Raw genomic sequence first — 230686 nt, 5'->3', positions numbered from 1 at the left:
TCTTAAAAGAATAAAAAACATCACAAAAAACATAATTTTGATAATGAACCAAAGCAATGGAGGCAACCAAGAAGCAAACGGCTCTGGCATTAACCAGCCGCCGAAAAAAAGCACTACTGACATGGCTGAGATCAAGGTTACGCCTAAGTATTCACCTAAAAAGAAAAGCGCAAACTTTAAACCAGAATATTCAGTATGAAAGCCCGCAGTTAACTCAGTTTCTGCTTCAGGTAAGTCGAAGGGTAAACGATGACTTTCAGCAATACCTGCCACTAAAAAAATAAAGAAGCCAACGAATTGTGATTGAATAAGCCAACCGTTAGTTTGTGCTAAAACAATTTCACGTAAATTAAAACTCCCCGTCAGTAGCACGACTCCCATCACCGATAGGCCCATGAATACTTCATAACTTACTGTTTGCGCTGCGGCGCGCATTCCTCCTAGTAAGGCATATTTTGAGTTTGACGCCCAACCAGCTAGCACCACGCTATAAACAGCAAGAGAAGCCATAGCCAGAAAAAACAATAAGCCAATATTTAGATCTGACACACCAATGCTGGGAGAAAAAGGCACAACAGCAAAGCTCATTAATACGCACATCGCGCCAATTATAGGCGCTAAAACAAAGACTAAACGATCACTAAAAGGTGGGATCCAGTCTTCTTTGCCGAGAATTTTTAGTAAGTCGGCTAACGATTGCAAAACCCCAAAAGGCCCTACACGGTTAGGTCCATGACGGTCTTGCCAAATGCCGATCATTCTACGTTCAACCCAAACCAGCATTGCCGCAATAGGAATAAGCAAGGCGATAATGATGGTTATTTCAAACAATTTCCATAATATATCAGCCATCATTGAGTCCCCCCGAAAATAAGCGGATAGGAATGGTTTGATCTTGCTCTTTCAGCTTAGCTAATATTGCTTTTTTACTTTTTTTAGCTTGCAAAATATTGTGGTTAAACAGCACTAAATAATCACTAATTTCTTGTTCACTCGCTAGCGTAATAGACATTTCTACAGTCGATAACAGGGGCTGGCAGAGTGCAAAATTACCAAACACTAGGCTGTTAGGTAAGTTGTTAACAATGTTGACTTGGCTAATAACGCTTTGACTAATCAATTGCATTTTCTTATTTGTCAGAGAAAAATTAACATGACACCATTGGCCCTTTTGCACTCCCGCTTGCTTAGCAATATCTGCATTAATATAAATTTTATGACTTTGTGCCTGCATTTGAAATTCAGGGGTTAGTGCAGCTTGCCAGTCACTAAAATAAACATGCTTTTGCTGCACATAAGTCACCAGAGCAGGCATATTAGTGCTTTTTTCTGTGATTTTTTCTGTACCGCTTTCTGTACCGCTTTCTGCGCTTTGAGAAAAGCTTGACTGACTTTGTTCAGGTAATTGCCAATGTGGATTGTTAGTTATTGTCTTCGGTATTGAGATAAATACCGCGCTTTTATGATTGATTAACTGGCCATTAATTTCATCTTGAAATTGACTGATCGCTTGATTCGAATTCCACCCTGGAGCCCAAGCAAAAGGCATGTCACTGGCATTTTTTACCGAGCGTCCTTCCATTGAAAAGCTAAAGTTGTCATCAGTTTTCTGAGTGGTTTTTGCTTCATGCACACTAATATTCGCCATTTGAGCTGTACGACCGCTCGCTCTATGGCTCATTCTCGCTGTGATTTTTTCATCGCTTTCATCAGATTCAATAAGTAATTTTGACCATTGAGGATAAGTCTCGATAAAAAACTGATGTAACTGCCTTAATGATTGGCATTTGATGTTTTTAGCTACCGATTGTAAACACTGCTTTTCATCTAGTGCTTTTTCATCATTAACGACTTTTATTCCAATAATGTCGGCAATATTATCTAACCAACGCCAGCTTTCTTGAATTGGCAAAGTAGGAGGATGTACTTGGACAAATTTTTGCGCTCTGCCTTGGTAGTTAACATAGTGCCCGTCACCTTCACTGACTGCAGCAACCGGTAAGACAATATCGGCGATGCGTGATAAACGATGCTCTGAATGATCCAGTACTATCAGGCTTTTTGCTAATGAACGTAACTTGGTGATTTCTGTGTTAGAAAACGTTGTTAATTCTTGTTCTAACAAAATAAGCCCTTGATAGGCTTTATTAGGCTCATTAAGCTGCGCTAAAACTTGTTCAATTGACAAAGACTGTGCATCTACAATTGATAATAACCCCACGCTATTGCTACTTGGCGGCACAATAATTAATTGTGGTACTGTTATTTCTTGTTGTTGCTTAAGCGCGGTCATAACACTTGCCAAACGCGCTAATAATTCAGCAGAAACAGCGCTAATGCCTGATATAAATAGTGGTTTTTTAGCGCTACGCAAAGATTTATATACTGATGCGATAAAGCTTTGCTCTAATTTAGTTAATTGATCTTTTTCAGCTAAATTGTTCAGTACTTCAAGTAATGATTTCTCATTAACTATGTTTTCAATACTTCTGAGTTCAATATTGCCATGGTTTACTAGTTCTTCTAAAACAGCTAAACACCTAGATATTTGCGTTACAGATAAGAGTATTGCTTGTTCGGCAACATCATCAAGTTTAGTGGTGGTCGATTGTAGAGAAAACAAAGGTGATAATAATTTACCACCGATGTTGCGCACCGCACTATCTTGCCAAGAAGGAATACCAATTTTTGCTGCCTTAGCATTGGCGGCATTGCGCAGAGCTTGCCGTACAGACAAGGCCATTCTTGGTGCTGTTTGGCTGATATCTTCTGCGATAATAAAAACAAAGTCACTTTGTTCAATTTCAATTAAGCTAGGTGGTTTATTTGCTGAGAGTAATTGCGTGTGTTGCGCTGCTACTTTCATCTCTTCATCGTTATAGCCTGGGCTAAAATTTTCTGCGCCAACGATATTTTTCAAATAAAAGTTAGCTTCTAGTGAGGCGCGAGCAGAGCCAATACCAATAAATTGTTTTTGTCTAAAATGTGAAAAAGCTTTCGCTACATCTAATTTCGTCAAGGCAACCGGTGATTGCTGAGCTATACCGTTAGTTTGCCTAATTCGCTGCTCACCATTAACAAAACCGATACCATAACGGCCCCTGTCACATAGAAAATAGCCATTAATATCGGGGTTATAACGATTCATTACTCTTCGCACCGAACCATAACGCTCGCCAATACTTAAGTTACAACCCACTGAACAGTGACTACAAACAGATGGCGCAGATTGTAAATCCCACTTGCGGGTATAATGCGAAGAAAAAACTTTATTAGTAAAAACACCTGTAGGACAAACTTCAACTAAATTACCGCTAAATTCACTCTCTAATGCACCACCAGTTTGACGACCAAAATACACTTGGTTTTTTGAACCGTAAACACCAAAATCTTTGCCGCCTGCATAGTCATTATAAAACCTTGTACAACGATAACAGGTTATACAGCGGTTCATTTCGTGACCCACTAACTCACCTAAATATTGGTTATTAAAGGTGCGCTTTGTGCCTTGATATTCCCTTACACTATGGCCTGTCATTGCCGTCATATCTTGTAAATGGCACTCGCCGCCTTCAGCGCATACCGGGCAGTCGTGTGGGTGATTCGTCATCATTGCCGCAATCACTTGTTCGCGAAATTCACTTGCCGCTTTATTTTTAATGCTGATCCGCATACCGTCAGTTACAGGAGTAATGCAAGCCATAACAATACGACCACGTTGGTCCGCCTCATCTTGAAATTGCGTTACCGCGCACTGGCGACAAGCGCCTACAGAGCCCATCGATGGATGCCAACAAAAATAAGGTAAATTTAATTTTTCAGATAATACACCTGCCAACAAATTATCGTCAGTACTGAGTTGGTAAGGCACATCATCAATGAAAATCGTCACTTTGTTTTCACTCATATTATTGCCCTGCCTTATGTGGGGTAGGTGTTATAGATGAATGAGGTGTTTTAGATAAATGAATTTGAGCTACGTGCGTTCTTTTTGCATTCATCGAGGGATTATAGTGACAACAGCCGTGTTCAATATGTTGAAGAAAATCGTCATGAAAATATTTTAAAGCACTTCTTAGCGGCTCAACGGCGCCAGGAGCTAAGGCACAATGGGTTTTTCCTATCCACATAAAATCGCACAATTGTGCTAAAGCGTCTAAGTCGGCCAAGTTACCTTGTCCATTTTCAATTCGGCTAAGTATTTCTACAGCCCAAGGTGTGCCATCTCGACAAGGTGTACACCAACCACAAGACTCTTGAGCAAAAAATCGCATTAAATTTAACACCATAGCTACCGGACAGTTTTTATCGTCTAACACGATTAAGCCACCAGTGCCTAAGCGGCTGCCGACTTTAGCGATAGAGTCAAAGTCCATCGGGGTATCTAAATGCTCTTCAACCAGAAAGTCAGTCGATGCACCACCAGGCAATAAACCTTTGAAGTTTAATCCGTCTTGCATACCGCCCGCATAATCGTAAAGCACTTCACGTAAGCTTGGTCCCATGGGTAATTCCCATAAACCTGGTTTTTTTACGCGACCACAAGCACCATAAATTTTACTGCCCGCATCACTATTCGGAGATATAGCCTGAAACCATTCGATACCATTTTTTAATATGTGCGGTAAATTACACAATGTTTCTACATTATTGACTATGGTAGGTTTGCCAAATAAACCACTAACCTGCGGAAATGGTGGTTTTGCTCGTGGTGTTGCACGCTTGCCCTCAAGTGCATTAATTAATGCGGTTTCTTCACCACAAATGTAACGACCAGCACTGCAATGCACATATAAGTCCAAGGTAAATTGCTTGCCTTGAATTTTTTCACCAAGCCAATTGTTTTGATAAGCTTCGTTAATCGCATGTTGTAATCGTTTGGCGGCTAAATGGTATTCACCACGTAAAAAGATATAGGCTTTATTGGCACCTATGGTATAGGCTGCAATTATCATTGCTTCAACAAGTTGATGCGGCACACCTTCAAGTAATAAGCGGTCTTTAAAGGTGCCTGGCTCCATTTCATCGGCATTGGCCACTAAATACTTATTATCAGGCGCATCTTCATCATCGGCTTCAAACATCGGCACAAAGCTCCATTTCATGCCGGTAGGAAAACCTGCCCCGCCGCGCCCTTTTAAACCTGAGTTTTTAACAATGTCTAAAACCTCTTTTGGAGATTGTTGTAGCGCTGCTATAGCTCCCATATAGCCGCCAGCTTGGCAATAATCATCGAACGACAATGGCTGTTGTAAATTCACCCAATGGGTTAAAGGTTTAAGGTGATTGTTGTTAGAGTGCTCAAGCATTATCGCCTCCCGTTACCGAGAGTTTTTGTAAAATATCAATCGCGCTTTCTGGGCTTAAATGTTGATAATGTTTGGTGCCAATCATCATCGCAGGCGCTTTATCACAACTGCCCAAACACGCATTAGAAAGTAAGGTAAATTTTCCGTCGGTCGTTGTTTGTCCATAATCTATGTTTAAATATTGTTTAATAGCAGCAAGTACAGAGTCGAGCCCCGTTAAATGACAAGCAATGCTATCGCATAAATGAATAACGTTTTCCCCAACAGGCTGTCGGTAAATTAAATTATAAAAAGTAGCTACGCCTTCTAATTGAGCAACCGGAATGGCCAGTAAATCACTAATCGCATATAGGCTTTCATCACTGATCCAGCCGCGCTGTTCTTGCACCACTTTAAGCGCTTCAATACCAGCAGCTTCTCGTGTTTCCATAATACTGGCCTCATGCTCAATGGTCGCAATTTCAAGTGCGGTTAAATAATGTTGATAATCAATTGTCGTTATGTCGATTGTTTCCATCACTATCTCTTTATTTGCTTATGCGGTTACTTTCTGAACGTTACTTCCTACTATACGAACGCTTTCGTTAGCCTTTATTAACTTTTATCGATCAACATCTGCCATGACATAATCAACACTGCCTAAGGTCGCAATAAGATCAGCTACCATTTGCCCTTTGCTGATTAATGGCAACATTTGTAAATGGGGAAAACTCGGCGTGCGAATTCGCGTGCGATAACTCATGGTGTTACCGTCACTGATCAAGTGATAAGCCATAATACCTTTGGTTGCCTCAACACTTACTGACACTTCACCTGCAGGAATAACAGGTCCCCATGAAACATTCAGAAAATGTGGTATTAAAGTGTCAATATCTCGCATAGTGCGATCTTTTAATGGCGGTGTTGTTTGTGGATGTTCTGCTTTATAAGGACCTTCAGGCATGTTGTTTAAACACTGTTCAATAATACGTATGCTTTGACGCATTTCCTCTACACGCACTCGACATCGGTCATAACAGTCACCGTTTTGGCCCAATGGCACTTCAAAATCAAATTGGTCATAGCCACCGTAAGGTCTTTGCTTACGTAAATCCCACGAAAACCCTGTCGCTCTTAAGCCCGGCCCTGTTACCCCCCAAGCAATTGCTTCTTGAGTTGAATAAGCGCCAATACCAATCGTACGTTGTTTTAAAATGGAGTTTTGCATAACCATTTTTTCGTATTCGTCTAGGCGCTTGGGCAAGTAATTAACATAATCTCGCACTAGGCTCTCCCAACCTTTTGGTAAATCTTGTGCAACACCACCAATACGAAACCAACTTGGATGCATTCGAGCGCCAGTAAACGCTTCAATAATGCCAAAAAGTTTTTCTCGGTCGATAAACATATAAAATATCGGTGAAAGTGCACCAAGATCTTGTGCAAAGGTACCGTAAAATAATAAATGACTGAGAATACGAAACATTTCAGCGGTCATAATGCGAATAACTTTCGCGCGATCAGGCACGGTTATGCCTGCCAGTTTTTCAATCGCCATGACATAAGGAAAGTTATTCATTACGCCACCTAGGTAATCAATGCGGTCGGTATAAGGAATATAACTATGCCAAGATTGTCGTTCGCCCATTTTTTCAGCACCACGATGGTGATAACCAATATCGGGCACACAATCGACAATTTCTTCGCCTTCCATTTGCAACACGATTCTAAAAGCACCATGAACACTTGGGTGATTAGGTCCCAAGTTCAAGAACATAAAATCACTGTCTTTGCTTTGTCGCTTCATACCCCAAGCTTCGGGGTTAAATTGCAACGCAGCTTGCTCTTTATCTTGTTGGTAAGGAGGTAATGTAAAAGGATCCATTTCAGTCGCACGCGCAGGATGGGTTTTTAGTAATGGGTGACCTTGCCAAGTGAGTGGCATTAAAATGCGCGTTAAATACGGATGGTTTTCAAAAATAATACCAAACATGTCCCATACTTCTCGTTCATACCAATTAGCATTTGGCCAAAATCGGCAAACACTTTCTAAGGTTTTTTCATGAGAATTTAAGGCAACTTTAAGGCGAATATCTTGGTTACGTTGATAAGATCGTAAATGATAACTCACAGTAAAAGCTTGTGAAAATGAAGCGCAATGCTCGCGCTCACTCTCATCGATGGCGGTAATATCAAAACACATGTCAAATGGCTGTGCTAAGTCATGTTTTAACACTTGCATCAGTTTACTTAATTGCTGTTTATCTACCCAAAAGGAGGGTATATCATCAACAATATTTTCGATAGCCGTAACTGGTTGCAACTTTAGTTTTGGCGAAAGTACAATAATTTCATCAAGCAAGGGAATAGCTTGCAACATTTGCCAGTCATTACTCGCTTTAATATTTACTTGAGTTGCCATTAACTTCCCTTAAATCGCTATTTTATTATTGTATTTTTTTGTCTTCTTAATTCATTTAATATTTTGATTACGTGTATAGCTATTACTTGGTTTTAACCTTAAAAATTAAATATGATCTGGGGGATCTAAGTTTGTCACTTTAATCCGGTCATGGTGTTTAATATCTCTTAAAGACGGTTTGCCTATTTCGCTAGCATTTTGCTCACCAACCACCCAACTTAATGGTCGTGGCTGATGCTCTATTTTAGTTTGCAACAACAATAAAGCTTCGAGTAATGCTTCGGGGCGCGGCGGACAGCCAGGGACATAAACATCAACAGGAATAAATTTATCGACGCCTTGAACCACGCTATAAATGTCGTACATACCACCAGAATTGGCACATGAGCCCATAGAAATTATCCAACGAGGTTCTAATAACTGTTCGTATAAATGCTGAATAACTGGCGCCATTTTTCGAAAACAGGTACCTGAAATAACCATTAAATCAGCTTGTCTGGGGGTAGCACGTATCACTTCAGCGCCAAAGCGGGCAATATCGTGTCGAGAAGTAAAACTCGTAGCCATTTCGACATAGCAGCAACTTAAACCAAAATTAAATGGCCAAATAGAGTTTTTACGTCCCCAATTCACCATGTCATCGAGTCGAGCAAAAAGAACATTGCGCTTAAGGTCTGCCTCAGAAACGTTCTTCATTACTGACATTTCTTCATCTAGCTTTGCTTTCGTTAGCGACCATTCCATTATGGCTGTCCTTCTTTTTTATCAAAGATAGTCTCATCAAAAAGACCGTGTTTACTCGACTGCGTTTGTACACCTTGTATACGTTTAAGTTGGCTAGCTCTAAAGGGTTGATGTCGGCGGGTTAATGCTAAAGCGCCAATACGAATCAAATAAATTAATGCCGCTAAAAGTACGGTAATAAAAATACTCGCTTCGATAAAACCAGGCCAGCCGACTTCATCAAAAGCAATAACCCATGCAAAAAGGTAAATGGTTTCTAAATCAAAAATGACAAAAAATATTGCATATAAAAAGAAGTGATTAGTAAAGCGGGTTTTGTTGTTTGAAACGGAAATAATACCAGACTCGTAAGGCGTGTTTTTCGCTCTTTGCTTGCTTTTTGGACCAAGAAAATGCGATAGCAGCATCATAACTATGAGCATGCCTGCCAAGATAATAAAGTAAGCCGCAATCGGCCAAACCTGTGTTATTTGATCAGATATTTCCACAAAGCTTCTCCACATATTTCAGTGTTACTTAATTCAGAAGCTGTTAACAACTAAGTAGAAAGACATTAAATGTCAGTGAGGTAGGCTATTTCCTTACCTTATAAGGAGTTAGTTATCGCCCTTGATAAACTTGACTCGCTGCATTTACTTATTATTGTTGTTATAGATATTAGCAATTTTAGCTAATTTTCTCTCATTATTTAGGGTAATGAGCTAGCACCTTTAATTAAGTATCAATAAGCTCAATTTACATAATTAACTTTTGCATAAATACTTTGCAAAAGATCAGTACGAAAAATGTTGCCGATAAATTCATTATAGAAAAGAATTTGATTTATGCTTATTTTTTAATCAATTATTGATATTTATAATATTAAGGATTATATGAAAAGCAATAAACACGGCGCTTGCCGTGTTTATTTAAAGTGAAAAATTTTAAGCTATAGTGCGTTATTAGTGATTATTCTTCAGTACCATTGAGTAAGTCAGAAAAAGTAGATAATTTATCAAGCACCATACCGTGTATCGATTTTCTTGGGTATCGTCCTGTACGGGTAATTTCTCCCGCAGGGTGAGACATTAAAATTTCTATCGCTTGATCAATGTTATCCACTGCATATATCGCGAACTGCTCATCTGCTACTGCCTGAATAACTTCAGGGGCTAACATTAAATTAATGGTGTTAGTTTTAGGGATAATAACCCCTTGTTTTCCGGTTAAACCTTTATCTTTACAGAGGCGATAAAAGCCTTCAATTTTTTCATTTACACCACCAATTGACTGCACTTCACCATGCTGATTCATTGAACCTGTTATGGCAATACCTTGATTTATTGGCAGTTTAGCGATAGCAGAAATCAAGGCGCATAATTCGGCCATCGAAGCACTATCGCCGTCGATATGACCATAAGACTGCTCAATAGCAATATTGGCTGAAATAGTTACTGGGAATTCTTGGCCATATTTATGCCCTAAATAACCGGTTAAAATTAAAACGCCTTTAGAGTGAATGGATTTACCTAAGTCAACTTCACGTTCAATGTCAGTAACTCCTTCGCTGCCGGCATAAACGGTTGAGGTTATACGCGCAGGCGTGCCAAAAACACTATCGCCAATCTCTAGTACGGTTAAGCCATTTATTCGCCCTATTCTTTCACCTTCGGTATCAATAAGTAACTGGCGCTCTTTTATTTCCTCTAACCAAGTTTCGCTCATGCGGCCTGTTCTGCGTTGTTTAGCTGCTAATGCCATCGTGACATGTTTACCACACAAGCTATTTTTAGCATCAGACAATTTCCACAAATAATAAGCTTCGTCTAATAAGTCGTTAACTTGCACAATATTGGCGGAAATTTTATGCTGATGTTCTGCACGTCTTAGCGCGTATTTGACTAATTCTAAAACCGCTTCATCGCTTACTTCGGGGTAATTATTACGGTGGGCTCGTTGGCGAATTAAGTTAGCATAATCATTTAAGTTATTCTGACTTTTCTCTAAATGACGGTCAAAGTCAGCCAATACTCTAAACAACTCAGTAAACTCTTGATCATAATCTTGTAGCATGTAATAAATTTCTGGGTCTCCCAATAAAATTACTTTTACTTTTAATGGGATTTTCTCAGGTTGTAAGCTAAATGCCCCTGGTTGCGCATATTCTAAATGTGGGTTTTCAATGGTAATTTGCTGTGTTTTTAGCGCTAGCTTTAAGCGTGCCCAAACCAAAGGTTGTGTTAATAATTTATCAGCCTCAAGTAATAGGTAACCGCCGTTGGCTTTATGCAAAGCACCAGGGCGTATAAGACGATAGCTTGTATAACTAGCACCTTGAAAACTGCCAAAATCGACATGGCCAAATAGGTTTTGAAAGGTTGGGTTTTGCTCATAAATAACCGGTGCACCCTCACCTACATTTCGAGTAACCAGCAAATTAGGTAAAAAACGCTCAACCATCAATTTACGCATATCTTTGTCATTGGGTACTTCATTGCTTTCATCCACCAACAACTCTAAAACTGCGTCTACAACATGTGTTTTTACCTTAGCTAAATATTTTTGCACACCAATATTACTGGCAAACTCTAACTCCAATTCGGCTAAAAAAGGTTGAATACTTTGTGCTGCAGTTTCTTGTTTTAGTTTACGTAACTTATCAGATGAAATGCGCTTCCATTGTGGTAATTCAATAAGTTTTTCAGACAATATATCTTCTAGCTTAGCTAATAAAACATAAAAATCGGCGCGTTTAGGCTCATTCAATTCAGCAAATTCTTTATCATTTAGCGGCTTACCTGCCACCAACGGTGAAAAGCCAATTTCGCCATTTTCTTCAAACAGTACCACGTCATTTTTTAATGCTGTTGCTTCAACTTCCGTAATAGCTTGATCATATTTTTGGTTGAACTCGCGATCGATCGCCGCTTTTTGTCTTTGGTAGCCTGGGTTATCAAATATTTCAGGGAATAAATCCATTAACTCATCAATAAATGTATTCATTCGAGTAAGTAATTGCTTACCATCACCTGGACTTACATATAGATTATGGGGTGAATTTGGATCATCAAAATTGTTGATATAACACCATTCATCAGGTGTTGGTTCTTTGCTGGCGGTTGCTGTCAACATTTGTTTAATAAGCGTTTGACGGCCCGTACCATGTTCACCCATAGCATAAACATTAAAACCGGGAGCATCCATCGACAAGCCGAACGTTAAGGCTTCTTTAGCCCTTTCGTGACCAATAAATACCTGTTCTATTTCAGCCGTAGGTGTTGCATTCGCAAATTGCTTAACCGTTAGGTCTGCAGTTAATTGGTGAGGTTTAAGGCGCGTGTTGGTTGACACATTTGTCATAGAGAATCTCTTGAGGTACAAGTTTAATAGCCTGTAAGGTTATACTCAGCGAAACATTTTAATTCGACAAGTAAAGATACAGCTTCATTAAATATAGTGTACAGCGACAAGCCTATTAACAGCAAAAACAATATTCATAACCCGCTGAAAAAGTTACTTTAAGGGGTTAAGCTTATGCGATTAAAATCTTTACCGCCGCAGGCAAGGCAATCAGCAACTATATTGGCGTGGCTGTATGTAACGCAATGTTGGCATGTTTGACATTGCAATTGGCCAAAACCAACAAAGTCGCCAACATGGTAGCCATCTTGATGCTGGAAATCATCCATTAATTCAGACCACTCGACCTGTGATTTATCAGTTATTTTTGCCAAGTTATCCCATAGACTTTCATTCAATATATCTAAATAAACTGAGTGCTTAATATCTGCTTGGTATTGCTGGTAAAAGTCACTTAAATCATATTTTAGATTACTTATGAACTGTTTAACTTGTTGCTCTGGTATTTGTTCTGCAGCAATTAATATCGATTTCGCTTGCTCAATTAACTCAACGATTGAGCGCACTTCTTTATCGCTTGTTTCTGAAAGCCAAGTCTGAATGTTCTGATAAACATCTTGCACCCGAGATTGTTCTTTTTTCATAACGCCTCCGTCATTTAGTGCTTATTTTTAGTATAATTATTAACGTGATAAAAGCCACCATTAACCACACTAACATTCACTTAACCGACATTATTTTGCCTTTTTCGCGACTCAGTTAGCTTTAAAATGAAAAATCTGCAGCATTAACCTGCTTTAACTTGTCGCAATGGCTAGAGATAAGGTATCCTATCGGGATTATTTTTATCGCTAAAACCTATCCTTAAAATAACAAATTTTATCAACATAAATTTGCCAAAAAAGCTGGTTGAAGCACTTACTTTACGCGTGTTTGAGAAATCTTAATGGAATCCATTTACAATCCCCAATCAATTGAAGCCGACGTTCAGAAGTTTTGGACTGATAACAACACTTTTAAAGCTGAAGAGATCCCAGGAAAAGAAAAGTTTTATTGCTTGGCAATGTTTCCATATCCAAGTGGCCGACTCCACATGGGCCACGTGCGTAACTACAGCTTAGGTGATGTAATTTCTCGCTACCAACGCATGCAAGGCAAAAATGTAATGCAGCCTATGGGTTGGGACGCTTTTGGTTTACCTGCGGAAAATGCTGCGATAAAAAACAACTCTGCGCCAGCAAAATGGACTTATGAAAACATTGATTACATGCGTAACCAATTAAAGTCTCTAGGTTTTGGCTACGACTGGAACCGCGAATTAGCAACATGTAAAAAAGATTACTACCGTTGGGAACAATGGTTTTTCACTCAGCTTTATGAAAAAGGCTTAGTGTACAAAAAGAATGCCACAGTAAACTGGGATCCGGTAGATCAAACCGTATTAGCAAATGAACAAGTTATTGATGGCCGTGGTTGGCGTTCAGGCGCGCTAGTTGAGCGTAAAGAGATTCCACAGTGGTTTATTAAAATTACTGACTACGCAGAAGAGTTGATTAATGATTTAGACCAATTAACCGATTGGCCTGAACAAGTTAAAACTATGCAACGTAACTGGATTGGACGCTCTGAAGGCGTTGAAATGACTTTCCAAGTTGCAGACTCAACAGAAAGCTTCGACATATACACTACCCGACCAGATACCTTAATGGGTGTTACCTATGTTGCACTAGCAGCTCAACATCCATTAGCGTTAGCAGCGGCTGAAAACAATACTGAGCTTGCAGAGTTCATAGAGAGTTGTAAAACCAATAAATCTACTGAAGCCGACATGGCAACAATGGAGAAAAAAGGTGTTGATACCGGCCTAAAAGCTATTCATCCAATTAGTGGTGATATTGTTCCCGTTTGGGCAGCAAACTTTGTATTAATGGATTATGGCTCAGGTGCGGTTATGTCAGTACCAGGTCATGACCAACGTGACTGGGAGTTCGCCACTAAATATGGTTTGCCAATTAAACAAGTTATCGCTGGTTCAGAAAGCGATGACGTAACTAAAGCTGCAATTTTAGAAAAAAATATTCTCGTTAATTCAGGTGAGTTTGACGGCTTAAACTTTGAAGAAGGTTTTAAAGCTATTTCTGATAAATTAATCAGCGAAAATAAAGGTAAAGTTACCGTTAATTATCGTTTGCGCGACTGGGGCGTTTCTCGACAACGCTATTGGGGCACACCTATTCCGATGATGCACCTAGCTAATGGCGAGTCTGTGCCTGTACCTGCAGACCAATTACCTGTTGAGCTACCTGAAGATGTGATCATGAACGGTGTAACATCGCCGATTAAAGATAACCCAGAATGGGCAAAAACTACCTATAACGGCGAAGAAGCATTTCGTGAAACCGATACCTTTGATACCTTCATGGAATCATCATGGTATTACGCACGTTACTGTTCACCAAACGACGATACACAAATGTTAGACCCAGCTAAAGCGAATTACTGGCTACCTGTTGATCAATACATTGGTGGTATTGAACATGCTATTTTACATTTACTTTATGCCCGTTTTTTCCATAAATTACTCCGCGATGCCGGTTTAGTAACTTCTGACGAACCGTTTAAAAAGTTATTGTGTCAAGGCATGGTTTTAGCTGATACATATTATCGTGAAGCGGATAATGGTGGACAAGATTGGATTGCCCCTTCTGACGTTGACGTAGAGCGAGATGAAAAAGGCCAAGTAACTGCTGCTGTAAGTAAAGTAGATGGCAAACCGGTTATTTCTGCTGGCATGAGCAAAATGTCAAAATCTAAAAATAACGGTATTGACCCTCAAGAAGTTATCAACCTTTATGGTGCTGATACCGTAAGATTATTCATTATGTTTACTTCTCCACCAGAGCAAACATTAGAATGGTCTGATTCAGGTGTTGAAGGCGCTCATCGCTTCTTAAAGCGTGTTTGGAAATTAACTTACGACTTTACACAAGCGGCAGAAGTTTCTACAACAGCACCAAGTATCGCTGGTTTAACGCTAACGTCTGCACAAAAACTATTACGCCGCGAGTTACACAAAACCATTGCTAAAGTTAGTGATGACATTGGTCGTCGCAATACCTTTAACACCGCTATTGCAGCAATTATGGAGTTAATGAATCACTTAGGTAAAGCCAGTATTGCCAGTGAAGAAGACCGCGTAGTAATGCATGAAGCCATTCGCGCAGTTGTCTTAATGTTAACGCCAATTGTGCCTCATCTTAGCCATCATTTATGGTCGATGATTGGTGATGGTAATCCGGTTGAAAATACCACATGGCCAATCGTTGACGACAGTGCTTTAGTTGAAGATGAAAAGCTAATTATCGTACAAGTTAACGGTAAACTGCGTGCTAAAATTACCGTTTCAGCTGATGCAAGCAAAGAAGTTGTTGAAGATATAGGTTTTAACGATGAAAATGTTAGCAAATTTATTGAAGGTAAAACTGTCCGTAAAGTTATTTATGTTCCGGGCAAGCTACTCAACATTGTTGCTAACTAAATTACACGCTTGCTAATGTGTTAATCATTAAGTAAATAAATTAATGTAAATAAATTAATGATTAACAATGTTACCAACAATTATCAGTACATAACGCTGTTTTGAGTTATGTACTGATAACGTTTTTCCATTAAAAAGTGAACACTTTATGAAGCAAATGATCATGAACCGCATAAGTAAACTACTCTCATTAAGCCTAATTTTAGCGCTAATTACAGGTTGTGGCTTTCAATTGCGTGGAAATTATTTATTAGCTCCTGAATTACAAACGATAGCTTTTAGTTCGGTTGATCAATACGGTGAACTTACCCGTTTAGTTAAGCAACATTTAACGATAAACAATGTAAATTTAGTGCAAAAAAGCGATGACGCGATTCCACAAATGCGCATGTTGCAAGACAACTTAGACAGAAGAACGCTTTCGGTTTTTCCTAATGGACAAGTTGCTGAATACGAACTTATCTATACCGTTCGTTATCAAATCTTAATCCCAGGACAAGATATTCAGAACTTCCGCTTTGAGCTGAACCGAGACTATCAAGATGATCCTGATATTGCCCTCGCCAAAAGTCGTGAGTTATCGTTAATGCTTAGAGAAATGCGCACAGAGGCGGCTAATAAAATCTTACGTGATATGGCTAGTATCCAGCTGTAGGTAAATGACATGCGCATTTATCATAATCAACTCGACAACACACTAAACCAAGGTTTCAAACCGATATGGCTGGTGTTTGGTGATGAGTTATGGCAAAAAAACGATGCATTAGAAAAAATTAAACAACACGCGAAAAAGCAAGGTTTTAGCGAAATCATACGCTTTAGTATCGACGATAAATTTGATTGGGACGAACTTTTTCAAGCGTACCAGTCAATGAGCTTGTTTTCGCCATTACGTGTTATTGAAATTGAATTCACATCAGGGAAAATTGGTGATAATGGTGCAAAAGGTATTGCGCAGTTACTCGCTATGTTACATCAAGACATTCAATTAATATTTTATGGTCCAAAACTTGATGCTGCAACACAAAAACGTAAATGGTTTAAATCGCTAGAGGCTGCCGGCTGCTTTGTACCTTTATACGACGTAGAAGGTAAGCAATTAAAACAATGGCTTAATAATCAAGCACGGCAATTACAGCTTACGCTAGCACCCGATGTTATTGATTTAATGGCCGAGCTATTTGAAGGTAACCTCCCGGCATTAGCGCAAGAATTACAAAAACTCTCAATATTGTTCTCTCATCAAACCGTAACTTTTGAAGACGCCGAAACGCTTTTTATTAAGCAAGCGAGATTTAGCCCCTTTCAACTGATTGACACCATGCTTATTGGCGATCTAAAAAAATGTTTTAAAATTTTAGATCAAATGCAGCACGACGGTAGCGCCTTTGGCCAATTAGTTTGGGTTGTACATAAAGAAATAAGCCAACTTTATGCAATGTTAGAACAAATAAAGCAAGGCAGCAGTATCAACGATATTTTTAAACAATATCGCATATGGGAAAAGAAAAAGCCTTTATATCAACATGCGTTAAAGCACATTACTTTAAGCAATGCTGAACAAGCGCTTTCGAGGCTAGCACAGGTCGATTTACTGAGTAAAACCAGTAGCGATTTTAACGAATTTATTTTGCTCAGTGATGTTTTTATTAGCTTATTTCATAGTGAGTTAAGTCAGGGCTACAGTTTAGATTATGAATATAGCTAAACAATCTGCGCCAAAGCTTATCGCGTTACTCGGCGGAACTTTTGATCCCATTCATTTTGGTCATATTCTACCCGCACAAGAAACCGCAAAATGGCTAAACGCTGAACAGGTGTTTTTAATTCCCGCTCATATTCCCCCTCATAAGCTTGGTACCCACGCAAACGCAAAACATCGTGCAAACATGGTATTACTGGCCTGTAATACCGACCCAGTTTTCCACCTAGATAATCGTGAACTTAATCGACAAAGTCGCTCTTATACCCTTGATACTTTAAAAGAAATAAAAGCTGAGCAACCTGAGGCAGATTTATACTTTATTATGGGGATGGACTCTCTGCTCACATTTACAACCTGGTATTGCTGGCAAGACATTTTAAGCTTATGTAATTTGGTGGTTAATATTCGCCCTGGATATAATCACCAATCATTAGAAACGTTACTTGCACCGGAATTGAAAGATCGTCTGATTTATAATCCGACAGAAATACAACCTCAAACAACAGGGGTGGTATTAATTCATGAAAGCCAGGCTGTCAATATTTCATCAACCGAAATTAGAGCAAAAATTCAATCTGGCAAAAACTATAGCCAAGACCTACCAACACAGGTTTATCACTATATTGAGCAACATAAACTCTATAGATAAAATATTAACTCAGTGTTTAGCCTTCCTCTTAAATGGCCAAGCTTTCTAGATATTGGCACTATTTAAGACTACTATGAGTTCCTTCATAGTGAAATAATTCAATTGTTGTGTAAAAAACATGCTTACAACAACATTAGATGGTTAACTGACAAACAAATTAATGTTATTATCGCCGATTATTGCTAATTATAGAGATCCCACTTTGCAAAGTTCAGAACTAATTACTTTTGTTACCGAAAAAATAGAAGATATGAAAGGCCGAGATATCGTCACTTTAGATGTATCTAAAAAGTCAGGTTTCACAGACTACATGTTAGTTTGCTCAGGTAACTCAAAACGTCACGTTATTTCCATTGCTCAATCACTGGTTATTGAATCACGCGCTGCCGGTATTGAAGCGTTAGGTGTTGAAGGAAATGATATTGGTGAATGGTCTTTAGTTGATTTAGGTGATGTAATTGTTCACGTGATGACTGATGAAATTCGCGACCGTTACCAACTAGAACAACTTTGGGAATAATCTAAACAACAATGCGCATTACCTTATATGCTGTTGGTAATAAAATGCCCGCGTGGGTTAGCCAAGGCTTCAACGAATATTGTCGCCGATTCCCACGTGATATGAGCTTCCATTTAGTCGAAATACCGCCCGGTAAACGTGGAAAAAATGCCGATATTGCTCGTATTCTTGAAAAAGAAGGTGAGCAAACTCTAGCAGCCATTCCAAAAGGTAATCGCATTGTAACGTTAGAAGTTGAAGGTAAACCTTGGACAACGCCTCAGCTTGCCAAACAACTTGATCGTTGGCATGTTGATAGCAGAGATGTTGCTTTGCTTGTCGGCGGCCCAGAAGGTTTAGCGCCCGCTTGTATTGAAGCGTCTGAGCAAAAATGGTCGCTTTCGCCACTGACATTACCACATCCTATGGTTAGAGTTATCGTAGCAGAAAGCCTTTATCGTGCTTGGTCAATTAATAACAACCACCCTTATCATAGAGAATAAATAATGGCTCGAAAAAAACGCGTAGCCATTAGAAACCATAGCGCTGAAGCCAATTTATTTGCACGCCGAACTTTTATTACCTTTATGGGCGTAATTGTATTGTCTTTGCTGCTATTCAGTAATATTTATGATCTTGGCGTTAATTCTTATCAAAAATATCAAACTCGCTCTAACTCCAATCGTATTAAGCTATTACCTGTGGCTCCCAACAGAGGCTTGATTTACGATAGAAATGGCGTTTTGCTCGCTGACAACACCCCGGTTTACAGCTTAGAAGTTATCCCTGAGCAAGTAACAGATATGAAGCGAAGTTTAGCCGAAGTTAGTTTGCTTTTAGATATCAGCGAAGAAAAACAAGACAAGTTACTTAAAGCGGTAAAAAGTAAACGTCGCTTTAAACCAATTGAGCTTTATTCACGTTTAAGCGAACAGCAAGTGTCGTTATTTTCGGTTAATCAGCATAAGTTTCCTGGTTTTTTTATCGATGCCCGTTTAAAGCGCTATTATCCGTTTGCAGATTTAACCACACACTCTCTCGGTTATGTCGCTCGTATCAATGGTCGAGACTCGCTTGAGCTTGAAAAGAAAGGCTTAGCTGAAAACTACGCAGCTACTCGTAACATAGGTAAACTTGGTTTAGAAAAATATTACCAAGACATTTTGCACGGAACAATTGGACACCAAGAAGTTGAAATAAATAACTTAGGCCGTGTTATTCGCACATTAAATTTTACCCCGCCCATACCAGGAAAAGACTTAACACTCACTTTAGACATTGAACTACAAATGATCGCAAAACGTGCGTTATCAGGTAAGCGTGGTGCAATTGTCGCGATTGATCCTAGAGATGGTGGTGTGCTGGCTATGTATTCAAACCCTAGTTTCGATGGCAACCTGTTTGTACATGGTATTAGTAGTAAAAAATATAAAAAACTCTTAGCGCCAGAAAGCAACAAGCCGCTACTAAATCGTGCCGTACAAGGTTATCCACCGGCTTCCACCATTAAGCCTTTGCTCGCGCTTACCGGTTTAGACGATGGTATAATTACACCAGAAACTGAAATTTACGACCCTGGCTTTTATCAACTTCCCGGTATTGAAACTAAGCGCCGTGATTGGAAGAAATGGGGGCATGGCAAGGTCAATTTAACTAAATCGCTAGAACAATCTTGTAATGTTTATTACTACGATTTGGCTTATAAGCTTGGTATTACCAAAATTAGCAAAATGATGAGAAAGTTTGGCTTTGGTGATTACACTGGTATTGATCTTCATGAAGAAAGTCGCGCTATTATGCCGAGCATTGAATGGAAAAGAGAGCGTTATAATAAAGCTTGGTATACCGGAGAAACATTGTCGGTAGGCATAGGGCAAAGTTATTGGTCTGTTACACCTTTACAGTTATCACAAGCGATATCTATTTTAGTTAATAAAGGACAAATTAAAGTCCCGCATTTATTAAAATCAACCAGTGAAGTGGTTATAAACGAAGAAGGCGTTGTAGCACAAGCGCCTTTAGTTACCCAATATGTGGTTGATGAAAAAGCGCCCATTATCCTTAAAAACAATAAAAGCTGGGACGTAGTGCTAGATGGCTTACACAACACAGTGCAAAAAGTTGGCGCAACCGGCTACAGCGCATTTAAAGGTAGTAAATATGACGCAGCCGGTAAAACCGGTTCAGCTCAAACAGCTAATATTGCACAAGATGAAGAATACGACGCCACTAAAGTAAAAGAAAGTAAACGTGATAATGCCATGTTCATTGCCTTTGCACCTTACGAAAACCCTGAAATTGTGGTCGCTGTAGCAATAGAAAATGTGGCTAAAGGCGGAGGGGGAACCAATGCCGCTCCTGTGGCTAGACAAATAATGGACCAATACTTTGGTGATCGAGAAATTGTCAGTAAAAACCCTAAAAAGCATGCTTTACACAGCGATACTTATCATCAGCACATTGAAAATATAGCAGGTAATCCCTAGTGCGTAGTACCGGACACGATCAGCAAAGACCACGAACCTTCTTGCAACGAGTACACATTGACTTACCGTTATTAAGCGGTATTTTAGCTTTAATGGCGCTAGGATTATTTGTCGTTTATAGCGCAGGCGGACAAGAGTCAGCCGTATTAATAAGACACGCAAAACGTGTTGGTTTAGCCCTTCTTGCTATGTTTATCGTTGCGCAAATCCCCCCGTTATCTTATAGAAAATGGGCGGTACCTGTGTTCGTTATTGGTTTAATGCTTTTAACCGCAGTATTACTGTTTGGTCATGTTGGCAAAGGCGCTCAACGTTGGCTTGACCTTGGTGTGACTAAGTTTCAACCTTCTGAAATAATGAAACTAGTAGTACCAATAATGATCGCCTGGTATGTCAGCCAACATGACTTACCCATTAAAATGTCGAAAATAATAATCGCCTTTATTTTGGTACTTTTACCGACCTTACTTATCGCTAGACAACCTGATTTAGGTACATCTTTACTTATTGCTAGTTCTGGAATTTTTGTTATTTTCCTCGCTGGCGCTAGCTGGAAACTTATTGGTGCTTGCGTTGGCTTAGCTTCAGCATTCGCCCCTATTTTGTGGATGTTTTTGATGAAGCCTTATCAAAAACAACGGGTATTAACCTTTTTAAACCCAGAGCAAGATCCACTCGGCTCTGGTTATCACATTATTCAATCTAAGATAGCGATTGGCTCAGGTGGTATCGACGGTAAAGGTTGGTTACAAGGTACTCAATCTCAGCTAGAGTTTCTACCCGAGCGTCATACCGATTTTATCTTTGCCGTATTTAGCGAAGAGTTTGGCTTGATAGGTGTGGGTTTATTATTAACTGTATATCTAGCGATTGTAATGCGCGGCTTATGGATCGCGGTCAATGCTCAGCATGCATTTACTAAACTGCTCGCTGGCAGCTTAACCTTAACTTTCTTTGTTTATGTTTTTGTAAATATAGGCATGGTTTCAGGTTTATTGCCTGTGGTCGGCGTGCCTTTACCATTGGTTAGTTATGGTGGTACTTCTATGGTGACATTAATGGCAGGATTTGGCATTCTAATGGCTGTTAGTACGCATAGACGCTTTAATAGTTAATAAAAAATTCTCGTAACGCAACGATCACCTTAAAAGAGTACCCGTTATTTATGGCAAAATTAAATACATCACAGCTTATTTGCTTATACATAACGTTAATCATAATGTCGGCTTGTAGTAGCCATACTAGCCGATATCAGCAAAAGCATGACAGCACACCAACACGAGTGCCAAACGCTAATGAACTTCTCAATGCTACCCCTAGGGCAGAAGCACACAGTCGCGGCGGTAATAAACATTACCAAGTATTTGGTCAGCATTATAAAGTGTTAAAAACGGCTGAAAACTTTAGCCAAACAGGTACAGCGTCTTGGTACGGTAAAAAATTTCACGGCCATTTAACCTCTAACGGTGAAATTTACGACATGTACGCGATGAGCGCCGCACATAAAAATTTGCCTTTACCTACCTATTTAAAAGTGGTCAATAATAGCAATGGAAAATTCGTTATTGTGCGGGTAAATGATCGCGGGCCATTTCATCAAGACCGGATCATCGATTTATCATACAGCGCGGCTTATAAGCTCGATATGCTAAAAACAGGCACCGCGAATGTTACTATTACTGCAATTAATGATTTTACTGCTGAGACCTTAGCTCAGCTACAACATAATTTGCCGCACTTTACATCTAACACCACAGAAGCAGTACCTTTAGCACAAGCCGAAGTTGCAAAAGCTGCAAAAGTTGCTAATAGCTCATCTGTAAAAGCACTTAAGAAAGAGCCACCCTCAACAAATATAGCGTTGAAAAAACGATATATTCAAGTATTTGCAAGTAAAAGTAAGTTGCAAGCAAGTAAGATTTCGAAAACATTAATGCAAAACCATAACAGTAATACACAAATAGAAGAAATAAATGGAATTTTTCGTGTTCTCGTTGGTCCGATATTAACTGAGCAAGAATTATCGCGTTTATTAGCAGCAATAAAAGATACTGGCTACCCCAACGCTTTTATTCGCCGTTAAGGTTACTTTTAGGCTTTACTCTTTCGAAAAATAGAGCGAGCTAAAGGCAAAACTTTATCGTTATCAAGCCAAATTCATCAATGGTAACAAAATGATGTACGAGCTCAATAGAAATCAAAATGAAAAATGTTATACTCCGTTAAATTTATATAATCTCCATTAATCGATAGTGCTGTAGGACAATTATGCCCCAAATCAAGTTTATTCAAGCGACTAAGAAGCCGATAAAGTTATTAACCTTTTTAGGTTCGGTATTATTAAGTGTTTGCTCTTTCTCTCACGCTCAAACTATTATCCCGTCAGCGCCTGAGGTCAATGCAAAAGGTCATATTTTAATTGACTATACTACAGGTAAAGTTATTGCACAGAGTAATGCTGATATTTTACTAGCACCAGCAAGTTTAACCAAAATGATGACAAGCTACATAATTGGTAAAGAGCTTGCTAGCGGCAATATCAGTAATGAAGACCCGGTAAGAATTAGTGAAAAAGCCTGGGCAAAAAACTTCCCTGAATCATCAAAAATGTTTATCGAAGTAGGCACAGAAGTACCGGTTAGTTTACTTAATCAAGGTATTATCGTTGCATCTGGTAACGACGCATGTGTCGCTATGGCAGAGCATATTGCTGGTAGCGAAGGCGCTTTTGCTCAGTTAATGAATGCTCACGCTGAGCAATTAGGCATGCACAGTAGCTTCTTTGAAAACAGTCATGGTTTAGATAGCAAAGAACACAAAACAACGGCTAGAGACATGGCGACTTTGGCTATTGCCTTAATTCGTGATGTGCCTGAAGAGTACAAACTTTACAGCCAAAAGTCGTTTACTTATAACAACATCAAGCAATATAACCGCAACAGCTTGTTGTGGGATAAAAGCATGAATGTTGATGGCTTAAAAACCGGTCACACTTCACAAGCTGGTTATAGTTTAGTAACTTCAGCCACCAAAGGTGACATGCGTTTAGTAAGTGTAGTTATGGGCACAGAAAGTGAACGCGCTCGTAAAGTAGAAAGTAAAAAACTACTGAACTATGGTTTTCGTTTTTTTGAAACTTATACACCTTATCAAGCCGGTGAAAAATTTGTTAGTAACCGCGTTTGGATGGGCGATCGTAAAGAAGTAGATTTAGGCATTATGGTTGATACGCCAATTACCATTCCTCGTGGTCAACGCAAAAATTTACAAGCAAATTTTGAACTAGACAAACAATTAACTGCTCCGCTGCAAAAAGGTGAAGTAGTAGGTAAGTTATTTTTACAGCTTGACGGTGAAGATATTGCTCAATACCCTTTAGTAACATTGCAAGAGGTAAATGAAGGCAGCATGTTCAACAAATTAATGGACTACGTTAAGCAGCAATTTGCTGACTAGTGTAGTTATCATTGCCGACTATAAACTTTATTAAAAAAACTCAGCTTCGGCTGAGTTTTTTTATTTATAATGTCTAATGCTACGCAGTGTATTGAATAATTAAATAACCAATGAACATTGAAATAAAGTAATACCTCCCCCATTTATAGCCAATAAAGTATCGTCAGTTGGTCACATTCTTAACAAATAATGTTAAAATATCGCCAATTTGCTGATACAAACACATTAATAATTACAAGTGGCTTGGAATATTTCATTTTATTGAATTCCCCTGCCATTTAAAAACAGCCTTTAAAAGCGTTGTTTACCGTATAAAGAGAAAATAAATGAATACTAAGTTTGATGAATTACTCGACTTCCCTACCGTGTTAAACTTTAAAGTTATGGGTATAGCATGTGATGAATTACCCGATCTGGTGGTTGGTGAGTTGCAAAAGCATACCCCTGGTGATTATGCGCCTAAAATAAAGCCAAGTTCTAAAGGCAACTACCACTCAATTTCAGTTGCGGTAACCGTTACCAGTAAAGATCACATAGAAAAAATATATAAAACATTAAACGCAATTGAGCAAGTGCGCTACGTACTTTAAGCCTTACTTTTTATCCAGTGTATTCCACTTACTATTTGGCTATAATACGCGAAATAAAATCGATAGAGATGTATTTTGAAAGACACATTGATTATTCGGCAACTGAATAACCTCGACTATGTCGATGTTTGGCATGCCATGCAAAATTTCACCGATGATCGAGATGAACACACCCCTGACGAACTTTGGCTAGTAGAGCATCCGCCAGTATTTACTCAAGGCCAAGCAGGTAAAGATGAACATCTATTAATGCCTGGCGATATTCCTGTGGTAAAAGTCGACCGAGGTGGACAAGTTACTTATCACGGTCCTGGACAGCAAGTGATCTACTTTATGATCAACTTACGCCGCCGAAAAATGGGGGTAAGGCAATTAGTTACCCTTATTGAAAATGGTATTGTTGCTTCAATGGCCGATTTTGATATTAACGCTAATGCAAAGCCCGATGCTCCAGGTGTTTATGTTAACGACAAAAAAATTGCATCTTTGGGCCTAAGAGTACGCAGAGGCTGCTCTTTTCATGGTTTAGCTTTAAACGTAAATATGGATTTATCGCCATTTTTGCGCATTAATCCTTGTGGTTATCAAGGTTTAGAAATGATACAAACTATCGATTTACAGGGCCCTGCCACTGTAAAACAAGCGGGTGAATCACTGGTTAAACATCTTAGTGAATTATTAAACACTCAGCATTTATCTTATCAAACGGGATTGGAAACAGTACATGACCACTAAATCATCACGCATTACCCCAGGCACTAAATTACGCGATGCCGAGAAAATGGCTCATATACCAATTAAAGTGGTTACTTCAGAGCGTGAAACTATGCTAAGAAAACCAGATTGGTTACGTATTAAACTGCCAAAAAGTTCAGAGCGTATAGATAGTATAAAAGCAGCACTGCGTAAACATGATTTACACTCGGTTTGCGAAGAAGCTTCTTGCCCAAATTTAACAGAATGTTTTAACCACGGTACCGCAACCTTCATGATTCTTGGCGACATATGTACTCGCCGTTGTCCATTTTGTGATGTAGGTCATGGTCGCCCGTTAGCCGCCGATAAAGAAGAGCCACGTAAATTAGCGTTAACGCTAAAAGATATGAAACTAAAATACGTGGTTATTACTTCAGTTGATCGTGATGATTTACGTGACGGTGGCGCACAGCAGTTTGTTGATTGTATCACCGAAATTGCCGAGCATTCTCCACACACTAAAGTAGAAATATTAGTACCAGATTTTCGTGGTCGTATGGATCGTGCTCTAGAAATTTTAAATACTCACCCACCAGGCGTATTTAACCATAACTTAGAAACGGCTCCACGTTTATATACTAAAGCTCGCCCTGGCGCGAACTACCAATGGTCTTTAGATTTATTGAAAAAGTTTGGTGAAGCTAACCCAACTGTTCCGACTAAATCTGGCTTAATGGTTGGCTTAGGTGAAACTAACGAAGAAATTTTACAAGTGATGCGCGATTTACGTGCCCATGGTGTAACTATGTTAACCATAGGTCAATACTTACAGCCAAGTAAGCACCATTTACCGGTTGAGCGTTACGTACATCCTGATGACTTTGACATGTTCAAGCGTGAAGCTGATAAAATGGGCTTCGATCACGCAGCCTGTGGTCCGTTAGTACGTTCAAGCTACCATGCTGATAAACAAGCTGCTGGTGAAGAAGTAAAGTAGTTGTTAATCGATTACTCTATTTAACACGCAGAAATAAAAAAGCTAGAAGTTGAACTTCTAGCTTTTTTGTTTTGAAATGACTCAGTATTACTTTTACTTGCCTTCAATATCTGGCGTTTGACAAACCACATCCATATTCTGTGCTCTGTGTCTTAGGTAGTGATCCATTAAGGTTAACGCCAACATAGCTTCAGCAATAGGTACCGCTCGAATGCCCACACATGGATCATGACGACCTTTAGTTACGATATCGGCCGAAGCGCCTTCAAGATCAACGGTTTTACCGCTAACACCAATACTAGAAGTTGGCTTTAAAGCGATAGATGCCACAATAGGCTGTCCTGAAGATATGCCACCTAAAACGCCACCTGCGTGATTAGAGGCAAAACCGTCAGGAGTTAATTCATCTCGATGCTGCGAGCCTTTTTGATTAACAACACCAAAGCCATCTCCAACTTCAACAGCTTTAACGGCATTAATACCCATTAAAGCATGAGCAATTTCAGCATCTAATCGGTCAAAAATAGGCTCGCCTAAACCAACAGGAACATTGTTCGCAACAACCATTAACTTTGCGCCTATAGAATCTTTTTCACGCATAATGCCACGTAATAATTCATCTAATTGCTCAAGTTTGTTAGCATCAGGAAAGAAAAACGGATTTTCTTCAACTACATTCCAATCAATATTCTCTGCACAAACTTCGCCAATTTGAGTAACACAAGCTTGAATAGTAATACCAAATTTTTGCTGCAAATATTTTTTCGCTACAGCGCCAGCAGCAACTCGCATTGCGGTTTCACGTGCTGAAGAACGACCGCCTCCACGATAATCACGAATGCCATACTTCTGCCAGTAGGTATAATCAGCATGTCCAGGGCGAAAAGTTTGTGCAATATCGCCATAGTCTTGAGAGCGTTGATCGGTATTCTCAATTAATAAACCAATTGGAGTACCCGTTGTTTTGCCTTCGAAAACGCCCGACATTATTTTAACTTCATCAGCTTCGCGACGAGCAGTAGTAAATCGAGATTTGCCAGGTCGACGACGATCAAGGTCGTGTTGTAAATCTGCCTCGCAAAGTTCTAAACCTGGAGGACACCCATCAATAATCGCACCTAAGCCTAAACCATGGCTTTCACCGAATGAAGTGACCGTAAATAACTTCCCGAAAGTATTACCTGACATAATAAATTTTACCCGTTAAAAGTGATGATATACCCATAATATTGGCCTCAAAGTACTCTAAATAAATTTAAATCTTAGTGAGTATTCATTGTTTATTGTTTAAAGTCTTGCTGATGATTTATTAATTGCGCTTTAGTCAATTTAAACACACCATGACCGCCTCTCTCAAACCTTAACCACTGAAATGGCACTGATGGAAAAGCCGCGGTTAAATGAACTTGTGAATTGCCCACTTCACAAATAAGTACACCATTATCGTTAAGATGATCCGCCGCTTGCGCTAAAATTTGTCGAACGATATCCAGACCATCAAAACCACTACCTAAACCCATTACGGGTTCATGCAAGTACTCTTGCGGCAATGAATCCACATCTTCTTGATCGACATAAGGTGGATTTGTCACTATTAAATCATAGCTTTGCCCTTGCACCCCAGAAAAAACGTCAGACTGAATTGGAATAACTTGTGCAGATAAACCATGGCCATCAATATTAATTTGCGCCACGTTTAACGCATCAACAGAAAGATCTACGGCATCAACTTCAGCTTCAGGAAAAGCAACAGCACAAGCAATGGCAATACAACCACTGCCTGTACATAAGTCTAAAATACGTTCTGGAGACTCTTCTATTAACCCCGTGAAACTTTGCTCGATTAGTTCACCTATTGGTGAACGCGGCACTAGTACACGTTCATCAACATAAAAAGGTAAACCACAAAACATCGCTTGGTTAGTTAAATACGCAGCGGGTAGGCCTTCAACAATACGGCGTTCAAATAATTGTAAAATAGCAATTCGCTCTGTTGATACTAAGCGGCACTGCATTAATTCATTAGAAAGCTCTTGAGGTAATGCAAGCTGATGCATAACTAATGTAAGCGCTTCATGCCATGCGTTGTTTGTACCATGGCCAAAGTATAAATCAGCTTGATTAAACTGACTCGCGCCAAATCGCACATAGTCATTAACGGTATGCAGTTGTTCGCTTACCTCTGTAAAGTTTATTATTTCCACACATTCCTCAGGTTGTTCATCATATTGCATATATTTTATTATACTTTCACTTGTTATTGTTCGTCGATGTTTTTAGACTTTGCACATGAAATTTAAAGACGCGCTAAATGCGGATGAAAAAAAATTATTTAAAGATGCCGTAGGTAAGGTCAAACCTATGGTGCAGGACAGAGTACACCCGGAAAAAAGAACCATCAAGTCTAAATCAACCCTATCTAAGCAAAAAGATAACAAGGCCCTCGCCGAGTTTCATTTTTCAGATGAGTTTGAACCTGATTTAAATACTCAAGGGCCATTGAAATATGTGCGAGAGGACGTTGATAGTTTTGAAGCTAAAAACTTAAGACGCGGACAGTACACCCCTGATTTAATTTTAGATTTACATGGTTTAGATCAACATCAGTCAAAACGCGAAATTGCTGCTTTACTTGCTGCTTGCGATAAAGAGCACGCCCAATGTGTTTGTATTGTACATGGCTTAGGCGCGCGGATTTTAAAAAATAAAGTACCGCATTGGTTAGTACAACATCCCAGTGTAATGGCCTTTCATCAAGCACCTTTAGAATGGGGTGGGAATGGTGCGATTTTAGTTTTAGTGGAATTAAAAGATAAGTTTATACGCGACTAATTTACCCTAAGTATTTAAACTCCTAAGCCGATTAACAGCTAATTACGTTAACGTGCCTCTTCAATGTCATAGGGGGAAACTAAAGCCAACAATTCACCAGACATTTTATCTAAACTGTACTCTATGTTTGCTACTGAAGCCGTTTGAAACATCGGCATGACGTGATCTACGGTTAATTCAGCAACCAAGTAACTCACTAAAGGCATATGAGACACAAGTAAAATACTCTTATATTGCTCTTGGCTACAAATAGCATCTAAATAACCATGCACATCTTTAGCATTATCTTCAGGAGTAATAATCGCTAAGGTCTCTCTTTTAGCAACACATGTTAACTCATTTATTACCGCGTCAGCTGTTTGTTGTGCGCGTGTGTATGGGCTAACAAAAATGCAGTCAAATGCAGGGCTATTTTTTAATAACCATTGCCCCATAACTTGAGCTTCTTCAATACCGCTTTGGGTTAACGGTCTTTGCGCATCACTTGCTGCAAGCATTTCAGCCTGACCATGACGCATAACGAAAATTTGCATAAATACCTTAAACACAATATATGCTCACCTGGACCAAATGAACATTTTCAACTTGTGAGACTAAAACACCTTTTTCTCATTACACTAACCACACAGTGTTAAAAATCATTAGGTATATATCTTCAGAATTGGCGCTATAGTAAATGAATTACTTATATTTTTATAACATCAGTTAAGAATAAAATGGACTCACCTTATTCCTTAAGGTAATTTAGAAGATTAAAAAAATAATATTATAGATTATAGCAAAGACCTGCTGTAATTAACCTGTGCGGGAGCGAAAGTGAAAATAAGCCCGAATGACACTAAACAATATAAGTCAATTACCTTAAACAACGGCTTAAGAGTTTTATTAGTTCATAATAACGACTCTCATAAATCTGCAGCAGCTTTAGCAGTAAATGTTGGTCATTTCGATGATCCTAAGCATCGACAAGGTCTTGCTCACTTTCTTGAACACATGCTATTTCTTGGTACAAAAAACTTTCCTGATGGTAGTGAATACCAAAAATTTATTAATGAACACGGTGGTAGTAACAATGCTTGGACAGCAACTGAGCATACCTGTTTTTTCTTCGATATCGGCCATCAACACTTTGATTCTGCAATAGTACGTTTTGGTGAGTTTTTTACGTGCCCTTTATTATCTGAAGAATTCGTTAATAAAGAACGTAAAAATATAGATGCCGAGTTTAAACTTAAGCTAAAAGACGACATTCGACGCCTTTACGATGTTCACAAAGAAACCATTAACCAAGAACACCCTTTTGCAAAATTTTCTGTTGGTAGTAGTGAAACTCTAGCAGATAAAGCTGGATACAATTTACAAGCAGAGTTAAGTGCATTTTTTGACAAAAACTATCAAGCACATTTTATGACTTTGGTACTAGAAGGCCCTCAGTCGCTCGATAACTTAGCAGCATTAGCTAATGCTAATTTTTCTGATATAAAATCAAATGGCCTTGAAAAAGTTAAAATCACTGAGCCCCTTTATTACCCTGAGCATCAACAAAAGTGGATATCTGTAACACCGGTTAGAAACGATCAACAATTAATTATTAGTTTTGCAATGCCAAGTATCGATGAATATTACCGACAAAAACCGGAATCTATTCTCGCTTATTTAATTGGCCATGAAGGTCCTGGCAGCATATTGTCATTGTTAAAAAGTAAGCAGTGGGCTTTAGGTTTAACCGCTGGTTCAGGTATAAATGGCTCTAACTTTAAAGACTTTAATATTAGCATTTCACTTTCTGAGCTCGGCGCTACAAATATAAATGAGATAATAAGTATTGTATTCGCCTATATAAACTTATTGAAAAAGTCCCCACTTAATGAGCAATATTATAGAGAAAAAAAAGCATTAGCTGAGTTATCGTTTTGTTATCAAGAAAAGTTGTCGCCACTTGACTCTGTTAGTCAGCTTGTCATTAACATGCAACATTACCCAGAAAAAGATTACATCTTTGGCGACTATGTTATGGAAGGTCAAAACCAAATAACCCTAACGACCTTGTTAGGCTATTTAGTCGCTAGCAATATGCGCATAATTTCTATTGATAAAAACAGCCCTGACATGCCTCATAGCAACACAAGTAAATGGTATCAAGTGCCCTATTCTGTTAAAAACATTGCGCTTAAAAAAATCGAGCAATGGCAACAAAGTGAAACTTTAAACGCGTTAACTTTACCTAAAAACAACCCCTATATTGTTGCTCGGCCCCAGCTAATTGCTAATGAAGACTTAAGCAACACACCACAAAAGCCACCCGAAAAAATTTATCAACAAAATGGCCTGAATGCTTGGTTCAAGCATGATACAAGTTTTAATACTCCCAAAGGTTACATCTACTTATCGATAGACTCACCTGCAGTAATAGAAAGTCCGAGCTCAATCGCTATGACTCGTCTTTTTATTGACTTATACAGCGATGCCGTTATAGAAGAACATTACGACGCAGAGTTAGCCGGCATTCACTATCACTTATATTCCCATCAAAGTGGGCTAACACTACAATTGTCGGGTATTAGTACGAAACAAGAGCAACTATTGCCAAAGTTACTCGCAAGCTTAAAGCAAGGGAAGTTTTGTCCAAATAAGTTTGAATTATTTAAACAACAGCTACTTTGTCATTGGCAAAATGCAGAAAATAGTAAGTCTATATCGCAACTTTTCGCTAAACTCAGTGCCTCAATGCAACCTACAAGCCCAAGTAGCAAAACATTAATTAATGCCCTAGAAAAAATAGAATTTGATCACTTTAAAAACTTTGTTCCTAAAATTTTTGAAAACAATGCTGTTGATCTTCTCATTCATGGTAATTGGTCTAGGCAATCTGCGGATACAATAATTACTGATATTAAAAAAGTGTTCGTCAATAAATTGTCAGACAACAATCAAGTCAAAATTACTTGTAATGATATTAAAGGAAAAGGCACTTTAACATTGCCAATGGCATTACCCGCTCATGACCATGCTGCGGTACTTTATTATCCGATGCCAAATAAAGATTTACGCACAGTAGCGTTAACCATGTTAACTAACCAACTACTCTCACCTATTTTTTTCCAAGAAATGCGCACAGAAAAACAATATGGCTATTTGGTCGGTGTAGGCTTTATTCCTATTAATCGCTACCCTGGAATAGCATTTTATATTCAATCACCCCATACCGATTCGGTTACATTAACAATTGCAATGAATGAGTTTATTGCTCGCTCTAGTGACTTTATTGATCAATTACCTGCAGAGCATTGGCAACATTTACAACATGGTCTTGCCAGCCAGTTACAGGAAAAGGACTCAAATTTAAGAATAAAAAGTCAAAGATATTGGGCTGCTATTTGTAACAAAGAGCCTTCATTCAATCAAAAGAGCAAACTCATTTCAATTATTGAAAACTTATCAATAGAAGATGTTGCTGAATTTATTATGACTGTTTTCAATCAAGCCCAAAACACAGACTGCTTATCATTACTTAGTTATGAAAGTCGTCAACAATTAAAGGAAATGACAAAAAACTATGCCATTAAAAATGACGAAGAAACTTTATTGAAAATATGTCAAAGAAAATATTAATCTAGCCGATACAATGTTTAGCTGAGCTAATGGCGTTTAAATATATTTAATAATTGTTACTTTCGCAGCAATGATTGACTTCCCCCTCTACATCATTTGTAATGGGGCGTGGCATCCAAAAATAATAAAAATATATGGCATACCAACTAAGTTAAATGAGTTAGGTATGGGTTTCATTACCAAAAGGTTGTATTTGTGCTTTTGCTTCTTTTAAGAAATAAATTAATTCCCCGATGTTTTGCAGTGGTCACTTTTTTGACCCTGACAATTTTGCTACTTCCTCATACCAAGGTCCTAGCTTCACAGTACAATATTAATCAAAACCCCTTGAAATTTGAACGAATTTCGATAGCTGAAGGCCTCTCTCAAAGCTATGTTTACGATATTACCCAAGACCAAAATGGCTTTATATGGATAGCCACCCAAGACGGCTTAAATCGATATGATGGTAAGAACTTCGTTTATTATCGTCACGATAGCTCTGATCAATCATCAATTGCTGATAATTTTATTCGCAAATTATTTATAGATAAACAAAACGTGCTTTGGGTTGGCACAAATAAAGGATTGAGTCGTTACAACGAATCGCTCGATAATTTTGAAAATTTCACACATCAAACTAACGACAATAGCTCATTAAAAGACAACGAAATTTGGGATATTTATCAAGACCCCAATAATAACATTTGGGTTTCCACCAAAGAAGGTCTACATAAATTTGATCCAGAAAATCAAAATTTTTCACGAATAAGAATTCGTGGTTTTGATACTGCTTTAAAAGAGATTAAAACCATTTTCCAAGATGAAAAAGGGAACTATTGGCTTGGTACTTATGATAAAGGGATATATTTAGCCAACAATACACTAACCTTTGCAATTTCTTTAAGTGAACACAATAAATGGAATTTGAAACTAAATGCAGATGCACTTTACGATCTAAAACTCATCGACAATCAATACTGGTTAGCGACCGATAACGGTTTATTTGTTATCTCTCAAGAATATAAAATAAAAAAACATTACTCAGCTAACGCTGAAAATAAAAACGATAAACTTCTATCTAACAACGTTAGGACTATTGAGTTATTGAATGGTTCGATGGTTTGGCTCGGAACATTAAATGGCCTCAACATTATTAACTTGCTATCTGGTGATATTGATTCATATCAATCTGTACAACATAAAAATGCTATTTCCAACAATTACATATTAAAGTTATTCAAAGATAAAGCAGATAATATTTGGCTTGGAACTGATGGGAATGGGATTAACACATTTAATAGCCTTCAGTTAAAAATTAGACATGGCTTATTTAATTATAACGAAATGCCAAGCTCGGTATATGCTTTAGCAGAAACTAAAGATGGTAAAGTATGGTTTGCTACCGATGATGGACAGTTAAGTTACTTGAATTCAGATGAAAAGATTGTCCATATAAATATTGGAAACAAGTTTCCTATTTCCCACTTGATGACTGACAAGCTCGATAACATTTGGTTAAGGACTGAAGAAGAAAACTCAAACCGACCAGGAAAACTATATAACTTTAATACCAAAAACTTCACTCTTACTGAAAACAAATTTTGGAAAAACAACTCCTATCACGCCAATTTAAGTCTTATGTTTTTGATAATTAATAAAATTTGGTTTATTAACAGTAACTTAAAACTAACTTCGTTTGATATTGAAACAAATCAGTTTGAAACTTATGAAAATGGAAGTACTTTTACCTCTTTAAAATATGATAAAGATAAAACAATTTGGCTATCATCAGATCAAGGAGAGGTTTTAAGCTTCAACGTTACTAAACTAGAATTTTCAAATAAAACCTACAAGCTTTCAAATAAAATCAAATTTGGCGAAATTTCAAATATTGCGGTGTCTAATGAATGGATCTGGTTAGGCTCGCAACGCAACGGTTTAGCCTTAATTAACAAAAACAACAATACAAACTTATTTTTTAGCGAAAAAAATGGACTTAGTAATAATTTTATAGCTGATGTTGTCATTGACTCCTCAGATACAGGCTGGGTATCAACTAATATTGGTATAAATTCTGTTAACCCCTCAAACCAATTAGTCAGAACTTTTAATAAAGATATGCTATTGAATGACAATGAATATATTAGCGATAGTTCATTATTAACATCTAGTGATACCATCTTCTTTGGTGGTGTAAATGGTTTTCATACCTTTATTCCTCAAGAAGTTTATCAAATAAAACAATTTCCACTAACACCTACTATTTCAAATGTATTTATTGCTAATAAACAAGTGCCTGTCAGGAGTAATATACAGCCTAAAACATTAGAAAATCAGTATTTTTTAGAGCAGGCTCCAAACTATTTAAGTACTCTTACTTTGCAGCATACACAATCTCAATTTAGTATCGAGTTCATCTCACCAAATACTAAACTCCCCAACCAACTAAATTATCGTTACCGCTTGGTTGGATTAGAAGATAAGTGGATTGATTCAGGAAAAAATAACCAAAGAGCAACATATACGAACTTAAACTCTGGCGATTATACTTTCGAAGTACAAGCATATGATTTACAAAGCAATCAAGAAAGTAAAATCAAGTCACTTAATATTACCATCATGCCGCCTTGGTGGTTATCAACTACAGCGATAATTTTTTACAGTTGCGTTGCACTGTTGATCTTCGCTTATATTTTGCAACAAATGCGCCACAAACGCTTATATCACCTCCAAATCAAACTCAGTGAAGAACGTCTTAAATTATCACTTTGGGGTAGTGGTGACGAAATGTGGGATTGGAATATTAAAAGCGGTAAAATATTCCGTTCCAATATCTGGGGGATATTAGAGTTCCCTCAAGATGGTAAACGTAATGTTGGTGCTGACCAAACCAACATTCATCAACACGATATTCCACGTGTTAGGGAAGCTTTAAATCAACATTTTGAAGACAGTAGCCAGCATTTTGAATCAACATATCGTGTTAAAGATAAAGATAATAAATGGATATGGGTGCTAGATCGTGGAAAGATTGTTGAGCGAGATGAAAAAAACAACCCTAGCCGAATGACAGGAACACTAAAAGATATTAGTCAAATTAAACGTGCTGATGAACGTTTAAAGCTTTTTGCAAAATGTATCGAAAACATCTCTGACGCTATTGTTATTTACGACCGTCAATTTACTGTTGTTGATGTTAATAAGGCATTTCAAAGTATTACCGGAAAAAGTAAATTACAAATGCGCGGTACACTTCTTAAGTTTGAACGATATTCTGACAGCTTTAATCAAAACGTAAAGAAGCACTTAATCACTAAAGGCAGTTGGCACGGTGAGATCGAAAATACTCGTGATAATGGCGACCTTTACTTAACCGATTTAAACATTGATATAATTCGTGATGAAAGCGGTAATGTTTCTCACTTTGTTGGCGTTTTCTCTGATATAACTAAACGTAAACAAACAGAGTACGAATTAAGAAAGCTTGCTAACACTGATACTCTCACTGGCCTTCCAAATCGAGCTTATTTTCAGGCTAACCAACAGAAGTTGGTAAACAGTAAAGTACCACATGCATTATTAGTATTCGATCTCGATAACTTTAAAAAAGTTAATGACTCACTAGGCCATGAAGTTGGTGATGTATTACTCTGTAAAGTTGCAGAGCGCATTAAAGGCTTAGGTAAAAATCTTGATACCGTTTATCGTTTAGGTGGTGATGAGTTTAGTTTAATTATTGAAAATACAAATGATATTCACACGATTACTACGCTTGGTAAAGAAATATTAAAATCTATTGCCTTACCATTAAGACTCAAAAATCAAGAAATTGTACTTTATAGTAGTATTGGAATTGTTCTATATCCCGAAGATGGGAAAAATCCACAAGAATTGCTAAAAAATGCTGATACTGCGATGTACCATGCTAAAAATATTGGCGGAAATAAATATCAATTTTTTAGTGATTCTATGAATAAAACGGCGGTAAAACGCTTACAAATTGAAAGTTTAATTCGCCACGGGTTAAAAGAAGATTTATTTTCAGTTTTTTATCAACCTAAAATAGAGATTACCACTGGAAAAATTGCGGGAATGGAAGCGTTAGTGCGCTTTGAAACACCTAAAAAAGGCATTATAAGCCCAGTAGTATTTATACCGGTTTCTGAAGAGACAGGGCAAATAATTGATATTGGCGAAATAGTTTTAAGAAAAGCATGTATTGCCACTAAGAAGTGGGTTGATGCGGGGCTTTTTGACGGTCGTGTTGCCGTTAACCTTTCCGCCGTGCAATTTACCCAGCCAAACTTGGTTGCAATGATTGCAGACGCGCTGAAAGAAAGCCGCTTACCTGCCAAATATTTAGAGCTAGAAATAACTGAGGGTACTGTGATGGACTCTCCCCAAAAAGCCATTGATACTATGCTGCAAATTCGCGCTATGGGCATTCATTTATCGTTAGATGATTTTGGTACTGGCTACTCTTCATTGGCGTATCTAAAGAAATTCCCATTAAATACCCTAAAAATAGATAAAGCGTTTGTTGACGATATTGAAACCTCTGAGCAAGGTCGAAACATGGTCGCTACGATAGTTACCATCGCTCACAACTTAGGTATGCAAGTTGTGGCAGAAGGTGTTGAAACCAATCAACAACTAAGTTTTTTATCGGGTTTACGTTGTGAGCAATTGCAAGGTTATTTATATAGCAAACCACTTCCTAAAAATGATTTTCAAAAATATTTACTCTCCTTTCAAATTACGAATAAATCCACATCATTTAGTTAAAATAAACTTTAACCCTTTAGCGTCGATTTTCTGACACTTAAGTTTATCTTGTTCAATATTAAGTTTAAAGCCCTATAAATAAAGGGTTTGAACTTTTGGCACGCTTCTAGCTTATCTATTATTGAATATAATAATAACTTAAATAGGAAATAGTATGCTTAGTTCATTAATTTTATCTTTAGTAATGTCGTCAACACCAGCGGCCACAAATGTAAATGATTTCACCCCTGAAGTTGTAGGCACTAAACGTGGCACTGTTCGTATTGGTACTAAACGTGGCACTGTTCGCATTGGTACTAAACGTGGCACTGTTCGCATTGGTACTAAACGTGGCACTGTTCGCATTGATTCTAAAAATACACCAGTAGATGAAGTTGGTACTAAACGCGGCACTGTTCGTATCTAGGAAACCACTATGATTAACTTAATTAAATCATTATTTGTTACAGAAAAGACCGAAAATACTATTGCTGCAGGTATCGAAATTAAAGAGATGCCAGCTAGTACATGGTGGAATTAAGCACTTCAAGTTTAGTATTAGGCTATAAAGTGTATTAAGCATTCGCTACAAGGAAGGTAGCGTGTTTATAATAAGTTCAAGCTATTTATAAACACCAAATAGTTAACGGATTATGCAGAAAACAACAAACAATCAAAACCAAAACGCTGATAAGTCTTTAAACGTTTTTTCATACAGAACATTGGCCAAACAAAAGGCCCAAACATTAAACCCGCAGTTGCCCAACGTTTAACTCCCAAACCACTACTCATAGCCTGACAATAAAAAAAGATAGAAAATACAACGCTTAATACAACACCTAATAATATAATCATGCTCTACTCTCTTCGGAAAATATTTTTTGGAAAAAAACAGCTTTTATTAACGCGCAAATTCTAGCAAGTTTAGAGTAAATGTTCAAAAAAATTCTCTTAACTTAAATTATTCCTCCTAAATGTATATTCAGCACGGTTTTAAAAAGGCACAAAAAAAGAGGCAATATTTCGCCTCTTTTTTCGTCAAATATTGCCGCATGGCCGGCAACGACATGCCATAAAAATGGCACTAACTAGATACTATTTTAGTTGTAAAAGCGCTCGCCTTGCTCAGCCATTTTGACTAAGGTATCACAAGGGGTAAAACGCTCTCCAAACTCCGCTTGCCATTGGTTTAATTTGCTAACAATGGTCACTGCGCCTATTTTATCCATGTACTGAAATGGTCCGCCTAGGAAAGGAGGAAAACCAATACCAAAAATAGCACCAATGTCTCCGTCACGAGCATTACGAACTATGCCTTCATCTAAGCATCGAGCAGCTTCATTAAGCATCATATACACACAACGCTCTACTTGCGCTTCGGTTACATTTGTATTGCTAACTTGCAAGCCTAGTAAGGTATATACACTTTCATCAACGAGCTTTTTCTTGCTATTAGTGTTGTATTGGTAGAAACCTTTTTTAGATTTTTTACCTAAACGACCATCTTCAATTAATTTAGAAAAAGCAGCAGGCGGTGCAAATCTATCACCTAATTCAGCTTGTAAGATAGGTCCAATTTTAGAACCAACATCAATACCCACTTCATCTAATAATTGCATAGGTCCTACTGGAAAACCAAATTTAACCATGGCTTTATCTAGTGCTTCAATAGAGCAACCTTCAAGCAATAAAATTGCCGCTTCATTCATGTAAGGCGCTAAAATGCGATTAACATAAAACCCTGCTTTGTCTTTAACAACAATAGGGGTTTTACCTTGTTTTTTAGCAAATGCTACCGTAGTAGAAATTGTTTGGTCCGAGGTTTTCTCATGAGCAATAATTTCTGCTAATGGCATTTTATCAACAGGAGAAAAGTAATGAAGACCAATAACATTCTCAGGACGCAATGCTTTCTCTGCTATTTGGCCAATTGGCAAGCTTGATGTATTACTAGCAAAAATTGTCTCTTCTTTACAGTGACTTTCAATATCGGCGACCATGTTTTGCTTTAACGTTAAATCTTCAAATACCGCTTCTACAACGATGTCGACATCACCAAACCCCGTATATTCAGTAGTTCCGGTTATCAACGCTAGTTGACTTTGCATTTCGCTATGGCGCATAAAACGGCGTTTAACTTTTTTGTTCAATAAGTCATAGCCATACTTTAAGGCATAACTAATTCCTTGATGTGAAATATCTTTTATACGCACGGGTAATTTAGCTTTTGTTGCCGTAACAAAAGCAATACCACCCCCCATAAGTCCGCCACCAAGCACCGCTGCTTTAGTAATTTTTTCAGGGCTAACACCTTCAACACCCTGTTCTTTTTTCATATCGGTTGTAGCAAAAAATAGTTGTCTAAGCTGGGCTGATACGTCCGACATCACTAGTTGACCAAAATGGTCTGCTTCTAATTGATATCCCTTCGAAGGAGCCTGTTCAGCACTAGCGCGAATACAGTCAATTATTTTTAAAGGCGCAGGGTAGTTACCTTTAGTTTGGTTTAACACCATTTTAGTCGCTTTACTAAATAAAATGCTGCGACCTAAACCATTGCCTTCAAGTAACTTATCCATTACTGATAATTTACGTGCTTTAGGTTTTACCTTGCCAGAAAGGGCTAACTTTTCTGCTGTTTGAATTAGTACACTATGTGGCACTACATCACTGACTAAACCAGATTTTAATGCTTGTTTTGCGCGTAACTGTTTACCTGTTAGCATCATATCTAATGCTTTTTGAATACCAACACGTTTAGGTAGTCTTTGCGTACCACCGCCACCAGGTAATAAACCAAGTTGAACTTCTGGCAAGCCTAATGCTGTTTTAGGGCTATCACTACACACTATTGCATGACATGCCATCGCAAGTTCTAATCCACCACCTAAACAAGCACCGTGCACAGCTGCTACAACAGGAATAGATAAGTTTTCGAGTTGGTCAAAAATAATTTGACCCTGTCGTGATAAAGTCGTTGCTTCAGCAGCTGAAGTACAGTTGGCTAACATATGCACGTCAGCACCTGCGACAAAAGAATCTGCTTTGCCGCTAATTAACACAATACCTTTAATCGTTTGGTCCTGACGTATCTCTTTTAACATTTCAGAGACTTCTTCACCAAATTCAGCTTTTAGCGTATTCATGGTGTCGCCTTTAACATCCATGATCAAATGTGCAATGCCATTTTCTTGTCGAACTAAGCTAAAAGTATTGTTATTTTCTTGTTCTACATTTTTTACATCAGTCATTAGTCTGTCTCCACAATCATAGCCGCACCTAAACCACCAGCTGCACAAGCGGTAGTTAAGCCAACACCGCCGCCACGACGATTTAATTCATTTAATGTTTGTACAATTAAGCGCGTACCTGTCGCTGCAAATGGATGTCCATAAGCTAATGAGCCGCCCATAACATTAAATTTGTCCATGTCAATTTCGCCTATGGCTTTATCGCGCCCTAGGTGAGTTTGTGCAAACTTGTTACTGGCAAACATTTTTACGTTAGCGAGTGCTTGGGCAGCAAATGCTTCGTGCATTTCAATTAAGTCTAAGTCGGCTAAATTCATACCAGCACGCTGTAAAGCAATTGGTGAAGCATAGCTTGGACCCATTAACATATCTTCCCATACATCAATAGCAGCAAAACCATAACTACGAATATAACCTAATGGTTTGTAACCTAATTCTTTTGCTCGGCCTTCTCGCATCATTAACACTGCTGAAGCACCATCAGTTAATGGCGTACTTGTTGCTGCGGTTACTGTACCGTGTTTACGATCAAATACAGGGCGCAATTTCGCATAACTGGCTAATTCAGAGTTTTCACGGAAACAATTGTCTTTTTCAATAAAAGACTTATAAGGCTCGCTGTGCGCAGTCATTACTTCGCCGGCTAATTTACCTTCTTGCCAGCTTTTAGTCGCCAAAGTATGTGATCGATGAGCAAGTGCATCTTGCGCTTCACGGGTAATACCATGCGTTTTTGCCATTTGCTCTGCGGTATGTCCCATAGACAAACCCGTAGAATATTCAGCAACCGCAGGCGGTACAGGCAAAATATCTTTAAAATTTAATTTACGAATAAGCGCCATTTTTGCGCCAAATGAGCGAGCTTTGCTTAAATCGAGTAAAGTGCGTGCGAATTTTTTCGACACACCAATAGGCGCAACAGAAGATGAGTCGGCACCACCGGCAACACCCACATCAACAAAACCAGCCATAATTGATTCAGCCACATTCACCGTTGACTGAAAACTAGTCGCACAAGCACGTGACACACTGTAGGCATCAGTATGAACATTCATACCGGTTCCTAAAACAATCTCACGAGCAATGTTTGGCGCTTCTGGCATTTGTACTACTTGCCCAAAAACTAACTGATCGATAATTTTAGGATCAACGTCATGTTTTTGCAGTAACTCATTAACAACAATTTTGCCTAAGTCAACCGCAGGAACACCATGAAATGCAGTAGCCTGCTTTGCGAAAGGTGTACGTAATCCAGCAACTATCGCTATACGCTCTCCACTACCGGTTACTAATTTTGATTTTGTCATTTTTAATTCCATCTTGTTGCAACAATTAAGAGGTCAGACCTCTTTGGATTTATCATAATTCTAAACATATATAGAAATAATTCAATCATTAGCTTATAAAACTTGTTCAAATTAATATCAAGGTATTAAAAAAGCTAACAAAAAGCCTTAAAAATTTAATTTCTGTGCTTGTTTTTTTTAAACCTGAACCTTATATCAATCTGTGGGTCAGAAGTGCTGACGTCAACTTTTTTTAATCAATAAGAACGATAAACTATGGCTATTGAACATTTTTCCTCATTAAAAGAACATTTATCTTCACAAATTATCGGACAGCACTCGCTGGTTGAAAACTTGCTCATTGCACTTTTAGCTAATGGTCACCTTATTGTAGAGGGTCCTCCGGGTTTAGCAAAAACGCGTGCTGTTAACGCATTAGCTCAAGGCCTTGAAGCTGACTTTCATCGCGTACAATTCACTCCTGATTTATTACCCGCAGATTTAACCGGTACTGATATTTATCGTCCCGAAGATGGCACCTTTGTTTTTCAACCGGGCCCATTGTTTCGTAACTTAGTTTTAGCCGACGAAATAAACCGTGCACCTGCAAAAGTTCAATCTGCTTTATTAGAAGCAATGGCAGAAGGTCAAATTACTGTTGGCCGCAATACTTACCCATTACCTGAATTATTTCTGGTTATGGCAACACAAAACCCGATAGAGCAAGAAGGTACATATCCTTTACCCGAAGCACAGCTCGATCGCTTTTTAATGCATGTTGAAATTGGCTACCCTGATGCAGCAAGCGAATTAGAAATTTTAAAACTCAACCGTGGTGAAGCATTAAAATCAGATAAAACCTCTGTTAAAGAAATCACTCAAGCTGATATTTTTGCTGCACGGGAACAAGTGATGAAAATTCACATGGCACCTGCAGTAGAAAACTATATCGTCGACTTAATTATGGCAACACGCAACCCAGAAAAATATGACGATAAATTAAAACAGTGGCTAGCATACGGCGCTAGTCCTCGTGCTACTATTGCTTTAGATCGCTGTGCCCGCGCAAGAGCTTGGTTAAACAACCGAGATTTCGTTAGCCCTGAAGATGTACAAGCGGTTTTTCATAACGTATTACGTCATCGCATAATTATGACTTACCAAGCTGAAGCAGAAGGTATTAGTAGTAATCAACTGCTTGATCACTTACTCAGTTTAGTGGCAGTTGCCTAAGCGCAAGTTACCCTTATGTGGTTTAAACAAAAAAAATCAGCCGAACAATACAACCCACAAACCTTGCTTGATGAATTGGTTAGTAATGGTATTGAATTAAATATAGATGAACTAATACGTTATCAAACGAAAAGTTCACTAATTAATTTAGCTGCCGCCAAAAGCTCACACGGTAAAATGTCTGGGAATTATCTTGCTCGAAGTAAAGGCCGTGGTATGGAGTTTGATGAAGTTCGCCATTACCAAAATGGCGACGACATTCGTGCTATCGATTGGCGTGTTACTGCCCGTACGGGTAAAACACACACAAAATTATTTCGTGAAGAGGTTGAACGCCCTGTTCTTATCGCTACCGATTTAAGTACCAGCATGTTATTTGGCAGTCGTTTACTTTTTAAATCTGTGCAAGCTGCCCATGTAGCCGCCCTGGTTGCTTGGCATGCTAAATCACGAGGCGATCGTATCGGCGGTGTGGTATTTAATCAAACAAATCACACCGAATTAAAACCTCGTAGCCGACAGCAAGGTGTGCTGCATTATTTGCATGGTTTAGTAAAAATTCACGCAGACTCACTCCACAGTGCCGATGAAAAAGCAGATAGAAAGAAAGCAACAGAAGCCTTCGAACAAAATTGCGCACGTTTAAGACAACTCGCAAAACCAGGCAGTTTAGTTTATTTGATCACCGACGCATTTAACCTTTCTGATGAAGCTATTCGTCATTTGGCTAATGTTAGTCGACATTGTGAATTAGTTGTTTGTATGATCAGCGATCCACTTGAGCAACAACTCCCCGAAAGTGAACACAAAATTAGCGTAGCTATGACTAACGGTGATGAAAGCGAACGTCAACAATTTGTGCTTGGTGATAAAGCATTAGCTGAAAAATACCACCAGCAGGCCTTAAACTTAAATAACACTATAGAGCAACAGCTGAGTAAAGCAGGAGCTCGTTTACTACATTTATGTGCGAGTGAAACGCTAGAAACTCAATTACATCGCGGAGTAGCATCATGGATCCGTTAGCGCAACTTAGTGATATTCACTTACCTGACAACGTGCATAACTACCCGATAGCGCCGGGTTGGTGGCTATTAGTCGTTATAACTTTGGCAATATTAGTTTATAGCATAATAAAGTTACGCCAATATTTTAAAGCGCGAAAAGTACAAAAACAGGCATTAAAAAAATTATCAGCGGTGTCTGATACCCGTGCCATAGTCACATTATTAAAATGGGCTGCCTTACAGTATTTTCCTCGAATGCATGTCGCACATTTAACAGGTAATCAATTTAAAGACTTTTTAATTGCAAGCTTACCTGCTAAACATCAAGAAAATTTTTCAACGCTAAGCGGCGAACATTTTAATTTGACATATCAAAGTAATGTTAACGAGCACAATGTAGACAACTTTTCTGCCGCGGCAAAATTATGGCTAAGTCATGCTCTGCCACCTAAAAAAACACTTACTATGTTAACTAACGATTTAAATACAACAGAAATCGACAATCAAACGCTTGAAAATAAACCTCAAATATCAGAGGTAAAATCATGATACATTTTGATTTTCTCTGGGCATTAATCGCCCTACCGCTTCCATTAATTATTTATTGGTTACCCGCAAAAAAACACATTCAAGCAGCACCGCTGAAAATGCCAACCATTATTAAAGGCGTACAAACTGAAGAGTTTGCGCCAGAAAAGAAAAAAAGCTCATTGGTTATCCTTAGTCTTATTTGGTTGTTAGTTGTGTTAGCTAGCACACAGCCACAATGGCTAGGTGAGGCTGTAAATGTGCCAACTGAAGGTCGAGAAATGATGATCGCCGTTGATCTTTCAGGCAGTATGCAAGTTGAAGACATGAGGCTAAATGGCAGCACAGTAAACCGCCTTGATATGTTAAAAGTATTATTAGGTGAATTCATCGAGCGACGCAGTGGCGACAAGTTGGGCTTAATATTGTTTGGTGACGATGCTTACATGCAAACTCCAATGACCTTTGATCGAAAAACCGTGCAACAAATGCTCGACGAAACGGTATTAGGTTTAGTAGGTAAACAAACGGCTATTGGCGACGCTATTGCCCTTGCCGTTAAACGTTTCGACGAGAAAAAAGACTCAAACCGCGTATTGTTATTATTAACCGATGGTCAGAATACGGCTGGTAAAATAACACCAGATCAAGCACTAGAGTTGGCTGTGGCTAAAGATATTACCATTTACTCAATTGGCATTGGCGCTGATGTAATGATCCAAAATTCACTATTTGGTACTCGCCGAGTTAACCCATCAAGTGAGCTTGATGAAGAATCATTACAACGCCTTGCTGATGAAACCGGTGGTTATTATTTCAGAGCACGCGCTAGTGAAGACATGAGTAAAATTTATAAACTGTTAGATGATTTAGAGCCTGTAGAACAAGAGCAACAACAAATGCGTCCACTCACCGCGTTATTTCAGTGGCCTTTAGGTTTAGCTTTATTGATAAGTTTGCTAACGCTACTGGTTAAAAGCAGCGTTAATAATCAATTTTTCAAACGCAACAAAGCAATTACGGGAGTGAAGCACTAATATGGCAGACTTCCATTTTATTCGTCCGCTTTGGTTATTAGCCATTATCGTATTATTTTTCATGTTATTTTTGCTCAAAAAACTACGTGTTAGACAATCTGGCTGGCAACAATTTTTACCAGCGCATTTAGCAAAAGTGCTGGTACAAGGGAGCTCAAAAGCAAAACCTAGCTCATTAGTACTGCCTTTTTTAATCGGCTTACTCTCAATAATAGCCATGGCTGGACCAAGTTGGCAGAAATTGCCACAACCTGTTTATCAAGTTGCACAAGGCTCGGTGTTGATCATGGACATGTCTTACTCTATGTACTCGACCGACGTTGCACCAAATCGTTTAACACGAGCACGATACAAAGCCATTGATTTGCTCGATAATATTAAAGAAGGCGAAATCGGACTTATTGCTTATGCCGGTGACGCATTTAGTATTAGCCCATTAACAGACGACAGTAATAATATAAAACTACTCTTACCGTCATTAAGCCCAGAGCTTATGCCCGTGCTTGGTAGCAACCCTTTTGCAGCATTAGCTTTAGCTAACGAAATGTTAGTCAATGCTGGGCACAACAGTGGTGATATTTATTGGTTTACCGATGGCATCGATAATATAGACATTCAAGATATAACCCAATGGTCACGCGAACATCCTTATCGCCTCAATATTCTTGGTGTTGGTACAAAAACAGGTGCGCCTATCAAACTCTCTAATGGTGAGTTAATGAAAGACGATAACGGCGCGATAATTGTGCCTAAACTCACAGTACAAGCATTACGTGGTTTAGCTAATCGCGGCAGAGGAAATTACACCACCCTCACCCATGACAATAACGATATAGAGCGACTTACCTTTAAACCATTAATGGCTGACACCGACAACACCAAAGAAAGTGAAAATACTGGCGATCAATGGCAGGAATTTGGTCCCTATTTATTACTGTTGGTTTTACCTCTGCTGTTAAGTTACTTCAGACGTGGTGCTCTGATGCTAACACTACCATTTGCTTTAATGCTAATGCCTAATAACAATGCCTATGCCGATATTTGGCAAGACCTTTTTAAAACTAAAGATCAGCAAGGCCAAACTCATTTTAGTAACGAGCAATACCAGCAAGCCGCAGAAGCCTTTAAAAATCCATCGTGGCAAGGAAGTTCTTTCTACAAAGCTGGAGATTACGAGCAAGCCTTGGCGGCATTTCAACAAGAAAAAACTGCTGATGCCTTCTATAACCAAGGTAATACGTTAGCAAAATTACAAAGATTCGACGAAGCGATAGCCGCCTACAATGAAGCCTTAGCGCTTGAACCAAACTTAACCGATGCCAAAAACAATAAAGCACTTTTAGAGCAATTAAAAAAACAACAAGAAAATCAAGATCAAGAGTCTGATAACGATCAACAAGATCAAAACAAAGACCAAGAACAAAATGATCAAGACGGTGACAGCCAAAATAACCAAAGCCAAAGTGACCAAAACAAAGAAGGTGATCAGCAACAAAGTGATCAACAGGGTCAACAAAGTTCAGAGCCAACCGATCCATCTGAATCAGAACCGTCTTCAGAGCAAAAAAATACTGAACAACAAAAACAAGAGCATGAGCAAACTGATGCCGAACAAAAAGAGCAGTCAGAACAACAACCAGAGCAAAATGCACAACAAACTAAACAAGCACAAGAAAGTGAGCCAACAGAAGAGGCACAAAGCGCTGAAGCACAACAACTGGCTGAACAGTTAGCCAAAGAAACCGAACAAAAACATCAGCAATTATTGAATAAAGTAACTGATGACCCATACATGTTACTCAGAAACAAAATGCAATTAGAATATCAAAAGCGTAATCAAGATCGCCGAAATGTAGGAGTTAAGAAAAAGTGGTAAGAGTAATAATTTCTTTAATGGCTATTTTATTATCGTTTCATAGCTACGCGTTAACAAAAGTCACGGCATCGGTTGATAAAAACCCAGTGATCACCAATGAATCTTTAGTACTTACGATTACTGCTGATGATGACATCGACAGAAACGCTCTAGATACTTCAGCATTGTTGTCTGATTTTATTGTTGGCCGCACATCCGTTAGCTCACAAACCAGCATGGTGAATTTTAATACCACACGCACCACAACGTGGAATACAGTATTAATACCTCGACAGACCGGCGAATTAATTATACCAAGCTTCGACATTGACGGTGTTAAAAGTCAGGCGATTAAAATTAACGTATTAGCAGCTGAAAAATCAGTGGCTAGCAACCAACAAGATTTATTTATTACAGCACAAGTATCTTCTACTGAACTCTTTGTGCAGCAGCAAATAACCCTAACCGTTAAATTGCACTTTGCAGCAGAGCTAAAGCGCGGCAGTTTAACGGAGCCCACATTAGAAGGCGCCAATATTCTACAAATTGGCAAAGATAAAGAGTCAGAAAATATTATTAATGGCAAACGTTACCGTATTATCGAGCGCATATATGCCATTAGCCCACAAAAGAGTGGTGACGTAATATTAAAATCACCAATTTTTTCTGGCGAAATAATGATGCCATCAACCAGGCGATCTAACTTTTTAAGTTTTGCAGATACTAAGCCAGTGAGTGTGGTTGGCGATGACATTGCACTAACGGTCAAGGCTATTCCAGCACAAGTTACTGGAGCATGGTTACCAAGCGAATTATTAGCCTTACATCAAGAATGGCAACCTCAAGCTGATCAATTTAAAGTGGGTGAACCGATCACGCGAACAGTTACATTAACCGCAGCGGGGTTATCAGAAGAACAACTGCCTGAAATAACCATGCAAGTGCCAAAAGGATTAAAAGTTTATCCTGATCAGGCTGAGCTTCATACAGGCCTGAATAATGAAAGATTAGTCAGTCAAAAAGTAATCAACTTTGCCATTGTTGCCAGTCAAGCAGGCGAATACCAGTTACCTGCAATAACCATCCCATGGTGGAATACGGTAACCAATAAAGCAGAAATTACAAAAATTGCAGCACAAACAATCACAGTATTACCCAATGCAGACATTGCTCCTGTGGCGACACCACAACCACCAAACACAAATATTGAGCACACCAGTACACCAGCGGTAATAGAAAAAGTAGTCATTCAACAAAATAACTTTCTACAATGGTTATTCCTTGGCCTTTGGTTATTAACCTTATTCGCTTGGTTTATCTCTGCTAAACGTTCTTCTTTATCAGATAAAACAAATAACAAATCCAACGAGAAAGTAAATCCCCCTTACCTCACGTTATTAGCCGCATGTAAACAAAACAATGGCGAACAAGCATTAGCAAATTTATTACCATGGGCGCAAACTCGAGCGACAAACAACGAAGCATTAACAACCCTTGACTCATTACATGAGCACTTTAACAGCACCGTACTCTCTAACGCGATTATTGAATTGCAACAAAGTTATTATGGAAAAAACCCTAGTCAATGGTCAGGTAAAAACTTAATGCATGCAATACAAGAGATAAATAAGCAAGGTAACTCAGGGGCAACAAGCGCTCAGTTCAACCTTAACCCCTAAACCTGCAAGATACATGCACGGCTAAGAAAGGAGTTATCATCGATAACTCCTTTTTTTATAGTCATTTTTCTGCAAACCTAAGTACTAACTAAATTTGTATTTTAACGATATAATCTATTTATCTAAAAAATATGTATTCGTGTGAAATAAAATGACAAAGCCTCAGGTCTCTTACAACATGGCGACAAAACAAGTTAGATACGAAGCACTCGTTAAAGCATTACATGCAGATTTATATCGGTATGCCTATTGGCTATGCCACGATAAGCACATTGCTGAAGACCTAGTGCAAGAAACATTTTTACGTGCATGGCGCGCGCTTGACTCGTTGAAAGACGAGAAAGCAGCTAAGTCATGGTTAATTACTATTCTGCGCAGAGAAAATGCCCGTCGTTTTGAGCGCAAACGATTCGAGATGAGTGAATACGAAGAAGCGACGATTACCGATGTAGGTGCAACAAGCAACGAACAGGAAATTGAAAATCACTGGCTACGAGAAAAAATAGCTCAAATGCCTGAAGAGTACCGTGAGCCGCTTGTTTTACAAGTTATTGGTGGTTTTAGTGGTGAAGAAATTGCCAGCCTGTTGTCATTAAATAAAAATACCGTGATGACACGATTATTTCGTGCTCGCAATCAATTGAAAGAGGCCGTAGACGACGAGCCAAAATTAAGAGGTCTACACAATGGATGATTTGCAATTTAGACGTAGCATTTTAGCCGATCCCAAAACTCGTGACGATGCTATTAATGCCGCCTTAAAAAGTGATCCGGCAAAGCAAAAATTTGTACAAGAAACTGAAAGCCTAGACAGTAAAATTGCACAGGCAATGAATATTCCTGTGCCTGAAGATTTAGCAAACAAATTAATTTTACGCCAAACCTTAGCTAGCCATCAGCAACAAAAAGGCAAAACCCGTGTACGTTTAGCCATGGCTGCCTCTGTTGCACTTGTGATGGGGTTAACGGCTAACTTTATGCTATTTTCAAATACTTATAAGAATTTAGCTGATTATGCTATTGCGCATGTTAACCACGAAGCTGCTCACTTTTCTAATACTGACCAGCCAAAAGTAACATTAGCGTCGTTAAACGAAAAAATGTCTGCATTTAAGGGCAGTTTTGCTAGTACTTTCGGCACACTAATTTTTGCTGATTACTGTCGTTTTGACGGCAACAAAAGCCTACATTTAGTTTTTCAGGGTAAGTCGAGTCCTGTTAATGTTTTCATTTTACCTGATGATCAAGACATTGAATTTGTCGCTAACTTTGAAAATAGCAAGCTTCAAGGTAATTCTTTACACTTCAACCACTCTAACATTATTGTGGTTGGCGATAAGGACGAACCAATAGCGCAATGGCAAGAACGCGTTAATAAAAGTATTACCTGGTCAATTTAGTTAGATTATAAAGTTAACATAGACTATTTACATCTAGCGCAATCAAAAAAGCCATGACAACAATGTCATGGCTTTTTAATATAAACTGAAAGCTTAAAACTGACAGCTTACAGCTCGTCCCAAATTAATGCTTAGCAGCAACCTCATCAAATTGTGCTTCAATTTCAGGCTGCTCTTTGGACGTTATTTTACTTACCAATACAATCGCAATACTGGCCATAATAAAGCCAGGTACAATTTCATACATAACAGTACTTAAAGGTTGCCCGTTAATTGTTATTGGCGCATAAATCCATATTAAAACGGTAATAGCACCTGTTAACATACCGGCTAACGCACCATGTCGATTCATTTTCTTCCAGTACAAGCTCATAATAACTAAAGGTCCGAACGCTGCGCCAAAACCAGCCCAAGCATTACTCACTAAAGTTAATATTGTGCTATCTCTGTCGTAGGCTAGAAATATAGCGACAAGTGCTACTGCTGCTACCGATAAACGCCCCACCAACACTAACTGTTTATCACTGGCATTTTTATTTAAAAACGCTTGATAAAAATCACCAGTCAATGAACTAGAAGTAACCAATAGTTGCGAAGAAATTGTGCTCATAATTGCCGCTAAAATCGCTGCCAATAAAAAACCAGCAATAAGGGGATGAAACAACACTTGCCCTAATAAAATAAATATAGTTTCAGCATCATTAACTGCGAGCCCTATTTTAGCAACATAAGCTACACCAGCAAAACCGGTTGCCATGGCGCCAAATAAAGCGACAATCATCCAACTCATGCCTATTCTTCTAGCCGTAGGTAAATCATCTACCGAACGAATAGCCATAAAACGGACAATAATATGGGGTTGACCAAAATAACCGAGTCCCCATGCCATAGCCGAAACAATAGCAATAAAACTTACGCCACTAAAAACATCTAAAAATTCAGGGTTTAACTGCTCAATAGTCGCTAACATCTCGCCTGTGCCACCAACGTCTGATATCGCCACAAAAGGCACCAGCACTAATGCTACAAACATAATACAGCCCTGAACAAAGTCAGTCATACTTACCGCTAAGAAACCACCAAATAGCGTATAAAGAACAACAACGCCTGCAGTAACATAAAGGCCAACTTCATACGTTAATCCGAAAGAACTTTCAAATAGTTTACCGCCAGCAACAATACCTGAAGAGGTATACAAGGTAAAAAATAATATAATAACAATAGAGGAAGTAATACGAAGTGCGCGAGATTTATCAGCAAAGCGATTTTCAAAAAAATCGGGAAGAGTTATAGAGTCGTTTGCTACCTCGGTATACGTTCTTAATCTAGGGGCAACAATAAGATAATTTAAATATGCACCAAGAATTAAACCAAGCGAAATCCAAACACTACTTAAGCCTACAGTATACATAAGTCCTGGCACGCCCATCAGCATCCAACCACTCATATCAGAGGCTCCAGCAGAAAGCGCGGTAACCCCAGGGCCTAAACTACGCCCTCCTAGCATAAAACCAGAAACATCACTGGTAGATTTTTTAAACGCGTATAAACCTATTCCTAACATTACAGCAAAATATAGTGCCAATGAAATCATTGTTCCTACAGCCATCTAACCTCCAAAAAACATGCTACCAAACGTACTAAACTATTTTTAATTTAAGGGTTCAAAATACGTTTGGCATTAAACCTGAACAACAATAATATGCTTACTTAATAGCTGTTTCCATGTTTTTTCGTGAGTATTCACAATTATTTGTGTTATAAATAAGTAAGGTAATGTGCAAATCAATTTTGCCGAACAGTAATACTAAGTTAAAATAATAAAATTATCTGTTATAACATCGGATTAATTAGGAATTTGTATGTACTTTTATGCAGCTAGGCAACCCATCCTAGATAGAGATAAAAATCTATTTGCCTATGAGCTTCTTTTTCGCGATAGCATAGTAAATGTCTTCCCTGGCATTGATGGTGATGAAGCTACAACAAAAATGATCGAAGCCAGTAATTTCAACCTTGGCATCAGTGAATTTACAGGTAACAAACCTGCTTTCATTAATTTCACTTTAGAAACCCTAATTAAAGGTTACCCTGAAACCTTAACCACAGACGAGTTAGTGGTAGAAATATTAGAAACGGTTAAACCTGGAAAAAAACTATTAGCCATATGTAAAGATTTACACCAAAAAGGCTATACCATCGCATTAGATGATTATATTCATCAAACGGTTTGGCAGCATTTTTACCCTTTCGTGCATATCATTAAAGTCGATTGGCAAACTACTAGCGTTGAAACAATTAAAGAAATTAAAGTGGCAATAGAAAACTTTCCGCATATAAAATTATTGGCAGAGAAAGTTGAAACTTATGAGCAGTATAACCAAGCGTTAGAACTAGGTTTTGAACTATTTCAAGGCTTTTTCTTTGCTAAACCTGAAATGGTTAAAACCAAAAATTTATCACCATCGCAAATCGCCATGGCCGAATTACTTTATGAAACATCAAAAACTGAAGTAGATTTAGCCAATATAACCGCAGTTTTCGAACATGATGTCACTTTATCTTATAAATTATTGCGTTACGCAAATTCAGCTATATTCAAACGCAGAGCTGAAATTTCAACCATAAAACAAGCATTAGTTACTTTGGGCTCTGCTGAATTAAAAAGATTCCTAGGTTTAATGTTTGCGGCGAATATCAACCCAGAAAAACCCTCTGAGCTTATCAACTCAGCTATGGCCCGGGCAAAATTTTGTGATTTAATGGCTAAAGAAGTTAATTCACCAATAGATCAAGCCATAGCCTTTTTAACCGGCTTGCTTTCGTTAATAGACGCCATAGTCGATGAAGACTTAGAAAGTATTTTATCTAAACTACCTCTTGCCCAAGAAATTAAAGACACTTTATTAACCCGCAAAGGCGATATGGCAGCGCTAATTATGCTGCTAGAATTTATTGAGCGCGCTGAATGGTCTAAAACCGCTGTTATTATGAAAAGGCTTGGGTTAGAAAAGGCAAGCGTACTTAAACACTATAATGAAGCCATTGCTTGGGCTGATGAACAAACCATAGCCAATGATTAGTCGATACTAAATAACCTGAACTCTGGTTAAGTAGTACTGCCTCTTAATTAAAGGGCAATAAAAAACCTAATATGAAAATATTAGGTTTTTTTATTTTATAAAAGCGGTTATTTAATGCGAGCGTATTTGTTAAGTTACTAATAACATAAAGTTATTAACATCAATAAAGCTAAAACTTAATCGAACGAACAACCAAAAGTAAGCCAGAGCACAAATGATAAACAAATGACCAATGCTTTATGTTACTCAAAGCCATTCGGGTTTTGTGACTGCCAGCGCCATGTATCGGCTATCATGGTAGCTAAATCACGTTCTGCATGCCAATTTAGTAAAGTGTTAGCAACAGTAGCATCGGCATAAACCGTGGCAATATCACCGGCGCGCCTTGGTGCAATGCTATATGGAATATCTTGTCCAGAAATCTCTTTAAAAGTGTTCACTATTTCTAAAACCGAGGTGCCGTTACCTGTACCTAAGTTAATCGGAACGCAGCCTTTAATCTCAGTTAACTTTTCAAGCGCCTTTACATGGCCTTGGGCTAAATCAACCACATGAATGTAGTCTCTAACACCGGTACCATCGACGGTTTGATAATCATCACCAAAGATTTGTAACTTAGCTAAACGACCAACAGCAACTTGTGACACATAAGGTAATAAGTTATTTGGAATACCATTGGGATTTTCACCAATCAGGCCAGAGTTGTGCGCACCAATAGGGTTAAAGTAACGTAAACAAGCAATAGACCATTCCTCATCACTACGTGCCAAATCAAACAGAATATTTTCTATCATGAGTTTAGTTTGGCCATAAGGGTTAGTTGCAGAGGTTGGCATAGTTTCATCAAGTGGCGATGGGTTGTTTTCGCCGTAAACCGTGGCTGATGAACTAAAGACTAAGTTTTTAACATTCTGCTCAGCCATTACTTGCAACAGAGTTACAGAACCAGAAACATTATTATGATAATAACTTAATGGTATTTCACTCGACTCACCTACCGCTTTTAAACCCGCAAAGTGTACAACCGCTTCAATATTATGCTGCTCAAACACCTGAGTTAAAGCTTCACGATCACAAATATCTGCTTGAATAAATGTTACGGTTTTCCCTGTAATTTGCTTAATTCTATCAAGCACTAACGTAGAAGAGTTTGATAAGTTATCTACAATAACAATATCTTTATCTAGTGCCAGTAATTCAACAACTGTGTGACTGCCAATAAAACCAGTACCACCGGTGATCAACAAACTCATTATTAATTCCTTATAAATTTATTCAGTCAATATTTTAAAAATTCATCATTTATTGATAATATTTTGACACTAACGCAATGAAGTTACCAAGTTTTTCTTTCGGCAATTGGTTTACTCCAGCCGCGGCAGCCCTGCCACCGCCCGTTTCAAACTGAGCGCAAAGCTCGCCGGCACCAACTTTATTATTAATAGGAGCGCGTAGGCTAACCGTATAAGTGTTATCTAAGTTTAACGTAAATACGGCATGGGCCTTATCAGGATTTTGATTCGCTAATTCATTACCATATACACCACTCACTCGGCGCGACCAAGGTGCATCTTCAAGCTCAATAACCTGCAAGGTTTCATCATCATGTAAAATGTTCGCTTGTTTAGCTTGTGTCATATCACTTAAGTAAGCTTCTTCAAGTAAGGTAAATATTGAATTAGCTTCATTAATTAAAGTGAAAGGATCAGGGTAGTTAAGTAAGGTAGTGAATAAAGCATCTGGCGCAATATGTAAATCGTCTACCGTGCGACCGTAACCGTTATAGTTAATATATATGCCTAAAGCTTTCAATTGATCTTGCTCTTTCGCTGACAAACCCGCTTGCTGAGATAACTGCTCAGCAGCCTTTAACATGTTATCGCCAAATGCAGCAACAATCGCCCAAAGCGCATATTGACCAGCAAGGTGTTGATTAACCAATAAACTTGTACAAGTATTAGCGTCGGTATCAATAATTTCGGTTAAATGTTCAGAGTTAGGTACTAAGCCCGTGCGATGATGGTCAATATAAAGAACATCTATTTCTTGCGCCAGCAAGCCAGCTAAAGCTGCAAGGTTTTTTTCCATCGATATATCTAACACAGTAACCGAAGTAGCAAGGTTAGCAGGCACTTGTTGCAATAACTGAATATCACGTTTAACGCCAGTAATTAACTTCGAAACCCTAGGCTCAGCCAAACGTAATTGTAACAAAGCGATAATGCCATCGGCATCACCATTAAACACATCATAATGCATTTAGAAATCTCCTTTAAATATAAGGGAAGCTTTAAGTTTTAAGTTTTAAGCTGTCAGCTTTCAGTAAAATCAAACAAAGAAAAGCTGTAAGTTATTAGCTGTCAGCTTTCAGGAAAACCAAACACAGAAAAGCTGTAAGTTATTAGCTGTCAGCTTTCAGTAAAACTAAACAAAGAAAAGCTGTAAGTTATTAGCTGTCAGCTTTCAGTAAAACTAAACAAAGAAAAGCTGTCAGTTATTAGCTGTCAGCTTTCAGTAAAGCCAAACAAAGAAAAGCTGTAAGTTATTAGCTGTCAATACAGCTAATCAAAACCAAGCAAAACCAAGCAAAACTCCAAAATCAAAAACTAAAGTCGAACTAAGAACATAAAACTTCTTCTAAACTAACATTTCAGTTACTGACAGCTGACAGCTGACAGCTTAAAACTTATAGCTTTTTTTTTCTTTTACTGACAGCTTAAAACTTATAGCTTCACTTTTTTTACTGATAGTTATTTTTTAATAAACCCATGTTCAATCAGGTAATCAACGACTTGCTGGGCACATTGTTCAATACTTTTATCGCTAGTATCTATATGAATCGTGGGGTTTTCAGGTGCTTCGTAGGTTGAATCTATTCCGGTGAAGTCTTTAATTTCGCCAGCACGCGCTTTTTTGTATAAGCCTTTAGGATCACGTTGTTCGCAAATGGCAATTGGGGTATCAATAAATACCTCAATAAACTCGCCAGCACTAAGCTTAGCTGCAGCCATTGCTCGATCAGCAGCAAAAGGCGAAATAAACGCGGTTGATACAATTAATCCAGCATCAACAAATAGTTGCGCTACTTCACTAATACGACGAATATTTTCAACTCTGTCTTCATCACTAAAGCCTAAGTCGCCATTGAGACCATGGCGAACATTATCGCCATCAAGTAAATAACTATGACATTGGCGCTGAAACAACAAAGCGTCTACCGCATTAGCAATAGTAGATTTACCTGAACCACTAAGGCCGGTATACCATAACAAACAAGATTTTTGCTGCTTCAATTCAGCACGTTGTGTTTTGCTCACTTGTTGAGTGTGCCAAACAGTGTTTTCAGTTTTCATATTATTCCTAATAATTGAATCGAAAAAATTAGAACAAAGCTGTCAGAGAATACATAGCTATAAGCTGTCAGTTCGAAGCTGTCAGTAAAAACTACAAACAAACACCCAACTGATTTTTATTTTTTTTCTTTTTTCTTTTATCTTTTAACTGATAGCTGACAGCTTTAAACTTCTCTTAAACCAATAGCTGTCAGTTCGAAGCTGTCAGTAAAACAACAAACAAGCTCCCAACTGATTTTTATTTTTTTCTTTTATCTTTTATCTGACAGCTGACAGCTTTAAACTTCTCTTAAACTTATTTTTCTCTAAAACGGAAAAACATTCGGTAATAACAATAACACTACAACACTATAAGTCAGTGTTATTGGCCAACCAAATTTAATAAAGTCAGCTACTTTATAATTTCCGGCATTAAATACCATAATATTGGTTTGATAACCGTAAGGGCTTATAAAACTGCCGCTAGCACCAAAGGCAACCGCCATAACTAAAGGTAGGGGATCAACACCTAAACCAATCGCAATATTATACGCCACTGGAAATACTAAAGCAGCAGCAGCGCTATTGGTGATCACTTCAGTTAATAATAAAGTAATAAAAAATATCACTACTAGCGCAATTAAAGCGCTCTTTCCTTCAAGCAGTTGTTCAATTTCATTGGCAAAAATAGCCGCGACACCGCTATGTTCAAATGCTTGCGCTAAAGTTAAAGCCCCTAAAACAATTAACCATATTTCAATTGGAAAACGACGTTTGATCTCATTAACACTTAAACAGTCAGATAAAATTAACACCGCAAGGTAAAACATTAAACTCGCTAATAAGCTAATACTAGTAAACATAGTAATAGCAATGGCGATAATAAAGCCAAAAATAGCCAACGAGTCGCGCCAACCTGACAACATATTGTCGGGTTTATGGCCTGATAGAATATAAAAGTTTTTGGTTAAATTAGTACGAGCACAAAAGTCTGGGCCGGCAGCCAAGACTAAAAAATCGCCCGCTTGTACGGTAATTTCGCCTAACTTACCTGAAAGTGAGGTGCCTTCTCGTCGAATTGCCACCACAGCAGCATCAAACCTTGCACGAAAGCCTGCGGTTTTTAAGGTTTCACCTACAATGGCAGAATCGGGCTTAATTAATACTTCTGTTAAGTTTTCACGCAGTAAGCCATCAAGCTCAGCAAAAAGAGTTAAACCATCAAATTGTTGAAGCACTAAGACCTTGCTAACATCACCACTGAAAATTAATCGATCTTGTGGCTGTATAACCTCATCTGGTGTTACTGGAGAAATAAGTCGGCCATCGCGCACTAATTCAACTAAAAATAGTGTGTCTAAGTTTCTTAAACCATTTGCCTCTATACTTTTACCTATAAGTTTAGAGTTGGGTTTTACTTGTGCCTCAACTAAGTACTCTTTTACTTCTAACTGATCATTAGGCATATCTGCCAAACTATTTTGGCGCAATAATATAACCAGTAAACACGCGAAAAGTGCTGCACCACCAATCAAGGTAAAATCGAAGAAGCCCAAACTTTCTCGGCCTTGCTCAAGCCATAAAGAGTTAACAATTAAGTTAGTAGAAGTGCCTATTAAAGTTAAAGTACCACCGAGAATAGCGGCAAAAGATAAGGGTAATAATAACTTACCGGGATTAACGACCGTATTTTTTTTAACAACTGAAATTAATGTTGCAACAACGGCAGTATTACTAATTAATGCAGAACTTAAGGCAGTAAAACTCAGGGTGCGTAAACTTGCAGTTTTTACTTTGCCATTTAGCATTAAAGATGAAATTCGCCTGATAATGCTGGTGCGTTCATAAGCAAAAGAACATAGCACCAATAATAACAATGTAACTAAACCAGGATTAACAGCGTTACTTAAAATGTCGTCAGTACTTACAAATGACGCAGCTAAACACAATAACGTTGTACTACCAAAAACACGTTCAGGTTTATTAGGGAATAAAACAAGCCCAACAAGTGTTAAAACAAATATTGCGACCAAAAGCCACTGCATAAACAACATAATATAAACCTAGAAGACAGAGCTTTAAGCTGTCAGTAAAAAACAGGAAACAGCTGTAAGCTTAAAACTTATAACTTTACTTTCTTCTTTTACTGACAGCTGACAGCTCGAAACTGACAGCTTTTCTTTTAACTGACAGCTGACAGCTCAAAACTTACAGCTTTGTGTTACTGACAGCTTTGTGTTACTGACAGCTTTGTGTTACTTCAGTAAGTCGCGAGCGCCCCAGTGTGGAAAGTGTTTACGAACTAAAATATTCAACTCTTTCTCAAACTCTGAGTACTGGTGCTCTTGTTGCTCTTCAAGGGCGCCGTTGATCATGCCAGCACCAACAGTAACATTACTCATTCTATCAATAATAATAAATGCGCCTGTTGCTTTGTTATCACCATATGCATCGAAATGTAAGGCTTCTGAAACTTCTAAGTGAGCAACACCAATTTCGTTTAGCGCTAATTGGTCAACATCAAATTTCTCTAAGGTATTCACGTCAATACGGTGATCAATTTTTATAGCATGGCCAGTCGTTAACTTACTACCATGTTTAATGTAATACTCACGACCTGGTTCAAGTTCATTTTCATGCATCCAAACAATAGTGGCACTAAGCTCTTTTGAAGAAGCAGGAACACTACCTTTTTTAACGATCATTTCGCCGCGGCTGATATCAATTTCATTTTCAAGCGTTAAGGTAACCGCCATGCCTTGGTCTGCACGCTTAATATCGCCTTCAAAAGTAACAATAGATTTTATCTTGCTTTCTTTACCCGAAGGCAGAGCAACTATTTCATCGCCAACACGAATATGACCTGAGCCAACAGTGCCAGCAAAACCTCTAAAGTTTAAGTTAGGGCGATTAACATACTGAACTTGGAATCTAAATTGCGTGAAGTCTTTTTTGTCATCAACCTGAATCGTATTGAGTAACTTCATTAATGTGGCACCTGGGTACCAAGACATCTTGTTACTTTCTTCAACAACATTATCGCCATTTAAAGCTGAAATTGGTACAAAGCGTACATCTTCAAATGCCAAATCATCGGCAAAATTACGATAGTCTTTTTTAATCTCTTGATAACGGTCTTGGCTGTAATCAACTAAATCCATTTTGTTAACAGCAACTAAAACATGCTTAATGCCTAACAATGAACAAATAAATGAATGACGACGTGTTTGCACTTGCACACCATGTCGAGCATCGATCAAAATTATAGCCAGATCACAAGTTGAAGCACCGGTAGCCATATTACGGGTATATTCTTCATGGCCTGGAGTATCAGCAATAATAAACTTACGTTTGTCTGTAGCAAAGTAACGATAAGCCACATCAATGGTAATGCCCTGCTCGCGCTCAGACTGCAAACCATCAACAAGTAAAGCTAAATCAACAGCTTCACCGGTAGTGCCTGACTTTTTACTGTCGTTTTTAATCGCGGCTAATTGATCTTCAAAGATCATTTTAGAATCATGTAATAAACGGCCAATTAAGGTACTTTTACCGTCATCAACGCTACCACAAGTAAAAAAGCGCACCATCTCTTTGTTTTCATGCTGCTTTAAGTAAGCTTCAATATCTGTTTCTAACAAGCCATTTTCTACTAAATTTTTCTCAGGTGAATCAATCATCTTTATTCCTAAATACGTATAAGCTACCAGTAAAATAGCTGTAAGCTGTCAGTTTTAAGCTGTCAGTAAAACCCAAAAAACACCAACCTAGTCGCTTTTCTTGTACTGATAGCTGATAGCTTCTCTAAATCGAGTTTCGCAGTCCTGTTAGCATGGCTGATAACTCTTCTGTTTCTTTAATCCAGTATCGGCTTTTAACTTTAGGTAAATAGCCAATCTCGATACCAATATAAATTTGTGTTCTAAGCTCTGCCAAAGAAGAGCGAGAGATAGTAATAAAGTGACGCTTATCTTTTGGCGTCTCTCTAGTCATTCCCTCTGCAATATTACTTGGAACAGATAAGCCTGAACGGGTTATTTGATCTCTAAAACCAAAATCACGCAAAGCACTGGTCTGCTTATAGATATCCGCCGACAATCTAGCTGCTCTTTTCCATACCTCTAACTTTTCAAAGTTCATAACAAATCCCTGTTAAAAACATAGCTTTAAAACATAGCTTTAAAACATAGCTTTAAAACATAGCTGTAAGCTTTCAGTTTAGAGCTATCAGTAAAATCAAAACCATTAGTATAGCTGTAAGCTTTCAGTTTAGAGCTATTAGTAAAATCAAAACCATTAATATAGCTCTAAGATTATAGCTATCAGTAAAATCAAAAACATTAGTATGGCACTTGTTTTTACTGACAGCTGACAGCTTAAAACTGATAGCTTAAAACTGATAGCTTAAAACTGACAGCTTAAAACTGATAGCTTAAAACTGATAGCTAGGTTGTCTTAAAAATAACCTTCCATTTTTTTCTTCTCCATTGAGCCAGAAGAGTCGTGATCTATCACACGGCCTTGGCGCTCAGAAGTTTTAGTTAATAGCATTTCTTGAATAATTTCAGGTAATGTTGCTGCGGTTGACTCAACAGCGCCGGTTAATGGGTAGCAACCTAAGGTTCTAAAGCGTACACTTTTCATTTGTACTACTTCATCTTCACCAATTGGCATACGTTCGTCATCAACCATAATTAAGCTACCATCGCGCTCAACTACAGGGCGTTTTTCCGCTAAATATAGTGGTACAATTTTAATACCTTCAAGGTAGATATATTGCCAAATATCAAGCTCAGTCCAGTTCGACAAAGGAAATACACGAATACTTTCGCCTTTGTTAACTTTACCGTTATATATATTCCACAGTTCTGGACGTTGGCGCTTAGGATCCCAGCGATGGTTTTTATCGCGGAATGAATACACACGCTCTTTAGCACGAGACTTTTCTTCGTCACGACGTGCACCGCCAAATGCGGCATCAAAGCCATATTGGTCAAGGGCTTGTTTTAATCCTTGCGTTTTCATTACATCAGTATGCTTTGCACTACCATGTTCAAAAGGACTAATATTCATTGCCATGCCTTCTGGATTTTTATGTACCAGTAAGTCAAAGCCATATTCTTTAGCCATTTGATCACGAAACGCGATCATTTCTTTGAATTTCCAATTGGTATCAACGTGCAATAATGGAAAAGGTATTTTTCCAGGTGCAAAGGCTTTTCGAGCAAGATGAAGAAGAACGGCTGAGTCTTTTCCAACCGAGTAAAGCATCACAGGGTTATCAAACTCTGCGGCAACTTCTCGAATAATGTGAATAGATTCGGCTTCTAGCTTTTGTAAATGGGTTAAATGCATTGCTGTTCACTAATGGTGGCATAATATTATTGAGTAATATAATGCCACAGCCTTTCGGCCTTATCCATATAAGTAAAAGCTTGTTTATATCAAAAAAGTATAACCACTTGCGTGATATTCCGTAAAGATCAGAACTAAACTTTATTCAGGTTATCTTTATAACGGCGTATCAACCCCAGCGACGATGAAGAAAGCTTTTCACTTTCAATTTCCGCCATAGGATGCGACATAACGTTAAGTACTTCATTACCTAGCTGCTTACCTAATTCTACGCCCCACTGGTCGTAAGAATTAACTTGCCATATTACGCCTTGAACAAAAATTTTATGCTCATACAGCGCTAGTAATGCACCAAGTGAATGTGGGTCTAATCGCTCCATTAAAAGTGTATTACTTGGAGTATTACCTTTCATGGTTTTATGTGCGGCTAATCTATTGGCTTGAGCTTCATTTACGCCGGCATTGAGTAACTCTGTTTTTGCTTGTGCTAAGGTTTTACCCTGCATTAATGCTTCACTTTGCGCAAAACAGTTTGCCACTAGAGCGTCATGATTAGCCAAATGCTTACTGGTAGGTGCTAAAGATAAAATAAAATCAGTAGGAATAATATCAGCACTTTGATGCATTAATTGCATAAAGGCATGTTGACCATTGGTACCTTCCTGGCCGAAAACAACCGGAGCAGTTAAGTAATTCAGCGTTTGCCCATCAATAGAAACAGACTTACCATTACTTTCCATATCCGTTTGTTGTAAATAACCAGGTAAAGCTCTAAGTGCATGGTTGTAAGGTAAAATAGCTAAACTTGGGTAGCCTAAGCCGTTACGATTCCAAATCCCCAACAAGGCCATAATTACCGGCATATTCTGCTCAAAGTCGGCATGCTTAAAATGCTCGTCCATCGCATGCGCGCCAGCTTTTAAGGCATTAAAATGCGTATTACCAATAATCAAAGCAAGTGGTAAACCTACCGCTGACCATAAAGAGAACCTACCACCAACCCAATCCCACATAGGAAGAATATTGTTTTCATCAATACCAAATTCAGTTGCCGCTTTAACATTGGTACTTACCGCATACCAATGGTTAGCAATAATATCAGCAGGTGATGTACCGCTATCAGCTAAAGCATCTAGCATCCAAGCTTTTACTATGGTGGCATTAAGCAAAGTTTCTTGAGTAGAGAAGGTTTTAGAGATGACCACCACAAGGGTGGTTGAGGCATTGAGTTTAGCAAACTTCTCTTGCGCAGCATCACCGTCAACATTCGCTAACACATGAGCTTTCAAGCCTTTTTGATGATAAGGAACCAGTGCTGACAAAGCCACTTTAACGCCGTAATAAGATCCGCCAATACCTATGGCTAAAATATCGGTAAACTTCTCACCAGTCACTGAACAAACCTTGCCTGATTGAATATCATCAACAATCGTCGCCATTTTAGCTTCAGTATTAATAACTTCTTCGGCTTGCTCACCCAATACATCTACTTTGATTTTATCAGGTGCGCGTAATACAGTATGCAATACAGCACGCTGCTCGGTAGAGTTTAATTGCTCACCGGAAAATTGCGCTGATATTTTCTCCGCAAGCCCGGTTTGCTTAGCTAAGGTAAATAATGGCGCAAGCTCACTATCAATAATATTTTGCTTAGCATAATCTAAGAATAAACCTGCCGCCGAAACAGTATAGTTTTCACTTCGAGTACGATCTTCGAATAATGAAAAAATACTACGAGTTAAGGCTTGTTCTGTAAATTGAGATAAATTGGTAACGTCCATATTCCTGCACTTAAAAAATGATAAATAAAAATTATGCTAATGCACACTAATAACTTTAAAGCCTGGCTTCAGTTCTTAGCCTTTAGTTAGATGCGATAACAAAAACCAAACAACTAACAAATATTACAAGGAGGAAATAAGGTGGACTAAAGGAGGTAAACACTAATAAACATAGAATGTTTGAAATACCTAAAGCCCTACCTCATTAACTTCTCATTCACTCCTCCCTGTAAAAAAAATCTCACAGGGAGAAAACAAGGAGGACTACATGAGGTAAACACCAATAAACATAGAAAGTTTAAAATACCTAAAGCCCTACCTCATTAACTTCTCATTCACTCCTCCCTGTAAAAAAATAAAAATATCTCACAGGGAGAAAACAAGGAGGACTAAAGGAGGTAAACACTAATAAACATAGAAAGTTTAAAATACCTAAAGCCCTAACTCATTCCCTTCTCATTCATTCCTCCCTGTAAAAAGTAATAATTCACAGAAAATAAAAAAGGTTAAATGCTAAAATTAAGAAGGCAAATTAAATCTGCGTAAACCATCCGTTAACTTCTTAACATTAAAATTAATCAATAAACCTTTATTTATATTAGTTAATTTCATATAAGTTAATAGTTGTGCTGAATACACGGGAATAAGTTTATCGACTGATTTAAGTTCTATAATTAATTCACTGGGTAACATAATATCTAATCGATAACCCGCTTCAATATTCATACCTTTATAGCAGATAGGTAATACAACTTGAGCATATGCATTAATATTATTCAAAGACAACTCATACATCAAACACTTCTCATAAGTTGACTCTAATAGCCCTGGACCTAATTGCTTATGTACCTCAATTGCGCAACCTATAACCTCACCTGTTAAATCCATTTCAATACACCTTAATCCTTTAAAGCTATTAAATATAATGTATCACAGGGAGAAAACAAGGAGGACTACAGGAGGTAAACACTAATAAATATAGAAAGTTTAAAATACCTAAAACCCTAACTCATTCCCTTCTCATTCACTCCTCCCTGTAAAAAAATAAAAATATCTCACAGGGAGAAAACAAGGAGGACTACAGGAGGTAAACACTAATAAACATAGAATGTTTGAAATACCTAAAGCCCTACCTCATTAACTTCTCATTCACTCCTCCCTGTAAAAAAATAAAAATATCTCACAGGGAGAAAACAAGGAGGACTACATGAGGTAAACACCAATAAACATAGAAGGTCTAAAATACCTAAAGCTCTAACTCATTAACTTCTTATTCATTCCTCCTTGTAAAAAACAACTTACAGAGAAAACGAATAACAACAAAGACAATTGCACTAGAACTTAAAGCTAGTTATATTTTTATTTTATTAAATCTGTAACGTATGCTCTAAATTCATCAGCCATTTCTGGGTGGCGTAAAGCATATTCTACATTGGCTTTCATGTAGCCTAACTTAGAACCACAGTCATGCGATTTACCTGTCATGTGGAATGCTTCTACCGTTTCTTTTTCCATTAACATCGCAATAGCATCTGTTAATTGAATTTCATCGCCAGCACCAGGAGGAGTTAGCTTCAACAGGTCCCAAATTTTTTCAGACAATACATAACGACCTACTACAGCTAAATTAGACGGCGCATCTTCAACGGCAGGCTTTTCTACAACAGCAGTCATAGGTTGTGACTCACCTGGTGCAAGTTCAACACCGCCACAATCAACCACACCGTAACTACTTACTTGCTCCATAGGAACAGGTTCAACCATAATTTGGCTATAACCACCTACTTCGTTATAACGCGTTAACATTGCTGCTAAATTTTCAGTTCTTAAATCGGCAGTGGCATCATCTAGAATCACATCAGGTAACACTACAACAAACGGTTCGTTACCAATAATAGGACGCGCTTTTAATACCGCATGCCCCAAGCCTTTTGCTTCACCTTGGCGCACATGTAAAATGGTAACGTCTTTCGGACATATTGCTTGAATTTCATCAAGTAACTGGCGCTTAACACGCTTTTCTAACGTAGTTTCAAGCTCAAACGACTTATCAAAATGGTTTTCAATCGCATTTTTAGAAGAGTGTGTAACTAAAACGATTTCTTTAATACCAGCTGAAATACATTCATTCACAATATATTGAATTAATGGCTTATCAACAATCGGCAACATCTCTTTTGGAATAGCTTTTGTCGCTGGTAACATCCGTGTGCCTAAGCCCGCTACAGGTATTACCGCTTTTTTGATTTTACTTGTCATTTTTATCCCTAATTACAGTATTTTCTTTATTGTATTGGTTGTTAAACTTTTTGTCATGACTTTATAGATGAAATGTTTGCGTTTATAGGTTTTTGAGTAATTTATTAATGGAATAAAGTGAGTTCTAACACAAACTTAAAGACATTAAAAAAGGCCGAATATCGACCTTTAAATTACTCATATTAATTAAGAGTACTGCTCAGCTATCCAGTTTTGGTAAGAACCGTCCATCACACTCTTCCACCATTCTTCGTTATTTAAATACCAAGCAACGGTTTTAGCAATGCCGGTTTCAAACGACTCTTTCGGTTGATAATTTAACTCATTATTGGTTTTAGTTGCATCAATAGCATATCTGCGATCATGACCAAGTCGGTCTTTTACATAAGTAATGAGTGACTCTGTGTTTTGTGCCATCGCTGCTTTTGCCGTAGGAAAACGAATGCCTAAGTCTTTATTCTTAACAAACTCTTGCTCAACAAGTTTAGAAATAGTTTTTACTATATCTATATTAGCCCATTCGTTATCACCACCAATATTGTAGTTCTCACCAATTCTACCGTTTTGTAACACTAAGTCGATTCCGTAAGCGTGATCTTCAACGTATAACCAGTCACGAATTTGTTGGCCATCACCGTAAATTGGCAAGGCTTTATCATGCAATATATTGGTGATAACCAAAGGAATAAGCTTTTCAGGAAAATGAAACGGACCATAATTGTTTGAGCAGTTACTCGTAGTAACATTTAAACCGTAAGTATGATGATAAGCGCGCACTAAATGATCGCTTGCCGCTTTACTCGCAGAATAAGGCGAATTAGGCGCGTAAGCTGTATCTTCTGTAAATGCAGGGTCTGTTGGTGAAAGCGTGCCGTACACTTCATCAGTAGACACATGATGAAAACGATGTTCTTCAAGAACTTTACCATCATTAAAAGCCCCATCTAACCATACTTTTTTAGCGGCTTTAAGCAAGCTATAGGTACCCATAATATTAGTTTCAATAAAAGCATCTGGACCAGTAATTGAACGGTCAACATGCGACTCAGCGGCAAAATGTACTAAGGTATCAATACCGTGTTCAACCAATAACTTTTCAATTAAAACTTGGTCACAAATGTTACCATGCACAAAGGTGAAGTTAGCTTCATCTTTTACAGAGTCTAAATTGGCAATATTACCTGCGTAAGTTAATGCATCAAGCACAACCACTTTGTCGGCTGAATATTTGTTCATCCAATAATGAACAAAGTTAGCGCCAATAAAACCAGCACCACCGGTAACTAATAATTTTTTCATCATATATCTCTAAAATTTTTATAATTCTTTATAATTTCGCAGCGATAAAACAGTTACGCTGTAAACAATAAGCTAAGACTGTTCAGCTTTTAAAGCCGTCATCATAGTATGTAGTTGCTCTTGCCAATGGCTAAACTTAAACTCAGGCAAAGCGCTAGCTAAGCTGCTTTTATCTAACACACTATAATGTGGGCGTTTAGCCGGTGTAGGATATTGCGCAGTAGTTATAGGTTTAATCGGTATTTTTTTATCTAATAAGCCAAGTTCCAAACCCATGCGTTGAATAGCAACAGCAAAATCAAACCAACTCGCCACGCCTGTATCAGTGTAATGGTGAATACCATTAATATTGTCAGTTAGGCTTGCTATGCAAACTTTAGCTAAGCCTTTAGCATATGTAGGTGAACCTATTTGGTCACTTATAACGCCAAGTTCTGGTTTAGTATTCATTAAGTTCAACATGGTTTTTACGAAATTATTACCATGTGTTGAATACACCCATGACGTTCGAATAATACAACTTCTTTCTGGATAAACATCAGCAATAAAATGCTCACCTTGTGCTTTACTCGCACCATAAACCCCTAATGGATTTATTTCATCAGTAGGTAAATAAGGCGAGCCTTTATCACCATGAAAAACAAAGTCAGTTGAAATATGAACAAAAGGGATCGTTAAAGCTTTACAAGCTCTTGCTAAGTTGCCTGCCGCTTTCGCATTAAGCATAAAAGCATTATCAACATCACTCTCGGCTTTATCTACGGCAGTATAAGCAGAGGCGTTAATAACACCTGAAGCTTGGTACGCTTGTAAACGTGCAGAAATAATTGATACGTCTTGCAAATCTATATCATTACGCCCTAAACAAACTATTTCATGCTCTTTCGATGAAAGCTGGCTTAGCTCCCAGGCCAATTGCCCCGATTTACCTATAACGATTATTTTCATGGTTTAAGTTAGCTTTATTGTAATTGTACGATTAAATTTTTATTTATCTTGCTTCAACCTAAGCGCTAAAAGCAGGCGCATCATTAAACAACAACCCCACTTCATCTTTAGCAGAAAGCGAAGGAGCATTGCCATTAACCAACGGCCATTGAATATTTAAAGCTGGATCATTCCACAATAACGACACTTCATGTTCTGGCGCGTAATAGTCTGTACACTTATAAACAAACTCTGCCGACTCACTCATCACATAAAAACCGTGAGCAAAACCTTCTGGCACCCAAAGTTGACGCTTATTTTCACCCGAAAGCACTACACCAACATGTTGTCCATAGGTTGGCGACTCTTTCCGCATATCTACAGCAACATCGTAAACTTCACCCGAAGTAACACGTACTAACTTGCCTTGGGTATTTTTTAATTGGTAATGCAAACCGCGCAAAATACCATGGCTAGATTTACTATGATTGTCTTGCACAAAGCTCTTCTGCGCACATTCACGGGTAAACTCATCTACCCGAAAAGTCTCCATAAAAAAACCACGGTCATCACCAAACACATTAGGTTCAATAATTTTTACATCTGGTATATCTGTGTTTATATAATTCACTAAAACTCCATAAAAACCCATAAAAAATAAATAAACTTCATATTTCACAAGGAGGAATGAAGGAGGACTACAGGAGATAAACATAAAGTACTTGAATATGGCTAAAGTAGTTCCTCATTCCCTTTTCATTCATTCCTCCTTGTAAAACTAAACAGCTAACAGCGATAAATGAATAAGAACCGAAAGAGAAGTAATGTTTCAAACATCAAACTCTCTTTCTATTAAAGCAAAGTTCCTCCTATCCTCCACTTGCAAGAATGACCTGTGCCTAAACGTTAAAAAGACAAATTAAATCTTCTCACACCATCCGCTAACTTTTTAACATTGAAATTAATCAGTAAACCTTTATCTATATCAGTTAACTTCATATAAGTTAACAATTGTGCTGAATACACAGGAATAATTTTATCAACTGATTTAAGCTCAATCACTAGCTTGTTTGGTAGCAGTATATCTAGCCGATAACCTGCTTCAATATCTATATTCTTATAACATATAGGCAAAATAACTTGAGATTGTGCTGTTATACCATTCAAATACAGCTCATACATCAAACATTTCTCATAAGTTGACTCTAATAGTCCAGGACCTAATTGCTTATGTACCTCAATAGCGCAACCTATGACTTTACCCGTAAAATCCATTTCCATACACTTAATCCTTTAAGTTATAAATATTAAATAAAAATCATCCCTTTATAAGTCAACTCTTGATTTTCTCATTCTTTTCTCCCTGTAAAAAGAAAAGCCCTTTAAAAAACCCGTTCTTCAATCAACTTAATTAAATACTCACCGTAACCACTTTTAATTAAAGGTTGTGCTATTTCACGCAGCTTCGCTTCACTCAACCAACCATTGCGATAACCAACTTCTTCAGGGCAATTAACTTTTAAACCTTGGCGCTTATCAATAGTGGCAATAAACTGTGCTGCAGCAAGTAAATCATCATGCGTACCCGTATCAAGCCAAGCCGTACCGCGACCCATAATTTCTACTTTTAACTCACCGGCTTTTAAATATTGATCAATAACGTCAGTAATTTCTAACTCTCCTCGTGCTGAAGGTTTAACATTTTTAGCAAAGTCAACAACACGCTCATCAAAGAAATACAAACCAGGTACTGCATAGTTTGACTTAGGTACAACAGGCTTCTCTTCAATAGAAATAGCTGTACCCGAATCATCAAACTCTACAACACCGTATGACTTAGGATTAGACACATGATAGCCAAATACCGTACCACCACTTTGTTGTGCATTTGCCGCTTTAAGTGATTTAACTAAGTCATGACCATAGAACATATTATCACCTAACACTAAAGCAGCAGGAGCACCGTTCAAAAAATCTTCTGCCAAAATAAAGGCTTGAGCTAAACCATCAGGACTAGGTTGCACTTTGTAAGAAATGGAAACACCAAAATTTGCACCATCACCTAAAAGATCTTCAAAACGATCAATTTCTTCGGGTGTTGAAATAATCAAAATTTCTTGAATGCCTGCCTGCATTAACGTTGCAAGCGGATAATAAACCATAGGTTTATCGTAAACAGGCATCAGTTGTTTACTAACAACTTTTGTTAGCGGGTAAAGACGTGTTCCACTTCCGCCGGCTAGTATTATTCCCTTATGCATATACACTATCTAAACCTCTATTTTAATAAATTAGCAAATTGTTTTTTGATAATAAACGAATGTAACGTGCATAAATCGATTATCAAATACCTAAGTGTAAATTATATTGCTAGCTCTGTTAACAAAAGTAAATTAAAAAACAAATAGCAATGGATATATGAAACCTGTTACTAGTTTTTTTTATATTAACGTGCGCTATAAATATTTAATTCGCACTAATTTTATAGGTACTTAGCAATAGTTCACCTTAAAGAGAGCGACTTAAATTAATGAAAGGTTAGTTCTTTTAAACAAAAAAATGATACTTAATAGTATCATTTTTTATTTGCTTTACATTTCAACAGCTATTAACTATTTTCTATAAAATGCTTTATACCATTTCACAAATTCAGCTACGCCATTTTCAACACTAACTTTTGACTTGTAATCAATAGCCTCAAATAAGTCATTCACTTCTGCATAGGTTTGGTAAACATCGCCTGGCTGCATTTCGCGAAAGTTTTTCTTAGCTTCAATACCTAGCTCATCTTCTATGGCCTTTACAAACCCCATCAGGTTAATTGGCGAACCGTGGCCAATATTATAAATAGAGTATGGTGCTGAACTTGAGGCTGGCGAGCCGCTTTCAACTTTCCATGCTGAATCTCTTTCAGGTACAACATCAGCAATACGAACAACACCTTCAACAATGTCATCTACATGAGTAAAATCACGCCACATATCACCATTATTGTTAATATCGATTGTTTCACCATCTAAAATCTTTTTAGTAAAGATATAAGGCGCCATATCAGGTCGTCCCCATGAACCATACACAGTAAAAAATCGTAAGCCTGTGGTTGGCATATCGTAAAGATGAGAATAACTATGCGCCATCAACTCGTTAGATTTTTTGGTTGCTGCGTATAACGAAACAGGATGATCAACCGAGTCACTAGTCGAAAAAGGTGTTTTATTATTTAAGCCATAAACCGAGCTAGAAGAAGCATAAATTAAATGCTTAACGTTATTATTACGACAACCTTCAAGAATAGTTAAATGCCCAATTAAATTAGAGTCAGCATAAGCCATCGGATTTTCAATTGAATACCTAACACCCGCTTGAGCTGCTAAATGAATTACGCGATCAAACTTCTCTTCGGCAAATAATTGCGCCATGTTTTCGCGATCGGTAAGGTCTAGCTTTATAAAGCGAAATAATTCTGCATTTTCCGAAGTATTATTTAATGTAAACTTATCTAACTCAGCTAAGCGCGCTAGCTTAAGGTTAACATCGTAATAGTCGTTAAGGTTATCTATGCCAACAACCTCATGACCTTGCTCACATAGTTTTTTTGACACATGAAAACCAATAAAACCTGCCGCACCAGTCACTAAATATTTCATTTAAAATCCATATAATTATTAAATCTACTTTCTACCAAATATGATAACGAAGTTCTATCACATAACAAACCATAAACTTTTCAAGGTTAGTCGCTGCCAAATAAATCTCGAGTGTAAACTTTATCTTTTACGTCAGCTAATTCAATATCCATACGATTTGACACAATAACATCAGATATTTTCTTAAAAGCTTCTAGATCGTTATATACCGTAGAGTTAAAAAACTCTTTCTCTTCAAGCACCGGCTCATAAATTACCACTTCAATACCTTTAGCTTTAATTCGCTTCATAATACCTTGAATAGAAGAGGCTCTGAAATTATCGGAGCCAGTTTTCATGATCAAGCGATACACCCCAACGACTTTAGGCTTTTTACTAATAATAGAATCGGCGATAAAGTCTTTACGCGTAGTGTTAGCATCAACAATTGCACGAATAATATTGTTAGGCACGTTATTGTAGTTGGCTAATAACTGCTTAGTATCTTTAGGTAAACAGTAACCACCATAACCAAAAGAAGGGTTATTGTAATGATTACCAATTCGCGGGTCTAAACCAACACCTTCAATAATATGCTTAGCATCTAAACCATGGGCTTCAGCATAACTGTCTAACTCGTTAAAGTAAGCTACACGCATAGCCAAATAAGTATTTGAAAACAGCTTAACGGCTTCAGCTTCCGTAGAGTCAGTAAATAAAACGTCAATATTTTCTTTTACTGCACCTTGTACCAATAAGTTAGCAAATACCTTTGCACGTTCACTTTGTTCACCAACAATTATGCGAGAAGGATAAAGGTTATCATGTAAGGCTTTACCTTCACGCAAGAATTCGGGTGAAAACATGATATTTGCGCAGTTAAGCTCTTGCTTAATATTTTCAGTGTAACCTACTGGTACAGTTGATTTAATAATCATAACTGCATCAGGGTTAACGGCTAAAACATCTTTTATAACCGCTTCAACAGACGATGTATTAAAGTAGTTAGTTGCTACGTCATAATCAGTTGGCGTGGCAATAATCACAAAGTCAGCATCACGATAGGCTAACTTTTTATCAAGCGTCGCTTTAAAGTTGATAGTTTTATTGGCTAAGAAATCTTCAATTTCAACATCTACAATTGGTGATTTTTTTTGATTTAATAAATCGACTTTTTCCTTAACTATATCAACGGCAATCACTTCATTGTGCTGCGCTAACAACATTGCGTTTGATAAGCCTACGTAGCCAGTACCGGCTATTGCTATTTTCATTTTATTCCTTTATTTTTGTACTTTGTAAAGTCCAGTAATAGATATACAATGAACAATGGATAACTAATTAAAACTCTCTTAATCGTCCTTGGTTCAACAACAAATCTATAAGCCCAGCGTAAATTAAACTTATTTATATACTTAGGATAGAAATCTATTTTTTTGGTCGTTTGTGAAATAAAAGCACCACATGTGAAAATATATCCATCAACATATGGAGTTAACTTTGATGCTATTACTTCTTGTTTCTGCCCGCCAAGCCCTAAAATTACGACATCTGGTCTATTTAATGTAATTTCATCTTTGACACTTTCAAATTCAGCATCAGAAAAGTAACCATTTCTTTGACCGATAATTTGTAAATGCGGATATCTATTTTTTATAATTTTACAAAATTTATCGACATCATCATCTGTCCCACCACAAATGAAAACCTTTAGCCCTTCTTCTTCGGCTTTGTCGAAGACCTTTGGAGCTAAAGACGTCATATCAAAACTTTGACGTTTGGGAACTTTAATTCCAAAAAGCTTAAGGAATGATGACATAAATAAACCATCAAACCTTACTCCATCTACATTTTTAATCAATTCCATATTTTTTCGAAAATAATTATAAGTAGATGGATTTAAGTAAATAACACTAGCCTTCTTGTTATCCATAAGCAGCTGCTCTACATCAACAATTTTCTCTTTTATAAAAGTAAACATTATCTAATATCTCTATCTATTTTATTTCGCATATTAATATAAAAAATATACTACCATCATTTTTTAATGATCGAATCTATCAACATTTGACCTTCTGTACTTCCCATAAACGCATTAGTTAGCATTTCTGAACCTTGCATATTCAAATGGTTATCGTCAAAGTAATAAGGTATATTTTCTAAATTAAATAAAGGGAGTAACTCTTCTTTTTCAGTAAAGCTTTTGATATCGACAAAAGTTACATTTTCATATTTATCGGCAAGAATTTTAACTTTCTTATTTGCAGATGCATAAGTATTATCGATTTTATTAATATAATTACGATTAAAAATGGGTAATGCCATTGCTCTAAGATATTCTTGCGAAACATTATTTTTATAATTCGGAACCTGTGGAAAAATAATTATTTTTTTAGCTCGGTTAGTTAATGTATCTAATGCTTCTTTAGTTTCAAATAGCCATTCCGAATTGGCATCCCACCTAGCAGCAAAAAAAACAATACTTAAATCTTCATTTGCAGAGTACTCACTTAATTCCGACCGAAAAGCCATACACAATTTAGGGTTACCGCCTAAATTTGAACTATCCTTAGTATACAGACTTGGAAAACAATTAGATGTAATCATAGTTTTGATTTTAAGATCAGTTTTTTGACCAATTGAGTTTACTAAGTATTGGTAATGCCCTGCATGTGAATCACCAACAAAAATAGCATTAGATTTCCCCTCTTTAACACCAAGAGTACAATTGAGGGCTTTATCAATATTTTTTGGAAGTTCGGCTTGATAACACCACCCTTCTGATACTGTTGGCATAACCAACGCACTTTTAATATCTAAATATTTATTATTACTTGAAAATCGATTTTCGTAACCATCGTTATTAACAATCATATATGCAATACATATTACAATTAGTGTAGGAATTGCAAACATATTTATAAAAACAGTACTATTTTTCAATTTTATTTTTTTTAATGTACCTTCAATAAAATGCCATGTGAATATAGCTAGAATAATTGTAATCAAGATAACTGAAGACCCAACAATATAATCAAGTTCATAGTTCAAATAGTTCAAATAAGCTATTATTGGCCAATGCCACAGATACATTGGATATGAAATTAGGCCTATAAAAACCAATAACTTAGTAGACAACATACGGCCCACAAATGTACTATTTTCAGTGCCAGATAAAATAATTAGCACAGCGCCTAAGCATGGTAATAAAGAATTTATCCCTGGAAAAACGGACGATTTAGATAAAATAAAAGCTGAGTAAACAAGTAAAACAACTCCAAAAATAGAACACAATTGTGCTACAAACTGTTTTAATTTAACTCCTGAAGACACCAATATTGCAAGCAATCCACCAATTAAGAGCTCGCCGGCTCTTGTTGGAAGAAAGTAATATGCTGCATTTGGCTTAGTTATAGCGGCCCACTCAGAAAAGGCAAACAAAAGAATAACCACAACGCTAAGAAGAGGAATGATAATTTTTTTAAACTTCGCTCCTAGAACTAAAATAAGGAAAAATGGCCAAATAAAATAAAATTGTTCTTCTAATGATAAAGACCAAATATGTAACAATGGCAATTCATCAGTATTGGAGTTGAAATACCCCCCTGTTGCTTTCCAAAAATACATATTAGCGATAAAAATACTCGACGCTAAGAAACTTTTAGCTAGAAGAGTAAAGTCCGACGGTAAAAGAATAAAAAAACCACAAAAAATTGTTGTAAAAATAACAACATAAAACGCAGGTAGAATGCGCCTTATTCTTTTTATATAAAAATTAAAGAGTTTAAACTCTTTATTCAATATTTCCTTTTGTATAATTGAAGTAATTAAAAAACCAGATATAACAAAAAAAACATCAACACCAATAAAGCCGCCGCTTATAACCTTAAAGCCTGCATGGTAAAAAATAACAAGTAAAACAGCTATTGCTCTCAAACCATCAATATCTGATCTATATTTAAAACTCATCAACCCCACCTCCTATTCATTTTTTTTATTGGAGAAAAGCCAATAAACATAATCATACTAAGAGCAAAAAACACGCTATTAAAAGCGGATACTGATAACGAGTTCAAAAACATAACCCCTAAAAAGGTATAAGCAACACGTTTTGAGTACCCAGCTCTCATTAGAAGAAAGTAGCAACAATAAAATATTAATATTGTACCAATTACGCCATGATCAAAAATAGATCGCAAAATAAATGAATGCAGTATTAAAGAGTAACAACTGCCATCATCTTTAAAACTAAAAAGGCCAGGATAAAAATATAATGAATTACATGATGACTCTGACAGTGCGGTTAGTCTCATATGACCAAATAAAATCTCAAGAGTTGAACTATTGAACATTTCAACAAGAAATACTCTTAGAAAAGCTATCCGATCTATTTTACCTAAGCCAGACAGACCATACTTTGATAATATTAAGAAAGATAAAAAGCTGAGCAGAACTAGACCTAACACAGAAAAAGTAATAGTTTTCTTCCATGTCAACTCCTTCAAGTAGAAACTACCTAAAATCAAAAGTAATATTGGAATAGCAGACTTTGAGCCTGATATTAAAAAAATCACAACAATAATAAGTATTTCAAAACCTTTAATTTTTTCGAATAAAATACATCTTAAATAAAATAGCAAGGCTAAAAACATTAGTTCAAAATTATTTTCTCTAAAAAGTAAAGGTCGATCATTTAAGCTAAATAATATTGATATTGAATATTTTATAAAGAAAAATATAACCAACCATTTATAAAGCTGATAAAACCTTCGTTTACCTCCTATTTTTTTATTTTCAAAATAAAATAATAATGCAAAGTAAAAAATTGCTTTATAAGCTAATAAAAAATCTAATAAGTGGCTTCCCTTTAGGCTTATTGCAATAATTAGTGATATTATAAAATAAGAAAAAAAACTAATAAAACCAAATAAAGCTTTTTTATCTGCAAATTTAGGCTTGTAAACTAATATAGATATAACTAATAGCAAATCAAATGCTGTAGATACATTAATAATATGTGCTCTACCAAAGTTGGAAAAACCGAGAATGCCTAAAATAAAAAAGCAAAAAAAACAAATTTTGAAATACACTTAAACACTCTGCATTCTATTGACTTACAATACTGGCTGCTTGAACGTGTCACGCTCAAAATCTAAAAACTTACCAAAAAACTTTTGACCATTGCCTCTATAAGTGCCGGCCATGGGCCAAAATGTCATTTCACCGACATAAATATTATCTTGACTTGAAAAAAGATCAACTCTTACACATTTGAACTCAGCGGATAGTTTTTTAGCTACTTCTAGCATCTCAGCCCAATTAGATGGCTTTATAAAGCCAGTTCCTAATTCAAATTTCCCATGTAATGGTGTTTTTAAGTCTATACCATCTGACGACAGTAATTGTTCTTTAGAGTTATTACCTCGATCATATATATAATGGCAAAACTTAACTTCCCCATTAACACAATAGAACTTGTAATCGGCAGGTGGTGTATCACTTTCAGGTTCAATATAGTGTTCAATAATGATTCTAGCTGGAACAAAGCTGTAAGCCCACTCTCCAACACTCCAGCCATATTTTCTTTTTAGAGATGCTTCGAGCCCTCTTTTTGATTTCAATTTATCGAATTTATTTTTATCTTTTACTAGGACAACAGTTCCTGAGTCATGGTTAGTTTTCATTACAAATGAGCCAGGCAATTTTTCAAAATCAATTTGTTTAAACGACTCAACTGATTGATACATAGGGACTAAATACTTTACACCAACTTTTTGCTCAATATAATCACGCACTTTTAACTTATCTGAACATTGAATTTGTATTTCGTCTTGATCAAATAGTTTTAACCATTGAATTTTATCATTAAAATCATTGCAATTGACAAGGTCAGGAAATTTAAAAAGCTTCCTCGCTGTATGCTGATGAATGATAATGTATAATTCTTTATGTTTTTGCGTTAAAGGAAGGCTTTTGCAATCCTTTGTCCATTTTTTTTCAATAAATGGGGAAGCAATCACATTTATTATTGGCGCTGCTATATTATTTAAAATATACCTTAAAGTATTTTCTACCACTGTTACTATTCCCTATTAAGTTATCTTGTCACTTGTATGTGATAATAAACCATCTGTTAAATTCTGAACTGACTCGTCCATACTAACATCACCTTTACCTATAAATGATTTATAGTGGGTTGCCTTGATAAAACTATCTTCAAGTAACTTATGAAAATGTAAAATTTCACCGTGCAGGTTTTGATTTTTCAATAAACATAATTTAGGGAAAACAGTCTCTAAATCGAGTTTGCTTTTTATTCTAAAGACTCTGGGCATACCTTCGTACCAGGCTCTCCCAAAATTTAGTGTTGGGGTGCCTCGAATAGCACTTTCCCAACCAATAGTGCCACTAACTGTTACAGTAGCTAATGCATCATCAATTAAAGCAAAAGGATCACTATCCACACTGTCGAAGTAAATACGTTGAGCTATAGATGAAATTCTATTGTAATAGAGTTGACTTCTTCCGGCAGAGCCTTCTTGGTCTCTGTAAAATTGTGATTTGTGCTCCTTGACAATAATATTCACATTCGAGGGTAAAACCTCATTAAGTAATTGTATCATCAAGATTTGATCTGCATACGAGCCACCAGTTGGGCACGTAGTTTCTTCTGGTTGATAATGCAATGCCACAAATACATAAGGCGTAGATTTATCAAGCGTTTTAGTAACAATTTTACTATAAGACTTTTCTAATTGCTTTACCTTAAAAGCATGTTTGAACTTTACAGAAATGTATTCCAACCAACCCATCTGCTTTTCATATGGCAAATATCCATCTGTTAGCCAATATGTATTTGGTTGCTTAATCTTATAAAAGTTACGCTCTTTAATATTCCTATATAAGGAGCTATAAGTTTTTTTGATAGGTTTCAGAATAGACTTATTATTCTTGGCATGAGCCTTCATATAATCAGGAATAGCTACTTGATAATCCTCTAATATTTTATTAACCCGGCTTAGTACTGGGGCACTAGGAACTAACAAGCCGCTTCCATAGTCTGCATTAATTTTAGGCATGCCCTCAATATCGGATATCATTACACTATTTGAACCAAATGGCGTTAATTGAAATGATAAATAGTCTAGTGATTCAATTTTACAAGCTACATATAAGGCATAATCAAAAACTCGATGAGGTATAGATGGAGAAACCACAAGTTCAATATTTTTTTCTTTTATAATGCTAAGCCAATAACCAACAAGATCTCTAAAATAATACTGTCTAGAAGCTGTATTCATTTTGACTTCTGTTGGGTCTAATCTATTCATCATTATTAAAGCTTGCGATTCATACCAGGCTATCGACTTTAATTGTTCTTCATCTAATGCTGTTGGGCGAGTATCCGCTGGAAACCCTTTACCAGCCCAAGCATCTTCGACCGTTTGGAAAAAACAGTCTGTGAAATTTGAATTCTGATATAACTCGCTCTCATCACGCCAATGAACAATATAGCTAGGCGTTAGACCGTTTAGAGTCAATTTATCCATAACCTTAATCCAAGGTTTAGCTATACAACAAATAAATATGATGTTTTTTTCAGTCATAGATTTTTCTTCAAACATAGTAGTTTTAATTTTCAAGTTTGTTACTAAAAGCAAACCAAGCCTTAGTAGCACAAAGACAGACCATTGAGCCAATTAATGAATACAACACGATGTTTACATTTGTGGATTTCATCGCCACTAAGCAACCAACCGTAAAGAATAATAAGCTAAAAAAATGGCTATATAATATTTTCTTATCAAGGCCTTTTGCGTATAACACATAATGTGGGACCATACTTACTGAGTATAAAAATGACATTAGCAACAAAAGCCAAAGTAAATGAATATTTTCCAATAAAATGACCTTATCAGTCCATTCAAATACAAATGGAGCGAATACACCTATTAATACAGCAACTCCGCCTCCAATAATTACAACAGACTTAATTAATTCTTTAAGATTACCTCGGTATTCAGAAAATTTACCTTGTTTATAGTTTGCAACCAGTTTGGGATAAACAAAGGAAAAAACAGTAGGCACAAGAACACTATTTATAGCCATTGCAATACTTACATATACAACATAAACAGCGAGCATATCTTTACCTCCAACATATTCAATAATATATCGGTCAGATGTCATTATCGCTCTGTAGCATAATGTTGCGCAAAAAAACTTAAAGGCAACTGAATAGCCTTTTTTGATCCAAGTTTTGTCTACTTTATTAAAAGATAAACTCGGTAGCTCATTTACCACAAAAGTTACGCCAATAAAAATTGACATAACACTACCTGTTAGCCATAACCATAATACAGTATCGATTTGTCGGTATGATTCGTTATACAAAAAAAGAATAATAACTACCCAGCACCAAGCACCAAGCCTAAAAAAAAGAATAATACTGGCTATAAGCTGCTTTTGCATGGTGATTAAAATACGGTTAATTTCTTGAGCTATATGCTCACTTATCAGTAATAAAACGTATATTGGCAACAAAGACTTAGGCAGCCAGTTGTTATAAAAAATAACAAGCTGAAGCGGTAAAACAATAAAATATAGCATTAATGTTGCTATACTTTGTTGTTGAATTACCCAAAACCACTGCGACTTGTCTACGCTCAACATTTCTCGTTGGCTGTAGGTATAAATCTCACCTCCAAGAAGAACAACTGAAAAGCTTACCGTCGCAATGATTAAACCATATAGTCCAATATCTTCTACTGAAAGATATTTGGCTAGGAATATAACGAGTACAAACTTACTACCCATACTCAGTCCGCGAAGGCCTAAGTTGATAAGCCTTTTTATAATTTCCGAATTCATTTAAATTTAAACATTAAGCTATATGATCATTACTTAAAGGCGTGCCCATTTTTATTGTTTTTTCTGCTTTTTTACCAAGAAAGCGTTCAATATTCTTAGGTGGGACACCATAACCAGGCCTTATACTTCTGATATTTTCATGTGTAAATATTTCCCCTGCTTTAACATCTTTAACAACATACAAAGAACGACGGAAAACTAAGTTACCTTTTTCACTTTCTTTACGCTCATAATTAACTTTACCAAGCGCTTCCCAAGCAATTTTAGCATCTCGGCATAGTTGAAATAACTCAGGCTCTTCTAGTGAGAAGCTATCATCAGGGCCGCCACCATTTCTATCTAAAGTTACATGTTTTTCAATTAAACAAGCACCAAGAACTACCGATGCTATTGCTGTAGTATTATCAATAGTATGATCTGATAAGCCAGTAAGCACATCAAAACGTTGGGCCATATCAGGTATTGTCGCTAGGTTATAATCCCCTGATGGCGCTGGATAGCCACTTACACAATGTAATACAACTAACTCGTTACAACCCGCATTTTTTGCAGTTTCAACAGCTTCTTGTATTTCTTCTTTGTTCGCCATACCAGTAGATATAATTAAAGGTTTACCTGTTTTTGCAACGTATTCGATCAGTGGCAAGTCTATCGCCTCAAATGACGCTATTTTATATGCTGGGGCACCTAGCTCTTCAAGAAGGTCAACTGCAGTCGTATCAAAAGGTGAACTAAATATTGTTATGCCTAATTCTTTTGCTTTCGCAAAAAGTGGCTTATGCCAATCCCAAGGCATGTGCGCTTCAGTGTAAAGGTCGTACAATGTTCTTCCATCCCAAAGGCCACCTTCAATTCTGAAATCTGGTTTGTCACAATCAATTGTTAACGTATCTTGGGTATAGGTTTGTAGCTTAATTGCATCCGCACCACAGCGTTTAGCCATTTCTAAAATTTGAAAGGCTCTATTTATATCACCGTTATGATTAGCTGATAATTCAGCAATAATATAAGGAGGAAAATCAGGGCCTATTTTTCTATTATCTATTTCAACAAATTTAGTTTTCATCTTTTTCAACTCTCACATTATATCTTTGGCCATTTTTATAAAAAAATGCAGGGAATCTATTTGGATCACATACTCTCAAAAGATTAAATTGACTATCTAATGTTTTATCTAGATCTAACTCACTATCTTGCGGAACTCTTTTTCTATAGTAAGTCGACTTTAGGCCGCTTTGAGGCATAGGCTGGCAATTATTATGATTTTCACAAGCCCATTCAATTAAATTTAGTTCTGCATCGAACAGTAAAGTGTTTATTTCATCAAAAAGTTCTGTGCCATCTAAGTTTATTTTTACTTTTTTCCAGATATCTCCAGTATCAACAGGCTCTTTTGCTTCCAATAATGAAAGCGTAATGTCATCTTTACCAGATATAACATCCCAAACATGAGGGCTCCAACCTCTACCAACAGGTAAGTCGCTCGCATGTAATACTAAGGTATTTTGGAATAACAATTTAGTTTTATCTGTAATAATTTGGCTGCAAGAAATTAAGAAAAGTATTTCTCCGCCTTGTACAATATCTTCAACTTTATTTAAAAGATTGATTTGATATTTATCTTTATTATTTTCTTTCCATACTTTTAAAAGTGGGAAAATAGGATGGTTTATATCACTACAGAGTAAAGTTATTGAAGTCATCAGTGCTCTAAATTCTCTATTTGTTCTACTACGCGAAATGCGCCTAAACCGTCAGTAATCTTAAAATTGTTGAGCCTGAACTCTAACCAATTAGAGGTAAGTAATTTAAAAGCTGCTTTAAAACCAGGCTCTATATCTTCAATGGCTAGCTTTATAGCAGCGCCCGCATTAGCAATATTTTCTGCGATGACTGCTTGATTGTCTGCTATCGGTATAATGATACTTGGTAAACCTAAACAGGCTCGCTCCCATGAGGTACTACCTGGTGCTCCAATAGCAACATCGTGTTCAAGCATTAAAGTCGCTACGTCTTCTGAGAAATCTATATGTGTTATTGAAGGCATATTTGTGCAAAACAATGACACACTCTCATAATGTGGAGCTCTAGGGCTCAATAACACAGTAACGTTTATATTCTCTATTTTTGATAATGCCTGAAGTACCTTTAAAGTTACGTTAGGAGTATCTATAGCGCCCATAGTTACTAATACTTTACAATCAGATGATATACTTCTCTTTTGCTCTGCTTGTATTCGTAACTCGCTATACTGCGATGCCAATAATGAATACTGACTACCTGTAAGTATTATAGTTTCTTTGTTAGCAGTAATATATTCATGTTCTTGTCTGCCAAAAGTTTGATCAAGAATTAAGCTAGCGCAATGCTCTCTTACTAAGTCATCGATTACAAAAATCTTACAACTTAAAGATTGGGAAACATATGTTTCCCATTCTTTATTTATTCCGTAGTGATCAACAATCACTAAATCTACTTCGCCCGTCTTTTGAATAAAGTCATTTGCATCTTCAAGCCAAGGTAATTGAAGCCATGCATTGTAATCATTTTCATTTTGAGGGCTAGTACTTTCGCTAGTTCTTTGGAGTTCGATTATTTGGATGTTTTGTTGTTGAATATAATCAACAAAATCACCTTTTTGTGGTCGCGTAGCAAAAGTAACCTTATGTCCTTTATTACTAAGTATTTTCGCTAATACCAAGCAACGCATAACATGCCCGCTACCAATATGAATAGATGCATCAGCCCTAAAAAGAATGTTCATTTTATTTGTTAATTACAGAGTACAATTTTTCAGCAAAGTCCCAATCTTCAGGGGTATCTATATCTTGTACTCTATCTCTTGGGAGTTTAACAATGACTGATTTTTCATCAAAAAAAGGTTTAGCTTCCAAGAATGCATCCTTTTTACCCCAATAAAACTGCCCTGCATCGTGATAAGCTTCTTCTAAATCTTGAGAACGCGTATTTAGGTGTTCAGGTTGAAACATTTCTACTTTATTATCAGTTAACTTAATTGCTCGTTGGATAGGAAAAGAGAAATTAGTTGCACTAAATGCGTAATTAAGAGATTGGTCATTTTTTAGGTATGTTAAGCCTTTAATTAAATCTTCAGGCAAAAGAAAAGGGGCTGTAGCATATATACAACATACATAATTTACGTCCATTTCGCTTTCTATACAAAACTTTACAGCATGATTAATTACATCAAGGGTAGTAGCGAAATCATCAGATATGTTATTAGGTCTTATGAAAGGTACTTCAGCACCATATTCGAGTGCCGTTGTTGCAATTTCACTATCGTCTGTTGAAACAATGATGCGATCAAAGCAACCTGATTTTTTTGCAGCTTCAATGGAGTATGCAATTAAAGGTTTACCATAAAAGTTTTTTATATTTTTTCGAGGAATTCTTTTACTGCCTCCTCGAGCAGGAATGATAGCGATATTCATTAGATTTAAACCAATACTTCTTTAATTACTTTTATAACTTCATCTTGCTGCGCTTCAGTCATCGCATGAAATAAAGGTATGCTAATAGCATCTTTATAGTAACTTTCAGCTTCATCAAGCTGACTAAATACTAATCCCAACCCTTTATAATACGGCTGAGTATGAACAGGTATATAATGAAGGTTAACTCCGATACCTTTTTCACGAAGTTGCTCAAAACACTCTTTGTGCGTTATTGTAATTTCGTTTATCTTTAGACGAATAACGTATAAGTGTCGACCAGAGTAAGAGTCTTCAATTTGATATGGTGTAATTAAAGGTAAACCTTTTAATAGTTCATCATAACGAGCAGCTAAAGCGTTACGTTTCGCAACAAAATCATGTAATCGTGACATTTGGCTCACACCTAAAGCTGCTTGCATCTCTGTCATACGATAATTAAAACCTAGATCAACCTGCTCGTAATACCAACCACCATGGCTATCATTTACCATTAACGAGCTGTCTCGAGTAATACCATGACTGCGAAGTAAGTCCAATTTAGCAGCTAATTCCTTACTATTAGTTGTTGCTACACCACCTTCTGCTGTAGTGACTATTTTCACTGGGTGAAAACTAAAAACAGTAATATCACTATATTCACAGTTCCCTATAGGATTGCCTTTATATTTGCCGCCAATGGCATGTGAAGCATCTTCAATAATAGCAAAGCCATACTCTTGCCCTAATGCATGGATTTTGTCCATTTCACAGGGTTGTCCACATAAATGAACAGGTATAACTACTTTAGGCAATGATAAGTTATTTTCTTTTGCATGCTGTAATTTTTTCTTTAAATTTTCTGCACTGAGGTTATAAGTTGAAGGGTCAATATCAACAAAGTCTATATCAGCTTCACAATATAAAGCACAATTTGCAGAAGCAACAAATGTTATAGGGGTTGTCCAAACAACATCCCCTTTACCAACACCTAATGCTAAACAAGCTATATGCAATGCTGATGTTGCTGAATTCACAGCAAGTGCATGTTCAGCATCTACGGCAAACTTTATAGATTGTTCAAATAAAGGCACCTGTGGCCCTTGTGTTAAAAAATCTGATTTTAATACATCAACAACTGCATCAATGTCTTGTTGAGTTATTTCTTGCTTACCGTATGGGATCATAAAATTATTCTTACCGAAAATTAAACTGAAAAACTTGCGTCAACATGCTCAACAATCAAGTCTCTTAATGACTCAACTGTTTCCCATTCTGTATTGGTACCCGAGTTATATTTAAAGCCAAAAGGTACTTTTACAGCTTTATGGTGTTTCATATATTCTTCTTCTGTATAAGTAAATGAAACAGAAGGTAATATAGCGTAGTACTTACCTAAATCTATAGTATTCAAAGAATCAGTATCTGTTATCATTTCTTCATGAAGCTTTTCACCAGGACGAATACCTACAACTCGTGTGTCACATTCTGGTGCTATAGCTGTAGCTATATCGGTAATTTTATAAGATGGGATTTTAGGTACAAATATTTCACCACCAATATGGTGACCAATAGCATACATCACCATATTTACACCGTCTTGAAGTGAAATGTTAAAGCGGGTCATTTCTTCATGCGTAATTGGTAACATTCCTTCTTTCTTTTTATCAATAAAGAATGGAATAACCGAGCCACGTGAGCCCATTACATTTCCGTAACGAACGACACTAAATTTAATGTCTTTAGAACCACGAATATTATTTGCCGCTGCGAATAACTTATCTGAAGCTAGTTTAGTTGCTCCATATAAGTTAATAGGCGCACAAGCTTTATCGGTAGATAATGCAACAACATCTTTAACACCACAAGCAAGCGCAGCGTGGATTACATTTTCTGCACCATCGATATTTGTTCGTATACATTCTGTAGGGTTGTATTCAGCTGTATCGACTTGTTTAATTGCTGCTGCATGTATTATTACGTCAACACCTTCACAAGCTTGTGTCATTCTATCTTTATCGCGAACATCACCAATAAAAAAACGAAGCTGAGGAAAGTCAAAAGACGGATACTTTTGTTTGATTACAGATTGTTTCAATTCATCACGCGAGTAAATTATGATCTTTTTTACTTCTGGATATCTATCTAAAATAGTTTCAATAAACTTTTTACCAAAAGAGCCTGTTCCGCCTGTGATCAAAACAACTTTGTTATTTAACATTTTTATTACCTAAAATTTATTTACTTTAAAACCTAAAACATGAATAGCTAAAGATTTAATGTGTACATATATAGCAATGCTATACAATATTGAGTTTTTTAATTCGAATTATATTAGATAAGTAATGTTGCTACTCATTATACTTCCAACTAAAATGCCGAGCATATTTATTATAAAGAATAAATATCACCACAAATAGCACTAGCTCGACACTCTCAGGCACCTGAAAATACTCCCCTAAAACACCTAATGATGACATAAATACTGAAAATATTGTAATCGCGATTAATGTTTGACGTGAAGATAAACCTGCACGCTGCAATATGTGATGCAAATGATCACGATCTGGTTTGAAAGGAGATTTGCCTTTACGGTAACGGCGCATAACAATCGCTAACATATCCATTAAAGGTACGGCACAAATCCACAATGCAGTAACAGGCCTAAAAGAAGCGTTTTCACCTTGAGTACCCATTGATAGTAACCAAATAACACTTAAACCAATAAACATACTACCGGCATCACCCATAAATATTTTTTTAGTTTGTTTTTGTAAAAAGCCTAAGTTAAACATTAAATAAGGCAAGGTAGCTGTGGCTAATATTAAAGGGTAACTTAAATAATTAGTATTCCCACTCATTAAAAACAATAGCGCAATGGCGGTAAAAGTGTTTAAACTTAAACTGCCTACTAAACCATCAATACCATCAACCATGTTATAGGCGTTTATAACTACAATAATGGCAAAATAAGTAAAAACAATACCTATAGGGCCAAGCTCAATATCACCGAAAGCGAATAAATCACCTAAGTTCGATATATACCCACCGACGCCGTAGATCATCAAACTGGCAATGATAATTTGTCCAACTATACGAATGCGCACTTTAAGGTCGTATTTATCATCCAATGCTCCAATAAACACCATCATAGCTGAAGCTATTAAGTACATGCGAAGTTCTAACGTATCAGGCAACCAAAGTAAGCTTGCCGCTAATACGGCAGCAAATATAGAAATACCACCGATTAAGGGAATTTGACCTTCATGATGTTTTCTTGCATTGGGTTTATCTACTAAGCCAACATCAACTGCGATAGGTTTAAATAATTTAATCGCTAAAAATGCAAAACAAAAAGCAGTTAAGGCTGTTAAGGCAATAACTATCATTTAAGTATACTCCTGTTTACCTAGCATTTGATTTTTTTGGTTTTGTTGATTTAAATGTTCTGTATGCAAAGAATCGTTACTTAGTTTAGTTGGCGTTTGTTTTTTAGTAAAATAGCGTATTAATACTATCAACACCGATAAAATACCACCAAGCATAGTACCTAGCATAACAATTAAGCCGCGTTTAGGCTTGGCTTTTTCTTCGGGTGCATTGGCAGGATCAATAGTTTTTAGAACATATTCTTTTGATACTTCAGCCAACATTATGGTTTTAGTTTGTTCTTCAATTAACTGATAAAATACAGTTTGCATGTCAGCTAATTGTGTTTCTTGTAATTTTTTTGTTAAGTAGTCGATACTGTTTTGTGCTTCAATTTTATCTTGTTCTCTCATGGTCGAGTTTATATCTGTAACCAATAACTTTAGCCACTGAGTCGCAACTTCTGGCGAATAATGTTCTATTGAAATTGTGACCATGCCCGTTTCTTTATCGGTAGTTATTGATAAGATTTTTTTAAATTCTTGAAATGCTTCCCATGAAGAAGGTTGAGGTTTTTTAGGTGCTTTAACTTCTCTAATCCATGCTTTGTTGTCTGGATTATAAATTTCTTCATCATAGATTAAGGTGTTAGTAGCTATATCCCAATTATTTACAGCCATCAAAGGCACAAGTAAATTGTGTTTTTCAATGAAATTCTCTAGAAAAAAACGTGACTTTAACACTTCAAGCGCAAGGCCAGTTTTGTCAGTTCCGCCACCGCCAAGGTTAATCCCTGCTAAACTAGCTAAGCCGCCAAACTGCCCAGCCATTTTAGCCAAGCCACCGGCTCCGCTTTGTTCTCCTGCTGGGGATAACAAAGTCGTTGCTTTATAGATATTGGGTTGATTTATCGCATATAACACCGATGAGATAGCAAACAATGCACTAATGATGATGATAATTAGTTTACCCGACCATATAGCATGCCAAAGCTCTGCCAGATCTATTTCGTCGTCTTCGGGAAGGTTAGTCTGATGATGATATTCGTTTGAATTCATTGCCTTGACTTCGTTTGAAGTACTTCCTTGCAATTTATGACTTTTCACAATAACTCGCATTTAAGTTCATTTTAATAACTATTCCTAGTGGCATTTAAATTAACATAGAGTGTTAACAGCCCAACTGATTAATCATTATAACAATGTCTTCGTACTTGTTAATAGGAGTTTATTACTTTTTTATTACCAATTTCTATTTGGTATTTATCAGTGAGTATAAATTAATCGGGTTTATGCTTGTATTTATCGTTAAATATACGCGTTATTTTTGATGATATGTATTTAATATTAAATTCGTTATTACGCTATTAATATAAATAATAAGTTTTGGGGATACGTTAAACATATATCCCCAATATACTTTCAAAATGATAGGTACTTGCGCTTACAAATTTACCCTCGGAGTTTAATTTGATTATTAGGTATTGGATATTAGGTTTTTTGCTTGTTTATAAAGTCTATATACCAAGGCATTGCTTTATTAATGCCTTGCTGAATTCTAAATTCTGGCTGGTAGCCTATTAAGTTTTTAGCTTTAGAGATGTCGGCCTGTGAATGACGAACGTCCCCTGCCCTGAACTCTTGGTAAATGGCTTGTTTGGCGTAATTAACTTCATTGCTTTTTAAAGCAGAAACTAAACTTGAAAATAGTTCGTTTAATGTTGTTCTGTCACCCAGTGCTACATTATAAACTTGGTTTTTACCTTCTTCATTAGCTGTCGCTGCTAATATGTTAGCTTGCACGGCATTTTCAACAAAACAGAAATCGCGGCTGGTTTCACCGTCACCGTTAATAAATAGATCTTGGTTTTCTATCATTGCTGCGGTCCATTTAGGAATAACAGCAGCGTATGCGCCATCGGGATCTTGACGCTTTCCAAAAACATTAAAATAACGTAAGCCTGTGGTATTTAAACCGTAAGTTTTGTTAAATACATCGGCATAGAGCTCGTTAACATATTTAGTTACAGCATAAGGAGATAAAGGTTTGCCAATGTTCTCTTCAACTTTAGGTAATGCAGGATGATCGCCATAGGTCGAGCTTGAAGCAGCGTACACAAAAGTTGAGACTTTAGCGTTTTTTGCTGCTGTTAGCATATTTACAAAACCAGTGATGTTAGCCGAGTTGGTTAATATTGGATCTGCAATTGAACGAGGAACAGAGCCTAAAGCGGCTTGGTGTAAAATGTAATCTACAGTTAGGTTTTCAGTTGATAGTGCTTTTTCACAGTCTTCGAAGTTTCTGATGTCGCCTTTGATGAAGGTAAAGTTATCCCACTGCTGTAGAGATACTGCTGTTTTAACTTCGTCTAGATTATGTTGATGGCCGGTAGCAAAGTTGTCTAAACCAATAACCTTTTGGTTTAACAAGAGTAAAGTTTCTAGTAAGTTTGAACCGATGAACCCCGCAACACCTGTTACGAGCCAAGTTTTTGGTGTTTGAATAAGTTGCTTTTTTACTTCATCGTATTTTGACATTATTACTTCCACTGTTTGTTGTATTTAAGGCTTATTAATTTGTTTTTCTGGTGGTATTACAAACGCATATCAACCGACTCTTTTGGTAAAATGTATTTTAAATCGTAAAGTACATGTTGTGACTTACCTAACTTGCGAATTTCTTCAACGCCCATTACCTTAAACTCATTATGAGCTACGGCGAGAATAATAGCGTCGTACTTACCAGCCTCAGGTTTATCTGTTAACGTTAAGTTATATTCATGTTCGGCTTGTTCGCTAGAACACCAAGGGTCGGTAATATCTACATTAATGTTGTATTCTTTAAGTTCACTAACAATATCAACAATTTTAGTGTTACGTAAATCAGGGCAATTTTCTTTAAAAGTAAGTCCCATAATTAATACGTTGGCACCTTCAACCTGAATGCGTTTATGGAGCATATTTTTAACTAATTGCGATACTACATAAGCTCCCATACCGTCATTTAAACGTCGTCCAGCGAGTATCATTTCAGGGTGATAACCGACTAATTGCGCTTTATGAGTTAAATAGTAAGGATCTACACCAATACAATGACCACCAACTAAGCCGGGGCGAAACGGTAAGAAATTCCATTTAGTACCTGCGGCTTCTAAAACTTCCAAGGTATCAATGCCTAATTTGTTGAAAATAATTGAAAGTTCATTAATTAACGCAATATTTACGTCGCGCTGTGTGTTTTCAATTACCTTGGCAGCCTCAGCAACTTTAATTGAACTGGCTTTGTGTGTTCCTGCGGTAATAATTGAATGATATAAATCATCAACAATAGTGGCTATTTCAGGTGTAGAGCCAGAAGTAACCTTTAAAATATTAGTAACTCTGTGCTCTTTATCGCCCGGATTAATACGCTCAGGTGAATAGCCAGCGTAAAAATCTTTATTGAATACTAAGCCTGACACTTTTTCTACAACGGGGATACATGCTTCTTCTGTGGCCCCTGGGTAAACAGTTGACTCATAAATAATAATATCGTCTTTGCTGACGATTTTACCTAACATTTCACTCGCTTTAATTAACGGTGTTAAATCCGGCTGTTTATGCTGATCAATAGGTGTTGGAACAGTAACGATATAAACATTAGCACTTCTTAAGTCTTCAGGCTGGCAAGAATAGCTTAAATTAGTTGTTGCAGCGAGTTCTTCGTCGCTAACTTCCAAGGTACTGTCGTTTCCATTATTTAATTCATTGATACGTGCTTGATTAATATCAAAGCCTAACGTTTGATATTTTTTACCAAACTCTACGGCTAACGGCAAACCAACATAACCTAAGCCGATAATAGCTATTTTTACATCTTTTAAATCACGTATCATTTTGTCAACCCTTTACCCTTATTAATCAGTTTTAACTTTAGTGTATGTTTAGCACACTTTAATTTAATGTTAGGCTGAGTATTACCCCCACCTTTAAGTGCTCTTAAATACCATTAATCGCTGCAACAGCTACCGCTGCATTATAAATAATCTGCGTTGCTGTTGACCATAAAGTAAGGTCGTTCATGTACTCAGAATCTAACGGCACTACTATGGTATCGCCTGGTTTAAGTGAAGAATCTGCTGCACCTGCAAACCAATTACTTTGTTCTAGTATTTTAATGCTACCACTGGCTGAGATAACATAAATACGTTCTTCGTCTGCACGTTTTTTAATACCACCGCTTTGCGCGATATAATCTTCTGCTGACATTACGCTACTGTATAAGTGTGATGAGCCTACTTGAACCTGACCAATAACATTAATAGAGTTCTTCTTAGTTGGTACATACAGTACATCGCCACCTTCAAGTAAAACTTCACTGTTATCTGAAGCCATTAAGTGCGGTAAGTCAATAACTAAACGCCCTACTGGCTCTAACTCTGTAATATCTGCAAGTAGTTTTTGAGCATCGTCGTATGATGCTGAAGTACCTTGCTCTGTTAATGATTTTGACGCCATTTCAATACGTAAATCACCCGCAAGTTTTATTAGGTTTTTCTTTTCAAGTACTTTCAGTTTTTCTCGCGTAAATACTGAGCCGTCTGGATGAGCATATTGTGTTAAACCACCCGCTTTAGCGACTAAGTCAGCCAAGGTTTCGCCACGTCGAATAGTGTATTTACCTGGGAATACAAATTCACCACGCAGCTCAACCACATGATTTTCGCTCCACGATGGAATTTTATGTACGTTTAGTCTGTCTTTACTTTGTAAAGCTATATCAAAGCTTTTATCTTCTTTAAGGGCTAAACCTAAGTCTACGTCTAGCGAGATTTTTTCAGCACCTTCAACCGTTAGTTCATTTCGTGTTACTTCTGCACGTGCTAAATAGGCAGACTCATTTACACCGCCCGCGGCTGCCAGTAAATCGCTTACTTTAGCGTTTTTAGCTAATGGGTAAATCCCAGGAAATTTAACTTGTCCATCTACTTCTACCAATTGAATTGGTTGCCCAGAAGCGCCTTGTTGACGAAGTTTTCTTAACACAGGAGCTAACAAGCGAGGTCGAGAAAATAAAGCCATTTCGCGGATATCAACTTGGCCATTAGCGGCATTATTAGTAATTTGCACTAATGATTGATTCATTAAACGCTCTACTTCATCTTCTTCGGCACTGGTTGATGCACGTTGTGTTGAATTTCCGCCGTATTTTTTCCAAAACGCTTCTTCTTTGTGTAACGTTTTAGCTTCTTGACGTTCTTTGGCAAAAAGTTGCTCTTGGGTAAACGCTAACTCGTCTAAAGATATTTTTTCATCAACAGACTTGGTTACATTAGAAAATATTAAAACTTTATCGCTTGGCTGTAGGGTTAAGTTATCAGTTGAATTGTCAGTATGGTCATTTATTGCTTTAGCTAAATTGAATTGTAAAACTTCGATATTTCTAGCGGCATCTTTTTGGCGAATAACTAAGCCGTAACTTAAATCTGCACTTGGTAAAATATGAGAGTCTAAACTGGGTAATAAGTCAGCAATTTTTATATTTTCTTGCCATTGGTATTTACCTGGACGTGAAACGGCACCAATAACAGTAATTGATTTTTCATACATGCCTGAGCTTTTCAATACGCGTATGTAATCACCGCTTTTTAATTTTTGTTTACGTGCTTCTACATTCGTTAAATCAACGTTAACGATGCTGCGTAAGTTTTGTTTGTTGTAACGTTCAACCATAGTTGATTGAGGATATGCTGAAGGTAATAAGCCACCAGCCATTTCTATAACTTGGTTAAAGTTATCACCTTTTTTTAATTCATATATAGCTGGTCTTCTAACTTCGCCTAATATAGAAACACTTTGGCTTTGAGTAGGAATAAAAACTACATCGCCAGATTGCAACAGTATATCGCTTGATGAGTCACCTTTTATTAACAGGTCGTATAGATCAACCGTTTGCACTACTTTACCCGCACGTTTTACTTCAATGTTACGAAGTGAGCCAATATCACTAACACCGCCTGCTGCAAAAATGGCATGCGTTACACTTGAAAGTGAACTTAAGGTGTATGGGCCAGGTTTATAAGCATCGCCCAAAACAAAAATACGCATTGAGCGCAGTTCGGCTAAGCTAACAACAACATTAACACCTATGATGCGTTGTTGAATTTTCTCTGTTAGAAAGCTTTTCATTTCGGCAAAGGCTAAACCCGCAATTTTAATAGGTCCAACATCAGGAATAAGAATATTGCCTTCACGCGTTATAGGTAAATTATATTCTGCGTTTTCTTTACCGTAAATTTGGATTGATAACTGATCACCTACGCCTAAAACATAATGATTAGGAATAGCAATATCCATAGTGGGGGTAAATGTACTTGGAGCATTAGCAAAAACGTCGATACCAAACCTTTCAAGCGGTTTGAATAATTCGGTATCGTTGTCAAAAGTCGTGCTTTCAGCTAAGTCTTGCTCTTCGCCATTGTTTGTTGCAGATTGTCTAGGCATTACCGGTGTTGAAGATAACTGCGTTTGTTGACCCCCGCTAGAAATTTGCCCCATAACAGCGTTTAGATCAACGCCCATGCTTTGCGCTAATGCTTGCTGCTGCGATTTAGGTAAGTTTTTAAATTGCGCTATTTGTTGTTGACTAATTTGTGCAGCAAGTGCATTAAATGAGAGTGTTGAAACAACAAAAAGGCTTGTCAGTAGACGAATAAAATGAATCATTGGCGCGTATTTCTTCCTATATATACGGGGGACAGAACTTAGATTTAAAAGTAAAGCAGCGTGGAGTTTATCAGTAAGTGTACTTTGATTAAAGTAACTTTTTATTAACCTGTTTCGTAAAATAAACTCGCAGATTATCTGCAGGGCTAACCGTGCGAATTAGTTTAATTTTCAGTTTTTTATATAAAGCTATTGTTAAATAGCAGGTCCTTAAATAATCGCCTTTTATCGCGAAGAAAATGTAACAAGTAATATGGTGAAGTACAGGTAACGGATAACTTTGTTTACAATAATTTACTTTAAGTACACATTCTTAATAATTGATATGCGTTCACTACACATTTAAAAACGGTGTTCAACCAATAACTATTAAACCTTCTCATGCAATTGCTGTTAATAATGTCTTGAGTTAATTACCTATTTTATTCAACATTACTTAGGCGTGCGTGGCTACAATATCAACTAACCTAACAAAAATTAGGCAGTTGTACGTCATTAACAAAAGATTAACCTGCCAGACTTGCCTTTCAAGGCTAGCAAAGGTATAAAACGGGCTGATTATTAAAAGTTTGTAATTTTTCTAAACACAATCAACCTGATATTTATGCCTGTTGAAATAAAAACAATTTTAAACCGTGTTTAGTCTTACCTATTGAGGATTTTATATGAGTACCCAGAATTCAGAGGCCTTTTATGGCCATCCGGGCGGGTTGAAAACACTTTTCATTACTGAAATGTGGGAACGCATGAGTTATTACGGCATGCGCGCTTTACTTGTTCTTTTTATGACGGCAACGTTACAAGAAGGCGGTTTAGGAATAACAATTGCTTCAGCAACAGCTATTTATGGTTTATATACCGGTACCGTTTATTTCATGGGCTTACCTGGTGGTTGGATAGCAGACAGACTACTAGGCGGGCAACGTGCTGTTTGGTACGGCGGCATTATTATTATGCTTGGCCACATTGTTCTGGCTATTCCAAATGACAAAACTTTCTTCATCGGTTTAATTTTAGTTATTTTAGGTACAGGTTTATTAAAGCCTAACATTGGCGCTATGGTTGGCCAATTATACAGTGAAAGCGATAAACGCCGTGACAGTGGTTACGCTATTTATTATATGGGCATTAACTTAGGCTCTTTCATTGGTTATTTAATTTGTGGTTATTTAGCTTCTGATTTCGGTTGGCATTATGCTTTTGGTGCTGCTGCAATTGGTATGGCTGCCGGTCTTATTCAATACAAAATGACTGCACCAAAGTTAGAAGGTGTAGGAGCAAAACCTGTTGCACCTTTATCAGCTAAAGGCCAACGTAACAGTTGGACAGTTATTATTGCTGGTTTAGTTTCTATTGCTGTTATTACTGTATTAACGTTTCAAGGCGTTATTGTTATAGACCCTATTGCCTTAGCACAATATGTTGCCATTGCATTTACCCTAATTTTTGTTATTTATTACGCGGTTATTTATTTTTGTAGTGGCTTAACCGGTAATGAAAAGAAAAAGCTTTGGGCGTTGTTATTAATTTGTATTGCCTCAGCATGTTTTTGGTCTGGTTTTGAGCAAGCAGGTTCTTCATTAAACTTATTTGCACGTGACTACACTGACCGCATGATTGGCTCTTTTGAAGTACCAACGGCATGGTTTCAGTTCTCTAACTCAATGTTTATCGTTTTACTTTCGCCTTTCTTTGCTGCCTTTTGGATAAAATTAGGTCAAAGAATGGTAACACCTGCTTACGGCATTAAATGTGCTGCTGGTTTAATTATCATGGCAAGTGGCTTTATTGTTATGTTCTTTGCTGCACAATATGCGGCAAGTGGCTTACAAGTGGCTCCAGGTTGGTTAATTACCACTTACTTCTTACATACGGTTGGTGAGTTATGTTTAAGCCCAATCGCTTTAAGTGCGGTAAGTAAGTTATCGCCTAGAAGATTTGCTGGCCAAATGATGGGTGTATTCGTTCTAACTTATTCTATTGGTAATATTATTTCTGGTTTACTTGCGGGTAACTATGATCCAAATAACGTTGAACAAATACCTGCGTTATATATCCAAATTAGCTTGTTCAGCATTGGTATTGGTATTGTTATTTTGCTAGTTGGTTTAAAGTCTAGATTCTGGGAAGCACTTAAAACAGAAGATGATGAAGTACCAGCTGCGAACACTAACGGTACAACAACTACTGCATAATTTTTTATAACGTATTAGCGTTTAAATTATCAAGATAAATAGCCAACATTGTGTTGGCTATTTTTTTGCCTTAAAAATAATAGTGTGGAGCATTGTTCTATTTAGCTAAAGCTTAATTCAGCTCTACTCTAATACAGTTTTATTGAGTGAAATTATCACGAGTACCACATACCTAAAACTAGGTATTTCAATTTTTGTTGATTTCTTGTAGGTTGGGCTTTAACAGAATTCTTGTATAAACAATAAAACTTAACTCATTAGCTTAACTAAAAATCGTTATTAATTATGCCTACTAGAAACCAAATAAGATCGTTAATCAGAGCAAAGCGAAAAAGCTTAAATGATATTGAGCAGCAACAGCTATCGAGTGAGTTACTCAACCATTTAACCGCAAGAGCTGATGTGCTATCGGCAGAAAACATTGCACTGTATTTAGCCAACGATGGAGAGCTTGACCCACTGCTTTTTATTAAATGGTGTTGGCAAAATAACAAAAACGTATACTTACCTGTGCTACACCCTTTTAGTACTGGCCATTTACTCTTTTTGCATTATCAGCCAAGCAGTATTATGCAAACAAATAAGTACGGTATTTTAGAACCAAAGCTCGATGTGCGCCTGATTAAAAATATTAATGAAATAGATATTATTTTTACACCTTTAGTGGCTTTTGACCAAACAGGAAATCGCTTAGGTATGGGCGGTGGATTTTACGATAGAACGTTATCAACATGGTTCAAAAAATATTGTCTTGAAAATAACAAAAACGGTGAGCAGAAAGGTAAAAATGTTAATGAAAAAATACCATTAAAGCCTTACCCCATTGGCCTAGCACATGATATTCAATTAATAGACGAAGTACCTTCACAGCTTTGGGATATTCCACTACCAGAAATAGTAACGCCAAGTAGACAATATGTGTTTGGCCTTAGCTCAATTTAGATAAATAAAGACTAAGCCAATATTAATACTATTGTTATAATATTTGCGTAATCTTTAGTTTTGAGTTGCCTGCCTTTAGTAAGACAAAAACATAAAGCGGGCCCCTAATAACTAAAAACTGACAGCTAATAACTTTAAACTGATTTTAACAGGCCTATTATGACTCAAGATGAAATGAAAAAAGCAGCAGCAGTAAAAGCGCTAGAATATATTAAAGCAGATACCATTGTTGGCGTAGGAACTGGCTCAACGGTAAATCACTTTATTGATGCGCTTGCTACCATTAAAGAAACTATTGTCGGTGCGGTGTCGAGCTCAGAAGCTTCAACAGAGCGCTTAAAGTCTTACGGCATAGAAGTGTTTGAACTTAACAATATTGACGGTATTGATGTTTATGTTGATGGCGCTGATGAAATTAACCCACATATGCATATGATTAAAGGCGGCGGTGCTGCACTTACTCGTGAAAAAATTGTTGCTGCAGTTGCTAAAACTTTTGTTTGTATTGCTGACGATACTAAACAAGTACCTATATTAGGCCGCTTTCCATTACCTGTTGAAGTTATTCCTATGGCGCGCAGTTATGTTGCGAGAGAATTAGTTAAATTAGGCGGTGATCCTGCTTATCGTCAAGGTGTTATAACCGACAATAGCAATGTTATTCTTGATGTGCATAATCTAGAAATACTCGACCCTAAAGCCCTTGAAAACAGCATTAATGCAATTGCAGGAGTTGTGACTAATGGTTTGTTCGCTAATCGTCCAGCTGATGTATTAATTATCGGCACACAAGACGGTGCAAAAATAATAAAATAACACTTTAGATTTTATGCCCTATATGATAGTTTAGGTATCTAGCCATCTAAACGCTTATTTAATTAAGGTTTAGCACACGTAAATTTTTGATCCAGAGAAGATTAACAACCATGAGCAATAATTCACTAGCGAAAGATAAAATTAAGATATTACTTTTAGAAGGGGTTCATCAAAGCGCCCTTGAAGAGCTTAAAAACAAAGGCTATTCAAATATTGAATATCTTAAAACTTCCCTTTCAGAAGCCGAGCTTATTAAGAAAATTGCTAATGTACACTTTATTGGCATACGCTCTCGCACAGACTTGAATGCAAAAGTACTAAGCCATGCGAAAAAGCTAGTTGCTATTGGTTGTTTTTGTATTGGGACCAACCAAGTCGATAAAGCTGCAGCTCAATCATTAGGTATTCCCGTATTTAACGCACCATTTTCAAATACTCGCTCAGTTGCAGAGTTAGTTTTAGGTGAAACGTTATTGTTGCTGCGCGGTATTCCTGAAAAAAGTGCCCAAGCACATCGTGGCGTTTGGAATAAGTCGGCTGCGGGTTCAGTTGAAGCTAGAGGTAAAACCCTAGGTATTATTGGTTATGGCCATATCGGCATGCAATTAGGCATTCTAGCGGAAACGTTAGGCATGAAAGTTCGCTTTTTCGATATAGAAACTAAGCTCCCTTTAGGTAACGCAAGCCAAGCACCAACAATGACAGCATTATTAAAAGAAGCCGACGTTATAAGCTTGCATGTGCCTGAAACACCTCAAACTAAAAACATGATGGGTACAGCTGAATTTGAAGTGATGAAAGACGGCGTGATATTTATTAATGCATCTCGCGGTACTGTGGTTGATATCGATGCGTTAGCGGATGCTTTAATCAGTAAAAAAGTTGCCGGTGCCGCAATCGATGTATTTCCGATTGAACCTAAGGGTAACGAAGAAGAGTTTGTTAGCCCATTGCGCGCTTTTGACAATGTTATTTTAACGCCTCATATTGGAGGTAGCACTAAAGAAGCACAAGAAAATATTGGTCTTGAAGTAGCAAGTAAACTAGCGAAATATTCAGATAATGGTTCAACCTTGTCTGCGGTTAACTTCCCTGAAGTATCGCTACCTGGTCATGTTGGTACGAGTCGTTTATTACATATTCACCACAACAAGCCAGGCGTATTAACTCAAATTAACCAAATGTTTGCTAAGCACAATATCAACATTGCTGCACAATATTTACAAACGGCTGATCAAATTGGTTATGTAGTTATCGATATTGAAGTTGAAAGCCGCGAATTAGCCCTTAAAGAGTTAAAGCAAATTGAAGCGACTATTAGAGTTAGGTTGTTAAATTAATTTAACCAATAACTAAAAACGAAAAAGCCAAAGAATAACTTCTTTGGCTTTTTTAATTACATTTGAACGCTTTATAAATACTTGATACCAAATGTAATAAGTTATTGACCAATTTTAAGCGAGGATAAATTGTTCAATAATAAGGCGTTTGATTGAGCAATAGCGGGCTATTGGGATTGAAAACAACGCAGTTATTGACGATTTAGACCGCCTTAAAATGATTGATTATTTATTTCAATTGGTATTACTGATACTTTGCTTTTAATAAAAAATAAGCATCATACACGCCCAAGCAGCAATACCTGCCACTATATCGTCAAGCATAATGCCAAAACCGCCATGACAGTTTTTATCGATAAAGGAAATAGGCCAAGGTTTTAAAATATCGAAAAATCGAAATAGAACAAAACCTACTAATAGTGTTTGCCATGTTACTGGCATTAAAAACATGGTGATTAATAAACCTACAATTTCGTCCCATACGATGGCGCCATGATCTGGCACACCAGCATCTTCTGCCGCTTTACCGCAAATATAAATACCAGCGATACTCATAAGGACTAAAAGCGCCAAGTAAACAGTATTACTCAGTGGCGCCATTAATAAAAATAAGGGTACAGCTGCTAACGTTCCAAAAGTGCCTGGTGCTTTCGGTGCTAATCCACTACCAAAACCTAGTGCTAGAAAATGCACGGGATTTAAAAGGCGAAAATTTGCTGTAGATTTTTTCATGTTCAGGTTTTAGTACCGGAGAAATGTTCGAAGCTGTTAGCGTGAATAGAAACAGGCTTACTGTTCAAAGTGGTTGTGATTTTTTCACTTCCGTTAATCTGACCAATGCATGTAATAGTATTACTTGTATTAGCTAAAGCTGTTTCCATACCCACTTTATTGTCTTCAGATACGGTAAACAATAACTCGTAGTCATCGCCACCCGCTAATGTCATTTCATAGGCTTTATCTAATCCAACAGTATCACGCAATGCATTAGAAATAGGTAAATCGTCAAGTACAATATTGGCACCTACTTTAGACGCGGTACAAATATGGCCTAAGTCTGCGATTAAACCGTCGGAAAGATCTATAGCGGAACTTGCATAGCCACGTAGGGCTTGTCCAGCAAGTATTCTAGGGGTTGGAAAGTCTAAACTCCGTTGTACACTTTCTCGATATTCAGGCGCAACATTAACTTCTTTAAATATGTGTTTAAGTGCTAAGGCCGCATCGCCAATTTCACCGGTAACATAGATCCAATCACCCGCTTTTGCACCAGAGCGCTTAAGGTGGGTATTATGAGGTACTAAACCTTGAGCGGTAAGTGTAATGCTTAAAGGGCCTTGTGTGGTATCGCCACCAATTAATTGCACGTTATAAAACTCGCACAATTCAAATGCCCCTTTACAAAATTCTTCAACCCACTTTACATCAACTTCTGGTAATGTAATGGCCAATGAAATCCAAGTAGGCTCAGCGCCCATAGCAGCTAGATCGGATAGGTTTACAGCAATCGACTTATGGCCGATCGCGCGTGCACTTGTTTCATGCGGAAAGTGTACGCCAGCGACCAAGGTGTCGGTAGTAATTGCAATATTCTGACGCTCAGAAGGAGTAACTATTGCACAGTCATCTCCTATGCCAAGCACAACATCCTTGCGTTTAATCATCTGCTCACTAAAGTAGCGTTTGATCAATTCAAACTCTTTCATATTACAACCAGTTTTATACTATTCGTTCGGGCGAACAAGCTTAACGACTTTATCTAACACGCCGTTTACAAATTTATGACTATCGTCAGCCGCAAACGATTTAGCTAGTTCAATCGCTTCATTGATAATGACACGATAAGGTACATCTAAACAGTTTGTTAGCTCATAAACCGCAACACGAAGAACAGCTTTTTCAACATGGTCAACATCATCTAATGGACGATCAACATGTGGGGCTATTTTGTCATCAATACTACCAACGTTGGTTGTTACACCATTAAATAATTGTTGAAAGTATGGGATGTCGAAACGACGAGCGCTGTTATCAGTTAAAAAGTTTAACTCGATTTCAGCAACATTATTTTGGCTTAGCTGCCAAGAATAAACCGCTTGTACTGCCAATTCTCTGGCTTTTCTTCTAGGTGATGGTTTCACAATAGTTTCCTGTTATAACTTATCGAGCACATTAACCATTTCTAATGCACTTAACGCTGCTTCAGCGCCTTTATTACCTACTTTAAGGCCTGCACGGTCAATAGCTTGCTCAATAGTGTCTGTAGTAATAACACCAAATGCCACGGGTAATGTGTACTCCATTGCAACTTGTGCTAAACCTTTATTACATTCGCCTGCAACAAAATCAAAATGCGGTGTGCCACCACGAATAACAGCGCCAATAGCAATTATGCCATCGTAACCGCCTTTAGCAGCGATTTTTTTAGCGGCTACAGGTAACTCATATGCACCTGGAACACGAATAACGGTAATATCGCTTTCTGCAACATTTCCGTGACGTTTAAGTGCATCTACTGCACCTTCAAGTAAACTCTCAACAACAAAACTGTTAAAGCGAGATACTACAATTGCGAATTTCTTACCGGTTGCATCAAAGTTAGCTTCTATGATATTCATTTAAAAATCACCTACTGATAAAATTTTCGGCAATTCTAGCAAATTGCACGCCACTGAGGAACTCGTTTTAACAAATTTATCTAAAATTAAATAATGAACGGCTTTGTTTTACGCTTGGGAGTATCACTTTAATATGAGGTTAACTATTTTATTTGCTCGTGGCACATTAAGTGTCATTTTTGTATCAAAGTGATATATTTGCTTTATGCGAATACTGAATTGAAACTTTATGACTATTTATTTTTCTTCTAACAAAATACCGGCACTACAAGCGTTTAGTTTACATCAACGACAAGCCATTTTAACTTTAGCGCAGGCTAAGCTTTCTGCACCTGAAAAGTTCGTATTAAACATCATTAAACTCGCCTTGCTGATCCCGCCCTTTCTATTTATTGCTAATTTGCAAGGATTAGCGCTAGCAGCATCGGTAGTGATTGTATTAACGGCGTACTTCATACTGCTAAGACCTATCATGCTTCACTTCTCTGTTAAATACCTTGATAAAGCCATCGCTCAATATCAAAAAAGCGAACAATAGTTCGCTTCTTATTTCTAACTTTACTGTAGGAAGTTAACTTTACATGCCTTCTAGCTCTTCTAGATAGGCGTCAATGTTTTCTTCTTCTGCTTGGTCAACTTCAATCGGTGGGTTGCCATCATAAACTTTGAATTGCATATTTTGAAAGTAAGCATTTTTAACAAATTCGTACGGGTCGATAGAATCTTTAATGATACTTTCCTGATCAGCAAGCGATGCTCTGGTTTCTAAACCGATAATACCTGCACGCACTAAGTTAGGCCAAAAGTCTATAATGGCAAGTGGCCAATAATAACTATCAACAAAGTCGCCGACTTCTTCACGTACTGAAGAAGGACCTAAAGCAGGCACCATTAAAAATGGCCCATCGCCAACGCCGTAGCTGCCAAGTACTTCGCCAAACTCTTCTTCTTTGCGGTTCCAACCAAAATCACTTGCTGGGTCGAAAAAACCTAAAAGACCGATAGTAGAGTTTAAAACAAAACGTCCGGTAGATTTAGCGGCTTCAGTAAACTTTGCTTGTAACAAGTGGTTAATGATTGTTGATGGCTCATTTAAGTTTAATGCCATGTTATATACGCCTGCGCGTAAGTCTGTTGGTACGTATTCTACATAACCTTCTGAAGCAGGTTTAAAGACATATTTATCAGCATAGTCCCAGGTAAATGTCCAAAAAGGTCGATTTATTGCTTCGAGTGGATCTTTGGGATCTGATACAGATTTTTCGTTAGAAGGTGTTGATGAACATGCGCTGACAAATATAGAAAATATGATTACAAACAACATTTTCAAATTTAATTTTATCGGCTTTATTATTGTAATCTTTTTTGAACTGTTCACGACAGGTTCCTTGTTATTTAACCAATAGCCATACGCCACGGTTAAGCATAAATTTAAGTTATATCGATTAGTTTATCATGTGAGCTTGAGGAGTTTAATTTAAAAATGTAATTGGCGTTCAAATTTAGCAAAACATCGTAATGCTTTTAATTATTCAGCCACATTTTTTCGATGTACTGCGAGGAGCATTTCTGCTTCTGCTCGTGGTATATCACATTCACGCATAATTTCGGTTATATCGGCACCGAGTTCAACTAATTTTTGTGCACGTGAGTAAAGCTTGTCTTCAGGTTGTTGATGTAAAAGCTGATTTATAGTTTCAAATTGATTAGTAAACTGCTCTTGAGCTACTTTGATACGATGTTCTAGCTGCTTACTGACTTGTTCATTTTCTAATTGCGAGTCATTACATTGTTGTTGAATGGCTTTTAATTGTAATTCACTACTAGCGAGCAAATTTTGCAATTCTATTAATTGTAGATCTTGGCTTTGTATTTGAAGTTTTAATGCTGAGATTTGTTGAGCAAAACGATTTTTAAGTGCCAATAAAAGCATGGCAACAAGCATAACAATGGCAAATGCGATTAAACTGATTAAGTTTGCAGGAATATTTTCCATAGTACTATTGGCTTCGCTAGAAATAAAAGCCCGCTAAGGCAGGCTGATTGGTTATGGTTAGAATTGTTTTAATTCATCCCATTCGTCATCTGAAAGTAGTTTATTTAAATCAACTAAAATAAGCAGTTCACCTTCTCGATTAGATACACCTTGAATAAACTTAGCACTTTCATCGTTACCTACATTGGGTGCCACGTCTATTTCTGAAGCGCGTAAATAAACAACTTCTGCAACGCTATCAACTAAAATACCAATAACTTGGCTGTCAGCTTCAATGATCACAATACGTGTGTTATCTGTAATACCTGCAGATTCAAGCCCAAATCTTGCGCGAGTATCGATAACGGTAACAACATTGCCACGAAGATTAATAATACCCATAACGTATACAGGAGCGCCAGGAACAGGGGCTATTTCTGTATAACGTAACACTTCTTGGACTTGCATTACGTTTATACCATAGGTTTCGCTATCAAGTTTGAACGTTACCCATTGGAGAACTTCATCATTAATATCTACACGTTCACTTGCATTGCGTCTTTCATCAGACATACTGCTGACCTCTTTAAATTTCTATTTAACTAAAGTTCTTATGCTCTAAGTATACTGGCAAGATTAAATTCATCAATTAATCTTGCTTTATATTTGCACCTTTTTCCAATAACTTAATTAAGGAATCAACATCTAACAGTGCACACATACGGTTTTTTACCAGTCCAGCAAGCCATGGACGCTTGTTTGGCGTATCTAACCATTTAACGTCTTCTTGCTTTAACGTTACGGTATCTATCAATTTTTCAGCCGATAAACCCCATTCAGAATTGTTCAGCATAATAATGTATTGATAATTAAGTGCCGATAGCAATGCTTGGTCACATTTCTCAGGCATTACCCAAAGCGCGGTATCAACGACATTAATTTTTTCGTCTCGGTGTAGCATAACGCCTTTAAACCAATCAGGCTTGCCCATCAGTGGCGTGGCTTTATTATTACTATGTATACCACCCAGCTCAACAAGTGGCACTGCAACGATTAAACCAGCAACTTCGAAGAACATGGCTTGAAAATCGCCTTGGCGATAACTTAGCGGTTTGCTTTCTGTGAACCCACCTAAGCTTTTACGGGTTTTAATTTCATCAGCATTTTTGACATTAACATCGACGTTGGGCTCTTTAATCGCCACTTTCGATTTTATACTAGGTGAAATAGTGTCGTTGTGTATTGTGTTAGCGTGCTCTATTTTAACTTGTGGTTCTTCAGCCTTTGATTTTTCAAGTAAGTCTTTATTGCTAGCTTTTGCTGATGATAAAGGTTTAATTTGTACTGTTTCTTCAGCCTCTTGGGCAATTTGCAACAAACTAGCATTATTGAGCAAACTTTCTAATGGTTGTGCTTGTTTTTCTTTTACTGGCAATACTGAGCTTTCTTTAGCTTGAGGCGCAAGTTTTGGCTCTACGTCTTCATTAAGCAATTCTGACAAATAGCTTTGCATTAATTTTTTACTTGCTGCTAAAGATTTTGACATGTGCTTACTTACTCTGTGTAGTTAAGTTAACTAGATAGGTTAATAAATCTCGATACGCGAGAATACCACGAGACTTAGGCGCGAAGTCTGAAGGTACTTTTTGCGCATTACTGGCATTTCGAAAATTGGTATCAATAGGTATTACAGCTGTCCAAACAGCTTCGCCGTATGCTCTTAAGAGTTTTTGATAAGTTAATATAGATGCTTTTGTGCGTTTATCAAACATGGTTGGTACTATGGTATATTTAAACGCTGAGGGTTGCTGCCCTTGCATGATATCTAATGTTTTCATCATCCGGTCTAAACCTTTAAGTGCCAAAAATTCAGTTTGTACTGGCACAATAATTCTATCACTGGCGGCAAGTGCATTTACCATTAACACCCCTAAAACAGGCGGGCAATCAATCAAGACATAATCATATTCATTCTTAATTGCCTGTAATGCTTTCTTTAATACTAACCCCATACCGCCTTTGTTACCCAGTGAACGGTCAAGAGTCGCTAGCCCCATAGTTGCCGGCAATATATCAATATTTTCGTAACTTGAGGGACACATGCTCTGCATAATTTGCTCTTTATTTGCAGCTTGCATAAACAAATCATAAACACTTAACTCTAAGTCTTCAGACTCAATACCAAAATAATAACTTAATGAGGCATGCGGGTCGGTGTCAACAAGCAACACACGGTGCCCTTGTTCTGCTAATAATCCAGCCAAGGCTATCGTGGTGGTAGTTTTGCCTACTCCACCTTTTTGATTTGCAACCGTCCAAACTACCAAGCGTAATTCCTATTATTCATTTTCTTTTTCTTCCGTTGGATTAGTGGCTTCGGTGTTATTAGCTTCCGCTCTTGTTGTTATGCGAATGCCACCATTTTCAAGCCTAATAATGCGAATTTCATCATCTTGCTCAGTAGCAATATTTTTAATGGCTTCAACATCTTTAACGGAAATAGTAGGTGTTGCCAATAAATTAGCTTTTTCGAGGCCGTATTTAGAAATGGCAATGACAACGCGGCGATTTTTTGCCCGTCCAGTGGCTGTGGCATTATCTGCACTTGGGTAATATTGTCCATAACCTTCAATAGCCATTTGAGCAGGATTTAAAGATAGCTTTTCTAATTCTCTTAAAATTGCGGTTGCTCTAAATACCGATAATTCCCAATTAGAGGAGAAAATTTCTGTTTCAATAGCTTGATTATCGGTATATCCGCGTACTCTTATGTAATTACTAGCATCAGCAATAACTTGATAAATAACCAACAATATATCTTTAGCGGCATTGGTGGGTGATGAAGAACCACTAGGAAAAAGTAAGCCACTATTTAATTCTATTTCTAACCAATCGCCATCTATTTGCAATTGCGCATAACCAGACTCAACTAATTCGTATAATGCTTCATGTAGGTCTTTTTCTAAAGACGTTAAGGTAGTACCTACTTGTGCATCTGAGACATTTGATAAAGTAACTTCACCTGTTACAAGTTCAGGGCCAGCGTCCGTTAAAATGCCATTACCGTATAAACGCTTTTTAGTTTTAGCGCTATTTACCGGTAATATGTCATCTCCATGGCCGCGATTTTTGGGTTGCTCTTCATTAGCTTGAAATACTTTACCTATTGATTCTGTGGCGGTTTCAAAAGGTTCTTCGTTGACCATTGCCATGGCATATAGCACAACAAAAAGCGCAAACAATAATGTCATATAATCTGCGTAGGAGACTAACCAGCGCTCAACATTTTCATGCTCAACTAAATGTCGACGAGCTCTTAAACGGTTCATTGTTCTAACCGAAATGCCGACAACTTATTTTCAATGGCATGTGGGTTTTCTGCTAAAGCTATAGCGATTATTCCTTCTGTCATCATTTCACGATACATGGTTTGTTGATGAACAATCGCTTTAATTTTATTCGCAATCGGTAAATATATTAAGTTTGCAAATCCAACACCATAAATGGTGGCAACAAATGCTGTGGCAATACCTTGCCCTAGTAACTCAGGATCAGCTAAATTCGACATGGCATGAATTAAGCCAAGTACCGCACCTAAAATACCTATTGTTGGGCTATAACCTCCCATAGATTCAAAAACGTGTGCAGAGCGTAAATTGTGTTCTCGGTATAAATCTAAATCTAACTCAAGTGAAACCCTTAGGTTTTCAACTTCGGCACCGTCAACCAGTAAATTTAAGCCTTTATTCACAAAAAAATCGTTCTCTTCTTCGGCAATATACTCTAAAGATAAAAAACCAGATTCTCGTGCTTTTTCAGCCCATTCAACAATTGATTCTATACCTTGCTCAACATCATATTTAGGTGGTACAAACAACCATTTTAGTAATGTAATAGCGTGTAAGAATTGAACCTGTGATGACTGCAGCATAACTGCGCCTAGCGTGCCACCAAAAACAATAATAAATGCGGGTAATTCTAATAATGAAGAAATTGAACCGCCATCAATTATAAAGCCCAAATATATCGCCAAAATGGCAATTAACAAGCCTGATATACTTAGTTTATCCATGCTGTATTTCCTTAAGAATTGCAGATGGAAAGCTGTCAATCGCCAGTGAACGTTCTGATATTCCTGCCACGGTAACTGCTTGCGGCATACCATATACCACACAAGACTCTTCATCTTGTGACCAGATAGTAGCACCTTTATTTTTTAACAACCGCGAACCATCACGACCATCGGCACCCATTCCGGTGAGTATTACCCCTAAAACATTACCGCCAAAAACTTTAGCAGCTGAAGCAAAACTAATATCAACACTAGGTTTGAAAGCAATCCGCTCAGAATTATCTTCCAGTATTCTTAATTTTGCTGCATTTTCTGTACCATCAATGATCATTTGCTTACCGCCAGGCGCTAAATAAGCATGTCCAGGTTTTAAAATATCGCCAGAGCTTGCTTCTTTAATCGATATTTTACAGAGTGTATTTAATCGACTAGCAAAAGCTGAGGTGAATGTAGCTGGCATATGTTGGATTAAAATAATAGGTAAGGGAAAATCTTTTGGTAATTGAACGAGTAGCTGCTGTAAAGCCACAGGCCCACCGGTGGAGGTTCCTATAGCTAAAAGCTTATAACTTTTATCTGTTTTTTTATTGACGCTTTCATTAGGATATTTGCCGATATCAGCAGTCGCTTTTGATGTTCTAGCTGAAGTTGTATTATCTGAATTAGCTTTAGCATCAACCGCAGCTCGAGATCGAAAAGTAGAAATTCTGGGTAATGCTGCACCTTTCTTTCTTGCCAGTTGTTTGACACGTTGTCGTAATAAACTTCCTGCATCCTCTGTGGTTTTGGCTATTTCATTGAATTTTTTCGGTAGAAAGTCCAACGCACCGGCATCTAAAGCTTCAAGTGTCGCTTTAGCACCTGAATGCGTTAACGAAGAGAACATAATTATAGCGGTAGGAGCTTGCGCCATTATTTGTTTAACAGCGTCAATGCCGTTTAGTAACGGCATTTCTATATCCATGGTTATTACGTCAGGTTTTAGCGCAATTGCTTTTTTAACTGCTTCTAAACCATTTATAGCAACATCGATAACCTCAAGCTCAGGATCATTATTGAGAATGTCCGTTACTCGGCGTCGAAAAAAACTGGAGTCATCAACCACCAATACTTTAAAAGACATTTACAATCTACTTCCTGTCGCTGTTAACTTAATATTAAAACGTATTATGAACGTAACTTCTTATTCAGTATCGATTTTTTAGAATAATATTTAAGCATGTTAGGTACATCAATAATTAACGCTATACCACCATCGCTGGTAATGGTTGCGCCTGCCATACCCGGTGTACCATGTAATAATCTGTCTAAAGGTTTAATAACAACTTCTTCTTGGCCGATTAAACTGTCAACAACAAAACCAATTTGCTGATTACCTAATTGTACAATTACCACATGACCACGATCTCGAGGCTTTTCAACGTAATCTCGCACTAACCATTGATCAAGATAGAATAGTGGAATCGCTTTCTCACGTACTATTATGGTTAGCTGCCCATCAACGACATTGGTTTTGGTTAAATCAAGGTGGAATATTTCATTCACAGCAGCTAAAGGTAGCGCAAAAGTTTGCTTGCCAATGACAACCATTAATGTCGGTAATATTGCTAATGTTAATGGCACTTTAATTTCTAGTATGGTGCCAACACCCATTTCTGAGTCGATATTAACGGTGCCATTAAGTTGGGTAATTTTGGTTTTTACCACATCCATACCAACGCCACGGCCAGAAACTTCTGAAATTTCAGTTTTAGTTGAAAACCCTGGAGCAAAAATTAAACTAAAAGCTTCTTTATCAGACATTCGTGCGGCTGCATCGACATCTAAAACGCCTCGTTCAATGGCAATTTCTTTTAGTTTATTTGCGTTCATGCCTGCACCATCATCTCGAATAGTGAGGAGAATATGATCACCTTCTTGTGAGGCCGATAATACAACAACACCTTCTCGTGACTTACCTGCCGCAACGCGTTTATCTGGCGATTCAATACCATGATCAACCGAGTTACGTACAAGATGCACTAATGGATCGGCAAGAGCTTCAACCAAATTTTTATCTAAATCGGTTTCTTCACCTTCAAGTATAAGTTTAATTTCTTTATTTAAACTACGTGCTAAATCACGTACTACCCGAGGAAAACGGCCAAAAACCTTTTTAATAGGCTGCATACGCGTTTTCATTACCGCGCCTTGCAAATCAGTTGTTACAGCATCTAAATTAGATACTGCTTTAGTTAAATCTTCGTCTTCTTTGATCAAACCCAGGCTAGTTAAGCGGTTGCGCACTAGCACTAACTCACCAACCATATTCATAATTTGGTCTAATCGCTTAGTGTCTACCCTAACGGTTGTTTCAGCTTGAGCTGGTTTTGCTGGTGCCGATTTTTTGTCACCTGCCTCCGATGCTGATTGAACGACAGGCTTTACTTCAGCTTTAGCTTCAGGACTTTTCGGGGCAGGTACATTTGCCGCTGGTGGTGTTATTGGTTTTTCGACCGGACTTTCAGCGGCCGCTGCTGCAGGCTTGGGGCCTTGTCCTTTACCATGGAGTTCGTCTAGCAAAGACTCAAACTCGGCATCATTTATTTCGTCGGGTGAAGTAGCTTTTGGCGCCGGACTTGGGGCGCTAACATCTGAAGAAAATGAACCTCTGCCATGAAGCTCATCTAATAAAGATTCAAATTCGTCATCCGAAATATCATTACTATTTGATACTGGGGCTTTAGGCGCTACAGGGGCACTTGGAGTTGGTGAACCACCACCATGAAGCTCGTCTAATAAACGCTCAAATTCATCTTCTGACATTTCGTCATTTGAAGCCGTTGGTTCAGCTGGTGCAGCTGGGGCTTCATTAGCAACTTCAACAACAGGTGGGGCTTGTTCATCTTGAGTTTCAGGTTGAGATAATCGGTGTAATTCGGTAATAAGAACAGGATTCGGTTTTGATAACGTTTCTTTATTTTGCACTTGGGCAAATTGTTCATTAATGGTATCTAATGCTTGTAAGATCACATCCATTAACGCTGAAGTAACCGCTCGCTGTTGGTTTCTTAAGGTATCGAAAACATTTTCAGCACCATGGCAAGTTTCTACCAACTCAGTAAGTGATAAAAATCCGGCGCCGCCTTTTACCGTATGAAAGCCCCTAAAAATAGCGTTAAGTAGCTCGGCATTATTTGGATCATTTTCAAGCTCAACTAATTGCTCCGACAAGGTTTCAAGTATTTCTCCAGCTTCAATTAAAAAATCCTGTAGAATTTCCTCATCTTGTTCAAATGACATTTGATAACTCCTGTTAAAAACCTAAACTTGATAATAAATCATCAACGTCGTCTTGACCTGAAACAACATCTTGGCGATTTTCGCTGTTAATAATTGGGCCTTCAACTAAATTTTCACCTACTTTAGGAAGCTGGTCAGATTTATTTTTTTCTGAGGACATACCAAAAGCGGTTAACATATAAATTAAGCTTTCTTCAACCTCGCGTACCAAATCAATTACTTTTCGAATAACTTGGCCTGTAAGATCTTGAAAGTCTTGTGCCATTAAAACATCTGTCATTAAGCGATGAATTTTACTGCTTTCTTTTTCAGTTGTTTTCAATAAAACATCAATATCTTGGCATAAAGCTTTAAATTCAACGACATCAAGATCATTGTGCATTAATTTTTGCCACAACGGATTAACCGTACTAATTTGCTTTTGAATACCATCAACCACCGGAAATATTGCTTCAACGGCGTCCATAGTTTTATTAGCAGCTTCTTCGGTATGACTAATAACAAAATTTAATCTTTCTTTAGCATCAGGAATATCTGCTGTCGCTAAGTCATTTAAACGTTCATCAATTTGAAAGTTATTCAAAGAGTCATGTAATTGGCGGGTTAACTTACCTATTTCTTCGAATAGTTCAGAATTAATTGGGCTTTGAATTTCTGCTATTAATTCATTCGCTTTAGTTTGTTGATCAGACTCAATGTATTCAACCAATAACTTTGCTTGCTCTAAAGAAATATGGACATTAGTTTTTGTACTCATAAAACAGCCTTGCTTAACAAAAATTGATAATTAACCAAGACGTTCGAATATTTTGTCAAGCTTGGTATTTAACGTTGCTGCCGTAAATGGTTTTACAATATAGCCGTTAACACCGGCTTGCGCCGCCATGATAATTTGTTCTTTCTTAGCTTCAGCTGTTACCATTAATACCGGTATGTGAGATAAATTACTGTCTGCTCTAATGGCTTTAAGTAAATCAATACCTTGCATGCCAGGCATATTCCAGTCTGTAACAACAAAGTCAAAGTTACCATCTTTAAGCATCGGCAGTGCTGTGTTGCCGTCGTCTGCTTCTGAAATATTGGTGAAGCCTAAGTCACGCAACAAGTTTTTGATTATTCGTCTCATTGTTGAAAAATCATCAACAACAAGTACTTTCATATTTTTATCCAAGGCACCCTCCGGTGAGAACATTTAAATTTCTACGTTTCTATTATTATAGTTAACTATTCTACTTAACTTTGCCAAGATTGCATACGTGCTTTTAATCGATGCATCGCTTGACTGTGTATTTGGCTAACCCGAGATTCACTCACGTCAAGAACTTGCCCTATTTCTCTAAGGTTAAGCTCTTCATCATAATACAATGACAGTACTAAAGCTTCTCGTTCGGGTAAAGAGGAAATACATTCAGCTAATGACTTTTTGAAAAAGCTCTGTTCAATATTAGCATAGGGTTCATCTGGCTGCTGACTATGAGCAACTTCAATAACATCTTCACTCACACCTAAATCATCAATACCGAGTATTTTACCTGCACTGACTTCGTTTAAAATTTGATGGTATTCATTAATTGAAAGTTCTAACTTTTCAGCGACTTCATAGTCGCTCACATCGCGACCGTGCTCAGCTTCTAAGTTTTTTATTGCTTCGCTGATCATACGGCTATTTTTATGCACTGAACGAGGCACCCAGTCACCGCGTCGAATCTCATCTAACATAGCACCACGAATGCGAATGCCAGCGAAAGTTTCAAAGCTGGCACCTTTGGTATTGTCAAAATTGTTTGATGCTTCAAGTAGGCCTATCATGCCCGATTGGATAAGGTCATCCACAATTACACTAGCGGGTAATCGGGCAAGTAAATGATAAGCGATACGCTTTACAAGCACCGTGTGTTGTTCTAACAAAGCCGATTTATCAACACTATAAGTATGTAGTTTTCCCACTATAGCTCACTTTTTTGGTTGTTAGTGTTCTAGCAATTGCTCGATAAAAAACTCTAAATGTCCTGAAGCCTCTTTGGGTACTGGCCAGCTGATAATATTTTTGGCAAGAGATTTAAAGCCAATAGATGCAGGGGAGTCAGGATATGCTTCAACAATTGCTTGTTGTTTTCTCACTGATTTTCGAATATTTTCATCAAAGGGTACTACGGCAACAAGCTCTAAAGTTACATCTAAAAATCTATCGGTAACTTTTGAAAGCTTGGCAAATAAGTTTTGGCCTTCTTTGGCACTGCGCACCATATTCGCCACCACTTTGAATTTGAATAAACCGTGATCGCGACTTAACAGCTTCATAAGTGCATAACAGTCTGTAATTGAAGTAGGTTCGTCACATACAACCAATAATACGTCTTGAGATGCTCGACAAAAACTCAAAACCATATCGGAGATACCAGCGGCTGTATCAACAATTAAAATATCAAATTTGGTTTGCATATCGCTAAAGGCACGTATTAGCCCAGCATGTTCAGCAGGCGTTAAATCTACCATAGATTGTGTGCCCGATGTTGCAGGAATTATATTGATACCACCTGGACCTTGGATAATAATATCGTCCAGTTCACATTCGCCCGATAATACGTGAGACAAGTTTCGTTGCACCCGTAGGCCTAGCATAACGTCAACATTCGCTAGACCTAAATCGGCATCTAGCACCAGTACGCGCTTGCCTAGTTTAGCTAAGGAAATAGCAGTATTTAATGAGACATTGGTTTTGCCAACGCCGCCTTTACCACCTGAAACTGCTATGACTTTAATTTGTTGGGGATCTTGCATTTTTCTTAAGCCGCTCGCTTGATCTATCATCTAAGTAATTTCTCTATATAATACCAATTGACGTAAATATTCAATCAGTATACTTGCTCTGCCAATTTAAAGGCGACTACACTGCAACGGCTGTTACGGGTGTGCGCCAAGAAACAGCATTTGAGCTTTGAGACTTATTTGCCATTCTATCTGCAAGCGTAACTAATTTCTCAGCATTTGCAACCTTAATATCTTCTGGAACTCTTTGTCCATCAGTAAGATAGCCAATAGCTAATCCGTTTTGTAGTGAGGTAGTGATAATTTCACCTGCACTAAGACTTTCATCTAGTTTAGTATAGATGCAACCGGCAAGAGGGATACGTTTAAAACGTTCAACATTTTCTTGCATAACACGTTGTTGTGTATTGGCTGCTAACACTAAGTAATTGCGAATTCTAACACGCGCATTAGAAATTAAGGTAGTCAAATGCTCGGTTAGGCGCATATCTCTTTGCCCCATGCCTGCGGTATCTATTAATATGAGTTTCTTTTGCGAAAACTGTTGTAACAAGGTGTCTAGTTCATCGCCATCATTAGCAAGTTTTACTTGGCAGCCAATAATGCGACCGTAGGTGGCCAGTTGTTCAAATCCAGCAATGCGGTAACTGTCAGTTGAAATTAATACCACTTGATCAGCACCATGTGCTTGTGCAAAACGAGCCGCTAACTTTGCAATGGTTGTTGTTTTGCCAACACCGGTAGGACCGACAAGAGAAACTACACCACCGCGCTGAATTATATCGTTATTCGTCGTATTTAATTGTTCCGCTATAATATGTTTTGCTTGTTGCCATGCGTCTTTTTCTTCACTATTAGCAGGAATATAACCCGCAATTTGATCTGCTACTTGTTCATTTAAACCCATCGCCATTAATTTATTAACGAGTACCGCGCGCATTGGATCTTTTTGTGCCATGTCTTGCCACATTAATCCAGACATTTGATGCTCTAATAACTGGCGAATAGACGACATTTCTTTTTGCATGTTTTCAAACTCACTGCCACTTATTTGACGTTCGCTAGGAGCAGGTTTGTTTTCAAAACCATTATTTAAGTTTGCTGAATGATTAATATTAGCTTGTTGTTGACTAGGGTAGTCGTTGCTAGGTTCAACAGCTGAACTTTGCTCTAATCGAGAAGTGAAGTTTTTAAACTGTTGCTCAATATCTTGTTCAGCAACTTGTTCTGCGGTATTAGGTTTTACAGCTGAATGCGTGGTCACGTTAGCGGCTGAATTTTCTATATTGCTATTAAACGCCCGTGTGGCAGGGGCTTTATCATAGCCATTTTGCTGAACTTGTCTGCTTAATAACGCAGCTAAACTATCAACAGGTACATTTGAGGTTTGCTCCGCAGCTTGTGGGGCGCTGCTGATGGCGACAGTGTCTTCAGCTATATCAACCCGGCTCGCTGGTTGGCTATTATTGAATGCGTTAGGCTCTGGGCTTGCAGGGCTATTTTCTTGTTTCGGCTCGGCAGGTTTAATATTTTGGTTATAATCTACCGCAGCCATTAATTCGACACCTTCAGCAATCTTTTTATTTGACATAATGACTGCATCTACACCTAACTCGTCTTTAATTTGCGCGAGTGCAGTTCTCATATCTTTTGCTACATAACGTCTAATTTTCATCGCCAACCCTTATCATTCAGTACAACTACGTTGAAATATTTTTTTACTGGCCAATAGCACTAACAATTTTAATTTGTTTGTCATCCGGAATTTCTTGATAAGAAATAACACGTAACCCCGGGATGGTATATTTAACAAACTTAGCAAGTACTGAGCGTAAAATGCCTGACGTTAATAAAATAGGTGTGTCGCCAGCCATTTCTTGCTGTTGTGCACCGTCGGTCAAAGATTTTTGTAATCGTTCTGCTAAGCCTGGTTCGATACCTGCGCCATCGTCTCCAGCCATTTGCATAGACTGGTGCAACATTTGTTCCAACTCTGGTGACAAAGTTATGACAGGTACTTCAACGGTTGGGCCTACAAGCTCTTGAACAATAAATTTACGCAAGGTTATACGCACTGCGGCGGTTAACACTTCAGGGTCTTGGCTCTTAGGGCCGTATTCAACTAATGTTTGAATTATGCTGCGCATATCACGCACCGCAACGCCTTCGTTCATTAAGTTTTGCAATACTTTTACGATAGTGCCTAACGATAATACGTCTGGAATAAGCCCTTCGATTAGCTTCGGATAACTCTTCTCAAGCATATCAAGTAAGTTCTGTACTTCTTCATGCCCTAACAATTGTGCAGTGTTGTTGGTTAAAATTTGGCTTAAATGAGTTGCCAACACGGTTGCTGAGTCAACAACCGTATAACCTAATGATTGTGCATGTTCTCGTTGATCTTGCTTGATCCATACGGCATCTAGACCAAAGGCTGGGTCTTTTGTTGCAATACCCTCAAGCTTACCAAACACTTGGCCTGGGTTTATCGCTAACTCATTGTCGTGGCGAATTTCCGCCTCGCCAACGGTAACGCCCATTAATGAAATACGGTAGCTATTCGGGTCTAAATCCAAGTTGTCACGAATATGTACGGCTGGCACCAAGAAGCCAAACTCTTGTGAAAGTTTTTTCCTAACCCCTTTAATACGGTTAAGTAGTTCTCCGCCTTGGGCTTTATCTACTAATGGAATAAGTCGGTAACCTATTTCAAGACCAATAATGTCAACATGATTAACATCATCCCAGCCAAGGTCTTTAACCTCAGCTTCTTGTTTTATGGTTTGTGCTTCTTCTGCGTGAGTGTCTTCAAGCAATTGTGCGGCTTTAGCGATTTTATATTTATTACTAAAGAATGCGATACCCGCAATTAATACCGCAAAAGTTAAAAAGGCAAGATGCGGCATTCCCGGCACTATGCCCATAACGAACATAACAGCTGCGGCAATATAAAGTGATTTCCCTTGCCCAAGCTGGCTACTAACTTGTTCGCCCATGTCTTGAGAAGTGTTTTGACGTGTTACGACTATGGCTGTACCAACAGATAATAGTAAGCCAGGAATTTGTGCAACTAAACCATCACCAATCGTAAGTAAGGTATAAATTTCAACCGCACTATCAAACGATAAGTCATGCTGAACCATGCCGATGATTAAACCACCAACAATATTGATAAATAAAATTAAAATACCAGCGATGGCATCGCCTTTAACAAATTTGCTAGCACCATCCATTGAACCATAAAAATCGGCTTCGCTGGTGACTTCAACTCGACGTTCGCGTGCTTGATCTGCGGTAATAAAACCAGCATTTAAGTCTGCATCGATCGCCATTTGTTTACCAGGCATAGCATCGAGTGTGAATCGTGCGGTAACTTCAGCAATACGACCCGCACCTTTTGTTACCACAACAAAATTGATAATAATAAGAATGGCAAATACCACTAAACCAACGGCATAGTTTCCACCGATAACAACCGAGCCAAATGCTTCAATGACTTTACCGGCTGCATCTGGGCCTTCATGACCTTCCAATAAAACAACTCGAGTACTTGCAACATTAAGTGCTAAACGCAAAATAGTGGCAATTAAGAGCACCGCAGGGAAAGAGCCAAACTCAAGTGGCTTTAGGGTATAAACTGTAATTAATAACACCACCAAAGACAGCGCGATGTTGAACGAGAATAAAATATCAAGCAACATCGCCGGCATCGGTAAAATAACCATACCCAGTGCCGCCATGACAAGAAATGGCGTACCTAGCCCTGAAAGTAGGTTAAGTTTTTGTTTCTTTATATTATTAAAAGTAGCGGCTAACTGCATGAGCTCTTAAGGATAATTTTTTGACATAACCGTACAAAAGCAATAATCAGACCAACTAACGGGAAAAAGAGCTGTAAGCTATCAGTTTTAAGCTGTCAGTTAAGACAGAGAGACAGTTTTAAGTTGTCAGCTGTTTTTGTTCTTGAACTATCTTCAAACTGAAAGCCGACAGCTTCAAACTTTAAACTAACGCCCTTTAACTGACAGCTGATAGCTTAAAACTGACAGCTTCTCTTTTGCTTTTAATATCTAAAATCATCGGGAATGGGGAGGTTTTTGGCTACGGCTTTTGGTCGGCTTGCCTTACCTTTTTTATGTGCGTCTAATTGGAAAATAAATGCGAGGATTTGTGCAACAGCTGCGAATAATTGTTCCGGAATTTCTTCGTTGGGCTCGGCAGTGTAATAGAGCGATCTTGCTAAGGCTGGTGATGCAATAATCTCAATATTGTGCTCTTTGGCTATGGTACGAATATGCAGGGCCATTTCATCAATCCCTTTAGCAACCAATATAGGTGCTCCACCGACTTCAGCATCGTATTTAAGTGCCACAGAATAATGCGTTGGGTTAGTGATAACCACGTCAGAACTCGGCACATCTTGCATCATACGTCGTTGCGACATTTCATATTGTGCGCGTCTAACGCGGCCTTTGGTTTCAGGGCTACCTTCAGAGTTTTTCATTTCGTCTTTAATTTCTTGCTTGCTCATTTTCAGTTGGCGATTGTGATTCCATACTTGATATGGCGCATCAATAACAACAATAATGCCAATAGAGAGTGCCAAAGCTAGAAACATCCACATCAGCAATGAAACGGCATGAGAAAAGTTATTAGGAATGTTTTCTGTACTTAAATTTACTATTTGATCAAACAAACCGCTTAATAGTAAATAAGCTGAAATAAATACCACAAAAAATTTGAGAATAGATTTAATCAGCTCAACATAAGCTTGCACGCCAAACATTCTTTTAAAGCCTGCCATTGGTGATAACTTGCTTGCTTTAGGCGCCATAGCTTGCCAAGAAAAACTGATCCCGCCCAATATCATATTACCGATTAAGGCGGCTATAACGATAATAATATGTATCCAAAGAAAGGGCACTATTATTGAACTTACGCCGTCGCTTGCTACTTGATATAACGCATGTACATCCATGGTTTCTTTTCGGTTTAAGCTAAATAGTCGCTTCATCATCGTAGACAAACCGGTAACCAAAGAACTCCCCAGTAACATAATCGCTAAAGCAGAGCCAACCAATACAAACATGGTTCCTAAATCTTTTGAACGGGCAATTTGACCTTTCTTCTTTGCGTCGGAAAGTTTTTTCGCCGTGGGTTCTTCGGTTTTTTCACCGCTGTCTGATTCAGCCATTAGGGCGCTGCTCCACAATCAATGAGGTAGCAACTAAAATCTAAAGCTCGTTGCCACTGCATAACAAAGTGACTATAAAAATTCCCCATGGTTAGCCACATAATTAATAAACCTGCACACATGGTAATAGGGAAACCAATCGCAAATATATTCAATTGAGGCGCTGCTCGGGTCATAATACCGAAAGAGAAGTTAATTAATAACATGGCTGTTAAAGGTGCAATTGCCAGTGACAATGCCGTAGCAAACATCCACCCTCCCCATTCAGCAATCTCTTTAAACTTAATACTGGAAAATTCAGGTGCGGGAATAGGAATAGTGTCAAAGCTGGCAACTACAAATTGCAAATATGCTAAATGACCATCCATCGCCCAAAATAACAATGAAGATAGAATTAAGAAAAATTGCCCTACTGCAGGCACGCTGGTACCACTGGCAGGGTCGACCAAAGAGGCAAAGCCTAAACCGGTTTGCATAGCAATAATTTGCCCGGCTAAAGTAAAGGTGTTAACCACCATTACGGTGACAAAACCTAACATTATGCCGATAATGAGTTGTTCGCCAACAAGCAAGGCTGTGGCGAGTGAAAACATATTGTCAACTCGAGCAGGAGGAAGTGCAGGCATTACTGCAACAGTAATGGCTAAACAAAAAAACAATTTAACCCGTCCTGGAATAGCTTTAGCGCCTAACCCTATCATGGCCATAACCATGGCTGAAATACGCGCAAGCGGCAGTAAAAAGTCAGCCATACTTTGGTTAATAACTGACTCAGTAAACTCCATGGTTAACTCACCACACTAGGAATACTGCCAATTAACCTTATAGAATAATCCATCAATTTTTGTACCAACCAATGACCGCCCATAATTAACGCGAGTAACGTTACAATTAAGCGTGGTAGAAAACTTAATGTTTGTTCGTTGATAGAGGTTGCCGCTTGAAACACCGCAACTACCAAGCCAATAATTAAACTAGGTACAATAACAGCACTTACTAAAATAATAACTAACAATAACGCATCGCGTAAAATATCAACAAATACCTCAGGACCCATTACGTTGCTCCCATGCCATAACTGGTTGCTAATGTACCAATGACTAAGTTCCAACCATCAATTAAGACAAATAACATTAACTTAAACGGTAAAGATACGATCATCGGCGATAACATCATCATACCCATGGCCATTAAAATACTCGCTACCACTAAATCAATAATTAAAAATGGAATAAATAACATAAAGCCAATTTGAAATGCCGTTTTTAACTCACTAATTACAAAGGCTGGAATAATAACGGTCATGGGTAAGTCTGTAGGCTGGTCGACTTGTTCAATACCCGCCATTTGGGCCAAGGTATCAAGATCTTTAATACGGGTTTGCTCTAACATAAAAGCACGTAAAGGCACTTTTGCTTTGTTAATTGCCTCAACAGAAGTTAGTTGTTCTTGTAGATAGGGTTGAATCGCGCGTTCATTAATTTCGTTGTAAACTGGCGTCATAATAAACAATGTCATAAACAACGTAATACCAATAATGACTTGGTTTGACGGTGTTTGCTGCAAGCCAAAAGCTTGTCGCAAAATAGCCATAACCACCACAATACGTGTGAAAGATGTCATCATAATAACTGCTGCAGGGATAAAGCTCAGCGCAGTCATAAAAATTAATATTTGTAAGGTTACTGAATATTCTTGCGAGCCATCAGGATTAGTGGTTAATTTTAATGCCGATAACGAAAGATCGTCAGCAGCAAAACTAGTATTGCTAATGAGTAAAAACGACAAAATCGTAACCAGTAAAGTTACGATTTTGTTTAATGATAATAATGACTTTTTATTCTTGTTTATCATAAGTTTTTATCGCTTTTTGTTTAAGTAGTTTTGCTATCGACTGAGCAAAATCAACGCTATTTTCTTTTGTACTTATTAAGGGTTCATCAAGTGTTTCTAGTAAACTAATTTGTTGAGCGGTAACGCCGAGTAACAGCTGCTTTTCCCCCGCTTGTACCACAACTAACTTTTCTTTAGCGCCTAAATGTAAACTAGTCACTATTTTCAGCCCATTAATGCTATGCCGCACACCTTGAAAGCGTTTTAATATCATCGCACTAATAACAATAACCACAAGTACCATCAGTAATGACAATATCATGCTCATGGCATCCATATTGGCGGCTACGTGTTTCCCCACTTCAACCGGAGCTGTTTTCTCTATTACCGGGGGTACTCTCTGTGCTGTACTAGGTGCTTTTTCTCCTAAAGGTACGTCAGCGGTTGATAGCACTTCAAGTGATGAAGTCTGACTCGCTACTTGATTACTCACTACCTCTTCACTCGCTAACTCTTCACTCACTACTTCTGCAGTAAAGCTAGGTGCAACAAAAGCTAACCAAATAAGTATGCCCGATAAAATTTGTTTCATTAGTGGCTATTTTAACTTTTTAATTCGTTCAACTTGGCTGATAACATCGGTTAAACGAATACCAAATTTGTCGTTTACCACGACCACTTCGCCGTGAGCGATTAAGGTACCATTAACCAATACATCTAAGGCTTCGCCTGCAACGCGGTCAAGTTCTACAACTGAGCCTTGATTAAGCTGTAATAAATTACGAATACTAATGTGGCTTCGCCCTACTTCCATTGAAATGGTAACAGGAATGTCTAAAATAGCATCGAGTTTATGTTTCTCTTCACCTGAAATAGTTTCACTATCTTCTTGTAGGTCTTCTAACTCAACAGTTTCTGCAGCTTCAGATGCGGCTTGCTCATCCATTGCTTCATCCCATTGGCTCAAATCATCTTCGTTATCTGTACTCATGTTGCATTGCCTCAATTTTCATCGCGTACCGTCAAAATATCCACGCTACTCGTTTGTTATTACTTATTATGCTGTTATGCGATTTTTACACCACATTTAATCAAGTTATTTTAAAATTTTCTTTTTAAACGGGTTATAAATCATCTTCTAATAAATGCAGTTCAGAATCGTTGTCTAAGCGCTTGCCACCTTTAGTAAGAATGGTGAGTTCAGATTTAACTTGCTCTGGACGTTTAATTTTTGATTCTATTTTTAATGCTAAATTATCACGACTACGCCCTAACTTAGCTCTAAACGAGGGTAAACTCTCCACTAGCACCGTTATATGATCTGGCATTTCAATTGGAATAATATCACCGGCTTTCATGTCCATAATTTTTTGCAATGACAACTTAACTTCGATAAATTTTGTTGAAATTTCAACCGGCACATCCATTATTTCATCGCGCAATGCCTTCGACCAGCGCATGTCGGTATCTTCTTTATCACTTTGTACACCGGCATCAAGCAGTTCTCGAATAGGTTCTAGCATAGAATAAGGAAGTGCCACATGAAAATCGCCGCCGCCGCCATCAAGTTCAATATGAAAAGAGCTAATAACAACCACTTCAGTTGGGCTTACAATATTGGCCATTGAAGGGTTTACTTCTGAGTCAAGATATTCAAAAGACACATCCATAACGGGCGACCAGGCTTCTTTATAATCTTCAAAAATAATTTTTAGTAGCATTTGCACAATGCGACGTTCTGTTGGTGTAAATTCACGACCTTCAATTTTCGCGTGATAACGGCCATCGCCACCAAAAAAATTGTCTACCAAAATAAAAACCAGACGAGCTTCCATGGTAATGAGTGCAGTGCCTTTAAGTGGTCTAAAGCGCACCATATTCAAACTGGTTGGCACAAATAAGGTATGTACGTATTCGCCAAATTTAATCATTTGAATGCCGTTTATCGACACTTCAGCAGATCGGCGCATCATATTAAATAGGCTAATGCGCATATGACGAGCGAATCGTTCATTAACCATTTCTAAGGTTGGCATGCGCCCACGCACAATACGATCTTGGGAAGAAAAATCGTAATCCATCGTCCCCTCAGCTGAGGAAAAGTCTTCTACAATGTCTTCTTCTTCAACATCATCTACACCATGTAAAAGTGCATCAATTTCCTCTTGAGATAATAAATCACTCACTCGACAGTCTCTTTATCTTGTTAATGTAATTACGCTGTTTACTTCGTGTTTTATGGAAAAATTACTAGTTGTTGTTTTTTAGCACTTTATGCATTTATAAAGTGCGTTTAGCTAATCTGGCTATTATTTTTTATTGCATTACGAAGCCAGTAAATAATACTTTTTCAACAACATCAGCGTCTTCTATTTCTTTCATAATACTTTGCACTTCAACCAAAGCTGATTGTTTTAAAGAAGTTTTTCCGGCACTTGTTGCTAAATCGTCGGCGCTTGATTGTGAGAAAACACCGAGTAAGGTACTTTCAATAAGCGGTATATGCTTTTTGGCTGCTTCTTCATTTTCTGCTCCTCGTACAAGCAATTGCACTCGAATTTCAACAAAACGATCTCTTGCGTTGCCTGGCACATTAAAACGAAATGGTCGGGGCATAGGGACATACAAGGCTGAACCAAGTGCTGGGCCTTCAGCTACTGCACCAGATTCTGCTGCTTCACCATCAGCACTTAGTTCAGTATCAACGCCTGCTTGTGCAGTTTCATCTTCGCCGCCTAACATAAAAAATGCGGCAGCTCCGCCGCCAGCAGCTAAAATAACGACAATAGCGATAATAATAATCAGCTTCTTTTTTTTACCTGAATTATCTAGTTCAAGTTCTTTTTCGTCAGCCATTTGCCCTTCCTTTGAAGATTTTTTAAAGTACTTGTTAAACTATATCGTTGAATAGCCGCTAAACCAAAGAGTTTTATCAAGTATTGTGGCTCTATTCATCAATTAAGCGTAGTAATCGACACCAGTTGATGAAGCTTTAACCACATCAAGCACTGCCGAGTCATTTTCACCGAAGTTATCTTCAGCTGATGCTACACTTGTACCGTTATTGGTCGTTTGATTAAAGCCCTGTTCGTTTTGCTCACTGGCTTGTCCTTGTTCTATGTTTGCATCGCCAACATCAACACCGCTTTGGGCTAACATCTCGCGTAGCTTGTTCATATTTTGCTCTAGCGCGTCTTTGGCCTGTTGGTTTTGTACAACAAATTGTACTGCCGCTTGCTCATTTTGTAGGTTCACTTTAACGTGAATATTACCCATTTCAGGCGGGTCTAATTGTATTTCAACCTGTTGAATTTTTTGATTAATCATTACCATCACTTTATCTTTAACCGCATTTGCAAAATCTTTACGATAAATGGCAATGGTTTCAGTGTTAATAGCGGTTATAGATTTCTGTGTTTGTACGGTATTGGTATTGAGTTGGTTAAGGGTATTTTCAAAGCTTTGCTCTTGATGCGCATTTAATTCTGCAGCGCTTGTTAAGGTTCTAGCGGCTTGCGCATTAACTGAATGGTTAATTACAGGATTAAAGGCTGATATTGCTTTTTCAGTTTGATTGGCTTTTTTATCGTCTGTCGACTTTAACGTTGTTTGTTCTTCGTCTGAAGTATTCGCTAGTTTAGTTGCTTCATCAATTACGGTATTTTTATGTGAACCGTCAGCATTTTTATCTGTTGGTGAAGTTGGTATTACTGTTGCTGTACTTTGATTAACCTGAGGTCGTTGAGCCATATCACCCGCATTCGCTTCTTTTTTCAATTCTGCTACGGGTAATTTTGACTCGTTGGTTTCAGCTGCACTGACTTTATTAACAAAGGTTTGGGTTTCTGTTGATTTTTTAGTGTGTTCTACAGCAACTGCATCGCCTTTAATATTAGTTAGCTTTTCAGTGGCTTGTTCTGCCGCTAAAGCCTTTTTATGTTCAGTAGATTCATGCATAGCGTTTTCTTGGCTTTGAGCTAACTCTAGTGCTTTAGTGACATTATTTTTGTTGGCACTAATATCATTATCAGAAAGATTTGCTGCTACTGACTTTTCGTTTGTAATATCTTTATTATCAACTAATTTGTTTTTATCATTTTTAGTGCTGTCGATAAGGTTGGTCATTTCATCCGTTACAGATGGCGTTGTTAGCTTATCTGTAGTGGCGGTTGAATTGGCATTAATCGCTTGCTCATTCAACTTATTACTTGCAGGGATTTTGGTATCGATCGCGCTAGTAAAGGTTGTATTTTTTCCAGCTTCTATACGCTTATCTTGTAATGACTCAGCCGATGTTTTAGTCGTTGTACCGGATACATTTTGTTGCGTATTAGGTTTAATCTCAGTGTTATCTATACTTTTTTCTATACCGCTATTTACACTGTTTTCTACGCTGGTAGCTTGTGCTGATTTTGTTAATAATTTCTGTGCCCCACTTAACATTTTTAACAGATCAACTGTTTCGTCATGTTCAGCACTTTTTTCAGTACCTACTGACACGTTCTGACCTGCACTCTGAGCTACAGCCTGTCCACCATTTAAGCTAGCTTTCACCTCTTGCTGGGATGAACTTGCTAATGCTACTTTATCCGAACTCACCGCTGAGCTAGCGCCATTTAACCTTGCCTCATTAGCAATAAGACTATTATTTTTATCATGAGTGGGAGCAACGGGCACAGGTAGTGTATGCTCGTTAGCTTTTTTATTGATTACAGGATCTACAGTTGATTCTTCTGCAGATATTAAAGTCTTTTCTTCTGCCGTTACAGGTGTGATATAAGCATTTTCAGCTAATGAATGAGTAACTAAAGATTCATCATCAATCGGCAAAGGCACGGGTAAAGTGTGTGCATCATCATTTATGGCTTTTTCAGCTTTTAATTTTGCTGACATAGCTTCATTATCGATTACAAATGAAACGGGTAAAGTGGTTGATTTGACAACACTAGTTGAGCCCACTATTGATGACTCATCTTCTACAGGTAAAGGCACAGGTAAAGTATGAGCATCTTTAAGATCATGGCGTATGCGTTTAATCGCTGTGCCATTTTTTTCAATAAGTGGTGGCTGTTCTGCCGCTGTCGGCTCAAGATTGCCACCTGTACTTTTTTTAGCATTCGCTTCTGTGGTGCTTTTATTAGGGTTATGTTGATCCATAACATCAGAAAACGCATTGCCATTAGCTTGACTTTTATTGGCGATATCTCCTTTACCCCCTAATAAATCAGAGGATTTACCAACATCAGAAGACAATAAACTCACTTGGTACATAATCAACCTTTCCTAAATTAAAACATAAGCGCAATTTAAAAAGTAACTTGCTGTTAATAATCAAGCAAAAATCGTTCCAAACCAACTTAAACAAGTATAGTTTGGCTTAGATGAGTTTAGCTCGATTTGAATGACTTAGTTTTTCTGGTCTGTAATATTTTTCATATCTGGAGAAAGCAAGTGTTAAAATATATACCAGCTGGCGGTGAGGGAATTAATTTTATCTATTGCGACGAACATATTGCTGAGTAGCAATTTCATCAAACATTTTTTGCTCTTGCTTATTGGCGGCAAGCGCTAAAATGGCGAGTTTTTTATCTCGTAATAACTCAACCGCTTGTATTTTACGGCGCTGCTCTAACCATTGTTTTTTTCTAGTCTCGACTAATGCTTTAGCTTGATGCACTGCGATTTTAACTTGCTGAGCAGCATTATCTAATTTAGCAATAAAGGCATGAAAGTGACTATACGTCGCGCTGTCTATTCCTTCTAATGAACGCTGATTAAGTCGACGCATATACTCTAAACGATAATCGCTAACGTTTTTCAAGCGATCTTGGTTTTGTTGATAGTCAAGCTCAGCTGCTTGTAATGCTTGCGAGGCTTTTTGCTCTTTTTCGAGTTCGAATTTATATAAGGTATTTAACTGTTTCATGATGTTATGACCTTAACTTTATTGTGCAGGTTGGTTTTGTTGAGCATGAGCCTGTGCCGCAGCTAATACTTCTTGCAGCTGAGTTAAACTTTGATCATACGGAATAATTTCAAGCATTTTTTGTTGTAAGAAAAATTGAATCACCGGCTGTAAGTCTATTGCTTGATCGATTCTTGGATCAGTCCCTCGGCTATAAGCGCCAATAGAAATTAGATCTTTGTTTTCTTGGTACAGCGCGTAGACTTGGCGTAATTGTCTCGCCAATTGTTGATGTTCTGCACTCGTTACCATTGGCATAACACGGCTGATTGAACCTTCAATATCAACCGCAGGGTAATGCCCAGCATCGGCTAATTTTCGTGATAGCACAATATGACCATCTAAAATGGCGCGAGCGGCATCAGCAATAGGGTCTTGTAAGTCATCACCTTCGGTTAATACAGTAAAAAAAGCACTAATAGAGCCTTGCCCATCACCACCATTACCAGCACGTTCAACCAATTGTGGTAACTTAGAGAACACTGAAGGTGGGTAACCTTTGGTAGCTGGTGGCTCGCCTACTGCTAAGGCAATTTCACGTTGAGCTTGTGCATATCGGGTGAGTGAGTCAATTAATAATAAAACATTTAAGCCTTGATCACGAAAATATTCACTAATCTGTACCGCAGTTTCACAGCCTTTTAAACGCATTAATGGTGAATTATCGGCAGGAGCAGCAACCACCACAGAGCGCGATCGTCCTTCTTCACCTAAAATTTCTTCAATAAACTCTTTTACTTCTCGACCACGTTCACCAATAAGTCCAACAACAATAACGTCAGCACTTGTTCCACGAGTCATCATGCCTAATAGCACACTTTTACCGACACCTGAGCCAGCAAATAAACCCATACGTTGTCCTACACCAACGGTAAGAAAACTATTAATTGAGCGTACGCCAACATCGAGAGGTTCGCTAATGGCTCGTCTTGAAAGTGGATTAATAGGTTTGCTGTCGTATTGATAATTTTCTGACGCTTTTAATGGGCCTTTACCATCAAGCGGTTTACCCACGCCATCAACAACACGCCCGAGTAAGTCCATAGAAAGGGGTAATCGCGCTTTAGTTGATAACGGCACAACACGCGCGCCAGGCAATACGCCTTGTAAACTTTGTTCTGGCATTAAAAAGGTGGTGTCTTGCGAGAAGCCAACTATTTCAGCAATAAGATCACCTTGAGAAGTTTCAACTAAACATTGGCTACCTACGGGTGCTTTCACGCCAACCGCTTCTAACGTTAACCCTACTACACGTACTAAACGCCCAGCCACAGAAACACTTTGCGGATGTATAAGTTTTTCACAGCTTTTTAAACGTTCTGTTATGCGATTTATGTCAACCATGGATGTTTACGCTTTTAGGTGATTTAACGATGCGACTTGCAATTTTGTTATATTTACTCTGCTTTTTTGAAACGAAAAGAATAATTACTCATTGCGCTATAGTGAGTGTTACTACGATATTAATGACAGTTTATGCGTTTTTACTTTGCTTAAAATACCTATATCGTTAAAAACTTGACGTTCAAAAGCAAAAATTATTGATGTAATGCTTCTTGCAAAAAAGATTCCAACACTTCGTTTAAACGTGATTTAACACTGAGGTCAATATTTGAAGTACTATTTTCAATTTGGCAACTGCCAGGACTTAACTGTGGAGCAGCAAGTAAACGCCAACCTTGCTCTTTGATATGACTTGCGCCGAATTGTTGCTCGACCAATTTAATGTCTTGTGGGTGCAATAAAATTTGTGTTTGAGACTCTTGCCCTGGCAAGGCTTTAATACCTTCTGCAATGGCAGATAAAAGTATATCAGGATTGGTTTTAGCTTCATGTTTAGTTACAGCTTGTGTAAGTTGTACTACCAATTGTAATAGTTGCGCTTCAACGTTTTTTTCTACGTTAAGCAAAGGCTGGTGCAATTGTTCGATTAGCGCTTGCATGGCTGCAACTTGCTGATCATTTGTCTCTTTACCTTCAGCTAGACCTTGCGATACACCTTCTTTGTGGCCAGTGCTTAGCCCTTCTTCGTGACCACTTATTTTACCTTCTTCAAAGCCTTTAGCAAAACCATCGGCTTTGCCTTGAGAGAAACCTTCATCAAATGCCGCCTGGCGAATGTCTTCTATGTCTTGTGCTGTTAGAGGTTCTGGCTCAGCAACATTGGTTTCTTCTGGTGGTTCATAACGCCAATTGCGTGATTTTCCTAAAGCATTAGTCTGCCCTTGAGGTTCTTCTATGTCTGATTGCACATTTGGAACAGCCCAAGTATCAACTTGGGCTGATTTTTTATCTTCTTGCTTATCAGGTTTTGGCGTTGGCTTCGTCGACATTATCTATTTCTCATTGAGGCTATATTATAAGAATTCATCGCCACCACCACCGCCGCCAAGCATAATTTCACCTGAATCAGATAATCGACGAGCAACCGCCAAGATTTCTTTTTGCGCAGCTTCTACTTCACTTATGCGCACGGGCCCCATGGCCTCAAGATCGTCAGCCAACATTTCAGCAGCACGTTTAGACATGTTCGACATTATTTTTTCTCTTAAGGCTTCGTCTGCACCTTTAATCGCTTTCATTAATGCGTCTTGCTGGACTTCTCTTAATATAGCTTGAATGCCTCTGTCGTCAACATCTGCAAGGTTTTCAAAGACAAACATTAAGTCTTGAATTTGCTGACTCATTTCTTCGTCATGCTCACGAATTGAGTCCATTAAGATACCTTCAACGTTAGTATCTAGGTAGTTCATAATGTCGGCTGCTGCTTTTAAGCCGCCCATTTTCGCTGCTTGTGCACCCGCTTGACCAGCAAATTGTTTCTCCATGATCTCGTTTAACTCTTGTAATGCCGCCGGCTGAACTTCTTCTAAATTGGCGATACGCATCATAAGATCTAGGCGCACTTTATCTGCAAATTGGGTCATTATTTCTGCAGATTGTTCAGGGTCTAAATAAGATAAAACAATGGTTTGTATTTGAGGATGTTCATTGCGAATAATGTTGGCAACTTGTTTCGAGTCCATCCATTTTAAAGAGTCTAAGCCCTTAGCACCACCGCCCATAACGATTTGGTCGATAAGGTTACCGGCTTTATCTTCACCTAATGCGGCAGTTAACGCTTTTCGAACAAACTCTTCACTTTGGAAACCAATAGTAGAGAAGTTTTGAATTTCGTTAATAAATAATTTATGTACAGCAGTGATTTTTTGTTGAGAAAAATCTTCCATGCCGGCCATGATCATACCCACTTTTTGCACTTGCTTAGGCTCTAAGTGTTTTAGTATTTGTGCAGCATCTTCTTCTGACAGGCTCAATAATAAAATTGCGGCTTTTTCGCCACCATCAAGTTTATTGACGTCAAATCCAGACGGCTGCTGTGTTGCTAATTCTTGATTTTCATCACTCATCTTCGTTCAACCAACTTTTAACTACTTGCGATGATAGTTCTGGCTCATTTGCCACTAATGCCCTTACGGCTTTTAATACGTCTTCATCGCGATGTAAATCAGGTAATTGTAAACTACCGTCAGGGGCGAAGCCAACTGCGCCGGCATCAAACTCGGCGGTAAGCATATCCATGGTTTCATCACCTAAATCGATATGACTATCAAGTGATTTATCACCGTAATCATTCGGAGTTTGCTCTGGGTGAATCAAACGTTTTAACATAGGGCGTACAACGGCAAAAAACAGTATTGAAATTAATATAACCGCGCCAAGTAATTTAGCATATTTATATATCGTTGGATCTTTCCATAACGGTACGGTTTCAACAACAACAACGTCAGGGCGAGAAAATGGTAACGTTACCACGTCTAATGTGTCACCACGTTGTAAATTAAAGCCAATGCTACCTTGCAGTACTCGACGTATATTTGCTATTTCTTGTACAGAGCGTGGTGTTGGCATCGCTTCACCTTCTGCATTAACACCCGGTATATAATCTAAAGCAACAGAAACACTAATACGATGGATAATGCCCGTTTGCTGCTTAGTGTAACTTATGGCTTCGTCTAACTCATAATTGCGAGTTGACTCAGAATGTTTACGGCCCGGCATACTCGTTTGTTGACCTGTCCCTGTAGCATTTTCTGGAATATTACTATCGAGTGGAGGCTGATTTGATAACGCACCAGGAATGCCACCAAGCATGCCGCCAATTGTACTATCTTCTACTTTCATTTCACTGCGAAGTGCTGGTAAGTCTGAATTGTAACGACGTTGCGTTTCTTCGGTATTCGTAAAGTCCATCGCAACATCAACTTGTGCGGTGTAGTTACCAAGGCCTACCACAGGAATTAAAATTGAATCAATTTTTTCCATGTATTCTGATTCACGCTTTTGCTCAATTTCAAATTCTTTTCGAGAACGGGATGAAACAGAGTCTTGTGAACCAGAATTTAATAATCTACCGTTTTGATCAGTAACAGTTACGCGATTTGGATCAAGATTTTGAACAGCTGAAGCGACAATATCAACTACGGCATCTACTTCTTCTTCAGATAATAGGCGACCACGGCGTAAAGTTAGCACAACAGTCGCTGAAGGATTTTTTTCGCGTTTTGCAAAAACGTTTTCTCGCGGAATAGCTAATAAAACGCGAGCACGTGAAATAGATTTTAATTCTTCAATGGTACGCGCAAGTTGCTGCTCTCTTGAGTGCTTTAAACGTTCTGTTTCAAGGCGCTGACTAACCCCGAACCCCATATCTTGCATGAGAATTTCACTGCCTTGCGATGGCGCATCAGTTAAGCCTTCACGCGCAAGCATAAGTTTAACATTTTGATATTCTTCGCTTTCAACCGATATGGTGTTGTTTTCTTGACGGTATTCCACTTTATTACTGTCAAGAAAGTCCATGGTTTTAATTAATTGCTCGGTTGGCAACTTAGTTAAAAAGCGATATTCAGGCTGATTAGCCAACATGATGACAAAAATGGCAATGGCGAAACAAATAGCCAGTGCAATAACAATAGTAATTTGACGAAGAAAGTCAACATTCCCCATAGCAGCAGCTAAGCCTGACTTTTGCTCTCCAACAGAGTCATTTCCGCTGTCATTAGCTACTAAGTCATTGCTACCATCGGCTAACATTAAATTTGTATTGTCTGTTGTATCGGCCACTGAGTTATCTCCGCTTAAATATCTTTTTATTTTTAGCTATTGGAGCTAAACCGGCATGCTCATAATTTCTTTATAAGCTTCGACAAACTTATTTCTTACTTGAACGGTAGCATCGAAAGCAATACCTGCTTTTGATGCGGCAATCATAGTATCGGCCAAGGTAACACTGCGATCACCCATTTCAAACGCTGTACGCTTGGCACCAACATCTTGTTGTAGTTCATTTACATTATTTATTGCGTCTTTTAACAAGCTACCAAAGTCGCCACCTGCCTTACTAACCGGCGGTGTGCCCATACCATTTTCTTCACCAATAGGAAGGCGATTTCCCATTGCTTCCATCGACATGCTTTGCATCTGGGCGTATAAAGAATTAGTTTTGATATCCATGGCTATCTCGCTTGCGTCAATTTCTTGTTACTTACTATTAACTATGATTAAAGCAAGCATAGTGCCAAGCTATATAATTCAAAGAAACGAGAGTTAACCTAAGCGTTACAAGTGCCTAAAAAATAGAATAAAGAACTTAAAAATCAATGAGAAACGTTAAAAATTAAAAACAAAAAAACGACGATGAACTCGTCGTTTTTAAAATTTTAACTGCAAATTTATCAACAAGATGTCGATAACTACACAAAATTAAGCTGGGATCTGAATACCACTATCACGCATACGCGCAATTTTATAACGTAACGTACGTGGGCTAATACCTAAGCGTTCGGCAACATCTTTGCGACTGCCTCTACAAGCATGCAAAGTATCTAAAATTATTTGATGTTCTTGCAATTTTAGCTCGCTGCCCAGTTTGTCGGCTTTCTCTACACTTGCTTCTTCACTTTGTACTTGCGGTGTTTCAAAGTTATCAATCAGTAAATCATTAACATCGATACAACGGTCGCTTTGCAAAATAAGTGCACGTTGAATAACATTGTCTAGCTCTCGCACATTTCCAGGCCAAGTATAAGCCAATAATTTACTACGTGCTGCTGGGGTAAACTCTGGGATTACATTGCCATCTTTTTGACAAATACGTGAAATTAAATGCGTCGCTAGCGGTAAAATATCATCTCGACGTTCATTCAACGGTAACCAGGTTAATGGGAATACATTAAGTCGGTAATATAAATCTTCTCTAAATACGCCCTCTTTTACCGCATCTTTTAAGTCACGGTTACTCGTAGCGATTACCCTAACATCTAAATTAATGGTTTTACGACCGCCAATACGTTCAACTTCACGCTCTTGTAATACTCGAAGAATTTTTGCTTGTAGGCCTAAATCCATTTCGGTGATTTCATCAAGTAAAATGGTACCACCTTGAGCTTGTTCAAACTTACCAGGACTTGCCTGAATAGCGCCAGTAAATGCACCTTTTTCATAACCAAATAGCGTTGCTTCAAGCATATTCTCTGGAATTGCCGCACAATTTATCGCGACAAAAGGCGCTTGGTTGCGCGCAGAAGATTTATGAATATATTGTGCTAACACTTCTTTACCTGAGCCACTAGGACCAAGCACCATAACAGAGGCTTCTGTATTGGCTACTTTTTTCGCTAACCTAAGTAATTCAACGCTTTGAGTATCAGCCACAACCGGATCGAATCCGTCATTTACTTGCAATGGTACATATTGACTTACCATATTAAGTAAAACTTCTGGTGCAAAAGGTTTAGCCATATAGTTACAAGCGCCATCTTGCATTGCTTGTACGGCATCGTCAATGGTGCCATAAGCGGTCATGATTAATACCGGCAATTTAGGATAACTATTACGGATACTTTTTAATAATGATAGCCCTGACATGCCGCCCATTTGAACATCGCTAACAACGAGATCAACGGCATGCGACTTCAGTTTTATTAGGGCGTCTTCACCAGAGTCAACAGCTACACATTGGTAACCTGCTAGTAGCAAAGTATCCACCAGTGCTTCTCTAAGTCCAGCATCGTCTTCAACTACCATAATTTTACTTGTGGTCATTACTAAGCTCCTTAGACATAAATGTTGTTTGGTTATTTTCCGAGGTTTTTGAAGGTTTACTATCCCCTACTAGCAAAGGTATTTTGATACAAAAATGTGCCCCTTCGCCAGGTTTACTGATCAAGCTAACTTCGCCTTGATGAGCATTAGTAACCGATTTAACGACTGCTAAACCAAGACCAGTGCCTTGACTTCTTGAGGTATAAAAAGGTTCGAATATTTTATCGGATAGCTCTTCACTAATACCGGGGCCGTTGTCTTTAACGCTAATATAAGCAAATTCATTATGACAATAAGTACTAATATCAATAACAGCAGTTTCTTTGATAACCGATAAACTGTTGTGAATTAAGTTTTGTATTGCACCTGACAACGCACTAACATTGCCTAAAATTTCGCAGCTAGACTTGCATAAATTTACATTAACTTTGGCGCCAGCTTGATTAATTTGCGGTTCAATAGCTTGTTTGGCTTGTTCAATAAGTTCATTAATATTAACCGGTTCTACTACTGCTTTGCTGCCGCTTTTTGCAAACAACAACATGTCGTTAACTTGCTGCTCTAAATCGTGTAATCGCAACATAAGTTTTTCTTGAAAATTGCTTTTTGCATCGTCGTTAAGTTTTTTGTTACTCAAATTTGCGCCGTATAACATTGCTGCCGATAAAGGTGTGCGAATTTGATGCGCTAATTTAGACACCATTCGGCCTAAAGAGGAAAGACGTTGCAGTTGACCTAGCTTATCTTGTAATAATCGCGTTTCGGTTAAATCGGTGATCATGATCAGCTGCCCAGGTTGGTCTCCTAAAGCGGTGATCTCTAACTTAACTCGACGACCGTCGTTTAAAGAAACTTCATGCCAATCATCGGCTCTAGGTTTAAAAGAGCGTTTGATCACGTCAAACCATGCTTGACCTAGAATAGGTTCGTCGAGCAAGCGTTGGGCGGTATCGTTCATTTTTACAACAATACCGTTACCATCGAGCATTATCATCCCGGTTGGCATAACATCAATAACATGCTGTAGTTGCTTGTTCTGCTGACGTAAAAACGCCAATTCACCAGGGTAACTTTCATTTTCTAATCGAGTTGATTGCTCGCGTTTAACATTCACATTCTCAAAAGAAGTAAATACACGGTTCAGCACAGTATTGGCTGATGAAGTGTTGGTCGATGTCGAAAAGGCTAGTGCCATAATATTTTACCCAAGTAAAGAAGTACACTCGAATAAAGCATGAATTATGCCAACCAATTAAGTTGTTATTTTTCAACAACTAAGAAGAATCATACCAATAAAAACTGCTGTCAATAAAATGGCTGAAAGCGAGAAAGCCTGAGCAATACGTTTCTAAAACAAGGTTAACAAGTTTAAAAAAAGGCAGATAAACATGATGAAATTACAGCCAGTATACAGTGTTAATCGGGGGGGTTATTGCAATATAAGGAATAAAAAACGCCATTGAATGATTAAAAAACAATGGCGTTTACTAACTTGAACATGATTACTGCTAATAATTTGTTACTTATAATTACTGTTTATAATTACTCAAAGTCGACAGACAAAGATTCTATCAAATTCGTAACATTACACACATGGCATAACTCGATTATCGAATATTAATAATTAGCTCGATTTTTGAAGGTTATATTTACGCATTTTTTCAACTAGCGTAGTACGGCGCATATCTAAGAGTTCGGCAGAACGAGCAACAACCCAATCATTTTTATCTAATGCTTGTACGATTAATGATACTTCTAAATCTGCTAAATAGTCTTTTAAATTTAGGCCATCAGTTGGCAGCACATCAACAGTATTTCCATTGCTTAGCCCAACTTCTTCAACATTAGTTTCATCATTCTCATCATCTTCGTCGTCATCATAGTCAAAACCTGCAAATAATTCATTAATTGCTTCGCGCTCTTGTAACTCTTCTGGATACTCAGGTTGATAATCTTCAACATCTAAATGGCGATACTTAAGCGGTAACTCGCCAACGTTAACCACTTGTTCGCCGTACATAATAATCATACGCTCAATTAAGTTAGACAGTTCACGAACATTACCTGCCCAAGGGTGTTCTTGCAGCGATTCAATAGCTTTGTCAGTAAAGCGAACCGAATGTCCTTGTTCGTCTGAAAACCTTGAGATAAGTTCTTTTAGCAATAAAGGAATATCTTCTTTGCGCTCTCTTAGCGCCGGTGTTTCAATGGGAAAAACATTTAACCTGTAGTATAAGTCTTCACGAAAATCGTTCGTTTTAATCATGTCTTCAAGGTGTTGATGCGTCGCGGCAACAATACGCACATTGGCTTTTATACTTTTAGCACCGCCAACGCGCTCAAAGGTTCTTTCTTGTAATACACGTAATAATTTTACTTGCATTGGTTGTGGCATATCACCAATTTCATCAAGAAATAACGTGCCGCCTTCAGCCATTTCAAAGCGCCCTTTTCGCGTAGAAATAGCCCCCGTAAAGGCGCCTTTTTCGTGTCCGAACAACTCACTTTCTAATAATTCAGCAGGTATTGCGCCACAGTTTACCGGTACAAACGGCCCTTTGCTTCGATCTGATAAATTATGAATATTTCGTGCAACAACTTCTTTACCGGTGCCTGACTCTCCTAAAATAAGCACATTAGCCGCGGTACTCGCTACTTGTTCAATTAAAAATCGCACTTGTTGCATAGGTTCACTAGTACCCACTAACGAACGAAATAGTGAGCTAGGACCATTTACACCACGTTTAGATGGTAAGTTATTATGGTATTGGTGACTATGGTGTATAAGCTCTGTTAATTGGGCATAATTCAGTGGCGTAGTGAGTTCGCCAATAACATTGACGTAACCATTGAGCTGCTTTTTATCGAAAATATCATGATAAATAAACGGAAATGTTGGGTGTGATTTAATAATTTCTTGTAGCTTTTCAGTAATATCACCACATAAAATAACAGTTAGTACATTAGTTAAGTCTGCTAAGTGTTGATCAACTTCATCTTCTGAAAAAATATAAAAGTGCTCACCAACAAAAGCTAAAACAGTTTCTATTTGATGGCGTCTGGCAGCGTCGTTATCGACAACTAGAATATGTTTTTGCCCTTGCATGTTATGCCCTTAGCTAATGTTAGGTCGTGACTATTATTCTTTAAAGCTAGATTAAAAAATATCTTTAAAAAGAGTCCTGATAAGTAACGCTTAATAAATAACTACAACGCGCCCTGACAAGTATTGATTTATATCATATTTCTTTATTATTAACTTGCTGGTGCTATTAATCAACAATAAATTGACACTGTTGTGTCATTTTATTGTCAGTTCAAGAAATATTACCACTTGCCGATATAAACGGATATAGGCGATAAATACCAATAGTGCGTTAAACTTTTTAAGTGAGGATAAAACAAATCATGTTTTTAATAACGTCAAAAAAATAACAACTTAATCAAGTAAGTCTAAATAGTATGAATATTGATTTAAGATTCAACATGAGATAAAGAGTAAATGTATATATTTCAACAAACTACTTATAGTTATTGAACTAAAATTAAAACTGGCATGAAATACGCTTATCAAAAATACTATGTTTAAATTAACCTTTAAACGCATACTTATAGTAAAAGCTAAATAAAATAGGATTACGCTATGTTAATTATTAACGGTACAGCCGAGTTGATGAAAGCAACTGATCACTTAAACAAAGGCGACAGATATGAATTCAATATGTTCTCATTAAATATGCCATTAGAAGATCAGTTAACACAAATAGAAGATTACCTGGTTACACGTGGCTGGGACAATATTGAAGTGACTAATAACGGCATAATTGACGATCCAAATGTGATTGAGCACCAAGTGTTACAAAGTGCATACGCAAAAGCTAAAAATGAAGGCTTTGCCGTTACTATTAACAATCAAGCATTAGTATAATTTATCGTCTGTAATTTCAAATTTAGTGTATTTTAGTATAATAACGTTATTGTATTAATACTGGAGATATCTATGACTCATGCGTCATTAAAAAAATATCAACAAGTAAATAAAAGTAGTGCTCAAGAAGCTTCGCCTTATCAGCTAGTTGCGCTGTTATTTCAAAAATTGCTTGATAACATTGCTACTGCCAAAGGTGCTATTGCCCAAAAAGATTACGCAAAAAAAGGTGCTGAACTATCAAACGCTATTGCTATTATTGGCGTACTAGAGTCTTCGCTTGATTTTAAACAAGGTGGCGAAATATCTAATAACTTAGCCTCTATCTATCTTTATTGCTCAGAGCAATTACTGGCAGCTAGTATAGATAACGACATTGATAAACTTAATGAAATAGCACAAATATTAATTCCAATTAAGTCAGGTTGGGATAATATTCCACTTGATAATCAAGACAAGGTAAGCTTTTAGTGGCGTTATCCGCAGTTGAAATTATAGACGAAGTTATTGAAGTATCTGAACTGCTGTTAACGCTTTTAGATACCTCAGGTATTGAAGATGAAAGTGCCAAATTAGCATTAAATAACACAGCGGATGAAACATCACCTGAAACAGCAAACTTGTTGAGTTTAATCGCTCAAAGAGAAAAAAGTATATATCAGTTATTTGAAAGTTTTACTGCTGAAGAGTTGCAATTACATGCGCTAAAACTTCAAACATTAGCCAACCTCGACAACCAACTTGTTAACAAAGTAAATAGTACTCAACGTTCAGCAAAATCAGAAATTTTACAGCTAAAGAAAAACAGAAAAGCTATCAATTTATACCAAAAACTATAGCACTTATTACTTACCCAATTTTAATCCCCCCCGATTGTCTGCACAAGAAGTTAAAACCAAATAAAGCTTAAAACTATTCATATAGTAAAAGCCATTCGGCTAAAATAAAAAAATCGTTTTAACTTAAGCGTTAAAACGATTTTTTATTAAGTCGCCATTATTATAGGGTGACTCAGTGGCTTTAATTTTTTACTTAGTTAGACTCTCTAACTACACTTGGTAAGTTATCAAGCTGCTGCTGCAAGTAACTGCTAGTCGCATTTAAATTCGCAACCAATAAATCCATCGCGTTATACTGCGAATAAAGCCGAGCTTCTAAAGCATCTATTCTTCTGGTAAAAGCTTCTCTTTCATCATCTAGTTTTGAAAGTTGACTGTTTTTACTGTCTATTCGCCCTTGAATAATACCGTCAGATTCTGTGTAAAATTCAGTGAGTGTTTTAAGCGAGGCGGCAAAACCTGGAACTTCATCTGTACCTACAAAAAAGTTTTGCACTGCATCAACATTTAATGCTATTTGTTCGTCTAAATCATCAGTATCTAGTTCAAATTTACCATAGCGATCTGAGCGCACTCCTAACTGGTTTAAGGTTAAGCTTTCACCACCTACACTTGAAAAAGAGCTACTTAATTCTTGACGTAGTTTACTCATAACACCACGTAAAAGCGAGTCACCAGCTAGTGGGCCTGCCGCACTTTCGCCAGACTGACCGAGCTGTTTGCTCAGGTCAACCAGCGCATTATAACTATTGACGAACTCTTCTAAACCTAGCTTTATATTACTATTATTTTCACTCGTGGTAGCAATGCTTGGCGCATCATCCACGTCATGTACCTGCGTAGCAGTAATGGTTATTCCATCAATAGCATCGACAAATTCATTAGTACTACTACTAACAACTAACGTACCATCAATAGTTATTTGGGCATCTTCTGCTTCACGTATCTCAGATAAGTTTAACGCACCCGTGTCGTAAGCTAAACGCGACAGGCCAACTTTGTCTGTATTATTAGGACCAAATAGATCGCCCGGCTGGGCTACTTCAGCAACAGATACCCTTATTTCATTCGCAAGGCCTGTTTCTTTACTTGTTAAAACAAGATGTTGACCATTATCGTCAGTAATAATTGTGGCTGAAATAGATGTATTTTCAATACTGTCGTTTATCGAGTTACGAATGTCATTAAGCGTGGCAGTATCCGATACACTAATATCAAAGCTCTCGCTACCTGACGTAAAAGTCATAACCCCTTCGCCGACAGCTTCACTACTTACAAATGCATCTGAAACTAATTTATGAGAGGTGGCGATTTTATCTACATTAATTGAATAGCTACCAACTTCAGCATTTTTATTACTACTGAGTGAAATAAAATTATCAGAGCCACTGGTAACTCGTTGTTGATATTTATCTGCGCTGGCTAAATTTTCAATAGAGTCAGCAACAGCTTCTAGGGCGCCTTTTAAAGAGCCAACAGCAGAAATATCAGTTGTTATTGCTGCTTGTCTAGTAACTAGTCGATTTTCAAATGGCGCACGTTCAGCGCCAACAATCGCATCAACAATCTCAGTTACCTGAAGACCTGAACCTATACCTGTAAATGCTATATCTACCATAATTTCACCAAATATGTTGCTGTAAGCGCTAGTTAACAGTATACCTAATAAATAACCACTTTTAATCTACGTTTAAATTTATGTTTTAGTTTATATTTTAATAGAGACTAAATTTCTGTATCAATTAAACTACCTGAAGCATTCGATAGTTTTGAGATAATAGACAAAACTTCTTCTGACGGATACTGCTTAATTAAATCGCCAGTGTCCTTGTCTAGTACTTTAATAACATCTCGACCTGAATCTTCATCGACAATAAACTCTAAACTTCTGTTCATTTCACCCATAAAATCTTGCAATTGCTGCGCCACTTTATTTAATTGTTCAGATGTCATTTTCTCCGCTTTATTCGTTTCACTGGTACTCACGGATTTTTGTTCTTCTGCAATGGAAGTGCCTATAGTTGTGGCATTTTTTTGCAAGTTATCAACACTTTTATTTTCTGAAGTTGTACGTTCAGTATTGCCATTAACTAATTCAACTGTTGATGAATTATTGGCATTAATACTACTATCGGTGGTGTTAGCTAAAATCATATTTGACTCCCTTATCACCTTAAAGCATTAATTTAATTACGATTATCAATACTGTTTAAGGTGCAAACTTCATTAACTATAAAAACACAAAAAGGAAGAGGTATTATGCCCCTTCCTTAGTTTATGCTACTAACATAGTACTTATGTTAGTGTCACTTAGAGGCTTAACCTAACAAGCTTAATGCGGCTTGTGGTAACTGGTTAGCTTGTGACAATATTGACGTACCTGCTTGTTGCAATATTTGGTTTTTAGTCAAGTTAGCTGTTTCTACTGCAAAGTCAGTATCTTGTATACGACTACGTGACGCTGAAACATTTTCTTGGATGTTAGCAAGGTTACTAATCGTGTAGCCAAATCTGTTCTGAAGCGCACCCAAGTCTGAACGTTGCTCATCAATTTGCTTTAAAGCTGCATCGATTGAAGCAAGTGCAGTTTGTGCCCCAGTACCATCTGAGCCACTAATGTTAATTGAATTTACAGATGTACCACCAGTCGCAGTGTCTGCGCCGCCTAGAGTGCCTGTGCTACCAGCAGTAAGAAAAATACCGGCATCGCCTGCAACACTACTACTTGCAGTAACAGCTGTTACTTCATTTGTTGAGGTAAAAGTAATTGAACCTGAACCATCAGAAATAGCACGAACACCTAAACCACCTACATTCTCATTTACTGCATCAATTAAGTCATCTGTACCTTGACCAACACCAATGTCGAAAGATACCGAGCTAGTACCCGATGCAGTTGCAACTTCAAAGGTTAGTGTTTCAGCAGCAGCACCTACAACAGTATTATCAAAACTCGCTAGAGTAAGACTTTGACCAGATACAGTACCTAAATCAGTCGCTTTAATACTTGATAAACTCAAATCGATTGTTTCATTAGCGTTAGCACCAACTTGGAAACTTTTAGCGGTAAAAGTACCATCTAATAATTTTTGGTCACCAAAGCTAGTAGTATCCGCAATTCGTGTTAATTCTGTGTTTAATGAGGTCACTTCTTTTTGCAATGCATCACGATCGGCTGCTGAGTTTGAACCGTTAGCCGCTTGTAGTGCTAAATCACGCATACGTTGTAAAATGTCTGTAGATGCTTGCATTGCACCTTCAGCAGTTTGCGCCATTGAAATACCGTCGTTAGCATTACGTTGAGCAACACCTAAACCATTAATTTGTGATGTTAAACGGTTCGAAATTTGTAGACCAGCCGCATCATCTTTAGCACTGTTAATGCGCATACCTGATGATAAACGTTCCATTGAAGTAGCTAAGTTATTACTTGAGTTAGACAAGTTACGTTGTGCATTCAATGATGAAGTGTTAGTAATTACTGATAAAGCCATGATAGAACTCCTAAGTACAAAATAATATATTGTTAATTTTAAACTTCGGAGCGTTAATTTTATTGATTAGGCCCCGTGCTAATTACTTTAACGGCAGACCATAATATTACTTTAATCTTTTTATGAAAAAATCTAAAAAAGGTCAAAATAAAACAAAAAAAACATTTTACATCAATAACTTAAGCTAGCCTCAAACTAACCTTAAATTATACTGATTTAAGCGAAATTAGGTGGCAAGGTAAATTAAAATGGTTAAAAACAATATGTATAGATATAAAGAACTGTCATTTCGTTTTATTAGACAAAGCCCTCAATTGGCATTAGTACTTTCTATTAGTACTTTCCATTAGACTATCAAATTAGTATTTTAGTTCTTCGTAGAAAGTTTAATTAGTTTAAAATTTTTAAATAAAGTTAATGCCATCAAGACTGATTTAATTTCGTGTCATGGAAAAAACACTTCATTTTTACATTTAAAAACAAAAAAGCCATTACTTAAAAGTAATGGCTTAGTAGTGAGCTAAATATATTAACCACCAAGTAGACTAATTGCTGCTTGAGGTATTTGGTTAGCCTGCGCTAAAATTGATGTGCCTGCTTGTTGTAGTATTTGGTTTTTGGTTAAATTAGCGGTTTCTACCGCAAAGTCAGTATCTTGAATGCGGCTACGCGATGCTGAAACATTTTCTTGAATGTTAGCAAGGTTACTAATGGTATAACCAAATCGGTTTTGAAGTGCACCCAAGTCAGCTCGTTGTTCATCAATTTGTTTTAATGCAGCATCAATTGACTCAAGTGCAGATTGGGCGCCAGCGCCAGTTGCACCACTAACATTAATGGCATTTACAGCTGTACCACCTGTTGCTGTGTCCGCACCACCTAATGTACCTGCACCAGGAGTAGTATTAAAAATGCCAGCATCGCCTGCAACACTACTACTTGCAGTAACTGCAGTTACTTCATTAGTTGATGAAAAAGTAATTGAGCCTGAACCATCTGTGATAGCACGAATACCTAAAGCGCCTACGTTATCGTTTACTGCATCAATTAAATCGTCAGTACCTTGCCCTACAGCAATATCAAAAGTAACAGTATTGGTACCAGACGCTGTTGTAACAGCAAAAGATAAAGTCTCAGTTGTAGCACCAACAACAGTATTATCAAAACCAGTAATAGCTAAACTTTGCCCAGATACAGCTCCTAAGTCAGATGCTTTAATACTTGATAAGGTCATATCAATTATTTCATTAGCATTAGCACCAACCTGGAAACTTTTTGTACCGAAGGTCCCATCAAGCAAGGTTTGATCACCAAACTTAGTTGTATCGGCAATCCTAGTTAGTTCTGTTTGCAATGCTGAAACTTCTTTTTGCAGTGATTCACGGTCGACTGCTGAGTTTGACCCATTCGCCGCTTGCAATGCTAAATCACGCATACGTTGCAATATTTCTGTTGAGGCTTGCATAGCACCTTCAGCAGTTTGTGCCATTGAAATACCGTCGTTCGCGTTACGTTGAGCAACACCTAAACCGTTAATTTGCGAGGTTAAGCGATTTGATATTTGCAAACCTGCCGCATCATCTTTAGCACTATTAATACGCATACCTGATGATAAACGTTCCATTGAAACTGCTAAACCATTACCAGACTTAGTTAAGTTACGTTGAGCATTCAATGATGACGTGTTAGTTACTACTGATAAGGCCATGATAGACTCCTAGAAATTTAATTTATCTTTTACATTGTTTTGCGTTAGTTGATTTATTCAAACTTCCAACACTGTTTATTTCAGCCCATACCTTTAATTGCGAATTTATTACTAAAACAACTAATGCAATGTATTTGGACTTCATTGGCCTTAACAGCCAGTTTTGCGATTAAGGATTACCCCTTATAACGCCAATTTTAAGTTTTACTGATTAGATAAAAGCAACATCTGTACCAAAATTAACCAACTCGATATATATCCTCAATATAAACAGAAAAAACACAAATTTTTATCGAATATAATTAAATAAATTTAACCCCTGTACCTGAGTAAAGGTTTGCTGTGCGGCTTGTAGCGCGACTTGCGACTGTTCAAATACAGATATTGCCTTGGCAAAATCTAAATCTTCAATAGACGAACGACCTGACGACAAATAGAGTTCAGTATCTAAATGATTACTTTTTTGACGATCTATAACTTGTAAATTAATACCTGACTCTGCTCGACGCGACGTTAAGTAGTTCATTGAGTCGCTTAATTGCTCAATAATTTGATTAAAATCAACCTGTACTTGTGGGTCATCGCCAGCGCTTGCTTTATTAGCAATCCAATCTATAGCTGATTTAATATTGTCAAAAACACTTATATCTTGCTCAGGTTTTAATGTGAATTTATCACCCGGCAATGGATTGCCGTTTAGCTTTACTTCTATACCGTTAAAGGCAATGGTTTGCCCTGGTGTGTAGCCGGTAATAGAAGTAACGTTAGAGGCGCCATCGGTAATAGTGAGCTCAGTTGCCGAAATAAACTCAAAAGTAAAGTTGGCTGGGTTAGCAGTGCTATCATAAACACTTGCATCGGCGACTACCGCGCGTTCAACACCTATACCTGAGTTATTCGTATTGTATGTCGCTGAAAAGTCACCAATAGCATTAGGCACTTTTTGAAAAACATGCTCACCACTTTGATTACTCGCCATTGAGACATTTTTTGCTATTTGTAATTCTCTAACACCATTGTCACCACGATAATCAACCGAGTTATCTGTTTGTAAAACAAAAGGGGCATCGTCAATTTGATAACCCGCAAAAACGTAACCACCGGTTTCATCTTTAGTGTTCGCAATGTCAAGAATTTGTTGCAAACTTTGACTCGCCTGTTGGTCGATTGATGCAAGATCATCGGCTGAATACACGCCATTGTTGGCTTGTATCATTAAATCTTTTAGTTCATTCATAATACCTTCAGCATTTGCTAACGAGGTATCGATTAAACTATTGTGATTTTCAACTTGAGTTATGTTTCGTTGGTACTTTTCAATATTGGCTAAATCATTTTTATATCCCGCTAACGTGCTATATGCCATGGCGTCGTCTTTCGCAGTTTCAACTCGCTTGCCAGACGAAAGGTTGCTCATTTGGTCATTAACGCTACTTTGTTGATTAGACATTCGCATGCCGCTTTGATTATAAAACTGTGCTGTAGAAACACGCATAATAACTCCTATCTAGAGACCGCTAATAAAGTGTCGAATATAGTATTTGCCACTGAAATTATCTGTGACGACGCTTGGTAAGCTTGTTGGTACTTCAAAAGGTTTGCCGCTTCTTCATCAAGGTTTACCCCAGAATTAGATTGATTACGGTTATAAGCTTGAGTAAATAAGGCCTGAGCGGTATCAGCAACTAGCTCAGCTGAACTGGCACTTGAACCAACTTGAGCAGTAGCCGTGGCTAATGCTTGGCTAAAGGTTTGTTTACCGCCACCAAGAATTTGTTCTTCTTGTGTTGCTGCCATCAATGTTGCATTGCTAGCGTTACCTGAGCCAAAAGCATCTGAAATAGTAAACTTTTCACGGGCTAACGCGCCTTGTCCTACCGGTAAACCTGCTATTTCAATTTGAAAAGCTGCGGTTGCTGGTGATGGAGGCATGTCAACCACAGCTGTTGAGCCTGCCGCGAAGCTACCGCTAGCTATTGTTGCTGCAGGTGGTGGCGTTGCTGCATTAAAAACTCGATAGTCAAAAACACCTGGTGCACTTTCATAAACATCGACAGTTAAATCTGCATTTACAGTATCGGTAAAAGAACGGGCGACTTCTGGGTCGGTAACATTAACGATACTTACTGAGCCATTACTAACATTATTATCATCTGCTTGTACTTCAATAGCAGAGCTTGCTGCTATGCCTTTGGGATCATTAAGGGTTACTTTCATTAAAGCTGCGCTATTTTCTGTAGGACGCAGCGTAAAACTATCATTCGCGTTTGGCGTGCCTGAGTTAACGATAAACTCAAAGCCAAATTCTGTTGGATAAACTCCCGGTGTTGTTTCTACCAAGGTTGTTGTAGAGCCATCACGAGTATTCGTCATGATGTAATCACTGCCGTCGTATTTAACGCTGAATTCATTGGTTGGCACTAAAGAAACATCGGTAATGTTGATACCGGCTTCCACGCTGCCTGAATTTTTTGAAGAAGATAACACTCTTGAAGTTTGCAGCAATGTGCTGTTGATGTCGGTAAAAATATCTAGACCTTGCTCTTCATTTAAGTCCAAACCTTGTGCTTGCGATTGATTTAATGTTTGCGAAACCGCCATTGCAAGACGATTAAGTTCGCTGCGTGCTTGAGTAATATGTTCATCGCGATATTCGATTTTAGCGGCAATAGCACCACCGAGTTTTGAGGCATCAAGTGCTACTTTACCATTGCGACTATTTAACTGTAATCTGGTTTGTAATGGGTCTGAGATGCCCGCTTCTACACTGACTGTTAACGGTGTAATGCCAGCAACTAAGGTCGCGCCGTTGCCGATCATCACGGTCATTACGCCGTGAGTATCTTCAATAGTACTAACTGAGGTGTATTCACCTAACTCATTTACGAGTTGATCTCGTTTATCTAGTAAGTCATTCGGCTGACCCGTTTGGCTGATATCTTTGTTCTGTAATATCTGTTCATTAATTTTTGCTAAGTCGAGCGAAATTTGCGATATTTTACTCGCCATTTCTTCTATTTCGCCGTTTGTTGATTTTTCAAGTTGATCTAAATTATTGCTTATGCTGTTAAAGTCTTGTGCTAAAACATTGGCTTGGCTCAGAGCGATGTTGCGTAAGCCAATATCATTTGGATTGTCTGCTATGCTATTAACCGCTTGATAAAAACGCTGAATTGAGCCGTCAATTGCTTCACTAGAAAATGACATTATTTCGTTTAATTGGTTAAGGTCTAAACTAATCGAATCAGCATTACCCAAATTACTTTTATTGAGTAATTGTTCTTTATAAGAGAATTGATCATATAGGCGAGTTATATCTTGAACATACGTACCAGAGCCAACAAAGTTACCACCGTTATAGTTTCCTACCGCTGCGCCTTGCTCGGTGCGTTGGCGGGTATAGCCTTCAGTATTAACGTTAGCAATGTTATTCCCTGTAGTCGCTAACTGTTGCTGCGCGGACAGTAAACCACTTACACCAGTTTGATACAGATTAATCGACATGACCTAAACTCCTACAGTAACCTTAATTTCAACAGTGAAATTAGCGGTGTTCTTATTTATTTAATAAGCCAGTTACTGTCCGAAGTGTTCCCAAGATTTTTTTAGCGTAATTGGGGTCGGTAGCATAACCAGCACTCTGTAGGTTATGCAAAAATTGCTCCACATCTGTAGATTTTTCTAAAGCACCTTGATAGCGTTCACTTTTTGTTAATAAATTTAGGTAATCGTTAACACTTTGACCGATTGATTCGTAAACCCTAAACGGTTCACGTTTTTTCACCATAGCGCCATCTTCAAACTCTAAGGTTTCTTTATGAACTTTCTCGCCAGTCCAACGGCTATCGGCTTTAATGTTAAATAAGTTATTTGAACTTTCACCGGTATTGGTTTTGATAATTTTTTGGCCCCAACCGGTTTCAAGTGCGGCCTGTGCAATGACCACTTCAAAAGGAACATTAATTTTGTCTTGAACACGTTTTGCATCTGCGGTTAAGGCACTTACAAAATCTTTAGGCTCTGTAAATGTAGGGCTTTGCAGCATATTTGCGGCTTGGGCGGCAATAGAGCCATTAGTTTGACGATCTTTACTAGGATCCTGATCCGCTGACGAATCTTTGACTAAGCTATTAGCACTTATCAGTGAAGGCTCGCTAATGCGAACACTGCCTCTGCTATCAAGGTTACCGTCACTACGTAAAATGGTATGCGGCGTAAAGTTTTCAGTGTCGCCACCAAGTTGGCGAACAATTAAGGGTGCAAGCCCTAACGCACCATTATTAGAAAGCTCAAGCGACATTTGTTGATCGTGCATGTCACGATAAAACTTAGTTGATTCGGAGTTAAGTGGGCTGTCTGCTTCTAATACGGCTTGTGCTTTACGCATGCTTTTCATTAACATTTGCATAAAAATAGCTTCAAACTGTTTTGCAGCTTGCTCTAATGCTTCTTTTTTACCGGCGCTATCACCCGTTTTCGCATCTTGGCGAATAGAGTTTAAACCATTAATGTCTAAGAAGTTTTGTGCATCTGCAATACGTGTTGTCATAATTAGGCTCTCTTGATCATTATATAATGATCAAATTTCCCCGAAGTGCACCTGCTTGGTCTAGTGCTTCTAGTATCGCCATAACATCACCAGGACCAGCACCTACTTGGTTTATTGCTCGTACTAATGCATCCAAAGTAACACCGGGATCGAAAACAAACATGCGAGAGTCGTCTTGCTTAACATCAATAATTGATTGATTTGTTGCTACCGTTTCTCCCTCAGAAAATGCGTTAGGTTGCGAAACTCCTTCAATCTCATTAATGGTGACTGTAATGCCACCATGTGTTATTGCCGCAGGCAGTAAACGCACATCTGCGCCAATAACAATGGTACCCGTACGCGAGTTAACAATAATTTTTGCCGACGGTGAGCCCGGTTCAAACTCTAAGTTTTCTAATGTGGCTAAAAAGCTCACTCTGTCGGCCGCATCTCTAGGCGCAGTTACTCTTACAGACGTCGCATCAATTGCGCGAGCAGAACCAGAGATTAAATTATTTATAGTATCTGAAAGTCGTTTAGCCGTAGTAAAATCAGCATTATGAAGATTAAAGGTTATATGATCGCCCGAAGTAAATGGTGAAAGTACTTCTCGTTCCACCATAGCACCATTGGCAATTCGCCCTACCGTAGGGGTATTTGCAATCACTTTTGACCCATCTAACCCTTCAGCACCTAAACCACTCACAATTAAGCTACCTTGAGCTACTGCATAAGCATTACCATCTAATCCCATTAATATGGTTTGAATTAACGTACCGCCACGCAAGCTTTGTGCGCTGCCCATTGAAGAAACTGTTACATCAATTTTTTGACCCGGTTTTGAAAACGCAGGTAATTCAGCATGTACAGCTACGGCTGCAACATTTTTAATTTTAGGCTTTAAGTTGGCCGGCATAGTAATACCGAAGTTACTTAACATGGTTTTAAAGCTTTGTTCTGTAAAAGGGCTTTGTTCACCTGTGCCAGGTAAACCTACCACTAAACCATAACCAATAAGTTGGTTGCTTCTTACACCCGCTACATCTGCTAGGTCTTTTATACGCTGAGCACTTGCTTCAGATACGAACAAAAACACACTCAAACAAATGAAACTATATAAATACTTTTTCATCATATTTCCCTCTAAAGAGGCCACCAAGAGCTACTAAAAAACTTAGACAACCAGCCTTGTTCTTGTACATCTGCAAAAGTTCCAGTGCCAGCATACTCGATACGAGCATTAGCGACTTTACTTGAGGTAACAGTATTACTTGAGCTAATGTCTTGTGAGCGAACAATACCGGTTAAGCGTATAAACTCATCACCATTATTTAACGACATCCACTTTTCGCCACGAATCATCAGGTTTCCGTTAGGTAGCACGCGTAAAACATGCACAGAAATATTGCCAGATAAACTGTTTCCTTGATTAGCTTTAGCATCACCAGAAAAGTCTGACGATTGATCATAGCCAAACTGTATCGCCTTGTTATTAAAGTTTACGGCTGCGCCACCAAATCCTGTAATAGGGTTTAACGATGCACTGTTTTCTTTAGTTAACTCAGTTTTAGCACTTTTTTGTGATTGAGTGCTTTCACTCAAAATGACAGAAATAATGTCGCCAACTCTATGTGCTTTGGAGTCTGAATATATATTATTAATATAATTGAGTTTAAAAAGTGAGCCTGTTGGCACTAAAGGCTCATCTTCCATTTCAGGCAAAATAGGCGCAAAATCAGGATCATCTGGTAATGTTCTTGCCTGTTCGGTGCTAGCACAACCAGTGAAAAGTAAAGTAACTATACTGACCTTTAATAAGGTAAATACTATCGAATTTTTTTTGCCGTTCATGATACCTTCCTCAACTTTTATAATTGTTGATTAATGTAGCTAAGCATTTGATCAACAGCAGAAATAACTTTAGAGTTCATTTCATAAACACGCTGACTTTCAATCAAGTTTACCAGCTCTTCAGTGGTATTAACGTTTGATGTTTCCAAAGCGCCTTGTACGATTAACCCGTAACCTTCTAAGCCCGGAACACCCTCTTGAGGCGCACCACTAACAGCGGTTTCAACATACAAGTTCTGGCCAATTGGCTCTAAACCCGTTGGGTTAATAAAATTAATGGTATTAATTTGCCCGATAACCGCTGGTTCAGCTTGGCCTTGCAAGGTAACGGAAACTTCACCATCTTGTGAAACAATAATACTCAAGGCATCTTCAGGAACCGTAACTTGAGGTTGTAATAAGTAGCCTGCGCCTGGTGTTACAATGTTACCTTCTTCGTCCATGGTAAATTGGCCATTACGCGAATAGGCAGACGAGCCATCTGGCATTAAAATCTCAAACATACCTTCGCCTTGGATCATTAAATCTAGGGCATTGTCGGTATTAAGCATGTCGCCTTGGGTATGAATTTTTTGTGTGGCTACAACTTTGGTACCGGCACCTAGCATTAATCCAGATGGCATTTCAGTGTCTTGTGCTGAACGTCCACCAGGTTGATTGATATTTTGATACAGTAAATCTTCAAATACTGCTCGGCTCTTTTTAAAGCCTACCGTGCTCGCATTGGCTAAGTTATGCGAGATAACAGCAATTTCTTTTGTTTGCGCATCTAAGCCAGTTTTACTAATCCATAATGCTGGGTTCATACATCACCTCGAAAAAATTTATTTAGAACGTTCGTAATAATGAAGATGCACTTGAGTCAACTTCTTCAGCGGTTTTCATCATTTTTAACTGCATTTCAAATTGACGTTGCAGTGCGATCATATCGGTCATTTCACTGATCGGATTTACGTTACTTGATTCTAACGAACCATTGGCTACTGATACCGTGATATCAGCCGGTTCATTGTTGCCGTCTTTTCGGCGAAATAGACCGTCGTTACCTTTTTCTAACAAACGGCTGTCGGGGTTCACTAGCTTCAAACGTGCGACTTCTTCTTGTACAGAAGCAGGAGCACCTTCTGGCTGAACCATAATGGTTCCGTCACCGGCTATATTGATATTATTTACTGGTAGCGGTAAAAAAATTGGTCCCGTGTCACCAATGACTAACTCACCATTTGACGTTTCTAATGCACCATTTTCATTTAACTTTAATTGACCATTACGGGTGTAAGCTTCGCTGCCGTCTTTAGTTTGAACGGTTAACCATCCTGCCCCTTTAATGGCAATATCGAGATCTCGACCTGTGGTAAGTAAAGCGCCACTGTCAAAGTTTTGGCCTGCTCGTTCGGTCATAGAAAACACGCGAGTAGGCAAGCCTTCGCCGAAAGCTTGCATTGCTCTAGCATTCGCTAAATCAGCTTTAAAGCCTGTTGTTTTGGCGTTAGCGAGATTATTAGCAGTGACTGATAAGGCTTGCATATTCTGCTTCGCACCGCTCATGGCGATATATAGCATCTTATCCATAATAAAGTTCACCCAATAATAGTTATAATATTTGAACTGTTGCAAATAAAGTGCCAGATACGAAAATGATGCTATTGGGTTACAAATAAAAAATGGAATTTATGTCAAGTTCGTACAGAGAAAAATATAAACAAAGCGGCTAAAAAATATTTAAATCAGAAAGATGGAATAAAGCGATTAATTAAAATACTGATAATAACCTGGCTTGTGTACTTATAATATTATGCTTTATTTAAGCTAAGTTTTACCGTCAATAAATAGTAAGCACTAAGAGCTATCGCATATAGCACTCACTATTTGATTATTATAATGAACGACTTTTTCATACTAATGACAGTTCTATTGTCTAATAATTCAACCAAGATATGGGCATTAAAAAACCAGATATCTCGGTAAGATTATCTGGTTTTTATATTCGAACTCAGCACACGAGTTAACTAACAAGCGCTCTAATTAAACTAAGCTAGTTAGGCGCTTAAATAGCTTCTAATTAACGAATCTGTAAAATCGTTTGGTTTAATTGATTATCTACTTCTAGTGCTCGCGAGTTTGCTTGGAAATTACGCTGCGCTGAAATCAAGTCAATCAATTCTGAGGTTAAGTTAACATTAGATTGCTCTAAAGCTGAAGAGTTTATGGTACCAAAAGTACCTGAACCACCCTCGCCTGCTAATGCTTCACCTGAAGTAATACTTTCTTTCCAAGCCGTACTACCCACCTGTTTTAAGCCTTGCTCATTGGCAAAGTTTACCATGGCAATTCTCGATAATGGTTCAGAAGTACCATTACTATAAGTTGCTCTAACTAACCCGTCAGTACCAATATCTATACCGGTTAAACGACCAACAGCTAAACCATCTTGCTGTAATGATGTAACCTCAAAGTTAGAGGCAAACTGCGTAGGTTCGTTTGGATTCGGGCCTAGTGGGTCTAGGTTAAAATCAATTTGAACCGTTTGTGAGGTGTCTGCACCGTTAGGCAAATGGTTAGAAAAGTCAACAGTCGTAATACCGCCGAAAGCATCTGCAGGTACTTGAGATTGAAAATCACCCGAAGAATCAAATATTAATCTAGCACCCGTTAAGCCGCCACCTGCAGATAATGGGCCTGATACGGCTCCACCAACAGGGTTAGTATTACCATCAGCGGCTGGGTCAACCAAATCAATAGGACTGCCATCTACCGAGGCGAAAAGCATCCATTCATTTGGGTTTACACTTGGATCATCTTTAATAAAGTAATAGGTCATTACATGGCTATCACCTAATGAATCGAAGATTGTTACCGATGTTGAATGGTTAAACGTTAATGGATCTTCTGGGTCAAAGTTACCTGGCGCAGAAGAAATATAACTATCGCCTGCCGGCAAGTTCATTCTAATATCAACTTCTGATGACTTTTGTGGTGCACCTGAAGCCGTTGGTATACGAATGGGTTCAGCAGTACTTAAACTTACTGAAGCAGAAGTACCGTCAGCATTTACAGGGAAACCAAGTAAATAACCACCTTGCGAGTTTACAATAAAGTTATCTTGGTTTAGCTTAAATTGGCCAGCACGTGTATATGAGGTTTCTAAACTGTTTAGCTCAGGAACCGTAGCAAAAAAACCGTTTCCCGTAATCGCTAAATCTAAAGAGTTTTCAGTAAATTTTATACTACCTTGTGAAAACTGTTGTGCAACTTCTGCTGTCAAAACACCGTCACCAACTTTTGTTTTACTCGAAGATAAAAGCGAAGCCGCGTAAACGTCAACGAATTCTGCACGTGATTCTTTAAAGCCGGTGGTGTTTACATTGGCTATGTTGTTGGATGTTACATCCAAATCTTTCTGAGCTGCGTTTAATCCGCTCAACGCTACATTAAATGACATAATTTCACCTCATATAAAAAATGATTGCTTAACCTTGAGAAACTTCAACTACATCTGAAAGTTTCATGGTGCTACCACCATTAAGGTTTAATAAAATACTTCCACCGCTACCGGCCAAAGTGACACTGTCGACTTTACGATAAGTCATCGCTTGCAATTCTGATGCGTTACCTTCAACTAAGCCGGCAACACGAAAACGATATGCCCCCTCTGGTGCAGGCTCACCATCTGATCCTTGTCCATCCCAAGTGAAAGTAAATTCACCCGATGCAACACTACCTACCGGCACGGTTTGTATAATTTCACCGGCAACATTCTCTACATAAATGTTGACATTACTTGCTGGTTGGTCGGTTACCAATTTACCTTTTACTGATTGACCTTCTTCCATACCAAACACGTTGTCTTCAACGAGCACGCTGCGTCCGACAAGTGATGAAGCTTGCAATGCTTGACTAGACGACATCGAAGCTGCAAAGCTGGTAAATTGGTCGTTTAACTGTGTTACGCCATCTGTGGTTGAGAAAGCGGTCATCTGAGAAATCATCTCATTGTTTTCAACCGGCTTGGTCGGATCTTGATTTGACAATTCTTGGGTAAGCAGCGCGAAGAAATCTGCTTGCGTTAGCATACCTCTATTTTCATCAGCCTCAGGAGTTGATGTGTCTTGCTGCCAACGAATATTGTCTAATGGGCTAGAGCCAGATACAGTTTCCATGTTAATTCCTATTTAACCTTAGCGTTGACCAAGTGCAAGCGTTTTAGTTAGCATACTTTTTGCTGACTCCGCTATTTGCACATTGGTTTGGTATGAACGAGACGCAGAAATCATATTGGTCATTTCTTCGATAACATTGACGTTCGGCTTGTAAATATAACCTTCACCGTCAGCCATTGGATGGTCAGGGGCATATTCAACATTAAGTGGCTTATTGCTTTCAACAACACCAAGTACCTGCACACCTACTGACTCATTCTGTCCGGCGGCAGCTTTTTGCATCTGGGCGGCAAAAACTGGGTGGCGTGCACGATATGTTTGATCGACACTACTGCTGACACTATCAGCATTAGCAATATTACTCGCTGTGGTATTTAAGCGAACAGACTGTGCGCTCATGCCAGAACCAGAAATAGAAAATACATTAAATAGGCTCATTTTTATTGCCCTCCAGTAATTGCTTTTCTCAAGCCTTTAATACTTCCGTTCAGAAATTGTAGGCTTGCTTGATATTTCATAGAGTTTTCTAGATACAAGTTTCGTTCCACTTGTACATCTACGTTATTACCGTCACCGGTATCAGCTTGATCAGGTACGCGAAAACCCACACCATTATTGAGTTCCATACGAACATCAAAATGTTTTTCGTTAGTACGAGTCATCCCCGTTTGTTGCTTTGAGGCTGCTTGCGCTAATGCGGCTTTGAAGTCCAATCCTTTGGCTTTGTAGCCGGGTGTATCGGCATTGGCAATATTGCCAGCAATAATCTCCGCGCGTTCTGCACTCACCTGTATACTTTGCGGGTAAATGCCAAATGCTTTTTCAAAACTAATAGCCATAAAAAATACCTCCATATGAATGAAGGTATTTATTCAAGATTTATGCCAGAGATTCAGAGAGGTTACTTTTTTTGGTAAATAATACCTGGACTACAGCGGAGCATATTAAAATCTTGGCTGATACCTGAAAGTGATTCCGAGGCACCTAAAAATAAATATCGGCCATTATTTAAAGTGCCATGAATTTGAGAGATAATTTTTGATTTTAATTCAGGTGAGAAGTAAATCAATACGTTACGACAAAACACAAGATCAAAACGTCCCATTATACTGTAGCTATTTAACAAGTTCAGCTGACGAAAACTCACCATGTTTTTAATCACATCTTTAAGCTTTAACATGCCGTTTTCGCTCGTCTCAAAAAACTTTCTTTTCCGCTCAGCTGATAAGCCTCTAGACAACGCTAAATTGTCATAATGAGCATATTTGCATTGTTCTAACATAGTGTTGGAGATGTCAGTGCCAATAATTTGAACACCGCCAGGAAATGCCCCCGGATTACTTTGTTGAAATTCATAAATAGCCATAGCAATTGAATAGGGCTCTTGTCCCGATGAGCTAGCTGCTGACCAAATTCTTAAAGGTGTTCGTTGATTTTTAAATTCTGCCAAAATACGTTTTTTTAGCAGTTCAAATGGGTATTCGTCTCTAAACCATAACGTTTCATTCGTTGTCATAGCGTCAATAACTGCCGCCCTTAATTGCCGATTTACCGGGTTAAGGGTTTGCGTAACTAATGCTGATAATGAGCTAATGTCAAACTTTAGCAATAGAGGTGTTAGTCGGCTTTTGACCAAGTACTGTTTATTTTCGCCTAACACGATGCCACATTGTTGCTCTAAAAAGCTACGAAACTGATCATAGCTTTTATTATCTATCTCATTAATTACCACTCGCAATAACCCGCTTCAATAGAAAGCTGTAAATACATTTTAAGAAACTTCATCATGTTTTAACCACCTTTTAACTGCTGTAGCTAGCTCATCGGGATGAAATTTAGGGATAAAGTCTTCAGCTCCTACCTTTTCAACCATAGCATTATTGAAAACACCACTTAACGAGGTATGTAATATAACTGGCATTGCTTTTAATCTGTCATTGTTTTTAACTTCAGATGTTAATGTGTAACCGTCCATCTCTGGCATCTCGATATCAGAAATCAGTAATGCCACCTTTTCAGTGATACAATTCTGACACTCGTCGGCAATTAGCCTTAATTGCTCTAATGCATCTTGGCCATTTTTTGCCAGCAGCATTGTTAGCCCCAGGGGTTCAAGCGAGCGTTTAACTTGATTTCGGGCTACAGAAGAGTCATCGGCAATCATGATAACTCGTTCACCAATTTTTTCACCAACACTAGAATCAGCAATACCTTCACTTAGATTAGTCGAGATGGGACTAATTTCATTTAGAATTTTTTCAACATCAAGAATCGACACCATTTCGTTGTCAATTTCAGTTACCGCAGTTAAGTAACTAGACTTACCAGCGCCTTCAGGCGGTGGCATCATGTCTTTCCAACTAAGGGTTACAATACGCTCAACACCTGCAACAAGAAAACCCTGCACACTACGGTTATACTCGGCAATAATAACAAAGCTAGTCTCAGTTTGAACAATCTCAGGACCACCAGTTGCTTTGCTTAAATCGATTACCGAAATAGTTTGACCACGAATATGCGCCACCCCTTTAATATATTTGTCTTGTTTGGGTAATAACGTCAATCTTGGGCATGGCATAACTTCACGTACTTTAAATACGTTAATACCAAAGCGTTGGCGACCTATAAGTTTAAATAGCAGCAGCTCTAATCTATTTTGACCTACTAATTGAGTGCGCTGATTAACTGAGTCTAATATACCTGTCATAAGAAACCTCTTTGATATGCCCATGTAACTAACAAAGGCACGATTCTTGATTGTACAAACATTAAAACGACTACTGTCTAGGCAGAACGTAAATTCTTTGACGTTTTGCATGTTAATTTAAATAGAGTTAACTAAATTAAGCGTAGACGAGTATTTTCATTTCCCTAGCAGTTAATAAGAATTTATGAGCCAATTTAAGATATTTTTAACAATACCCTTTATATACTTCGCTATAGTTAGTACTAGCTCAGCCATGACATTTGATCGCGAATATATTTATAACTTCATCAAAAAACATGTCGAAAGCAACGTAACTATACCTGCTCAAGGAAAGCTGAATGTTGAAGTATCTGAAATAGATCCCAGAATTTCATTGCAATCATGTTTGCTACCATTAACGGCAAATATACCTGAAAACCATAACGGTAGAAACGTAAATGTTAAAATTGTTTGTGCCGACGAAGATTCTTGGTATTTATATATTCCGGTGAGAATTCAAACAATAGTGCCTGTTTTGGTGACTCGCATGCGGGTAAATAAAGGCACTTTACTTAATCAAAGTAATATGGAAGTTATATTTAAAGACTCTAGCCAAATACGCGGAACAGTGATGACTGATGCTAAGTTAGTTACCGGTGCTCGTATTAAAAGAAATTTATCTAAAGGCAGTATTATAACCAATAAAAACACTTGCTTTGTTTGCAAAGATGCACCGGTTAATATTATTGCTAAATCTAAAAGCTTCGAAATTAAGTCTGCTGGCGTGGCATTAAATGACGGTAGTTTAGGTGAAATTATAGCAGTACGAAATAAACAATCTGGGCGAATAGTTCAAGGTCAAGTTAGTGCTATTAACCAAGTGGTAATTAATTTATAATAATTGCTTAAGTTTTCTGCTATTTTGCCGATAAAAGGTTAGAAACCAATAACTGTTGTAAGTAGGATACAATAATGGCTATTAATATCAACAACTTGAATAACACCAATCAAGTAAAGCAACAAGTACAAACCAAACAGCAAGTTAGCGAAAATGCTAATGCATCGCAACAAGTAAAGTTGTCACCTCGCGATTCGGTGTCTATTACAGCGCAAGCAAAACAGATGACTGAGTTGCAGAAAAAAGCAGCTGAATCACCGGTACTAAATCAGAAAAAAATTGCTGAATTAAAAAATGCTATTGCTTCTGGTGATTATAAAGTTAATCCTGAAAAATTAGCAGCAAGTATTGCTAGCTTTGAATTTGAACTTAACTAAATTTAACCTAACATGTACGTTAAATTTATGGAGTAAATAAGTGTCTGAAAAAATAACACCTCAGCAATTGGTTTCTCAACAGTTATCACAATTACTGCAGCTAGAAACGTTATTAAATACAGAGAAAGAAATACTTCAACAACAAAACCCTAACGCACTTATTAGTATTACCGCAGATAAAAATAATTTACTTATCGCGATACAAGAAATTGACAATGCGATAGGACAAAGTTTTGACTTCAAGCAAGAAAAGTTAGCGGGTAATTTCGACTCAGAATTAGCCGATATTGAAGCATCTTTAGTCCGCTGTAAAAAGCAAAACCAAATTAATGGCCTTATTATTCATCAATCACAGTTATCGGTTGAGCGGATGAAAACCTCGTTACTAGAAAACCACAATAAGTCATCAATGACCTATGACAGTAAAGGAAAAACCTCAGGCGGACTTAGTAGCCTAGGTATTAAAGCTTAGTATTTAACTATTCAGGTTGAATAATTAATAACCTTGAATGATTCAAGTTCAGATATAAAAGATTTTAAGCTAAAAATTCACTATAAAAAAACCAGCTTTCGCTGGTTTTTTTATAGTGAATTTTTACGATATTAGTTTACGACATTAATTTACGGTTTTAATAATACTTAATATTTCTAATTTTTTGACGATTAGCAGAAGCATTATATATTTCGTATACATCTTTAAAGTCTAAACTTAACTCCGTTGTGTAACTGTCACCAACAGGGTAACTTTTAACTACTTTTGCACCTCGAATAATACCTTGCACCGATGCTTTTAATTGTTGGTTTTCAACAACTAGATTCGACATTGTTGTTTTGCCATCAATACTTTGACCATAAACTTGTTCGGCTAACTCAGCATAAGCAGCGATTTTTGATGCTTTCATTGCCATTAACATACGTTGTGTTTTATCTGTTGATTTTTGCAAGCTTATAGGTGCTTGACCTATAGCTGTTAACACTGGAAATTGCTCTGGCTTTACGTTTTGCCATTCAACATGTCGATCAAACACCGTAGAACATGCGCTCAAAACTATAGCACATAATAAAACTGCGATATTATTGCGTAACGTATTCATATTCACCTTCGCTATTGTTATTTTAGACAAGTGTGCTTTACTTTTGTATAGCAATTGCACGAGCATCGTCAGCTAGCATAGTACTATCTCGTAAGATCATGCCGTCTTTAATTTGCACATTTTCATCATTTTTAAAGTCATCGCCAACGACCCAAGCCGGAATAAAAGATTGCGCTGTTGCAACAACAACGCGTGACTGCATACCAATCATTCTAGCATTCACTAATACGCCAGATTCTTGCTGCATCATGGTGCCAGTAACTACATAGTCAATTATTTGTCGTTCAGGTAACTCTTTCCAATCTCGGCTAAATACATAATCGCCCTCTTCAGTAACGCGAATATGCCCGGTAGTTTTAAAATCTATAACCACCATGCCATGTCGTTGCATCTCATGTACAAAGCTTTCAGATAGTTGATTACCTAGCCAATTTGTTGACTCTAAATTTTTTAAATCTACAAAAGATGCCACTGCAATTGGGGTTTTAGGACTAACAAATGAGCTACTTTCTAGCATTTGGTAGGCAAGCCCTTTAACTACATCGTTAATCGCATGGCGAGGTAGCGAATAACTGTCAATTTCCTTTTTCTCTGTGTACTTTGTACCATAAAAATCATTATTTTTGGTCTTAGCAGTGCACGCCATAAGCGTTGGTATTAGTAGAGCTATAAGCCAGTTTTTCATTGAGCTATCCCCAATTAATGCAAATATCATAAAATTAATATAAATATGAAAGCATGATCCGCGCCAATATTATAATTAAAACATAACTTACCTTAATCAATAGGCAGAAAAAGTAATTAAGCATTTAGCTCTTGTGCTAAAAAAGTACGACTAAATGAATGAATATAGGATAGACAAAACTGGTTTAATAATAACTTGTTCTTCCGGTATTAAATTTATATATAACTTAGCTTAATAGTTAGCGTATTAATGGGCACAAAAAGTGCATAATTTAAATAAAGAAATTGTTTTCCTATTTAAAGAGACATTTATGCGCTTAAGTTTAATTACCCTATGTTTTGCTTTATATACTAGCGTTAGCTTTGGACAATGGTACGAATCGCAAGGTGTTGCGAATATAAGAAATGGTGATAACAAATCGGCTAAAACTCAAGCCGTGCAGAATGCATTAAAAAAAGCTTTATTGGTAGCAGGTGCTTCAGTGTCAAGTGTACAACAAGTTGTTAATGGCCTACTCACCCAAGATCAAATCAGTATTCGAGCTAGTGGCAGTGTTAATTCATTAGAGTTAATTAGTGAAAGCTATAACGATGATATTGTTACTGTGACTATTCGAGCTGATATTTTCCCACAAGAAAAAAAATGCTTTGCTGCTGACTATAAAAAATCTATGTTGCTCACTCGCAGTAATATACTGCATCGTGAACAAGCGAGTATTGGCAACATTTACGCAATTGATAAAACCTTGATTAAAAAGTTAGCAAACAAAATAAAACTTAAAGGAATTTATTTAGACACCAAACTTGCCTTACAAAGTAAAACAGAATTTTCACGCTATAACCAAAGCTTACAAACACAGAGTTTAAAAAACTTAGCTATGTCGTTAGCTAACATGTCAAACAGCCAATATGTTTTATTTTCTGAGATTCAAGATCTTTCGATGGCAGACAATGAAAACAATGAATGGCAGTTTTGGCAAAGTAACATCTACCAAAGACAATTCAATATCTCACTTTATGTTCATGATGGTACGACAGGCGAAAGAATTTTCGATAAACATTACTTAAATTCTGCCCCATGGTCATTTGACAAGCGTAAGAATATTGACGTAACTAGCCATAATTTTTGGCAAAGTGAATATGGCCAAAAAATTAATATGTCTTTGGATGATATGGTGCAAGACATCGATGAAAGTATGATGTGCCAGCCAACACAAGGAAGGATTGTGCAAGTTCAGGGCAATTCAATTACTTTTAACTTAGGTAAAAGGCATGGTGTTCAAGTAGGGGATGAGTTTTCTTTACTGCACTTTAGTAATTTTGTGAGTGATGACAATCGCTCATATACAGGGTTTAATATTAGTCCTTATAAAGTTATTGTTACTTCTGTTAGCCAAGATAGTGCTCATGCAACAACGACCGAGCAACATATTCTAGACAATATTCAAATAAATGACTTAGCCGTAAGATACTAACAATCAAGTTTGGAATTTCATGAACTAAGAGGATTAATTAATGCGATTTATATTAATTAAACCTCTGTTAATGTTCATTTTATTAATTTTTTGAATACAAATAAATAAAAAAGTTGTAGCATACTTGGGCTTTAAGCAACACTTTATTACTCAGGTGAGTTAATACTGGGTATTGGTGATGAAATTACTTGCGCTTAGTCCCCTTAGTTCAATGGATAGAACGAGGACCTCCTAAGTCTTAGATACAGGTTCGATTCCTGTAGGGGACGCCAGTAATTGTTTTTATAAGTAGTATTGAATTATATTTAAACGATCAATAATTATCGTTTTATGTCACTCTTTCACGTCCATGTGATCGTGACATACCGTACATCCTGTACATAAAAAAGCCCCGCAATGCGAGGCTTGTAGTTTTAGTGAGCTAATTGATAAGCTCTTAATTGTTTTGTTCTGTTGTAACTTCCTTGTCGTCTGATGCTGAGCCTGAACTCAACACAGCTGATACTGCTAATATTAATACCGCTAATATTACCGTAGTCAGCTTAATTCCGCTTGACGACGACCTATTCATTCTTTAATCCTGTGTTATGTAGTATTTTTTTTAATTATTATTAATACAACGCATTAACATTAAAGCAACTCATATAGATATTCAACTAAAAGCTCATTAATTGAACAATATTTGTTTTTTATGAAGATAATACTAATAACAACGTAGATCTATTCGCAAGCTTCCAAATTTTCGCCATTAAATGAACAGTTATTATTTTATTAATTAAATCAGGTCATTTCACATGTAAATGACGATAAATATAACTTAGTTGAAAATAATGCCAGAAAAGTGCTAATTAAATTTGCAGTCAAGGGGCACTCTAGGTGAAAATAAGTGCAATTATATCCCATCAAATCTTACAATAATTGGAGCAATTATGCCGTCGCGTCAACAACTGGCCAATGCAATTCGAGTTTTAAGCATGGATGCCGTGCAAAAAGCTAAATCAGGACACCCTGGAGCCCCTATGGGCATGGCAGATATCGCTGAAGTTCTATGGCGTGACTTTCTAAAGCATAACCCTACAGATCCACAGTGGGCAGATCGTGACCGCTTTATATTATCAAATGGCCACGGTTCAATGCTTATATATTCATTATTGCATTTAACGGGTTATGATCTACCAATTGGTGAGTTGAAAAACTTCCGCCAACTACATTCAAAAACCCCTGGTCACCCAGAGTATGGTTACACACCTGGTGTTGAAACTACCACTGGCCCATTAGGCGCAGGTGTTTCAAATGCGGTAGGTATGGCAATTGCTGAAAAAACATTAGCGGCACAATTTAACCGCGATGGGCACGATATTGTTGATCACAACACTTATGTATTTTTAGGTGACGGTTGTTTAATGGAAGGTATTTCGCATGAAGCCTGTTCATTAGCTGGAACACTTGGTTTAGGCAAGTTAATTGCATTTTGGGATGACAACGGCATTTCAATTGATGGTGAAGTTGAAGGCTGGTTTACTGATGACACCCCTGCTCGCTTTGCTGCATACGGCTGGCATGTAGTTAGTGTTGACGGTCATAGCGCTGAAGCTATTGCAACAGCTATAGCAGAAGCTAAATCAGTTACTGATAAACCTTCAATGATTTGCTGTAAAACCATTATCGGTTTTGGCTCTCCGAATAAAGAAGGTACACATGATTGTCATGGTGCACCTTTAGGTGATGAAGAAATAGCAGCAACACGCGAAAAACTTGCTTGGTCACATGCACCATTTGAAATCCCTGCTGATATTTATGCTGAATGGGATCAAAAAGAAAAAGGCGCTACTGAACAAGCAAGTTGGAATGATAAGTTTTCCGCTTACCAAGCTGCTCACCCTGAATTAGCTGCAGAGTATGAACGTCGTGTAATTAATGGTGAGTTACCAGCAGAGTTTGAAGAAAAAGCCAATGCCTACATTCAAGAATGTCAGGAAAAAGCTGAGAATGTTGCTTCTCGTAAAGCATCACAAAATACGATTGAAGTATTTGGTGCCATGTTACCAGAATTATTAGGTGGCTCAGCCGATTTAGCCGGTTCGAACTTAACACTTTGGTCTGGTTCAAAAGGTATTCAAGATGACGCTGCCGGTAACTACATTTTTTACGGTGTACGTGAATTTGGTATGAGCGGCATTATGAACGGTATTTCCTTGCACGGTGGTTTTATTAACTACGGCGCTACGTTCATGATGTTTATGGAATACGCACGTAACGCTGTACGTATGTCGGCATTAATGGGCATTCAAAACATTTTTGTGTATACCCACGATTCAATTGGTCAAGGTGAAGATGGTCCAACACATCAACCCATTGAGCAACTAACCAACTTACGTACAACACCAAACATGGTGACATGGCGCCCTGCTGACGCAACCGAGTCAGCGGTAGCATGGAAAAACGCTGTTGAGCGCCAAAAAGCGCCAACATCATTAATTTTCTCACGCCAAGGTTTACCAGCATTAAGCCGTACTAGTACTCAAGTTACTGATATTGCTAAAGGTGGCTACATCTTAAAAGACAGTGTTGGTACACCAGACGTTATTTTAATTGCTACAGGCTCTGAAGTAGCTTTAGCGTTAAAAGCGGCTGAAAGTTTAGGTGATAAGGTTCGTGTTGTTTCTATGCCATCAACTAATATTTTTGATGTTCAAGACAATGAATACAAAGAATCTATTCTGCCAACCTCAGTAACTAAGCGTGTGGCTATTGAAGCTGCGCATACTGATTTTTGGTATAAATATGTTGGCTTGAGTGGCAAAGTTGTTGGTATGACAACCTTTGGCGAATCAGCGCCAGGTAATGTACTACTTGAACACTTTGGTTTTACTGTTGAAAACGTAGTAAAAACGGTGAATAGCTTAAACTAATCACGTTTATTATTGCCAAACGTTATACATAGCCAGTTAATAACTTATTAACTGGCTATTTCCTTTTCTAGGTAATTTACCTAATAAGATCCCATATTATGTCAATTAATATAGCAATAAATGGATTTGGAAGAATCGGCAGAAATGTTGTTCGTGCATTGTATGAACATGGCAGAACTATCGATTTTAAACTCGTTGCTATAAATGAACTTGCTGAGCCTGAAGGTATAGCACATTTATTAAAATACGATTCTACGCATGGACGTTTTTCATTTTCAGTACAACAAAGTGAAGGAAAATTATTTATTGCAGGTGATGAAATAGCGTTAAGCCATGAAGCCGATTTAAGTGATTTACCGTGGCAACAACATAACGTTGATATCGTTATTGATTGCACGGGGCAATATGGCAGTCAAGCCGACGGCCAAGTACATATTAACCAAGGTGCAAAAAAAGTGCTTTTTTCTCATCCTGGTTCGCAAGACTTAGATGCCACTATTATTTACGGCATCAATCATCAATTACTTTCACCTGCTGAAAAAGTGGTTTCCAACGGCTCTTGTACCACCAATTGTGTGGTACCTGTTATTCAAGTTCTCGATAAAGCTTTTGGTGTTGAAAGTGGTGCCATTACCACTATTCATTCTTCTATGCATGACCAGCAAGTGATTGATGCTTATCACCCTGACTTACGCCGTTCGCGCGCAGCAAGCCAATCAATAATTCCGGTTGATACTAAACTAGCCGCAGGTATTGAGCGGATATTACCAAAATTTGCTGGCCGCTTTGAAGCAATTGCAGTGCGAGTACCTACTATCAATGTAACCGCTATGGACTTGAGTTTAAACTTATCAAGTGACGCTACTATCGCACAAATCAATCAAGCAATTATCGACGCTCAAAATAATGGTTTAGCAGGTATTCTAGGTTACACCACTGAACCATTGGTTTCGATAGACTTTAATCACGATCCACATTCAAGCATAGTCGATGGTAATCAAACCCGTGTTAGTCACAAACGTTTAGTTAAATTACTTATTTGGTGTGATAACGAATGGGGATTTGCAAACCGTTTATTAGATACGGCCTATACTATGGCGAAAGCAGGTTAGTTCGTTATGACTAAAGCAAAAATTTATTTATTATTTACTTAACAGTTAAACCTTTACCAACAGGAAATAAACATGTCAGTAATCAAAATGACCGATTTAGCATTAAACAATCAGCGTGTGCTTATTCGTGAAGACTTAAACGTGCCAGTTAAAGACGGCAAAATAACGTCAGACGCTCGTTTAAGAGCTGCCCTACCTACACTTAGACACGCTTTAGAAGGCGGTGCTAAAGTGATGGTAATGTCACATTTAGGTCGCCCGACTGAAGGCGAATACAATAAAGAGTTTTCATTACAGCCGGTGGCCGACTATCTTAGTGCTGCGCTAAATGTACCTGTACGTTTAGCTAAAAGTTACCTTGACGGTATAGACGTAAATATTGGCGAGTTAGTTATTTTTGAAAACATTCGCTTTAATACAGGTGAAAAAAATAACGATGATACCTTATCTAAAAAGCTAGCCGCTTTATGTGACATTTTCGTTATGGACGCATTTGGTACTGCTCATCGCGCACAAGCCAGTACGCACGGTGTTGCAAAGTATGCACCTATTGCCTGTGCTGGGCCATTATTAGCGGGAGAATTATCGGCTTTATCACAAGCACTTGATAACCCTGCACGCCCATTAGTTGCCATAGTTGGCGGTTCAAAGGTTTCAACTAAGCTTACTGTACTTGATTCATTAGCAGGCATTGTTGATCAATTAGTGGTTGGTGGTGGTATTGCTAATACGTTTATTGCCGCACAAGGCCATAATGTAGGAAAATCGCTATTCGAAGCTGATCTAGTTGACGAAGCCAAGCGTTTAACCAAACAAGCTAACGACAATAACGGCTCTATCCCAGTACCAAGCGATGTTGTTGTTGGCCAAGAGTTTTCTGAAACAGCCGTTGCTACGCTTAAAAATGTGAATGACGTTGCTGACTCAGATATGATCTTTGATATTGGTCCACAAAGCGCTAAAGCCTTAGCAGAGATTATCGCTAATGCTGGCACTGTTGTATGGAATGGCCCGGTTGGCGTATTTGAATTTGACCAATTTGGTCAAGGCACAGAAACTATCGCTCGCGCAATTGCCGACAGCAAAGCATTTTCAATTGCTGGTGGTGGTGACACCTTAGCTGCGGTAGATAAATATGATATTGCAGATAAAGTTTCTTACATTTCAACAGGTGGTGGTGCTTTCCTTGAATTCTTAGAAGGCAAAAAATTACCCGCTGTAGCAATTTTAGAAGCTCGCGCTAAAAAATAAGTCAGTATTACACAAGACGAATAACCAACGAAATAGCAGTGTAGGAATACACTGCTATTTTTTTATGCAAAAAAACAAGTAAATTTAGTTTTACAACTTCTAAAGCAAACCGAAAAAGTACATTAATGTTATTCAATAAAAGTAACCATTCAACATACAGCTCTTTGATAAAAACTTATATAAAGGTATAGCTATAAATGTAATGTGGAAGCAGACCACTGAGCAATAGTGATATGAATAGCAATGAAAGAAAAACCGAATGTAGAATGATAACTTTTTTTACAGGTGCTGAATAAAACTGTCTGTATATTATTATTCATCAACAAAACATTATTCTAAAAATAAATTATATTTACCAATGACATTCCGTAGTAAAATTACATAAATATTGTTGTAATCTTCGATAAAAACCCCTTTATCCCCCTGTTATTTTAGTAATAAAAAAACAAATCAAACAATTGTAAAATATTGCTATTTTTTAAGTACTTTCACGTAATTTTTTCTCGTGCAAAGCACCAAATTCTTCTGATATAATTACGACATGAAAGAATTAAGTTTCACAATGAAACTTTATTAAAATCAAATTTGAAATCAATTTTGTCACTATCATCAATCTCAGGAGTTAATTCATGGCTTTAGTTTCTATGCGCCAAATGTTAGATCATGCCGCCGAAAATGGTTACGGTATTCCAGCTTTTAACGTTAATAATTTGGAGCAAGTAAGAGCAATTATGCTTGCTGCTAACGATACTAATAGCCCCGTAATACTTCAGGGTTCTGCCGGAGCACGCGCTTACGCTGGTGCTCCTTTTTTGCGTCACTTAATCTTAGCGGCAATTGAAGAGTTCCCACATATTCCAGTGGTAATGCATCAAGATCACGGTACTTCACCTAGCGTTTGTCAACGTTCAATACAATTAGGATTTTCATCAGTTATGATGGACGGCTCTCTAATGGACGATGGTAAAACACCTGCTAGTTATGAGTATAACGTTGATGTGACTCGTCGTACGGTTGAAATGGCACACGCTTGTGGTGTTTCAGTTGAAGGAGAGCTAGGCTGTTTGGGCTCACTTGAAACAGGTGAAGCCGGTGAAGAAGACGGTATTGGCGCAGTTGGTAAACTAACCATGGATCAAATGTTAACAGATCCAGAAGAAGCGGCTGACTTCGTACAAAAAACACAAGTTGATGCTTTAGCAATTGCGTGTGGCACATCGCATGGTGCTTATAAATTCACTCGCCCACCTACAGGCGACATACTTGCTATTGATCGCATTAAAGCGATTCATAACCGTATTCCAAATACTCATTTAGTTATGCACGGTTCTTCTTCTGTACCACAAGACTGGTTAGCGGTTATTAATGAGTTTGGCGGTAAAATACCAGAAACTTATGGTGTACCGGTTGAGCAAATCCAAGAAGGCATTAAAAACGGTGTGCGTAAAATTAACATCGACACTGATTTACGTTTAGCTTCAACGGGTGCTGTTCGCCGATTTTTAGCGCAAAATCCTAGCGAATTTGATCCGCGTAAATTTTTAAAAGCTTCAACACAAGCTATGTATGATATTTGTAAAGCGCGTTATGAAGCATTCGGCAGTGTTGGCCATGCCTCAGGCATTAAACCAATTTCTTTAGATAACATGTTTATCCAGTATTCAACGGGTAAATTAGACGCAATAATTAAACAATAAAGTGGTACTCAGCCTGATAGGTGTAAACACTTACTAGCGCAAAGTACTCTTATTTTGCCAAGTTAATCTAAAAGTCCGATGATAATATTTCATCGGATTTTTTGTTTTTGAAGCCAAAACGTTAAATAAACACTAAACGACGGTACAATATCGCTAATTTTTGAACAATGTAATGATATTTCAATTAAGGTTCATTATAATCCTCCATCATAAAAATTCTCAGGTTACGTAATGGACACAATTCAACACTGGTTTATAGAAAATCAACAAATGCTGATAGATTTTGCAGTAAAATTAATCGTTGCTTTGGCGATCGTTTTCATCGGTAAGCTTGTTGCTAGTTTGGTTCGCGATGGTGTTGTAAAAGTCATGCGACTTAGAGGCATGGATGAAACTATAATCTCATTTTTAAGTAGCTTACTTTACGGTACGTTATTTATTATTGTTATTATCGCAGCAATTTCCCACTTAGGTTTTAACACCACATCTTTAGTCGCTATTATTGGTGCTGCTGGCTTGGCAATAGGCTTAGCACTGCAAGGATCTTTATCTAATTTCGCTTCGGGTGTGTTACTTATTATATTAAAACCTTTTAAAAGTGGTGACTTTATTGATGTTGCAGGTGTTACAGGCATAGTCGAAGAAATCCATGTTTTTTCTACAAAATTAAGAACAGGCGATAACAAAACAGTCATCATTCCAAACGGAAAAATCACCTCAAGCACGATTACTAACTTTTCTACTAAGCCTGAGCGCCGATTAGATTTAGTTATTGGTGTAAGTTACGATGCAGATCTTGCAAAAACTAAAGCATTACTCACAAAAATTACTAACGAGCATGAATTAGTATTAAAGAACAAAGAAGTCGTTATTGGTGTTCAAGAATTGGCCGAAAGTTCAGTGAACTTTGTTGTTCGTCCATGGGTATCATCAGGCGACTACTGGCCATTGCATCGCGATTTACTGGAAAAAATTAAAGTTGCGCTCGACGATGCCGGCATTGAAATCCCTTATCCACAATTATCATTACATTTAAGAAAGGAAGAAGAAAATGAATCATAAGTTATTATCAGCTGCCATCTGTTGTATGCCACTTATCGCTGCTGCAGAAGAAGCAACTGCACCAAAAGCTAAATCACCCTATACTGCCTCTGCAGAATTGGGCATGCTTTTTAAAACTGGTGACACAAAAAGTGCAGATGTTAAAGCAGGTTTTGACTTTACTCATGAAGCAGCGGCTTGGAAATCAACCTTAAATTTAGGCTTGTTAGTAAAGAAAAGTGAAGAAGAAGATGAGAATGGCGAAGATCATTTTGAGACTAGCGATCAAAAATGGACTGTAGTCGGTCAAACTAACTATACAATTGATAAAGCAAGCCCTAACTATATCTACGGTAATGCTTCTTATGAAGATGACCGCTTTAGTAGCTTTGACAACCAAAGTTCAATCTCTGCTGGTTGGGGTCGTCGTTGGTATGAAACAGAAAAAACAACATTAGATGCTGATATTGGTCCAGGTTTTAAGCGCGATGTGGTAAGTGCAACTGATACAGATCCTGAAGAAGTAAACACCGCTTTTATTGTTCAAGCACAAGCTTTATATACTCGTGAATTAAATGAACATGTGTTATTTAAGCAATTATTCGTAGCTAAATACGCACCTAAGTCTGATGCAAACAGTACTTATAAAGCAAGAACGTCAATTGCTACAAAGTTACTTGAAACATTACAACTTAAGTTTAGCTTTACCGTAGATTACAGTACTGACGTTGATGAAGATAAAGAAAACCTTAATACTGAAACAGCAATGACGTTAGTTTATAGCTTCTAATTAGCTCGCTAAAATATTATTTCTATATTCAGAATTGAAAAAGCCAGCACTTAACATGCTGGCTTTTTTATTATTGAACGTATCACCTTAGCGGCTTTTTACAACCAATCGATTTACTAACCTAAACACAATGGCACTTAAAGCTAGAGTGGCTACTATGGCAGCACCGCTTGGTAAATCAAAGCTTGCTGAGAAGTACAAACCTAATATATAACCTAGTAAACCAACACCATATGCCCAAAACAATACTCGCTTACCTTGTAACTTATTAATCGCAAGCGCGGGTAATATCAAACTACTAAAAACAAGATAAACACCAACTAGCTCAACCGATAATGTTATTACGATAGCGAACAATAAATAGAAATACGCTCCGTCTAACACTTTAGGCTTACATAGTATTAATGCAAGAATAGCACTGTAAACAATCGAGGGTAATAATAACTGCTGCCAACTAACCCAGAGGATTTGGCCCGACATGAGTTGTTTAAGTAATTCTCCACCATGTGGATCATTCGACAGCAACAACATTGCCGTTACAGCTGATAAAACATAGAAGCAACCTATCATGGCTTCTAATTCTTCTGCCATGTGCTTGGCTAACAAAGCAATAATGCCTGCACCAGCTAAAGCAAATAATCCAGGTACCCAAACAGTTGCATAAGCAATTTCAGCAAGATCATGATCCATACGTACAACAATTGCCCCTAAAGCGGCAATTTGTGCTATCGCTAAGTCTATAAAGATAATGCCACGTCTTAAAACTTGTTTACCCAATACAACATGAGTTGAAAGCACTAAGATACCGGCAGCAAGTGCCGGTAATAATATGGTCAGTAGTTCATAATCCATAGAGAATACCTATCGTCTTCACGAGCTTTTCTGTGTGTTATTTATTTGGATTAATAAATCTAACGCGCTGTCATAAAGGCTGAACAAATCTTTGCTCTGCTCATTGCCACCTACAGATAAAGGTAGAACTGTAATAGGTAAATTTGATTTTTCTGCTAACCATTTTGCACCACGTTGATCTTGATAAGAGGCCAAAACAATAGCTGAAATATCACCGCTATTGGCTTGCTTTAATAAGCGAGCAAGATGACTACTTGTTGGTGGTAACCCTGGTTTAGGCTCTAAATCAGCAACAGACTCAATACCAGTGAAAGCAAACAAATAACGAAACGTTGAGTGATAAGCAATAACTTTCATGCCGTTCAACGGAGCCGATTTTTCCTGCCATTTTTTCATAGCTAACTGCCATCTCGCCGTAAAGCTTGATAACTGCTGCTGATACAAATCACTTTGCTTTGTATCTAGCTGAATTAACTTATCGGTAAGTGCCTTTGCAATATCAAGCATACGCTTTGGTGAAAAATGTAAATGTGGATTTCCAGCACGGTGAACATCACCCATACTGCGATCAACATTTGTCATTTTGTCTAGTGTTTCTGCATGATCAGCGGCAAAAAACAAACCTTCATCAGTATTTCGTACTTTAGAATTAGCTGCTTTCATTTGTAACATAGGCAACCAACCTACCTCTAGCTCTGCGCCAGCACAAACGACAAGATCAGCTTGGCGCATTTTAGCGATTAAGCTAGGACGTGCTTGTACAAGATGTGGATCTTGCATCGCTGTCGTTGCAGAATAAATTTTCGCAGAAGGGGCCAATTCTTTTGCCAAGGCGGCATATTCTGGTTCACACGTAAAAATATTCATTTGTGCGAAAGCACTGTGGCTCAAAGTTAATAAAGCGCCACTCAAAAGTAGTTTAAAATTGATGCGCATTATGTGCTCCTAGTGCCATTACATATTGTAAAGTTATTACGTTGTCATTATCAGCATTTTCAAAACCAGTATTACTTTGATGGCTAAATTCAACTCTCACTGTTGAGAAGTGACTATTGTGCCATGCCACGCTAAATTCAGTTTCTTTAAGCGTTTGTTTATCAAAATGTTCTTCATGTAATAATTGAGTATCTAGTTTGCCGTATCTTAATCCAGCAGACCAATTTGGCGAAAATTGATAAACACCACTAACATACCATGCTTGATGATAGTCGTTTCCACTACCTTCTTCATGGTGCTCTTCTTCTAAATGATCATCATCTAAATGATCTTCATCTAGTTCAGGCACCATAAAGTCGCTGACTCTAAAATATTCAGCACTAAGTGTTAGATGCTGATATTTATAGTTACCATTAGGCGCCCACTTATAAACAAAGTCGGCAACAAAGGTATTTTTACCTGTATAGGCTGCAGAGTGACTGTGACCATGCTCGTCATGTTCTTCATGCTCTTCATCGTGTTCATCATGCTCGTCATGATCTTCAGCAGTTAACAAACCATTTTCATTACGCAAATAACTTAGGCCGAATTGCCATGAGCTTTCAACGCCTATATCGCCACCAATTTTTGTAAACAAGGTATAAACACCTGTGCTATCAAACTCGCGTTCACCAGTTTCATCTTCTGCACGTAAACTATCACCTGAAAATGCTTCAGCTCCCATAGTCCAATATAAATCTGTTGGCGCAATATAGCTTACTCTTAAGCCGTCATCGAAATAATGGTTACCTAAAAATGCACGGTAAGCACTTGGTCTGCTAGTGAATGAGTCAGTATGAAGGTGCTGATTATTTAAGTAACCAATATCAGATAGAAATCGGCCCGCTCGAACACTGAAACCATTAGGTAATGCCATCGTCTGTATAAATGCTTCTTCTACATTAACTTCGCTTTCGCCATCGTGTGACTCAAAAACAGTTGTAAGCTTACCGTAGAACATATCATCGATGTTGGCACTAATTGCTAACTCAGTTTCGCCTATGCCAAAGCCTTTAGACCTTTCAGCCATTAGGCGATCTTCACTTTGATAATAACCATCTAAAATAGCACTAACATTAACGTCAGACACTGTAGGTGTTTCGGCGAACGAAAGTAATGGGAAAGCGCCAGACATGATTAAAGCGGCTGTAACTTTGCTCGGAGAAATTGTAGTTAAACGGCTAGTAATATCTTTAGATACAGCACGTGAAGCCAGTTGAAATTTTTTCATTGGGAAATCTCTAAAATAAATTATATACGAATACACCAACCCACTTACTCAATTGGCAAGTTGGCTATGTTAAAAAAGTTGTTAAATAATTAGCTTTAAAGATTTTTTGGTGGTGCGCGGCTTAGGTAATTAACCTGATGAACTAATGTTAATATTGGTTGAGCAGTTTCGCTTGTTTCTACTTGTTGACTATTAAAGTCAAGATTGGCATCTTGCTGCGGTAGTACTTGATCGAATTGATGTTGATGAAAACACAACGTACAGTGTTTTTTAACACCATCATCTACGTGTTCAACACTATGTGCAGCAGCAGCCACAGACAATACTAACAATATGGCACTAAGCCAGATTGCGATAAATCGCCTATTAGTTACTGAAATGAACATTTGTGCTATCCAAGATATAAATCAAAATCGGCATTAGTTTACGCGACTTGCCACTAAGCATGCAAGCCGCTGATATGTTGTTTAGCACATAAAAAAGCAATTACATCGTATTTATGGTGTTTATTCTTAAGTAGAAATTACTGCAATATATGCTGATGAACTCAAAGAGTTTTATTTATTTTGTGCATTAATTAACTCATAAGCTGCTTGAATATCTTGTGCTTTTTGTTTTGCTGTTTCCATCATTTCAGGTGGTAAGCCTTTTGCCACCAATTTATCAGGATGGTGCTGCGACATTAATTTACGATAAGCTTTTTTAATGTCTGCCGCGCTGTCTTGCTCTGAAACACCAAGCACTTTATAAGCATTTTCAAGCTGTTTGCCAGATTGTGCAAAACCTTGGTTTGTTCCACGTTGCCCTTGTTGATGAAAGTTAGCACCCGCGATAATCATCTCTAATAATTTATCTAATTCGTGTACTGAATACCCTAAGCCATGAGCAATTTGATGTAGCGCTTCTCGTTCATCTTGGTCTAAGTCTCCATCCGCAAATGCAACTTGAATTTGAATTTCTAAAAAAAGTAATAACAAATCTTGGCGATTCCCTACTACAGATCTTAGCTCGTTCAAACGTTCGGTAAGAGGAAACCCTGTGGTTTTTCCGTCTCTAAAGGCATCTTGAGCTTGCTGTCGCATTGCTCCCTTTAGCCCTAACTTATCCATATAAGCGGTAGCAAAGGCAATTTCATGCTGTGTTACTTGCCCATTAGCTTTGGCAATATACCCCATGACTGAAAAGCTGCTGTAAAAGAAAATAGCTTGACGATCAGCATCACTTTTAGCACCACCTAAAGAGTTGAAGTTTAGACCAACGCCTTTATCAAACCTATGCCCAAGCCATGCACCTAATAGTGCACCAAAAATATTTTTACTCAGCATTAAGCCAAATATAAAACCTAAAACTTTACCCCAAATTCGCATTGTAAAACTCAATCATTAATTAAATATAAAATGGTTAAATAGTGTTTAGCTTAGCTAAACGCTCCGGTGTGCCAACATCTGTCCAAGCGCTAGTTATTAAACTTGCTGAAATCTCACCTTGTTCAGCAGCCCCTCTTAACATCGGCGCTAAAGGCTGAACACCTTGTTGTTCTTGCTGAAAAAATTGCTTTCTGTACAGGGCAATACCACTAAAAGTATATGCTTCTTGACTATTATTTTTCGGATTAGCCAATATACCATCGGCCATTATAAAATCACCATTAGGATTATGCTCTGGATTGTTAACCAAGAACAAATGCCCATTAAACGCTTCAGCCAAAGCGGGTAACTGTTGGAGATTAAAGTCACAATAAATATCGCCGTTAATCACCAAAAAAATATCTTTTTCATGTTCAGCTAGCATAGGTAGTGCTTTAATAATGCCACCAGCCGTTTCAAGTGCAACAGGCTCTTCGCTATAACTTATATTGGCCGAGAACTGCTCGCCACTACCAAGGTAGTCAACAATTTTCTGACCCAGCCAAGCATGGTTAATTACAATATCTTTAATACCGGCCGCAACCAAATTTTTAATATGATGTTCTATTAACGGCACACCTTTAACTGTTAATAACGGTTTAGGGCAGCTATCGGTTAGTGGACGCATTCGTTCACCACGCCCTGCTGCTAATATCATAGCTTTCATGAATAAAAATCCAAAATTTTATTAAAAAATAGCAAGATGCCGTTATTTTGTTAGTGCCGGTATTACCCGCTTACTCACCAACTCATGCAAAAAACTGAGTTTATCATATTGCGCGCTCACATCTTGTATGTAGCTCAAAGTAAGTGGAATATCACCCAAATACCCTGCTTTATTATCTCGGTGGTACAAGCGCGCAAAAATACCACTGGCTTTGATATGGCGTTGCAATCCGGTTAAATCAAACCAATATTGCCATTTTTCTTTCGTAATTGTCTCACTAGGGAAATAATTTTGTACTTGCAAGCGGTAGTGTTCAATTAAGGGGGCGATTAGGTTATTCGGCCAACGTACGTAACAATCTCTTAATAATGATACTAAATCATAGATAACCGGCCCATTAACCGCGTCTTGAAAATCAATAATGCCCAGCTCATCATTCTTAAGCTGCATAATATTGCGACTATGATAGTCACGGTGCATAAATGTTTTAGGCTGTTCAACAATGGCTGAAACTAATTCATCAAAACAGCGCTTCAACACTACTTTTTCATCGGCAGATAAATATATACCTAAATGCTTTTCGAGTAGCCATTCATTAAATATCTCTAATTCTGTAAAGATAAACTTTTCATCATACAGGGGTAAATTTTCAACCGATGCTGTTGCACAGGTTAGCATTTTATTCAATTCAACTATCGCTTTAGCATAATATTGATTCATATTAGCCTGAGATAATTTATCTGCTAATACTAGGTCACCAAAATCACTCAAACACAGAAAACCTAACTTAAGATCAGCCTGCATAATTGTAGGCACATTAACACCAACATCTTGCAATATTTGTTGAACAGTTAAAAATGCTTGGTTATTTGATAATGCTACGGGTGCATCAACAGCAATATAACTTTCGTTTTGGTATGTAAAGCGAAAATAACGTCGAAAGCCGGCATCACCTGTCAATGGCAACAAGTCTATTTTTTGCGTTGAAAATTTACTTTCAAGCCAATGCGTTAACGCTGTAGTTCTTAAATTACTCAATAGAAAAATCTCTAAAAAATGATAGTGCCAATATAACTAATTCGCAGGCTAATGAAAATTGCTATATTATTATTGCCTTTAGCGTTAAAATGCTGAATTGAAACTAAGCTTTGTATTTTTCAAGTAAATTACCCGGATAATAAATGCGTTTTTCCTTAAATAAAATCCCTTTTTTTTGTCTCATCTCGTTTTCCTTCGATAGTAAAGCGCAAGATTCGGAAATAAATACAAACATTGCTAGTCAGTGCCCAATTCCATTTTATGCAAATATTGCTGATACCACAGGTATGCAATCAAACGACAGTTTTACCATTTTATCTTCAACGTCAAATATTAAAAAAGGTGAATATGCAACATTTACCGGTGGTGTTACTTTACTGAACCAAGATAGATCAATAGTTGCAGATGAATTGTCAGTAAATAGAAGTACATCAAGCGTTAACGCAAATGGTGATATACATTTTCAAAACAAAGGCATAGATATTTTTGCCGAAACATTGAACATAAACCAATTAAAAAAATCTACCGCGTTAACCTCAACTTCTTATCAGTTAAATGGCTCTCCTGGTCACGGACATGCTAAAGAGATAACTATTGATGGTAAGGGTAAAACAATGAGTTTTGTCGACTCAAGTTTTACTACTTGTTATGACCCCGTGCCTGATTGGCAAATGCGTGCCAGTGAAATTACTATTTCTTCCGATAAAAAATCATTAGAAGCATACAACGCTCGCTTTAGTCTTTTTGATGTGCCTGTTTTTTATTTACCTTACTTAACTATGCCTATTGGTGAAGATCGCCAATCAGGTTTGCTCTACCCTAAAATCAGTACTTCGAACAGCTCAGGTTTAGAAGTTGAAATTCCTTATTATGTCAACATCGCAGAAAACATGGACGCCACCATTACACCGCGTTACATGTCAGAGAGAGGAACGCAATTAATTACTGAGTTCAGATATTTAGAAGGCTTACAATCAGGCCAAATTGATATTGAATATCTTAATAAAGATAGCAAACTAAACAATAACGATGATTCACGTTACCTAGCCCGAATTCAACACATTGGCACTTTTTCAGAAAGGTTTAGAGCCCATGTTGATTACACCACCATAAGTGATGATAACTACCTGGTTGATTTAGGCAGTAGCCAATTTAACGCTAATGATGCATACCTATATCAAATAGGTGAATTGGCTTATTTTGCTGATAACTGGCAAACAACCATAAAAATGCAAGATTTCGAGTTATTAGGTAACCATCAACTGAGTTATAAAACATTGCCCCAAATAGAAGCCAGTCGCCAACAAACATTTGATGACTTTGGTGGTATTTTTGATCTTTATGGTGAGTTTTCAAGTTTTGACAGTTCAGATCCAACCAAACCTACCGCGCAGAGATACCATGCTGAAGCGGGTTTACTTTACCCTATTGTTACACCGGCATGGTTTCTAAATTCAGAACTCAAAGTACTACAAACAAATTACAACCAAAAAAATATGGCTACCAATAGCTTATTAGACAAAAATGTTAGCCGAACGTTACCGAAAGTTAGGCTACACGGTGGTGTTAACTTCGACCGTAAAATAGCTTTATTTAATAGTGAGTATAACCAAACACTTGAACCACAGTTGCAATATCTATACATACCAGAAAAAGATCAAAGCAACATTGGCATATACGATACCACTACGTTACAAGATGACTACAACGGCTTATTCCGTGACCGACGCTTCAGCGGAATCGACCGAATAGCTCAAGCCAATCAGGTTTCTTGGGGTATAACAAGTCGACTACTCACTGCTGAAAACAATGAAGTATTGCGCTTTAGCTTAGGGCGTATTGTTTATTTCAATGAAAGTAACTTTGACCAATCTGAGCAAGACTCTTTAGTTGATAAATCAGCATTAGCCGCCGATGTTTTTATAAATTTAAGTCGCAATTGGCAATTTAGTTCTGACATTCAATACAACACCGATTTAGGCGTTACCAATAAAAGTCAAACCACATTAGATTATTTATTTGATAATAATCAAACAATTCAATTGAACCATCGCTACGCTCGTGATGTCTCAGGAGAGTCGTTAGAACAAATGTCGTTGGCAACGAATGTAAAAATAGCCCAGCGCTGGCAACTTGTTGGTCGGTTTACACAAGATTTACAAGGCAAGCGCAGTATAGAAAGCTATGCAGGTCTTGAGTATAGTAGTTGTTGTTGGGGAATTCGTTTTACCTATCATCGCAACATAAACTCTAAAATTGACGATGGCCTTAACATAAATGAAAACCGCGATGCATTTGATAGCAGTTTTAATATTCAATTTGTATATAATGGCATAAATAGCACTAAATCTTCCGACAGTGTTGGAGATATGTTTAATTCAAGTATATTCGGCTATAAACGCCCTTACTTCCTCAATAACTAATTAAAAAGAAATTTACGTTACATGAAAAATTCATTTAAATTAATACTTCTTAGCTCAATGTTTATTTTAAGCGCGCCTAAGCAAAGTTTAGCTGCAGAAGTTGAGCTAGACCGAGTAGCTGCAGTGGTTAACAGTGGTGTAGTGCTAGAATCTGAAGTTAAAGATCTTATTAACTCCATTACTTTGCAAGCGAAGAAAAATAACCAAACCTTACCGTCTGATCGCGCATTACGAATTCAAGTCATGGATAAGTTGATCAACGATGCAATTATCGCTCAACTGGGCGAACGCATGGGTGTTCAAGTAAGTGATGCCCAACTTGATGAAACCTTAGCTAATTTAGCAAGAGAAAATAATCAATCGCTTGAATCATTCCGCCAAGCACTTGTAGCAGATGGCTTAGTTTACGAAAAATATCGTGAAAGTGTTCGAAATGAGCTAATTTCAGGAGAAGTAAGACGCGCAAGTTTACGTCGTCGCATTTATATCTCTCCGCAAGAAATTACCAATTTAATGGATGTAATGAAAGAGCAAACGAGCGCTGATGTTGAATATCGCCTAGGGCATATTTTAATTGAATTTCCTAACAACCCTAAACAAGCAGATATTAGTGCTGCGAAAGTACGTGCAGAGACTGTATTAGAGTTATTAGAAAACGGTAGCGACTTTACCAATATAGCCATGACATCGTCAGGTGGTTCGAACGCGCTTGAAGGTGGTGATTTAGGTTGGAAAACGATTAATGAAATGCCAACACTGTTTTCTGAAATCGTTGCAGGTCAAGAAAAAGGCAGTGTATTTGGTCCAATACGAACCGGCTTAGGGTTTAGTATTGTTAAATTAGTCGATGTTCGTGGTCGTCAAGTTGTCGAAATTGAAGAAGTTAAAGCTAGCCATATATTAATTAAGCCTTCAATTATACTTAGCGAAGCTAAAGCTGAAGCTTTATTACAAAGCTTTGTTGATCAATTAAACGCTGGCGAAGCTGATTTTGCTGAACTTGCTAAAGAACATTCTGAAGGCCCTACTTCTGTTCGTGGTGGTGATTTAGGTTGGTCAGAACCAAGCAAATATGACCCCGCATTTTCTGAGGCACTGGCCAGTTTAGATATTGATGAAGTACATAAGCCGTTTCGTTCATCATTTGGTTGGCATATTGCTAAATTAACGGGTCGTAGAACGTTAGATGCAACAGAGCAAATGAATGAAAACCGTGTTTACCAACTGCTTTATAATCGCAAGTTTGGTATGGAAGGTGCGCGTTGGATTAAAGAACTACGCGATGAAGCCTATATAGAAATTATAGAAACAGGTAAAAAGTAGTGTTAAAAAGAATTGCAATAACGCCAGGTGAACCTGCAGGCATTGGCCCAGACCTGATGATAAAAGTGGCACAGCAAGATTGGCCAATTCAAATGGTTGCGGTTGCATCACCTGAACTATTAATTGCAAGGGCAAAGCTGTTAAATTTGCCCCTTACTATTAAGCAATACAACGTCAATGACGAAGTAACCCCGCATAAAGCTGGAACACTGGTTGTGTTACCCGTGCCATTAGAAGATGTTTGCGAAGCTGGTGTAGCAAACCCTAATAATGGCCGCTATGTTGTAGAAACTTTACGTATTGCAAGTGAAAAAAATATTTCCGGTGAATTCGACGCTGTCGTTACTGGCCCCGTTCATAAAGGCTTAATTAATCAAGCGGGCATTGCCTTTAGTGGCCATACAGAATATTTTGCCCATGAAGCTAATTGTTCTGACGTTGTTATGATGCTGGCAACAGAAGGTTTAAGAGTCGCGTTGGTGACTACACATATTCCTTTAGCTTATGTATCTAAAGCAATTACCCACGAACGACTGCAGAAAGTAGCCCGAATATTACATAAAGATTTAATCAAAAAGTTTGGCATAGCCGATCCTAAAATTTATGTTTGTGGTATTAATCCACATGCGGGTGAAGACGGCCACCTTGGACGTGAAGAAATAGATGTAATGATCCCAGCTTTAGAAGAGTTACGTGCAGAAGGCATGAATCTTATTGGGCCTTTACCTGCTGACACTATATTCCAAGAAAAATATTTAAATAACGCCGATGCAATTTTAACCATGTTTCATGATCAAGGTTTACCGGTACTTAAATACAAAGGTTTTGGCGCTTCGGTAAACATTACCCTTGGCCTACCATTTATTAGAACATCAGTAGATCATGGTACAGCTTTCGATTTAGCCGGCACCGACCAAGCAGATGCAGGTAGTTTTTACGAAGCGTTAAATACTGCAATTACCTTGGCGAATAATCACGAAAAAGATGCATTAGAGCAAAATACACTATGAGCAAAAACTCCCATTTAGGTCATCAAGCAAAAAAGCGCTTTGGACAAAACTTTTTACATAATGATGCAATTATTAGCGACATTGTTGATGCTATAAACCCTGAGCCGGGTGAAAACTTAGTTGAAATAGGTCCTGGTTTAGGCGCACTTACCGAGCCTGTTATTGAGCGAGCTGGTCACCTTAATGTTGTTGAATTAGATAGAGATCTCGCCCATAGACTTCGTCATCATCCTTTTTTAGCTTCAAAGCTAACTATTCATGAAGAAGATGCGCTAAAGTTCGATTTTTCTCAATTAGCGAGTAGTGACAAGCCATTACGTATTTTTGGTAACTTGCCATACAATATTTCTACACCTTTAATCTTTCACTTGCTTACTTTTAAAGACAAAGTAAAAGACATGCACTTTATGCTGCAAAAAGAAGTGGTAGAGCGTATGGCGTCAGGTGAAAACAGCAAAGCGTTCGGGCGTTTATCGATTATGACTCAATATCAGTGCCAAGTGATCCCTGTAATGGAGATAGGCCCTGAAGCATTTAAACCTGCGCCAAAGGTTGATTCAGCTATCGTGCGTTTAATACCGCATAAAACCATCAAAAACCCAGTTAAAGATATTAATTCACTTAACAAAGTTTGTTTGGCTGCCTTTAATCAACGCAGAAAAACTATTCGTAACAGTTTCAAAAAATTAATTTCTGCTGAACAGTTAACTGAATTAGGCATAGACCCTGGACTACGCCCTGAAAACCTAGCATTAGCTGATTTTGTTATGCTTGCTAACTTCGTTACTGACAACCCAGTAGATTTAGAAAATGCGTAATACAAAAGTAGCTTACTCAACTGATATTGACGTAGATGTTGTTACCAACTTTATTGCACAGCAGTCTATCGAAGCAGATCAACAATTTGTTTTTAGCTATACCATCACGGTGAAAAACAATAGCGCTGAAACCGTGCAGTTGCTTAGCCGGTATTGGCTAATTTCTGATGCAAATGGTGAAACTAACACAGTTGCAGGTGAAGGTGTAATTGGTCAACAACCTTATATTAAGTCTGGCGAAAGCTTTACTTACTCGAGTGGCTGCGTACTGAAGTCTCCTTTAGGCAATATGCAAGGACACTATCAAATGCAAACCCATTCAGCTGAACTCATCCAAGTTGACATACCACCATTTCGATTGGCAAAACCCAATATACTGAACTAGTGAGCTACAATGGCTATTTATTTCGTCGGTGACATTCAAGGCTGCTTTAGCGAACTAAATGCATTACTCACTCAGGTTGGGTTCTCCAATAATAGTGACCAGCTCTACATCGCGGGTGATCTTGTTGCCCGCGGTCCAAACTCTCTTGAAACATTACGTTTTATTAAGTCGTTAGGTAATAATGCGAAAGTAGTTTTAGGTAACCACGACTTACATTTACTTGCTGTTTACCAGGGGATTAAAAAAGTAAAAAAACAAGATTTATTAGCAAGCCTGCTATCCGCTTCAGATGCTCCAGCATTAATGCAGTGGCTAATTCAACAACCACTGATTCAAAAACTTCCTCATGAAGAAACTTACATGAGTCATGCTGGCATATCACCACAATGGACCCCAACCATTGCACTCCAGCAAGCAAAAATAGCACATCAACACTTAACTTCTTCAGCAAGTACCACTTGGCTAAATAACATGTATGGTGAACAACCATCGAATTGGCTGCACGCAGAAGATGAACTAGAACAATTTAGATTTACCATTAACTCTCTTACACGTATGCGTTATTGTAACGCCGACGGTAGCTTAGACTTTAAATGCAAAGAAGCTCCTGCTGATGCGCCGAAAGAATTAACACCTTGGTTTAAGTTTAAACACCTTAGCGACAAAACAAATTGGGTATTTGGTCATTGGGCGGCGTTAATGGGCCAATGCAGTGCTAAAAACCTCTATGCGCTTGATACTGGCTGTGTTTGGGGGCAACACATGACAATGATCAGATGGCATGATAAAAAAATATTTACTGAGCAATCACATAAAAGTTAAATATAAAGCATACCATTAGTTTAAAATGTAATTTAGCTTGTTATACTAACCTGAATACTTAACCTACATTCCTTTGTAGTCTAATAATAATTAACGCTCAAACACATTTCCATTTTCGAATTAAAGTGCGAGCAAATAATGACTTAATATATATCTTGGTGGGCTCTATGAAATTAACCGTAGCAATGAAAATAATTGGTGGTTTTACCATTATTTCAGTTTTACTCATTCTAACTAGTGTAATATCTTGGAATAGTTTAAATACTATTAGTGATGCCACAAAGCAACAAGACGAGCTAGCCATACCCACTTTAAAAGAAAGCAATATATTAGCTAAGGATCTTACGAGCATTGGTAATCTTACATTACGTGCGTATTATCAAACCTCATTAGAACCACTTGCAGTAAATCAAAAAGCTTTTAATAATGAAACTGTCGATTTTAGAGAGCATTTAGATAAACTGAAAATCATAGTACAAAACGAACCTACTCTTCTGAGCAATTTACATAAAATTGATCCCATTTATAATAAGTTAGACAAAGAAATAAAAAGTGTCCTCAATAATAGAAAATTCTCGATTGAACAGTATATTACACTGACTGAAAAAATAGATGCTATAGAAGAAAGTGCTGATGATACCGCAACTATTTTATTAGATCTTGGTGATCACGACCTAGCCTCTACTAAGTTACAACGTGCAGTTAGTTTAGCTGAGCGTTTAGAAATGCTGTTAAATAGCATTGTGAGCTCATCTTTTGAGTATCGTGAAATAAAAGATCAGCAGTCTGCTACCTTAGTAAGTCATGAGATAGAAAACACCTTCAGTGACATTGAAAAATCAGTCATAGATGTAGTCAGTGAACTAAAACTGCAAGGAACTCCAAATATTGCAGATGACCTAACCGATAGTTTTTCAACACTTCAAGCTTACATTAGTGGTAGTAAAAAAATTTTCACAAACAAAAATAACCAACTCTCTGCGATTTCAGCCGCCACTACAAGTTTAAAATTAGCTGAAGATGGTATTTATAGTGCAAACGAAATATTAGATAAGCAAGTTGAATTAGCAAATAAAACAACAATAACAGCAAGTGCATTAATTGAAAAATCAGTATCTGCTGGTACCCGCAATACGTCCATAATCACTTTTATTTCGATTGCTTTAGCCATCATTATTGCCTGGGTTACGTTAACCAGCATTACTCGTCCGCTAAGACGCGTAAATGAAATGCTTCATGTTGTAGCATCGGGTGATTTGTCACGTAAATTAGATGAAAGTGGCAATGACGAATTCGCACAACTTTCTCACAATTGTAATTTATTGATTGAAAGCCTACGTATGCTAATTCAAAGTATTGTTAGTCGTTCAACTCAGCTAGCAACAGCAGCAGAACAAACTTCTGCCGTAACAGCGCAAAGTACAACTGCAATAGAAGAGCAGCGTATTCAAGTAGAGCAAGCAGCATCAGCAACAACAGAAATGAGCAGTACCGCACAAAGTGTTTTATCAAGTGCAAATGATGCGCTTGGTGAAATTAAGCAAGCTGATGACGAAGCTGAGCGTGTTAAGGTGATTTCTGGTCGAAATCGACAAACCATTGAATTGTTGGCTAACGAAGTTGAGTCGGCTTCACAAGTTATTAATAAATTACAGCAAGATAGCGCGTCTATTGGGAGTATTCTTGATGTTATTAGGGGTATTGCAGAGCAAACTAATTTATTAGCACTAAATGCGGCTATTGAAGCGGCTCGTGCTGGTGAGCAAGGCCGTGGTTTTGCGGTTGTTGCCGATGAAGTAAGAACACTAGCAAGTAGAACACAAGAATCTACTCAAGAAATTCAAAACATGATTGAAGTATTACAAGGCGGTGCAGAGAAAGCAGTGTCTGTAATGGAAACAGGTAAAAAGCAGGCGACTAACTGTGTAGAACAAAGTGTTCAAGCCGAACAAGCACTTGATACTATCACCCATGCCGTGCATGAGGCGTTTGATCGCAGCTCTCAAATTGCTACAGCGGCAGAGGAGCAAAGTGTTGTTGCCCATGAAATTAGTGAAAACTTAGAGTCTATTGTAGCAATTGCAGAACAAACGACAGCAGGTTCAAAACAAACAGCTGAGTCGAGCAGTGAAGTTGCGCGTTTAGCTGAAGAGTTACAACATTCAGTGCAAGAATTTAAAATTTAAATTATATTTTTCAAATAACTAAATAAAAAAAGAGTGCTAAGCGCTCTTTTTTTATAACGATAAAAATTAGCCCATGCAGCGCGTGTTATACCAATTGATTTAATGAATCGATCAATTTTAAACGAGGATAAATTTCCAGTAGCAAGGCGCTTGATCGATTCTTACATCGATAATGGTAAGTCATTAGCGCATTACAGGAGCATATTATAGAATAGTAGCGGGCGTGTGTGATTGAAAACAACGCAGTTATTGACGATTTAAACCGCCTTAAAATGCTCGATTATTTATTTCAATTGATATTATAGTTAGATCAATTTATTAACTGCTCTATTTATGTATGAACAAAATGAGTAAAAAATTAACTTATTTTTTATTTAGTATTAGCCGACACTTTTTCATAAACTGCAAAATCCAGCTGATATTGATTTTTTTCATCGCTAGGTCGAATTTCACTCGCTACTTTTTTCCAAATAGCTAAGTCATATTCAGGAAAGTATGTATCGCCATCAACGTTAGCATTAATATGCGTAATATATAATCGCTGTGCTGCTGCTAAGCAATGCTGATATATTGCACCGCCACCAATAACCATCACCTCTTCAAAGTCATTAACTAACGCTAACGCCGCTTCTACAGAGTTGACAACTTCAACCCCAGCAAAGTTAAAATTACTGTCTCGTGAAATCACAATATTTTTACGTCCTGGTAATGCTCTACCAATCGACTGAAAGGTTTTACGCCCCATAATAATGGGTTTACCAAATGTAGTTTTTTTAAAGTAGGCTAAATCTGCCGGCAAGTGCCAAGGCATATCATTATTCTTACCAATAACACGATCATTGGCATGCGCTACTATCATAGAAAGTATGGTCATATTGTTTGTCTAATTCTCAACACACTAAATTTTTCGATATTATACGTTATTAAAGAAAACAACAAAAATGCAATCTTGTGGTTTACGCTTCTTCTTTCAAACGTAAAGCATTATGGTTTGCGACGATGCCTATTAGCTCAACACGTATCTAGCAGTATTCACTTGTTTTAAGAAATGGTTTTTCAGCCGCAATGGCTGAGGTTCAACATGCCATTTTAAAGATCTCTAGTGCTTAGCTGCAAGTTAGCAATTTGATCCCCCCTACTTCCGCTTTATGCTCAAAGTTGCCGTTGGTGATTTAAAAGCTAAAGGCTTAAAGGGCCTAAAGCGGACATTGATGCTACATCTTCCTATTCGTAATTTAGTTTCATAACTGAGTATTTAAATGCAGTTGTAACTTGCTTCCACCAAGTCATGAAATGAGGCAACTTGCCTCATTTCGTCTATTAGCGAAATTCTTGTTTTTATCTGTAGGTAAGTAGTGGTGTTGGCTGCAAAGATTTGTTATTAATATATAAAATAAATAAGGTAGAAACTTTTTTGCTGTAAAAGAGGCAAGTTACCTCCTATTAAATTGTTAGCTTTCAAATGGAGTTTGGTTTGCATTCAGAAGTAAATTTTCCATCGGATAAAATTCTCCTCTCAGGTACGCTTACAGTTCCTAAAGGTGATTCATCTTTACCCTGTGTCATCATGGTTCATGGTAGTGGCGCGCAAGATCGAGATGGGAATATGTCAGGTTTTAACACTCAAATCTTTAAATACATTGCAGAATTTTTAGCCGAAAAAGGAATCGCTTCTTTTCGATATGACAAAAGGGGCATTGGAAAAAGTGAGGGGTGTTTTAAAATTGCTGGTTTATCTGAAATGGTTGAAGATGCTTGTGCTGCAATTGACTACATTAGCAAGCAAGCAGACGATGTAGATTCTAAACAAATTTACTTGCTAGGACACAGTGAAGGCGCTGTCTTAGCTCCTGAAGTTGCATCGAAAAAGCATGACCTTGCTGGTATAATAATGTTATGTGCCAGTTTAAGAAGTTTTGAAGAAGATGGCGTAAAAAACGCCGAAGTACTTAATCGTGACTTAAATAAAATGACAGGTTTAAAAGGAAAATTAGCCCGATTATTTCTATATTCTAAAACCCCATTAGAGACCATGATAAAGCTCAGGCGTAAGGTAGAAAAAACAAAAGCCAAGAGAATGTGGGTTTCTTTTTCTAGGGTGAGCACTAAGTTTTATCGAGAGACATTTAACTATGACGTTAAGTCATTCTTGAAAAATTCAGGGCATCCAATACTAGCTATTGGAGGTAGCAAGGATTTCCAGTGCCATCCAGATGATACACTTTTAATTTCAGAAGTATCCCCAAACCAAACAGAAACCTATGTTGTTGAGGGTATGGATCATATGCTTAGGTTTCAAAAAGAAGAACCTTCTATATTGAGCTATGCCAACTCATGTAGCTCTCCAATAATGCGTGAAGTTAATGAGAGAGTCTATGCATGGATCAGCAACCAGAAAGCTAACAAGCAAATTAATCAGGACAAATAACAGTTGGTTTTTGCTCCTGCGTCGCTTATTTTAACCAACTGATATTTGCCTATTATTTGGGCGTTGAGGCTGTAGAATTTCTCCAAAGTGGAAAAGGACAGATGAAATTTAAGTTCATACAGCCTTTAAAAGTCATTTTTTAGTGGGATATAGCCTCAGATTTCGCGTAGGAACGCGTTTTTGGGTTTGATTTTTAATAATTTTTGTGGCTGTTTTTTCTAAAAGAGAAATTCTACTATATTATTAAGCCACCCATACTACTGTATAAAATAATCGAACATAGAAAGGGAAGATTATTTTTGCTTTAGTAGGACTATTCAGTATGTAAATGAGGGGGATGTTGTCTATTTGCAGAGTTTTCTGAGCATCGAACTTAACTGGACACTCATCCTAAATAAGGCGTAATCTGACATGGATAAGCATCAGAAAATGGAACTCAGAAGGGAAGCAGGTTATAGAGACCTGCCTAAACCTCAAGTTAAAGAAAAAGGGCCTGAATATTCCTTATCCTATGTTTGTTGTTCTTGCCGAACTTCGAATATGCGTCAATATAATCTTGAGCCATGCCATTACCCCAAATCTATAGATTGTCCTATTTGTGATGGTATTGCGATATGTGTTGGTCGTCATTTCAAGCCACCTAAAAAATCAGATACTTCACAATGGAAAAAAGTAGAGTATCTTATCGAGCATGGTTTTGTATTTCAAAAAATTAGGCCCGTTAAAAATGGCTGTGATAGCGTTCCATATCCTGAAACTTTAGCTCAAGCGAAAGATTTTGTATTGAAGTATCAAGGGTATGCGGTTAAAACAGTTTATAACAACACGCCCTGAGTTCGATAACTAGTAATATTTAGCGTTCTGACATGAAAGCAGTCTCTTTGTAACCATAAAAAGCCTGTCTGCAAGGTCAGGTTCGTTGAAATATAGCCAATGTTCACAGTAGTCATTAGTTATAAAATTACTAGTGCCTACTTTGAACTTAAACCAACCCCATAAACATATCTTAAGTTTTGGCTTAAATTGCCTTTAATATTTTTTATAACTCCACAGAAGGTAATAACAGGTTTAAATAAAGCCAGCAAAGTATCCAAATGATCATTTACTTTAATCACAATTGACTATTGGTGTTCTCAAATATTATCCACTGTCATTCTTTGTAAATTACTTCTCTGCTATTATATGAAAATACTAATAATCGACACTATTATTTATGCTTAAGAATATAATTAGTGCAATTGCCAAAGAGGCTTCAATTATGCAATACAGCTTATCGCATCAGAATACCACCAAGTTATTAAAAACATTTTTCAGTTTATTTTTTCTATATTTATTATTTAGTTATAGCGCCTCAGCTTCAGTAGATTCATTATACAAAACTAATTGTGCGAGTTGTCACGGCAATAAAATGCAAGGCGGCCTGGGGGAGTCTTTAGTCGATAATAAATGGCTCCATGGTGAGTCTGATGAGCAAATATTTAACGTGATTAAAAATGGTGTTGCTAACACTGATATGATGGCTTGGGGGAACAGTCTTAGTGCACAAGAGATCAGATCGTTAGTTATTTATATTCGTGAAACCAAGTATCAGTCAGAACTTGAGCAGATGAACAAAGCCGTGGTGCATAAAAATGGGCAATTCAGCGCTGCCGGTGAACAATTTAGGTTAGAAAAACTTGATGAGAATAGTGCTGGGTATTGGGGTATAGAGTTTTTGCCTGACAATTCATATTTAGTTACCGAAGTTAGCGGCAAGCTTTGGTACTTTAATCAAGGTATAAAGACTGAAATTGCTGATATTCCGACAGTTTGGCATCGTGGACAAGGCGGGTTACTTGATATTGCACTACACCCTGATTATATAAACAATAAACTAATTTATTTAAGTTATGCACAATCAGACGATGGCAATAAAGCGATGACCGCTATTACTCGAGGACGCATTGAAGAAGGTCGTTGGGTAACAGACAAGCAAATATTTAAAGCAGACACTAAACACCATTTATCTTCAGGCGCTCATTTTGGTGATCGCATGGTATTTCAAAATAACGATTTATACTTCTCTATAGGCGATAGAGGCAATAAAGAAATGGCGCAAGACTTATCGCGCCCAAACGGTAAAATTCATCGACTTACCTTAGATGGCGATATACCGAGCGACAATCCATTTGTAGATACGCCAAAAGCACTAGCAAGTATTTGGACTTACGGTAACCGTAATCCTCAAGGTATGACATTAAATACAAAAAGCAATAAAATTTGGTCTGTGGAGCATGGACCGCGCGGTGGTGACGAGCTTAACTTAATCACAAAAGCCAATAACTATGGTTGGCCTTTAGCAACTTTTGGTATGAACTATAACGGTACGCCAATGACAGATAAAACATCTATGGTTGGTATGGTGCAGCCTATATGGCATTGGACACCGTCTATTGCCGTTTCTTCTATAGAGTTTTATCACGCTAATGCATTTAGCACTTGGCAAAATAAAGCCCTAATAGGCAGCTTAGCTAAAGAAGAATTACGCTTATTAACGATTGTTGATGATAAAGTAACGAAAGATGAGTTGATCATCAAAGGACAAGGAAGGATCCGAGATCTAAAAGTTGCCGCAGATGGCAGTATTTATTTGTTATTAAATAGTGGAAGTCGAAGTTCACGCCAAGGCGCTATTTATCGTTTGGTACCGGCTGGAAAATAATAAACATTAAATTTTCAGATAGATAATAACTCTCTGACATAACTGTCTTATATTTTATCTATCTGAAATATAACGTCGAATATTTAACGAATAAAAGTTTAGCGAAGATAAGCCTTAAGTTGACTTTACAGCGATTAATTAATGAATTTATCGCCTATAACCGCAGTGCCTGAATATACTATTACTGGAGCGTATTCAGGCTAATTAAATAATTTACTTACGATATTCAACTTCTACATCGTATTCATCTTCGTCCCAATCTTCATCATCAAGATCATCTGACAAATCTGCCATTGTATCTTCATGATAAGTATCCCATTTAAATTCAACGGTTTTACCATCAATAGGCGCTTCTTCAACTTCTGGCGGTAATGATTCAATAAAAGTCATAACGCCCTGACAAAGATCTTCAGTGCCAGTTCGATTAAATGCTGAAATACTGCGAACCTCACCTTCCCAGCCTAAACCTTCGATAATGCGGTCGGTAATTTCTTTAGCTTCTTCTTCAAGCAATAAATCTAACTTGTTGAAAACTAACCAACGTGGCTTTCCTGCCAACTCTGCAGAGTGAGTTTCTAGCTCACCGACAATAGTTTTTGCATTCTCTAACGGATCTGAGCCATCAACAGGTAAAACGTCAATTACGTGTAATAAGATACGACAACGTTCTAAGTGTTTTAGAAACTGTGTACCTAAACCTGCACCGTCCGCTGCTCCTTCGATCAAACCAGGAATATCAGCAATAACAAAACTACGTTGAGCGTCTAAACGTACTACACCTAAATTAGGTACTAAGGTAGTAAACGGGTAATCAGCTACTTTCGGTTTAGCGGCAGATACACTGCGAATTAAGGTTGATTTACCTGCGTTTGGCAAACCAAGTAAGCCAACATCAGCTAATAGTAATAATTCAAGCTTTAAGTTTCGAATTTCACCAGGAGTACCATCAGTTTTTTGGCGAGGAGCACGGTTAGTACTACTTTTAAAACGGCTATTGCCTAAACCATGCCAGCCCCCTTTAGCAACCAGTAACTTTTGCTCATGTTGAGTTAAGTCACCGATTTGCTCGCCTGTATCAATATCAACAGCACGAGTACCAATAGGCACTTTTAGGTATAAATCTTCAGAGCCTTTACCAGTACAGTCGCGACTACGGCCGTTTTCACCACGTTTCGCGCGATGAAATTTTTCAAAACGGTAATCGATTAATGTATTCCAGCTTTCATCAGCAATTAAATATACATCGCCGCCATCACCGCCGTCACCGCCGTTTGGGCCACCGAATTCAATGTACTTTTCTTTACGAAAACTAACTATTCCATTACCACCGTCGCCGGCTTCTACGCGAATTTCTACTTCATCTACGAATTTCATGGTGTTTTAAAACACTCCAAAATTTTATTTTCTGCTACATATTATAAATGATTTATTCAAATTAGTTTTGAACATTGTCATTTTTTATACAATTTGTAACGAATAACTATAAATTACCTGCAAAAAAAAACCCTGCGTAACAGCAGGGTTTTATAAGTTTGCGTATTACTACTCAGCAATAATGCTTACAAACTTGCGGTTTTTAGGACCTTTAACTTCAAATTGTACTTTACCATCTGATAAAGCAAATAGAGTGTGGTCTTTACCGATACCCATGTTGCTACCAGCGTGAAAACGAGTTCCACGTTGACGAACAATGATGTTACCTGCTAAAACAGCTTCGCCACCAAAACGCTTAACACCTAGGCGTTTCGCTTCTGAATCACGACCGTTACGTGTACTACCTGCAGCTTTCTTATGTGCCATTGTAAATCGCTCCTAATTAGCCGTTAATGCCAGTAATTTTCACTTCAGTGAACCATTGACGATGGCCCGCTTCTTTACGTGAATGCTTACGACGTTTAAATTTAACAATTTTAACTTTGTCAGCGCGACCTTGGTTTACAACCTCAGCCACAACTTTACCACCAGCAATGTAAGGCGCGCCTACATTGATGCTCTCGCCATCGGCGATCATTAAAACGTTTTCGAATTCTACTGCAGCACCAATTTCAAGTTCAATTTTCTCTAAACGAACTGTTTGGCCTTCAGTTACACGATGCTGTTTACCACCGCTTTGGAATACCGCGTACATAGCTACTCCGTACTGCGTCATCATCTATGGACGACGCTTAAATTTAAAATTATAGGGCGCGAATTCTACGCGAAGAAATTGGTTAGGGCAAGTATAAAAGCAATGATTTATTATTATTTTTAAATAACTAAAAACTTATTGCTGACAAAACTTCTATCACCATGAATTTCGTGTAAAATTACCTCGGAAATTACGGGTATTCTATCATTAAAGAACATTTAAGGTAACTTGTTACGCTCTATGAATATAAAAAACATCCAAGCTTTAGCTCAGCAAGACATGACCGCGGTTAACGATCTTATTTTTTCGAAGCTTCATTCCGACGTTGCGCTAATTAATCAATTAGGTGTTTATATCGTTAATGGTGGTGGTAAACGTATGCGACCACTACTAACCGTATTAGCGGCAAGAGCCATTGGTTATCAAGGTGAAGAACACCTGCAGCTTGCAGCCATCGTTGAATTTATTCATACCTCAACACTTTTACATGACGATGTTGTAGACGAATCAAATATGCGCCGTGGACGTGAAACAGCTAATGCTATGTTTGGCAATAGCGCTAGCGTATTAGTAGGCGATTTTTTATATTCTCGTTCATTTCAAATGATGAGCCAGTTGAGTAATTTAAAAATTATGGACATTTTGTCTGATGCAACCAATATTATTGCAGAAGGTGAAGTACTCCAGTTGATGAATTGTAATGATCCCGACACCACAGAAGATAGCTACATGAAAGTTATCTACTGTAAAACAGCAAAATTATTTGAAGCAGCAACCCGCCTTGCTGCTGTAATAGCAAAACAAGACGATGCAACAGAGCTTGCCATGCTGAATTACGGTAAACATTTAGGTACTGCTTTTCAGTTAGTTGACGACATTATGGATTACACCGCAGATGCTCAAGAAATGGGTAAAAATGTGGGTGACGATTTAGCTGAAGGTAAGCCAACGTTACCCTTGTTGTATGCCATGAAAAACGGCAATGAGCAACAAAGCGCTATGATTCGTGATGCTATAGAACATGGCAATGGCATGGATAACCTCAATGATATCCTCGCTGCGATGACCCAAACAGGTGCTTTAGTTTATACTCAGCAAAAAGCTGAACAAGAAGCCGACAAAGCTATAAATGCAGTTGCGATGTTACCTGAGTCAGCATATAAACAAGCATTAATTTCGCTAGCACATATTGCGGCTAATCGTAGCCACTAAACAACTCTTCTTTAAGTTTGCAGTTAGTCAATGTGCTAACTGTAAACCCTAATTTTTAAATAAGCTCTTGTTAATTACATTGAATAAACCCAATGCTTTAACTCAATACCTTAGCTCAATACCTTAGCTCAGTTCCTTAAATCAGTTTCCTTAAATCAGTTTCCAAGTACAACTCTCGGTGTAATGCCTCAATCAACTTGCTACTATACGTTAAATATTTTTCACGGGCTTTTAAATTTATGCCGACAGAACACCTGACTCACAGCCCTACTATTACCCAAGCCAACTTTGGCTGTTTAAAAAATGGCGAGAGTGCACAACTTTTCACACTAAAAAATAGCCATGGCGTTACAGTAAAAATTAGTAATTATGGTGGCATTATTGTGGCGCTTGAAACTTTAGATAAACAGGGTGATAGCGCTGATATAGTACTTGGTTACAATAACATCGAGTCTTATGAAGACGACCCGTATTATCTAGGTGCGATTATCGGTCGATATGCAGGACGAATTGATCAAGGCTTATTAACTATTCACCATAAAACTTATCAGCTCGATTTGAATAATCTCGACAACCAGCTTCATGGCGGCTTTCAAGCATTAAACAAGCAACTTTGGCTAGCAACAACTAAAAGCAATGCTGAAAATGTTAGCTTAATATTACATCACACCAGTCCTGATGGTGATAATGGTTTCCCTGGCACAGTTGATTTTAAGGTTATATACAGCCTGAACAACCAAAATGAATTAACAGTAGAATATTTTGCCCGTACCGATAAAACCACCGTTGTTAATTTAACTCAACATAGCTATTTTAATCTTGCAGGGCATAGTGCTGGTAATATTTACCAACACCAAGTTCAACTCAATGCCGAACATTTTTTACCGATGAATGAACGTATTTACCCTACGGGTGAAGTCAGAAGAGTAGAAAACAGCGCACACGATTTCAGTCGATTAAGCGCGTTAGGCAAAGCTATAAACTCCTCAGAGCAACAAATTGAAATTGCCAAAGGTTACGATAACTATTGGTTGATTAATAGCAATGCTATAAATGGTGAAACTTTTGCTGCTAGAGCATTTGAGCCAGAGTCAGGTCGACGATTAACCATGTATAGCGATCAACCCTGTTTGATTTTATACACGGCTAATTATATTGATGGCAGCCAAACGGGCAAGCAAGGGTGTGTTTATCAGCAACACTCGGCATTTTGTTTTGAACCACAAAGGCTGGCGAATATGAAAACCGCTGCTGATATTAAAAATACAATACTTAGGCCAGAACAGCCTTTTTATAGCCGAACTCGCTTTGTTTTTGACACGCTAGAAATAAATAAAGCGTCATAATCGACGCTTTATTGCTGGTATAAGAGTAGATAACCTAGATAAAACCTAACGCTAGGTTAATAATGATAACTACACAGCGTTATAATTTTAAACAAGTATAAAATCAAGATGATGAAGAAGAAACACCTAATAACAAACTAATTTCCTTTGTTATTTCATCAATACGGTTAACATCAGTTGGCGCAATAAATATAGTGTCGTCGCCAGCTAGAGTACCTAAAATTCCAGTCGACTCACCTAGGCTGTCTAACATTCTTGAAATTAATGGTGCGCCACCTATACCTGTTTTTAATATAATTTGCATATTATTGTGTTTAACACTGATCACTACAGATTGAATTGCTTGCTTCGATTTCGGCACGGCTAATTCATCAGGCAAGATATATACAACTTGGTCGCTGGCATTACGCATTTTTACAGCACCAAGCTTTGATAACAAGCGTGAAATTTTCGCTTGCGACATATTCTTAAAGCCTTGTGTATCTAGCGCATCAGCAAGTTGACTTTGTGAGCCATAGCATTGTTCTTTTAGTAATGCCTTAAACGCAAGTATTAATTCTGCTTCATTTTTTTTACGGCTTGTGGTCATTATTTAACTCAATACGAAAATTTCTGAGGTCCATTGTATAAAATAAAAAAAATTTCAGCTATTTTATTTTATCTTCAAATGTTAATTAGTTTTTTGTCTTGTTATTCAGCAACATTTTTCGCGCTGCTCAAGTAGCCCCATTGAAAGAATAAAGGGCGCATTTTTTTGTTGTGCAATAAAGTCAGCTTTGTTGGTCAAATTAAGCCACTCATGACGAATAAGGCTCTGCGCCACTGCACCTCCCAACGTAGCACCCGGCCCCAGAATAATCAACTTATCAGGGGCAAACTCTTTAATAGCCACCTCGATTGCTTTAGAAAAGTTATATGGCTCTACAACTTGAGTGTTCAGGGTGTAATTATATAATTGTTCAATATCACAACTATAGGGCTGCCACACTTGCCCTAAGCCATCAATTAGTGGAATACTTGGCGCACTAAATATGTCTGCTGACATTAAGTGCATTGCTTGCTCCGACACATTTTTAAGTAAAGGGGTATGAAATGCAGCATGATTAAATAAGCGCATTGGATAGCGGTCTTGAACTTTAGGTAATAACTCTTCTAACGCTTTCAGCCCTGCTTTATTACCACCAAAAACTAAATAACCACCTAAGTTAATCGACAGATAAACCTGACAATCACTGTGCTCGTTTATCTGCGCTAGCCACTGCATAACTTTGATTTCTAAGCTGCGGTCAATATGCCATTCTTCATCCATAATGGGATAAATCATTTGCCCGCCAATAAGCCCTTTTGTCATCATAGAGCCCATAGTGTTAATCAGTTCAATAGCTTGTTTTGGCTTTAAAGCGCCGGCAACAGCTAAGGCAATATACCACCCCATAGAGTTGCCCGTAACAGCGACAATATCAAATTCATCTTTATTAATAGCTTGGTAATCAGATAGCGCGCAGGCATAAATAAGCGCAGATGCGTTTTCACCAGCGGTATGAATACCCATGCTGTAATTTTCCATACTATCGAGTTCAGCGACTTTGATTTGACCTTGACCTGATCGAAAATCATCAATTAACGACACGATTTCAGTTTTATCGCTATGTAATCGCTGTAAATAACCCAGCTCTTCCTTATTATAAGTACCACGGCCAGGGCAAATGACCACGACTCTTTGCTTAGTTTTAGGTGCGGTAGAATTTTTATCTTGAGAACTCATTGGCAAAGCTCCTTCGCGGCAGTAATAATTTGTTCAACCGATGGCAACACTTGGTAAGCAGCAGCACCAAGTGGAATAAAACTATCGCTGGCTGTAACACGTTTTATATTGGGGCATGTAACTGTTTGTTCATTTATTAAGGTTACTAACGCTTCGCTAATTGAACCTGTTTGTCGACATTCATCTACAATAAGTACGTGCTTACAATTATTTACTTGCGCCAAAATACCGGTTTCATCAAGCGGTGCTAGCCAACGTAAATCAACAACCCGCGCATCTATGCCCTGCTCAGCTAACTTAGCTTGAGCTTGGCGTGATAAATAATTGCCATTACCGTAAGTCAGAATACATAACTCATTTCCAGTACCAGCAACCTTAACACCTAAATCTATTTCGCCATTTTCTAAGGCGGGAGGCTTATACTCAAATGTCCAAAGCCCGTCGCCTTCTTGATGTAAATCTTTTGTCATGTACATGGCTATTGGCTCTAAAAATATCACCATGCGCTGTTGCTCTTGCGCTAAACGGACACTGGCACGCATCATTTCAACTGCATCAGCGCCATTCGATGGACACGCGATGATCAAGCCTGGAATATCACGAAAAACCGCAAACGAGTTATCATTATGAAAATGCCCACCAAAGCCTTTTTGATATGCCAAACCGGCTATACGAACCACCATAGGGTTTGTAAACTGACCATTGGAGAAAAAAGGTAACGTGGCTGCTTCACCCCGAATTTGATCTTCAGCATTATGTACATACGCTAAAAATTGAATTTCAGGGATCGGCAAAAATCCGTTATGTGCTAACCCAATCGCCGCTCCTAAAATAGTTTGTTCATCAAGCAAGGTATTCACTACGCGACTTTTACCAAAGCGCTCACATAATTTTGCAGTTACGTTATACACACCGCCTTTTTTGCCAATATCTTCACCACACATCACAATATTGGGATACGCTGCCATTAAATCCATTAATGCCCAGTTGATCAACTTTGCTAAATGCTGTTTTTTGGTTAAGTTATGTTTTTCATGTTGGAAAATTTCAGCTCGATCTTTATCTGTAACTTCAATTGAACTACATGCCTTATGCACAGTTGGTATAATACTCGCCATAACCGCATCAGCACTGGTTAGTTTTTCTTTACCGGCGGCATTTTCTGCAATATCGGCAATGCGTTTTTCAGTATTTTGATAAATATCAATCATCTGCTCGGCAGTTAAAATATTATTTTCAAGCATAATACGAGCAGTATGCAGCAGTGGGTCTTGAAATTCTGTGGCGGTAATATCACTAATATCACGATAGACAAACTCGGCATCAGATCCTGCATGCCCTAATAAGCGCACGGTGCGTACATGTAAAAATACTGGTTTTCGTAATTCTCGTGCAATGTGTTCAGCTTTTTTTGCTGTGTAGTAAGTGTCTAAAATATTTAAACCATCGCAATGGAGATAGGTTATACCTACCCTATTTTGATAATTAGCCGCGACCCAACCTTCAGGCGTCGCCGTAGAAATACCAATTCCATTGTCTTCACAAATAAAAACAATAGGCATTGGGATCGACTGATATGCTGCCCAAGCAGTGCTATTAATTGCCCCTTGCGTAGTAGAATGATTCGATGAAGCATCACCAAAATTACAAATAATTATGCCATCGTTAGGGATTTCTCCTTGGTGCGCTAAACGTTTAGCTAGTGGAATGCTGTATGCTGCGCCAATGGCTTTAGGTAAATGAGATGCTATGGTACTGGTTTGCGGCGGTATAGATAATGCTTTACTGCCTAATACTTTATGGCGACCACCTGAAATAGGATCATCTTTTGAAGCGGCGAAAGACAACAACATGTCATATAAAATAGTTTGTCCTGGTACTTGCTTGCTACGCTGAATAACAAACGCGCCGCTGCGATAATGCAAAAAGGCCATGTCCGTTGCTCGAAAAGCCTTAGCATAAGCAGCATTTCCCTCATGGCCTGAACTACCAATAGTATAAAAACTTTGACCTTTTTTCTGCATTACGCGTGATTGTAAATCAAGGTGGCGACTCATCACTTGTGTTTCAAATAGGTCAATAATTTCAGCTGAGCTCAAACCAACATCACCGGGCGTTAGGGTGCAGCTTGATGTTGGCAACGTTCCTGCGCGAACAAAATTTATAAAATTTTCTTTCACCAACTGATTACGATCAGACATGATATCTCCACAGAATTTTTATTATTATGGTTTACAACTCAAAAACCTCAAAAAAGCCCAAAAAAAAGACGTATTAAATACGCCTTATTCAGTGTTTTAGTAAAATGCTTGGATGCCGGTTTGTGCTCTACCGAGTATCAATGCATGCACATCATGTGTGCCCTCATAAGTATTAACCGCTTCAAGGTTCATCATATGGCGAATAATATGAAACTCGTCAGCTATTCCATTACCGCCATGCATATCACGTGCAGTGCGAGCAATTTCTAGAGCTTTACCACATGAGTTACGCTTGATAAGAGATATTGCTTCTGGCGCTAGTTGGTTGGCATCCATTAAACGCCCGACCTGTAAACACGCCAATAATCCCGTGGTAATATCCGTTTGCATATCGGCGAGTTTTTTCTGAATTAACTGAGTTGCCGCCAAAGGACGACCAAATTGTTCTCGGTCAAGAGTGTATTGACGCGCGCCGTGCCAGCAGAACTCTGCCGCCCCTAAAGCGCCCCAAGCAATGCCATAGCGAGCTTTGTTCAAACAGCCAAATGGGCCAGATAAACCTTTAACATTTGGCAGTAAGTTTTCATTTGGCACAAAAACATTATCCATCACGATTTCGCCGGTAATAGAGGCACGTAATGAAAACTTACCTTCAATTTTTGGTGCACTTAACCCTGTCATGCCTTTTTCTAAAACAAAACCACGAATAACGCCATCAAGCTTAGCCCAAACCACAAAAATATCGGCTACCGGAGAATTGGTTATCCACATTTTGTTGCCTGTTAAGCGATAGCCGCCTTCAACCACGTTGGCATGAGTGCTCATGCTGGCAGGATCTGAGCCTGAATTTGGCTCAGTTAAACCAAAACAACCTATGTGTTCGCCACTGGCAAGTTTAGGTAAATACTTCATTCGTTGTTCTTCATTACCATAAGCATAAATAGGATGCATAACTAATGAAGATTGCACGCTCATGGCGCTTCTATAACCGCTATCAACACGCTCAACTTCACGTGCCACTAGGCCATATGTGACATAATTTACGCCAGCGCAGCCATATTTTTCAGGTAAGGTCGCCCCTAACAAACCCAGCGCCCCAAGTTCACGCATAATTTCAACATCAAACACTTCATTGCGGTTTGCCATTAAAATTCTTGGCATCAGCTTTTCTTGACAATATTGATGAGCACTATCACGGATCATTCTTTCTTCTTCAGACAGTAAAGACTCTAATAAAAGCGGATCTTGCCATTTAAACGATGGGCGATTTGCACTTGAAGCGTTAGACATAAAGCTACCTATTAACTGATTAATTTTCGTGCAAAAATAATAAGCAAATACCAGCCAAAGTTAAAACATTATTTTTCTTTAACTGATATAGTTTAAAGCTATAGCTAAACCTCAAGTCTAAGATAAATTTATGGATTTAAAATCACTTAACTACTTTATTTCAGTTTATGAACTTAAAAGCTTTAGCGCCGCAGCGAAGGCCTGCTTTATTGCTCAGCCTTCTATCTCTTCTGCAATAGCTCAATTAGAACAACAACTTAATGTACCTTTGTTTATTCGCCATGCTCGTGGTGTTACACCTTCTGAACATGGCGTTAAACTTTTTCCTCTAGCAAAAAAACTGCTTGGTCAAGCGGGTGCAATAAAAAGTGTTTTTGCTGAAAAGTCTAATAAGCAACCTTTTAATCTAGGCGTAACTCGTGGTTTAGGAGTAGAACGCATGAGCTCATTACTCAAAGATTTTACTGCTGAAAACCCTTTCGTTGAACTAACCCTTGTGCCGCACACAGACGTGGTTGATGCGCGTATTATTCTCAAAGATGAATTACATGAAAACGAAACTTACATAAATATGTGGCAAGAAGACTATTTGTTAGCGTTGCCTTTTGATCATGTATTAGCACTTAATGACACTATTTCGCTTAAGCAATTAGATGGGCTGCCTTTTATACAGCGTACACCTTGTAGTGCTTGGAACAACTTGCAAGACACCCTCGCACTAGCCGGCATTAGTCTTGACATTAGAGCCAAAATTACCACCATAGATTATGCCTTAGGCTTAATACATGCGGGTTTAGGTTGTGCTTTTTTGCCAGCTCACAATGAAATAATGCAGCGAAGCGACGTAGTATTTAGGCCTATAACGGGTTTACAGCTAACTCGCGAAATTGTGCTAGCCTTTTCTCAATCGTCGAAGACTATTAATAATTTAAAACGTTTAGCACGCAAACATGCTTATGCTCACTAGTTAACCTGCAACTCACAATGATGATAACAATTACAACTAAGTCAGCCATGTAACTAACCTGAACTCTGGATAAGCAGCACTTGCTCAATGTTCCATTTTAAGCCATTTTCTGCGTTAAAACGTCGATAAATAGCCCGCTATTCATAAACGTTTTGCCTTGGAAATGGCATAAAATGAAGCATTGATGATATCTATTCGTGATGTTCACCTGGCTATAGCATTTACTTTATTACCTAAGCTTTTGGTTCACTTGAGTATCAAGCACTCATTATCCAGAGTTCAGGTTAACTAAGTATTAAAACTGCTTTAAATACCGCAATGATAGCTGTATTTATTATGACTATTGTCTTAACATAATGCCCATTGAAGATGCATAAACGACGTTATTTCCCCAAAAAAACAGTAGTATTATGACCGTAACACGCGATAAAACATTAGCATTAGTGCTCGAAAAATTTGGCTGTAAGCTTGAAGATTGCCAAGTATCTCATTTAGGTAACGGGCTTATTAATAACACTTATTTAGTGCAAGCTCCTGAACAAGAGTTTGTTTTACAGTGTTTGAATCAGCAGGTGTTTACAAAGCCACAGCAAGTCACTAATAATGCTGATTTAATCAGCGCACACTTGCAAGCTAAGCGTGAAAATAATGGTTATCCTTTAACGCCAGTATTTCAACTTAAGTGTTTAAACAAACAAAACCATGTCAAAGTAGCAGAACAGTATTGGCGGGCTCTGCAATACATACCTCAAAGCTTTACTCTAGAGGTAACAACAAGCCTTGAACAAGCCAAATCAGTGGCCCAAGCCTTTGCACAATTTACTTCAGCATTAAGTGATTTTGACAGCAAAAAACTCGCGGAAATCATTCCAAATTTTCATGATCTAACCAGCCGAGTTAGCCAGTTAGAACAAGCGATAAAATCGACGTCTGCGCCATTGTTGATATCTGCTAAAGCTGAGATTGAGTTTATTCAGTCTCAAAGTGCCTTTATTAAAGACATCATCAAAGCCACTGCCACCTTGCCTTTACACGTTACTCATAACGACACCAAAATTAATAATTTATTATTTAGTCAAATAACCCAAAAACCTATTGCGGTGATTGATTTAGACACCTGTATGTCTGGCTATTTAATGCATGACTTTGGTGACATGGTGCGTACTTGCTGCGTATCAATCGCAGAAGATAGTACTGAATTAGATAACATGGTGATAGATTTTGACATGCTCAAAGTATTAACCCAAGGTTACCTTAACGGTTTTAATGGTGCGTTAAGCACAGCAGAACAAAACAGTTTATTATTGGGCATAAAATTAATGCCTTTTATGCTCAGTATTCGGTTTTTAACTGATTTTTTAACTGGCGATACGTACTTTAAAACCCATTACGCCAAACACAATGTAGACCGAGCAAAAAACCAATTACATTTGTACCAACTATTTTGTCAGCATGACGCTCTGATAACTGAAATAGTATTGCAAAACAGCGTTGTAATTTAAAAATTATTCAGGGGCTTTCAACGGCAAAGCTAGCGTTAGTTGCTTACTGAGAACAACCTCAATAAAACCAACCCCTTGTTATTTTAAAATATTTCGTTAAAGTGTGGCTTAAAAAAACTAACGAACAATCAACATCGTTAATAAAAATAATAAAAATCCGTGGTGTGTAGTAAATGAGTCGTAGTAGTAAAGGTTTCACTTTAATTGAATTAGTTGTTGTTATTGTAATAATTGGCATCTTAGCAGCCACCGTATTACCCAAATTCATCAGTTTGTCAAAAGAAGCTAAAATATCGGTATTAACTCAATTTAGTGTTAGCGTGCAAGCAGCTAACCGTTTGATATTCATTAAGTCTAAATTGCCAAGCTATGTTACATTTCCTGTGAGTGGACGACCTGACTTAGTCGATATTGATATGGACAATAACGGCTCGATTGACCTTAATGGTGTTGATTTAAGGTTATTACACTCTTATATCGATAATCATGAAGTTTATAAACAAATTCAAGTGTCTGAACAGTTTAAACTCTCAGGGAGAAAAATCTTTGAAGAGCAAGGCGCCAACTTTGTTTTTGTTGGTTATGACAGTAATGAAAATAATCAAGTAAGCGATGATAATTGCTACTTTAGATACACCCAAGCCGCATCAGAAAATATTGGCCCGAAATACGATATTATTTCTTCTGGATGTTAATTTAACCTGAATTCTGGATAAGCAGTACTTGCTCAATCCTCCCTTTTAAGCCATTACCTGCGTTAAAACGTCGATAAATAGCCCGCTATTCATCAACGTTTTGCCTTGGAAATGGCATAAAATGAAGCATTGATGGTGTAAATTCGTGATGTTCACCTTACTATAGCATTTACTTTAACACCTAAGCTTTTGATTCACTTGAGTATCAAACACCCATTATCCAGAGTTCAGGTTAATTTAGTTAAAGGAAAACACTTACAATTGTGTTGATTCCTTAACTACCACCTCATTAATTAATAGAAAGAGTATTTATAAGGTCTATAAAATACTCATAAGTGTAAATTCTGCAAGCACTAAAGCGGCAACCTAATTCGCCTTAAGATTAATAATGCTAACAGTTGACAAGCCATAGTAATGGGGTCAGAATTGCCGCTCAAAATTGCTTAGGTGCTCGATATTTATACGTTAACAACGTTAAAAATAAAGAGATAATCGGGAAGTTAGTGACATGTTTTATGCATAATTCTAACGCTGCCCCCGCAACGGTAATACTTTGCTTTGCAAAGTTAAGCCCGGAGACCGGCCTAAACAACATAGAATTATTTGCAGTGCGGTGGGCGCTTCGGAAATATATCGACATTAGCAACAGTTTTGCTAAATTGTCTGTTGCCTTCCGTACGCCCCTCAAAAACTTTTGAGGTGTTCATGTTCTCTCGTTTACGATATTTATTTATAACTACCTTTGTGGCATCACCGGTTTTTGCACAAGTAGAAACAGCTTTAGATCAAGATCTTGAAGTTATTGAAGTGGTGAACGAACTGAGTTTCAATTCCCCCAATTATCAAGTTTTACAACGAGAAAGTTTCGTTCATTCATCGCAAACACTTGCCGATATTTTACAAACAGTTAATGGCATTCAAATTCGTCAAATAAGTGGCATTGGCAATCCTGTATCTGTCTCTATTCGTGGCTCAAGCAGTAAGCAAATACAACTTTATATCGACGGCCAATTAATTAACGACAGTCAATTCGGTGGTTTTGACTTAAACCAAATACCAACCGAGCAAATTCAAAGTATTGAAATTAGTAAAAACCAAGCGATTGGCACCGGCGCAACTCCCATTGGTGGCGTTATTCGTATTAACACTTATAGCCCAACTCAAGACACGGCTAAATTAACCCTTGCCACAGGCTCATTTGGTTATAGCGAAGCTAACCTATTATTTAATAAAGTATTTAAGACTCAAAGCCTTTCATTTGGTGGCCATTATATAAATAGTGATAATGACTACGATTTTCTGGTACCACAAAGCTTTGAAGACAGCACAAAATCAGCAGAGCAAGCATTAAGAAATAATGAGTTTACTAAAAAAACATTTTTCATTAATGACATTATTCAACTAGGCCAGCATCAAATTAGATTGAATATACAATATAATGAGCAAGACAAATCGCTGCCTAACTACCGTAATAATTCTCCAGAAAACAGTTCAGAATTAAGCTCAGACAGCACTCGCTACAGTTATCAGCATCATTGGTTAAGTAACTTATCTTGGTTAGATTCAATCGAATTAGAAGCTTATGCTGAAGACAAAAACGAGCGTTATATTTCAAGCCCTGATTCTGTTATGTTCGATATCAGTGATTACGAAACTAAAAAATACCATGTAGGATTAAAACCTTTACTGACTTGGCAAAACTTTAACTTAACGCCCTTTATTAGCTTCAATAAACAAGACTTTACATCTATTAGCCAACATAACGGCCAACCCACTCAATGTAATGGTATTGGCTCATGTGATATTTCAGCAGAGCAACAACAAACCAACGTCGGCTCTCGCTTGGAGTGGCAACCCATTTCATTACCATTAGAAGCCTATGTTTTGATCAGTAATCTACATGAGAAAAACGTAAATTCTGCTCTTAATCAACCTGACGCCGAGAAGTTGAAAAATGATGAAAATTATTTAACCACCGAATTAGGTGTAAGCGTTAAACAAGAGCGTTTTAAAATTACCGCTAATGTTAGTGACGGAGTACGAACGCCAACTCTATATGAGCTTTTTGGTGATCGTGGCTCTTTTAAAGGCAATGATGATTTACTACCTGAAGAAGCGGTTACGTTCTCACTTGGTGGGCAATATCAACATAAAACCTTATCTATATCTTCTTCGGTTTATCATCAAACATTAGAAAACTCTATTGTTGCCATTTTTAATTCAAGTAATGTTGGTAGTTATAGAAATGTTAGCGACGCTGAATTAATGGGCTTTGAAGCACAACTGAATTATCAATTATTTGCCCCGCTGTCTTTATCTTTTCAAGTGAATTTAATTGACAGTGAAATGCAATCTGAATTTGTCGCTTTTGATCAGAATAAGTTACCGGGCATTTACCATCAGCAATACAGTGCCTCGCTAAAATATCAAGTTAATAAAGCATGGCAATTGTCATTTAAAACTAGCTTAGACAAAGACTTGTACTTCAACCTTATTAACAGATTTCAAAATGACGATAGTCACTTAGGTAATGGTAACCCGGCCGACCGCACAGTGTCTGATCTAATGGTTTATTGGAAAGAAGGTAATCATCGCGTGACTTTCAGTGCCAACAATTTATTCAATGATAAATATCAAGACCTTGCGAATAGAGCATCACAAGGTCGTAGCTTCCAAATTAAATACACAATCGAGGGATTATAAATGTTAACAACTTTTAAGAGACAAATGTTGCCACTAAGTTTAGCCATAGGTACAACAATACTTGCTGGCTGTGGTGGCGGTTCAGGCAGCAATAATGCGCCACTTGTAACAGGCGATACTAGCCCTGTTGTTGAAGAAAACACAACGTTGGTTAGCAGTTATAATGCTACTGATGGCGATGGCGATGCTATTACATTATCGCTAGCTGGTAGCTCAAGTGCTTTATTTACCATTACACAAGCAGGTGAACTTAGCTTTGTATCAGCGCCAGATTTCGAAAATGGCGATGTTGGGCCTTTCTCAGTAACGATTATTGCCACAGATGACAGCAGTAAAAACCTGACCGGTGAATTGAGTATTCAAGTAACCGTAGGTGATGTTAAAGACACTCCTTCGTTTGCCGTTGTACAAACAGTTGCACCTGATTATTCAGGCTCAGAAGTTGTTACATTAGATCCTGAAACTGAAGTAGTAACTAAAGGTTACTATATTAAAGATGGCTCAGATTACACTGTTCGTAGTTACAACAAAGACGTTTTTCATATCGGTCGTTTCTTCATTGACACAATTGCAAAATACAATGCCGATGCACTTGATACTGAAGTTTGGAGCTACACTACGCAAGACACTGGCGATTCAACTTCACGTAACCCTTACGATATTGTTTCGCTAAGCGACACTAAAGCTTACATTTTACGCTATGGCTCAAGTAAAGTATGGATTGTAAACCCACAAGCAACTAACGCTGATGATTTTAAAATTGGCGAATTAGATCTTGATTCTTATATTGCAGAAGACAACAGTAACGGCACGCCAAACCCTTCAGCCGGCACAATTGTTGATGGTAAGCTCTTTATTACCTTACAACGTTTGAACGACGCTTACTCGCCAAATACCGCTTACATTGCTGTTTTTGACACTGAAACTGATCTAGAAATAGAAACCAACGCTAATGCTGATGACACTGTTATGGGTATTCCTTTAGTTGGTGTAAATCCACTAGGTAACAGTATTGTTAGTAAAGACGGTGTTGTTTATGTTACTACACGTAATTCTTACAGCGATACTGACTTAACGTTAAGCCGAGTTGAAGCAATAACGGCAAGTGATTACAGCTTACGTACCGTGTTAACGGCTGATGATATTGCTGAGAACACTAGCGCATTTATTGGCTCAAGTGCTATCGTTTCAGCAACAAAAGGCTACTTAGTTGCTGAAGAAACTTTTTTCTCGCCATACCGCGTACTTTCTACAGTTTATAGCTTTAACCCTACGACAGGTGTTATTGCTGATACTGCCGTAGCTGAAACCGGCACTGAGCAAATTAGCCATATTAGCTTAGATGCAGCGAACTTTCTTTGGATCAGTGTTAGCAACCCTGCTAATCCAGGTGTTGACGTTGTAAATACTGAAACAGACGTAAATGAGCTACCTAGATTTGCAACGGAATTAAACCCAACGGCAATTGCGTTTATCGAATAACAAATACGATTTACAATAACTTTGCCAATAAAAAACCGCTGTTTAGCGGTTTTTTTATTTCTTAATTTAACAGTTCATTTCAAGGCACGCTTTGGCGTTAGGCAACGTAATTAAGTGGTTTTCCCTTGAGCAATAATCCGTTTAATTTCAGCCATATTAAGATGTTCATTACAAACCTTAGCTAAGCGCTCTAGTTGTATTTCTCTATGCTGAGTAATATCAATAATAGATGCTTTAAAGTCTTTAATACCCAACCAATTAAGCACTAACTTTGTAGGCTCTGGACAATCGAAAAAACCATGTAGATAGGTCGCAATTATTTGCCCGTCATTTGAAATACAGCCATCGGCAATAGCATGCTGCTCTTTAGCGTTTGATTGAGCTTGAATCTTAAGTAATGGCTTACTTAACGCTGAGCCACTTGAAACACCACAATGTATTTCATAACCCGTTAACTGACAGGTTTCGTTATTAAGTGTTATGGTTGCACACACTTGGCTTAAGGTTTTCTTTGCCGTGAGCTTAGTTGTAAAATCTAACAAACCCAAACCTGATATTTGCTCAACATGAGACTCAATATGCTCAGGATCAAATATTTTTTTACCCAACATTTGATAACCACCGCAAATACCCATCACTTTTCCGCCATAGCGTAAGTGCTGCTCTATCTCTTGCTGCCAGCCTTGTTGCTTTAAAAACATTAAGTCAGCGCTAACATTTTTACTACCGGGTAAAATAATGAGATCAGCGCCTTGCAACGACTCGCCCATTTTTATGTATTGTAAATTAATATTGGCTTGCAATCGCAGCGGGTCAAAATCGGTATGGTTACTCATATGCGGTAACAAAGGTACAAAAATATTTACTTGCGGTTGTGTCACTTTATTATCAAGTGCTACGGCATCTTCAGCGTCTAATGCTAGGTCATGCAAGTAAGGTAAAACACCCAACACGGGCTTACCTGTGCGCTCTTCTAGCCAGTCTAACCCAGACTCCAGTAGTTTTATGTCACCGCGAAAACGGTTAATAACAAACCCTTTTACACGTGCTTGCTCTGACTTTGACAATAACGCTAGCGTTCCCACCAAATGTGCAAAAACACCACCGCGATCAATATCAGCGACTAAAATAACTGGGCAATCAACCGCTTCGGCATAGCCCATATTGGCTATATCGTTAGCTCGAAGATTAATTTCAGCAGGACTACCGGCGCCTTCTACAATCAGTACCTCGTGTTCAAGCGCTAACCTGTGATGAGACGTTAGCACAGCTTGCATCGCTACTTTTTTGTAGTCGTGATATTTACCAGCTTCCATATTAGAAAGCGCTTTACCGTGCACAATAACTTGCGCGCCAGTATCACTATTGGGCTTTAATAAAATAGGGTTAAAATCAATGCGCGCTTCAACTTTTGCCGCTATGGCTTGTAAAGCTTGTGCACGACCAATTTCACCACCGTCTTTAGTAACGGCACTATTTAGTGCCATATTCTGCGGCTTAAATGGCGCAACATTAACACCTGCGTTAACTAATACTCGGCAAAGCCCTGCAACTACAGTGCTTTTACCTGCATCAGACGTAGTACCTTGTACCATTAATGTTTTCAAAGTGCTGCCTTTTGATTAATATTTTGTGAGGGCTTTAATGTTAGTGGCAAGCCTGCCATAACAAATTCGACTTGATCAGCAACTTTAGCAATCGCTTGATGCAACCACCCTGCCTGATCGACAAATTGGCGCGACAATTGCCCCATTGGCACTATGCCGTGCCCCACTTCATTACTGACTAAAATAATTTCAATCGCGAATGCCTGGCGGTTTCCCCCCTCGATACTTAAATCTTGAAGGCTATTTAACAACCTAAGAAATTGCTGTTTTTCTTGCTGCCAGTAATCAATATTACCACTGTCTTGGCTTGCTTTATTATTGCTATTAGGACTTGAATTCGACTGACATAAACTGTTACTTAGCCACAGAGTTAAGCAATCAACTAAAATACAAACACCTGATGATTTATTTAATGAAGCTTCAAAGATAATCGATTCAATAGTCGCACTTAATTGCAAAGGAGCTTCTATTAATCGCCAATGCGCTGGACGCTCTGCTTGATGCTGCGCAATTCTTTGCGCCATTTCAGCATCTAGCGCTTGTGCGGTCGCAATATAAGTTACTGGCAGCGTTGACGACAGCGCATATTGCTCGGCTAATGCGCTTTTACCTGAACGTGCGCCGCCTAGAATTAACTGAATGTTATGTTTCACCATTTCAGTCATACGCCCGCCGATGTCAGGGTAAGTAGTGAGATATAAATAACCACTTCTGAAAACTGTTGCGCAGCGCCTAAACAGTCGCCGGTATAACCACCTAACTGCCGTATAAACCAGCGTTTTAAACACCATCGCGTTAATAACAAAATAACCACTAACAGCCAAATAACACTAAAAGATAAAGTTATAAACAGGATCACTATACCAGTAGCGAGTAACGTTAAATAACTATTGTTTGATAATGCTTGTGCTAAAGGCTTTACTTTTGAAGTGGCATCTTCAGTTACATACGGCATATCGGCAATTAAGCTGGTCGCAAGCACTCGGCTTAAACAATGTCCTAAAACTAAAATAGACAACACGCTCAACCCATCGTTTATCAAGTTAACATGCACCATATTTTGTTGAATTAACGCCAACAGCGCTTGATATTTAATCATTAAAATAAAAAACAATGCTGCTGCGCCATAAGTGCCTAAGCGACTATCTTTCATAATATTAAGTTTATTCTCAACGGTCCAGCCACCGCCGAAACCATCCCAAACATCGGCCCAACCATCTTCATGAAAGGCTCCGGTTAAAAGCACACTCGTTGCCATGGCAATTAACAAAGCTAACTCAATAGGGAAATACAAAACACTTAAATAAAAACTTAGCGCTGAGCCTATTCCTATGAGTACGCCGACTAAAGCAAAATAACGACTTGCTTCATTTAACATATTCGCGGTTACATCAACCTTCATGTTAACTGGGATTCGAGTGAAAAAACTGACAGCCAATAAGAATAACTGCCATTGCTGCGCAAGCAAGTCTCGTTTGGTTGTTTTTAATGGTACATGCTCTGACTCAGGTAACATCAGTAACCTCTGCATCAGCAAAGCTTGCCATATCATTATAAAAAGCCACTGCGGCTTGAATTAAAGGTAATGCTAAAGCTGCTCCCGTACCTTCGCCCAACCGTAACCCTAAATTTAGTAGCGGTTTCACTTGTAACCATTGCAGCATTTTTTCGTGACCTTGCTCACCTGAACAGTGAGCGAAAACCATATAGTCTTTTACTTTGGCATTATATTTAATTGCTAACATTGCCGCCGCTGTGCAAATAAAACCATCAACCACAATTAACATTTTATTTTCTGCCGCGGCTAACATTGCAGCGGTAATTTGCACCACTTCAAAACCGCCTAAACAGCGCAAAATAGCTTCAGCATTAGTGAGTTTATCTTGATGAAGCGCAAGCGCTTGTTCAACCACTTGTTGTTTCTTCAGTACTATTTCATCAGAAACACCGGTACCACGCCCGACAGCTTCACTGGCAGGAATAGCCATAATTGCCGCCATTATCGCGGAAGCAATCGTGGTATTACCAATGCCCATTTCACCAAAAGCAACAACATTACTTCCTGTTTTTTGAAGTGCTGCTATGTGTTTTTTAGCAATTACAAAACCTTGATCAACTTGCGTTTGAGTCATCGCCTCTTGCTGATTAATCGCCTGGGTGATATTGCCTAAGCGTTGTTCTATAACTGCTGCAGATGAAATCGGCTGTAAAATGCCTGCATCAACAATACTAAGCTGCCAACCTAGTTGTTGACTAAATACATTAATGGCTGCGCCACCTCGGGCAAAATTTGCCACCATTTGGCTTGTAACTTCACTTGGTGCTATAGATACACCTTCGCTCGCAACACCATGATCGCCAGCAAAAACAGTTAAGTGCGGAACGTTAATTTTGAGCTTACATGCCATGTTTTTACTAGGGTCAAAGGCAGCGGTTGTTAACTGAATATTAGCTATTTGCTTAGCTAAAAGTTCGAGATCGCCTAATGCGCCTAGCGGCTTAGTTTTACCGTCAATTATGGCTTGAATTTTATTTGAGTGTTCGTAATTAACCGCTTGAATATTAAACATTTTCAACACCTAACAATGGCCAAGCCTATAAAATATATAGGCTGACAAGTTATGAATAACGTTGATGAGTTTAGAGGCTTAAGGGAGAGATATCTTACCATTGATGGCATAGCTTTCAATGTAAAAATAAAATTCCAATGCTCGAGTAACCCGCTCGACGTGGTAATTAATATCTATATTTCCCCTGGTATCCTGACTTTTAGCACTCACCCTACTTTAGTCAATAACGTTATGACTTAGAGATAAATATATGCGCTACTTACAGTTGCGGGCACAGTTGTGGATTTTCACCACATTCCCAGTTTTACCTTCAATCATGAATGTAAAATTGAATATGACATTATTTAATTAATCTCGCGATTATCAACAGCGAGGGGGAAATAGCAAGTTTTTTAAACTCAGTGAAACCATAAATGTTTGCAATATTGCGCTGACAGCAAAACTAAACCATAACTAAACCATGACTAAAGCATTAGCTTCGGCCAAGCTTTTCCGCTTTCATCAACAGTAACTTGCAGATGAATAAGTGCACCATAAGGTACGTCGATATTGGCCATATGGTTAACACCCGGAATAGGTAAACCAAGTACTTTAGCTAAAATATAGCGAATAACCCCGCCATGGCTAACGACTAAAGTATTTTTTGTTCGATATGGTTGCTGATCTTTTTGAGCGGACTGCTCAAATTGCGCTAATAAATCCGCCCAGAAGCGATCAATACGTGCGGTAAAGCTTGTCATAGTCTCACCATTTGGCGGCTGACATCGCCAAGGGTTTTGCCAAAAACCACCTAAAGTTAGTGCTTTCTCTGCATTACTTATTGCAGTTTGAGGTTGCCAAAGTGTTTGATAGCTTTGCCCGTCCCAAGCACCAAAGTCCATTTCTTGCAAATCAGGCGTCACCTTTAATGAAATATCAATTTGCTGACAATAGCTTTCTGCAAACGCTCGACAACGAATAAGAGGTGAACTGTAGCACTGTGAAATATCTACTAAGCCTTTTGTCGCTTCAACAAGTTGTTGCTTGCCATTATGTGATAAAGCAATATCTGAGCGCCCACATAAAATTCCACTCTCAACAAGCTCACCATGACGTAACAAATAAACATTAAACACTAACAAGCTAATTTCCATGATTTTTTAGCAATAATTGCATACAGTCTAGCAAATAAACTTGCTGTATTAACAACGAAACAACTTTACTTAACCTGAACTCTGGATAATGATTGCTTGATACTCAAGTGAATCAAAAGCTTAGTTGATAAAGTAAATGCTCTAGCTAGGTGAACATCACGAATAGACATCATCAATGCTTCATTTTATGCCATTTTTAAGGCAAAACGTTTATGAATAGCGCGCTATTTATCGACGTTTTAACGCAGAAAATGGCTTAAAAGGGAGCATTGAGCAAGTGCTGCTTATCCAGAGTTCAGGTTACTTAAACACTCGGTGTTACAAGCACTAAAAAACCAATCATTACTGCGTAGTTTTTGATAAAGTAAAACTCATCAAATGCAATGTCGACGATTGCATGTAAATATAATACTAATAAAACAAAACACTACTGTAAGTAACAAGGAAAATGCATGACTTTAGTTCCTGAACCTAAATGGCCAGAACGCATTATTTGCTTAACCGAAGAAACCACCGAAGCACTATATCTTATGGAAGAAGATCATCGTATTGTCGGCATTTCAGCTTACACCATGCGCCCTGAACGCGCGCGAAAAGAAAAAACCAAAGTAAGTGCTTACATTACCGCTAGAACTGAAAAAATATTATCGCTTAAGCCAGATTTAGTCTTGGCATTTTCAGATATGCAGGCTGATATTGTTGCCGACTTAATCAAAGAAGGTATTCAAGTCCACTGTTTTAACCATCGTAGTATCAGTGAAATTTTACAAATGATCCGCACCGTTTCAGCATTAATTGGCCAACCAGCTAAAGGTGAAAAACTCGTCGCAGACATGCAAAACAACTTACGAAAAGTTAAACAACAAGCCGAACAACTGCCTAAACGCCCAAAAGTTTACTTTGAAGAATGGTTTGACCCAATTATTACCGGCATTGGCTGGGTGAGCGAATTAATAGAAATTGCCGGTGGTATAGATTGTTATCAAGAGTTTTCGACGCAATCTTTAGCAAAAAACCGTATTGTGGCCGATGCCAGCGAGGTAATAGCTAAGCAGCCTGATATTTACATTGCTTCATGGTGTGGTCGTAAGTTCGATGAAGAAAAAGTTACTTCACGAGTTGGTTGGCAAGCCATTCCAGCAATACAAAATGGTGATATATTTGAAATAAACTCAACAGATATTTTACAACCTGGCCCCGCGGCACTTACCGATGGTGTTGCACAGTTGGCAAATATTATAAAACAATGGGCTGAACGTACATAATATGTTGAATTATCTAAGCAATAAAAGTGTTTTAATATTATTAAGTTGCATCATTACTTTATTCACTTCTCGCCAAAGCTTAGGGCAAGAGTTAGAAAAAGTTTCTATTCAGCTTAATTGGTTTCATCAATATCAATTTGCTGGTTACTACGCGGCAAAAGAAAAAGGCTTTTATCGCGAGTTAGGGTTAGATGTTGAGTTAAGAGAGCGCAATGAAGTAGGTTCTATTGAAGATCATATTATTGCAGGCGAAGCAGATTACGGTATTAATGACTCCAGCTTAATTGTGGCAAAAAATAAAGGCAAACCAGTCGTTATTGTAGCGCAAATTTTTCAGCACTCTCCTACCACTATTGCAACATTAAGATCTTCAGGCATTGCGAGCCCGTTTGATCTCATTGGTAAACGTATTATGGTGGGCAAAGAATGGAAAAACTTTGCCCCAATAACAGCCATGCTAATGCAAGCAGAACAAGATATGTCTGCGTTTAATTGGCAGGAAAAAAGTGACCATTTGGGGGCATTAACGCGCGGCGAAACCGATGCAATTTTAATTTATAACACCAATGAACCCTTTTATTTCAAACAAGACAATATTAATATTTTCACCATCAGCCCCAGAGATTACGGGATTGATTTCTATGGTGATAACCTTTTCACCAGTGAGTTAGAAGTAAAAAACAATCCTCAGCGAGTACAAGCGATTCGCCAAGCAACAATTAAAGGTTGGCAATATGCCATTAACCATCAAGCTGAAATAATTAAGCTCATTGAAGATAAGTACAATAGCCAAAATAAGTCTCATCGACACTTAACATTTGAAGCAAATGAAATTAATAAAATTATTTTAGCTAAATTTATTCCACTAGGCTCAATAGCGCGCACGCGCATGGAAAAAATTAGTGAAATTTATCACCAATTAGGGATGACCGATTCGCCTTTTATTCCCGAAAACTTATTGCTTGAAGATGCACTTATTAACTTTTCATCAGAAAAAAATAGCCTAGATGACAGCACAACATTAATTGTTATGATGATTTTAATATCTTTGATGTTGATTTTTTCGACCTTACTTTTGCCAAAACTGATCAGCCAACAGCGTATCGCGGCATTTATGGCATCGAGGAAATTTCCTTTTATAGTGCATTCTATATCGGCCTTAAATATTGCCATTATTTTTAGTGTGATATACCTAACACTGCAAGATAATGAAAAAATTACCCGTTCAAACGTGCAAAAAAATCTAGAGTTTGTAGTTGAAGCGACAAAAACTCGCTTAAACGATTGGATAAGCGAGCAAGAAAGACAATTAAAAAAAATCGCTAAAAGTAACACTATAATTCAACTTACCAAAGAACTACATCTGCGCTCGGCATTAAACGAGCCATTAAAAACGTCTGAATCAACACAAAAAATACGACAATACATAAGTCAAAGTAGTATTGAGGGAAAAGATTTCTCCATTATTAGTTCAGAGCACATCAATATTGGTTCGAACCGCAACGAAAATTTAGACAAAATCAGCTTAATTGCTCAAAGAAACCCAGAAATAATCGCAGCTGTTTTTAACGGAGAAAGCCACTTTGTACCGCCATCTAAGTCAAATGATGCCGAGGTAATCAAAAATACGAGCAAACCAATAGACTTATATAATATGTATATGGTTACGCCGATAAAGAATGAGAATAACCAAGTAATAGCGGCTTTATCGATGCGAATTCAGCCTAGTGGGCAAATATCGAATATTATGCAGCAAGGACGTATTGGTAATTCGGGCGAAAGTTACTTAGTGACTAAACAAGGAAAAATGCTATCAAGAAGTCGGTTTGAAGCAGAGTTTTCAAGTATTAATTACTTACAAACATTTTATGAAAACAAACAGCTGATCACACTTAAAGTTCCACAAATTAATGTAATGGAAAACCCTAACGTTGATTTTGATATGCAGCAACTGCCCTTTACATTCATGGCAAATCACATAATGAATAGCGCACGTTCTGACAATATCAGCTTAATTACCAACAATAAAATAACGAGCAATGTGCATGGTTATAACGATTACCGAGGAGTAAGCGTATTTGGTGCATGGCTGTGGGATAATCAGTATGGCTTTGGTATCGCAACCGAAATAGATACCGATGAGGCGTTAATCGGCGTAAATATACTGCGCAACAAGTTAATGCTTATCGCTTTTATCACATTGTTATTAACTTTAACGTCAAACATATTTACGCTTTCAGTTGGACAACGCTCTACAAAATATATGCGCCGCTCTAAAGTAGAGCTTGAGCAATTAGTGGTAAAACGTACCGCTGAATTACATCAGCGAGAACGCGCCCTTTGGGAATTATATGAACATGCTCCAGTTGCTTATGCAACATTAAATGCTGATGGCGTTTTTATTAAACATAACTTTGCTTTTGCCCAAATGTTTGATCGCCCTCGCGAGTTATTCACAACATTAAACTGGCAAAACTTTGTAACGCCAGAGCATTATGTTCACCAAATATTCAAAACTAAATCTCATCCTTTATCCTGCGAAATACCGGTAAACATTAATGACAGTAAGACTATAGATACTATGATGTCAGCCTTACCGGTATACGATGAAAACGAACAATTAAGCGAGATTCGCTTAACGTTAATCGATATTACCCAAAGAAATGCGGCGCAAGCTCAATTCGCTGCACTGATGGAGTCAGCGCCTGACGCCATTTTAATGCTCGATAAACATCGTGAACATAATCTGGTTAACTCTCAAGTGTTAACCATGTTTGGTTATGATAAAGCTGAGCTTATTGGTAAAAAAATAGAGTGCTTACTACCCGACGAAGCAAGCCTGCATGTTTTTGATAAAATTTTGAATGAGCCTGCTCCAGAAAAACAATTACTTGAATTGACCGGTAAACACAAAAACGGCAATGAATTTGCCGCAGAGGTTACCGTAAGCGCACTCGACATTCATAATGAACGTTTTATAGTGGCGATTATTCGCGATATTACCGAACGTAAACGCCATGATGCCGAGTTAGCCGAGCATATACTATTTCAACAAGCGTTGGCTGATACCATTCCTTATCCTATTTTTGTTAAAGCGCCCGATTTAACATTTACCAACGTAAACAAAGCCTATGAACAAACCTTTAACGTCAAAAGAGAAGATATTATTGGCAAAACAGTTCTCGACCTTGAATTTCTCCCTATGGCTGACCGTATAGCTTACCAAGCTGAAGACACTGGCGTTATCGCTTCAATGGGAATGATACGAAAAGAAATATCATTGGTTTATGGTGACGGGTTAGAACATACCACTATGTATTGGGTAAAAAGTTTTGTAAAAGCCGATGGTTCTTCAGCAGGCTTATTAGGCACGTTTGTTGATATAAGCGAACAAAAAATGGCCGAAGAAACCCTAGCAGACGCTAAATCTTTAGCCGAAGATGCAGTAAAAGCTAAGTCTAACTTTTTAGCAAATATGTCGCATGAAATTCGCACCCCTATGAACGCCATAATTGGTATGTCGGCCCTTGCACTAAAAACCGACTTAAGCCCAGAACAACAAAATTACATCGTAAAAGTGAACGTAGCGGCCGAATCACTCTTAGGTATTGTTAATGATATTTTAGACTTTTCAAAAATTGAAGCAAACAAGATTGAAATTGAGTCAATCCCATTTAGTTTAGATGATGCTCTTGAGAACCTTAGTAACTTACTCGTTGATAAACTCAATGAAACACAAACTGAGCTCATATTTGACGTAGAAGAAAACGTGCCACTTAACCTTATTGGTGACCCATTACGCCTTGGACAAATATTAACTAACCTTGGTAGTAATGCGGCTAAGTTTACCGACCAAGGAGAGATAAAAGTTCATGTTTCGTGCATCAATAAGCATAACAATAACGTAAGATTAAAGTTTTCAGTGTCAGATACGGGTATCGGCATGAGCCCTGCACAACAGGGGAAACTGTTTCAATCATTCAGCCAAGCCGATGCTTCAACAACCCGAAAATATGGCGGCACAGGATTAGGCTTAGCTATTTGTAAACAACTTGTTGAGCTACTAGGGGGAGAAATATGGCTAGAAAGCGAAGAACATGTAGGTAGTACATTCCATTTCACACTGAGTTACCAAAGCCAGTCGCCTAGTGAACTTAACACTAATAAGCCTAACTTGACGATTCTTAAAGAATTTAAAATTGCTTTAGTTTCCGACAACATCATTTATCAACCTATAATACTGAGAATATTAACCTCTTTAGGCTTTGCAGTTGAAAACTTTAACTCGACTGATGAGTTTTTATCTTACTTAGCAAAGCCGCATGAAAGTTTTGACGCCTTACTCGTCGATCTAGTTAACTGTAGCGATAACCTTAACTGTAATGACTTAAACTTGATCAGAGAAAATCAAGCTGCACTACCAATTTTACATATTCTCCCAAATAAGCAAAAAGTGTTGCTCCCTGCTTTGGCTAACGATATAAATTATTCAATAATTTGTAAGCCAATAACCTCCTCTAACTTACTTGATAGTCTTCTAATAACGCTTGGAAAAGAAAACCTAAGAAGGAAAAAGAATGACCTTTTTGAGCGTGAGTCATTTTCAGCAATTAATGCTTTGCAAGGCATCAAGCTATTAGTTGTAGAAGACAACGAAATAAATCAAGAATTAGCGACAGAGCTGCTTACCAGTAATGGTATTGAAGTGGTAATAAGCAATAATGGTCAGCAAGCAATAGCGCAGTTAAACACAGAGCATTTTGATGGCGTACTCATGGATTGCCAAATGCCGATAAAAGATGGCTATGAAACCACACGCGAACTTCGCCAAGACGCTCGATTTATTGATTTACCGATCATCGCAATGACCGCTAATGTTATGGCGGGTGATCGTGAAAAAGCGCTCGCATCGGGTATGAACGAACATATTGGTAAACCCATTAATACCAATGAACTATTTATAAAATTATCTCAGTGGGTAACCTCTAAACAACACAAAAAAGATCATCAGCTAATCGACGATACAATTCAGTTCTCGGCTAATGAAGATGAGCAAATAACATTCCCTGCACTCGAAGGCATAGATGTTAAGTCTGGCTTAGCAATAGCGCAAAATAATAGAAGCCTTTATTTGCGCTTACTACTGAAATTTAAAAATAACTATAGCAATGCATTAGCGCCAATTGAAAGCGCAGTTGCTCAGAAAAATTTTGCTGAAGTCGAACAGTTGGCTCATACGCTTAAAGGCGTAGCTGGCAACATTGGCGCAACGAGTTTATATACGCTTTGCCAAGAGTTAGAAAGTAATGCATCGCAGCAGAATATAAAACCGTTCATTTTAAGCCAGTGTCAGAATGAATTAAACCGAATACAAACGGCTTTATCTGTACTTAATCAGCCGATGCAAAATGATGTTAGTTTTAATGTTTCAGAATGCAAAGCACTTATCGAGCAACTAAAAATTGACGTCGATAATTATGATGTTGCTGCTATTGAAACCCTTCAGTCTTTATTAGCGATGACGCAACAGCAACGTTATCATCAGCAATTAAAAAATATAATGTCAAAAGTTGAAGTTTATGAGTTTGATGACGCCGCTAGACTACTAACAAGTATTTCAATCACTTAAGAGCGACAATCATAAGCAATTGATTTATAACAACTGTCAGGATAAAGTCAGGTAAAAGTCGTAGAAAAAAGCATGCTACTAATTAATAATTCAAAACGAAAAGCAACAAGGAGAAGTATATGATCGTTCGAAAATTAAGGCTTAAAAGAGCATGGTCTCAGGAGCAGTTAGCCCAGTTTAGTGGTTTAAATATTAGAACCATTCAGCGTATTGAACGAGGCCAAAAAGCTGGCTTAGAATCACTTAAGTCTCTTGCTGCTGTTTTCGAAATTGAACTTGAAGATTTGCAAGAGGAAAAAAACATGCTGAACTCAGAAAAATATAGTGAAGAAGAAAACCGTGTTATTGAACATGTAAAAGAGATCAAAGACTTTTACAGTCATCTTATAAATTATGTTGTTGTCATAATAGGTTTATTCATTGTTAACTTTATTACCAGCCCTGATTATTATTGGGCTTGGTGGGCAGCTTTTGGCTGGGGTATAGGCGTTGTGTCTCATGGCATGAGTGTTTTTGAGGTATACAGTTTTTTTGGCGCAGATTGGGAAAAAAAGCAAATTGAAAAAAGGTTAGGTAAAAAGCTGTAATACCGACCAAAAATTACCTTTATTAATCCTCTATCAAAAGTATAGAGGATTAATAAATACTGCTTTAAAAGTCGGCCGCAACTTCAAACTCCAACTTACTGTGATTAATAGGATGCGACAACGACAAATACTCTGCGTGTAAATGCAAACGCTGAGCTTTTGTACCGTAATGATCGTCACCAACAATCGGCATATTCAAGCCCAACTTATGTGCGCAATGCACTCTTAATTGATGCGTTCGTCCCGTTTTAGGAAACAAATGTAATCGCGTAGTATTATTTTTTCGCTCTAATACCTGCCATGTTGTCAGTGCGTGTTTACCATGTTCATAACACACCATTTGCCGAGGTTTATCATCAAAATCAAGTATTAGTGGTAGTTCGATAGTGCCACTGTCTTCAACAACACTCCCTGTAACTAAGGCAACATAACGTTTTTCGATACTACGTTCAATAAACTGTTTTTGCAGTGCTTTATGCGCCCTTTTATTTAACGCAATAATTAACAGCCCCGACGTCGACATATCTAAACGATGAACAATAAGTGGGCCCGAAGCTTGTGGAAACTGGGTTTTAATACGCAAATATACCGAGTCTTCAATATTCTTCCCCGGTACTGATAAAAATTCAGCAGGCTTGTTAACTACCAGCATATCGCTATCTTGGTAAACTATAGATAAGTCTTTACCTTGCGCAGGGTTTATTAATAACGGGTTGTCTTCTACTTTCAAACCTTGCAGCATATGATTCAAAATGGGTTGGCATTTACTGTAGCAAGAAGGATAGTAGTTTTTATGTTGCCTAATCGCTGATTTAGGTGCAGCGCCCCACCAAAACTCAGCCATAGCAATAGGTTTTAAGCTGTGTTGATAAGCATATTGTAATAATTTTGGCGCCGCACAATCACCTGCGCCAGCCGGTGGCGTGTGCTCTGGCAACTCAGCAAAAATAGCATTTAAATCTTTTGTTTCACCGTGGGCATTAAAGAAGTTATATTGAGCGAAGAGCTTTTTTTGTAAGTTTTTAGAGCGTGCTTTACGTAGCTTTTTTAAGTTGTCAATTTCAGTGGTAATTTCTGATAAAGCTTGCTGCAAAGTCTCGAGTTGTTGCTGACCACTCTTTTTTAACGCTTGTAGCTTTTTCTTCTCTTGTATACTTTGCCCTGCTAAAACGGTTTTTAACTGCTCAAAATCGTCATTACTTAGCTTTGTAACTGCATCATCTCTTTGTTGTTTTCTGTGCAAGCGGCTCGCTACAATTAACCCCTGTTGCGAGGTTAATGCTTGTTGATAATTTTCAGTCGCTTCTTTTAGCTCGTTATTAATTTGACTTAACTTTTCGCTTTGCTCTAAAGTCGCTATTTCCGCATTAATATTATTAATAATGCGGTTTTCGGTTAAAAATACTGCGTCTTGTAGTTGCATATCAGACACCGCAGGTACAAACATAGTATTACTGCTCTCAACATTAAGTTGCCCTGAATAGGCACTGATAAAACCTATTTCATCTTCGCTATTTTTAACCACTAAAACACCAAACATTTTGCCGAAATTGGTTTCATCAACCGCTGTTTCAATCGTTTTTGTTTTAGTTAGGGTATCAGTCACCGTCAAGCTAAGCGGTAATTGCTCAAGCTGTTGTTGTAACTGCTGAACAGCTGCAACAGCAATAGCATGAGGTTGGTAGTAAAACGGGAAAGTAAATTTCTCTGGCAGCGCTATGTTGTCAATAAACTGAGAAAATGGTGTAAAGCAAGAGGCAAAGGTTGTCATGGCAATAAATGATGAAATAAAGTGTAAGGCGAGTAACCCAGATCATAACATAATAGTTATAATTTATTGAGTAGCGCTATAATTAACAGCTACTCAATAAGCGTTAGGTTTTAATCAGGAAATAACTGCAAAGCTATATGGCTAAGCTATGCGAGCAAATACAAATAAAACAGTTAAAAACCAACATTAAACATGGCTAAAATCATTTTTCCATCTTCATGTATGTGATGATAAATAAAATCAAATATAACCTTGTTGCCAAAATCATAACTTACAAAAAAGTCTAATTCGTTAGCGCCTTTATCAAAGTCAACATTAAGAACCCCTAAAACCAGGTTATTAAAACCAGCATAGTCTAGACCTATTGCAAAAGCACTTTGGTCCAGCGCATCTGATATTGTGTGATCCGCAGCGCTGGTATAAAAAGGGCCGCCGCCAAAACCATTAATAACAGTACCTGATACATGGTTATAGGAAGATTTAAAGGTAAAGTTATTTAACGTGTAACTTGCCATAATGCCATATACATTGCCATTTGGCCCACTATCATCATCGCTACGGTCTGATTGTTTACCTAACTGAGTGCCTAAAGTTAAATTATCAAAATTGAAGGTAGCATCAGCATAAAAAAAGTCCGCTAAGTCTTTGGCGTTGTAATACCAAGTTTGTAAATCAATATTATCTATACCTTGGTATACAACCCCTAAAACATTGACATTGTCACTACCGAGTATATCAGTATAGTTTTCTGGTTTAGTGCTATCAACACTAATCCACTTGGTTAAATGAGCGGCATAAAGTGTGGTATCGTCAATATCGGTATTATCAATTAAAATACCAGAAAACGTATTGGGGATTATGCGCACATCATTCATATCAGCATGAGGAGAGTCAAAACTAAAGCGTCCTAGCTTAACCTCGGTTTTTTCAAAGCTTGTTTTTAAATAGGCTTGTCCTAAAACTACATAGCCGTTGCCGTCAGAGCCAAAAAAGCTAGCTTCTTCATCTTGAAAAATTTTGTTAGTTGCATACAAACTTCCATTAGCACTTATACCTTGCCAATTTTCACTAGCATAATGAAGCTCAGTCCCAATAGCTGAACTTTCAGAATCCACTTCACTGTCAATAGAGATATAAGCCATTCGAATACGACCAGAAAACCCTGTTCTTGGCTCTTGCCAAGCAACAATTTCAGGCTGTGCTTCGGTATTATCTAAAACAGAAATATCATTCGAAAAGCTGTTATTAGAAATAACCATCACTATAACCGCACTAATGGCTAATGGTTGTTTAAATACATTCATGTAAGGACGTTATAGGGTAAAAGTGCGGCGAATATAGAGCTAAATTCAACCAGAATCAATCTAAAGTGAGAATTAAATCACATTTCATTAAAAATTATTAAGCCTTAACCGCATTCGAATACTTACTATAGGCAAGTGTTCTAGAGTATTCTCATAACCTAGTATTAATTAATTTTCTCAACGTTTGCGATTTCAATAACTGTTTTTGCTTCTGCACGTTCAATTATTTTTACGATAGTCGTTTGAATGGTTTCATCTTTACGAACATCATTTTTACTAGAAAAGCTCTCTTCTTGAGCATCAGCCCCTTCTTCTAAAAGAAAACTAACCACCACTTTTGTTGCTATATCTGTTGATACACCAAAATAAGCCAATGTTATTTGCGGATAGCCCTGAAAGCCATTTTTAACTTTTTTGGCAATGCGTTTTGTTGATTTGTCTAAATTCATAATATCGATCCAATAAGTTAATAACCGTCGCATGCTAGTTTGCATCACTTTTTAGCGGTTGACTAATAATGTTTATAAAAACATACAATGAAATTTCGTATTTTACCCAACACTAACCAATATTGTTTAATAAGCGCTGCCAATATATAGCGATAACAAATTATAAAATGAGCGGTAAATTAGTATTCTTGTTTAAATTCAAGTACCGTGAGTATTATCTTTGTTAACCAGTCACCACTTTTAAACATAGGCTAATAACGATTAATCAGCCTATAAGCCCAGGTATACAATAAAGCTGGTGAAAACAGTTATACTAGAACAGGTAATCATTCGTGTGGTTTACTTTAGCTTTGCTAATTTTCAATAAAAAAAATAATTAAACCACCGGTTTTCATAAGTATTAAAAAGTATTTATATGAACACAGAAATAAAACATGAGAGTGACAATGTAAAATCTTCAGATAACTTTTTACATTTTTTAATGGATCAGTGCTTAAGTATTAGGCGATGGGCGCTACTGGTATCCCTACTTTTATACCTAGCTTTTGCGGTAATGGACGTATTAAAATTTCCTAGCGAAGTTTACTCACTAACCTTAACAACACGACTATTCTTAGTCATATTACCATTAATATATTTAAATATTGTATATTGGTTTTATCCTCCAAGTTCAATTCGTGCAAATTTACTCATATTAATCACGGTTTATATAGCAAGTGGATTAAATCATACCTTAATTTTTTACCTTTCTAGTATTTATGACTTTCCATTTTCAGAGCTAGGGTTAGTGCTTATATTAATGTTTGGTTGTTTGTTAATAGTGATCCCAATAAAGCCAGCAATGACAGCTACATTTATTATTCTATCGTCGTTTGCGGCTGTTAAGTTGCATCTAAACCAAGCATTACCTGACTTAATATTTGTGCTGATAATCCTCGTTTTTGTTACTGGTATTTGTCTTACTATCAATCTTGCAGGTCAAAAAACCCTTTATCAAAATTATCAACTTATCAATAGGCTATACAACGAATCTATTACAGATGGCTTAACTAAACTCCATAATAAACGGTCTTTTCAAGAAGAAATAGATCGATTAAATGCCATTGCGACTAGGGATAATGCAACATTGGGTTTAATTTTAATTGATGCTGATAATTTTAAAGCGGTAAATGACTCATTTGGTCACAGCGTTGGTGACGATGTGTTAATTAAAATAGCAGAAGTTATTGATGCTAAATGTCGCCGTTCAGAAGACATAGGTTTTCGTATAGGCGGAGATGAATTTGCCATTATTTTATATGGCATTACTAGCGAAAGCCTTGAACAAACTTGTTTTGATATAGTGTTATCTGTTGCAAACTTTAACATTAATCATCGCGGAAAGAGGCTGAAAACTTCAGTATCGGTTGGCGCTGTTTTAAAGGCTAGTACCGCTAAAAGCACTTGTAATAACTTAGTTAAAATAGCCGATGAATATTTGTATGAAGCAAAAGAGAGCGGTAGAAGTCAGTATTATTTAAAGACCTTTCAATAATCAAATTAGTACGGCTCTTTGTATCCAACAACAGTAAACTAGATAAAACAGCCTCTAGCGTTCAGCGAAAATTAAGTACTCAAGTATTGAGTACTTTTTAGCGTTGCTTGTATTGCGTTGGGCAATAACCCCGGGTTACGTTTTTACTGCGAAGACTGGCATGTTTAGTTGCTCTACCTGTAACCCTTTTTCTCCAAAGCTTAAAACTATTAGGTTTTAATCGGCTACGCATAAACTTTATAACTTCAGGCTCACTTAAACTAAACTCAAGTTCTATTGCTTCAAATGGCGTGCGATCTTCCCAGGCCATTTCTATAATTCTTGATTCTTCGCTGATAAATAATGTCATAAAAATTCTAGTCTTAATTGTAGATAAAATGCATATTGTTAGCAGTACGAATAGAACCCAGTTAAAGACCAATCTATAGTATAAAAAGAGATAGGTTAATTATCTTTTACGAATACTTGTATATGCTTTTTCTGCAAAGGGCAGTTCGTAAATGAGTACCTAAAATCGACCTTCGAATCTACTATGGAAAATATCGACCATCATTGCCGCTCAATTCCATCTAGCCTTGCCAGCCAATTACATTTAAGTATGCCACCCTAAAGTATTTAAGCATTTAGAAAAAAGATGTCATCATTCATTTATTTTATGGCAATTGTGAGCCTGAAGTGGACATTGATGCAGCATCTTCTTGTTCTTAATTTAGTTTAATAACTGAGTATTTAAATGCAGTTGTAACTTGTTTCCACCCAAGTCAGGAAATGAGGCAACTTGCCTCATTTCGACTATAAGCGAAAGTTTTGTTTTTATCTGTAGGTAATAAGTGGTGTTGGCTGCAAAGATTTGTTATTAATATATAAAATAAATAAGGTGGAAACTTTTTTGCTGTAAAAGAGGCAAGTTGCCTCCTATTAAATTGTTAACTAGCACGGGAAATTTCGAGGTCATTGTGAAGCAAGTCGATCAAATAATAGAGCTATTAGAAGACCCTTCATTTCCGCAGATTGTTTTGCTCGATGGAGCATGGGGAAGTGGCAAAACACATTTTATAAATAATAACTTGAGAGAAAAGGTTGAAGAAAAATTCAGTCAAAAGGTTTACTTTTTTTCCCTTTATGGAATTTCTAGCATTGATGATTTTAGAGATAAGATTATCTCTTTGTCACTAACTGACAAAGAAGAAGCGTCCGTACTAGCCAAATACTTCTCTAAAGCCATTGATGGTGCTGCAAATAATTTAGGAGAAAGAGGTGTCGGTGCTGTGCTAAGCGGAGCTGCTGGAGCCTACAAATATAAACTCTATGGCGAGCTTGATGATTGTGTATTGATCTTAGATGATTTAGAACGTGTTGTTGAAGAAAAACTAATTCAAAAAATTTTAGGTGAGTGCTTAAGTTTAGCTGAGTCGAAAAATATAAAAGTTATTGTAGTGGCAAACGAAGACAAGCTTAATTGTAAAAATGATATTGAGAAAGTATTTGCCGATAAATATAAATTTAGCTTTACGCATGAAGAAGTTACTTCAATCCTTAAAGAAGAATACGAAACTATTGATGATAAGTTAGCTAACGAACTTCTTCTAAATATTACGGCTATAAACTCGAAAAACATTAGAGTTTTAAAAAGAGCCTTGTCAAAGTTTACTCGTATTAAAAAAGAAATATCTCAAATAGAAAATGTCGTCCTTGATCTAGCACTATCAAGAATCTTAGGAGATATAATAAGAATATGCTGTGCAAAGTTCGAGCATGCTTTTTCTAAAGAAAAAATCATTGATGCTATTGGTTCAAGAGTTTTCCGTCGAATGGATAAAGACAATGAAAAAGAAAACAATAGTGACTATGAAAAATTGGATGCAATATTCGATGGAAGTTTCTATGGTGCGAATGAAAAGTTAATTTGCTACTGCTGTGATGGGCTTTACGAGTTCACTAATCTAAAATCGGAATTAAATTTACCAATAAAACAGACTCTTCTTGATGCCATGAAATCACCTTGGGTTCAAAATCAATTATCCGAAGAAGAATTCCAAGATGGTGTGTTATTACTAGAAGCGTTTATAGCTCAAGAGACGGATGTAGAGGTTTACGAATGGTTCAGTATTTGTGATACATATATTTATATGCTGGATAAAAAAGTTATTGCTCCTAAAAAACATACAAAACCTAGCTTGTTAGATTTATGTGATAGTGTTGATGTCGATAGGTTTCAAGCGCCAGCAGAAGAGGATGAATTTGAATATAGGTATCGAATTAACTTTTATGACAATGAGGTAAGTAAAAAATTCTACTTGAAGAAAGAAGAACTGGATATTCTAAAAAAAGATAATAAAAATTCGCAATTCTCTCAAGACTTTAAAGTGTCATGGGCTAATGTTCAAGATGATGTTTATCAAAATAAAATGCACACTCCGATTTTTCAAAACATAAGCGTAGATGTTATAGAAGTGGCTTTACGAAATTGGTCTAATGAAGATGTGTTTCAGTTTGTTAGGTTTATTAAGCAGAGGTATAAATTTAGTAATATCGGAGATTTCTTTGAACCAGAATTAGAAGCTTTAAAGTCCCTATCAACAGTGGTTGATGATTTACGAAAAGAACTTGGTGTAGGACTAAAAGTTGCTAGTTTAGCTGAACTTTATGACAGCTTATTTGAAGCATATTCTAGAATGGAAAAACAGAATTCTAAGAAAGAGCAAAGTGCTAGTTAACAAATAAGAATAGGTGTCGCGCAGCCGACACCTTATTCGGGTGTTGGACAAGCCCGGAGTCTGCTTTATATAGTCAATAGCGATTGATTTTCTGAAGGGGTTGCGATCAGTTGCCTAAACTATTTATCAAGCTATTTATCAAGCCACCCATAATATCTTTGTAGAAAAACCAAACAGAGAAAGGGAAGATTACTTTTGCTTTAATAGGACTATTCAGTATGTAACTGAGGCAGCTATTTATCAAGCCACCCATAATATCTTTGCAGCTATTTATCAAGCCACCCATAATATCTTTGTAGAAAAACCAAACAAAGAAAGGGAAGATTACTTTTTCTTTAGTAGGACTATTCAGTATGTAACTGAGGGATATGTTGCCTATTTGCAGAGTTTTCTGAGCATTTGCTGAATTTCAGGCAAGCTTTTAATGTCATCCTCAGAAAACCATATTTTTTGTTATTGAACTGAGTTAGTTGGCTAAGCGCTATTCAAACAAGCCTGAGCGTTGGCGATACCATGAGCTCGCTTTAAACCAACCTGCTCTGTAAATTCACACAAATGCTCTGCAGTACCTACCGCGCCAGTGAACATACCTTCAAAGTTGGTGGTGAGTTTTAACCAGCTCTCATCGCTGATGTGGAGTCTTGATAGTATTTCAGCCGTTTTAGCATTGATAGCGCCGCGTTTATCTTCTCTCATCACGCGCCCAGTTTCATCAACAAGTGTTAAGTAATCTTTTAAGCTAAAAGAAATGCCTGCAGTTTTGTCTTGATGTTCATTGTCAGTGAAAGGTAATAAGGCTTTAGGTTGCTCTCCTTTAATCGCTGCCTTGATACGCAGTTGAATACTGGTAAAGCTTGACTGCTCAGGCGTTGGGGCAATACCGGCACGAACAGGATTTAAATCTACATAAGCCATACAAGACAGTAATGCAGCGTCATCAAGCAGGGCTTGAGATTTAAAGCGTCCTTCCCAGAAGTGGCCAGTACACTTATCTTCTTTATTGGCTTGCCTGGCAA

At 37.8% G+C, this 230686-nt stretch carries 198 protein-coding genes, 1 tRNA gene and 2 riboswitches (1 of these 201 cut by a window edge); of the genes, 67 read left to right on the top strand and 132 right to left on the bottom strand.

Annotation, left to right across the window (positions count from 1 at the left end; all coding sequences use genetic code 11):
- The 9 genes from nuoH to B6A32_RS05430 all read right to left on the bottom strand — a co-directional run.
- On the bottom strand, positions 1-855 hold the 5' portion of the coding sequence (nuoH, locus tag B6A32_RS05470; RefSeq protein ID WP_233131329.1) for an NADH-quinone oxidoreductase subunit NuoH. Its footprint begins 120 nt before the window's first position; 855 of the gene's 975 nt are visible here — the first part of the coding sequence; it begins with the start codon at positions 853-855; its stop codon lies off the left edge, out of view.
- A complete protein-coding gene (gene nuoG, locus B6A32_RS05465; RefSeq protein WP_085301787.1) occupies positions 845-3907 on the bottom strand; it encodes an NADH-quinone oxidoreductase subunit NuoG in 3063 nt (1020 codons plus the stop codon). The genes nuoH and nuoG overlap by 11 nt, the downstream gene beginning before the upstream one ends.
- A 1-nt stretch (position 3908) precedes the next feature.
- Positions 3909-5309, bottom strand: a complete 1401-nt coding sequence (gene nuoF, locus B6A32_RS05460) for an NADH-quinone oxidoreductase subunit NuoF (protein WP_085301785.1) — start codon at positions 5307-5309, stop codon at positions 3909-3911.
- On the bottom strand, positions 5302-5826 hold the full coding sequence (nuoE, locus tag B6A32_RS05455; protein WP_085301783.1) for an NADH-quinone oxidoreductase subunit NuoE: 525 nt from the start codon (positions 5824-5826) through the stop codon (positions 5302-5304). The genes nuoF and nuoE overlap by 8 nt, the downstream gene beginning before the upstream one ends.
- A gap of 84 nt (positions 5827-5910) precedes the next feature.
- A complete protein-coding gene (gene nuoC / locus B6A32_RS05450; protein ID WP_269844038.1) occupies positions 5911-7710 on the bottom strand; it encodes an NADH-quinone oxidoreductase subunit C/D in 1800 nt (599 codons plus the stop codon).
- A gap of 105 nt (positions 7711-7815) precedes the next feature.
- A complete protein-coding gene (locus B6A32_RS05445; protein ID WP_408607663.1) occupies positions 7816-8406 on the bottom strand; it encodes a NuoB/complex I 20 kDa subunit family protein in 591 nt (196 codons plus the stop codon).
- Positions 8407-8453: 47 nt separating this feature from the next.
- Positions 8454-8942: an NADH-quinone oxidoreductase subunit A gene (ndhC, locus tag B6A32_RS05440; RefSeq protein WP_233131328.1), complete on the bottom strand. Its 489-nt coding sequence runs from the start codon at positions 8940-8942 to the stop codon at positions 8454-8456.
- 460 nt (positions 8943-9402) lie between these two features.
- Complete coding sequence (locus B6A32_RS05435; RefSeq protein WP_085301777.1) at positions 9403-11793, bottom strand: ATP-binding protein; 2391 nt, start codon at positions 11791-11793, stop codon at positions 9403-9405.
- Positions 11794-11951: 158 nt separating this feature from the next.
- Positions 11952-12437: a zinc ribbon-containing protein gene (locus B6A32_RS05430; protein ID WP_085301775.1), complete on the bottom strand. Its 486-nt coding sequence runs from the start codon at positions 12435-12437 to the stop codon at positions 11952-11954.
- A gap of 302 nt (positions 12438-12739) precedes the next feature.
- Between B6A32_RS05430 and leuS the strand changes: the two genes are divergently transcribed.
- The 13 genes from leuS (at position 12740) to lipA (ending at position 26409) form a co-directional block, all read left to right on the top strand.
- Entirely contained in the window at positions 12740-15331 is a 2592-nt protein-coding gene (gene leuS / locus B6A32_RS05425; protein WP_085301773.1) for a leucine--tRNA ligase, read from the top strand.
- A 148-nt stretch (positions 15332-15479) separates the two neighbouring features.
- Positions 15480-15986: an LPS-assembly lipoprotein LptE gene (locus B6A32_RS05420; protein WP_233131327.1), complete on the top strand. Its 507-nt coding sequence runs from the start codon at positions 15480-15482 to the stop codon at positions 15984-15986.
- 9 nt (positions 15987-15995) lie between these two features.
- A complete protein-coding gene (gene holA / locus B6A32_RS05415; RefSeq protein ID WP_085301771.1) occupies positions 15996-17039 on the top strand; it encodes a DNA polymerase III subunit delta in 1044 nt (347 codons plus the stop codon).
- Positions 17026-17685, top strand: coding sequence for a nicotinate-nucleotide adenylyltransferase (gene nadD, locus B6A32_RS05410; RefSeq protein ID WP_085301769.1), 660 nt, complete (start codon positions 17026-17028; stop codon positions 17683-17685). Before holA ends, nadD begins: the two co-directional genes overlap by 14 nt.
- A gap of 202 nt (positions 17686-17887) precedes the next feature.
- Complete coding sequence (rsfS, locus tag B6A32_RS05405; protein ID WP_085302357.1) at positions 17888-18205, top strand: ribosome silencing factor; 318 nt, start codon at positions 17888-17890, stop codon at positions 18203-18205.
- Between the two features lie 11 nt (positions 18206-18216).
- The gene (rlmH, locus tag B6A32_RS05400) at positions 18217-18687 is read left to right on the top strand and encodes a 23S rRNA (pseudouridine(1915)-N(3))-methyltransferase RlmH (RefSeq protein ID WP_085301767.1); all 471 of its coding nucleotides are present in this window, start codon (positions 18217-18219) and stop codon (positions 18685-18687) included.
- A 3-nt stretch (positions 18688-18690) separates the two neighbouring features.
- Complete coding sequence (gene mrdA / locus B6A32_RS05395; protein ID WP_085301764.1) at positions 18691-20670, top strand: penicillin-binding protein 2; 1980 nt, start codon at positions 18691-18693, stop codon at positions 20668-20670.
- The gene (gene rodA, locus B6A32_RS05390; protein WP_085301762.1) at positions 20670-21785 is read left to right on the top strand and encodes a rod shape-determining protein RodA; all 1116 of its coding nucleotides are present in this window, start codon (positions 20670-20672) and stop codon (positions 21783-21785) included. Before mrdA ends, rodA begins: the two co-directional genes overlap by 1 nt.
- Before the next feature lie 50 nt (positions 21786-21835).
- Positions 21836-22753, top strand: coding sequence for a septal ring lytic transglycosylase RlpA family protein (locus B6A32_RS05385; RefSeq protein WP_101685910.1), 918 nt, complete (start codon positions 21836-21838; stop codon positions 22751-22753).
- Between the two features lie 185 nt (positions 22754-22938).
- On the top strand, positions 22939-24126 hold the full coding sequence (locus B6A32_RS05380; protein WP_085301760.1) for a serine hydrolase: 1188 nt from the start codon (positions 22939-22941) through the stop codon (positions 24124-24126).
- 326 nt (positions 24127-24452) lie between these two features.
- Positions 24453-24716 (top strand): DUF493 family protein YbeD, encoded by a 264-nt coding sequence (gene ybeD / locus B6A32_RS05375; protein ID WP_085301758.1) that lies wholly within the window; start codon positions 24453-24455, stop codon positions 24714-24716.
- A 72-nt stretch (positions 24717-24788) separates the two neighbouring features.
- The gene (gene lipB, locus B6A32_RS05370; RefSeq protein ID WP_085301756.1) at positions 24789-25451 is read left to right on the top strand and encodes a lipoyl(octanoyl) transferase LipB; all 663 of its coding nucleotides are present in this window, start codon (positions 24789-24791) and stop codon (positions 25449-25451) included.
- Positions 25441-26409, top strand: coding sequence for a lipoyl synthase (gene lipA / locus B6A32_RS05365; RefSeq protein WP_085301754.1), 969 nt, complete (start codon positions 25441-25443; stop codon positions 26407-26409). Before lipB ends, lipA begins: the two co-directional genes overlap by 11 nt.
- A gap of 93 nt (positions 26410-26502) precedes the next feature.
- On the opposite strand, the gene aroC is transcribed toward lipA, so the two are convergent.
- Together aroC and prmB are read right to left on the bottom strand one after the other, a co-directional pair.
- A complete protein-coding gene (aroC, locus tag B6A32_RS05360) occupies positions 26503-27597 on the bottom strand; it encodes a chorismate synthase (RefSeq protein ID WP_085301752.1) in 1095 nt (364 codons plus the stop codon).
- A gap of 92 nt (positions 27598-27689) precedes the next feature.
- Positions 27690-28613, bottom strand: coding sequence for a 50S ribosomal protein L3 N(5)-glutamine methyltransferase (gene prmB, locus B6A32_RS05355; protein ID WP_233131326.1), 924 nt, complete (start codon positions 28611-28613; stop codon positions 27690-27692).
- An 85-nt stretch (positions 28614-28698) separates the two neighbouring features.
- Between prmB and smrB the strand changes: the two genes are divergently transcribed.
- On the top strand, positions 28699-29241 hold the full coding sequence (gene smrB, locus B6A32_RS05350) for an endonuclease SmrB (RefSeq protein WP_085301748.1): 543 nt from the start codon (positions 28699-28701) through the stop codon (positions 29239-29241).
- Between the two features lie 47 nt (positions 29242-29288).
- Here smrB and sixA read toward each other — a convergent pair whose 3' ends face one another.
- Positions 29289-29774: a phosphohistidine phosphatase SixA gene (sixA, locus tag B6A32_RS05345; protein WP_085301746.1), complete on the bottom strand. Its 486-nt coding sequence runs from the start codon at positions 29772-29774 to the stop codon at positions 29289-29291.
- Positions 29775-30057: 283 nt separating this feature from the next.
- Between sixA and B6A32_RS05340 the strand changes: the two genes are divergently transcribed.
- The 3 genes from B6A32_RS05340 to B6A32_RS05330 all read left to right on the top strand — a co-directional run bounded on the left by B6A32_RS05340 (position 30058) and on the right by B6A32_RS05330 (position 38026).
- A complete protein-coding gene (locus tag B6A32_RS05340; RefSeq protein WP_085301744.1) occupies positions 30058-32853 on the top strand; it encodes an insulinase family protein in 2796 nt (931 codons plus the stop codon).
- A 327-nt stretch (positions 32854-33180) separates the two neighbouring features.
- A complete protein-coding gene (locus B6A32_RS05335) occupies positions 33181-37620 on the top strand; it encodes an EAL domain-containing protein (RefSeq protein WP_158088452.1) in 4440 nt (1479 codons plus the stop codon).
- Between the two features lie 154 nt (positions 37621-37774).
- A complete protein-coding gene (locus B6A32_RS05330) occupies positions 37775-38026 on the top strand; it encodes a hypothetical protein (RefSeq protein WP_085301740.1) in 252 nt (83 codons plus the stop codon).
- A 224-nt stretch (positions 38027-38250) separates the two neighbouring features.
- Here B6A32_RS05330 and B6A32_RS05325 read toward each other — a convergent pair whose 3' ends face one another.
- The 3 genes from B6A32_RS05325 to fadI form a co-directional block, all read right to left on the bottom strand.
- A complete protein-coding gene (locus B6A32_RS05325; protein WP_085301738.1) occupies positions 38251-38454 on the bottom strand; it encodes a hypothetical protein in 204 nt (67 codons plus the stop codon).
- A gap of 245 nt (positions 38455-38699) precedes the next feature.
- Positions 38700-40850 carry a fatty acid oxidation complex subunit alpha FadJ gene (fadJ, locus tag B6A32_RS05320; protein ID WP_085301736.1) on the bottom strand — a complete coding sequence of 717 codons (2151 nt, stop codon included), beginning with the start codon at positions 40848-40850 and terminating at the stop codon, positions 38700-38702.
- Positions 40850-42157, bottom strand: a complete 1308-nt coding sequence (fadI, locus tag B6A32_RS05315) for an acetyl-CoA C-acyltransferase FadI (RefSeq protein WP_085301733.1) — start codon at positions 42155-42157, stop codon at positions 40850-40852. Before fadI ends, fadJ begins: the two co-directional genes overlap by 1 nt.
- 255 nt (positions 42158-42412) lie before the next feature.
- Here fadI and B6A32_RS05310 point away from each other — a divergent pair, with 255 nt between their 5' ends.
- From B6A32_RS05310 to B6A32_RS05275, 8 genes are all read left to right on the top strand, one after another.
- Complete coding sequence (locus B6A32_RS05310; RefSeq protein WP_085301730.1) at positions 42413-43369, top strand: AAA family ATPase; 957 nt, start codon at positions 42413-42415, stop codon at positions 43367-43369.
- Positions 43370-43384: 15 nt separating this feature from the next.
- Positions 43385-44395: a DUF58 domain-containing protein gene (locus tag B6A32_RS05305; protein ID WP_085301728.1), complete on the top strand. Its 1011-nt coding sequence runs from the start codon at positions 43385-43387 to the stop codon at positions 44393-44395.
- A complete protein-coding gene (locus tag B6A32_RS05300) occupies positions 44383-44925 on the top strand; it encodes a DUF4381 domain-containing protein (RefSeq protein ID WP_085301726.1) in 543 nt (180 codons plus the stop codon). Before B6A32_RS05305 ends, B6A32_RS05300 begins: the two co-directional genes overlap by 13 nt.
- Positions 44922-45941, top strand: a complete 1020-nt coding sequence (locus B6A32_RS05295; RefSeq protein ID WP_085301723.1) for a vWA domain-containing protein — start codon at positions 44922-44924, stop codon at positions 45939-45941. The genes B6A32_RS05300 and B6A32_RS05295 overlap by 4 nt, the downstream gene beginning before the upstream one ends.
- Position 45942: 1 nt before the next feature.
- Positions 45943-47817, top strand: coding sequence for a vWA domain-containing protein (locus B6A32_RS05290; RefSeq protein ID WP_085301721.1), 1875 nt, complete (start codon positions 45943-45945; stop codon positions 47815-47817).
- Positions 47811-49475: a BatD family protein gene (locus tag B6A32_RS05285; protein WP_233131325.1), complete on the top strand. Its 1665-nt coding sequence runs from the start codon at positions 47811-47813 to the stop codon at positions 49473-49475. The genes B6A32_RS05290 and B6A32_RS05285 overlap by 7 nt, the downstream gene beginning before the upstream one ends.
- A 178-nt stretch (positions 49476-49653) precedes the next feature.
- Entirely contained in the window at positions 49654-50169 is a 516-nt protein-coding gene (locus tag B6A32_RS05280) for a sigma-70 family RNA polymerase sigma factor (RefSeq protein WP_408607662.1), read from the top strand.
- Entirely contained in the window at positions 50162-50875 is a 714-nt protein-coding gene (locus B6A32_RS05275; protein WP_085301715.1) for a DUF3379 family protein, read from the top strand. Before B6A32_RS05280 ends, B6A32_RS05275 begins: the two co-directional genes overlap by 8 nt.
- A gap of 124 nt (positions 50876-50999) precedes the next feature.
- Here B6A32_RS05275 and putP read toward each other — a convergent pair whose 3' ends face one another.
- Positions 51000-52484: a sodium/proline symporter PutP gene (gene putP / locus B6A32_RS05270; RefSeq protein WP_085301713.1), complete on the bottom strand. Its 1485-nt coding sequence runs from the start codon at positions 52482-52484 to the stop codon at positions 51000-51002.
- 253 nt (positions 52485-52737) lie between these two features.
- On the opposite strand from putP, the gene B6A32_RS05265 reads away from it, so the two are divergent.
- Entirely contained in the window at positions 52738-53958 is a 1221-nt protein-coding gene (locus B6A32_RS05265) for an EAL and HDOD domain-containing protein (protein ID WP_085301711.1), read from the top strand.
- A 242-nt stretch (positions 53959-54200) separates the two neighbouring features.
- Here the strand turns inward: B6A32_RS05265 and galE are convergent, their stop codons facing one another.
- From galE to B6A32_RS05095, 34 genes are all read right to left on the bottom strand, one after another.
- Complete coding sequence (galE, locus tag B6A32_RS05260; RefSeq protein ID WP_085301709.1) at positions 54201-55211, bottom strand: UDP-glucose 4-epimerase GalE; 1011 nt, start codon at positions 55209-55211, stop codon at positions 54201-54203.
- Positions 55212-55260: 49 nt separating this feature from the next.
- On the bottom strand, positions 55261-56217 hold the full coding sequence (locus tag B6A32_RS05255; RefSeq protein WP_085301707.1) for a DHHA1 domain-containing protein: 957 nt from the start codon (positions 56215-56217) through the stop codon (positions 55261-55263).
- Positions 56218-56708: 491 nt separating this feature from the next.
- Positions 56709-57311 (bottom strand): adenylyl-sulfate kinase, encoded by a 603-nt coding sequence (cysC, locus tag B6A32_RS05250; RefSeq protein ID WP_085301705.1) that lies wholly within the window; start codon positions 57309-57311, stop codon positions 56709-56711.
- Positions 57312-57616: 305 nt separating this feature from the next.
- Positions 57617-59344 (bottom strand): SLC13 family permease, encoded by a 1728-nt coding sequence (locus tag B6A32_RS05245; protein WP_085301703.1) that lies wholly within the window; start codon positions 59342-59344, stop codon positions 57617-57619.
- Positions 59345-59545: 201 nt separating this feature from the next.
- Entirely contained in the window at positions 59546-60970 is a 1425-nt protein-coding gene (gene cysN, locus B6A32_RS05240) for a sulfate adenylyltransferase subunit CysN (RefSeq protein WP_085301701.1), read from the bottom strand.
- Positions 60971-61094: 124 nt separating this feature from the next.
- Positions 61095-61430, bottom strand: coding sequence for a four helix bundle protein (locus B6A32_RS05235; RefSeq protein WP_085301699.1), 336 nt, complete (start codon positions 61428-61430; stop codon positions 61095-61097).
- A 315-nt stretch (positions 61431-61745) separates the two neighbouring features.
- Entirely contained in the window at positions 61746-62645 is a 900-nt protein-coding gene (gene cysD / locus B6A32_RS05230) for a sulfate adenylyltransferase subunit CysD (RefSeq protein WP_085301697.1), read from the bottom strand.
- Positions 62646-62779: 134 nt separating this feature from the next.
- On the bottom strand, positions 62780-64426 hold the full coding sequence (gene pgi / locus B6A32_RS05225) for a glucose-6-phosphate isomerase (RefSeq protein WP_085301695.1): 1647 nt from the start codon (positions 64424-64426) through the stop codon (positions 62780-62782).
- Between the two features lie 519 nt (positions 64427-64945).
- A complete protein-coding gene (locus tag B6A32_RS05220; protein WP_332888757.1) occupies positions 64946-65314 on the bottom strand; it encodes a GxxExxY protein in 369 nt (122 codons plus the stop codon).
- A 471-nt stretch (positions 65315-65785) separates the two neighbouring features.
- The gene (gene galU / locus B6A32_RS05215) at positions 65786-66685 is read right to left on the bottom strand and encodes a UTP--glucose-1-phosphate uridylyltransferase GalU (protein ID WP_085301691.1); all 900 of its coding nucleotides are present in this window, start codon (positions 66683-66685) and stop codon (positions 65786-65788) included.
- Between the two features lie 186 nt (positions 66686-66871).
- Positions 66872-67984 (bottom strand): dTDP-glucose 4,6-dehydratase, encoded by a 1113-nt coding sequence (rfbB, locus tag B6A32_RS05210; protein ID WP_085301690.1) that lies wholly within the window; start codon positions 67982-67984, stop codon positions 66872-66874.
- Positions 67985-68056: 72 nt separating this feature from the next.
- Positions 68057-68932 (bottom strand): dTDP-4-dehydrorhamnose reductase, encoded by an 876-nt coding sequence (gene rfbD, locus B6A32_RS05205; RefSeq protein WP_085301689.1) that lies wholly within the window; start codon positions 68930-68932, stop codon positions 68057-68059.
- Positions 68933-68990: 58 nt separating this feature from the next.
- Positions 68991-69542, bottom strand: coding sequence for a dTDP-4-dehydrorhamnose 3,5-epimerase (gene rfbC / locus B6A32_RS05200; protein WP_085302353.1), 552 nt, complete (start codon positions 69540-69542; stop codon positions 68991-68993).
- 275 nt (positions 69543-69817) lie between these two features.
- Entirely contained in the window at positions 69818-70192 is a 375-nt protein-coding gene (locus tag B6A32_RS05195) for a GxxExxY protein (RefSeq protein WP_085301688.1), read from the bottom strand.
- Positions 70193-70293: 101 nt separating this feature from the next.
- On the bottom strand, positions 70294-71172 hold the full coding sequence (gene rfbA / locus B6A32_RS05190; RefSeq protein WP_085301687.1) for a glucose-1-phosphate thymidylyltransferase RfbA: 879 nt from the start codon (positions 71170-71172) through the stop codon (positions 70294-70296).
- 351 nt (positions 71173-71523) lie between these two features.
- Positions 71524-72558 carry an NAD-dependent epimerase gene (locus tag B6A32_RS05185; RefSeq protein ID WP_085301686.1) on the bottom strand — a complete coding sequence of 345 codons (1035 nt, stop codon included), beginning with the start codon at positions 72556-72558 and terminating at the stop codon, positions 71524-71526.
- Positions 72559-72644: 86 nt separating this feature from the next.
- On the bottom strand, positions 72645-73811 hold the full coding sequence (locus B6A32_RS05180; protein WP_085301685.1) for a nucleotide sugar dehydrogenase: 1167 nt from the start codon (positions 73809-73811) through the stop codon (positions 72645-72647).
- Positions 73808-74518 carry a WecB/TagA/CpsF family glycosyltransferase gene (locus B6A32_RS05175; RefSeq protein ID WP_085301684.1) on the bottom strand — a complete coding sequence of 237 codons (711 nt, stop codon included), beginning with the start codon at positions 74516-74518 and terminating at the stop codon, positions 73808-73810. Before B6A32_RS05175 ends, B6A32_RS05180 begins: the two co-directional genes overlap by 4 nt.
- Before the next feature lie 56 nt (positions 74519-74574).
- Positions 74575-76506: an acyltransferase family protein gene (locus B6A32_RS05170; RefSeq protein ID WP_085301683.1), complete on the bottom strand. Its 1932-nt coding sequence runs from the start codon at positions 76504-76506 to the stop codon at positions 74575-74577.
- Positions 76506-77627 (bottom strand): hypothetical protein, encoded by a 1122-nt coding sequence (locus tag B6A32_RS05165; RefSeq protein ID WP_085301682.1) that lies wholly within the window; start codon positions 77625-77627, stop codon positions 76506-76508. The genes B6A32_RS05170 and B6A32_RS05165 overlap by 1 nt, the downstream gene beginning before the upstream one ends.
- 24 nt (positions 77628-77651) lie before the next feature.
- The gene (locus B6A32_RS05160) at positions 77652-78614 is read right to left on the bottom strand and encodes an ATP-grasp fold amidoligase family protein (RefSeq protein WP_158088451.1); all 963 of its coding nucleotides are present in this window, start codon (positions 78612-78614) and stop codon (positions 77652-77654) included.
- A 15-nt stretch (positions 78615-78629) separates the two neighbouring features.
- Entirely contained in the window at positions 78630-80180 is a 1551-nt protein-coding gene (locus B6A32_RS05155; protein WP_143327868.1) for a hypothetical protein, read from the bottom strand.
- Positions 80170-81408, bottom strand: a complete 1239-nt coding sequence (locus B6A32_RS05150) for a lipopolysaccharide biosynthesis protein (protein WP_085301679.1) — start codon at positions 81406-81408, stop codon at positions 80170-80172. Before B6A32_RS05150 ends, B6A32_RS05155 begins: the two co-directional genes overlap by 11 nt.
- Before the next feature lie 13 nt (positions 81409-81421).
- Complete coding sequence (gene pseI, locus B6A32_RS05145; protein ID WP_085301678.1) at positions 81422-82474, bottom strand: pseudaminic acid synthase; 1053 nt, start codon at positions 82472-82474, stop codon at positions 81422-81424.
- Positions 82464-83111: a UDP-glucuronic acid dehydrogenase gene (locus B6A32_RS05140; RefSeq protein WP_085301677.1), complete on the bottom strand. Its 648-nt coding sequence runs from the start codon at positions 83109-83111 to the stop codon at positions 82464-82466. Before B6A32_RS05140 ends, pseI begins: the two co-directional genes overlap by 11 nt.
- On the bottom strand, positions 83111-84172 hold the full coding sequence (gene pseG, locus B6A32_RS05135) for a UDP-2,4-diacetamido-2,4,6-trideoxy-beta-L-altropyranose hydrolase (RefSeq protein WP_085301676.1): 1062 nt from the start codon (positions 84170-84172) through the stop codon (positions 83111-83113). The genes B6A32_RS05140 and pseG overlap by 1 nt, the downstream gene beginning before the upstream one ends.
- 1 nt (position 84173) lies before the next feature.
- Positions 84174-84860 (bottom strand): pseudaminic acid cytidylyltransferase, encoded by a 687-nt coding sequence (gene pseF, locus B6A32_RS05130; protein WP_085301675.1) that lies wholly within the window; start codon positions 84858-84860, stop codon positions 84174-84176.
- 5 nt (positions 84861-84865) lie between these two features.
- Positions 84866-86026, bottom strand: a complete 1161-nt coding sequence (gene pseC / locus B6A32_RS05125; RefSeq protein ID WP_085301674.1) for a UDP-4-amino-4,6-dideoxy-N-acetyl-beta-L-altrosamine transaminase — start codon at positions 86024-86026, stop codon at positions 84866-84868.
- Between the two features lie 20 nt (positions 86027-86046).
- Positions 86047-87060, bottom strand: a complete 1014-nt coding sequence (pseB, locus tag B6A32_RS05120; RefSeq protein WP_085301673.1) for a UDP-N-acetylglucosamine 4,6-dehydratase (inverting) — start codon at positions 87058-87060, stop codon at positions 86047-86049.
- Between the two features lie 130 nt (positions 87061-87190).
- Positions 87191-88228, bottom strand: a complete 1038-nt coding sequence (wecA, locus tag B6A32_RS05115; RefSeq protein ID WP_085301672.1) for a UDP-N-acetylglucosamine--undecaprenyl-phosphate N-acetylglucosaminephosphotransferase — start codon at positions 88226-88228, stop codon at positions 87191-87193.
- Complete coding sequence (locus B6A32_RS05110; RefSeq protein WP_085302351.1) at positions 88229-89266, bottom strand: Wzz/FepE/Etk N-terminal domain-containing protein; 1038 nt, start codon at positions 89264-89266, stop codon at positions 88229-88231.
- 432 nt (positions 89267-89698) lie between these two features.
- The gene (locus tag B6A32_RS05105) at positions 89699-90745 is read right to left on the bottom strand and encodes an NAD-dependent epimerase/dehydratase family protein (protein ID WP_085301671.1); all 1047 of its coding nucleotides are present in this window, start codon (positions 90743-90745) and stop codon (positions 89699-89701) included.
- A gap of 56 nt (positions 90746-90801) precedes the next feature.
- Positions 90802-92082: a Vi polysaccharide biosynthesis UDP-N-acetylglucosamine C-6 dehydrogenase TviB gene (tviB, locus tag B6A32_RS05100; protein WP_085301670.1), complete on the bottom strand. Its 1281-nt coding sequence runs from the start codon at positions 92080-92082 to the stop codon at positions 90802-90804.
- Between the two features lie 103 nt (positions 92083-92185).
- Positions 92186-94912, bottom strand: a complete 2727-nt coding sequence (locus tag B6A32_RS05095; RefSeq protein WP_085301669.1) for an SLBB domain-containing protein — start codon at positions 94910-94912, stop codon at positions 92186-92188.
- A gap of 665 nt (positions 94913-95577) precedes the next feature.
- Between B6A32_RS05095 and B6A32_RS05090 the strand changes: the two genes are divergently transcribed.
- The 4 genes from B6A32_RS05090 (at position 95578) to serA (ending at position 100205) form a co-directional block, all read left to right on the top strand.
- Positions 95578-97107 (top strand): peptide MFS transporter, encoded by a 1530-nt coding sequence (locus B6A32_RS05090; protein WP_085301668.1) that lies wholly within the window; start codon positions 95578-95580, stop codon positions 97105-97107.
- 285 nt (positions 97108-97392) lie between these two features.
- A complete protein-coding gene (locus tag B6A32_RS05085) occupies positions 97393-98049 on the top strand; it encodes a 5-formyltetrahydrofolate cyclo-ligase (protein ID WP_085301667.1) in 657 nt (218 codons plus the stop codon).
- 159 nt (positions 98050-98208) lie between these two features.
- Complete coding sequence (gene rpiA / locus B6A32_RS05080) at positions 98209-98865, top strand: ribose-5-phosphate isomerase RpiA (protein ID WP_085301666.1); 657 nt, start codon at positions 98209-98211, stop codon at positions 98863-98865.
- A gap of 110 nt (positions 98866-98975) precedes the next feature.
- Entirely contained in the window at positions 98976-100205 is a 1230-nt protein-coding gene (gene serA / locus B6A32_RS05075; RefSeq protein WP_085301665.1) for a phosphoglycerate dehydrogenase, read from the top strand.
- Between the two features lie 261 nt (positions 100206-100466).
- On the opposite strand, the gene B6A32_RS05070 is transcribed toward serA, so the two are convergent.
- Genes B6A32_RS05070 through ribH form a run of 4 tightly spaced genes read right to left on the bottom strand, consistent with a single transcriptional unit; the run spans position 100467 to position 102823 of the window.
- Complete coding sequence (locus tag B6A32_RS05070; protein WP_085301664.1) at positions 100467-100937, bottom strand: phosphatidylglycerophosphatase A family protein; 471 nt, start codon at positions 100935-100937, stop codon at positions 100467-100469.
- A 2-nt stretch (positions 100938-100939) separates the two neighbouring features.
- Complete coding sequence (gene thiL, locus B6A32_RS05065) at positions 100940-101911, bottom strand: thiamine-phosphate kinase (RefSeq protein ID WP_085301663.1); 972 nt, start codon at positions 101909-101911, stop codon at positions 100940-100942.
- 18 nt (positions 101912-101929) lie between these two features.
- A complete protein-coding gene (gene nusB / locus B6A32_RS05060) occupies positions 101930-102346 on the bottom strand; it encodes a transcription antitermination factor NusB (RefSeq protein ID WP_085301662.1) in 417 nt (138 codons plus the stop codon).
- A 12-nt stretch (positions 102347-102358) separates the two neighbouring features.
- Positions 102359-102823, bottom strand: coding sequence for a 6,7-dimethyl-8-ribityllumazine synthase (gene ribH, locus B6A32_RS05055; RefSeq protein ID WP_085301661.1), 465 nt, complete (start codon positions 102821-102823; stop codon positions 102359-102361).
- A gap of 229 nt (positions 102824-103052) precedes the next feature.
- Between ribH and B6A32_RS05050 the strand changes: the two genes are divergently transcribed.
- The gene (locus B6A32_RS05050) at positions 103053-103361 is read left to right on the top strand and encodes a DUF6170 family protein (protein ID WP_085301660.1); all 309 of its coding nucleotides are present in this window, start codon (positions 103053-103055) and stop codon (positions 103359-103361) included.
- Positions 103362-103400: 39 nt separating this feature from the next.
- Here the strand turns inward: B6A32_RS05050 and B6A32_RS05045 are convergent, their stop codons facing one another.
- The 33 genes from B6A32_RS05045 to B6A32_RS04885 all read right to left on the bottom strand — a co-directional run bounded on the left by B6A32_RS05045 (position 103401) and on the right by B6A32_RS04885 (position 138126).
- The gene (locus B6A32_RS05045) at positions 103401-104201 is read right to left on the bottom strand and encodes an MlaA family lipoprotein (protein ID WP_233131324.1); all 801 of its coding nucleotides are present in this window, start codon (positions 104199-104201) and stop codon (positions 103401-103403) included.
- A gap of 150 nt (positions 104202-104351) precedes the next feature.
- On the bottom strand, positions 104352-104819 hold the full coding sequence (locus B6A32_RS05040) for a DUF2802 domain-containing protein (protein WP_085301659.1): 468 nt from the start codon (positions 104817-104819) through the stop codon (positions 104352-104354).
- Between the two features lie 57 nt (positions 104820-104876).
- Positions 104877-105371 carry a chemotaxis protein CheW gene (locus B6A32_RS05035; protein WP_085301658.1) on the bottom strand — a complete coding sequence of 165 codons (495 nt, stop codon included), beginning with the start codon at positions 105369-105371 and terminating at the stop codon, positions 104877-104879.
- Positions 105372-105447: 76 nt separating this feature from the next.
- Positions 105448-106344 (bottom strand): chemotaxis protein CheW, encoded by an 897-nt coding sequence (locus B6A32_RS05030; RefSeq protein ID WP_085301657.1) that lies wholly within the window; start codon positions 106342-106344, stop codon positions 105448-105450.
- Between the two features lie 4 nt (positions 106345-106348).
- A complete protein-coding gene (locus B6A32_RS05025; RefSeq protein ID WP_085301656.1) occupies positions 106349-107125 on the bottom strand; it encodes a ParA family protein in 777 nt (258 codons plus the stop codon).
- Between the two features lie 12 nt (positions 107126-107137).
- Complete coding sequence (locus tag B6A32_RS05020) at positions 107138-108127, bottom strand: flagellar motor protein MotB (RefSeq protein ID WP_085301655.1); 990 nt, start codon at positions 108125-108127, stop codon at positions 107138-107140.
- Positions 108124-108870 (bottom strand): flagellar motor protein, encoded by a 747-nt coding sequence (locus B6A32_RS05015; protein WP_085301654.1) that lies wholly within the window; start codon positions 108868-108870, stop codon positions 108124-108126. Before B6A32_RS05015 ends, B6A32_RS05020 begins: the two co-directional genes overlap by 4 nt.
- Positions 108863-109993, bottom strand: coding sequence for a protein-glutamate methylesterase/protein-glutamine glutaminase (locus B6A32_RS05010; protein WP_085301653.1), 1131 nt, complete (start codon positions 109991-109993; stop codon positions 108863-108865). Before B6A32_RS05010 ends, B6A32_RS05015 begins: the two co-directional genes overlap by 8 nt.
- A gap of 44 nt (positions 109994-110037) precedes the next feature.
- Positions 110038-112152 carry a chemotaxis protein CheA gene (locus tag B6A32_RS05005; RefSeq protein ID WP_085301652.1) on the bottom strand — a complete coding sequence of 705 codons (2115 nt, stop codon included), beginning with the start codon at positions 112150-112152 and terminating at the stop codon, positions 110038-110040.
- A 13-nt stretch (positions 112153-112165) separates the two neighbouring features.
- Positions 112166-112909, bottom strand: a complete 744-nt coding sequence (locus B6A32_RS05000) for a protein phosphatase CheZ (RefSeq protein WP_085301651.1) — start codon at positions 112907-112909, stop codon at positions 112166-112168.
- Between the two features lie 30 nt (positions 112910-112939).
- On the bottom strand, positions 112940-113323 hold the full coding sequence (gene cheY, locus B6A32_RS04995) for a chemotaxis response regulator CheY (protein WP_081148717.1): 384 nt from the start codon (positions 113321-113323) through the stop codon (positions 112940-112942).
- A 62-nt stretch (positions 113324-113385) separates the two neighbouring features.
- A complete protein-coding gene (locus B6A32_RS04990) occupies positions 113386-114102 on the bottom strand; it encodes an RNA polymerase sigma factor FliA (RefSeq protein ID WP_408607661.1) in 717 nt (238 codons plus the stop codon).
- 18 nt (positions 114103-114120) lie between these two features.
- A complete protein-coding gene (locus tag B6A32_RS04985) occupies positions 114121-114963 on the bottom strand; it encodes a MinD/ParA family protein (RefSeq protein ID WP_085301649.1) in 843 nt (280 codons plus the stop codon).
- A 76-nt stretch (positions 114964-115039) separates the two neighbouring features.
- Complete coding sequence (gene flhF, locus B6A32_RS04980; RefSeq protein WP_085301648.1) at positions 115040-116596, bottom strand: flagellar biosynthesis protein FlhF; 1557 nt, start codon at positions 116594-116596, stop codon at positions 115040-115042.
- Positions 116597-116639: 43 nt separating this feature from the next.
- Positions 116640-118742: a flagellar biosynthesis protein FlhA gene (flhA, locus tag B6A32_RS04975; RefSeq protein ID WP_085301647.1), complete on the bottom strand. Its 2103-nt coding sequence runs from the start codon at positions 118740-118742 to the stop codon at positions 116640-116642.
- A 242-nt stretch (positions 118743-118984) separates the two neighbouring features.
- Positions 118985-120115, bottom strand: a complete 1131-nt coding sequence (gene flhB / locus B6A32_RS04970) for a flagellar biosynthesis protein FlhB (protein WP_085301646.1) — start codon at positions 120113-120115, stop codon at positions 118985-118987.
- Positions 120115-120900 carry a flagellar biosynthetic protein FliR gene (gene fliR / locus B6A32_RS04965; protein ID WP_085301645.1) on the bottom strand — a complete coding sequence of 262 codons (786 nt, stop codon included), beginning with the start codon at positions 120898-120900 and terminating at the stop codon, positions 120115-120117. Before fliR ends, flhB begins: the two co-directional genes overlap by 1 nt.
- Positions 120901-120902: 2 nt before the next feature.
- Positions 120903-121172: a flagellar biosynthesis protein FliQ gene (gene fliQ / locus B6A32_RS04960; RefSeq protein WP_085301644.1), complete on the bottom strand. Its 270-nt coding sequence runs from the start codon at positions 121170-121172 to the stop codon at positions 120903-120905.
- Positions 121172-121969, bottom strand: a complete 798-nt coding sequence (fliP, locus tag B6A32_RS04955; RefSeq protein WP_085301643.1) for a flagellar type III secretion system pore protein FliP — start codon at positions 121967-121969, stop codon at positions 121172-121174. The genes fliQ and fliP overlap by 1 nt, the downstream gene beginning before the upstream one ends.
- Entirely contained in the window at positions 121953-122540 is a 588-nt protein-coding gene (gene fliO / locus B6A32_RS04950) for a flagellar biosynthetic protein FliO (RefSeq protein WP_085301642.1), read from the bottom strand. Before fliO ends, fliP begins: the two co-directional genes overlap by 17 nt.
- Before the next feature lie 6 nt (positions 122541-122546).
- On the bottom strand, positions 122547-122939 hold the full coding sequence (gene fliN, locus B6A32_RS04945; RefSeq protein ID WP_085301641.1) for a flagellar motor switch protein FliN: 393 nt from the start codon (positions 122937-122939) through the stop codon (positions 122547-122549).
- Between the two features lie 133 nt (positions 122940-123072).
- Positions 123073-124134, bottom strand: a complete 1062-nt coding sequence (gene fliM / locus B6A32_RS04940; RefSeq protein ID WP_085301640.1) for a flagellar motor switch protein FliM — start codon at positions 124132-124134, stop codon at positions 123073-123075.
- Positions 124135-124264: 130 nt separating this feature from the next.
- Positions 124265-124804 (bottom strand): flagellar basal body-associated protein FliL, encoded by a 540-nt coding sequence (gene fliL, locus B6A32_RS04935; RefSeq protein ID WP_085301639.1) that lies wholly within the window; start codon positions 124802-124804, stop codon positions 124265-124267.
- A 102-nt stretch (positions 124805-124906) separates the two neighbouring features.
- Positions 124907-127219, bottom strand: coding sequence for a flagellar hook-length control protein FliK (locus tag B6A32_RS04930; RefSeq protein WP_085301638.1), 2313 nt, complete (start codon positions 127217-127219; stop codon positions 124907-124909).
- 220 nt (positions 127220-127439) lie between these two features.
- Positions 127440-127874 (bottom strand): flagellar export protein FliJ, encoded by a 435-nt coding sequence (gene fliJ / locus B6A32_RS04925; RefSeq protein WP_085301637.1) that lies wholly within the window; start codon positions 127872-127874, stop codon positions 127440-127442.
- Positions 127875-127892: 18 nt separating this feature from the next.
- Entirely contained in the window at positions 127893-129257 is a 1365-nt protein-coding gene (gene fliI, locus B6A32_RS04920; protein ID WP_085301636.1) for a flagellar protein export ATPase FliI, read from the bottom strand.
- Between the two features lie 194 nt (positions 129258-129451).
- The gene (gene fliH / locus B6A32_RS04915) at positions 129452-130246 is read right to left on the bottom strand and encodes a flagellar assembly protein FliH (protein WP_085301635.1); all 795 of its coding nucleotides are present in this window, start codon (positions 130244-130246) and stop codon (positions 129452-129454) included.
- Positions 130247-130270: 24 nt separating this feature from the next.
- Positions 130271-131323, bottom strand: a complete 1053-nt coding sequence (gene fliG / locus B6A32_RS04910; RefSeq protein ID WP_085301634.1) for a flagellar motor switch protein FliG — start codon at positions 131321-131323, stop codon at positions 130271-130273.
- On the bottom strand, positions 131316-133040 hold the full coding sequence (gene fliF / locus B6A32_RS04905; RefSeq protein ID WP_085301633.1) for a flagellar basal-body MS-ring/collar protein FliF: 1725 nt from the start codon (positions 133038-133040) through the stop codon (positions 131316-131318). The genes fliG and fliF overlap by 8 nt, the downstream gene beginning before the upstream one ends.
- Positions 133041-133085: 45 nt before the next feature.
- Positions 133086-133430 carry a flagellar hook-basal body complex protein FliE gene (gene fliE / locus B6A32_RS04900; RefSeq protein ID WP_085301632.1) on the bottom strand — a complete coding sequence of 115 codons (345 nt, stop codon included), beginning with the start codon at positions 133428-133430 and terminating at the stop codon, positions 133086-133088.
- 249 nt (positions 133431-133679) lie between these two features.
- The gene (locus tag B6A32_RS04895) at positions 133680-135020 is read right to left on the bottom strand and encodes a sigma-54-dependent transcriptional regulator (protein ID WP_085301631.1); all 1341 of its coding nucleotides are present in this window, start codon (positions 135018-135020) and stop codon (positions 133680-133682) included.
- Positions 135007-136215, bottom strand: a complete 1209-nt coding sequence (locus B6A32_RS04890) for a sensor histidine kinase (RefSeq protein ID WP_085301630.1) — start codon at positions 136213-136215, stop codon at positions 135007-135009. Before B6A32_RS04890 ends, B6A32_RS04895 begins: the two co-directional genes overlap by 14 nt.
- 429 nt (positions 136216-136644) lie before the next feature.
- Entirely contained in the window at positions 136645-138126 is a 1482-nt protein-coding gene (locus B6A32_RS04885) for a sigma-54 interaction domain-containing protein (protein ID WP_085301629.1), read from the bottom strand.
- A 537-nt stretch (positions 138127-138663) separates the two neighbouring features.
- Here B6A32_RS04885 and B6A32_RS04880 point away from each other — a divergent pair.
- From B6A32_RS04880 to B6A32_RS04870, 3 genes are all read left to right on the top strand, one after another.
- The gene (locus tag B6A32_RS04880) at positions 138664-138948 is read left to right on the top strand and encodes a hypothetical protein (protein ID WP_085301628.1); all 285 of its coding nucleotides are present in this window, start codon (positions 138664-138666) and stop codon (positions 138946-138948) included.
- 72 nt (positions 138949-139020) lie between these two features.
- Complete coding sequence (gene fliS / locus B6A32_RS04875; protein WP_085301627.1) at positions 139021-139419, top strand: flagellar export chaperone FliS; 399 nt, start codon at positions 139021-139023, stop codon at positions 139417-139419.
- Complete coding sequence (locus tag B6A32_RS04870) at positions 139419-139787, top strand: hypothetical protein (protein ID WP_085301626.1); 369 nt, start codon at positions 139419-139421, stop codon at positions 139785-139787. The genes fliS and B6A32_RS04870 overlap by 1 nt, the downstream gene beginning before the upstream one ends.
- 193 nt (positions 139788-139980) lie before the next feature.
- Here the strand turns inward: B6A32_RS04870 and fliD are convergent, their stop codons facing one another.
- From fliD to B6A32_RS04785, 17 genes are all read right to left on the bottom strand, one after another.
- A complete protein-coding gene (fliD, locus tag B6A32_RS04865) occupies positions 139981-141405 on the bottom strand; it encodes a flagellar filament capping protein FliD (protein WP_085301625.1) in 1425 nt (474 codons plus the stop codon).
- Between the two features lie 107 nt (positions 141406-141512).
- Complete coding sequence (locus tag B6A32_RS04860; protein WP_085301624.1) at positions 141513-141941, bottom strand: flagellar protein FlaG; 429 nt, start codon at positions 141939-141941, stop codon at positions 141513-141515.
- A gap of 164 nt (positions 141942-142105) precedes the next feature.
- Entirely contained in the window at positions 142106-143281 is a 1176-nt protein-coding gene (locus B6A32_RS04855; protein ID WP_085301623.1) for a flagellin, read from the bottom strand.
- A 529-nt stretch (positions 143282-143810) separates the two neighbouring features.
- On the bottom strand, positions 143811-144989 hold the full coding sequence (locus tag B6A32_RS04850; protein WP_085301622.1) for a flagellin: 1179 nt from the start codon (positions 144987-144989) through the stop codon (positions 143811-143813).
- A gap of 289 nt (positions 144990-145278) precedes the next feature.
- A complete protein-coding gene (flgL, locus tag B6A32_RS04845) occupies positions 145279-146484 on the bottom strand; it encodes a flagellar hook-associated protein FlgL (protein ID WP_085301621.1) in 1206 nt (401 codons plus the stop codon).
- Between the two features lie 8 nt (positions 146485-146492).
- Complete coding sequence (gene flgK, locus B6A32_RS04840; RefSeq protein ID WP_085301620.1) at positions 146493-148493, bottom strand: flagellar hook-associated protein FlgK; 2001 nt, start codon at positions 148491-148493, stop codon at positions 146493-146495.
- Positions 148494-148545: 52 nt separating this feature from the next.
- On the bottom strand, positions 148546-149538 hold the full coding sequence (gene flgJ / locus B6A32_RS04835) for a flagellar assembly peptidoglycan hydrolase FlgJ (protein WP_085301619.1): 993 nt from the start codon (positions 149536-149538) through the stop codon (positions 148546-148548).
- Positions 149539-149557: 19 nt separating this feature from the next.
- On the bottom strand, positions 149558-150655 hold the full coding sequence (locus B6A32_RS04830) for a flagellar basal body P-ring protein FlgI (protein ID WP_085301618.1): 1098 nt from the start codon (positions 150653-150655) through the stop codon (positions 149558-149560).
- Positions 150656-150663: 8 nt separating this feature from the next.
- On the bottom strand, positions 150664-151371 hold the full coding sequence (flgH, locus tag B6A32_RS04825; RefSeq protein WP_085301617.1) for a flagellar basal body L-ring protein FlgH: 708 nt from the start codon (positions 151369-151371) through the stop codon (positions 150664-150666).
- A 17-nt stretch (positions 151372-151388) separates the two neighbouring features.
- Positions 151389-152177 (bottom strand): flagellar basal-body rod protein FlgG, encoded by a 789-nt coding sequence (gene flgG, locus B6A32_RS04820; RefSeq protein WP_085301616.1) that lies wholly within the window; start codon positions 152175-152177, stop codon positions 151389-151391.
- A gap of 22 nt (positions 152178-152199) precedes the next feature.
- Positions 152200-152943: a flagellar basal-body rod protein FlgF gene (flgF, locus tag B6A32_RS04815; protein WP_085301615.1), complete on the bottom strand. Its 744-nt coding sequence runs from the start codon at positions 152941-152943 to the stop codon at positions 152200-152202.
- 490 nt (positions 152944-153433) lie between these two features.
- Complete coding sequence (gene flgE / locus B6A32_RS04810; RefSeq protein WP_085301614.1) at positions 153434-154813, bottom strand: flagellar hook protein FlgE; 1380 nt, start codon at positions 154811-154813, stop codon at positions 153434-153436.
- A gap of 28 nt (positions 154814-154841) precedes the next feature.
- Positions 154842-155531, bottom strand: coding sequence for a flagellar hook assembly protein FlgD (locus B6A32_RS04805; protein ID WP_085301613.1), 690 nt, complete (start codon positions 155529-155531; stop codon positions 154842-154844).
- Positions 155532-155549: 18 nt separating this feature from the next.
- Entirely contained in the window at positions 155550-155969 is a 420-nt protein-coding gene (gene flgC, locus B6A32_RS04800) for a flagellar basal body rod protein FlgC (protein WP_085301612.1), read from the bottom strand.
- A gap of 2 nt (positions 155970-155971) precedes the next feature.
- Positions 155972-156370: a flagellar basal body rod protein FlgB gene (flgB, locus tag B6A32_RS04795; protein ID WP_085301611.1), complete on the bottom strand. Its 399-nt coding sequence runs from the start codon at positions 156368-156370 to the stop codon at positions 155972-155974.
- A gap of 62 nt (positions 156371-156432) precedes the next feature.
- Positions 156433-157263: a CheR family methyltransferase gene (locus B6A32_RS04790; protein ID WP_101685919.1), complete on the bottom strand. Its 831-nt coding sequence runs from the start codon at positions 157261-157263 to the stop codon at positions 156433-156435.
- Positions 157264-157302: 39 nt separating this feature from the next.
- Positions 157303-158238 (bottom strand): chemotaxis protein, encoded by a 936-nt coding sequence (locus B6A32_RS04785; RefSeq protein WP_085301610.1) that lies wholly within the window; start codon positions 158236-158238, stop codon positions 157303-157305.
- Between the two features lie 253 nt (positions 158239-158491).
- On the opposite strand from B6A32_RS04785, the gene flgA reads away from it, so the two are divergent.
- The 3 genes from flgA (at position 158492) to B6A32_RS04770 (ending at position 159964) form a co-directional block, all read left to right on the top strand.
- Positions 158492-159115, top strand: a complete 624-nt coding sequence (flgA, locus tag B6A32_RS04780) for a flagellar basal body P-ring formation chaperone FlgA (RefSeq protein ID WP_233131323.1) — start codon at positions 158492-158494, stop codon at positions 159113-159115.
- Between the two features lie 74 nt (positions 159116-159189).
- A complete protein-coding gene (flgM, locus tag B6A32_RS04775) occupies positions 159190-159492 on the top strand; it encodes a flagellar biosynthesis anti-sigma factor FlgM (RefSeq protein ID WP_085301608.1) in 303 nt (100 codons plus the stop codon).
- Between the two features lie 40 nt (positions 159493-159532).
- Positions 159533-159964, top strand: a complete 432-nt coding sequence (locus B6A32_RS04770; protein WP_085301607.1) for a flagella synthesis protein FlgN — start codon at positions 159533-159535, stop codon at positions 159962-159964.
- 157 nt (positions 159965-160121) lie between these two features.
- Here the strand turns inward: B6A32_RS04770 and B6A32_RS04765 are convergent, their stop codons facing one another.
- Together B6A32_RS04765 and B6A32_RS04760 are read right to left on the bottom strand one after the other, a co-directional pair.
- Positions 160122-160586 (bottom strand): LPP20 family lipoprotein, encoded by a 465-nt coding sequence (locus B6A32_RS04765; RefSeq protein WP_085301606.1) that lies wholly within the window; start codon positions 160584-160586, stop codon positions 160122-160124.
- A gap of 37 nt (positions 160587-160623) precedes the next feature.
- Complete coding sequence (locus B6A32_RS04760) at positions 160624-161271, bottom strand: FlgO family outer membrane protein (RefSeq protein WP_085301605.1); 648 nt, start codon at positions 161269-161271, stop codon at positions 160624-160626.
- Between the two features lie 310 nt (positions 161272-161581).
- Between B6A32_RS04760 and B6A32_RS04755 the strand changes: the two genes are divergently transcribed.
- Together B6A32_RS04755 and B6A32_RS04750 are read left to right on the top strand one after the other, a co-directional pair.
- On the top strand, positions 161582-162745 hold the full coding sequence (locus B6A32_RS04755) for a flagella assembly protein FlgT (RefSeq protein ID WP_085301604.1): 1164 nt from the start codon (positions 161582-161584) through the stop codon (positions 162743-162745).
- Positions 162746-162942: 197 nt separating this feature from the next.
- Positions 162943-163017 (top strand) — tRNA-Arg (locus B6A32_RS04750).
- Between the two features lie 164 nt (positions 163018-163181).
- On the opposite strand, the gene B6A32_RS19565 is transcribed toward B6A32_RS04750, so the two are convergent.
- Entirely contained in the window at positions 163182-163316 is a 135-nt protein-coding gene (locus B6A32_RS19565; RefSeq protein WP_269844036.1) for a hypothetical protein, read from the bottom strand.
- Positions 163317-163674: 358 nt separating this feature from the next.
- On the opposite strand from B6A32_RS19565, the gene tkt reads away from it, so the two are divergent.
- The 6 genes from tkt (at position 163675) to B6A32_RS04720 (ending at position 171548) form a co-directional block, all read left to right on the top strand.
- Positions 163675-165657 carry a transketolase gene (gene tkt / locus B6A32_RS04745; RefSeq protein ID WP_085301603.1) on the top strand — a complete coding sequence of 661 codons (1983 nt, stop codon included), beginning with the start codon at positions 163675-163677 and terminating at the stop codon, positions 165655-165657.
- Positions 165658-165755: 98 nt separating this feature from the next.
- The gene (gene epd / locus B6A32_RS04740) at positions 165756-166769 is read left to right on the top strand and encodes an erythrose-4-phosphate dehydrogenase (protein WP_085301602.1); all 1014 of its coding nucleotides are present in this window, start codon (positions 165756-165758) and stop codon (positions 166767-166769) included.
- A 72-nt stretch (positions 166770-166841) separates the two neighbouring features.
- On the top strand, positions 166842-168020 hold the full coding sequence (locus B6A32_RS04735) for a phosphoglycerate kinase (RefSeq protein ID WP_085301601.1): 1179 nt from the start codon (positions 166842-166844) through the stop codon (positions 168018-168020).
- 629 nt (positions 168021-168649) lie between these two features.
- Positions 168650-169717 (top strand): class II fructose-bisphosphate aldolase, encoded by a 1068-nt coding sequence (gene fba, locus B6A32_RS04730; RefSeq protein ID WP_085301600.1) that lies wholly within the window; start codon positions 168650-168652, stop codon positions 169715-169717.
- Positions 169718-169948: 231 nt separating this feature from the next.
- Positions 169949-170779 carry a mechanosensitive ion channel domain-containing protein gene (locus B6A32_RS04725; protein ID WP_085301599.1) on the top strand — a complete coding sequence of 277 codons (831 nt, stop codon included), beginning with the start codon at positions 169949-169951 and terminating at the stop codon, positions 170777-170779.
- Positions 170769-171548: a DUF481 domain-containing protein gene (locus tag B6A32_RS04720; RefSeq protein WP_085301598.1), complete on the top strand. Its 780-nt coding sequence runs from the start codon at positions 170769-170771 to the stop codon at positions 171546-171548. Before B6A32_RS04725 ends, B6A32_RS04720 begins: the two co-directional genes overlap by 11 nt.
- Before the next feature lie 87 nt (positions 171549-171635).
- On the opposite strand, the gene B6A32_RS04715 is transcribed toward B6A32_RS04720, so the two are convergent.
- The 7 genes from B6A32_RS04715 to B6A32_RS04685 form a co-directional block, all read right to left on the bottom strand.
- Positions 171636-172400 carry a metal ABC transporter permease gene (locus B6A32_RS04715; protein WP_085301597.1) on the bottom strand — a complete coding sequence of 255 codons (765 nt, stop codon included), beginning with the start codon at positions 172398-172400 and terminating at the stop codon, positions 171636-171638.
- An 18-nt stretch (positions 172401-172418) separates the two neighbouring features.
- On the bottom strand, positions 172419-173336 hold the full coding sequence (locus tag B6A32_RS04710; protein ID WP_085301596.1) for a metal ABC transporter solute-binding protein, Zn/Mn family: 918 nt from the start codon (positions 173334-173336) through the stop codon (positions 172419-172421).
- Entirely contained in the window at positions 173320-174606 is a 1287-nt protein-coding gene (locus B6A32_RS04705; protein ID WP_408607658.1) for a hypothetical protein, read from the bottom strand. Before B6A32_RS04705 ends, B6A32_RS04710 begins: the two co-directional genes overlap by 17 nt.
- Positions 174607-174701: 95 nt before the next feature.
- Complete coding sequence (locus B6A32_RS04700) at positions 174702-174992, bottom strand: DUF2607 family protein (protein ID WP_085301595.1); 291 nt, start codon at positions 174990-174992, stop codon at positions 174702-174704.
- Between the two features lie 171 nt (positions 174993-175163).
- Positions 175164-175973 carry a co-chaperone DjlA gene (djlA, locus tag B6A32_RS04695; protein ID WP_085301594.1) on the bottom strand — a complete coding sequence of 270 codons (810 nt, stop codon included), beginning with the start codon at positions 175971-175973 and terminating at the stop codon, positions 175164-175166.
- 34 nt (positions 175974-176007) lie between these two features.
- Entirely contained in the window at positions 176008-176679 is a 672-nt protein-coding gene (gene murU / locus B6A32_RS04690) for an N-acetylmuramate alpha-1-phosphate uridylyltransferase MurU (protein ID WP_085301593.1), read from the bottom strand.
- 42 nt (positions 176680-176721) lie between these two features.
- Positions 176722-177717, bottom strand: a complete 996-nt coding sequence (locus B6A32_RS04685; protein ID WP_158088449.1) for an aminoglycoside phosphotransferase family protein — start codon at positions 177715-177717, stop codon at positions 176722-176724.
- 143 nt (positions 177718-177860) lie between these two features.
- Between B6A32_RS04685 and B6A32_RS04680 the strand changes: the two genes are divergently transcribed.
- The 7 genes from B6A32_RS04680 (at position 177861) to B6A32_RS04650 (ending at position 186684) form a co-directional block, all read left to right on the top strand.
- Positions 177861-180140 carry an LPS-assembly protein LptD gene (locus B6A32_RS04680; RefSeq protein WP_085301591.1) on the top strand — a complete coding sequence of 760 codons (2280 nt, stop codon included), beginning with the start codon at positions 177861-177863 and terminating at the stop codon, positions 180138-180140.
- A gap of 21 nt (positions 180141-180161) precedes the next feature.
- Positions 180162-181463 (top strand): peptidylprolyl isomerase SurA, encoded by a 1302-nt coding sequence (gene surA / locus B6A32_RS04675; protein ID WP_085301590.1) that lies wholly within the window; start codon positions 180162-180164, stop codon positions 181461-181463.
- Entirely contained in the window at positions 181463-182473 is a 1011-nt protein-coding gene (gene pdxA / locus B6A32_RS04670; protein WP_085301589.1) for a 4-hydroxythreonine-4-phosphate dehydrogenase PdxA, read from the top strand. Before surA ends, pdxA begins: the two co-directional genes overlap by 1 nt.
- On the top strand, positions 182470-183291 hold the full coding sequence (gene rsmA / locus B6A32_RS04665) for a 16S rRNA (adenine(1518)-N(6)/adenine(1519)-N(6))-dimethyltransferase RsmA (protein WP_085301588.1): 822 nt from the start codon (positions 182470-182472) through the stop codon (positions 183289-183291). The genes pdxA and rsmA overlap by 4 nt, the downstream gene beginning before the upstream one ends.
- Positions 183284-183676: a Co2+/Mg2+ efflux protein ApaG gene (apaG, locus tag B6A32_RS04660; protein ID WP_085301587.1), complete on the top strand. Its 393-nt coding sequence runs from the start codon at positions 183284-183286 to the stop codon at positions 183674-183676. Before rsmA ends, apaG begins: the two co-directional genes overlap by 8 nt.
- 9 nt (positions 183677-183685) lie before the next feature.
- The gene (locus tag B6A32_RS04655; protein WP_085301586.1) at positions 183686-184498 is read left to right on the top strand and encodes a symmetrical bis(5'-nucleosyl)-tetraphosphatase; all 813 of its coding nucleotides are present in this window, start codon (positions 183686-183688) and stop codon (positions 184496-184498) included.
- Between the two features lie 167 nt (positions 184499-184665).
- Positions 184666-186684 carry a methyl-accepting chemotaxis protein gene (locus tag B6A32_RS04650; protein ID WP_085301585.1) on the top strand — a complete coding sequence of 673 codons (2019 nt, stop codon included), beginning with the start codon at positions 184666-184668 and terminating at the stop codon, positions 186682-186684.
- Positions 186685-187054: 370 nt separating this feature from the next.
- Here B6A32_RS04650 and folA read toward each other — a convergent pair whose 3' ends face one another.
- The gene (folA, locus tag B6A32_RS04645) at positions 187055-187558 is read right to left on the bottom strand and encodes a type 3 dihydrofolate reductase (protein WP_085301584.1); all 504 of its coding nucleotides are present in this window, start codon (positions 187556-187558) and stop codon (positions 187055-187057) included.
- Between the two features lie 600 nt (positions 187559-188158).
- Here folA and B6A32_RS04640 point away from each other — a divergent pair.
- From B6A32_RS04640 to B6A32_RS04630, 3 genes are all read left to right on the top strand, one after another.
- Entirely contained in the window at positions 188159-189112 is a 954-nt protein-coding gene (locus tag B6A32_RS04640; protein WP_233131322.1) for an alpha/beta hydrolase family protein, read from the top strand.
- A 411-nt stretch (positions 189113-189523) separates the two neighbouring features.
- The gene (locus tag B6A32_RS04635; RefSeq protein WP_085301582.1) at positions 189524-189946 is read left to right on the top strand and encodes a hypothetical protein; all 423 of its coding nucleotides are present in this window, start codon (positions 189524-189526) and stop codon (positions 189944-189946) included.
- 424 nt (positions 189947-190370) lie between these two features.
- Complete coding sequence (locus B6A32_RS04630) at positions 190371-191813, top strand: PQQ-dependent sugar dehydrogenase (RefSeq protein ID WP_158088448.1); 1443 nt, start codon at positions 190371-190373, stop codon at positions 191811-191813.
- Between the two features lie 213 nt (positions 191814-192026).
- Here the strand turns inward: B6A32_RS04630 and cgtA are convergent, their stop codons facing one another.
- The 3 genes from cgtA to rplU form a co-directional block, all read right to left on the bottom strand.
- Positions 192027-193187, bottom strand: a complete 1161-nt coding sequence (gene cgtA, locus B6A32_RS04625) for an Obg family GTPase CgtA (protein WP_085301580.1) — start codon at positions 193185-193187, stop codon at positions 192027-192029.
- 168 nt (positions 193188-193355) lie between these two features.
- Positions 193356-193613: a 50S ribosomal protein L27 gene (rpmA, locus tag B6A32_RS04620; protein WP_081151723.1), complete on the bottom strand. Its 258-nt coding sequence runs from the start codon at positions 193611-193613 to the stop codon at positions 193356-193358.
- A 16-nt stretch (positions 193614-193629) separates the two neighbouring features.
- Entirely contained in the window at positions 193630-193941 is a 312-nt protein-coding gene (gene rplU / locus B6A32_RS04615; protein ID WP_077285540.1) for a 50S ribosomal protein L21, read from the bottom strand.
- 240 nt (positions 193942-194181) lie between these two features.
- Here rplU and ispB point away from each other — a divergent pair, with 240 nt between their 5' ends.
- Complete coding sequence (gene ispB / locus B6A32_RS04610) at positions 194182-195153, top strand: octaprenyl diphosphate synthase (protein ID WP_085301579.1); 972 nt, start codon at positions 194182-194184, stop codon at positions 195151-195153.
- 239 nt (positions 195154-195392) lie between these two features.
- On the top strand, positions 195393-196499 hold the full coding sequence (locus B6A32_RS04605; RefSeq protein ID WP_085301578.1) for an aldose epimerase family protein: 1107 nt from the start codon (positions 195393-195395) through the stop codon (positions 196497-196499).
- Between the two features lie 103 nt (positions 196500-196602).
- Here B6A32_RS04605 and argR read toward each other — a convergent pair whose 3' ends face one another.
- From argR to B6A32_RS04585, 4 genes are all read right to left on the bottom strand, one after another.
- The gene (gene argR / locus B6A32_RS04600) at positions 196603-197088 is read right to left on the bottom strand and encodes a transcriptional regulator ArgR (RefSeq protein ID WP_085301577.1); all 486 of its coding nucleotides are present in this window, start codon (positions 197086-197088) and stop codon (positions 196603-196605) included.
- 105 nt (positions 197089-197193) lie between these two features.
- A complete protein-coding gene (locus B6A32_RS04595; RefSeq protein ID WP_085301576.1) occupies positions 197194-198264 on the bottom strand; it encodes an ACP S-malonyltransferase in 1071 nt (356 codons plus the stop codon).
- A complete protein-coding gene (locus tag B6A32_RS04590; protein ID WP_085301575.1) occupies positions 198261-200465 on the bottom strand; it encodes a dehydrogenase E1 component subunit alpha/beta in 2205 nt (734 codons plus the stop codon). The genes B6A32_RS04595 and B6A32_RS04590 overlap by 4 nt, the downstream gene beginning before the upstream one ends.
- A 96-nt stretch (positions 200466-200561) precedes the next feature.
- Entirely contained in the window at positions 200562-201755 is a 1194-nt protein-coding gene (locus B6A32_RS04585) for an acyl-CoA dehydrogenase (RefSeq protein WP_085301574.1), read from the bottom strand.
- Between the two features lie 130 nt (positions 201756-201885).
- Between B6A32_RS04585 and B6A32_RS04580 the strand changes: the two genes are divergently transcribed.
- The 5 genes from B6A32_RS04580 (at position 201886) to B6A32_RS04560 (ending at position 209104) form a co-directional block, all read left to right on the top strand.
- Complete coding sequence (locus B6A32_RS04580) at positions 201886-202722, top strand: LysR family transcriptional regulator (RefSeq protein WP_085301573.1); 837 nt, start codon at positions 201886-201888, stop codon at positions 202720-202722.
- 410 nt (positions 202723-203132) lie between these two features.
- A complete protein-coding gene (locus B6A32_RS04575; RefSeq protein ID WP_085301572.1) occupies positions 203133-204224 on the top strand; it encodes a phosphotransferase enzyme family protein in 1092 nt (363 codons plus the stop codon).
- A 173-nt stretch (positions 204225-204397) separates the two neighbouring features.
- On the top strand, positions 204398-204919 hold the full coding sequence (locus tag B6A32_RS19560; protein ID WP_085301571.1) for a prepilin-type N-terminal cleavage/methylation domain-containing protein: 522 nt from the start codon (positions 204398-204400) through the stop codon (positions 204917-204919).
- A 428-nt stretch (positions 204920-205347) separates the two neighbouring features.
- Positions 205348-205521: riboswitch (cobalamin riboswitch) on the top strand.
- A 103-nt stretch (positions 205522-205624) separates the two neighbouring features.
- Complete coding sequence (locus tag B6A32_RS04565) at positions 205625-207622, top strand: TonB-dependent receptor (protein ID WP_085301570.1); 1998 nt, start codon at positions 205625-205627, stop codon at positions 207620-207622.
- Positions 207623-209104, top strand: coding sequence for a cadherin repeat domain-containing protein (locus B6A32_RS04560; protein WP_085301569.1), 1482 nt, complete (start codon positions 207623-207625; stop codon positions 209102-209104).
- A gap of 110 nt (positions 209105-209214) precedes the next feature.
- Here the strand turns inward: B6A32_RS04560 and B6A32_RS04555 are convergent, their stop codons facing one another.
- From B6A32_RS04555 to B6A32_RS04535, 5 genes are all read right to left on the bottom strand, one after another.
- On the bottom strand, positions 209215-210711 hold the full coding sequence (locus B6A32_RS04555; RefSeq protein ID WP_085301568.1) for a cobyric acid synthase: 1497 nt from the start codon (positions 210709-210711) through the stop codon (positions 209215-209217).
- Positions 210708-211376: a bifunctional adenosylcobinamide kinase/adenosylcobinamide-phosphate guanylyltransferase gene (gene cobU, locus B6A32_RS04550; protein ID WP_085301567.1), complete on the bottom strand. Its 669-nt coding sequence runs from the start codon at positions 211374-211376 to the stop codon at positions 210708-210710. Before cobU ends, B6A32_RS04555 begins: the two co-directional genes overlap by 4 nt.
- Positions 211373-212227, bottom strand: coding sequence for an adenosylcobinamide-GDP ribazoletransferase (locus B6A32_RS04545; protein ID WP_085301566.1), 855 nt, complete (start codon positions 212225-212227; stop codon positions 211373-211375). The genes cobU and B6A32_RS04545 overlap by 4 nt, the downstream gene beginning before the upstream one ends.
- Positions 212217-213281, bottom strand: coding sequence for a nicotinate-nucleotide--dimethylbenzimidazole phosphoribosyltransferase (cobT, locus tag B6A32_RS04540; protein WP_085301565.1), 1065 nt, complete (start codon positions 213279-213281; stop codon positions 212217-212219). The genes B6A32_RS04545 and cobT overlap by 11 nt, the downstream gene beginning before the upstream one ends.
- A gap of 165 nt (positions 213282-213446) precedes the next feature.
- Positions 213447-213622, bottom strand: a riboswitch (cobalamin riboswitch).
- A gap of 123 nt (positions 213623-213745) precedes the next feature.
- Positions 213746-214414: a histidine phosphatase family protein gene (locus B6A32_RS04535; protein WP_085301564.1), complete on the bottom strand. Its 669-nt coding sequence runs from the start codon at positions 214412-214414 to the stop codon at positions 213746-213748.
- 452 nt (positions 214415-214866) lie between these two features.
- On the opposite strand from B6A32_RS04535, the gene B6A32_RS04530 reads away from it, so the two are divergent.
- The 3 genes from B6A32_RS04530 (at position 214867) to B6A32_RS04520 (ending at position 221895) form a co-directional block, all read left to right on the top strand.
- The gene (locus B6A32_RS04530) at positions 214867-215679 is read left to right on the top strand and encodes a cobalamin-binding protein (RefSeq protein WP_085301563.1); all 813 of its coding nucleotides are present in this window, start codon (positions 214867-214869) and stop codon (positions 215677-215679) included.
- 1 nt (position 215680) lies between these two features.
- Complete coding sequence (locus tag B6A32_RS04525) at positions 215681-221308, top strand: ABC transporter substrate-binding protein (RefSeq protein ID WP_085301562.1); 5628 nt, start codon at positions 215681-215683, stop codon at positions 221306-221308.
- Between the two features lie 119 nt (positions 221309-221427).
- Positions 221428-221895 carry a 2TM domain-containing protein gene (locus B6A32_RS04520; protein ID WP_085301561.1) on the top strand — a complete coding sequence of 156 codons (468 nt, stop codon included), beginning with the start codon at positions 221428-221430 and terminating at the stop codon, positions 221893-221895.
- 64 nt (positions 221896-221959) lie between these two features.
- On the opposite strand, the gene B6A32_RS04515 is transcribed toward B6A32_RS04520, so the two are convergent.
- The 3 genes from B6A32_RS04515 to B6A32_RS04505 form a co-directional block, all read right to left on the bottom strand.
- Complete coding sequence (locus B6A32_RS04515) at positions 221960-223666, bottom strand: RluA family pseudouridine synthase (RefSeq protein ID WP_085301560.1); 1707 nt, start codon at positions 223664-223666, stop codon at positions 221960-221962.
- Positions 223667-223839: 173 nt separating this feature from the next.
- Entirely contained in the window at positions 223840-224970 is a 1131-nt protein-coding gene (locus B6A32_RS04510; RefSeq protein ID WP_085301559.1) for an OprD family outer membrane porin, read from the bottom strand.
- A 164-nt stretch (positions 224971-225134) separates the two neighbouring features.
- Positions 225135-225419: a hypothetical protein gene (locus B6A32_RS04505; protein WP_085301558.1), complete on the bottom strand. Its 285-nt coding sequence runs from the start codon at positions 225417-225419 to the stop codon at positions 225135-225137.
- A gap of 415 nt (positions 225420-225834) precedes the next feature.
- Between B6A32_RS04505 and B6A32_RS04500 the strand changes: the two genes are divergently transcribed.
- Positions 225835-226953 carry a GGDEF domain-containing protein gene (locus B6A32_RS04500; RefSeq protein ID WP_085301557.1) on the top strand — a complete coding sequence of 373 codons (1119 nt, stop codon included), beginning with the start codon at positions 225835-225837 and terminating at the stop codon, positions 226951-226953.
- A gap of 97 nt (positions 226954-227050) precedes the next feature.
- Here B6A32_RS04500 and B6A32_RS04495 read toward each other — a convergent pair whose 3' ends face one another.
- Positions 227051-227302, bottom strand: coding sequence for a TIGR03643 family protein (locus B6A32_RS04495; RefSeq protein WP_085301556.1), 252 nt, complete (start codon positions 227300-227302; stop codon positions 227051-227053).
- Positions 227303-227909: 607 nt separating this feature from the next.
- Between B6A32_RS04495 and B6A32_RS04490 the strand changes: the two genes are divergently transcribed.
- Positions 227910-229670 carry a P-loop NTPase fold protein gene (locus B6A32_RS04490; protein ID WP_085302343.1) on the top strand — a complete coding sequence of 587 codons (1761 nt, stop codon included), beginning with the start codon at positions 227910-227912 and terminating at the stop codon, positions 229668-229670.
- 474 nt (positions 229671-230144) lie between these two features.
- Here the strand turns inward: B6A32_RS04490 and B6A32_RS04485 are convergent.
- A partial coding sequence (locus B6A32_RS04485) for a transposase (RefSeq protein ID WP_408607657.1) occupies positions 230145-230686 on the bottom strand: 542 nt, incomplete at its 5' end.

The organism is Colwellia polaris, from assembly GCF_002104515.1.
GTDB classification, from domain to species: domain Bacteria; phylum Pseudomonadota; class Gammaproteobacteria; order Enterobacterales; family Alteromonadaceae; genus Cognaticolwellia; species Cognaticolwellia polaris.
Note: the sequence above shows the minus strand (reverse complement) of the source record. Positions and strands in the feature narration are given on the sequence as shown.

Bases quoted from the DNA above. Each gene is read 5' to 3' on its own strand.
- nuoG (WP_085301787.1), bottom strand. From the start codon at position 3,907: ATGAGTGAAAACAAAGTGACGATTTTCATTGATGATGTGCCTTACCAA.
- nuoF (WP_085301785.1), bottom strand. From the start codon at position 5,309: ATGCTTGAGCACTCTAACAACAATCACCTTAAACCTTTAACCCATTGG.
- nuoE (WP_085301783.1), bottom strand. From the start codon at position 5,826: ATGGAAACAATCGACATAACGACAATTGATTATCAACATTATTTAACC.
- nuoC (WP_269844038.1), bottom strand. From the start codon at position 7,710: ATGGCAACTCAAGTAAATATTAAAGCGAGTAATGACTGGCAAATGTTG.
- B6A32_RS05445 (WP_408607663.1), bottom strand. From the start codon at position 8,406: ATGAAGAACGTTTCTGAGGCAGACCTTAAGCGCAATGTTCTTTTTGCT.
- B6A32_RS05435 (WP_085301777.1), bottom strand. From the start codon at position 11,793: ATGACAAATGTGTCAACCAACACGCGCCTTAAACCTCACCAATTAACT.
- B6A32_RS05430 (WP_085301775.1), bottom strand. From the start codon at position 12,437: ATGAAAAAAGAACAATCTCGGGTGCAAGATGTTTATCAGAACATTCAG.
- leuS (WP_085301773.1), top strand. From the start codon at position 12,740: ATGGAATCCATTTACAATCCCCAATCAATTGAAGCCGACGTTCAGAAG.
- B6A32_RS05420 (WP_233131327.1), top strand. From the start codon at position 15,480: ATGAAGCAAATGATCATGAACCGCATAAGTAAACTACTCTCATTAAGC.
- holA (WP_085301771.1), top strand. From the start codon at position 15,996: ATGCGCATTTATCATAATCAACTCGACAACACACTAAACCAAGGTTTC.
- nadD (WP_085301769.1), top strand. From the start codon at position 17,026: ATGAATATAGCTAAACAATCTGCGCCAAAGCTTATCGCGTTACTCGGC.
- rlmH (WP_085301767.1), top strand. From the start codon at position 18,217: ATGCGCATTACCTTATATGCTGTTGGTAATAAAATGCCCGCGTGGGTT.
- mrdA (WP_085301764.1), top strand. From the start codon at position 18,691: ATGGCTCGAAAAAAACGCGTAGCCATTAGAAACCATAGCGCTGAAGCC.
- B6A32_RS05385 (WP_101685910.1), top strand. From the start codon at position 21,836: ATGGCAAAATTAAATACATCACAGCTTATTTGCTTATACATAACGTTA.
- B6A32_RS05380 (WP_085301760.1), top strand. From the start codon at position 22,939: ATGCCCCAAATCAAGTTTATTCAAGCGACTAAGAAGCCGATAAAGTTA.
- ybeD (WP_085301758.1), top strand. From the start codon at position 24,453: ATGAATACTAAGTTTGATGAATTACTCGACTTCCCTACCGTGTTAAAC.
- lipA (WP_085301754.1), top strand. From the start codon at position 25,441: ATGACCACTAAATCATCACGCATTACCCCAGGCACTAAATTACGCGAT.
- aroC (WP_085301752.1), bottom strand. From the start codon at position 27,597: ATGTCAGGTAATACTTTCGGGAAGTTATTTACGGTCACTTCATTCGGT.
- smrB (WP_085301748.1), top strand. From the start codon at position 28,699: ATGAAATTTAAAGACGCGCTAAATGCGGATGAAAAAAAATTATTTAAA.
- sixA (WP_085301746.1), bottom strand. From the start codon at position 29,774: ATGCAAATTTTCGTTATGCGTCATGGTCAGGCTGAAATGCTTGCAGCA.
- B6A32_RS05330 (WP_085301740.1), top strand. From the start codon at position 37,775: ATGCTTAGTTCATTAATTTTATCTTTAGTAATGTCGTCAACACCAGCG.
- B6A32_RS05325 (WP_085301738.1), bottom strand. From the start codon at position 38,454: ATGATTATATTATTAGGTGTTGTATTAAGCGTTGTATTTTCTATCTTT.
- fadJ (WP_085301736.1), bottom strand. From the start codon at position 40,850: ATGACTGATGTAAAAAATGTAGAACAAGAAAATAACAATACTTTTAGC.
- fadI (WP_085301733.1), bottom strand. From the start codon at position 42,157: ATGACAAAATCAAAATTAGTAACCGGTAGTGGAGAGCGTATAGCGATA.
- B6A32_RS05310 (WP_085301730.1), top strand. From the start codon at position 42,413: ATGGCTATTGAACATTTTTCCTCATTAAAAGAACATTTATCTTCACAA.
- B6A32_RS05305 (WP_085301728.1), top strand. From the start codon at position 43,385: ATGTGGTTTAAACAAAAAAAATCAGCCGAACAATACAACCCACAAACC.
- B6A32_RS05300 (WP_085301726.1), top strand. From the start codon at position 44,383: ATGGATCCGTTAGCGCAACTTAGTGATATTCACTTACCTGACAACGTG.
- B6A32_RS05295 (WP_085301723.1), top strand. From the start codon at position 44,922: ATGATACATTTTGATTTTCTCTGGGCATTAATCGCCCTACCGCTTCCA.
- B6A32_RS05290 (WP_085301721.1), top strand. From the start codon at position 45,943: ATGGCAGACTTCCATTTTATTCGTCCGCTTTGGTTATTAGCCATTATC.
- B6A32_RS05280 (WP_408607662.1), top strand. From the start codon at position 49,654: ATGGCGACAAAACAAGTTAGATACGAAGCACTCGTTAAAGCATTACAT.
- B6A32_RS05275 (WP_085301715.1), top strand. From the start codon at position 50,162: ATGGATGATTTGCAATTTAGACGTAGCATTTTAGCCGATCCCAAAACT.
- putP (WP_085301713.1), bottom strand. From the start codon at position 52,484: ATGGCTGTAGGAACAATGATTTCATTGGCACTATATTTTGCTGTAATG.
- B6A32_RS05265 (WP_085301711.1), top strand. From the start codon at position 52,738: ATGTACTTTTATGCAGCTAGGCAACCCATCCTAGATAGAGATAAAAAT.
- galE (WP_085301709.1), bottom strand. From the start codon at position 55,211: ATGAGTTTGTTGATCACCGGTGGTACTGGTTTTATTGGCAGTCACACA.
- B6A32_RS05255 (WP_085301707.1), bottom strand. From the start codon at position 56,217: ATGCATTATGATGTGTTTAATGGTGATGCCGATGGCATTATCGCTTTG.
- cysC (WP_085301705.1), bottom strand. From the start codon at position 57,311: ATGAAAACTGAAAACACTGTTTGGCACACTCAACAAGTGAGCAAAACA.
- B6A32_RS05245 (WP_085301703.1), bottom strand. From the start codon at position 59,344: ATGTTGTTTATGCAGTGGCTTTTGGTCGCAATATTTGTTTTAACACTT.
- cysN (WP_085301701.1), bottom strand. From the start codon at position 60,970: ATGATTGATTCACCTGAGAAAAATTTAGTAGAAAATGGCTTGTTAGAA.
- B6A32_RS05235 (WP_085301699.1), bottom strand. From the start codon at position 61,430: ATGAACTTTGAAAAGTTAGAGGTATGGAAAAGAGCAGCTAGATTGTCG.
- cysD (WP_085301697.1), bottom strand. From the start codon at position 62,645: ATGCATTTAACCCATTTACAAAAGCTAGAAGCCGAATCTATTCACATT.
- pgi (WP_085301695.1), bottom strand. From the start codon at position 64,426: ATGGACGTTACCAATTTATCTCAATTTACAGAACAAGCCTTAACTCGT.
- B6A32_RS05220 (WP_332888757.1), bottom strand. From the start codon at position 65,314: ATGGATTTAACAGGTGAGGTTATAGGTTGCGCAATTGAGGTACATAAG.
- galU (WP_085301691.1), bottom strand. From the start codon at position 66,685: ATGACAAGTAAAATCAAAAAAGCGGTAATACCTGTAGCGGGCTTAGGC.
- rfbB (WP_085301690.1), bottom strand. From the start codon at position 67,984: ATGAAAAAATTATTAGTTACCGGTGGTGCTGGTTTTATTGGCGCTAAC.
- rfbD (WP_085301689.1), bottom strand. From the start codon at position 68,932: ATGAAAATAATCGTTATAGGTAAATCGGGGCAATTGGCCTGGGAGCTA.
- B6A32_RS05195 (WP_085301688.1), bottom strand. From the start codon at position 70,192: ATGGAAATGGATTTTACGGGTAAAGTCATAGGTTGCGCTATTGAGGTA.
- rfbA (WP_085301687.1), bottom strand. From the start codon at position 71,172: ATGCATAAGGGAATAATACTAGCCGGCGGAAGTGGAACACGTCTTTAC.
- B6A32_RS05185 (WP_085301686.1), bottom strand. From the start codon at position 72,558: ATGAAATATTTAGTGACTGGTGCGGCAGGTTTTATTGGTTTTCATGTG.
- B6A32_RS05180 (WP_085301685.1), bottom strand. From the start codon at position 73,811: ATGAAAATAGCAATAGCCGGTACTGGCTACGTAGGCTTATCAAACGCA.
- B6A32_RS05175 (WP_085301684.1), bottom strand. From the start codon at position 74,518: ATGTTTACTTTTATAAAAGAGAAAATTGTTGATGTAGAGCAGCTGCTT.
- B6A32_RS05170 (WP_085301683.1), bottom strand. From the start codon at position 76,506: ATGAGTTTTAAATATAGATCAGATATTGATGGTTTGAGAGCAATAGCT.
- B6A32_RS05150 (WP_085301679.1), bottom strand. From the start codon at position 81,408: ATGAATTCGGAAATTATAAAAAGGCTTATCAACTTAGGCCTTCGCGGA.
- pseI (WP_085301678.1), bottom strand. From the start codon at position 82,474: ATGAAAACTAAATTTGTTGAAATAGATAATAGAAAAATAGGCCCTGAT.
- B6A32_RS05140 (WP_085301677.1), bottom strand. From the start codon at position 83,111: ATGACTTCAATAACTTTACTCTGTAGTGATATAAACCATCCTATTTTC.
- pseG (WP_085301676.1), bottom strand. From the start codon at position 84,172: ATGAACATTCTTTTTAGGGCTGATGCATCTATTCATATTGGTAGCGGG.
- pseF (WP_085301675.1), bottom strand. From the start codon at position 84,860: ATGAATATCGCTATCATTCCTGCTCGAGGAGGCAGTAAAAGAATTCCT.
- pseC (WP_085301674.1), bottom strand. From the start codon at position 86,026: ATGATCCCATACGGTAAGCAAGAAATAACTCAACAAGACATTGATGCA.
- pseB (WP_085301673.1), bottom strand. From the start codon at position 87,060: ATGTTAAATAACAAAGTTGTTTTGATCACAGGCGGAACAGGCTCTTTT.
- wecA (WP_085301672.1), bottom strand. From the start codon at position 88,228: ATGATAGTTATTGCCTTAACAGCCTTAACTGCTTTTTGTTTTGCATTT.
- B6A32_RS05110 (WP_085302351.1), bottom strand. From the start codon at position 89,266: ATGAATTCAAACGAATATCATCATCAGACTAACCTTCCCGAAGACGAC.
- B6A32_RS05105 (WP_085301671.1), bottom strand. From the start codon at position 90,745: ATGTCAAAATACGATGAAGTAAAAAAGCAACTTATTCAAACACCAAAA.
- tviB (WP_085301670.1), bottom strand. From the start codon at position 92,082: ATGATACGTGATTTAAAAGATGTAAAAATAGCTATTATCGGCTTAGGT.
- B6A32_RS05095 (WP_085301669.1), bottom strand. From the start codon at position 94,912: ATGATTCATTTTATTCGTCTACTGACAAGCCTTTTTGTTGTTTCAACA.
- B6A32_RS05090 (WP_085301668.1), top strand. From the start codon at position 95,578: ATGAGTACCCAGAATTCAGAGGCCTTTTATGGCCATCCGGGCGGGTTG.
- B6A32_RS05085 (WP_085301667.1), top strand. From the start codon at position 97,393: ATGCCTACTAGAAACCAAATAAGATCGTTAATCAGAGCAAAGCGAAAA.
- rpiA (WP_085301666.1), top strand. From the start codon at position 98,209: ATGACTCAAGATGAAATGAAAAAAGCAGCAGCAGTAAAAGCGCTAGAA.
- serA (WP_085301665.1), top strand. From the start codon at position 98,976: ATGAGCAATAATTCACTAGCGAAAGATAAAATTAAGATATTACTTTTA.
- B6A32_RS05070 (WP_085301664.1), bottom strand. From the start codon at position 100,937: ATGAAAAAATCTACAGCAAATTTTCGCCTTTTAAATCCCGTGCATTTT.
- thiL (WP_085301663.1), bottom strand. From the start codon at position 101,911: ATGAAAGAGTTTGAATTGATCAAACGCTACTTTAGTGAGCAGATGATT.
- ribH (WP_085301661.1), bottom strand. From the start codon at position 102,823: ATGAATATCATAGAAGCTAACTTTGATGCAACCGGTAAGAAATTCGCA.
- B6A32_RS05050 (WP_085301660.1), top strand. From the start codon at position 103,053: ATGACTATTTATTTTTCTTCTAACAAAATACCGGCACTACAAGCGTTT.
- B6A32_RS05040 (WP_085301659.1), bottom strand. From the start codon at position 104,819: ATGGAAAATATTCCTGCAAACTTAATCAGTTTAATCGCATTTGCCATT.
- B6A32_RS05035 (WP_085301658.1), bottom strand. From the start codon at position 105,371: ATGTCTGATGAAAGACGCAATGCAAGTGAACGTGTAGATATTAATGAT.
- B6A32_RS05030 (WP_085301657.1), bottom strand. From the start codon at position 106,344: ATGTCAAAATCTTTAGCAGCAAGTAAAAAATTAATGCAAAGCTATTTG.
- B6A32_RS05020 (WP_085301655.1), bottom strand. From the start codon at position 108,127: ATGAACCGTTTAAGAGCTCGTCGACATTTAGTTGAGCATGAAAATGTT.
- B6A32_RS05015 (WP_085301654.1), bottom strand. From the start codon at position 108,870: ATGGATAAACTAAGTATATCAGGCTTGTTAATTGCCATTTTGGCGATA.
- B6A32_RS05010 (WP_085301653.1), bottom strand. From the start codon at position 109,993: ATGTCTTTTAAAGTATTGGTGGTTGATGACTCCAGTTTTTTTCGACGC.
- B6A32_RS05005 (WP_085301652.1), bottom strand. From the start codon at position 112,152: ATGTCATTTGAACAAGATGAGGAAATTCTACAGGATTTTTTAATTGAA.
- B6A32_RS05000 (WP_085301651.1), bottom strand. From the start codon at position 112,909: ATGAGTACAAAAACTAATGTCCATATTTCTTTAGAGCAAGCAAAGTTA.
- B6A32_RS04985 (WP_085301649.1), bottom strand. From the start codon at position 114,963: ATGATAGATCAAGCGAGCGGCTTAAGAAAAATGCAAGATCCCCAACAA.
- flhF (WP_085301648.1), bottom strand. From the start codon at position 116,596: ATGAAAATTAGACGTTATGTAGCAAAAGATATGAGAACTGCACTCGCG.
- flhA (WP_085301647.1), bottom strand. From the start codon at position 118,742: ATGCAGTTAGCCGCTACTTTTAATAATATAAAGAAACAAAAACTTAAC.
- flhB (WP_085301646.1), bottom strand. From the start codon at position 120,115: ATGGCTGAATCAGACAGCGGTGAAAAAACCGAAGAACCCACGGCGAAA.
- fliR (WP_085301645.1), bottom strand. From the start codon at position 120,900: ATGGAGTTTACTGAGTCAGTTATTAACCAAAGTATGGCTGACTTTTTA.
- fliQ (WP_085301644.1), bottom strand. From the start codon at position 121,172: ATGGGTCCTGAGGTATTTGTTGATATTTTACGCGATGCGTTATTGTTA.
- fliP (WP_085301643.1), bottom strand. From the start codon at position 121,969: ATGATAAACAAGAATAAAAAGTCATTATTATCATTAAACAAAATCGTA.
- fliO (WP_085301642.1), bottom strand. From the start codon at position 122,540: ATGAAACAAATTTTATCGGGCATACTTATTTGGTTAGCTTTTGTTGCA.
- fliN (WP_085301641.1), bottom strand. From the start codon at position 122,939: ATGAGTACAGATAACGAAGATGATTTGAGCCAATGGGATGAAGCAATG.
- fliL (WP_085301639.1), bottom strand. From the start codon at position 124,804: ATGGCTGACGAAAAAGAACTTGAACTAGATAATTCAGGTAAAAAAAAG.
- B6A32_RS04930 (WP_085301638.1), bottom strand. From the start codon at position 127,219: ATGTACCAAGTGAGTTTATTGTCTTCTGATGTTGGTAAATCCTCTGAT.
- fliJ (WP_085301637.1), bottom strand. From the start codon at position 127,874: ATGAAACAGTTAAATACCTTATATAAATTCGAACTCGAAAAAGAGCAA.
- fliI (WP_085301636.1), bottom strand. From the start codon at position 129,257: ATGGTTGACATAAATCGCATAACAGAACGTTTAAAAAGCTGTGAAAAA.
- fliH (WP_085301635.1), bottom strand. From the start codon at position 130,246: ATGTCGACGAAGCCAACGCCAAAACCTGATAAGCAAGAAGATAAAAAA.
- fliG (WP_085301634.1), bottom strand. From the start codon at position 131,323: ATGAGTGATGAAAATCAAGAATTAGCAACACAGCAGCCGTCTGGATTT.
- fliE (WP_085301632.1), bottom strand. From the start codon at position 133,430: ATGGATATCAAAACTAATTCTTTATACGCCCAGATGCAAAGCATGTCG.
- B6A32_RS04895 (WP_085301631.1), bottom strand. From the start codon at position 135,020: ATGACCACAAGTAAAATTATGGTAGTTGAAGACGATGCTGGACTTAGA.
- B6A32_RS04890 (WP_085301630.1), bottom strand. From the start codon at position 136,215: ATGGCACTAGCCTTTTCGACATCGACCAACACTTCATCAGCCAATACT.
- B6A32_RS04885 (WP_085301629.1), bottom strand. From the start codon at position 138,126: ATGCAAGGGCAAAAACATATTCTAGTTGTCGATAACGACGCTGCCAGA.
- B6A32_RS04880 (WP_085301628.1), top strand. From the start codon at position 138,664: ATGTTAATTATTAACGGTACAGCCGAGTTGATGAAAGCAACTGATCAC.
- fliS (WP_085301627.1), top strand. From the start codon at position 139,021: ATGACTCATGCGTCATTAAAAAAATATCAACAAGTAAATAAAAGTAGT.
- fliD (WP_085301625.1), bottom strand. From the start codon at position 141,405: ATGGTAGATATAGCATTTACAGGTATAGGTTCAGGTCTTCAGGTAACT.
- B6A32_RS04860 (WP_085301624.1), bottom strand. From the start codon at position 141,941: ATGATTTTAGCTAACACCACCGATAGTAGTATTAATGCCAATAATTCA.
- B6A32_RS04855 (WP_085301623.1), bottom strand. From the start codon at position 143,281: ATGGCTTTATCAGTAATTACTAACACTTCATCATTGAATGCACAACGT.
- B6A32_RS04850 (WP_085301622.1), bottom strand. From the start codon at position 144,989: ATGGCCTTATCAGTAGTAACTAACACGTCATCATTGAATGCTCAACGT.
- flgL (WP_085301621.1), bottom strand. From the start codon at position 146,484: ATGCGTGTTTCTACAGCACAGTTTTATAATCAAAGCGGCATGCGAATG.
- flgK (WP_085301620.1), bottom strand. From the start codon at position 148,493: ATGTCGATTAATCTGTATCAAACTGGTGTAAGTGGTTTACTGTCCGCG.
- flgJ (WP_085301619.1), bottom strand. From the start codon at position 149,538: ATGACAACACGTATTGCAGATGCACAAAACTTCTTAGACATTAATGGT.
- B6A32_RS04830 (WP_085301618.1), bottom strand. From the start codon at position 150,655: ATGATGAAAAAGTATTTATATAGTTTCATTTGTTTGAGTGTGTTTTTG.
- flgH (WP_085301617.1), bottom strand. From the start codon at position 151,371: ATGAACGGCAAAAAAAATTCGATAGTATTTACCTTATTAAAGGTCAGT.
- flgG (WP_085301616.1), bottom strand. From the start codon at position 152,177: ATGAACCCAGCATTATGGATTAGTAAAACTGGCTTAGATGCGCAAACA.
- flgF (WP_085301615.1), bottom strand. From the start codon at position 152,943: ATGGATAAGATGCTATATATCGCCATGAGCGGTGCGAAGCAGAATATG.
- flgE (WP_085301614.1), bottom strand. From the start codon at position 154,813: ATGTCATTTAATGTAGCGTTGAGCGGATTAAACGCAGCTCAGAAAGAT.
- B6A32_RS04805 (WP_085301613.1), bottom strand. From the start codon at position 155,531: ATGGAAACTGTATCTGGCTCTAGCCCATTAGACAATATTCGTTGGCAG.
- flgC (WP_085301612.1), bottom strand. From the start codon at position 155,969: ATGAGCCTATTTAATGTATTTTCTATTTCTGGTTCTGGCATGAGCGCA.
- flgB (WP_085301611.1), bottom strand. From the start codon at position 156,370: ATGGCTATTAGTTTTGAAAAAGCATTTGGCATTTACCCGCAAAGTATA.
- B6A32_RS04785 (WP_085301610.1), bottom strand. From the start codon at position 158,238: ATGACAGGTATATTAGACTCAGTTAATCAGCGCACTCAATTAGTAGGT.
- flgA (WP_233131323.1), top strand. From the start codon at position 158,492: ATGACATTTGATCGCGAATATATTTATAACTTCATCAAAAAACATGTC.
- flgM (WP_085301608.1), top strand. From the start codon at position 159,190: ATGGCTATTAATATCAACAACTTGAATAACACCAATCAAGTAAAGCAA.
- B6A32_RS04765 (WP_085301606.1), bottom strand. From the start codon at position 160,586: ATGAATACGTTACGCAATAATATCGCAGTTTTATTATGTGCTATAGTT.
- B6A32_RS04760 (WP_085301605.1), bottom strand. From the start codon at position 161,271: ATGAAAAACTGGCTTATAGCTCTACTAATACCAACGCTTATGGCGTGC.
- B6A32_RS04755 (WP_085301604.1), top strand. From the start codon at position 161,582: ATGCGCTTAAGTTTAATTACCCTATGTTTTGCTTTATATACTAGCGTT.
- B6A32_RS19565 (WP_269844036.1), bottom strand. From the start codon at position 163,316: ATGAATAGGTCGTCGTCAAGCGGAATTAAGCTGACTACGGTAATATTA.
- tkt (WP_085301603.1), top strand. From the start codon at position 163,675: ATGCCGTCGCGTCAACAACTGGCCAATGCAATTCGAGTTTTAAGCATG.
- epd (WP_085301602.1), top strand. From the start codon at position 165,756: ATGTCAATTAATATAGCAATAAATGGATTTGGAAGAATCGGCAGAAAT.
- B6A32_RS04735 (WP_085301601.1), top strand. From the start codon at position 166,842: ATGTCAGTAATCAAAATGACCGATTTAGCATTAAACAATCAGCGTGTG.
- fba (WP_085301600.1), top strand. From the start codon at position 168,650: ATGGCTTTAGTTTCTATGCGCCAAATGTTAGATCATGCCGCCGAAAAT.
- B6A32_RS04725 (WP_085301599.1), top strand. From the start codon at position 169,949: ATGGACACAATTCAACACTGGTTTATAGAAAATCAACAAATGCTGATA.
- B6A32_RS04720 (WP_085301598.1), top strand. From the start codon at position 170,769: ATGAATCATAAGTTATTATCAGCTGCCATCTGTTGTATGCCACTTATC.
- B6A32_RS04715 (WP_085301597.1), bottom strand. From the start codon at position 172,400: ATGGATTATGAACTACTGACCATATTATTACCGGCACTTGCTGCCGGT.
- B6A32_RS04710 (WP_085301596.1), bottom strand. From the start codon at position 173,336: ATGCGCATCAATTTTAAACTACTTTTGAGTGGCGCTTTATTAACTTTG.
- B6A32_RS04705 (WP_408607658.1), bottom strand. From the start codon at position 174,606: ATGAAAAAATTTCAACTGGCTTCACGTGCTGTATCTAAAGATATTACT.
- B6A32_RS04700 (WP_085301595.1), bottom strand. From the start codon at position 174,992: ATGTTCATTTCAGTAACTAATAGGCGATTTATCGCAATCTGGCTTAGT.
- djlA (WP_085301594.1), bottom strand. From the start codon at position 175,973: ATGCGAATTTGGGGTAAAGTTTTAGGTTTTATATTTGGCTTAATGCTG.
- murU (WP_085301593.1), bottom strand. From the start codon at position 176,679: ATGAAAGCTATGATATTAGCAGCAGGGCGTGGTGAACGAATGCGTCCA.
- B6A32_RS04680 (WP_085301591.1), top strand. From the start codon at position 177,861: ATGCGTTTTTCCTTAAATAAAATCCCTTTTTTTTGTCTCATCTCGTTT.
- surA (WP_085301590.1), top strand. From the start codon at position 180,162: ATGAAAAATTCATTTAAATTAATACTTCTTAGCTCAATGTTTATTTTA.
- rsmA (WP_085301588.1), top strand. From the start codon at position 182,470: ATGAGCAAAAACTCCCATTTAGGTCATCAAGCAAAAAAGCGCTTTGGA.
- apaG (WP_085301587.1), top strand. From the start codon at position 183,284: ATGCGTAATACAAAAGTAGCTTACTCAACTGATATTGACGTAGATGTT.
- B6A32_RS04655 (WP_085301586.1), top strand. From the start codon at position 183,686: ATGGCTATTTATTTCGTCGGTGACATTCAAGGCTGCTTTAGCGAACTA.
- B6A32_RS04650 (WP_085301585.1), top strand. From the start codon at position 184,666: ATGAAATTAACCGTAGCAATGAAAATAATTGGTGGTTTTACCATTATT.
- folA (WP_085301584.1), bottom strand. From the start codon at position 187,558: ATGACCATACTTTCTATGATAGTAGCGCATGCCAATGATCGTGTTATT.
- B6A32_RS04635 (WP_085301582.1), top strand. From the start codon at position 189,524: ATGGATAAGCATCAGAAAATGGAACTCAGAAGGGAAGCAGGTTATAGA.
- B6A32_RS04630 (WP_158088448.1), top strand. From the start codon at position 190,371: ATGCAATACAGCTTATCGCATCAGAATACCACCAAGTTATTAAAAACA.
- cgtA (WP_085301580.1), bottom strand. From the start codon at position 193,187: ATGAAATTCGTAGATGAAGTAGAAATTCGCGTAGAAGCCGGCGACGGT.
- rpmA (WP_081151723.1), bottom strand. From the start codon at position 193,613: ATGGCACATAAGAAAGCTGCAGGTAGTACACGTAACGGTCGTGATTCA.
- rplU (WP_077285540.1), bottom strand. From the start codon at position 193,941: ATGTACGCGGTATTCCAAAGCGGTGGTAAACAGCATCGTGTAACTGAA.
- ispB (WP_085301579.1), top strand. From the start codon at position 194,182: ATGAATATAAAAAACATCCAAGCTTTAGCTCAGCAAGACATGACCGCG.
- B6A32_RS04605 (WP_085301578.1), top strand. From the start codon at position 195,393: ATGCCGACAGAACACCTGACTCACAGCCCTACTATTACCCAAGCCAAC.
- argR (WP_085301577.1), bottom strand. From the start codon at position 197,088: ATGACCACAAGCCGTAAAAAAAATGAAGCAGAATTAATACTTGCGTTT.
- B6A32_RS04595 (WP_085301576.1), bottom strand. From the start codon at position 198,264: ATGAGTTCTCAAGATAAAAATTCTACCGCACCTAAAACTAAGCAAAGA.
- B6A32_RS04590 (WP_085301575.1), bottom strand. From the start codon at position 200,465: ATGTCTGATCGTAATCAGTTGGTGAAAGAAAATTTTATAAATTTTGTT.
- B6A32_RS04585 (WP_085301574.1), bottom strand. From the start codon at position 201,755: ATGTCTAACGCTTCAAGTGCAAATCGCCCATCGTTTAAATGGCAAGAT.
- B6A32_RS04580 (WP_085301573.1), top strand. From the start codon at position 201,886: ATGGATTTAAAATCACTTAACTACTTTATTTCAGTTTATGAACTTAAA.
- B6A32_RS04575 (WP_085301572.1), top strand. From the start codon at position 203,133: ATGACCGTAACACGCGATAAAACATTAGCATTAGTGCTCGAAAAATTT.
- B6A32_RS19560 (WP_085301571.1), top strand. From the start codon at position 204,398: ATGAGTCGTAGTAGTAAAGGTTTCACTTTAATTGAATTAGTTGTTGTT.
- B6A32_RS04565 (WP_085301570.1), top strand. From the start codon at position 205,625: ATGTTCTCTCGTTTACGATATTTATTTATAACTACCTTTGTGGCATCA.
- B6A32_RS04560 (WP_085301569.1), top strand. From the start codon at position 207,623: ATGTTAACAACTTTTAAGAGACAAATGTTGCCACTAAGTTTAGCCATA.
- cobU (WP_085301567.1), bottom strand. From the start codon at position 211,376: ATGACTGAAATGGTGAAACATAACATTCAGTTAATTCTAGGCGGCGCA.
- B6A32_RS04545 (WP_085301566.1), bottom strand. From the start codon at position 212,227: ATGTTACCTGAGTCAGAGCATGTACCATTAAAAACAACCAAACGAGAC.
- cobT (WP_085301565.1), bottom strand. From the start codon at position 213,281: ATGTTTAATATTCAAGCGGTTAATTACGAACACTCAAATAAAATTCAA.
- B6A32_RS04535 (WP_085301564.1), bottom strand. From the start codon at position 214,414: ATGGAAATTAGCTTGTTAGTGTTTAATGTTTATTTGTTACGTCATGGT.
- B6A32_RS04530 (WP_085301563.1), top strand. From the start codon at position 214,867: ATGACTTTAGTTCCTGAACCTAAATGGCCAGAACGCATTATTTGCTTA.
- B6A32_RS04525 (WP_085301562.1), top strand. From the start codon at position 215,681: ATGTTGAATTATCTAAGCAATAAAAGTGTTTTAATATTATTAAGTTGC.
- B6A32_RS04520 (WP_085301561.1), top strand. From the start codon at position 221,428: ATGATCGTTCGAAAATTAAGGCTTAAAAGAGCATGGTCTCAGGAGCAG.
- B6A32_RS04515 (WP_085301560.1), bottom strand. From the start codon at position 223,666: ATGACAACCTTTGCCTCTTGCTTTACACCATTTTCTCAGTTTATTGAC.
- B6A32_RS04510 (WP_085301559.1), bottom strand. From the start codon at position 224,970: ATGAATGTATTTAAACAACCATTAGCCATTAGTGCGGTTATAGTGATG.
- B6A32_RS04505 (WP_085301558.1), bottom strand. From the start codon at position 225,419: ATGAATTTAGACAAATCAACAAAACGCATTGCCAAAAAAGTTAAAAAT.
- B6A32_RS04500 (WP_085301557.1), top strand. From the start codon at position 225,835: ATGAACACAGAAATAAAACATGAGAGTGACAATGTAAAATCTTCAGAT.
- B6A32_RS04495 (WP_085301556.1), bottom strand. From the start codon at position 227,302: ATGACATTATTTATCAGCGAAGAATCAAGAATTATAGAAATGGCCTGG.